At 52.6% G+C, this 230,686-nt stretch carries 224 protein-coding genes, 1 pseudogene, 2 riboswitches and 1 other annotated feature (2 of these 228 only partly in view); of the genes and pseudogenes, 51 read left to right on the top strand and 174 right to left on the bottom strand.

Features of this window, described 5'->3' with window-relative positions; translation table 11 throughout:
- Nucleotides 1-546 carry the 5' portion of a phage antirepressor KilAC domain-containing protein gene (locus HP435_RS08840; protein WP_173600123.1) on the bottom strand. It extends 240 nt beyond the left edge of the window, so the window shows 546 of its 786 coding nt (coding positions 1-546); its start codon is at nt 544-546; the stop codon falls past the left edge of the window.
- 183 nt (nt 547-729) lie between these two features.
- Nucleotides 730-963, bottom strand: coding sequence for a helix-turn-helix transcriptional regulator (locus HP435_RS08835; protein ID WP_229049873.1), 234 nt, complete (start codon nt 961-963; stop codon nt 730-732).
- Nucleotides 964-1,076: 113 nt separating this feature from the next.
- On the opposite strand from HP435_RS08835, the gene HP435_RS08830 reads away from it, so the two are divergent.
- Nucleotides 1,077-1,535 carry a helix-turn-helix domain-containing protein gene (locus HP435_RS08830; protein WP_173600125.1) on the top strand — a complete coding sequence of 153 codons (459 nt, stop codon included), beginning with the start codon at nt 1,077-1,079 and terminating at the stop codon, nt 1,533-1,535.
- Nucleotides 1,536-1,771: 236 nt separating this feature from the next.
- Nucleotides 1,772-1,975, top strand: coding sequence for a helix-turn-helix domain-containing protein (locus HP435_RS08825; RefSeq protein ID WP_173600126.1), 204 nt, complete (start codon nt 1,772-1,774; stop codon nt 1,973-1,975).
- A 228-nt stretch (nt 1,976-2,203) separates the two neighbouring features.
- Here HP435_RS08825 and HP435_RS08820 read toward each other — a convergent pair whose 3' ends face one another.
- The 6 genes from HP435_RS08820 to HP435_RS08800 form a co-directional block, all read right to left on the bottom strand.
- Complete coding sequence (locus HP435_RS08820) at nt 2,204-3,022, bottom strand: LytR/AlgR family response regulator transcription factor (protein WP_173600127.1); 819 nt, start codon at nt 3,020-3,022, stop codon at nt 2,204-2,206.
- 144 nt (nt 3,023-3,166) lie between these two features.
- Nucleotides 3,167-3,478 (bottom strand): hypothetical protein, encoded by a 312-nt coding sequence (locus HP435_RS08815; protein WP_173600128.1) that lies wholly within the window; start codon nt 3,476-3,478, stop codon nt 3,167-3,169.
- Nucleotides 3,479-3,546: 68 nt separating this feature from the next.
- On the bottom strand, nt 3,547-3,672 hold the full coding sequence (locus HP435_RS29055; protein ID WP_255679214.1) for a hypothetical protein: 126 nt from the start codon (nt 3,670-3,672) through the stop codon (nt 3,547-3,549).
- On the bottom strand, nt 3,669-4,202 hold the full coding sequence (locus HP435_RS08810; RefSeq protein ID WP_173600129.1) for an accessory gene regulator B family protein: 534 nt from the start codon (nt 4,200-4,202) through the stop codon (nt 3,669-3,671). The genes HP435_RS29055 and HP435_RS08810 overlap by 4 nt, the downstream gene beginning before the upstream one ends.
- Nucleotides 4,199-4,870 (bottom strand): hypothetical protein, encoded by a 672-nt coding sequence (locus tag HP435_RS08805; protein ID WP_173600130.1) that lies wholly within the window; start codon nt 4,868-4,870, stop codon nt 4,199-4,201. Before HP435_RS08805 ends, HP435_RS08810 begins: the two co-directional genes overlap by 4 nt.
- A 106-nt stretch (nt 4,871-4,976) precedes the next feature.
- Complete coding sequence (locus HP435_RS08800) at nt 4,977-5,204, bottom strand: transcriptional regulator (protein ID WP_217365859.1); 228 nt, start codon at nt 5,202-5,204, stop codon at nt 4,977-4,979.
- Nucleotides 5,205-5,487: 283 nt separating this feature from the next.
- On the opposite strand from HP435_RS08800, the gene HP435_RS08795 reads away from it, so the two are divergent.
- From HP435_RS08795 to HP435_RS08785, 3 genes are read left to right on the top strand one after another with little or no spacing between them, the layout of a single operon-like run.
- The gene (locus HP435_RS08795; protein WP_173600132.1) at nt 5,488-6,822 is read left to right on the top strand and encodes an FtsK/SpoIIIE domain-containing protein; all 1,335 of its coding nucleotides are present in this window, start codon (nt 5,488-5,490) and stop codon (nt 6,820-6,822) included.
- Nucleotides 6,746-7,351: a replication-relaxation family protein gene (locus HP435_RS08790; protein WP_173600133.1), complete on the top strand. Its 606-nt coding sequence runs from the start codon at nt 6,746-6,748 to the stop codon at nt 7,349-7,351. Before HP435_RS08795 ends, HP435_RS08790 begins: the two co-directional genes overlap by 77 nt.
- A 12-nt stretch (nt 7,352-7,363) precedes the next feature.
- Nucleotides 7,364-7,792 carry a hypothetical protein gene (locus HP435_RS08785; RefSeq protein WP_173600134.1) on the top strand — a complete coding sequence of 143 codons (429 nt, stop codon included), beginning with the start codon at nt 7,364-7,366 and terminating at the stop codon, nt 7,790-7,792.
- A 900-nt stretch (nt 7,793-8,692) separates the two neighbouring features.
- On the opposite strand, the gene HP435_RS08780 is transcribed toward HP435_RS08785, so the two are convergent.
- Nucleotides 8,693-9,085: a ParB N-terminal domain-containing protein gene (locus HP435_RS08780; protein WP_173600135.1), complete on the bottom strand. Its 393-nt coding sequence runs from the start codon at nt 9,083-9,085 to the stop codon at nt 8,693-8,695.
- A gap of 89 nt (nt 9,086-9,174) precedes the next feature.
- The gene (locus tag HP435_RS08775; RefSeq protein WP_173600136.1) at nt 9,175-9,324 is read right to left on the bottom strand and encodes a YolD-like family protein; all 150 of its coding nucleotides are present in this window, start codon (nt 9,322-9,324) and stop codon (nt 9,175-9,177) included.
- 105 nt (nt 9,325-9,429) lie between these two features.
- Here HP435_RS08775 and HP435_RS08770 point away from each other — a divergent pair, with 105 nt between their 5' ends.
- The 3 genes from HP435_RS08770 to HP435_RS08760 all read left to right on the top strand — a co-directional run bounded on the left by HP435_RS08770 (nt 9,430) and on the right by HP435_RS08760 (nt 10,877).
- Nucleotides 9,430-9,984 carry a hypothetical protein gene (locus HP435_RS08770; protein ID WP_173600137.1) on the top strand — a complete coding sequence of 185 codons (555 nt, stop codon included), beginning with the start codon at nt 9,430-9,432 and terminating at the stop codon, nt 9,982-9,984.
- Between the two features lie 265 nt (nt 9,985-10,249).
- Complete coding sequence (locus HP435_RS08765; protein ID WP_173600138.1) at nt 10,250-10,576, top strand: hypothetical protein; 327 nt, start codon at nt 10,250-10,252, stop codon at nt 10,574-10,576.
- A gap of 4 nt (nt 10,577-10,580) precedes the next feature.
- Complete coding sequence (locus tag HP435_RS08760; protein WP_173600139.1) at nt 10,581-10,877, top strand: hypothetical protein; 297 nt, start codon at nt 10,581-10,583, stop codon at nt 10,875-10,877.
- Nucleotides 10,878-10,890: 13 nt separating this feature from the next.
- Here HP435_RS08760 and HP435_RS08755 read toward each other — a convergent pair whose 3' ends face one another.
- Nucleotides 10,891-11,265 (bottom strand): YhjD family protein, encoded by a 375-nt coding sequence (locus HP435_RS08755; protein ID WP_173600140.1) that lies wholly within the window; start codon nt 11,263-11,265, stop codon nt 10,891-10,893.
- Nucleotides 11,266-11,518: 253 nt separating this feature from the next.
- On the opposite strand from HP435_RS08755, the gene HP435_RS08750 reads away from it, so the two are divergent.
- Nucleotides 11,519-12,490 (top strand): DUF6414 family protein, encoded by a 972-nt coding sequence (locus HP435_RS08750; protein ID WP_173595717.1) that lies wholly within the window; start codon nt 11,519-11,521, stop codon nt 12,488-12,490.
- 343 nt (nt 12,491-12,833) lie between these two features.
- Here HP435_RS08750 and HP435_RS08745 read toward each other — a convergent pair whose 3' ends face one another.
- The 41 genes from HP435_RS08745 to HP435_RS08550 all read right to left on the bottom strand — a co-directional run bounded on the left by HP435_RS08745 (nt 12,834) and on the right by HP435_RS08550 (nt 51,229).
- A complete protein-coding gene (locus HP435_RS08745) occupies nt 12,834-13,685 on the bottom strand; it encodes an N-acetylmuramoyl-L-alanine amidase (RefSeq protein ID WP_229049872.1) in 852 nt (283 codons plus the stop codon).
- Nucleotide 13,686: 1 nt separating this feature from the next.
- Complete coding sequence (locus HP435_RS08740; protein ID WP_173600029.1) at nt 13,687-14,082, bottom strand: phage holin family protein; 396 nt, start codon at nt 14,080-14,082, stop codon at nt 13,687-13,689.
- An 89-nt stretch (nt 14,083-14,171) separates the two neighbouring features.
- Nucleotides 14,172-14,303 (bottom strand): CD1375 family protein, encoded by a 132-nt coding sequence (locus HP435_RS29050; RefSeq protein ID WP_255679213.1) that lies wholly within the window; start codon nt 14,301-14,303, stop codon nt 14,172-14,174.
- Nucleotides 14,304-14,364: 61 nt separating this feature from the next.
- The gene (locus HP435_RS08735; protein WP_217365846.1) at nt 14,365-14,487 is read right to left on the bottom strand and encodes a CD1375 family protein; all 123 of its coding nucleotides are present in this window, start codon (nt 14,485-14,487) and stop codon (nt 14,365-14,367) included.
- Complete coding sequence (locus HP435_RS08730) at nt 14,487-14,759, bottom strand: hypothetical protein (protein ID WP_173600028.1); 273 nt, start codon at nt 14,757-14,759, stop codon at nt 14,487-14,489. The genes HP435_RS08735 and HP435_RS08730 overlap by 1 nt, the downstream gene beginning before the upstream one ends.
- Nucleotides 14,756-18,319 carry a DNRLRE domain-containing protein gene (locus tag HP435_RS08725; RefSeq protein ID WP_229049871.1) on the bottom strand — a complete coding sequence of 1,188 codons (3,564 nt, stop codon included), beginning with the start codon at nt 18,317-18,319 and terminating at the stop codon, nt 14,756-14,758. The genes HP435_RS08730 and HP435_RS08725 overlap by 4 nt, the downstream gene beginning before the upstream one ends.
- Before the next feature lie 60 nt (nt 18,320-18,379).
- On the bottom strand, nt 18,380-18,736 hold the full coding sequence (locus HP435_RS08720; protein WP_229049870.1) for a hypothetical protein: 357 nt from the start codon (nt 18,734-18,736) through the stop codon (nt 18,380-18,382).
- Entirely contained in the window at nt 18,733-19,044 is a 312-nt protein-coding gene (locus HP435_RS08715) for a hypothetical protein (RefSeq protein ID WP_173600236.1), read from the bottom strand. Before HP435_RS08715 ends, HP435_RS08720 begins: the two co-directional genes overlap by 4 nt.
- Entirely contained in the window at nt 19,041-19,613 is a 573-nt protein-coding gene (locus tag HP435_RS08710; protein WP_229049869.1) for a putative phage tail protein, read from the bottom strand. Before HP435_RS08710 ends, HP435_RS08715 begins: the two co-directional genes overlap by 4 nt.
- Before the next feature lie 14 nt (nt 19,614-19,627).
- Entirely contained in the window at nt 19,628-20,749 is a 1,122-nt protein-coding gene (locus tag HP435_RS08705) for a baseplate J/gp47 family protein (RefSeq protein ID WP_229049868.1), read from the bottom strand.
- Nucleotide 20,750: 1 nt separating this feature from the next.
- A complete protein-coding gene (locus tag HP435_RS08700; protein WP_229049867.1) occupies nt 20,751-21,155 on the bottom strand; it encodes a GPW/gp25 family protein in 405 nt (134 codons plus the stop codon).
- Nucleotides 21,152-21,472, bottom strand: a complete 321-nt coding sequence (locus HP435_RS08695; protein WP_173600246.1) for a hypothetical protein — start codon at nt 21,470-21,472, stop codon at nt 21,152-21,154. The genes HP435_RS08700 and HP435_RS08695 overlap by 4 nt, the downstream gene beginning before the upstream one ends.
- The gene (locus tag HP435_RS08690; protein ID WP_229049866.1) at nt 21,469-22,608 is read right to left on the bottom strand and encodes a hypothetical protein; all 1,140 of its coding nucleotides are present in this window, start codon (nt 22,606-22,608) and stop codon (nt 21,469-21,471) included. Before HP435_RS08690 ends, HP435_RS08695 begins: the two co-directional genes overlap by 4 nt.
- A complete protein-coding gene (locus HP435_RS08685; RefSeq protein ID WP_229049865.1) occupies nt 22,601-23,200 on the bottom strand; it encodes a LysM peptidoglycan-binding domain-containing protein in 600 nt (199 codons plus the stop codon). Before HP435_RS08685 ends, HP435_RS08690 begins: the two co-directional genes overlap by 8 nt.
- Nucleotides 23,201-23,202: 2 nt before the next feature.
- Nucleotides 23,203-26,064, bottom strand: a complete 2,862-nt coding sequence (locus HP435_RS08680) for a phage tail tape measure protein (protein WP_229049864.1) — start codon at nt 26,062-26,064, stop codon at nt 23,203-23,205.
- Nucleotides 26,065-26,135: 71 nt separating this feature from the next.
- Nucleotides 26,136-26,564, bottom strand: coding sequence for a hypothetical protein (locus HP435_RS08675; RefSeq protein ID WP_173600221.1), 429 nt, complete (start codon nt 26,562-26,564; stop codon nt 26,136-26,138).
- 219 nt (nt 26,565-26,783) lie between these two features.
- A complete protein-coding gene (locus tag HP435_RS08670) occupies nt 26,784-27,131 on the bottom strand; it encodes a hypothetical protein (RefSeq protein ID WP_173600222.1) in 348 nt (115 codons plus the stop codon).
- 13 nt (nt 27,132-27,144) lie between these two features.
- Entirely contained in the window at nt 27,145-27,579 is a 435-nt protein-coding gene (locus HP435_RS08665) for a hypothetical protein (protein WP_229049863.1), read from the bottom strand.
- Nucleotides 27,579-29,108: a phage tail protein gene (locus HP435_RS08660; protein ID WP_229049862.1), complete on the bottom strand. Its 1,530-nt coding sequence runs from the start codon at nt 29,106-29,108 to the stop codon at nt 27,579-27,581. The genes HP435_RS08665 and HP435_RS08660 overlap by 1 nt, the downstream gene beginning before the upstream one ends.
- Before the next feature lie 4 nt (nt 29,109-29,112).
- A complete protein-coding gene (locus HP435_RS08655) occupies nt 29,113-29,643 on the bottom strand; it encodes a hypothetical protein (protein ID WP_229049861.1) in 531 nt (176 codons plus the stop codon).
- Nucleotides 29,640-30,200, bottom strand: a complete 561-nt coding sequence (locus HP435_RS08650; protein WP_173600251.1) for an HK97 gp10 family phage protein — start codon at nt 30,198-30,200, stop codon at nt 29,640-29,642. The genes HP435_RS08655 and HP435_RS08650 overlap by 4 nt, the downstream gene beginning before the upstream one ends.
- On the bottom strand, nt 30,201-30,614 hold the full coding sequence (locus tag HP435_RS08645) for a hypothetical protein (protein WP_173600252.1): 414 nt from the start codon (nt 30,612-30,614) through the stop codon (nt 30,201-30,203).
- Entirely contained in the window at nt 30,614-31,153 is a 540-nt protein-coding gene (locus HP435_RS08640) for a hypothetical protein (RefSeq protein ID WP_229049860.1), read from the bottom strand. Before HP435_RS08640 ends, HP435_RS08645 begins: the two co-directional genes overlap by 1 nt.
- Nucleotides 31,110-31,319: a hypothetical protein gene (locus HP435_RS08635; protein ID WP_173600291.1), complete on the bottom strand. Its 210-nt coding sequence runs from the start codon at nt 31,317-31,319 to the stop codon at nt 31,110-31,112. Before HP435_RS08635 ends, HP435_RS08640 begins: the two co-directional genes overlap by 44 nt.
- A 15-nt stretch (nt 31,320-31,334) precedes the next feature.
- Nucleotides 31,335-34,292, bottom strand: a complete 2,958-nt coding sequence (locus tag HP435_RS08630; protein WP_229049859.1) for a hypothetical protein — start codon at nt 34,290-34,292, stop codon at nt 31,335-31,337.
- A gap of 118 nt (nt 34,293-34,410) precedes the next feature.
- Nucleotides 34,411-36,582 (bottom strand): portal protein, encoded by a 2,172-nt coding sequence (locus HP435_RS08625; protein ID WP_229049858.1) that lies wholly within the window; start codon nt 36,580-36,582, stop codon nt 34,411-34,413.
- A 15-nt stretch (nt 36,583-36,597) separates the two neighbouring features.
- Nucleotides 36,598-38,283, bottom strand: a complete 1,686-nt coding sequence (locus tag HP435_RS08620) for a terminase large subunit (RefSeq protein ID WP_173598324.1) — start codon at nt 38,281-38,283, stop codon at nt 36,598-36,600.
- The gene (locus HP435_RS08615; protein ID WP_173598325.1) at nt 38,280-38,840 is read right to left on the bottom strand and encodes a P27 family phage terminase small subunit; all 561 of its coding nucleotides are present in this window, start codon (nt 38,838-38,840) and stop codon (nt 38,280-38,282) included. The genes HP435_RS08620 and HP435_RS08615 overlap by 4 nt, the downstream gene beginning before the upstream one ends.
- A 136-nt stretch (nt 38,841-38,976) precedes the next feature.
- Nucleotides 38,977-39,543 (bottom strand): dUTP diphosphatase, encoded by a 567-nt coding sequence (locus HP435_RS08610; RefSeq protein WP_173598326.1) that lies wholly within the window; start codon nt 39,541-39,543, stop codon nt 38,977-38,979.
- A 91-nt stretch (nt 39,544-39,634) separates the two neighbouring features.
- Entirely contained in the window at nt 39,635-39,985 is a 351-nt protein-coding gene (locus HP435_RS08605) for a hypothetical protein (protein WP_173598327.1), read from the bottom strand.
- Nucleotides 39,985-40,575, bottom strand: a complete 591-nt coding sequence (locus HP435_RS08600; RefSeq protein ID WP_173598328.1) for a recombinase family protein — start codon at nt 40,573-40,575, stop codon at nt 39,985-39,987. Before HP435_RS08600 ends, HP435_RS08605 begins: the two co-directional genes overlap by 1 nt.
- A 409-nt stretch (nt 40,576-40,984) precedes the next feature.
- Nucleotides 40,985-41,275 (bottom strand): hypothetical protein, encoded by a 291-nt coding sequence (locus HP435_RS08595; protein ID WP_173598329.1) that lies wholly within the window; start codon nt 41,273-41,275, stop codon nt 40,985-40,987.
- 489 nt (nt 41,276-41,764) lie between these two features.
- On the bottom strand, nt 41,765-42,253 hold the full coding sequence (locus tag HP435_RS08590) for a hypothetical protein (protein ID WP_173598330.1): 489 nt from the start codon (nt 42,251-42,253) through the stop codon (nt 41,765-41,767).
- A gap of 66 nt (nt 42,254-42,319) precedes the next feature.
- Nucleotides 42,320-42,460 (bottom strand): hypothetical protein, encoded by a 141-nt coding sequence (locus HP435_RS08585; protein ID WP_173598331.1) that lies wholly within the window; start codon nt 42,458-42,460, stop codon nt 42,320-42,322.
- 92 nt (nt 42,461-42,552) lie between these two features.
- A complete protein-coding gene (locus HP435_RS08580) occupies nt 42,553-43,695 on the bottom strand; it encodes a site-specific integrase (protein ID WP_173598332.1) in 1,143 nt (380 codons plus the stop codon).
- Nucleotides 43,682-43,924 (bottom strand): hypothetical protein, encoded by a 243-nt coding sequence (locus tag HP435_RS08575; protein ID WP_173598333.1) that lies wholly within the window; start codon nt 43,922-43,924, stop codon nt 43,682-43,684. Before HP435_RS08575 ends, HP435_RS08580 begins: the two co-directional genes overlap by 14 nt.
- Before the next feature lie 574 nt (nt 43,925-44,498).
- A complete protein-coding gene (locus HP435_RS08570) occupies nt 44,499-45,422 on the bottom strand; it encodes an ABC transporter permease (RefSeq protein WP_063227185.1) in 924 nt (307 codons plus the stop codon).
- A gap of 34 nt (nt 45,423-45,456) precedes the next feature.
- Nucleotides 45,457-46,320 (bottom strand): ABC transporter permease subunit, encoded by an 864-nt coding sequence (locus HP435_RS08565; protein WP_229049857.1) that lies wholly within the window; start codon nt 46,318-46,320, stop codon nt 45,457-45,459.
- 145 nt (nt 46,321-46,465) lie between these two features.
- Entirely contained in the window at nt 46,466-46,924 is a 459-nt protein-coding gene (locus HP435_RS08560; protein WP_122963188.1) for a chemotaxis protein CheX, read from the bottom strand.
- A 79-nt stretch (nt 46,925-47,003) separates the two neighbouring features.
- Entirely contained in the window at nt 47,004-47,399 is a 396-nt protein-coding gene (locus tag HP435_RS08555; protein ID WP_063227188.1) for a hypothetical protein, read from the bottom strand.
- Nucleotides 47,400-47,464: 65 nt separating this feature from the next.
- Nucleotides 47,465-51,229 carry a S8 family serine peptidase gene (locus HP435_RS08550; protein WP_173598334.1) on the bottom strand — a complete coding sequence of 1,255 codons (3,765 nt, stop codon included), beginning with the start codon at nt 51,227-51,229 and terminating at the stop codon, nt 47,465-47,467.
- Nucleotides 51,230-51,421: 192 nt separating this feature from the next.
- On the opposite strand from HP435_RS08550, the gene HP435_RS08545 reads away from it, so the two are divergent.
- Complete coding sequence (locus HP435_RS08545) at nt 51,422-51,883, top strand: MarR family winged helix-turn-helix transcriptional regulator (RefSeq protein ID WP_063227190.1); 462 nt, start codon at nt 51,422-51,424, stop codon at nt 51,881-51,883.
- A gap of 30 nt (nt 51,884-51,913) precedes the next feature.
- Here the strand turns inward: HP435_RS08545 and sdhB are convergent, their stop codons facing one another.
- The 3 genes from sdhB to HP435_RS08530 are packed head-to-tail and all read right to left on the bottom strand — an operon-like array spanning nt 51,914 to nt 55,069.
- The gene (sdhB, locus tag HP435_RS08540) at nt 51,914-52,663 is read right to left on the bottom strand and encodes a succinate dehydrogenase iron-sulfur subunit (RefSeq protein WP_063227191.1); all 750 of its coding nucleotides are present in this window, start codon (nt 52,661-52,663) and stop codon (nt 51,914-51,916) included.
- Nucleotides 52,664-52,681: 18 nt separating this feature from the next.
- Nucleotides 52,682-54,439 carry a succinate dehydrogenase flavoprotein subunit gene (gene sdhA, locus HP435_RS08535; protein WP_122963186.1) on the bottom strand — a complete coding sequence of 586 codons (1,758 nt, stop codon included), beginning with the start codon at nt 54,437-54,439 and terminating at the stop codon, nt 52,682-52,684.
- Nucleotides 54,440-54,457: 18 nt separating this feature from the next.
- A complete protein-coding gene (locus HP435_RS08530) occupies nt 54,458-55,069 on the bottom strand; it encodes a succinate dehydrogenase cytochrome b558 subunit (protein WP_063227193.1) in 612 nt (203 codons plus the stop codon).
- A 325-nt stretch (nt 55,070-55,394) separates the two neighbouring features.
- Here HP435_RS08530 and HP435_RS08525 point away from each other — a divergent pair, with 325 nt between their 5' ends.
- Entirely contained in the window at nt 55,395-55,847 is a 453-nt protein-coding gene (locus HP435_RS08525) for a DUF2507 domain-containing protein (protein ID WP_173598335.1), read from the top strand.
- Nucleotides 55,848-55,951: 104 nt separating this feature from the next.
- Here the strand turns inward: HP435_RS08525 and HP435_RS08520 are convergent, their stop codons facing one another.
- The 13 genes from HP435_RS08520 to HP435_RS08460 all read right to left on the bottom strand — a co-directional run bounded on the left by HP435_RS08520 (nt 55,952) and on the right by HP435_RS08460 (nt 69,593).
- The gene (locus HP435_RS08520; RefSeq protein WP_173598336.1) at nt 55,952-57,193 is read right to left on the bottom strand and encodes an aspartate kinase; all 1,242 of its coding nucleotides are present in this window, start codon (nt 57,191-57,193) and stop codon (nt 55,952-55,954) included.
- A gap of 231 nt (nt 57,194-57,424) precedes the next feature.
- Nucleotides 57,425-57,611: riboswitch (Lysine riboswitch) on the bottom strand.
- Between the two features lie 86 nt (nt 57,612-57,697).
- Complete coding sequence (gene uvrC, locus HP435_RS08515) at nt 57,698-59,479, bottom strand: excinuclease ABC subunit UvrC (RefSeq protein ID WP_122963183.1); 1,782 nt, start codon at nt 59,477-59,479, stop codon at nt 57,698-57,700.
- 29 nt (nt 59,480-59,508) lie between these two features.
- Nucleotides 59,509-59,760 (bottom strand): DUF2164 domain-containing protein, encoded by a 252-nt coding sequence (locus tag HP435_RS08510; protein ID WP_122963182.1) that lies wholly within the window; start codon nt 59,758-59,760, stop codon nt 59,509-59,511.
- Between the two features lie 260 nt (nt 59,761-60,020).
- Complete coding sequence (gene trxA / locus HP435_RS08505) at nt 60,021-60,338, bottom strand: thioredoxin (RefSeq protein ID WP_063227198.1); 318 nt, start codon at nt 60,336-60,338, stop codon at nt 60,021-60,023.
- A 161-nt stretch (nt 60,339-60,499) separates the two neighbouring features.
- The gene (locus HP435_RS08500) at nt 60,500-60,787 is read right to left on the bottom strand and encodes a hypothetical protein (RefSeq protein WP_122963181.1); all 288 of its coding nucleotides are present in this window, start codon (nt 60,785-60,787) and stop codon (nt 60,500-60,502) included.
- A gap of 121 nt (nt 60,788-60,908) precedes the next feature.
- Nucleotides 60,909-61,868, bottom strand: a complete 960-nt coding sequence (locus tag HP435_RS08495) for an electron transfer flavoprotein subunit alpha/FixB family protein (protein WP_063227200.1) — start codon at nt 61,866-61,868, stop codon at nt 60,909-60,911.
- Between the two features lie 20 nt (nt 61,869-61,888).
- Nucleotides 61,889-62,656 carry an electron transfer flavoprotein subunit beta/FixA family protein gene (locus HP435_RS08490; RefSeq protein ID WP_173598337.1) on the bottom strand — a complete coding sequence of 256 codons (768 nt, stop codon included), beginning with the start codon at nt 62,654-62,656 and terminating at the stop codon, nt 61,889-61,891.
- A 56-nt stretch (nt 62,657-62,712) separates the two neighbouring features.
- On the bottom strand, nt 62,713-63,486 hold the full coding sequence (locus tag HP435_RS08485) for an enoyl-CoA hydratase (RefSeq protein ID WP_173598338.1): 774 nt from the start codon (nt 63,484-63,486) through the stop codon (nt 62,713-62,715).
- A gap of 119 nt (nt 63,487-63,605) precedes the next feature.
- Nucleotides 63,606-64,196 (bottom strand): fatty acid metabolism transcriptional regulator FadR, encoded by a 591-nt coding sequence (locus tag HP435_RS08480; protein ID WP_122963179.1) that lies wholly within the window; start codon nt 64,194-64,196, stop codon nt 63,606-63,608.
- A 204-nt stretch (nt 64,197-64,400) separates the two neighbouring features.
- Complete coding sequence (locus HP435_RS08475; protein ID WP_173598339.1) at nt 64,401-66,101, bottom strand: AMP-binding protein; 1,701 nt, start codon at nt 66,099-66,101, stop codon at nt 64,401-64,403.
- 191 nt (nt 66,102-66,292) lie between these two features.
- On the bottom strand, nt 66,293-67,288 hold the full coding sequence (locus HP435_RS08470; RefSeq protein ID WP_122963177.1) for an LCP family protein: 996 nt from the start codon (nt 67,286-67,288) through the stop codon (nt 66,293-66,295).
- 141 nt (nt 67,289-67,429) lie between these two features.
- Nucleotides 67,430-68,605: a thiolase family protein gene (locus HP435_RS08465; RefSeq protein ID WP_173598340.1), complete on the bottom strand. Its 1,176-nt coding sequence runs from the start codon at nt 68,603-68,605 to the stop codon at nt 67,430-67,432.
- Nucleotides 68,606-68,645: 40 nt separating this feature from the next.
- Complete coding sequence (locus HP435_RS08460; protein WP_173596231.1) at nt 68,646-69,593, bottom strand: 50S ribosomal protein L11 methyltransferase; 948 nt, start codon at nt 69,591-69,593, stop codon at nt 68,646-68,648.
- A 461-nt stretch (nt 69,594-70,054) separates the two neighbouring features.
- Between HP435_RS08460 and csaB the strand changes: the two genes are divergently transcribed.
- Nucleotides 70,055-71,152, top strand: a complete 1,098-nt coding sequence (csaB, locus tag HP435_RS08455; protein ID WP_122963175.1) for a polysaccharide pyruvyl transferase CsaB — start codon at nt 70,055-70,057, stop codon at nt 71,150-71,152.
- Nucleotides 71,153-71,178: 26 nt separating this feature from the next.
- Nucleotides 71,179-72,036, top strand: coding sequence for a class I SAM-dependent methyltransferase (locus tag HP435_RS08450; protein ID WP_122963174.1), 858 nt, complete (start codon nt 71,179-71,181; stop codon nt 72,034-72,036).
- Between the two features lie 33 nt (nt 72,037-72,069).
- Here HP435_RS08450 and HP435_RS08445 read toward each other — a convergent pair whose 3' ends face one another.
- Nucleotides 72,070-73,707 carry a polysaccharide biosynthesis protein gene (locus HP435_RS08445; RefSeq protein ID WP_122963173.1) on the bottom strand — a complete coding sequence of 546 codons (1,638 nt, stop codon included), beginning with the start codon at nt 73,705-73,707 and terminating at the stop codon, nt 72,070-72,072.
- 188 nt (nt 73,708-73,895) lie between these two features.
- Here HP435_RS08445 and HP435_RS08440 point away from each other — a divergent pair, with 188 nt between their 5' ends.
- Nucleotides 73,896-75,272, top strand: coding sequence for a phenylacetate--CoA ligase family protein (locus tag HP435_RS08440; RefSeq protein WP_173598341.1), 1,377 nt, complete (start codon nt 73,896-73,898; stop codon nt 75,270-75,272).
- On the opposite strand, the gene murJ is transcribed toward HP435_RS08440, so the two are convergent.
- Nucleotides 75,247-76,773, bottom strand: a complete 1,527-nt coding sequence (gene murJ / locus HP435_RS08435; protein WP_122963171.1) for a murein biosynthesis integral membrane protein MurJ — start codon at nt 76,771-76,773, stop codon at nt 75,247-75,249. The genes HP435_RS08440 and murJ overlap by 26 nt on opposite strands.
- Before the next feature lie 248 nt (nt 76,774-77,021).
- Here murJ and HP435_RS08430 point away from each other — a divergent pair, with 248 nt between their 5' ends.
- The 3 genes from HP435_RS08430 to HP435_RS08420 are packed head-to-tail and all read left to right on the top strand — an operon-like array spanning nt 77,022 to nt 80,728.
- Nucleotides 77,022-78,284, top strand: coding sequence for an O-antigen ligase family protein (locus tag HP435_RS08430; RefSeq protein WP_122963170.1), 1,263 nt, complete (start codon nt 77,022-77,024; stop codon nt 78,282-78,284).
- Nucleotides 78,285-78,288: 4 nt separating this feature from the next.
- Nucleotides 78,289-79,917, top strand: a complete 1,629-nt coding sequence (locus HP435_RS08425) for a hypothetical protein (protein ID WP_173598342.1) — start codon at nt 78,289-78,291, stop codon at nt 79,915-79,917.
- Nucleotides 79,910-80,728: a hypothetical protein gene (locus HP435_RS08420; RefSeq protein ID WP_122963168.1), complete on the top strand. Its 819-nt coding sequence runs from the start codon at nt 79,910-79,912 to the stop codon at nt 80,726-80,728. Before HP435_RS08425 ends, HP435_RS08420 begins: the two co-directional genes overlap by 8 nt.
- Nucleotides 80,729-80,861: 133 nt before the next feature.
- On the opposite strand, the gene HP435_RS08415 is transcribed toward HP435_RS08420, so the two are convergent.
- Nucleotides 80,862-82,019 (bottom strand): MFS transporter, encoded by a 1,158-nt coding sequence (locus HP435_RS08415; protein ID WP_122963167.1) that lies wholly within the window; start codon nt 82,017-82,019, stop codon nt 80,862-80,864.
- Between the two features lie 76 nt (nt 82,020-82,095).
- Nucleotides 82,096-83,460: a glycosyltransferase family 4 protein gene (locus HP435_RS08410; protein WP_173598343.1), complete on the bottom strand. Its 1,365-nt coding sequence runs from the start codon at nt 83,458-83,460 to the stop codon at nt 82,096-82,098.
- A gap of 154 nt (nt 83,461-83,614) precedes the next feature.
- Between HP435_RS08410 and HP435_RS08405 the strand changes: the two genes are divergently transcribed.
- Nucleotides 83,615-84,751: a glycosyltransferase gene (locus HP435_RS08405; RefSeq protein WP_173598344.1), complete on the top strand. Its 1,137-nt coding sequence runs from the start codon at nt 83,615-83,617 to the stop codon at nt 84,749-84,751.
- A gap of 162 nt (nt 84,752-84,913) precedes the next feature.
- Nucleotides 84,914-85,741: a M55 family metallopeptidase gene (locus HP435_RS08400; protein ID WP_122963164.1), complete on the top strand. Its 828-nt coding sequence runs from the start codon at nt 84,914-84,916 to the stop codon at nt 85,739-85,741.
- Between the two features lie 283 nt (nt 85,742-86,024).
- Here HP435_RS08400 and HP435_RS08395 read toward each other — a convergent pair whose 3' ends face one another.
- The 5 genes from HP435_RS08395 to HP435_RS08375 form a co-directional block, all read right to left on the bottom strand.
- Complete coding sequence (locus HP435_RS08395; RefSeq protein ID WP_063227221.1) at nt 86,025-86,225, bottom strand: cold-shock protein; 201 nt, start codon at nt 86,223-86,225, stop codon at nt 86,025-86,027.
- A gap of 224 nt (nt 86,226-86,449) precedes the next feature.
- Nucleotides 86,450-87,748, bottom strand: coding sequence for a nucleotide sugar dehydrogenase (locus tag HP435_RS08390; protein WP_122963163.1), 1,299 nt, complete (start codon nt 87,746-87,748; stop codon nt 86,450-86,452).
- A 298-nt stretch (nt 87,749-88,046) separates the two neighbouring features.
- On the bottom strand, nt 88,047-88,364 hold the full coding sequence (locus HP435_RS08385; RefSeq protein ID WP_173598345.1) for a 2Fe-2S iron-sulfur cluster-binding protein: 318 nt from the start codon (nt 88,362-88,364) through the stop codon (nt 88,047-88,049).
- Between the two features lie 41 nt (nt 88,365-88,405).
- The gene (locus tag HP435_RS08380; RefSeq protein ID WP_122963161.1) at nt 88,406-88,816 is read right to left on the bottom strand and encodes a DUF350 domain-containing protein; all 411 of its coding nucleotides are present in this window, start codon (nt 88,814-88,816) and stop codon (nt 88,406-88,408) included.
- 20 nt (nt 88,817-88,836) lie between these two features.
- Nucleotides 88,837-91,194 carry an endonuclease MutS2 gene (locus HP435_RS08375; protein WP_173598346.1) on the bottom strand — a complete coding sequence of 786 codons (2,358 nt, stop codon included), beginning with the start codon at nt 91,192-91,194 and terminating at the stop codon, nt 88,837-88,839.
- 197 nt (nt 91,195-91,391) lie between these two features.
- Between HP435_RS08375 and HP435_RS08370 the strand changes: the two genes are divergently transcribed.
- Nucleotides 91,392-91,766: a phage holin family protein gene (locus HP435_RS08370; RefSeq protein ID WP_063227226.1), complete on the top strand. Its 375-nt coding sequence runs from the start codon at nt 91,392-91,394 to the stop codon at nt 91,764-91,766.
- A gap of 51 nt (nt 91,767-91,817) precedes the next feature.
- Here the strand turns inward: HP435_RS08370 and larB are convergent, their stop codons facing one another.
- From larB to pheS, 5 genes are all read right to left on the bottom strand, one after another.
- Nucleotides 91,818-92,588, bottom strand: coding sequence for a nickel pincer cofactor biosynthesis protein LarB (gene larB, locus HP435_RS08365; protein WP_173598347.1), 771 nt, complete (start codon nt 92,586-92,588; stop codon nt 91,818-91,820).
- Complete coding sequence (gene larE, locus HP435_RS08360) at nt 92,581-93,441, bottom strand: ATP-dependent sacrificial sulfur transferase LarE (protein WP_173598490.1); 861 nt, start codon at nt 93,439-93,441, stop codon at nt 92,581-92,583. The genes larB and larE overlap by 8 nt, the downstream gene beginning before the upstream one ends.
- 77 nt (nt 93,442-93,518) lie before the next feature.
- Nucleotides 93,519-93,794 carry a cell division protein ZapA gene (gene zapA, locus HP435_RS08355; RefSeq protein ID WP_063227229.1) on the bottom strand — a complete coding sequence of 92 codons (276 nt, stop codon included), beginning with the start codon at nt 93,792-93,794 and terminating at the stop codon, nt 93,519-93,521.
- Nucleotides 93,795-93,875: 81 nt separating this feature from the next.
- The gene (gene pheT / locus HP435_RS08350) at nt 93,876-96,299 is read right to left on the bottom strand and encodes a phenylalanine--tRNA ligase subunit beta (RefSeq protein WP_122963157.1); all 2,424 of its coding nucleotides are present in this window, start codon (nt 96,297-96,299) and stop codon (nt 93,876-93,878) included.
- 15 nt (nt 96,300-96,314) lie between these two features.
- Entirely contained in the window at nt 96,315-97,349 is a 1,035-nt protein-coding gene (gene pheS, locus HP435_RS08345) for a phenylalanine--tRNA ligase subunit alpha (RefSeq protein WP_122963156.1), read from the bottom strand.
- 454 nt (nt 97,350-97,803) lie between these two features.
- Between pheS and HP435_RS08340 the strand changes: the two genes are divergently transcribed.
- Complete coding sequence (locus HP435_RS08340) at nt 97,804-98,523, top strand: DUF2225 domain-containing protein (protein ID WP_122963155.1); 720 nt, start codon at nt 97,804-97,806, stop codon at nt 98,521-98,523.
- A 108-nt stretch (nt 98,524-98,631) separates the two neighbouring features.
- On the opposite strand, the gene HP435_RS08335 is transcribed toward HP435_RS08340, so the two are convergent.
- Complete coding sequence (locus tag HP435_RS08335) at nt 98,632-98,745, bottom strand: zinc-binding dehydrogenase (RefSeq protein WP_242772119.1); 114 nt, start codon at nt 98,743-98,745, stop codon at nt 98,632-98,634.
- On the opposite strand from HP435_RS08335, the pseudogene HP435_RS08330 reads away from it, so the two are divergent.
- Nucleotides 98,717-98,956 (top strand): annotated as a pseudogene (locus HP435_RS08330) (LysR substrate-binding domain-containing protein); the annotation flags it as partial. The gene HP435_RS08335 and the pseudogene HP435_RS08330 sit on opposite strands and share 29 nt — an antisense overlap.
- Nucleotides 98,957-99,019: 63 nt before the next feature.
- On the opposite strand, the gene rlmB reads toward HP435_RS08330, so the two are convergent.
- Together rlmB and HP435_RS08320 are read right to left on the bottom strand one after the other, a co-directional pair.
- Complete coding sequence (gene rlmB / locus HP435_RS08325) at nt 99,020-99,835, bottom strand: 23S rRNA (guanosine(2251)-2'-O)-methyltransferase RlmB (RefSeq protein WP_122963154.1); 816 nt, start codon at nt 99,833-99,835, stop codon at nt 99,020-99,022.
- A gap of 2 nt (nt 99,836-99,837) precedes the next feature.
- On the bottom strand, nt 99,838-100,491 hold the full coding sequence (locus tag HP435_RS08320) for a potassium channel family protein (protein WP_005829288.1): 654 nt from the start codon (nt 100,489-100,491) through the stop codon (nt 99,838-99,840).
- Between the two features lie 227 nt (nt 100,492-100,718).
- On the opposite strand from HP435_RS08320, the gene sspI reads away from it, so the two are divergent.
- The gene (gene sspI, locus HP435_RS08315; RefSeq protein WP_063227234.1) at nt 100,719-100,955 is read left to right on the top strand and encodes a small acid-soluble spore protein SspI; all 237 of its coding nucleotides are present in this window, start codon (nt 100,719-100,721) and stop codon (nt 100,953-100,955) included.
- A gap of 34 nt (nt 100,956-100,989) precedes the next feature.
- On the opposite strand, the gene HP435_RS08310 is transcribed toward sspI, so the two are convergent.
- The 22 genes from HP435_RS08310 to HP435_RS08205 all read right to left on the bottom strand — a co-directional run bounded on the left by HP435_RS08310 (nt 100,990) and on the right by HP435_RS08205 (nt 123,176).
- Nucleotides 100,990-102,141: a GerAB/ArcD/ProY family transporter gene (locus HP435_RS08310; RefSeq protein WP_173598348.1), complete on the bottom strand. Its 1,152-nt coding sequence runs from the start codon at nt 102,139-102,141 to the stop codon at nt 100,990-100,992.
- Nucleotides 102,142-102,153: 12 nt separating this feature from the next.
- Nucleotides 102,154-103,314 carry a Ger(x)C family spore germination protein gene (locus HP435_RS08305; protein WP_122963152.1) on the bottom strand — a complete coding sequence of 387 codons (1,161 nt, stop codon included), beginning with the start codon at nt 103,312-103,314 and terminating at the stop codon, nt 102,154-102,156.
- Nucleotides 103,307-104,467 carry a GerAB/ArcD/ProY family transporter gene (locus HP435_RS08300; protein ID WP_122963151.1) on the bottom strand — a complete coding sequence of 387 codons (1,161 nt, stop codon included), beginning with the start codon at nt 104,465-104,467 and terminating at the stop codon, nt 103,307-103,309. The genes HP435_RS08305 and HP435_RS08300 overlap by 8 nt, the downstream gene beginning before the upstream one ends.
- Nucleotides 104,464-105,999 (bottom strand): spore germination protein, encoded by a 1,536-nt coding sequence (locus HP435_RS08295; RefSeq protein WP_122963150.1) that lies wholly within the window; start codon nt 105,997-105,999, stop codon nt 104,464-104,466. The genes HP435_RS08300 and HP435_RS08295 overlap by 4 nt, the downstream gene beginning before the upstream one ends.
- Before the next feature lie 208 nt (nt 106,000-106,207).
- On the bottom strand, nt 106,208-107,956 hold the full coding sequence (locus HP435_RS08290) for an LVIVD repeat-containing protein (RefSeq protein WP_173598349.1): 1,749 nt from the start codon (nt 107,954-107,956) through the stop codon (nt 106,208-106,210).
- Between the two features lie 49 nt (nt 107,957-108,005).
- Nucleotides 108,006-109,421 carry an amino acid permease gene (locus HP435_RS08285; RefSeq protein ID WP_122963265.1) on the bottom strand — a complete coding sequence of 472 codons (1,416 nt, stop codon included), beginning with the start codon at nt 109,419-109,421 and terminating at the stop codon, nt 108,006-108,008.
- 56 nt (nt 109,422-109,477) lie between these two features.
- Nucleotides 109,478-110,761 (bottom strand): kynureninase, encoded by a 1,284-nt coding sequence (gene kynU / locus HP435_RS08280; RefSeq protein ID WP_173598350.1) that lies wholly within the window; start codon nt 110,759-110,761, stop codon nt 109,478-109,480.
- Between the two features lie 22 nt (nt 110,762-110,783).
- Complete coding sequence (locus HP435_RS08275) at nt 110,784-110,978, bottom strand: 4-oxalocrotonate tautomerase (RefSeq protein ID WP_122963147.1); 195 nt, start codon at nt 110,976-110,978, stop codon at nt 110,784-110,786.
- A gap of 64 nt (nt 110,979-111,042) precedes the next feature.
- Complete coding sequence (locus tag HP435_RS08270; RefSeq protein WP_122963146.1) at nt 111,043-111,834, bottom strand: 2-keto-4-pentenoate hydratase; 792 nt, start codon at nt 111,832-111,834, stop codon at nt 111,043-111,045.
- Nucleotides 111,835-111,837: 3 nt separating this feature from the next.
- A complete protein-coding gene (dmpG, locus tag HP435_RS08265) occupies nt 111,838-112,866 on the bottom strand; it encodes a 4-hydroxy-2-oxovalerate aldolase (protein ID WP_122963145.1) in 1,029 nt (342 codons plus the stop codon).
- Entirely contained in the window at nt 112,853-113,752 is a 900-nt protein-coding gene (locus HP435_RS08260; protein WP_122963144.1) for an acetaldehyde dehydrogenase (acetylating), read from the bottom strand. The genes dmpG and HP435_RS08260 overlap by 14 nt, the downstream gene beginning before the upstream one ends.
- A 14-nt stretch (nt 113,753-113,766) precedes the next feature.
- Nucleotides 113,767-114,546: a 2-keto-4-pentenoate hydratase gene (locus tag HP435_RS08255; protein ID WP_173598351.1), complete on the bottom strand. Its 780-nt coding sequence runs from the start codon at nt 114,544-114,546 to the stop codon at nt 113,767-113,769.
- Nucleotides 114,547-114,577: 31 nt separating this feature from the next.
- Nucleotides 114,578-116,029, bottom strand: a complete 1,452-nt coding sequence (locus HP435_RS08250) for an aldehyde dehydrogenase (RefSeq protein WP_173596219.1) — start codon at nt 116,027-116,029, stop codon at nt 114,578-114,580.
- A 13-nt stretch (nt 116,030-116,042) separates the two neighbouring features.
- Nucleotides 116,043-116,504, bottom strand: a complete 462-nt coding sequence (locus tag HP435_RS08245) for a RidA family protein (protein WP_122963141.1) — start codon at nt 116,502-116,504, stop codon at nt 116,043-116,045.
- Nucleotides 116,505-116,518: 14 nt separating this feature from the next.
- A complete protein-coding gene (locus HP435_RS08240; RefSeq protein ID WP_173598352.1) occupies nt 116,519-117,511 on the bottom strand; it encodes an amidohydrolase family protein in 993 nt (330 codons plus the stop codon).
- Nucleotides 117,496-118,035 carry a 3-hydroxyanthranilate 3,4-dioxygenase gene (locus tag HP435_RS08235; protein WP_122963139.1) on the bottom strand — a complete coding sequence of 180 codons (540 nt, stop codon included), beginning with the start codon at nt 118,033-118,035 and terminating at the stop codon, nt 117,496-117,498. The genes HP435_RS08240 and HP435_RS08235 overlap by 16 nt, the downstream gene beginning before the upstream one ends.
- A 164-nt stretch (nt 118,036-118,199) precedes the next feature.
- A complete protein-coding gene (locus HP435_RS08230; RefSeq protein WP_122963138.1) occupies nt 118,200-118,964 on the bottom strand; it encodes an IclR family transcriptional regulator in 765 nt (254 codons plus the stop codon).
- A gap of 183 nt (nt 118,965-119,147) precedes the next feature.
- Nucleotides 119,148-119,507 carry a DUF1294 domain-containing protein gene (locus HP435_RS08225; RefSeq protein WP_122963137.1) on the bottom strand — a complete coding sequence of 120 codons (360 nt, stop codon included), beginning with the start codon at nt 119,505-119,507 and terminating at the stop codon, nt 119,148-119,150.
- Nucleotides 119,508-119,510: 3 nt separating this feature from the next.
- Nucleotides 119,511-120,128 carry a DedA family protein gene (locus HP435_RS08220; RefSeq protein WP_063228714.1) on the bottom strand — a complete coding sequence of 206 codons (618 nt, stop codon included), beginning with the start codon at nt 120,126-120,128 and terminating at the stop codon, nt 119,511-119,513.
- Between the two features lie 178 nt (nt 120,129-120,306).
- Nucleotides 120,307-120,795 carry a DNA alkylation repair protein gene (locus tag HP435_RS08215; RefSeq protein ID WP_229049854.1) on the bottom strand — a complete coding sequence of 163 codons (489 nt, stop codon included), beginning with the start codon at nt 120,793-120,795 and terminating at the stop codon, nt 120,307-120,309.
- Nucleotides 120,758-122,536, bottom strand: coding sequence for a B12-binding domain-containing radical SAM protein (locus HP435_RS08210; RefSeq protein ID WP_173596217.1), 1,779 nt, complete (start codon nt 122,534-122,536; stop codon nt 120,758-120,760). Before HP435_RS08210 ends, HP435_RS08215 begins: the two co-directional genes overlap by 38 nt.
- 133 nt (nt 122,537-122,669) lie before the next feature.
- Entirely contained in the window at nt 122,670-123,176 is a 507-nt protein-coding gene (locus HP435_RS08205) for a MogA/MoaB family molybdenum cofactor biosynthesis protein (RefSeq protein ID WP_173596216.1), read from the bottom strand.
- Between the two features lie 192 nt (nt 123,177-123,368).
- Between HP435_RS08205 and HP435_RS08200 the strand changes: the two genes are divergently transcribed.
- Entirely contained in the window at nt 123,369-124,811 is a 1,443-nt protein-coding gene (locus HP435_RS08200) for an aminotransferase-like domain-containing protein (protein WP_173596215.1), read from the top strand.
- A gap of 93 nt (nt 124,812-124,904) precedes the next feature.
- On the top strand, nt 124,905-126,251 hold the full coding sequence (locus tag HP435_RS08195) for a TrkH family potassium uptake protein (protein WP_173596214.1): 1,347 nt from the start codon (nt 124,905-124,907) through the stop codon (nt 126,249-126,251).
- Nucleotides 126,252-126,326: 75 nt separating this feature from the next.
- Here the strand turns inward: HP435_RS08195 and leuB are convergent, their stop codons facing one another.
- The 12 genes from leuB to moaA all read right to left on the bottom strand — a co-directional run bounded on the left by leuB (nt 126,327) and on the right by moaA (nt 138,027).
- Nucleotides 126,327-127,421 carry a 3-isopropylmalate dehydrogenase gene (leuB, locus tag HP435_RS08190; protein WP_173596213.1) on the bottom strand — a complete coding sequence of 365 codons (1,095 nt, stop codon included), beginning with the start codon at nt 127,419-127,421 and terminating at the stop codon, nt 126,327-126,329.
- Between the two features lie 77 nt (nt 127,422-127,498).
- Complete coding sequence (locus HP435_RS08185; protein WP_122963132.1) at nt 127,499-129,034, bottom strand: 2-isopropylmalate synthase; 1,536 nt, start codon at nt 129,032-129,034, stop codon at nt 127,499-127,501.
- 56 nt (nt 129,035-129,090) lie between these two features.
- A complete protein-coding gene (gene ilvC, locus HP435_RS08180; protein WP_122963131.1) occupies nt 129,091-130,113 on the bottom strand; it encodes a ketol-acid reductoisomerase in 1,023 nt (340 codons plus the stop codon).
- A 57-nt stretch (nt 130,114-130,170) separates the two neighbouring features.
- Nucleotides 130,171-130,677, bottom strand: a complete 507-nt coding sequence (ilvN, locus tag HP435_RS08175) for an acetolactate synthase small subunit (protein WP_063228706.1) — start codon at nt 130,675-130,677, stop codon at nt 130,171-130,173.
- A 1-nt stretch (nt 130,678) separates the two neighbouring features.
- Nucleotides 130,679-132,415, bottom strand: coding sequence for a biosynthetic-type acetolactate synthase large subunit (gene ilvB, locus HP435_RS08170; protein ID WP_173596212.1), 1,737 nt, complete (start codon nt 132,413-132,415; stop codon nt 130,679-130,681).
- A gap of 607 nt (nt 132,416-133,022) precedes the next feature.
- Nucleotides 133,023-134,174 (bottom strand): sulfate adenylyltransferase, encoded by a 1,152-nt coding sequence (sat, locus tag HP435_RS08165; protein WP_122963129.1) that lies wholly within the window; start codon nt 134,172-134,174, stop codon nt 133,023-133,025.
- A gap of 22 nt (nt 134,175-134,196) precedes the next feature.
- Nucleotides 134,197-134,898, bottom strand: coding sequence for a phosphoadenylyl-sulfate reductase (locus HP435_RS08160; protein WP_173596210.1), 702 nt, complete (start codon nt 134,896-134,898; stop codon nt 134,197-134,199).
- A gap of 154 nt (nt 134,899-135,052) precedes the next feature.
- Nucleotides 135,053-135,286, bottom strand: coding sequence for a hypothetical protein (locus HP435_RS08155; protein ID WP_173596209.1), 234 nt, complete (start codon nt 135,284-135,286; stop codon nt 135,053-135,055).
- Between the two features lie 270 nt (nt 135,287-135,556).
- A complete protein-coding gene (gene rplT / locus HP435_RS08150) occupies nt 135,557-135,916 on the bottom strand; it encodes a 50S ribosomal protein L20 (RefSeq protein ID WP_063228701.1) in 360 nt (119 codons plus the stop codon).
- Nucleotides 135,917-136,007: 91 nt separating this feature from the next.
- Complete coding sequence (gene rpmI / locus HP435_RS08145; RefSeq protein ID WP_012685334.1) at nt 136,008-136,205, bottom strand: 50S ribosomal protein L35; 198 nt, start codon at nt 136,203-136,205, stop codon at nt 136,008-136,010.
- Between the two features lie 30 nt (nt 136,206-136,235).
- Nucleotides 136,236-136,739 (bottom strand): translation initiation factor IF-3, encoded by a 504-nt coding sequence (gene infC, locus HP435_RS08140; protein WP_005829338.1) that lies wholly within the window; start codon nt 136,737-136,739, stop codon nt 136,236-136,238.
- A gap of 262 nt (nt 136,740-137,001) precedes the next feature.
- Nucleotides 137,002-138,027, bottom strand: coding sequence for a GTP 3',8-cyclase MoaA (moaA, locus tag HP435_RS08135; RefSeq protein WP_173598353.1), 1,026 nt, complete (start codon nt 138,025-138,027; stop codon nt 137,002-137,004).
- Nucleotides 138,028-138,215: 188 nt separating this feature from the next.
- A riboswitch (cyclic di-GMP riboswitch) is annotated at nt 138,216-138,298 on the top strand.
- A 148-nt stretch (nt 138,299-138,446) separates the two neighbouring features.
- Between moaA and HP435_RS08130 the strand changes: the two genes are divergently transcribed.
- Nucleotides 138,447-140,177, top strand: coding sequence for a methyl-accepting chemotaxis protein (locus HP435_RS08130; protein ID WP_122963127.1), 1,731 nt, complete (start codon nt 138,447-138,449; stop codon nt 140,175-140,177).
- A gap of 89 nt (nt 140,178-140,266) precedes the next feature.
- On the opposite strand, the gene thrS is transcribed toward HP435_RS08130, so the two are convergent.
- From thrS to HP435_RS08110, 4 genes are all read right to left on the bottom strand, one after another.
- On the bottom strand, nt 140,267-142,180 hold the full coding sequence (gene thrS / locus HP435_RS08125; protein ID WP_122963126.1) for a threonine--tRNA ligase: 1,914 nt from the start codon (nt 142,178-142,180) through the stop codon (nt 140,267-140,269).
- Nucleotides 142,181-142,512: 332 nt separating this feature from the next.
- Nucleotides 142,513-143,433, bottom strand: a complete 921-nt coding sequence (gene ytxC, locus HP435_RS08120) for a putative sporulation protein YtxC (RefSeq protein WP_122963125.1) — start codon at nt 143,431-143,433, stop codon at nt 142,513-142,515.
- Nucleotides 143,434-143,618: 185 nt separating this feature from the next.
- On the bottom strand, nt 143,619-144,725 hold the full coding sequence (mqnC, locus tag HP435_RS08115) for a cyclic dehypoxanthinyl futalosine synthase (RefSeq protein WP_122963124.1): 1,107 nt from the start codon (nt 144,723-144,725) through the stop codon (nt 143,619-143,621).
- Between the two features lie 153 nt (nt 144,726-144,878).
- The gene (locus HP435_RS08110; RefSeq protein WP_063228695.1) at nt 144,879-145,097 is read right to left on the bottom strand and encodes a hypothetical protein; all 219 of its coding nucleotides are present in this window, start codon (nt 145,095-145,097) and stop codon (nt 144,879-144,881) included.
- Between the two features lie 316 nt (nt 145,098-145,413).
- Between HP435_RS08110 and HP435_RS08105 the strand changes: the two genes are divergently transcribed.
- The gene (locus HP435_RS08105; protein WP_063228694.1) at nt 145,414-145,980 is read left to right on the top strand and encodes a YqaA family protein; all 567 of its coding nucleotides are present in this window, start codon (nt 145,414-145,416) and stop codon (nt 145,978-145,980) included.
- 65 nt (nt 145,981-146,045) lie between these two features.
- On the opposite strand, the gene HP435_RS08100 is transcribed toward HP435_RS08105, so the two are convergent.
- The 3 genes from HP435_RS08100 to HP435_RS08090 are packed head-to-tail and all read right to left on the bottom strand — an operon-like array spanning nt 146,046 to nt 149,838.
- The gene (locus HP435_RS08100) at nt 146,046-147,857 is read right to left on the bottom strand and encodes an acyl-CoA dehydrogenase family protein (protein WP_173598354.1); all 1,812 of its coding nucleotides are present in this window, start codon (nt 147,855-147,857) and stop codon (nt 146,046-146,048) included.
- The gene (locus HP435_RS08095) at nt 147,854-149,425 is read right to left on the bottom strand and encodes a class I adenylate-forming enzyme family protein (protein ID WP_173598355.1); all 1,572 of its coding nucleotides are present in this window, start codon (nt 149,423-149,425) and stop codon (nt 147,854-147,856) included. Before HP435_RS08095 ends, HP435_RS08100 begins: the two co-directional genes overlap by 4 nt.
- Nucleotides 149,422-149,838, bottom strand: a complete 417-nt coding sequence (locus tag HP435_RS08090) for a MerR family transcriptional regulator (RefSeq protein ID WP_122963121.1) — start codon at nt 149,836-149,838, stop codon at nt 149,422-149,424. The genes HP435_RS08095 and HP435_RS08090 overlap by 4 nt, the downstream gene beginning before the upstream one ends.
- Nucleotides 149,839-150,020: 182 nt before the next feature.
- Between HP435_RS08090 and HP435_RS08085 the strand changes: the two genes are divergently transcribed.
- The 3 genes from HP435_RS08085 (at nt 150,021) to HP435_RS08075 (ending at nt 151,323) form a co-directional block, all read left to right on the top strand.
- Nucleotides 150,021-150,443 carry a cell wall hydrolase gene (locus HP435_RS08085; RefSeq protein WP_122963120.1) on the top strand — a complete coding sequence of 141 codons (423 nt, stop codon included), beginning with the start codon at nt 150,021-150,023 and terminating at the stop codon, nt 150,441-150,443.
- A 27-nt stretch (nt 150,444-150,470) separates the two neighbouring features.
- The gene (gene gerQ / locus HP435_RS08080) at nt 150,471-150,893 is read left to right on the top strand and encodes a spore coat protein GerQ (protein ID WP_122963119.1); all 423 of its coding nucleotides are present in this window, start codon (nt 150,471-150,473) and stop codon (nt 150,891-150,893) included.
- Between the two features lie 124 nt (nt 150,894-151,017).
- Nucleotides 151,018-151,323, top strand: a complete 306-nt coding sequence (locus HP435_RS08075; protein ID WP_122963118.1) for a hypothetical protein — start codon at nt 151,018-151,020, stop codon at nt 151,321-151,323.
- A 42-nt stretch (nt 151,324-151,365) separates the two neighbouring features.
- Here HP435_RS08075 and HP435_RS08070 read toward each other — a convergent pair whose 3' ends face one another.
- From HP435_RS08070 to HP435_RS08020, 11 genes are all read right to left on the bottom strand, one after another.
- Nucleotides 151,366-152,517: a DUF2087 domain-containing protein gene (locus HP435_RS08070; RefSeq protein WP_173598356.1), complete on the bottom strand. Its 1,152-nt coding sequence runs from the start codon at nt 152,515-152,517 to the stop codon at nt 151,366-151,368.
- Between the two features lie 136 nt (nt 152,518-152,653).
- A complete protein-coding gene (locus tag HP435_RS08065) occupies nt 152,654-153,130 on the bottom strand; it encodes a PilZ domain-containing protein (RefSeq protein ID WP_122963116.1) in 477 nt (158 codons plus the stop codon).
- A gap of 155 nt (nt 153,131-153,285) precedes the next feature.
- The gene (locus HP435_RS08060; protein WP_167470237.1) at nt 153,286-153,462 is read right to left on the bottom strand and encodes a hypothetical protein; all 177 of its coding nucleotides are present in this window, start codon (nt 153,460-153,462) and stop codon (nt 153,286-153,288) included.
- Between the two features lie 90 nt (nt 153,463-153,552).
- Complete coding sequence (gene eis / locus HP435_RS08055) at nt 153,553-154,803, bottom strand: GNAT family N-acetyltransferase (RefSeq protein ID WP_173598357.1); 1,251 nt, start codon at nt 154,801-154,803, stop codon at nt 153,553-153,555.
- Between the two features lie 178 nt (nt 154,804-154,981).
- Nucleotides 154,982-156,421: an MDR family MFS transporter gene (locus HP435_RS08050; RefSeq protein WP_173598358.1), complete on the bottom strand. Its 1,440-nt coding sequence runs from the start codon at nt 156,419-156,421 to the stop codon at nt 154,982-154,984.
- A 185-nt stretch (nt 156,422-156,606) separates the two neighbouring features.
- Nucleotides 156,607-157,227, bottom strand: a complete 621-nt coding sequence (locus HP435_RS08045; RefSeq protein ID WP_122963113.1) for an NUDIX hydrolase — start codon at nt 157,225-157,227, stop codon at nt 156,607-156,609.
- Nucleotides 157,228-157,501: 274 nt separating this feature from the next.
- The gene (locus HP435_RS08040) at nt 157,502-159,073 is read right to left on the bottom strand and encodes a glutathione ABC transporter substrate-binding protein (RefSeq protein ID WP_173598359.1); all 1,572 of its coding nucleotides are present in this window, start codon (nt 159,071-159,073) and stop codon (nt 157,502-157,504) included.
- A 223-nt stretch (nt 159,074-159,296) separates the two neighbouring features.
- The gene (locus tag HP435_RS08035) at nt 159,297-160,526 is read right to left on the bottom strand and encodes an amidohydrolase (protein ID WP_173598360.1); all 1,230 of its coding nucleotides are present in this window, start codon (nt 160,524-160,526) and stop codon (nt 159,297-159,299) included.
- 15 nt (nt 160,527-160,541) lie between these two features.
- On the bottom strand, nt 160,542-162,113 hold the full coding sequence (locus tag HP435_RS08030) for a glutathione ABC transporter substrate-binding protein (protein WP_173598361.1): 1,572 nt from the start codon (nt 162,111-162,113) through the stop codon (nt 160,542-160,544).
- Nucleotides 162,114-162,226: 113 nt separating this feature from the next.
- Nucleotides 162,227-163,816, bottom strand: a complete 1,590-nt coding sequence (locus HP435_RS08025) for a glutathione ABC transporter substrate-binding protein (protein WP_122963110.1) — start codon at nt 163,814-163,816, stop codon at nt 162,227-162,229.
- 223 nt (nt 163,817-164,039) lie between these two features.
- Complete coding sequence (locus HP435_RS08020; RefSeq protein ID WP_122963109.1) at nt 164,040-165,644, bottom strand: glutathione ABC transporter substrate-binding protein; 1,605 nt, start codon at nt 165,642-165,644, stop codon at nt 164,040-164,042.
- Between the two features lie 266 nt (nt 165,645-165,910).
- Between HP435_RS08020 and HP435_RS08015 the strand changes: the two genes are divergently transcribed.
- On the top strand, nt 165,911-166,429 hold the full coding sequence (locus HP435_RS08015; protein ID WP_173598362.1) for a DUF3231 family protein: 519 nt from the start codon (nt 165,911-165,913) through the stop codon (nt 166,427-166,429).
- A gap of 185 nt (nt 166,430-166,614) precedes the next feature.
- Here the strand turns inward: HP435_RS08015 and HP435_RS08010 are convergent, their stop codons facing one another.
- Nucleotides 166,615-167,688 (bottom strand): branched-chain amino acid aminotransferase, encoded by a 1,074-nt coding sequence (locus HP435_RS08010; RefSeq protein ID WP_122963107.1) that lies wholly within the window; start codon nt 167,686-167,688, stop codon nt 166,615-166,617.
- Between the two features lie 127 nt (nt 167,689-167,815).
- Nucleotides 167,816-168,259, bottom strand: coding sequence for an aminotransferase class I/II-fold pyridoxal phosphate-dependent enzyme (locus tag HP435_RS08005; protein WP_173598363.1), 444 nt, complete (start codon nt 168,257-168,259; stop codon nt 167,816-167,818).
- Nucleotides 168,260-168,772: 513 nt separating this feature from the next.
- Here HP435_RS08005 and HP435_RS08000 point away from each other — a divergent pair.
- Nucleotides 168,773-168,979, top strand: a complete 207-nt coding sequence (locus HP435_RS08000; RefSeq protein WP_122963105.1) for a hypothetical protein — start codon at nt 168,773-168,775, stop codon at nt 168,977-168,979.
- A gap of 54 nt (nt 168,980-169,033) precedes the next feature.
- Complete coding sequence (locus HP435_RS07995) at nt 169,034-169,798, top strand: SDR family oxidoreductase (RefSeq protein WP_122963104.1); 765 nt, start codon at nt 169,034-169,036, stop codon at nt 169,796-169,798.
- Nucleotides 169,799-169,893: 95 nt separating this feature from the next.
- Here the strand turns inward: HP435_RS07995 and HP435_RS07990 are convergent, their stop codons facing one another.
- On the bottom strand, nt 169,894-171,363 hold the full coding sequence (locus tag HP435_RS07990) for an amidohydrolase family protein (protein ID WP_173598364.1): 1,470 nt from the start codon (nt 171,361-171,363) through the stop codon (nt 169,894-169,896).
- Nucleotides 171,364-171,671: 308 nt separating this feature from the next.
- On the opposite strand from HP435_RS07990, the gene HP435_RS07985 reads away from it, so the two are divergent.
- Nucleotides 171,672-172,916, top strand: a complete 1,245-nt coding sequence (locus tag HP435_RS07985) for an amidohydrolase family protein (RefSeq protein ID WP_173598365.1) — start codon at nt 171,672-171,674, stop codon at nt 172,914-172,916.
- Between the two features lie 197 nt (nt 172,917-173,113).
- On the opposite strand, the gene HP435_RS07980 is transcribed toward HP435_RS07985, so the two are convergent.
- A complete protein-coding gene (locus HP435_RS07980; protein WP_173598366.1) occupies nt 173,114-173,803 on the bottom strand; it encodes a hypothetical protein in 690 nt (229 codons plus the stop codon).
- A gap of 301 nt (nt 173,804-174,104) precedes the next feature.
- Here HP435_RS07980 and HP435_RS07975 point away from each other — a divergent pair, with 301 nt between their 5' ends.
- The gene (locus HP435_RS07975) at nt 174,105-174,779 is read left to right on the top strand and encodes an MBL fold metallo-hydrolase (protein WP_229049853.1); all 675 of its coding nucleotides are present in this window, start codon (nt 174,105-174,107) and stop codon (nt 174,777-174,779) included.
- Nucleotides 174,780-175,025: 246 nt separating this feature from the next.
- Here the strand turns inward: HP435_RS07975 and HP435_RS07970 are convergent, their stop codons facing one another.
- From HP435_RS07970 to HP435_RS07960, 3 genes are all read right to left on the bottom strand, one after another.
- Nucleotides 175,026-176,246 (bottom strand): amidohydrolase family protein, encoded by a 1,221-nt coding sequence (locus HP435_RS07970; protein ID WP_173598367.1) that lies wholly within the window; start codon nt 176,244-176,246, stop codon nt 175,026-175,028.
- A 110-nt stretch (nt 176,247-176,356) separates the two neighbouring features.
- The gene (locus tag HP435_RS07965) at nt 176,357-177,580 is read right to left on the bottom strand and encodes an amidohydrolase (protein ID WP_173598368.1); all 1,224 of its coding nucleotides are present in this window, start codon (nt 177,578-177,580) and stop codon (nt 176,357-176,359) included.
- Between the two features lie 6 nt (nt 177,581-177,586).
- Complete coding sequence (locus HP435_RS07960) at nt 177,587-178,831, bottom strand: amidohydrolase (RefSeq protein WP_173596192.1); 1,245 nt, start codon at nt 178,829-178,831, stop codon at nt 177,587-177,589.
- 184 nt (nt 178,832-179,015) lie between these two features.
- Between HP435_RS07960 and HP435_RS07955 the strand changes: the two genes are divergently transcribed.
- The 10 genes from HP435_RS07955 (at nt 179,016) to HP435_RS07910 (ending at nt 188,249) form a co-directional block, all read left to right on the top strand.
- Entirely contained in the window at nt 179,016-179,915 is a 900-nt protein-coding gene (locus tag HP435_RS07955) for an ABC transporter permease (protein WP_122963097.1), read from the top strand.
- Between the two features lie 13 nt (nt 179,916-179,928).
- Nucleotides 179,929-180,849, top strand: a complete 921-nt coding sequence (gene nikB, locus HP435_RS07950) for a nickel ABC transporter permease (RefSeq protein WP_122963096.1) — start codon at nt 179,929-179,931, stop codon at nt 180,847-180,849.
- Nucleotides 180,850-180,861: 12 nt separating this feature from the next.
- A complete protein-coding gene (locus HP435_RS07945) occupies nt 180,862-181,884 on the top strand; it encodes an ABC transporter ATP-binding protein (RefSeq protein WP_122963095.1) in 1,023 nt (340 codons plus the stop codon).
- Nucleotides 181,885-181,888: 4 nt separating this feature from the next.
- The gene (locus HP435_RS07940; RefSeq protein ID WP_122963094.1) at nt 181,889-182,878 is read left to right on the top strand and encodes an ABC transporter ATP-binding protein; all 990 of its coding nucleotides are present in this window, start codon (nt 181,889-181,891) and stop codon (nt 182,876-182,878) included.
- Nucleotides 182,879-183,048: 170 nt separating this feature from the next.
- Nucleotides 183,049-183,768, top strand: coding sequence for a sensor histidine kinase (locus HP435_RS07935; protein WP_229049852.1), 720 nt, complete (start codon nt 183,049-183,051; stop codon nt 183,766-183,768).
- A 5-nt stretch (nt 183,769-183,773) separates the two neighbouring features.
- On the top strand, nt 183,774-184,478 hold the full coding sequence (locus tag HP435_RS07930) for a response regulator transcription factor (RefSeq protein ID WP_122963092.1): 705 nt from the start codon (nt 183,774-183,776) through the stop codon (nt 184,476-184,478).
- On the top strand, nt 184,475-185,791 hold the full coding sequence (locus tag HP435_RS07925; RefSeq protein ID WP_122963091.1) for a sodium:solute symporter family transporter: 1,317 nt from the start codon (nt 184,475-184,477) through the stop codon (nt 185,789-185,791). The genes HP435_RS07930 and HP435_RS07925 overlap by 4 nt, the downstream gene beginning before the upstream one ends.
- A 64-nt stretch (nt 185,792-185,855) precedes the next feature.
- On the top strand, nt 185,856-186,749 hold the full coding sequence (locus tag HP435_RS07920; protein WP_122963090.1) for a DMT family transporter: 894 nt from the start codon (nt 185,856-185,858) through the stop codon (nt 186,747-186,749).
- 99 nt (nt 186,750-186,848) lie between these two features.
- Nucleotides 186,849-187,295: a hypothetical protein gene (locus HP435_RS07915; RefSeq protein WP_122963089.1), complete on the top strand. Its 447-nt coding sequence runs from the start codon at nt 186,849-186,851 to the stop codon at nt 187,293-187,295.
- 75 nt (nt 187,296-187,370) lie between these two features.
- A complete protein-coding gene (locus HP435_RS07910) occupies nt 187,371-188,249 on the top strand; it encodes a phosphotransferase family protein (protein ID WP_173598369.1) in 879 nt (292 codons plus the stop codon).
- Between the two features lie 5 nt (nt 188,250-188,254).
- Here the strand turns inward: HP435_RS07910 and HP435_RS07905 are convergent, their stop codons facing one another.
- The 6 genes from HP435_RS07905 to HP435_RS07880 form a co-directional block, all read right to left on the bottom strand.
- Nucleotides 188,255-189,088: a carbohydrate ABC transporter permease gene (locus HP435_RS07905; protein ID WP_122963087.1), complete on the bottom strand. Its 834-nt coding sequence runs from the start codon at nt 189,086-189,088 to the stop codon at nt 188,255-188,257.
- Nucleotides 189,089-190,039, bottom strand: coding sequence for a carbohydrate ABC transporter permease (locus tag HP435_RS07900; protein WP_173596188.1), 951 nt, complete (start codon nt 190,037-190,039; stop codon nt 189,089-189,091).
- A gap of 17 nt (nt 190,040-190,056) precedes the next feature.
- Nucleotides 190,057-191,205, bottom strand: coding sequence for an ABC transporter substrate-binding protein (locus HP435_RS07895; protein ID WP_370641104.1), 1,149 nt, complete (start codon nt 191,203-191,205; stop codon nt 190,057-190,059).
- 368 nt (nt 191,206-191,573) lie between these two features.
- Nucleotides 191,574-192,890 (bottom strand): serine hydrolase domain-containing protein, encoded by a 1,317-nt coding sequence (locus HP435_RS07890; RefSeq protein ID WP_173598371.1) that lies wholly within the window; start codon nt 192,888-192,890, stop codon nt 191,574-191,576.
- Between the two features lie 56 nt (nt 192,891-192,946).
- Nucleotides 192,947-194,038: a DmpA family aminopeptidase gene (locus tag HP435_RS07885; RefSeq protein ID WP_173598372.1), complete on the bottom strand. Its 1,092-nt coding sequence runs from the start codon at nt 194,036-194,038 to the stop codon at nt 192,947-192,949.
- Between the two features lie 26 nt (nt 194,039-194,064).
- Complete coding sequence (locus tag HP435_RS07880) at nt 194,065-195,000, bottom strand: dipeptidase (RefSeq protein ID WP_173598492.1); 936 nt, start codon at nt 194,998-195,000, stop codon at nt 194,065-194,067.
- Nucleotides 195,001-195,148: 148 nt separating this feature from the next.
- Here HP435_RS07880 and HP435_RS07875 point away from each other — a divergent pair, with 148 nt between their 5' ends.
- Nucleotides 195,149-196,039, top strand: a complete 891-nt coding sequence (locus tag HP435_RS07875; protein WP_173596184.1) for a LysR family transcriptional regulator — start codon at nt 195,149-195,151, stop codon at nt 196,037-196,039.
- Nucleotides 196,040-196,749: 710 nt separating this feature from the next.
- On the opposite strand, the gene HP435_RS07870 is transcribed toward HP435_RS07875, so the two are convergent.
- Nucleotides 196,750-197,910, bottom strand: coding sequence for an MFS transporter (locus HP435_RS07870; protein WP_173598373.1), 1,161 nt, complete (start codon nt 197,908-197,910; stop codon nt 196,750-196,752).
- 116 nt (nt 197,911-198,026) lie between these two features.
- Between HP435_RS07870 and HP435_RS07865 the strand changes: the two genes are divergently transcribed.
- Both HP435_RS07865 and HP435_RS07860 read left to right on the top strand, forming a co-directional pair.
- On the top strand, nt 198,027-198,917 hold the full coding sequence (locus HP435_RS07865; protein ID WP_173598374.1) for a LysR family transcriptional regulator: 891 nt from the start codon (nt 198,027-198,029) through the stop codon (nt 198,915-198,917).
- Nucleotides 198,918-199,080: 163 nt separating this feature from the next.
- Nucleotides 199,081-200,046 (top strand): DHH family phosphoesterase, encoded by a 966-nt coding sequence (locus HP435_RS07860; RefSeq protein ID WP_173598375.1) that lies wholly within the window; start codon nt 199,081-199,083, stop codon nt 200,044-200,046.
- A gap of 94 nt (nt 200,047-200,140) precedes the next feature.
- On the opposite strand, the gene HP435_RS07855 is transcribed toward HP435_RS07860, so the two are convergent.
- The 4 genes from HP435_RS07855 to HP435_RS07840 all read right to left on the bottom strand — a co-directional run bounded on the left by HP435_RS07855 (nt 200,141) and on the right by HP435_RS07840 (nt 206,231).
- Nucleotides 200,141-201,097 (bottom strand): Gfo/Idh/MocA family protein, encoded by a 957-nt coding sequence (locus HP435_RS07855; protein WP_122963078.1) that lies wholly within the window; start codon nt 201,095-201,097, stop codon nt 200,141-200,143.
- A gap of 117 nt (nt 201,098-201,214) precedes the next feature.
- Nucleotides 201,215-204,319 (bottom strand): efflux RND transporter permease subunit, encoded by a 3,105-nt coding sequence (locus tag HP435_RS07850; RefSeq protein ID WP_173598376.1) that lies wholly within the window; start codon nt 204,317-204,319, stop codon nt 201,215-201,217.
- The gene (locus HP435_RS07845; protein ID WP_173598377.1) at nt 204,312-205,565 is read right to left on the bottom strand and encodes an efflux RND transporter periplasmic adaptor subunit; all 1,254 of its coding nucleotides are present in this window, start codon (nt 205,563-205,565) and stop codon (nt 204,312-204,314) included. The genes HP435_RS07850 and HP435_RS07845 overlap by 8 nt, the downstream gene beginning before the upstream one ends.
- Before the next feature lie 96 nt (nt 205,566-205,661).
- Nucleotides 205,662-206,231 carry a TetR/AcrR family transcriptional regulator gene (locus tag HP435_RS07840; protein WP_173598378.1) on the bottom strand — a complete coding sequence of 190 codons (570 nt, stop codon included), beginning with the start codon at nt 206,229-206,231 and terminating at the stop codon, nt 205,662-205,664.
- A 198-nt stretch (nt 206,232-206,429) separates the two neighbouring features.
- Between HP435_RS07840 and HP435_RS07835 the strand changes: the two genes are divergently transcribed.
- Nucleotides 206,430-206,843, top strand: coding sequence for an SRPBCC family protein (locus tag HP435_RS07835; protein ID WP_173596178.1), 414 nt, complete (start codon nt 206,430-206,432; stop codon nt 206,841-206,843).
- Entirely contained in the window at nt 206,844-207,224 is a 381-nt protein-coding gene (locus HP435_RS07830; protein ID WP_122963073.1) for an ArsR/SmtB family transcription factor, read from the top strand. It abuts the gene before it with no gap.
- 54 nt (nt 207,225-207,278) lie between these two features.
- Here HP435_RS07830 and ileS read toward each other — a convergent pair whose 3' ends face one another.
- From ileS to HP435_RS07765, 13 genes are all read right to left on the bottom strand, one after another.
- The gene (ileS, locus tag HP435_RS07825; RefSeq protein WP_173598379.1) at nt 207,279-210,359 is read right to left on the bottom strand and encodes an isoleucine--tRNA ligase; all 3,081 of its coding nucleotides are present in this window, start codon (nt 210,357-210,359) and stop codon (nt 207,279-207,281) included.
- A gap of 52 nt (nt 210,360-210,411) precedes the next feature.
- Nucleotides 210,412-210,670, bottom strand: a binding site (T-box leader).
- 70 nt (nt 210,671-210,740) lie between these two features.
- Nucleotides 210,741-211,946 (bottom strand): MFS transporter, encoded by a 1,206-nt coding sequence (locus tag HP435_RS07820; protein ID WP_122963071.1) that lies wholly within the window; start codon nt 211,944-211,946, stop codon nt 210,741-210,743.
- Between the two features lie 32 nt (nt 211,947-211,978).
- Nucleotides 211,979-212,542 carry a thioredoxin family protein gene (locus HP435_RS07815; protein ID WP_173596176.1) on the bottom strand — a complete coding sequence of 188 codons (564 nt, stop codon included), beginning with the start codon at nt 212,540-212,542 and terminating at the stop codon, nt 211,979-211,981.
- Nucleotides 212,543-212,578: 36 nt separating this feature from the next.
- A complete protein-coding gene (locus tag HP435_RS07810; RefSeq protein WP_173598380.1) occupies nt 212,579-212,971 on the bottom strand; it encodes a hypothetical protein in 393 nt (130 codons plus the stop codon).
- A gap of 74 nt (nt 212,972-213,045) precedes the next feature.
- Entirely contained in the window at nt 213,046-213,486 is a 441-nt protein-coding gene (locus HP435_RS07805) for an Rrf2 family transcriptional regulator (RefSeq protein ID WP_122963068.1), read from the bottom strand.
- Between the two features lie 231 nt (nt 213,487-213,717).
- On the bottom strand, nt 213,718-214,194 hold the full coding sequence (locus HP435_RS07800) for a GNAT family N-acetyltransferase (RefSeq protein WP_173598381.1): 477 nt from the start codon (nt 214,192-214,194) through the stop codon (nt 213,718-213,720).
- Nucleotides 214,195-214,232: 38 nt separating this feature from the next.
- Nucleotides 214,233-215,213: a quinone oxidoreductase family protein gene (locus tag HP435_RS07795; RefSeq protein WP_173598382.1), complete on the bottom strand. Its 981-nt coding sequence runs from the start codon at nt 215,211-215,213 to the stop codon at nt 214,233-214,235.
- 128 nt (nt 215,214-215,341) lie between these two features.
- The gene (locus tag HP435_RS07790; RefSeq protein ID WP_122963065.1) at nt 215,342-215,929 is read right to left on the bottom strand and encodes a DUF1802 family protein; all 588 of its coding nucleotides are present in this window, start codon (nt 215,927-215,929) and stop codon (nt 215,342-215,344) included.
- 78 nt (nt 215,930-216,007) lie between these two features.
- Entirely contained in the window at nt 216,008-217,030 is a 1,023-nt protein-coding gene (nadR, locus tag HP435_RS07785; RefSeq protein ID WP_173598383.1) for a multifunctional transcriptional regulator/nicotinamide-nucleotide adenylyltransferase/ribosylnicotinamide kinase NadR, read from the bottom strand.
- Nucleotides 217,018-217,731, bottom strand: coding sequence for a nicotinamide riboside transporter PnuC (pnuC, locus tag HP435_RS07780; protein ID WP_173596172.1), 714 nt, complete (start codon nt 217,729-217,731; stop codon nt 217,018-217,020). Before pnuC ends, nadR begins: the two co-directional genes overlap by 13 nt.
- Nucleotides 217,728-218,573, bottom strand: a complete 846-nt coding sequence (locus HP435_RS07775) for a TIGR02452 family protein (protein ID WP_173598384.1) — start codon at nt 218,571-218,573, stop codon at nt 217,728-217,730. The genes pnuC and HP435_RS07775 overlap by 4 nt, the downstream gene beginning before the upstream one ends.
- 24 nt (nt 218,574-218,597) lie before the next feature.
- Nucleotides 218,598-219,506, bottom strand: coding sequence for an NUDIX hydrolase (locus HP435_RS07770; RefSeq protein ID WP_122963061.1), 909 nt, complete (start codon nt 219,504-219,506; stop codon nt 218,598-218,600).
- A gap of 170 nt (nt 219,507-219,676) precedes the next feature.
- Nucleotides 219,677-220,951 (bottom strand): cation:dicarboxylate symporter family transporter, encoded by a 1,275-nt coding sequence (locus tag HP435_RS07765; protein WP_122963060.1) that lies wholly within the window; start codon nt 220,949-220,951, stop codon nt 219,677-219,679.
- Nucleotides 220,952-221,215: 264 nt separating this feature from the next.
- Here HP435_RS07765 and ytvI point away from each other — a divergent pair, with 264 nt between their 5' ends.
- Entirely contained in the window at nt 221,216-222,247 is a 1,032-nt protein-coding gene (gene ytvI, locus HP435_RS07760; protein WP_122963059.1) for a sporulation integral membrane protein YtvI, read from the top strand.
- Between the two features lie 84 nt (nt 222,248-222,331).
- On the opposite strand, the gene HP435_RS07755 is transcribed toward ytvI, so the two are convergent.
- From HP435_RS07755 to HP435_RS07730, 6 genes are all read right to left on the bottom strand, one after another.
- A complete protein-coding gene (locus tag HP435_RS07755; RefSeq protein WP_173598385.1) occupies nt 222,332-223,630 on the bottom strand; it encodes a (Fe-S)-binding protein in 1,299 nt (432 codons plus the stop codon).
- Nucleotides 223,623-225,038 (bottom strand): FAD-binding oxidoreductase, encoded by a 1,416-nt coding sequence (locus tag HP435_RS07750; protein ID WP_173596169.1) that lies wholly within the window; start codon nt 225,036-225,038, stop codon nt 223,623-223,625. Before HP435_RS07750 ends, HP435_RS07755 begins: the two co-directional genes overlap by 8 nt.
- A 210-nt stretch (nt 225,039-225,248) precedes the next feature.
- Nucleotides 225,249-226,568: an MFS transporter gene (locus HP435_RS07745; RefSeq protein WP_173596168.1), complete on the bottom strand. Its 1,320-nt coding sequence runs from the start codon at nt 226,566-226,568 to the stop codon at nt 225,249-225,251.
- A 283-nt stretch (nt 226,569-226,851) separates the two neighbouring features.
- Complete coding sequence (locus HP435_RS07740) at nt 226,852-227,862, bottom strand: TAXI family TRAP transporter solute-binding subunit (RefSeq protein WP_173598386.1); 1,011 nt, start codon at nt 227,860-227,862, stop codon at nt 226,852-226,854.
- On the bottom strand, nt 227,859-229,226 hold the full coding sequence (locus HP435_RS07735) for a sigma-54-dependent transcriptional regulator (protein ID WP_173596166.1): 1,368 nt from the start codon (nt 229,224-229,226) through the stop codon (nt 227,859-227,861). Before HP435_RS07735 ends, HP435_RS07740 begins: the two co-directional genes overlap by 4 nt.
- Nucleotides 229,207-230,686, bottom strand: partial view of a transporter substrate-binding domain-containing protein gene (locus tag HP435_RS07730; RefSeq protein WP_173596165.1) — the 3' portion only. 467 nt of this gene lie beyond the right edge of the window; only the last 1,480 of its 1,947 coding nucleotides appear in the window; its start codon lies beyond the right edge, outside the window — the gene reads right to left on this strand; its stop codon occupies nt 229,207-229,209. Before HP435_RS07730 ends, HP435_RS07735 begins: the two co-directional genes overlap by 20 nt.

Genomic DNA, 230,686 nt, shown 5'->3' with positions numbered 1-230,686 from the left:
CGAGTGAGCGAGGTCCCTGATCTTGATCGATTTGTCCGATTGAATGCAAATTTCTGCAAAGGTAACGAGTGGCTTCTGTTGTTCGATTTTGGTTTCTGCTGCGATCCTCAACGACTGTTCCTCTTTCAGCTTCGTTGCCAAACCGATGATGAAATCAGGATCAGTGAGTGCTTTCTCAATGGTATCCGGCGTCATGTATGCACCATGTTTGCGGATGGTCGGCAAGACTTCGCTTGTTACCCAGCGCTTGAATGCCTTTGCTTTGGCTTGTATCTCTGGATTGTTTCCCTGCTTGGCAGCTCCGAAGATCAGACTGTAAAGACCGGATTCATTTATAAATTTCTTCTGTTGGGTTCTCCCCAACTTGTCGATGACTCCGTGGACGGCGGAGTCATCCTCGTCAACATGATTGGTAACAGCGTCATGCGGTTTATTAAATGTAAGTGCCTTTGCGGCTTCGGTAGCTCCAAACCATTCAATTCCTTCAACTACGATTACCGGAAGCTCACCAAACATTTGGTGGCTAAAAATTTGCGGTTTGCTCATTGGTCACCATCCCTTTGTTTTAATCATGCAATCGATGCCTTTACTCATCAGCCTCAAGACTCCTTTGAAAAACGAGTAGCTATCAAGAAAAAAATTCCATAACAACTTTTGCAAGCTATTGCGTTATTTAAAATAACGCCTTATAATGTGCTTATGTGCATTAAATGCACATGATAAATACAGCTAATCAGCTAAATCCCTAAACAAATCGTCAACAGTTGTTTCGAAGTATCTGGCAAGCCTAAAGGCAAACTTCATTTCTGGGTTACAGCGGCCATTCTCGATATTGCGGATGAAACTCTCGCTTACATCAAAGTCCAAAGATACGCCGCGCTGAGACTTGCCTTTCTTTAAGCGAAGCTCTTTAAAACGATGGCGTTTTTGAATGATGCGTGCATCGGCCTTTCTTCTTGACAAAGCAGCTCCTCCTTCATCAGTTTCTATTTTTGTAACGTGCATATTCTGCACATGCAAATAATAACATGTGTATTTTGTGCACGTCAACCCAAATTTTATAAAGGTGGATATCCATGAATCAGGAACAAAAAAAGCTGATCGGACAACGAATCAAAAGTATGCGTACAGCATTAGGATTGTATCAATCGCATCTTGCAGAAAAAGTAGGGGTGGATCGTGCGAGTATTTCAAACTATGAAATCGGACGAGCTGTACCGCCATGGGATGTTGCAGTTAAGATGGCAGAAGTTTTTAATTGCACTACGGACTACCTACTTGGGAACACCAACATCAATTTGTACGACTGGGTGCCATCACCTCAAGAAGCATCAGAACAAGAGCAAAATAAAGTACACATAACAAAAGAAACCCCTGCCTCATATGCGCATGAGAAGGAGTTTCTTTCGAAGATCGAGTTGTCAGATGAAGAACTGGTCAAGCAGTTTAAGCTGAGTGTTGATGGTCGCGAGTTGTCTGAGAAAGAGCTGAGGAAACTTGTAGCGTTTCTTCGTATGGAGCGCAGCTTGGACTAATTCCCAGGGCTTCGCGCAGATCAAATCCAGTTAATGCACTCAGCTTATCCAAGTCAATATGTTTGTATTCGATAGCAAACACCACCTGTTGAGTATGCTTTTCTTGTATCAATGTCGCTACATGTACAAGAACATAATACCACAAAACCAGAACGTTCGTTTGTATTTTTTATGATTTTCACCTCAATTAACTGAAAAGGACTGAACATATGGCTCTCCGTAAAGGGAGATGCCGCTTGCCTAAACTCTTGAAAGATGCGAATATGACCCAGGCTGAATTCGCTCGAAAGATGAAGGTATTCGAATCCACCGTGACCCGCTGGAAAAACAACGAGCGCGAGATGACCTATGAGAATGCTGTATTAGGTGCTCGAATGCTCGGCTGCCATGCAGAAGACTTTTACGAGTGGATAGAAGTAGAGAAAGGCAAACGGCAGTGAGCTTTATTAGCTCCTCCCTGAAGGAAAACTTGCCATATAGACAAGTTTCGAGTTACAACGATACGCAGATACGGGCGCCCTGTCTGTATGTACCGTTTCTGTCTCATGTCGAATTGCTCTTGGTGTAGCTATATCGTACCACGAATTTTGTCAAAAAGAATCAGCGATTCATACCCCTACGAACCCTCACTCAGGGGGGGTTGAACAACACTTCATACCCCCTTGAAGTCACTTAGCCATCGATTTCCAACTCATTGACCTCTGTTTTCGCATCCCCCATAACATCATCCTTGCCAATCCTGAGCCTGGCTTTTCTCTTTCTGCGAGCAGTTTACTTATATATTTCCGGTTGCTGTTGCTCACAGGAAGTTTCATCTCGTTTGTCAACGTGATCATGCCGTCTTTTTCGTCGAATGATGCAATGTGGTCAACATTCACGAAAACAAATCTACTGAGCTTCTCGAAGCTCGTATCCGCCAGGTACTCTTCGTAGCTCGCCAGCGTGAGGTCCGAGTAAAATGGTTCTGGTCTTGTTGCCGAGTATATAAGTGTCTTTGCAGAGCTCGCCTCAATGAAAAGTATATCGGCCGATCGGAACTGTCTTATCTTTCCGTCGTATGCAGGTACCAACATAATGTCGCACTGATCCTGTAAAAGAAAGTAGTTGTTTAACTTATGAATGGCTTGATTGAGCCGCTTGAAGTCGTAGAAGAACTTTTTAGCGACGACATCCACTATGCCAATTCGGTAGGATTCGAAGGCGTCCACATCATTTCCGGTGACCAGGATGGCCGGAATATCATAGCCTGCTTCTTGCAACAGCGTGTACGCCTGTAGACCGTTCAGGCTGTTCTCGCCGAGATCATAGTCAATGATGAGTGCGTTGATCTCAGGGTCGCTCATAACCGCATCAATCATTTCTGCCGAGTCTTTGGCTGTTTGTATACTATTCACAAACGGCAGACGTTCAAGAAATTTCTTTGTTGTAATTAAGTGTCCGCTGAAGTCGTCCACAATCAAAACGTTGAACTGTCTTGCTAGTTCCATACCCATACGATCCCCTTCCACGCTAATTACCCTGTATATGGAAAATGATACCATCGATACAGCATTAGCAAACTTGCATTAGAAGGGGGTTTCAATTTTTCTTGACAATTCATTGATTGTGTGCACAAAAAAAAGACAGCCCCTTTAGCGGACTGTCTTTTTTGGCAGGTGATCGACTAACTCCATTCGACCACGCGACACTGTAGTTGATGAGCCATCCTCGAAATATACCTTGTACATTACAGGATCAACAAAACAGACTTTTCTCAGATTGACGACATTTACGCTGTCAAGTGCCTCAAAACCGTAGTCTTTCCAAAGCCTACGCACACCTTCAAGCGTATTTACCCAGTGATACATTCCGTGCTTAGTGTGTAGAACAAAAATGCCGTCACCCGTTCCTTTTGGGCGAAAAATTGATACATAGAAAACGTCCTCGATCAAATCAAACTCCATGTAGTCATACTCATCAAACTGTTTGTCCACTTTTACGCAGAAGACTCGTGCTGCTGTCATCCTATCACTTATTTCTTCTTGAGTTCTTGAGGAGTTGGCATACTACCGATCGTTAATTTGAGGAGTGAGACCGCAAAAAACACTGAGGCTCCAGTAATAACTTTGGACAAGGTTTTAGCTGTACTGGGTTTCATCTTAAAATCACCTCCTTTGCCCGCTTTATGTCAATTAATAGTAACGACTGAGAGAATACAGCCAAAGTAACGACTGAAGACTCAATGAATAAGTGCCCTATCACGATCACGACAGACAGCATCTTAAACGCCGACGTGAGTCTTTCTGGAATATCATTGCCTTGACAATTTGCCGGAGCTAACCACGTGACCAAGAGTATGCTGGTTACTTTCATGACGATCAGTGCTTGCCCACTGATTGGAATCAGTGGTATCACAGCGAACAAGATAACCGAAATAACAACACACAGTCCCAGAGATTTTGCATGATGACCTCCAGAGAACCTGCGGAGAACGGCGAATGCTGCGAATGCTGTCATTGTGCCGATGATTTTACCCGTAATAGCTCCTGCTATGACACATCCTATGATTACCCCTAGCAAATTCATAGTCATTGCTATGCCATATACCAGGACATCCAAATCGCTCGTCTCCTCTGGATTGGCATTCTTTATTCTATTCGCAAGATGTGTTGCCATCCGCTCAATCATATATCCTCCAGCTCTTTTTTGTGGCAGGTAAGCAGCAAAATGACAAGCGCTGTGATTCCCACTGCGATCACGTATTTAAACTCATTGTAATAGTTCAACAATATGTACAAAACGGCGAGTATTGCAGTTGAAGCGGCAATAACACCAACCAAAGCAACCAGATTTGATCCTGTATATTTTGTTTTCCAGCTTATCTCGTGTGGAGGCTGCATGATAAACGAGAACCCAAGATTGAGTTTGTACAGCAGCCAGCTGACAAGAATCATAATCGCATCGTTAACAGCTTGTATTAAAAAAGTACCCATTCCGGCTGATTGAAAAACATCGCCAAGCGTTGCAACTTCAAGTGAAATCAGTGCGGGCGCAACGATCAGTTGTGAAAGATCGAAGCCGAGTATGCCGATAGCGATGAGTAAAGATGCTTCAAAAACTCGAAACTTTATAAGATATCGGAAAAATAATATCAGCAAAATGTACTGCAGCGGCATATCAACCTCAGGAAGATCGAAAACCATCCGGAATACATATGACGTCACTGCCAAGGTACTAGCGATAATCGCAAGTTCCTTTTTGTAGTCCCAAAAGGGGAACCGGAATAACTTGAAAATAAAGGCCAGAACTACCATGATATCTGCGAACCCGAGTAAGAAGTAAAGAATAGTGTTCACTCGCATGTCTCCTTTGCATGTCTCCTCACCTTACAATATCCGTACTTTTCTGCTTTATCAAGTTATTGTAATTTCAAAAAGCCCCGCTCAGCAGAGTAGGGCTTTTTCACATTGGCCAAAGGTCATGTGCCTTGGCTTGTTTCCATCCTTTTTTTCGAACGAAATCCAAAAATTTTTTTTGAATGGATGGAGACGGTATGTAGTTGGGATCATTGCATGCTTTGGTGACAATCGGATTACTTATTTTTGTTTCCTGCTCAACTTCTTTCTGCATGATCCTATTCTGATCCAGGAACTTACCCAATGGTGTTCTGCTCTTTCCAAGTCCAAACATGTTCATCACCTCTATCCAACATTCTTTCCAAGTTGTACATGTTTCAAACTGATTTTTGACTCGTACTTAAAAAATCTTTGAATATTGGACAACTGGTAGCGCATCACATAGTAACATCAAAAGAGTTCGCAACCTAGTTCGCTACCTCTTTCGCATCCCTGGCGTAGCCAACGAACAACAAAGCGAACGAAAAACCTCTTACGCACCAAGGCTCAGCCGCTCATTTTATGGTTCGTTTTTACTGCAACTGTTTCTTGCAGAAACAACAGTGAGGTGGTGTGATGTGCTGCTGGAAATACTTTCGTCGGCAGTATTTGGCGGAGTGGCGTTGTATGCTCATCTACAAAAGTCTGGTGCGACAAATGACAGCGAGAAGCTGAACAAGATTTTTTCGCTGACTGGCCTGAACGTTCGCGATAAAGACAAAACCTACACTGCGCAGCTCGTGAAAAAAGTGAACCATGGCTGGGGTACCGAGTACCGCTATCGCATACCGCTTGGCCGGAGCTTTGAGGACTACCACGCGAAGCTGCCTCACATTCAAGACGGCTTGAACAACCGCAGTACAACGCTGCAGATATCGCTCGCCGACCTAAAGACGTTGAATCGCATGCAGCCCCTTTTTCCACAGATCAAAGATTTGCTCACGAAGAAAAAAGCTGCAAAGAAAGAGGTCGAGATGTCCTTTGACGGCCTGCTCAAATTAAAGGTCTACAACACTCCGATGCCTACTCTGGTCAGCTATGAAGCTACTCCTCTTTCTGATGGATGGAGCGTCCCGGTCGGCCAGATCAGAGAAGGGAATGCCATCATCCAGCACGACTTTGAACAGATACCGCATATGGTTGTCGGCGGCGCTACCCGGTACGGCAAGTCGAATTACCTCAACATGCTGATTGCCACTCTTTTGTCACAGCAGCCGGAACACGTGCGCTTTACCCTGATCGATCTGAAAGGCGGCGTGGAGTTTGCGGGCTATCGGCATATTAAACAGGTCGCCCACTATGCAGAGGAACCGGAAGAGGCAGAGGAGGCGCTACTGAATGTTGTCGAGGAAATGCGGGCAAAGCAGCAGGCTTTTAAACAGCGCGGAGTCAAGAACGTCCAGGAGGCAAAAGACCCGATCCGGCACTTTGTTATTGTTGACGAGGTCGGAGAGCTGAACCCAGACGAGGCAGTAACGAAGGAAGAACGCCAGCTTAAAGAACGCTGCCAAACCTATATGAGCCAGATTGCGCGGCTTGGTGCCGGGCTTGGTTACCGACAGATACTCGCCACACAGTACCCGACGGGTGACGTCATTCCGCGTCAGTGTAAACAAAACAGCGACGCCAAGCTGTGCTTTCGGGTGCAGACGGCCACCGCTTCCAGAGTCGTGCTCGATGAAACTGGAGCTGAAACGCTGCCGGAGATACGCGGTCGCGCCATATACCAGACGGCCGACAAACGGCAGATCGTGCAGACACCGTTGATTGACACGCAGACCATCCGACATGTCGTGCAGCCGCACATCGTTATCAAACCGAGAAAGGAGCAGAACGATGCAGGCAACAATCAGCAGAGTGGAACGACAGGAGCAAATCCTCCAGAGTCTGGACAGATTCGGTTTTTTGAGTAGGGTCCATATTCAACGGCTCCACCGCCTGGGTGGGGATCGTAACGCGCAGAAGGTTCTCAAACAGATGGAAGAGTACCTGTGCAGCTTTCGTGAAGAAGGCTACGGGGCCGTTTACTACCTCAGCAAGGTCGGTCGGCAGATGATCGGCTCGCAGAAAGTCGTCAAGCGAACGTTGCAGGTCAGGCACGCGCTTATGAGAAACGATTTCTTCTTTTACATGCGTTGCCCCATCAACTGGAAGCACGAGGTCAAAGTGACAGATGGTATGACTACTCTCGTCACAGACGTCCACTTTATCAAAAACAGAGCCCATCAGTTCCTTGAGGTGGATAACACGCAATCCATGGCTGAGAACTGCGCAAAAATCAAGCGATATCGGGAAATGTTCGATAGAGGGGTTTTTCAAAGGGAGTTTGGTTACTTTCCGACTCTACATGTCGTTACAGTCAGCAAAAGCCGAGTAAGGCGTTTCGAGGAGATGTGCACGGGAATGCCTGCGAGGATTTACTGCATCCAAGACATCAAGTAAGGAGTGATCAACATGGCGAAGACAGAAGTGATAAAGTTTCGAGACTTCATGGACGGGACGTGGAAACAGCCGAAAAGCAAGCAGGCAGACGTCAAAAAGGTAAGAGACACGCTTGTAAAGTCAGGCGTACTCATCCCACTGGCCTTCTCCACTGCGGCTCAGGCGCACGCCGCGGAAAGTATTAAAACCGTCGCATCCACCGCTATCGCCGGAACGACACTACAACTACTCGCTCATGCTCTTGATCCAGTAACACAGATATTCGTAGCTCTATCACTTCCGATTGCATCGATCGTGCTGATCGGTGGTTGCTACTTCTTCATGTTTGGTCAGTCGGAACGAGCTTGGACCACCTTGCAAAACGCCGGGCTTGGGTATATCCTCATCCAGTTATCTCCTCTGTTTCTCAAGGTGCTGGAGCAAGTTGGCAAGAGCATATGACGAGCTGCGTAAAGGGCGGTAAACCTCAGTCACGCCCGCAGATATGCTCTGATTGCCTACGAAGAGGCGCCAGGTAAGTGTCACATTAAACAGCCCGCCTCTCTTTTGCGGAGGCGGGTCAGTTACTTCCAGTATGCAGTATGTCTCAGTCTAATCCTGCGGACTGTGCCAACCTACGAGCGTCCAGCCTTTCCAACTGTTTACTGACCGTTTTGTTTTGCCTTGTTGAGATCGTTTTATCTGCATCAGACCTGCCCGTGCCTGTTCGACCGTGCCAGGTAACATTTCAGAGTGTTCACGTAACCACAGGTTAAGATTGCGGAACGTATATGTTTCACCTTCTGGCGACCGGATCACCCATACCAAGGCATTTTGGTTTGTTTCAAAAGGACCAGAAAGCGGACTCATCTTTGCGGCAACAGTACCTTTTTTCAGATTAGCGCTTTGGCCGCGAGAGGCAAGCTTGGCTTTTTTCTCGGCGCTCCACCTTCGTGCGCGTCCGGTGTTAACTCTCCGCGCTCTCTCGCTGCGGCATCGCGGTGAGCAGGTAACCTTTTTGTCGCTAGGAGATGCAACAAATGCGGCATCACAAATCACGCAATGCCTGATCATGGCTTCACTGTAAGCAAGTGGCGGATAGTATCGTAGTGCCAGTAGCCGCGCCCGTTGTCATCGTGACCGTCATAAGCTGGTAATGTACCGCGATCAATCCGACCTTTTATAGCTGCGCGCGAGACCCCCAGAGCACGCGCAAGATCGGCTGAAGCGAAGTTTCCAGATATATCACCAGGACCGAACGTTCTGCCGTCTGGTGCAATGAGCACAGGTTGACCATAGGAGCTGCCAACGTGATCTGTCGTAAGTCGCCATCCAGCCCAGATCCCTGTTCCTATCCAGATATCACCATTCTGCGAGTTCTGCTGCATACTGTTCAACCTCCGTTCCTTCGAAGATCGAGCGGAGCGAAGAAAAGTCAATTTCGTCGTAAGAGCATGCGTTTTCTTCACAAAAGGAGTTAATGATTTCGGTCACGTCCAACGCGATCTGTGCGCTGAGAATCTCATCGATGCGAGATTGAGTTTCCTCATCCGCGTTGTCGTACATTTTTTCCAGACGTTTCAGGGCTTCCAAACGATGGCTGCCGGTTACAAGCCCTGTGTCCTCAACATAGAGGATCGGTGCGCCTTGCCAACCATTTTCGAGCATCGAAGCAACAAGTTCTTGCACTTTCGTTTCTTCAACCGGGTTAATCCCTGCATAGTTTTTAATATCGAAATATGTTGTCATCGTCATCGCTCCCCTCTTGTTATGACTTAATAATACTAGAACATTAACATTTTGTTAATGGGAACAAATAAGAACGCACTGTGAATTATTTCTTTTTAACAGGATCGTACAGCCGTAATGCTGTCCATCGGTATCCACTGCCAGTCCTCCTCGTTTGCCAGCTTGATCAGGCGCGCGTTCTGATCGATGAATTTGACCACACCCCACATGTTACGCATTGTGCCAGCCAGTGTCTGAAAAGACATCACATTTTTTCATCAAAGAAAGTCAGGAAAAGTAAAAATAATTGTTTTACTTTGTAATACTATATGGTATAATATATAAAGAAACCAAGGAAAGGGGAAAGCAAAATGCTGGTAGCACGATGGAATATCCAAAAAGATATCACGTTGGAAGAAATGCAAAACTTCAACTCTTCAGATCGTCAGTCTGGAATGGTTTTCCGCATATTTGATGGTGTATGTGCATCAGACTGTGCTACTTATCTGATCTATCTGATTGCCCGGACAATCTTTAACGATAACGGAAAGTTATGCAGTTGCTTCCGAACAAAAAAGAGCCTTGGCGAAATCGTTTTGATGGAAGCAGAAGATACTGGAAACCGATGCATGGATAGACGCCCAATCGTAAAGCCAACCACTGTGATAAAAAGGATACCGGTTGCAGCATTCATCGATTGGAGACGCCTGCGAGATGAACTGAACGTTGTACCAGGTGAAGCGTTCTCTGAGATTCGTGACCTCCTTGACGCAGAACATCAGCAGGAGATCCCATATTCTGCGGAACTCAAGTTTCACGGATATATCGAACTTGACAAGGATGAGCAAGAAGTTCGCATGTCCGTTTCAAGAGATAAGTTCAAAGCTTACCTACAAGGAAAATATAACGCAGTTATTAAGGGTTGATGAGATGAAAATTGATTTGGACGACATCATGGGTCTTTCAGAAGTCAGTGATATGATTGGTAAGTCTAAGCAATATGTGAAGACTTACATTGATCGGGGACAGTTCCCGGAGCCAGTAAAAGTGCTTGCTTGTGGTTCGATTTGGCTCCGAGGCCAGATACAAGCGTGGATGGATACACCACGACGTCCAAGAGGTAGGCGAAGAAAAGAAAACTGATTGTGTATTGTGTAGGCACTATAAGAGTGAAATGGTAGGGTGGTAACGATGTCGAAAAGATCATCAATCATGCTAGAGAGGGAAATGTTGGAGACAATGGCCGTTTATACTTATGAACGGTATGAAAGTGGATGTGAGATTGTTGATTTTGCGGCCTATCAGCTGCTGGAGATCATAGATGATTACGAAAGGCTGCGTATGTTGTATAAACCTAGTGTGGCGTCACTAACTTTTACTGAAACACATAAGGAAGACTTAAAAAGCTTATGTCCTTCTGATAGTCCACGTTCTCTTTTTGTTAAGGCGCCGATTTTAGAAGTGATGCGGCTTTTGGACTCATATATAAGTCTTCGTGATCAGGAAGACATGGAGTAAAAGTATGAAACAAGAAACAAGCCCGTTTTGGGAGGAGTACAAAAAAACAGCCAAACTGGTGTCCTGGGAAAATGAAAAGGCCATGCAGGTAAGCGGTGGAAAAGTAACTGTCAGGAGTGTGTTTGCGAGGCTTGTAAACCTTGAAAAAGAAATCTCTTGGCTCCAGAAAGTCATAGAGTCAGATAGGGATATACCAAGCTCAATTGCTGATATGTTACAAAACTCACTGGAAGAACGTTTACAACTGAAAGCTCGTTTAGAGAAAGTTCTTGATGAAACCACCGTTGAACTTCCGGATTAAAACGAGAAACCCGCTAACCACTTGGCGGGTTCTTTGTTGTAATTGACTGTAGAAATCTTTCCAGACGAACTTGGCACTCTGCTTTCAAAATTTCAATGTTGTAATAGTCTTTGTATTGATAGCCGCGATGAGTCACTAGAACATCGTATCTAAATCCGTCGACTAATTTTTGCGAGTGAAGCTTTCCTCCCGATCTGGTGAACTGTCGGCGGTATTCGTGGTGTTTCCGCTCTGCCCATTGTGACACAGCATCAAGAATTGGACGGTATGATAACTTGAGTTCGATCAGATCAAGACTGTCTGCATCCCGGGCTACCGCCTTGAACAACATGCCATACAAAATCATTTCATGCAGCGCGTTCCGCCAATCGCCAGAATGGTTCATCATTTCTAACACACCACCATAATACAAACAAACGTTTGTTTGTATTATATGCGAACAACTAGCGAACATGCAAATAATAAGCTCCACTTTTAGCGGAGCAATACCTTGCCTATTTTAGGTATCCACCAGGGAAACAATCTCATATTTTCTTTATAGCGAAATCGTGTAATATAAATTGGTGAAGAGGAGGAAAAAGAGGGAATTAATAGCGAATGATTTAAGGGGTCCTAAATAAACGCGATTAGGAGTGAAATCGATGAAAGATGTAATATATTTGGATACTTCGTTTCTCCATTCCTTTATGGCACAAATAAACAGTGGATTGCCAGCACTTACCAACACCGAATTTCAAGAATCTCAAACCAGTACTTCAGCTCAAACCGTTACCGCTGATTCAACAAATGAGATGTTAGGAGAAGTGTCACTTGGTGAAATCGACATTGTAGTATTTAAAAGTCCTTCAGCAAAAGGACAATACAAGTACATAAATAAAAAAGGGAACTCTTCTAGTATTTCTCTTGCTCAGCTGGAAGCAGGGAAAGAAATAATTTCTAAGCAGTTGCATGATAATGCTTTAACGGAATTCGAAAAATATCTTCTTGAAAAAGAAGCCCTAGTTCAAATAACCATTGACAACAATGCCGAAATTGGCGAATACATAAAACTAACTGGATCATTTAGCGTTGTTGATTTAGGCTATTTTAAAAGCGTACTAAATAAAAGCACCTTTGAAAAGTTTATGCGGAACACTGTGGAACAAGAGATGGCTGCAGCCCTTCATGAGCTTGAAAGAGAAAACTTGAATAATGCACAAAAAAATTCGAAAAGGAAGCAAATAAAGGATCTTTATGAAAGTCAAAAAAAGGCCAGCAGTCATTTCCATGAGCTTTTTGAGACACTCTTTGAGTTTATGGAATCGGTTCTCCCCACTAATTCTTATATTAAGATAGGGAAGTACGTTGCACCTCTCAAGTCCGAATTTTTGCGAGAGTCTGCCAAAGAAATGAGTTTTAAATATGGGGTCAACAGTCACCTACAAGTTACATTGATCGGGAAAATAACAAGAGAATATGATAGTCTGTTAGCTCAAAATTCACCTAGCAATGATTCGTCACTAATTTCCGCTTTGCAAGGGTTGTCTTCAAGTGTCGAAACTATGTTGTCTTCTATGGATTTGTTAAATGAAGGAGACTATATTGTTTCTCCTATTGCTATTTTTTTCGAATAAGTCTAGTTGATTCCGACCACTTTTTCATATCTCGATTAAAGGATTCGATTTCCGCTTGCATTTTCTTGTGTTGCTGCTCAAACTCTTTAGATTCACGAGATGCATGATCAATTCCCTTCGAAATGAATTCCCGAATTTTTTTCGAGAACATTTTTTCACCACCTCTTGGCTTATTATATGCACGAATTTGGTTCTTTCACAAGAAAGAGTGCTCACTTCAACGTGTTTTTTAAAAGATCAATTTTAATATTTTTTCTATATCTTGCCACGCTTCAGTACCGTTGCGCATTTTATATGCTATTACTAAAGCCAGAGGTTATAACCCCTGGCTTTAGTAATTTGACTACTGCTCTCGTTTCATTCCCACAGTTCGTGTAGTTCCATCCCACTCAACCTGCAAGTTGAGAGCCACAGCCAATTCACGAGCCGGAGCAAAGGACACTCCGTTTTCAAATGTCTCGGTCATATCATGGCCGTTGACCGTCACTTGCTTTGTCGCGGCGCACCACTCGACCTTGCCGCTAACTGCTTCGGCTACAGCTCTGATCGGCAGCATGGATACGCCGTCTTTGAGGTAGCCAGCTGCCGCCAGGCGCTTGCCGTTGATCTCCACGGTCACCTTGTCCACAGTTTTTTGCGCGGGCTGTGGATTAGGCTTCGAAGCTTGTGCCACATCATCCTTGAACTTGTCCCATGCCTTTGCCGCTGTCAGTCCAGTAAAGCGGCGGGCAAAATTGTCTTCCACGAAGTAAGCCGGGCAGTTCTTGCCTGTTATATCGTAGTGCCGCCACAGCTTGTCTACGCCCCAGCCGTACCGTCGGAGGATGTCCGCGGCCAGCTCCACCGTTCGCTTATACATGGTCCAGAAATCACCGTCCTGGTTCACGCACATCTCGATGCCGATCGTGCAATCGTTCGGGTACGAACTGAGTTGCTTCAAGGCTTCCGGCTTGTACGATTTCGCGCCGACGTGATAGCCCATCTCGTTTTCCGGCAAGCAGCGGACGATCTGCCTGTCGTCCACGATGTAGTGCGCGCTGGCTTCTGTCGTCGGCTTATTGAAGTAGTTCCGGTTCGCCACCGCATCGGCTCCCTTGCCCTCGTTGGCTGTCCAGTGGATGACCAGTCCTTTCGGGACAATCTTTGTGCCTGGTCTGGCCGTTTGGTTCGTGAGCAGCATTTCCGTGATTTGCATGTTATTTCCCTTCCCCTCTCCCTTTTAGTACCTCTACTGCTCGCTTAATCAATTCCGGAACGGGCAGGCCAATGCGTCCCGCGTTCTCGATAATGCTTAGCAGCTCGTTTGCCAGGTAAAAAAAGATCGTCGCGTCGCGGATGAAATTTTGGTCACCAAGCGACATGTCGATCAGATGGGCAATCGCGACCATGCAAAAGATGAACACCTTCCGCGCAATGCCGATCATGCCGACCTTGCTTTTTAACTTTCCTTCCATTCCGGCTGCAATCATGCCCGTGACAAAATCAAAAATGACGAACGCGAGTAGCACACTGAGCAATGCTGACCAGCCGCCAAAAAGAAAAGAGGCTGCTGCGCCTCCGATAGCAATTCCTGCTTTGATAAAGTTGTCCATTCGCTCTTTTCCTCTCTGCCTCGGTGGGCAATAAAAATAGCCCCGGTCGGATCGGGGCTGGCTCATGGTCTTGTTGGTGATAAAAAAACTTACTGGGCCAGTTCGGGCAAGCCCAAAACTTCCAGTTGGCTCTTTACTTCTGGTTTGATCCTTGCTGGCACCTGGGCATAGGTCTTATTGCCTTCGATGATGAGAGTCACGTAGATCACCGCGATAGCCATGTTCTGTTCACCTCCTCCCATCCACAGCAGCAGCCATAATAAAAACGCCTCAGCAGCCCGTTTAAGCTTCTGCATTGGCGTTCACAAGCGCCTCGACTTCCGCGCGGTTTTTTTCTGGTACTTGCTCGATGGTTTTCAGACCTTCGCGGATCAGGTCCGCGTAAATCGGTGACATAGGGTGCATCAGGATGCTCCTCCTTCTTCTTGTTCGGTTTCTTCTGGCAGCAATGGCAGCAGCAACTCGTAGACCTCCGTCATCGCCAGCATGACGTTTTTGTTCTTTTCTTCAAGAGCCAGGTTCTGCTCGTACATGTCAGTGATCGCAAGCATAAGCGTCGTTTTGTCCTCCGTGAGCTGCGAGACTTTCTGCTGGAGTGCTGCTTTTTCTTGCTCCAGCTCTTGGCGTTCGCCTTGAATCTGGCTGACTGGTCGGACATTCGATGTCTGGATGTTCAATCAAAAGCACCTCCTACGCCTTTCACGTATATTGGCCCGATGGCCGTCCCCTTCTCGATCTTGATCCGGAAATTAATGCCCCACTGTTCGGCTGTTTTTGATTCGTTTGCGAACAGATGCGCGCGGTTGAGTTTGACTACGATGGTTGCGTCTTCCCAACTTGGTTCCTCGTCATATGCGTTGTTGCAGACCTCGACTTGCAGGATCGCGCCCGGGGGCAGGTCCCAACTCGGCGTGAGCAACAGGCGTTTGGCCGCTACATCCGTCGTAAAAAAGTCCTTGGTCTCCTGCTGCATGGTGGCAAAGTCCATAGAAACGACGATCTTGTCCACGAAACGCGTAAGCGTGTAAGTGCGCGTCGAGGTCATGCCTTGGTTGTCCGTTGCTTCGATGGTCAGGCTATGCGGCACGCTAGGTTCCAGCCTGATCCACAACTCATGCGGTATGGTGATCGTCTCTTGCTGTCCGGCCACGCCAGAAAACGTACGGATCACCTGGCCGTTGATCTTCTCGGTTACGGTAAATGGATTGGTTTCCGGCTCTGTGATGCTGTACTCGACGGACGGCGGCGCTTCCATGATGCCAAGATCGCGGTTACTGTCGCTGATCGTCGGCGGACGGTTCCAGACCATTCGGAACTTGCGCGTGACTCCCGCGCTTTTGCCGCCTTTGTCGTCTTCGGCCCATACTTCTAGCGTGTGATCGGTGTTCTCCGCCAGATCGACGCCAGCGACATCGACCGCGCCGTCCCACATCCTTTTGCCGCTGTACCTCAGATCGCGAGCAAAAGAAAGAGGCGTGCTGCCGTCAGAGATACCGGATTGCAACGCCCGTGCTGGCCCGCTATTGATTTTGTACCACGTTGTTACCACGTTGCCTGGATCGCCGTCCAGTGTACTTCCCGCGACTGAGAGAGTCGCGTTTTCCGTCAATGTCTGGTTGTCAGGCGTAGTCAGCGTAACGACTGGCTTCTTGTTCAGGTTCAGGACGCCATAGTATTTGACCGCGCCGCTCGCTTGGAAGAATGTCGGCGGCACCGAGAAATCAGTCTGGAACGACTGGTCGTAGAACGTCGCTGGCTTGGTGCCTGCGCCGACTGTGAACGGGCCAGAATATGAGACAAATTCGTTTGTCGACTCGATGCGCTTGATGTAGCCGCCGTCTTCGTAGGTGATGATCAGCTTGCCGTTTTTGTCCGATGTGATGCTGGCGTTCTGGCCTTTTACCAGCTTTCTCGGCGTGGCGAGCCATGTTGTGCCGTCTGCTGAGCTGCTATACCGGATGTACGGGTTAACCGTGTCGCTCGCATCGGTTCCATGCCATGCAACGTGCAGTTTTCCGTTTGGTGTGGTAATCCCATAAGGACTAGATTGTGGATATCCATGTTGATAATGAACATAAGCAAACGTACTCCAAGCAGTACCGTTGTAGATAAATTGAGCGATTCCATTTGAACTTGTTCCGCTATTATAATCGCAAAGTATGATCGGCTTGCCGTCTGATTTAATGATTATAGTCGGATTTTGATTGTTTGTACCTGATGTATTAGACATCGAAGCCTGAGCTACAGCATTTGGTGTACCAAGCGATCCATCCGCCAAAATAGGTATGCTGCCAGCACGAATGTTGAACGAGTTTGGATAGGCGTTGTTTTTCGTGCTGGCTGCCCACCAGATGCGCGAGCCGTCTGGGGCACTGCCGAGGGTGACGCTATTGACCGCTGTCTGCGCAGCATCCAAAATACCGTTGTTGTAAACGAGCGTTCCGTCTGACTTATATCTCCGCATAGCAATCGTTACGCTTGCAGTAGCATAAATGACTGTGAAGTAATCACCATCACCACATGTCGCGACAGAAGTCATGTTGCCCCCGAAGTTCGTCACAAAAACAGTCCATGTCTTACCGTTATCAGTGGACTTGTACGTCCTTATCGTTCCTGTGCTCTGGTCAATAATAGCCCCAACCAACCACCCATTACTCAACCGAACAGGAGGAGCCATCTGCGATACGAGATAAGCCTGGCTGACCACATTGACCGGAACATACAGCTTGCCGTCCTCTTGCTGGATCGTAAAGTTCCGCGTCACCTTCGTGGAGTCGTCGCTGCCATCGTTGGCCCATATCTGGATTGAGGATGACTCGGCGGGCAGTAGGCCAGAAACGTCCGTGGAACCGTCCCAGAAACGCCCCGCACTGTACGTCAAAACCTTGGAAAATGCCGCTGGGTTTGTGCCGTCCGAAACACCTAGCGATAACGTTTGTGTATCCCCGCTCGCTATGGAGTATTTGAGGTATAACGCGTTTCCTGCATCTACATCAGAAATGGTGCCTTCGATTTTGTATGTGTCGCCTTCCGTCAATGAAAGATTATCGGCAGGGTTCGTAAGCGTGAGAGTTGGCGGGTTGTTGGCGATCGGTTCGAGTGCAATTGCTGTGGCCATACCTGCTGATGTCCCGTTAACCTGACTTGACATTTCAGACGTAGGCAGAGAACGGGATTTGTATAGATACCTATAAGATGATTCGATCGCTCCTGCCCCAAGAGCAGCGACATCTAATGCCTCCGTTGTACTCAGCGGGTTTGTGAAATTCACTGTTCCTGATGGTGATTGATTTATTAGAACCATCATTACATTATCTGTCTGTGCCGCGAATCCGCTTGGTGCGAACGACGAGACAGGAGAAGTGTAAGTAGAACCAACATAGGTTTGCACTTGTTTCACGTTTCTATATAAGTGAAACGCCACGCTCCACGCTGTTGGGCCCGAGGTGTTGGAAAATACTTGCCCGCCGTCACCAGATTGAACAAACTTATAAGCCACTGCATACCTAGTGGTTCCAGAAGTGCCGGTTGTCAGCATAGTCCAGCCTGACGGTAGATTAATTGTGCCCGTTGATGATGAATTGATCTCAGCTATTAATAAATCCCCTACCGTTGTACCAGTAGGCAGAGGAACCGTAATGGACGCGACACTCGAACCAGCGCCTGCTGTAGAATTCCCCACATACTCCACCTGTTTTTTGCCTGTTGTCGGGATGGTGTAGTCGATGGTGAGTGTTGGTCTTTGTCCTGCTGCACCACCTTCGTGAGAGTAGAAACTAAATGCTGTAGATGCTCCCGTTTCGGTACTGTCTTTTATCAAAAATCCATTATTAGCTACACCATTCACCCATTCTTGAACAAGAGTTTTAACGTCGATTGGGTATGATGTGCTGGAATTGTTGATGAGTTTTGAAGCGACAACAGCAGGATCAAAAGTAATGTTGCTATTCCATACAACTGTGGTTGGGTCCCAATTGTTAGTTACTTTATGAACATTAACTGTCCTGCCTGCGTTATTAGACGATGTTAATGTTAGAGTTGCACTGTTAATAATGGCGTCATTCGGTATCAAACCTAAATCAAATTTAAGTAAAGCTCTGTTCGCTGTTGTACCAGAAGCGCCGCTATTACCAACGGATAACCCGGTGTTACTCCCGTAATTGGTGCCGGGATTACCCTGACTTATATACGTGTCGCCTAGCTTTACGTTATTACCATCCAATGTTACTGTCGGCATGTCCCTCCCCCTTCCTTCCGCAAATGGCCGTTATCGGCCGGTTTCCAGATCATAGCTGTGCTACTTAATCACCAACTGCGCGTTGGCCTGGTCTACCCAGCCAGCTTCGATGTTCAGCCCCGTTGTTGACGCAAAATCAAACGAAAACAGGTTGTCGCGTAGGTCGTTGGCTAGTGAGCTTTCGAGGGCCTTTACCCGGGATTCAATTGCTGTGATCTCAGTGCGCGGGACGTGCAGGTTCTGGTCGTTCACATGGTCAACCATCGGGTTCAGTGCCGCCGCGTTGATGCGGCTGCCTGGCTCTACGATGCCTACCTTTTCCAGCTCCACGACCTCTACACTTCCATCCTGCCGCCTCATCTGGTACTTCTTCTCGTCACCCAAGTTGTACCGCCTATCAACAAATGGCTGCATCATGTGGCAGCTCCCTCCTTCCATACCGCTTCGATTGGTATTTCGAAACGTAAATCCGTGTCCGGCTTGTCGATGTTGAGCTTGCCTGGCGGGTCTGACCAGCAAATCTGACCTGCTGCATTCTTGATGATGCGCTTGGTGATCCGGCCGACCACATTCGCTGGCACGTCAATAAAAAACCTCACCTTGGCGCCTTCTCGGGCACTGGTGAGGCTGACAGGTATGATAGTGCCGTTTATCTCGATCTCGGCGTTATTACACATCTCCTGCAACCGCTTTGCCTGTTCTTCAAGCGCAAACGGAGTCATCATAGTTCGTACTCACCTCCGGCGGAAAACGTGTCACATGCTTGGTATGTGCTGATGTGCGCGATTGGTTTCACAGGTGTTACATATTCAACCAGTCGATCTTGCCCCGATAGAGAATAAGCGTGAGCCAGATGTGCCAATTTGTTGTCTTTTACATACTCCTCGACTACAGGTAGGCTGTATGATTCAAATGGTGAATCCAGTTTGTACAGAACAAAGTAGTTGCTGTGATCTGGTATGATCTTGGCTTTACCGTTTACAAACATGGCCAGAGCTGACTCGAAATCCTTGGTATTGACGGGGCCGCCTTGTTCTCGCTTCTTGGCCAATATTCGCTTGCGTCTCGTCTCGATGTCTAAAGTAGCATCAACAGGCAAACCGTGTTCAATCTCGCGCTCACTCAACGAGTTTATGGCTGTTTTTACGCGTGTTTCAGCTTTGACCATATCAACCATCCCCATGACATAGTCAAGTGCCTTACCAAGCCCCTCAAACAGCCTGCGCGTGCCTTCTTTTTTCAAGTCAAGCCAACGATGGGGTATGAAGTTAAAAAGAAAGTCCTTGAAACCCACTTTCCTCCCCCCTCCTACATAATCATGATCTGACCAACAACAGCCATATCCGTATTGCCCAGATGACGGTTCGCTGTTGGTGTTGACATCTCAAAGTCGATGAGGACAGGAAGTTTTGACGGATCACTTGGACTCGTGGCTTGCTTGGCAGTCGTTATCAGATCAATAACCCGGACTACACGATCTGCGTTTGCCTTCTTCTCGATGTAGGCTGCTATCGCGCTTTGTACAAGTGGCTTACCCGTTTCCAGAGTGTACCCCGGGGCCCACTGAGCGTTTTGAAGCGTCACGTCAATGAGAATTGGCGTTGGAGCCAGAACCTTTACTCCGCCATCTGCCAGTCCAGCAGGTGTCTTCGTGTCGATGTAAGTTTGGCAGTCATCAACGACAGTCTGGTCAGGTACTCCATTGACTCCGGTGATAACGATGTCAATTGTTCCATTACCTCGACTCAGTGGGATCACCAGCGCTGATACTACTCCAGAAACCGACTCTGCCCATGTTTTGTAGTCGAGTGCTGTACCGCCCTTGCCAGGGTTCTTCTTGCGATCCAGGATGCGTTTGCGGTATGTCTCATCATCTTCTGTGTCTGTACCTGACTTGTAGACAGTTGCGTCAGTTACGAAGTCAAATCCAGCCTGAGCAACCAAGTTGATTGCACCATTTGGCACATTCCCATGCTCGCCTACTTCTGTACACTCAACCAAAACGTCATTGACCGATGTTGCCCCGTATGGAATTTTCTTTGCTTGACCAGGTATGACACGATATTGTTTCGGAGGATCACTTCCGACAGGCGTCGTTGTCACCAGAAAGTTGTCTGGCACAGGCGTATCCGTGGAAACAGGCGAGCTTTTATTAAGTGTCACAGCGTATATAGCCTTGGTGGGCTGTTTACGCGGCATATCGTATTCATCGCCCAACTCATCAAGTTTTTCGTCAGTGGCGGTTACCGCTGTGAGATTGTCATACACGAATCTGAGTATGACCACTATCATGTACGCCGCCTCTCTCAGGCCCAGGATGATGTGTTTGACAACCCACTGATTTGACAGATCGTCGATCGTTTTGTTCTGGCCGACTATCTCTTCAACAAACTTCTGGGTCAACTCATCTTTCGTTGGCCAGGTTACCACTTCATCCACCTCCCAATGAGAATGCAGCTTCTGCTATGTCAGCCACATCCCGTACCCTATACTTTGCGTACAGGACCTTCACTTGTTGACCATCGAACGTTTCCAGCTTCAGGTGGCAGTCTATGACCTCTTCAATCCATCCAGGTCCGTTCTCAGTTCCGACCTGTAGCAACGTATCCCGTGCAATAGATTCGGCAGTCTTTTTGTTTTCCGGAGTAAACGGCTTGGCCAGAATCTCGCTGAGAGTGCAGCCATACTCCGGGTAAAACTCGCTTTCTCCGAGCGATGTGAGCAAACGGAGGTAAGCCTGCTGCTTGACGTTTTCCAGCCCGCTCACCGTTGCCAACGTATCGCCTGACCACATGATTTCACCGTTTATCACGAGTAAATCGGTTCCGTAGTTCATTGTTCTGCCACCTCGCCCTGATCGAGTAGACCAAGCACAACATATGTACCTGATCCGTTTGTGCCCTGAACGTTTGCCATTAAGACCTCCTGTTCGAGCTTGTATGGAAACTCCGGTTCATAGACTCCTGACCCTGTCTCGATTGGATAAAACGTGTCTTTCAAGCATCGACACCATCCCGACTCCACGCCCCATGGTTCAAGTTCAACCTTCACCATCCGGTTATCTTTATCTACCGAGACGACCTTGCCAAATACAAAAGGAGATGCCGGCAGCATCACCTCAATGTCTCTTTTATTCTGCCAGTTGAGACTCAACCGAATCGGCCTCCTTCCTCCAACTCCAAGTTTGTGAATGTGACTTCGGCTTTCAACCCATCATCTCGTGATCCAGATATGACAACCTTCGGTGTGAAGTACACTTGTGATAGACCTTTGCCAACACCATACAACACGATACGACGATCATTGGACAGTTCAGGAAAGAAGTCTGTGGTGAAAGAGCCGTGAACCTGCTGCCGAGAAAGGTCTTTCAGGATGCTCCGCGCGCGCCGCTGTGCTTCGTCTCGTGTGATGCCAGGGTAGTAATAGCGTTGCGTGTACTTGTTTCCAGAAGAGGACCCAGTAAAGGAAGCCTTCTCAACGATGCGTTGACCTTTCATTCTTCCCACCCCGCGCTTCTTCACCGCCCCAGGAACAAATGAGATTACCTCTACAATGAGATTGCGAGACGCATTGGGTGCCCGCTCGATCTGTAACCCGCTGTCGATGTTGTGACCCCAAGTGAATACGAGAGGGTCTTTTTTGTAGTTTGGCAGCATTTCTCGTGGCCCGTAGTACCAGTCGGTTCCTTGCACATGAGTTGTGAAACCATCGTTTTGCGCCAGATAGAGCACCAAGTCCCAGTGTGATACCTCACGATTTACGTTGGCGTGGTCATCTTTCACATACTCGCCAACTGGTGCCTCGCTTTCCTGTGGAACAACCGGGTTCAGTCCATGCTTGCGTGCGATCTGCTTAAACGCCGCTGTACTGGTTAGGTTCTGCATCTTCACCGTTTCTTTGAAGTCGAAAGCTCTGGCTGCATATGAGCGCCCATAGATCGATACGACTTCGCCATCTGTGGTGTCAAAACTCCATACCGGGTAGTCCATGTCACCCTCGATCAACAATGCTGGTTTACCCTCTCCCTCAAAACCAGCTTCGATTCTCACATTGGCAGAACCAAAAACCAGATCAGCTGCTTGCGTGCTCCCACTGTACAACAACGGATCGGTTGGTTTGTCTGTCACTTCCCAGGGCAACTTTACTTCGAATGAGTCCACAGCTCCAAGCCCACTCTTTTCTACGGTAAACGAAATCCAATTCTTAACCATTTTTCCGTTAATCGTGATGTTTACTACAGGTCTGCCATATCCGCGAAAAGGGCCTTCCTGACTGACTCTATCAAACATACAACGTCACTCCGACTCTTAGATTGTGCGGTCCGTTCTTCAGCGCCTGTTGATTTTTCGGGTTGCTTGCGATTTCAGGCCATTTGTTCGGGTCTTTCTTTAGTCGAGCTGCAATCTTCGATAAGGTGTCTCCTGGCTGCACGACATACGTCGTTGTGGTCGATGCTGCTGGTGTAGATGGTGATTTTTTCGCAATGGCCAGAGCCGCTTTGTCTATCGAATCTTTCGGAGCAGCGCCCCCGCCTTTCTCATCGAATACTCGTTCAAGTGTGATAGAGAACCCGATGCGATGTTCGGTCTTCACATCTGGATAGAAAGACGTAATAACGACAGGAAAGCTAAAGATGTCCGTCGCAAATGTTACAGGCTTACCCGCCGTTCGCATGTTACCGATCTTTAGCATGCGTTGGTAAGCATCTTGGCCAATAAAAAAACCGTTCCAGGTGATCGGACGGTAATCGGCTCCCATGAATTGGATTGACCTGGTGCCACCCGGAAACTTCCGGATAGCAACGAACGTTTCGCCGCCCAGATTGGCCTCGTCAGGCTTCTCAAAGTTGCGCAGCTCCACTCCGCCCAGTGATACTCGCATGATCAGATGCCTCCTCCGATGGTGCCGATGGTGAGTCGACCTTGTTTTAAGTTCCTGCTCAATTCTCTCATGGCCTTTTTAATCACTTTATCAGCGAGGTCATCAGGAGTTTCACCCGGCTGCTGATAGATATTGATTTCGCCAATCAGAGGAGCCGTTCTATATGCGCGGTCTTCGATATCTCCGTTCTCAAAAAAAGATTTCGTTGGACGAATTTTTCTGCCAGCCTGATAATCCTGTTCAAATGAGTCAATTGAGGTTGGCTTCATGTTCAGAGCTTCAGCAGTTTCAGCAGCCATGTTTCTGACCAGATGTAGATTATTCCGCATTCCTTCGGCTAATGACCGCATCAAGTTTCCGCCCCACAAGTGATTGGTTCTCAATGGCCCTTCTTTTGTTGGAGAAGCAATACCAAGCCAATCTTTGATTGTTTGTGCTGCCTTTCTCATCGACTCTGGTATCGTGCTTAACTTGCTATTAATACCACTAACGAATGAGTCGATAAGATTCGCTCCCCAGGTCAAGGCATCTGCAGTAATTCCACCAATTATCCTTTCAACCATACCTAGCGCGTTTTTTATGATCTCAATTATGTTACCCCAAAGTTTTTCACCAGTTTCTCCAAGTGATGTCCACGCTCCAGACCAGTCACCCTGCAAGATTTTTAAACCGACTTTTATCATGCCGGAAATAAAGTTCCAAGCAAATGCGATCGTCTCTTTAATTACAGGCCATACAGTAATGGTGACGTTTTTAATTATTGACCATGCAGTTGCAATGACTGCTCCTAGTACAACTGCGCCTGTAGTGACGAAGTGTTTGATGAAAGCCCAGTTAATCCTAATGACGTTTTTTAAATCAGGCCAGATATCCTTAGTGTATGAAGTAATGGCGCCCCATGCTTGCTTTATTGAACTCCAAAGCTCTTTTACCGCAGCAGAAACTGGCGGCACCACTTCTTGGATGGCTGCAACTACGTATACAGAGATGCCATCCCACAATACTGTTACAAAATCAAGCACCGATGACCATGCTGGCTTGACCTCGTCCCAAACCGACTTGATAGCTGGAGGAAGTGACCAGGATAGTTGTTCTTTAGCTTCAGGATCGTTTTCAACCTTAATATCGCTTCTTGAAAAACCAAGGAACTTCTCAATTTTGTCCTTATTGGTACTTATCCAATTTCCGATTCGTTCAAACTGAGAAATCGACTCTGTTGCTGCTACTGAAAACGCTGATCCAACATTATTTTTTACCCAATCTACTACAGGAGAAATTGCATCTAGGACACCTGACCAAACGGCTTCTGCATATGGTTTCAACGTGTCCCAGTGTTTATAAAGCAAAATTACTGCGCCTACTATTGACCCGATTGCTAATGCGATTCCACCGCTAATTGCAATGACGGTTCCCATACCAATTCCTACGGCTCCTAATGCTAAAGACAGCGCCCCGAATGCTGCAATAACAACCATTACAACACCAGAAATTGCAGCCAGTGCGCTAAGTCCCCCAGCTATTGCAAAAATGTACCTACTGACATCAGGATGCTTCTGAAAGAAAATCGCAGCTTTGGCTAACTGATCATTAATAAAGGCAAAAAATGAAGTTGCCCCATCAAGTAACGGTGAACCAAGTGCAGTCAAGAAGGTATTCCACGCCTCTCTTGCTGTATCGAGCACTTGATTGTAGTTTTGCATTTGAATCCTCACCCGATCAGTAAGCGTAAGCTGCTTTTCCAGACCATTGTTTATTTCTTCAAGAGAACCCTCACCTGTTCGAAGTAGTGTGTATGCAGTTCTCCCACCTTGCTCACCAAAGACCTTGTGAAACAGCTTGATGACTTTGTCGGTTCCCATTCCCTGATTGGCCATTTCAAATTGCCGTTCAATGGATTTTTCGTCGACAAGCAAATTTCCGCCACCAACAGTTTCTCTAAGAATTTTAGCGATTTCCAGTGCGGATTTCAGTTGTCCGCGCGGGTCTTTCTTATAATCAAGGAAGACGGACCTGCCTTGCGAATCTAACCAGCCAGCCTCTGCCATCATTTCCGTTTGTCGTTTGGTCTGAGGAACAAGTCGCTCCAGGAAGTTCCGCACAAATGTACCCGCGCTTGCGCCTTCTGGTGTCTGTGTTCGTGTGAGTGCTACAAGCATCGATGAATCCAGCACCTGCTCATATTTGCTGCGAGTTCCCCACATTTGTGAAGCAACCCCAGCCATGTTACCTAATCCACGGTTAATGTCCTCGGCTTTTGCACTTGAAGAAGCAGCCACTTTAGTTACGATATCAGCAGCTTCAAGCATTTGCTCTCCAATCAGTTGAAAACCAGCTCGTGTCTGAACCATTAGCTCGGCTGCCGCTTCCGGAGCCATTTTGTTAAGTTGAGCAAATTTTATAGTTGCTTCCGCAGCCCCGTTCATCACGTTTTGATAATCGATGCCGCCCTTTTGCAAATCAAGAATTACCCTTCCAGCATCCAAGTTGGAAAACGAAGTTTCAAGACCTAGTCGCGTGGACAAGTCCTGAACCTCTTTCATCTTGGCAGTGATTTCGTCTGCTTTGGTAGGATCATAGAGGTCTTTTCCAAATGTCTGTGCTCGAATCTCTGTCATGATTTCCTGTAAGTCTCCAGCACGATTGACTGCTGCCCCAGCTGCGTCCGCAACTGCCTTAAAAGCTAACACTCCTCCTGCGCCCAACGCACCACCAGCAAAAGCCGTGTTTCGAAATCCATCCATTCGTCTCTGTACGTCCTCGGTAGCACCTTCCAAAAGACGAAACTGGCGAATGATGCTTGTCACACCCGATGAAACCATATCTGATAAGGAAAGGGCGATGGCTAAATCAAGGACAGTGCTCACCTTATTGCTCACCTCCCAAAATCAAGCCCAATAAAAAAGACCGCATATCTGCGATCTTTTGGATGATTCTGCTATTTAATATTGTTCAATGCCGCCTCATAAAGCTTTGCTTTGTCTTCAGGCAAGTCACCATTGATTTGTACCAAGACATTATCTTTGACGAAGACCCAAGAGAAGAACATTGCGCTTTGTTTGCCTGCCTCTACATAAAATTGTTTCATCTTCTCTAAATCATCTTGTGATTCAAATGTTAACACACGGCCGCCTGCGTTTTCACCAAGCGATGGAATGTAGAATCGTTTGCCAGACTTAGCTGTCATTGGAGCCATGCCATAGTCGGACTTCTCCATGTCCTTTACATTTTCTGCTTCCAAACTTGACGTTTTAAAACTGTTAATAACCTGATCTGGAGTCCATTTTTCATAGGTTGAGCATCCAAAAACAAGTGACAAAATGAGAACAAAAGTAAAGAATAACAAAATTTTAGTAGTTTTTCTCACAACATTCGCCCCTCTTCAAATACTCCTTTCACTCTAGCATTGATGATCTGTAAAATTCAACCAACTTTCTACATTAATCAGAAAATCCCCCGAATCAGAAGATCGGGGGATTATTCTTTCGCCACTCATTCACTTTAATGACGGTCGCCATTAGTGTGATTTCGTCCATTTCCATCGCTTCTGTGTACGAAATACCTGCCCCCGAAGCCAAAGCGACTTCTACACGGTTACTGAACCAGGGGGCTTCTGCGAGTTTTTTGCCGCTTCCTCCAGCTTCTCTCGAACTGCTTTAGGAGCAGTTTTTCCCTCCAACTCATTCCACTCATCGTATGTGAAGTTATCCATCAGTTCGAATACTTCAGCTTCGTTTTTAGGGATGTCTACTGCCTGTCCGTTAACTGTTTCAATTGCTACGATTGTCGAAATGGTCACTGTCGCCAGGACACTACCAAGATTTGCACCACTATCACCAAAAGTCAGTGCTTGCAGTTTACGCTCGATGAAGTTGTGCTGACCCTTTTTCTCGCGCAAAGTAACTTTTTTCCCAGTAGAGAGTGTGATTTCCATGTATAGTTCCTCCTTAAATCAGCACGCGTTTTGTAGCATGCCAGTTGATCGAATTATTTACCGGCTTGTTATTGCCATCGACATCAGCTTTGTAGCCATCGAAGGTCACATCAACGAATTTGTACTTTTTCACGGTTCCATCTTTGTATGTTCTTGTTGTGAAAATGACGAACTTTAGTGTGTCACCTGTTTCCTCTTGATACTTGATCATGGCGTCGACAATATCATCATAAGCCCCATTGGTGTCTTGTCCGCTGATGGCTCCCTTCCACCCTTGCTCGATTGTGACAGTATGCTCTGTTTCTTCTCCAATCGGCGCTTTCTTTTCTTGAGTAGAAATTTGTTCTTCAGACCATTTCAGGATTTCAGGCGCCTTTTGCAAAACATTACCATCGCTGTCCGTGATGGCAATAACCAGCTTTTTACCAAGCAGACCAGCTTGTGCCATTATTGACTCACCTCCACGTTAGTCCCGCCCTGGTAGTTGAGCAGAATCCATTCTGCGGTGTTGTAATGCTTCACTTTGATGTCTTGAATAAACTGATCGATGTTCTTCGCAGCGAGATTGAAGACGATGGAATAGTCCTCGATCTTGCTTGTTTCCGTCTCGGGGTTGCCAGGAGTTTTCAGTTTATCGAAGAAGGTTCGAATGCGGCGTTCTGCATCGTCTCTCATCTTCTTCGTCATGGCGCGTCCTTGCCACGGTGCAGCAACAGCAGCCAACTGCCTTTCGATCCAACTGTTCAGCCGACGGCGGTTTGTTTTGCGATTTTCGTTGTCTGAAATCACATCTCCGGCCTCGTCTGTTTTTGCGAGCAAATAGTCGCTCGACATTCGCCATGCAAGTGAGCCATCGCCCGCAGCAGATGGCTTCAGCTGAAAAGTCGCAATTTGGTGCTCGTACAGCCTCTGGTAATCATCGAAAGACAACTCCATGTCAGCACCCACGATCCACGGGCATTCGACAGCCAGACTGGAGTCTTCAACGTTACCCTTCACATGAACGATAGCAGAGAGGCACGCAGCCGAGAGACGCTGTCCCGTTACAGATCGGTAGTAGTTCATTGCCATTTGACCAAACCCAGAGTCGTAGGTATCGCGGTATGTGATAGCCCCGTCAATGCCTGGAGCCGATCCAGTTCCGATGTAAGTAGTGCAGTTGTTCTTCTCTCCAAATGTAAGGAGTGCATCGTCTACTGTTGGACTGGAGTAGTTGATGTGTGCAACATCTGTCACGATATTTCCGATTACCTCCAGCAGCTTCAGCCCAGACCGCTTGCCTGTCCCAGGGTCATACGAACCTAACCGATCGTTATCTGTGATTGCAGCTCCATTGCTGCCACCGACAAGCTGTGTCTTGGCTTTGACAGCCGGACGAGCTTCTGGATTGGATGGGTCTGTCGAGTGCAGGTTTTCCAACACAAAATGCTCGCTGCTGGTGTTCACTACATTCACCGCGTAACGAGCATTCTCTGGTTTCATACTAAGGTTGTCGTATGTTTCTGTCGTTATGTCAGAGGTAAGGATAAGCTTGAATGTGTCGGGAGCTGTTGCCTCTGCTACTTCTACAGTGAAAATATTTGCGTAAGCACCAGGATACTTTGCAGCTACCTTCAGTGTTGGCGCTGGAGTTCCTTGTCGATCGCTCAGAGTCAGGCTTGCAGTCACATGTCCAGAACCAAGCACGCGTACAAAGGCAGCCTTTTTGACTTTGGCATGTTTCAAGTGATCCAGCAGAGCGTTGCCTGCGGTGGGCTTGTCTACTGACCCAAGCACCGGTAGTGCAATCTCATGCAGTTTTTTTGTTGGCGTTTCCGAGATCAACACAAACTCGTTTACTGGTCCGCGGTCAAATTCACCAACAAACGCCGGAATAAAGTCGCTGGTCTTCACTTCATCACTTTGCGGAACTGCTTGTTCATTGATGTACAAGCCCGGCGGATATCCAGCCAGTGATGTTACTCCTCGCAAGATCATGTTCTCAACCCACTTTCGGTTTGAATTTCGATATATCAACGGCGCTGACCACTTGTTCCGTGATCAGCTTGCCTGTGCATTGATAGGTGGCATCCACCTGATACAAGTCCGGAGCTCCCCGTGGTGGGGGCGGAGGTGCTGATGAGAATATCTGCACGATCTCGCCCCACTTGTCGCCGGGTATCGGGATCTCGTTTTCTACCTCGATGGCTGCCATGAACGCGGTGGATAATTGCTGTGCCTTACCTGGCTTGTCAGCAAAAAAGGATACTTGAATGAGATATTCAAACCGCACAGACTCAGTCCCGACAGTGTAGGTCCCGTCTGTATTCCTGATGATGCCGTGCGGTTCGTACTCTCTCATGAGCCCTTTTTCGGCAGTACCGCCCACAAAGGAAATGTTGGCTGCGGGTATCACTTTTTTAAACTGAATGGGATTTGGCATATCATACCTGACAGCAAAATCACTACCGTGGACATTGCGTATCGCTGCTTGTATTGCTTTGTAGGCACACTCCAATGGGTCGCGGATCACAGACGTCTCATCTCCCGTTGCAGCTCCCTTTTAATCTGCTCCCGTATTTCATCCTTGGACTCATGCAATGCAGGCCGCAAGAACGGTCGTGGCGGAATGTTTTTTTGGGCGTATCCGAATTCTTGGGCAGCCGCATAATCGCCGGGGTTTCCTTTTCCCTGGTCTTTGTTCCCTGCTGCAACACCAACATAGACTACGCCGGAACTTCTTAGGCTATGGTCATCAATAGTGATAGCTTGCCGCAGGTGTCCGGTGTCGACCAGCGGAGCATCAGCATCACCGCCAGCTCCCCATGATCCATGTTGCCGCAGATACTTCTTACCGGCTTGGGTCAACTTTCCTGCTTGGGTCTTAGAAAGATGCTTTTTCCGGACTGTCTCCGGCTTCAGCTTTACCCATGCTGCATATGAACCAGACCCAGCTTGATAGCTACCGAGTTTTTTCTTCGCTTTCCCCATTACGATAGCAGCTCCCCGTTTAAGCCCACGTTTGCAGGCGTCATCAGCGTGCTGTGGAATACTCCCCAAAGCTTTGAACAGGTCATTGAAGCTACCCACTCAGATCACCGCCTTGGCCTTGCATTCTTTGATGATCAGTTGTCCGGCAAGTGTCGCGGGTGCAACAAGAAGGATGTTGTATCGCTTGTTGTTGTACTGAAGAATACGACCTTCCTTGATCTGCCGCTCGTCAGGTTCAGTACCGGTTTCGATGGAAATGAAATTCAAGACCTCGTCGGGATTGTCACCAATCGGAGTAGAATTTTCCTCAAGGTCATGTCCTGTCACTACAATTTTCACGGTTTCTTTATGCGGTTCGCCGCCTTCAGTCCCATCATCCCAAATAGTTAACGGATTCCTCGTGAAGTTGTTAGGATTAACTGTTTCGAGTTCGACTTCAATCTCGTACCCCTTCTGGCGAATATGACGATCGATGATACGGCGGACCTTGTTCGATAGCTTCAGTGCATCCATTAGGTCCACACTCCAATTGGCTTGGAAATGCTGTCTGTATAACGCTTCAGGCGTCGCTCTGCTTCTTTGCTGATCTGATCGAAGTTATCGAACTTGATTTCCAGCCCCTTGCCAAGTTTCAGGCCGCTGATTTCTGCTCCCTCCCGGACAATATTGTCCAGCAGCTTCCACATGGAGTAATCAAACAAAAGAGAAACATCTCGATCAGTAATACTCTCCAATGTGTGATCCGCCAGATAGGTGAATGTCAGGTCGAAGTTCCCGACTGGCGGGACGGAAAGGAAAAGGGTACGATCAAAAATCTCGTACCCCGTGAGTCCGCTTATCCACGTTTGGTAATCATCAGGAAGTTGATACTCGGTGATGTCAGGCAGAAGAGTAATCTTGCCGCGCTGTACTCGTGGACGATGTCGGGAGTAGTCACCGATCGCCTCGTTAAGCAAGTCAAGAAGGTCATCATCAAGGAACCGATAAGGCAAATCTTTATCTCCAACCTCATTCCGCAGGCGTGCTATCAGCTTTTGTTCCTTTTCCGTCATCGGCAGCTGCCCCCGTTTTCTCCTTTGCAGAAGATGCAGCCTTTTTGGTGGCTGCCTCCTTTTTATCGTCTGCTTTTTGAATTTCAGGTTCTTCGTATGTCTGACCGGGATGAACCATCTGGCCAGTAACCGGATGGATAAACGAGCAACCAGTGTTTACCTTCATGTCACCTACTCCTCCTTACACAAATTTGATCGTGCGGTATGGCGGGTTGTAAACGATGCCGTTCTTATCCGTCACCAATGGCGTTGCGATGCTGATTTGCTCGGTTGCGTAGTATTGCTTGGCCGAGGTCAGTTTGCCATTGGCATCGTAGTACGGTTCTGGACCTTCAATCTGCATTGGAGAACCTACACCAAAGCGCGTAGCGTTGATCTTACCGAGCAGGATTCGGCTGTCGCCGGCAGCCCACGGCGCATTGATTTCGCCCAGGTTCAGACCGTTGCGCTCTGCAAACCACATACGGCCTTGCAGCAGTCGGGTTCCTTCTGGCGATGCCCACTTGTAGAACAGCTCGGAGATTTTCAGGTTGACCATTGCGTTCAGGCTACCGATCGCAAAGTCCGGTGTGACATAGCGCGGAGCAGAACCCATGTAGGCTTTCTCGTAGTCGAAACGCTCCAGCAGACGATTGAAGTATTTGGACGGCTCAACACCATTCGGTACCGCCAGATCAAAGAACGAGATGTTCGTTGCGTAACTGTAAGAAATGGTTGGACGATTGGTGCCATCCACTCCGGATGCAGCTGTGAAGTAGACTTTGCCCTTTTCAAAGTCAACGGCGTAGTCACCGTTCTTGATTTGTCCAGTTACAGGGTCCCACGTACCGCGTGTGAGGGTTGTCGCTCCTTTCTTCGCCACGATGTTGTTGGCGATCGTATATTGGCGTTGCCCAGCAGCATCGATAGATTGGCGAATACGCGGAAGGACGATTGTTGGCACCAGTTTTTGATTGTAGGCGCCCGCTGTTTGTCCGCAGAGCAGTTTGACGACAAATGCGGCATTGGAACCGGCAGGTACATTAGAGCCATTGGCTGCTTCGATTTCGGTAGCAGCTACGGCCTCATTGGTAACCACTTTGGCTTGGTACTCATCTGCTACATGCAACATTTCCAGGCTGAAACGTTGATCCAAGTAGCGCTGGAAACGCATCGGCAGATTTGCAAGGTTGCGTGCCAGGACATCGTAACGGAATGGGCCTGATTGCATCTCGACCATAGCCTCTTTTGTCACTACAGTACCGCGTTTGATCCACTCAGCACCAAATTCCAACAGTGATGTGGTCGCGCCTTCAGTCGGAATACCGTCCAGTTCGCCCACGATGAGGTCATCCTGCGAATACAAGTCTGTGGAAAGAATCTCGACCGGAATTTTGTAAGTCGTACCAGCGAAACCTTCCGCCATGACCAGCTGCAAGAAGTTCAGGTCTTGCCAAGATTGCATCATCAAGGCATTGCTGATGATTGCTGCTTGCGCAAAATCACCAGTTGTAGAGACTGCCGAGTCCATGATCGCCCCATTGTTAATGGCTTCTGCTGAGTCAGTAAGGCTCTGCATATACTTCTTGAACTCCTGATTGTTTTCACGTTCCATTTGCTTCAAAGCGCGATCCATAATTGCACGATTCGCCTTGCGCAGCTCGGGGTCAGGAATTGCCCCGGTTTTGGAACGAATCACATCGTCCATAGCCGCCTGAAGGTTGTCCACGATCGGCTTCCACGGCTGCCCTTCGGCACCAACTTGTACCTCTGGATCGATTACGGTTGCGCGGCCAGCCTGCGGTACACCGAGAGCGCTCAAACGTTTTCCGATAACGAGTGAGTCAACAAAAGCCCGCTCTCGTTGGACGAAACTATCAACTTCAGCAGCGTCTGTGATGACAGCACCTTTTTGAATCAGACCATCTTTTACTTTCTGATCGTATGGCAATGCTGAGACAGCGTCGGCTAGCGCTTGTTGAGCTGCTTGTTTTTTACGTTCTGCCTCTTCGCGCTGTTCACGCTCTGCTTTTTCGCGGCGCAATTTTTCCAATTCATCTGTCATGGCGGTTGCATTTTCGGCCTTTTCCTTCAGCTCAATCGCTTGGTCGCACAGCGCCATGTCCGCGTGACCAGGATTTGCAGCTTTCCATGCTTTCAGTTGAGACAAGCTCATAGTCAAAAAGTTCACGTTTGGTTCCTCCTTGGAAATCGAATCAAGAATGACAGATACAGCCGCATCCGTTAAGGATTCCGGCGCGGTGAATGCTTCTGGCTCGGCTGGATTGAGCACCACGTCCCAGGTGTACAGGTTGAGTCGTTTTGCGACTCCTACGTTCTTACCTTGGACTTTGGCAGTCACGATGTCGCCGCTCATGCGATTTGAGAAGCCTATTGGCAGCCCAGCATCGAGCATGGCCTGGACTTGTTTCCCCATATCGGTTGTCAGTGGCTTATATTCGGCCCACACCACACCGTTTTCATCGATGCTGGCATCACGGAAGACGACGGCTTGATTTGGAACACTCGAATCAAAAAGCACCCGGCCATCAGCGCCTTTGTAACTGCGCGGGTGCGGGTGCTCTCCTGCGTATGGGAAGCCAGTAGCTTTTAATTGATCAAGTGCTGGCTGATAGACATTTCTTGGGTACAGGCGATTGTTACCGTTGATGGAATCAACCCGGGACACAGGCTGCCGATACCAACCGGACGGTTTTTGTGTGGAGTCCAAGATTGGAACCGCTCGGGACAGGCAAACATCCTTCGTTTCGCCTGCGCTGTCAGTCACTACAGCGAGTTTTACTGAGTCAGTGGCGACGGTCACTGTAGCATTCTGAACCGTGAACCCAAGATTGGGCTTGGCGGCTTCCTGTTCCTTTCTCGCTGCGTTCTCGACATCGTAGTAACCAAAATCAGCTCTGCACTTCGCTTCAATTGCATCATAATAGATTCTGCGGTCTACCTCCGTCAGAGGTGTATTGGCCAGGCTTTTTTTGATAGCAAGCAATGCGATCGCACTTCCTGCTTCGAGAATCTGTTTCATCAACGGATCGTCGGATAATGCGTCTTTGACTGGCTGTTCTTGGCCTGCTGTAAATCCGATGTTGTTGAAATACTGCAGGTCAATCGGTAAGTTAAAAATCGACTTTCTTCTATTCACAATGGCCCTCCTTTCATTTCGCTGTGGAATGTAATGTTTCGCTGCGTCTACAATGTGCATCACCGCCTTTCTCCAAAGCTAACGTTGCCAATTTTCTTTTCCCATGCCCTATCTCCTTTTAGTCTGCTGGTAGCCAAGTACATTTACATCTTGGATGCGCAGGCATGTCAGGGTGTTCATCGATGGGGTATACCTTGCCGTGCCTTTCCCGGCATACTGGACATGTACGAGCGTCGATGACTGCGGACCACTCCACTTTTGTAAAGCCCGCATCTGCGTATATCCGCTTGGCGCTGCGATTGTATGCCCACGACAACTCCGTCCTTGCAATGAGTTCCGCGCGGATCGGGTTCTCAATGATCGGCTGCACCTGCTTCATGATCTCTTTCCAGCCAGCATTGGCTGTGAACCCATCCGCCAGTGTACTTTGAATCTGCTTGCGTGTCGTTTCCTCGATTCCTTTGATACGAGAAGCCGACTCGTTCATCAGATCATCGCGGATATCCGTTCGAACGATGCGAGGTCTGATGGATTGGCTGCGGCCTTCTACCATTTGTGCCGCTTTTTCTGCTCCGAGCAGACCAGCCGCTAACATGTACTTAACGATCGCACGCTGATACTTACCTTGCTCGGCTTCAAAGGCATCCGTGAAGGCAGAAAGAATCTCATCCTCCGAATAGTCCATGATTGCCGAGTCGGTCACGGCGTCACTCTCGTAAGAGGACATGCGCTGTGTAACGGCATGAAAAAAACGAAGGACTTCTGCCTTCGCTCCAGCCTCAAACTTATCAAATTCGGGTCGATCCTCCAAAACCACATCCGTCACTGGCTCGTCGTCAGGTTTATCACCCTCAGTTGCTTGTTTCGCATTTTGAGCAGCCACAGCAAGAGCAAGTTTGACCTCTTTTTCCTTCTCTTCTTCAATTTGTGCCGCCAACTCCACGGGGTCTTCGATGTCGAAGTCGTCAGCAATCTCTTGTATGGCCTTTTGTGTGGTGATCAGCTTGCTTCCACCGCCTTTGCCCAGCGCGTTTTGAACTCGTTCCAGGCGCTCGGAGGCTGTCTCTGTGGACTTTTCTGTCCAGACCACATCATAAGCGATTGACTCCGGATTAATTCCGGCGAGCAGTAGTTGAAGATCGATCAACGCCCGATAACCGGAGAACGGGCCGACGTCTCCATATTCCAGAGTGTCTGTCATATCATCCAACGATTGGAGATACTGCGGATACTGGACTTTAAGGATATCGCGATTGATATTCTGGCCAGATGTCAGTACCGCTTTGGGAACGCCAAGATTCAACCAGAGTAGGTCGTCGAAGTATTCAATATCAGCCATTTCGGAGAGGTTGGCATCGCCTTGAATCGCTTTGACCTCTGCTGTTCCAACAAAATCACTCAGAAGATGTGCATTTTTCGTCGGGTTGCCGTTTTCATCGATGATCCGATTGTCCCGCGCATATTCTTGCGCATCTTTCTGTTGTGTTCCCTCAGGCAGCCTGTGACTCAACTTTTGCACAGACCTGAACTCCCGCCTGATTGCAGCAGCCATCTCCATCTTTTCGAGGATTTTAAAGGTCTTTCTGGCCGACGCGTAGTGTGATGTGCCGTAATGTTCCGTCTCCTCTGACAACCACCTGATATGGTTCATCTGAAACAGTGCGAAGTCCGTTCGTGAAGTACCAGGTGGCCCAATATCCATTAGTGCATTGATCTGTGTTAAAGGATCGATCTGGCTGAATGCACGCTCTGGGTCTGGAAACTCACCGTATGCATCACTATTTCGTTTCATGGTCAGTGCAGGCGCACGTCGCACATCCAAAACCAAGCCAGCAGCCATATCGACGATCGGGTTGAGGAATAGGTCGCCGTCACGCAACAGAGATCGCAGATGCTCCTCAGATTTGACTGACAGCTTTGTCCGTCGCATGAAGTCGTCGATCACTTGCTGCGCGATGTTGGCACCGGGAACCAATCGTTTTGGCAACTGCTTGCCCTGGCGCTTTAGGTGTGATCGATGCGCCTCGCTTCCTTGGACAATGACCCGGCAGCCTCCACGCGTGGCGTCCGCAGCAAGCCTCAGATTTGTCACTTTGAAGCGCAAGTCCCGTTTGATCAGCTCGCGCACCTCTCGAATGGTTGAAATCCGGTCAGTCGCTACTTTGAACTGGTCAAACACGTACATCTGAGGTGATTCGGCGTAAGAAGACCGCTGTTTCTCGATCTCTTCCGGGGACGACTGCTTGGTTTTCAGACCGAAAAAGTCCAGTATTTTCGTTTTAATGCTCAACTTAGTCTCACCCCCTTATCCGAAAATTGATGCGAAGTCAGGCATGATGGCGAATCCGACTGGTTTGATACTTCTGCGATGATTATGCTTGCGCATTTCCCAGCAAATAAAGTCACTCATCAGAATGTCATCGTGACAGCCGGTTTGGTGCTGATGTTTACCGTTCTTCTTCACAAAAGTCCTCATCTCTTCCAATTGACGTTTGGACGGGACGGGAATCTCTTTGTTTCGATAATCCTGCCTGTAATTTTCAATCAGAATCGGACGCGTCTTCGCTGTTGTTGGCCAGCCAGGGCGCTTTTGCTTCTCCTTTTTCTTGGCGTCGTAGTCCTCGTGATAGTATAGATTCGGGTAATCATGATCGTGGATGAGCGCAGCCAGTACAGCATGGCCATGGTTATTGCGCTCAACCCCGAGCAAAGCCGTGTTGTAGTAGTGGCCCCATTCGTTCAGGATATTGGCAAAAGCGTATGGCTCTTCCCAACATTGGCACTCAGCAACCTTTTCACCGGTGCTGCGCTTACGAATAGAGAATGTCGAAGCATCGTTCTCGTCTTCGTCCAGACCTTCCGCCACGTCCGCGCCCATGTCGTACTGCTCATCTGGATGTGGTTCTTCCCAAACCCATACGGCGCCGTCGCAATCTGTCCGGATTGGCTGCTGTGCATTGAGCATGTCTTCCTTCAGCTGCTCTTGATCAAAGCTCGAACGCCCAGACACGAGGAAGGCTTCTTCCGGGAAAGACGGATACTCCTGTTGGAACTGTTGAACATCGCCGTCACACTTGTTTTTGATCGTCGATCTGCGCCATTTCATCTGTTCAAGAGAAAGCTTGAAACGTTCTTGCAGTTTGCTTTCTTCTTCTGTGAGCGTAGCAGCAAATGCATCTCGCGCTGCGTCTGTTTCAAACTGTTCCTGGTAAGAAGGGAACTCATGCCATGCCACAAAGAGAGGTATGTAGTCATTCTCTCCCTTTACCGCCTTATCCCACATCTGTTGGTAATATTCACCGATGCCATTTGCGGTCGACTCAATAATACATACAGTGCCTGCTGCATCGGACAGCGACTGAAGTAGAGCCAGCATGTGTTTGCTCTTTCGGTTGTCAGGCCAGAATGCCAGCTCTGAGATATGCAGGTAGTGAATGGTGCCTGAACGCGCGAGAGTCTTTTGCTCTGCGGAGGCAACCGTAATCTTGGATTTCAGGCCCGGATTCTTGCGTTTGATCGATTCCAATGGGCTTGGATTCTCAAACGTGTATTTCTTTCCGTTGTCGTACTTCTTCATGGGCTTGTACAACTCAGGAACGTTCTCGTAGTATGTCTTGAACATTTCAAACAGGTTGTCGCTGGCTGTGCCTTCGTGCGCTACGATGAATGCATTCTTGGCTTCCTGCAAAGAGGACAAATAGTAAATGATCGCCTCTGTTGTTGTAGAGAAGCCGAGCTGACGAGCTTTTAGGATAATGATTCTAACCGGCTTGCCTTCTGCGATCCTATCGAATACGATATTGGCCAGCTTCTTTTGGGCGTCGTTTAGGATAAAGGGAAGGATAGCCCCTTCTTTAGTCTTGATCTTCAAACACTTAGCGCAAAACTTTTCAAAGTCATTGAGAATTTCGAATGCGATTTTAGCGTCCTTCTGATTCTTTTTGGCGAGTTTCTCGATTTTTTGTTTGATCTCTTTGGCGAAACGGATCATTGTTCATCATCCCGTAAGAAGCTCAAGTCGCCATCGTTATCTTTGCCATCATCCAGACCAAGCTCGCTGATCTGCTTCACGACGTTGACCTGTTCCATCTTAAGTTTCGCTCTGGCCGCCGGGCCGATACCCAGCGCTTGCATGCTTTGTCGTACTTGCCGTTTCAGCTCGTTGTACGTGCTGACCAATGGTTGCGCCGATAGCTGCTTTTTGCGTCGGTCGTGGATGACCAATCCCTCAACGGAGAAGTACATTTCGCACAACGCGATGGCTGCCATGTCCTTGGCCAACACCTGGACGAGCATGCGGTCTTGTTCTTCTACATAGTCCAGATCCATGACCTGATTTTCGATGTCCTCTTGGTACTTGGCCAAGTAAATGCAATCGGCGCCCTTCTTGAATCCCTTGCACTTGGTTCGCTTGACGCATTTGTCGCATGGATGCAGACCGGACTGGAGGAATCCCGGCACGCCGTGTTTGAGGTTAGGGGCATCCACTCGGTGATCCATTAGCGCAGCTTTCTGTCTCGCCTTGCCTTCTTCTGTTTTGGCTGACATGCTTGTTCACTCCTTTCATCAGCTCCACACATGTGCATTTGAGTGATTTAAGCAATGAAATTAGCTTGTTTAGGTCTTGGGTGGTGTATTTATACCAAAAACCACCGAAATAAGCTAAAATCATGGCTATATTTTGTCAATTGATGCCAGACGATCCGAAGCCGCCAGTTCCTCGTTCTGTTTCGTCCAGTTCGTCAACTGTCTCGAAGTCCGCCTGCAACACGCTAGCAAGTACCCCTTGCGCAATGCGGTCGCCCTTACGTATGACGTAGGTAAGCTTATAGAAAGTTTCGTCTTCATAGCCTACTGGTCTGTAATCAGTAGGCTTGCCATCAATTCCAAGTAGTGGTCCTGTTTCGAACTCAACCATGCCGTCAATGACTCTGCCTGGTATCAGCTGCGCGATGTTGTCGATGAGGATGCAGATCTCACCGCGAAAGCCTGCGTCTACAGTGCCTGGTGCATTCGACACTCGTAACTTGGTGTTGGCGCTGACTCCTGAACGCGGACGCACTTGAAGCTCGCGGCCGGGTGGCAGAGCTACAGCGATACCAGTGCGAATCTTGTCCGATTCACCCGGGACGATGACAGTGTCCTCAAGCGCATACAGGTCGAAGCCTGAGTCCTGCACCCTTGCGTATTTCGGCACGACCGCGTCCGGGTGTAGGAGTTTCAATTTGACGTTAACCTTTTGCTGATCCATGCGAATCGCTCCTTCCGCAATAAAAAAAGACCCGACTGGAGTCTTAATTTCCGTGCAGTTCATTTTCCTTTGCGGCCATGAACGCTAGCAATTAAAGGAACTGATCTCCTATGTACTTGCCTGCGTCGCCCATTTCTTTGAACTTCCTGGTATCAACCATTTCCTCGTATCCAAATAGAACGATTTCTGTTTGCAGGTTGTTTGTGATGTATTTCCACTCTGCTATGATTTCTTCATATTCGTCACCAAGGCTCCCTAGCGAGTCGATATGCAGCACGTCTCCCTCGCGGATTCCTCCCTTGTCACGCCACATAAGGTATCGCTCTCTGTCACCAGTATCTACAAACACTCGACGCTGGTCGATGCCAGACTCAATCATCATGGTGGCGATTTTCGTCTTCCGGGAATCATTATTGGGGTTTCGGATGTACCCGATATTCATTAAACCTCAACCCCATTCTCTTTCAACTTGGTGTACAGCGTTTTGCGTGACATCCCGCACGCTTTAGCGATCATGTCCATGCTCATACCAGTGTCGTTCCGCTTCTTAACTAGCTCGATTGCTTGCTGAAGTTCTTTACTGTCTGGAGTGTACTTTGGAGCCCGGCCTCGGAATGCTCCCCGTTCTTTTGCCGCTTGTATCCCTTCCATTTGCCGCTCGCGGATCATGTCCGCTTCAAATTCGGCGACAGCAGCTAGCATGGTAATCATCATTTTTCCCACGGGAGTGGAGGTGTCAACTACTTGCCCGCCCATGTTCAAGATCACTAGGGCAACTCCCTTTTCCCTCAACGACTCGATGATGTCCAATGCGTCCCGTGTGTTCCTTGCCATCCGGTCCAGTTTGGTTACGACGATCGTGTCACCCTCTTTCGTCGTTTCCATCAGCAAGTTGAACTGCTCCCGGTTGTCCTTCTTACGTCCGCTGATCTTTTCGGTAAAGAGTTTGTCGCACCCGTATGTATTCAGCGACTCGATCTGAATTTCCGTACTCTGCCCAGTAGAGCTCACCCTCGCATATCCGTAGATCATTGCGCAATCCCCCATGTATTTATTACACAAAGTTATTTACACAAAGATCATACCAATATTTATTACACAAGTCAATTACACAAATCATTCAACGTAGGAATGCGGGTTCGAGTCATCCGTTCAGATGTGTAATTAGATCAAACCCTATTACACAATCGGTATCATTCGAAATTGCACCGACGCTGCTATTATTTTGCTGCGATTTTTCCTTAACTTTTCGAAGCGCACTTAATAGTAACGATCTACCTGCTCAGAACCTAAACACGCCTATGCTTACAAAACGTCCTCTCCAAAGGGAGTAAACGCAGGATTTTTCTTCCCGGCTTCCAGAAGGACCCGTAAAATATTTGCATCAGGTCTACAGAGCTTCACAGCCTGCTCACGACGTTTTCACTATCAACCAAAGTAGTTACCCATCTTTGATTCCCAACCTCTCCAGAGCGGCTTGTACATCGCCAGTTACTTCAATCACATCAACATTGCCACTGACCTGTATGAATAGCTGCTGTCCATCTTGCATCATGAAGAAAGAGACTCCATCCTCATCCTTTGTCGGCTGAAATCTTTTTACATGGTAGCTCGTGATTACCTGGCCTTGGTCGTTATACTTCACTACCAGAAACTCTCTGCTTGTACCGCATCCATAGATTAGTAAAACGATGCAGCATATCATCAGCAAGTGCTTCATCTTCGATACCATTTTGCCTTCATTCCTTTCTCGTATCCTAGAGAACAATCATCTTGCTAATCGTTCCTTAGAAAATGCTTCAGCCATCTGCTCAGTTGGGTACACCATCATAGTTGGAGGTTCATCTACCCATTCGGATGCAATTAGCTTTGGATGATCGTTTATGCTCATGCTAACCCTCACCTTTCTTTCAAATAAAAAATGCCACTCTAAATACGAGTGACATGTCGCGAGTATATTTCTTTAATATTTTCTTTAAAGATTTTCTTTAGGCTTCGCGCTCTAATGAAGGAAAAAGTTTGACTGTCCTCGGATTAGAGGACAGTACCGTCCTCTACGTAGAGTACAGAACTGTCAGCGGATTAGAGGACAGTCACGGGTGTCAGCTAATTAGAGGATAGTGGGCTGTGAAGCCTTGATACATATGGGTTTGTGGCTACGACTGTACTCTAATTAGAGGACGGTCGTTTTGAGCAAAAGAAAAAGCACCGCGTGGGTGCCTTAATCTCTCTTACCATATTCGCCAATTAATCTGAGACAAGTAGACGGAAGATAAGGCCAAACTTCGTTGGAGCCATCGAAAAATCCGTCTTCTTCAGCTTGTGCCCAGTATTGTCTAGCCTCTTCATAGTATGGGACGTGAAGTCGTCGAATCATTTCAATCAATTCACTTTTGTCTTTGAGATTATCTAGCTCAAGCATCCTTGTCAAATAAACTAATCCGTCTGGACCTACAAAGTCATCCAAGTGGCCATCACTTACCGATTTACCTTGATGGAAAAGTGAGTGTTCATTGTACATGCATCTTTGATCGTGATGTACAATTCTATATCCACTTGCTATAAATTCATCTCCTTCCGTATACCATTCAAACCATCCATCCTCTGGTTTTTCAATTACACCACCACAAGAATCACAAATCCATTGCTGCAAAGACTTTAACTTGATTTTACTGCCAAGAATCTTAGCCTGCATTTCCAATTTTTCCATTTTTCATCCTCCTCTCGATACCATTTTGCGGTAATCTGAAGAGGTTGTCTATATCGTTGGCCCCACTTACTCCGGCGTGAGGTAGCCGCCACGATCCATTCCTTTGGCCGCTGTGGTCGCGGTTGCCCGGGAGAGGGTATGAGCTGCTGCAAGCGTGAACAAACCGGCAGGAACCAGGAACGGAGTGTTTGGAGCGCTAAAAAACACAAAAGCCACCCGAAGGCAGCTTTTGAATAACTTTCTATGCTATAACTATACACCGGAAAAAGCGTCTTGTTCTGTGTAGTGCCTTTGAAATTTCAGTAATTTTTCGTTGCTGCTTTTTCTGTTTTTATCAAGGCGTCAAGCCCAGCAGCAGCTTCTTGTTGCATGTTTGGCATCAGGTGCCCGTACGTGTCCATGGTGATCGACACGGAGGAATGGCCCAGGCGTTCAGAGATCACCTTGATGTGAACGCCTTGCTTTATCAGCAGGCTTGCGTGCGTGTGCCGCAGATCGTGGAATGTAATCTTCGGAGCTCCAGTCTTTTTTAAGAAACTGGACCACATCTTTTGAATGCCCCTCTGTGTAACCGGTCCGCCAAAGTGAGTGCAGACAACGAGGTCGTTATCTTGATAGTTCTGTTTATGTTTCCAGCGGTCTTGGATAATTAATTTTCGATGCTCCCTCAGCGCTTCCACCGTTTCCGGTGATATGGCAATATTCCTTACGCTGCTTTTGTTCTTTGCCCCAGGCTTTATTTTCCTTTTCCGTGTAACGGTTTGCTGTATGGTGATATTCCGATTCTCAAAATCAATGTCCGACCAACGTAACCCCAGTATTTCTCCTTGCCGCATGCCCGTCATGATCGCCAGATAAGCAGCAATCCAGTGCCGGCTTGCCTGCTTGGTTTTGACCAAGAAATCACTGGCGAATTCCGGATCCCAAACGACCAACTCACGTCTCCTTGAAGCCTGCGGCTTTTCCACCTTGTTAGCTACGTTCTTCGGAATGATATCCTTCATTGCCGCAGCATTTAGTGCCGCATTGACGACGGAAAAGATGCGCTTGATCGTGGCTGCTGCTAACCCCTTTTCGTGTAACGAATCCAAAAACAGCTCTATGTCGTGGGCAGAGATCTTAAAAAGAGGAATTTTTCCAAGCGCAGGAATGATGTGAGTGCGCAGATATGAGTCGTAAAGCTCAAGGGTCTGCTCTCCCAAGTTTCGCTTAGTCTTAATCCACTCTTGTAAATAGTCCTGGAACAACTTTTTGGTAGGCTCGATGTACTCGCCCTTTTGTAAAGCCGCCTGGGCTTCAATCATCGCTCTTTCAGCATCTTTTTTTGTACGAAACCCGCGCTTGGTGATCCGCTCACGAACGCCGTTCTTAATCTCTCCAGTGTAAAACTGGAACCACCATTTTTTGTCGCCCTTTGCCTTTTCGTTTTTATAGACTGGCATATTTACCCTCCGATCTTGCCGCCAACTCTGCGAATAGGTTATTAAACACCCCAACCGTCTCCCAATCATCGGTAGCTAGCAAAGCCAGCTTTCTTTTTTCAAGTTCGGTCAGCGCTCTACCAGTAGCCTTTTCCAGGTTTGCGAAAAACAACTCAGCCTGTCTTGATGCTCTTTCAATAACAAGTGGCGTATGACCACGATCTTTGAGATAGCTCTTAGCATCAAACATTGCCGAAAACCCCCTTAGCATCAAATTAGCATCAAATTAACTTTTTAGAACAAAAAAGCGGCACAATCCCTTATTTAATAAGGATTGTACCACTATATACGCTACCCTTCAATCGTGCCACCCCTCCTTGTGGGCTCTACAGGAACAAGGTTGAGGGATTACAGAGTCACCTTATCCTATGATGGGGGGTGGGTGATGGTGCCGGAATTTCAAGGATTTTAGGCTTTTGCCTTACATCCTATTCACAAAATGGGCAATGGGTTCCGAACACCACACAAGAAACATCTCCAGCCATCCCCGCCACTTCCGAAAAAATCATGTTGGTCGGCAGTCTGCCGGTTGTCTCTTTGACCAAACAGGCTTGCGTACTTACCCGCTTGGGGAGGCTGGCGCCGGAACCCAAAGGCCAACACCGCCCCCGACACTTCAGTCTATTCACATAGCATGTGTGCTGCTCCCTTCTTTCCCCCTCCTTTTTCCGCGTTCTTCGCAAACCTGTCCCAGCAGGGCGCACAGCCACACCAAAAACCCCGATCCATCACGACCGGGGCCATCAACTCCATCATCTTTACGGTTAAATAAACGGCGTGCGATGATACGTCTGTTCGAACTTCTCGCGCAATCCCTTCGCCAACAGCGTGAACGAACCGATTGCGATCACGAAAGCAACCAGCGGCGTCAGGAATATCCAGGTGTAATTGCTGTAAACAAACCCCCGGTACGCTCCGAGCAGCCCAGCCCACTCATGCGTGATCGAGTGGAAAAGGACGGGGTCCATCGTCATTTTCGTCCCGCCGACAAACAGGTCAAACATCCCCAAAAGTCCCATCAAGGTCATGATGGCGACCATTTCTGTCACCAAAATAATAATGATCTGCTCTTTCAAGTGCGGGAGAATATGCCGGAAAATGATTTGCTCGCGTCCCGCTCCCAACGAGGTAGCCGCCAGGACGTATTGCGATTCCTTGATCTGTTCTGTCTTTTGACGAATGGAAGAAGCCACAGAAGGCGCTCCCAGCACTCCGACAAGCACGATGAAAAACAGGACAAGCGTCGATGTCGGCGTCAATGGATTGATATTGATGCCTTTGAGCAAAAAGTAGACGGGGATGAAGATCGGCATGTAGCTCCAGGCGTTTTCGATGGCGAGCCACCAGCGCTGCGGCTTGTCCTGAATGCCGATATACAGTCCGAGAAACGTCCCGATCAACAGGCGCACAGCAGCCACCGCCAGCGTGACAAAAACAGTATAAGGAGCGCCGTGCAACAACAGTGTGAGCAGATCGTATCCCCATTTGTCCGTTCCCAGCCAGTGAGCCTCAGACGGCGGCAATGGCGGTGCGATGATGATGGTTTTGCCGTTTACGACCTCGTTGCGCAGCTTTTCCTGATAGTCCAGCTCATAAGGAGCGATATACGGCCCGAGCACACCGAGGATCAGGAGCAGCACCACGAGGATGCTCCCCGTCCACAAAGACCAGTTGAATCCTTTTTGCATAGAAAAACCTCACTCGTTACGACGAAACATCGCGTTATTTGTACACGGCTACCCGTTCGAACAGGTACAGCACCGCGCGGATGAGCACATAGACCAGAATCGAGAGCAAAATGATGCCCAGCAGCCCCATGACCGCGGCATTGAACTGATAGCCCCCGTCCTTGCTGAAAATAAAGCGGGTAAGACCGACGACGTTGAGCAAATATTCCACGATGAACAAGTTTGCGACAGTAATCGCAATCGTCTTTTTCAAATCGGCCACGAGAAACGGCTTGATGTTTTTGTATACGTGGTGGGTCAGTACATGCCAAATGCCCATCCCTTTTGCAAGCGCTGTCTTAATGTAATCTTCGCCGCCGATTTGCACGTATTTCAGACTGACTACTTTCATCAGGAAAATCGTTGGCCCGATCGCGAGCAGCGTCATCGGGAACCAGTCATTGGCGGAGTCGCTGGTAGGCGACAAGGTGATGATGCGAATATTCGTCAGCTTGTAAAATCCGACTGCTGCCAAAATCGACATAAAAATCAGAATAAAATCGGGAATCGTGGCAACAAGATTCAGAACCTTTTGCAACTGGCGGACCATGCGAAAGCGTTGCAAAAACAAGCCGAATACCAGACTGGCCACCACAGCAATGCTGACGCTGGAAAACAAGAGCTTAAACGTATTCATGGCAAACGGGACGATATCCTCCGCGATGCTTCTCTCATTTTCCCCCAAGTAGTAGGTGCCGAGAGAACCACTCGCGATCTGCTGGATCAAAAAGACAGAGTGGACAACGATTTCTTCCGGTGCGAATACGATCTCTTCCTTGACCGTATATAGCATAAATGGCCCGCCACAGACGACGATGACCAGGAAGAACATCCCAAGCAGTTGTTTTACATATGACAAACACTCCTACCCCCTTACTAATTCCAACAATACACCATCTAAAAAAAATCATCTATACAATCAAAAAATATTTTATGTTTTTTTATATTTCAGACAATAGATTCGTTTCTCCTTCTAAAACAAAAAAGACGGCCGCTGCCGCCTTTTACCGGATCACGATAATTTGAATTTCCAATCGGCCCATGTCATGCAGATCGAGAGGGGCCGTAAGCGCTGTTCCCGTCACGTCTTTCAAATCTTGATGATGCACGAACAACGGAGGCGTAATGTCGACAATCACACCGTTATTGGATAGCAAGGTGCTGGCGTTGCCTGAGATCATGTTCCCCAGCTCGGATATGGCGCTCTTCCCCAGCTCGTCCATCTCCTGCACCGGAAAACCACCCATCATGGCAGAGACAATGCGCAAAGCCAAATCCTCTTGCAGACCAAAAAACACGTCTCCTTGCAATTGCCCTGTCATCCCGATCCGAATCCAGGTGTGACCCTCCGCATTGCTCCACTCCTTCTCAGCCAATTCCCCACGCGAAATGCCTACGTTACATACCTGTTGAATCACAGAGGAGGCTGATTCAAGAAATGGATCTAGGTATTTGACTATCATTTGCGATCTCTTCCTTTCCCGGGCAATTATCTCTGCTATAGGACTATCATAATGTCGATATTTGGCAGATGCAAGACTATCACAAAAACTTCATAGGCAAAAGGTCACTTATCCGCCGAACTCCCGGAAATAATTCCCATACTTTTGCATCATGCCTTTTGGTATAGATAGCCGAGCACGTACGCAGATCCAACACTTCTACGCCTACCTCATGCCGGCTTAGCTGCCACATCGGCAAACTGAGCCGCTCAAATGCAAAAACAGTATCGCCAAATGCGAGACACTCTGCTATACAGCGCTCATCCGGATAGCTATCGTCTGCTTCGAGCAAATGGACAGGCTCCAGTCCGAACTGCTGAAGCAGGTGCAGCCGATCCATGCATTGCGCCTTGCCGTTTTTCCCGGCAATTCGTCTGGGCGAGAGCAGTGGATACTCTTTTCTAACATATTCCCACTTGATTCCGTGATAAAACATCGAATTTGTTTCCCCCTAAAGCAGCAAGCCCGGCTGCAGCGATAATTCGCTACGCCGGGCCATCCTTACTGCTTCCTTTTGCCGATCACGTTCATTTCGGCGCGCACTTCACGTCCCAGCGAGTCGGTTGCGATCACAGTCAGCTTTTGCTTCCCTTCCTCCACCCGATTCAGCACCAGGCGGAACCCTCCACGGTCATTCACATCCGCAGCAATCGGCTGCTCTTTGTACATGACTTGCACATGGACGGGGCCTGCCCCTGTCACCTTGCCTTCGATCGGCAGCGTCTCGCCTTCCTGGCTCTCCACTTGTTGTTTCATCAATTGAATCGTAGGCGCGGCTACCGTTCTCGCCCGATAGTTCAGCCGTTGCTCTCCCAAGGTGAGCACGACCGTTCCAGCGCTTGCATCCACGTACGCGTATAGCAGCAGCGAGCTTTGATTGCCTGCCCCGTCTTTTCCTTCGATCAGGACGCGGTTCTCTCCTTGCTTCATCGGCAAAACGTGCGTCAAATTTTTGTGCACAGGTATTTCCAGCTGGTCTTCCTCGAAGTTGGAAACGATCTGTCCGTTGACGCTCGCCTGCCCCTTGTACGTTTGATCGCGGTACATGAAGCGAATCGGCACGAGCATCGTTTTCGTTGCCGGGTCAAACTGAATGTCCTCGGAGCCGTCGTTTTGCAGCTGCAGCATCGGCGGGCTTGTATCGACGATGACGCGCTGCGTGAACTGCCTTGTATTGCCGTACATGTCAGCAGCGCTGTAGACGACGTAGTTCAATCCTTCTTGCAGTCTCAGGATCGTTTCGAACGAACCGTCTGCCTCCAGCTTCACAGGTGTTTTGTTGATGGATAAACGAACTCGGTCGAGCAGCTCCTCGCCTGCTACCTTCCCGCGCAAGGCGACATCCGGCTGCTTCGATATTTTCAAATAGCTGAACAGGTCATCCGGAAATTCTACGAACGGCGGCACCGTATCGCTCTTGCCGTTTACATTCGCCACACCGATGTTTCCGGCGTAGTCAAAGGCCACTACGCTGATTTTTTTCTCCGGCTGGTTGACCAGCGTACTCGTAATTTTCGGGGAGTACGGCCCTCCTACTTTCTTGCCGTTCACGTACAGTAAATAGCCTTGCACATCTTTGTCCCGGCTGCTCCACTGCACTTTGTTGCCGGAGACAGACGCGGTTACGACAGGCGGTTTCGTGTCTACGCGAATCGGCAGTGTCATCGTCTGCCAATTCGTTTGCCGGCCGTCGATCTTTGCCTTGATCAAAAACTGGTACGCGCCGTCTGGTGCTTGCACATAGCTGCCTTTTTGCGGGGAAAAGATTTTGCCATCCCAGCTCCACGCTTCCCGTTCCGTGTAGTAATAAGGCGTTCCCAGCTTGGACTGGTCGTACTTGCTGATTTTTTCATCGCGCACAAGTGTCCGTACCGGCTTGCCTGACTGGTCGATGACCTCCACGATCACTTGACGGGCGTTGCGCAAAAACGTAATCGAAGGAGCGGCGATATCGTAGTGTCCATCTCCGTTTGGCGAAAACGCAATCTGGTTCGGATCAATCTGTGCCGTGCCGTCATCTTTGGCACCCGTCACGCCCAAATAATCGCGGTAACGCCATTTGTCATTGCGTTTATCGTGGAACCAGGTTGTTTTGACGCCCGTGCGCTTTTCCTGGCTGCCAGCCTCCCACACGGGCTGATCCATGATCCGCGGTTCATCCCAGTCCCCGAAAAAGCCGAAATACGGCACGCGCAAGACAGGCAACGCTTTCTCCTCCGGCAAAAAGGCGATGAACCCTTCCGCAAACTGGTTGCGCGATGCTGTCTGAGGAATCGCCAGCGTCACTTTGACCTCTGCTCGCTTCCCTGGCTCCACGGTTACCTTTTGTGCGGAAAAACGCAGCTGTGCCCCTTCCAGAGCGGTTTCCGTAAGCATATTCAGGCCATCCTTGCGCAAATCGGTCATGACGCCGTACTCATCTTGAATCTGATACGTCAGCGGCTTTTTCCCAAACTTGTTATCGACAAACAGCGAAAATGTCGTCGTCTGACCGATCTCTCCGAGCGAGACGCCTGCTTTTCCTTTCGCGTCTACGACTACCGCCGGGGTCTGGATCGCCTTGGCGATTTGCATCAAGCCCGCTCCTTGCACGCGCGGGCTGTACGGAACCTTTTTCACCTTGGCCTTGTCAGATGCAGCCACGCTCCCTCGCGGATCGAGCACCGGCTCGGCCGTGTTCATCGCCGCTGCTTTCAACGTTTCCACCAAAGCTCGTCCTTGCAGGTTGCGCCCTTGCTTTTGATACGCTTGCTTGAGCAGCGCCATCCCGCCCGCCACGTGCGGCGTCGCCATCGAGGTTCCGCTTTTCACGGCGTACTCCGAATCGCGCACAAGCGACAAAATGCCTCCGCCCGGTGCCGCAATCTCCGGCTTGAATTGCAGATCGGGAGTCGGTCCCCAGGAGGAGAAGCCGGAAATCGTTCCGCCATCCGGGTACGGCATCGGATTTTGCGCGTATTCGCCATTGAAGGTGACCGTTACTTTTTTGCCTTTTTTCACTGCCTGCGCCAGCTGCTCCCCCATCTGCTTGAGCACAGCGACGGCAGGAATTTGCTTCAAATGCTCCGCGCTTATAATCAGCGGCCCTGATTCATTGTTGTAAATGATCGCGCCGACAGCACCCGCCGCTTTCGCCAGGCGCAGCTTTTCGTCAAAAGAAATGTCGCCGCGCTCCAGCAGCACGATTTTTTCCTTGACCGAGACGTTGTAGTCTTCTTTTTTGCCTTTGCCCATGTAGACGAGCGGATACGGCTTCAGGAGAGACACGACCGGATTGAGCGCGGCCCCGCTCTCCACGTGCCCCGGCAAGTATACGACTCGTTCCAGCCCTGATACACCCTGGACGGAAAAGCTGTTGCCCGCAAGTGTCGTCGCGTTGACAGAAGCAACGGAAAACGCGTCCGGACTGAGCCCGGGAGAACCGATCATCGCCACGTCCGGGTTTTGCGCCCGAACTTTGTCACTGCCAAAATAAGAGTCATTCCCCGCAGCAGCCACGACGATCACGCCATTGTCGACGGCTTTTTTCACGGCCATCTGCTCGACGTTTGACTCATCCACGTATCCGGCAGAGGAGCCGAGACTGAGGTTGATGACGTCCGCTTTTTTCGTGATCGAGTCGTTGATCGCAAACAGGATGGACTCACTGAGGCCGGGCACTTCCCCCTGATAGTTGGAAAAGACTTTCTGGCTCATGATTTGCGCTTCCGGTGCAACTCCTTTGATTTTCCCGTTGGCGGCGATGATCCCGGCCACGTGGATGCCGTGTTGGGATTCGGCGACATCTTCCGTCGTCTGGTTGCGGTCCGCCCAGTTGAAGCCTGGAATCACCTTTTGGGCCGAACCGGACTTTTGCACCGCCAACCGCTTGTCGTGCGGCGCTGGCAAGTCAGGATGGCGCGGGTTCACTCCTGTATCGATGACGGAGACGAGCATCCCTTCCCCTTTGACGCCTGCTTCCTGCCAGGCACGGCCAGCCTCGATCATCTCCAGGGTGGACACTTGCGCTTGCACAGCTTGTTCGCCCAGTGGAACCGACTCCGAGCGCTGCCACTCATTGGCGCTGCTTGCCCGCTGTCCGCTCCCTGCCGTCTCTGCTGAATGACTTGTATGTAATGGCTGCTTCATTTCCGCCAAATCCTGCATGACCACACGCGGCAGAACAGCGGAGTCGCCAGAAGCGAACACGTCTGCCTGCGTCTGATTCACGGTTGTTACGGGAAGCAAAACCAACGCTAACCCTAAGCTGATCACCTGTTTTTTCATCGTTTGCCCCCTTGTTGGAAGTACACCCATTATGTATCAGTTTTCACTGGGAACCGCTCGGGTATTCTCGTCTTTTGCCGTAAGGTTGACAAATCAGGTGATTCGGCCTATATTTAATTACGTTAAATATTTCCTGTACGAAACTTCCTCGTTACTATATTGCTACTATGCTGTAAGGAGCTGAAATTCAGCATGTCTTCCCCCTCCCCTGAGTCAATAGATCGCCTGCAAGAGGCATTCCGCACGATTATGCGCACACTTGGGTCACAGTTGGCCGAGCCTGTGGCAGGTTTGACCGGACCGCAGTTTTATATTCTCCATCAATTGGAGCAACGCCAAAGATGCACCGTCGGAGAATTGGCCGATTCCATGAATGTCAAACCAAGCGCAATCACTGCCATGATTGATCGCCTGGACAAGCACGGGTACGTAAGCCGCGACCGCGATGAGGAAGATCGGCGCGTCGTGTACATCAGTCTTTTGGATCACGGAAAAAGCATTTTGACCAAAGCCAAGCAAAATCGGCTGGAGGCGTTGAAGCAACTGTTTGCTCATTTCACGGATGAGGAATGGGAGCAGTTCGTGTACATGTTTGAAAAACTGGCAGTTGCGGCTGTCCAGGAAGCAAGACAAAAAGGCGTGCATTCCGGGTAACCGGCGCACGCCTTTTCTTTTGACAACAGCTTAGGAGAAGAAGAACTTCTTCACAGCATGTTTGACTGTTTCTTTGTTCATGTGAGCGATCGAAGTGGTGAGCGGGATGCCTTTTGGACAAGCTTGCACGCAGTTTTGCGAGTTACCGCAATCGCCGATACCGCCATCCTCCATCAGTGCTTCCAGACGCTCATGCTTGTTCATCATACCAGTTGGATGCTGGTTGAACAGACGAACTTGCGAGATTGCGAACGGTCCAATGAACTCGGCTTTCGAGTTCACGTTCGGGCAAGCCTCCAGGCAAACACCGCACGTCATGCATTTGGACAGCTCGTACGCCCATTGGCGCTCAACTTCCGGCATGCGTGGACCTGGTCCCAGATCGTGCGTACCATCGATTGGAACCCACGCTTTTACGCGTTTCAGCGCATCGAACATGCGGCTGCGGTCAATCGACAAGTCACGTTGTACAGGGAATGTGCTCATTGGTTCCAGACGAATCGGCTGCTCCAATTTGTCTACCAGCGCCGAGCAAGCTTGGCGTGGTCTACCGTTGATCACCATCGAGCACGCACCACATACTTCTTCCAAGCAGTTCGATTCCCAGTTTACCGGAGCGGTTTTCTGGCCTTGTGCATTGACCGGATTGCGTTGAATCTCCATCAGTGCACTAATGACGTTCATACCAGGGCGGTACGGGATTCTGAACTCTTCCTTGTATGGAGTGCTGTCAGGGCTATCTTGGCGGGTAATAATCAGGTGAATCAATTTTTCTGCCATGATCAGTTTCCTCCTCTTTTAGTGCTTCTTGTCAGACGTATAGTCACGTTTCCGTGGTGCAATCAACGAAACATCGATGTCTTCATAGTAAATCTCTGGCGCAGTTGTTTCCGGGTTGTACTTCGCCATGGTTGTCTTCATGAAGTTCTCGTCATCACGCTCTGGGAAGTCTGGTTTGTAGTGAGCACCGCGGCTTTCGTTACGCATGAGCGCACCGATTGTGATCGCGCGGGAGAGAACCAGCATGTTCCACAGGTGACGGGTAAAGGAAGCACCGGAGTTGCTCCATTTGTTTGTATCGTTGATGTTGATTTTTTTGTAACGCTCCATCAACTCTTGAATCTTGGCATCTGTTTTTTCCAGACGGTCGTTGTAGCGAACTACCGTTACGTTGTCTGTCATCCACTCGCCAAGCTCTTTGTGGATCAGGTAAGCATTTTCTGTTCCGTCCATTTTCAAGATGCCGTCGTATTTCGCCTGCTCTTTGCTTGTGTAGCTGTCAAAGAGAGTAGAAGACAGGTCGTCCGAAGATTGGTTCAAGCCTTTGATGTACTCGATAGCTTTCGGACCGGCAACCATACCGCCGTAGATCGCGGACAACAGGGAGTTTGCACCCAAACGGTTTGCGCCGTGCTGGGAGTAATCGCACTCACCCGCTGCAAACAGACCAGGAATGTTGGTCATCTGGTTGTAATCTACCCACATACCGCCCATGGAGTAGTGAACCGCAGGGAAAATCTTCATTGGTACTTTGCGTGGGTCATCCCCAACGAATTTTTCGTAAATCTCGATAATACCGCCCAGTTTTACATCCAGCTCTTTTGGATCTTTGTGGGACAGGTCGAGGTATACCATGTTCTCGCCGTTGACACCCAGTTTCATGTCTACGCAGACAGAGAAGATTTCGCGAGTCGCGATATCGCGCGGCACCAGGTTTCCGTATGCAGGATATTTATCCTCCAGGAAGTACCAAGGTTTACCGTCTCTGTATGTCCATACACGTCCGCCTTCACCGCGCGCAGATTCAGACATCAGACGCAGTTTGTCGTCGCCAGGAATCGCTGTCGGGTGAATCTGGATCATCTCACCATTGGAGTAGATAACGCCTTGCTGGTAAGCCGCAGACGCTGCTGTACCCGTGTTGATGATCGAGTTGGTCGATTTACCAAAGATGATACCAGGTCCGCCTGTTGCCAGAATGACAGCATCTGCACGGAAGGATTGAATTTCACCGGAACGCATATTTTGCGCGGTAATCCCGCGACAGGTTCCTGTATCGTCCAAAACGGCTCCGAGGAAATCCCAATATTCGTACTTGGTTACAAGACCTTCTGCTTCATAACGGCGTACTTGCTCGTCCAAAGCGTACAGCAATTGTTGACCGGTAGTCGCGCCTGCAAACGCAGTACGGTGGTGCTTGGTTCCTCCAAAACGACGGAAGTCCAGAAGACCTTCTGCTGTACGGTTGAACATAACGCCCATACGGTCAAGCATGTAAATAATTCCAGGTGCTGCATCACACATTGCTTTTACAGGCGGTTGGTTTGCCAAGAAGTCTCCGCCGTATACTGTATCGTCAAAGTGCTCCCAAGTGGAGTCGCCTTCCCCTTTGGTATTTACCGCGCCGTTGATACCGCCCTGTGCACATACAGAGTGGGAACGTTTTACCGGAACCAGGGAGAACAGCTGGACGGGAACGCCTTTTTCTGCTGCTTTGATGGTAGCCATCAAGCCGGCCAAACCACCACCGACAATGATCAGTTTACCTTTTGCCATGATTGAGTCCCCCTATCCCTACAGAATGAAAGCCGACATCGCACGCAATCCGATGAAGGTTACAACTACGAATACGACCATAGTGAAGTATGTTGCAATTCGTTGGGAACGTGGTCCAACTGTAATTCCCCAGTGAACCAGGAACGACCAGATTCCGTTGGAGAAGTGGAAAACCGTACTGATAATCCCAATTGTGTAGAATACGATCATTGCTGGGCTGCTAAGAATGTCAGCCATCATGTCAAAATTTACGGTTACACCCATCGCTTTCGGGATACGTGTCGACCACACATGCCAAACAATGAAAATGAGGGTAATGACTCCTGTCAGGCGTTGCCACAGAAACATTTGGTTTCTGAAGTAACTGAAGTTCCCCACGTTTTGTTTTGCCTGGAATGCGATGTAGAGACCGTAAATAGCGTGGAACAGGATCGGGATGTAGATGAAAACGAATTCAACGATCAAGAGAAGTGGAACTTTTTCAATCAGACCAACAGTCTGGTTGAACGCTTCTGCTCCGTGGGTCGCTTGATAGTTGGCTGTCAAGTGAAACAGCAGGAAGAGCCCGATCGGAAACAAACCAAGAAGTGAGTGCAGCTTGTGACTGAGAAAGCTATGGCCTTTCGCCATACAATGGTCCCCCTTTCAGTGTATGTAGCGCTCTTTTATGGACCTTTCTCCCATATCCTAACCCATTGCCTACCCTATTAGACATGCCAAAAAGCCGTTAGAACCTCTCACGCCTAACTTTGTCGGAATGTGTCAAAATACGAAAAAAAGTTGGGCAAAACTTTGACCAAATCCAATTGTACTCTTGTCGACAGAGAGCGTCAAGACAATCAATAGACTAAATACATTGATAGAATAACTTTGTTCAATTTCACTATTTTTTCTATGAATCGGTCATAGAGTCCGGGCTTCTCTCATACTCTCTTACAAACAGGAGGGAAGCGCCATGAACCAAACCGATCAGCTGGCAGCACTGTTGCCGCCGCAAACGATTCCCGTAGCGGAAAGAATGAACATGCCCTACCTCGGCTACCATCTGCTACGCGAGACATTGACGAACAGCCTGCTCGGAGACAGCGAGAGTCCAATTTTGTACTGGCTGGGAAAAGACCTCGGGCGAAAAATCCCCATCCAGTCTTCCACAGGTCCGATTATGCCTTTTATTCGCCTCGGATTGGGACAGCTTGATCTTTTGGAAGAGTCTGCCGAAACCATCGTCTACAAACTCACCCATACGATCCACAACTACCAAACACCGGAACGCCTCAGCCGCTCCCTGTCGCTCGAAGCAGGCATCATTGCTGGCAGCATTGAGCAATGGAAAGGAAAAGACACCTTTGCCCGGCTGGAGGTCGAGAGCCGTTCTACGATCATGATACGCGCCCATACTCCAAAGTGATCCTTCATGCCAACCATTCGCAGCGCAATAATTGTCAGGACTGGCGTGTCTTGTCAGGTCAAAAAGATGCCCCCTCTGCCTACAGGCGAGGGAGCATTCGCTGCCTAGATTCCGTGCACCACTGCTGTCTCTTCCACATCGAGTCCGTATGCCGAGTGCAGGCTGCGGACAGCAAGCTCAGTCTGCCCGGCAGGAATGACGCAAGAAACTTTGATGTCTGAAGTTGAAACCATTTTAATAGAAATTTCTTTTTCTGCCAAAACGCGGAACATCTCGGCAGCCACTCCCGGATTGTTGACCATGCCGGAGCCTACGATGGACACTTTGGTCAGGTTTTGCTCGTAATCGACTTTTTCGAAGCCAAGCTCTGCTTTGTGGTTTTCCAACGTGTCCAATGCCTTTTTCAAGTCATCCGCAGCAACCGTGAAGGAAATATTCGTCACTGCTGCGTCATAGGAGCTTTGAATAATGATGTCGACGTTCACCTGATTGTCCGCCAGCGTATTGAACAGGCGGGAAAGAGTCCCAACCTTCGCAGGCATACCGACAACCGTGACTTTTGCTACATCCTCGTCATGCGCGACTCCACTTACTACTCTTCCTGTTTCCATGTTGGCAACCTCCTCAACGTACGTACCTTCTTCGGCAGTAAAGCTGGAGCGGACGACCAGCCGTACTTTGTATTTCTTCGCTGCCTCCACCGAGCGCGGGTGAAGAACTCCCGCTCCGAGATTCGCGAGTTCAAGCATCTCGTCGTACGAGATCGTGTCCAGCTTGCTTGCCGCTGGCACCATCCGCGGATCGGCTGTGTACACACCGGACACATCCGTGAAAATCTCGCATTTGTCTGCATTCAAGCTGGCGGCCAGCGTAACTGCCGATGTATCCGAACCACCCCGGCCGAGCGTCGTAATTTCTCCTTCGTCGCTGAGACCTTGAAAACCTGCTACGATCACAACACGTCCGCGGCTTATTTCTGCCTGGATGCGCTCAGAATCAATTTGTTTGATTCGCGCCCGGCCATGAATCGCTTCCGTCGTGATTCCAGCCTGCCAGCCTGTCAAAGAAATCGCATCGTAGCCTTTCGTGTGCAAGGCCATTGCAAGCAAGGCGATAGATACTTGCTCCCCCGTGGTCAGCAACATATCCAGCTCTCGCTCGGACGGGTAGGCGCTGATCTGTTTGGCCATATCTACCAATACGTCTGTAGATTTGCCCATCGCAGATACGACGACCACCACATCGTGCCCTTCTTCTTTGTAACTGGCAATTCGATCTGCAACTCGTAAAATTCGCTCAATGGTCCCTACAGAGGTGCCTCCGTATTTCTGCACGATCAACCCCATGCGGCTTCGCTCCCTTTTCTCATATCCAATGATTGTAGAATGTATCTTTTGCTGCCGTTTTATGAATCTCTCTATTTTTACTGGAAAAAGTCTGTATAAAAAAGGCACCGACAAGGAATAAGTACCTGCCGCTGCCTACTGTTTCGACATACCGGTTCCTCCCTCCCAATTACACGCGGTCCATGGCAGCACATGACAAGGCAAATCCCTGTCACCGCTCACATCGACACACCGTGAGATAGCTCTCCATCTGGCGCCGGTCAAGAGCCAGATGACAGTCCTGCACTTGTTCAATGCAGACCCAGCATGGAGACAAACGGGTTTTTCTCCACACTTCGGCGAATCCCCCTTTCCCGTTCCCTTCACAGATACCCGATCTCAGGGTGGTACTCATGGTTTTCGCGCCTCTACCTCACTCCATAAATGGAAGTGAGGCTAACTATTCTGTTTGAAACGCATTATATCATGGGAATCCGAGCGGTTCAATCGCTTTTTGCAAAACCGTTACGATTCCAGCTTGCGCAAATGAGTGATGATCTCTCGGGCCAGCTTGTCGCCGATCCCAAGCTGCCGGAAATCCTCCACAGTCGCTTCGCGCATTTTTTTCAGCGAGCCAAAATGGGTAAACAACAGCTTGCGCCGCTTCTCGCCGATGCCCGGAATTTCATCCAGTTGGGAGGAGAGCATCGTTTTCGTCCGTGACTGTCTGTGGAACGTGATCGCAAAACGGTGAACCTCGTCCTGAATGCGCTGTAGCAAATAAAACTCATAGCTGTCCCGCTTCAGATTCACGGGTTCTGGCGGATCGCCGTACATCAGCTGCGCCGTTTTGTGCTTTTCATCCTTCGCCAAGCCGCAGACCGGAATGTACAGCCCCAATTCGTTCTCCAGGACGTCCATGGCAGCGCTGATTTGGCCTTTGCCTCCGTCGATGACGATCAAGTCCGGCAATGGCTGGTTTTCCTTCAGCAACCGCGAATAGCGTCTGCGGACAACTTCGCGCATGGACCCGTAATCGTCGGGGCCTTCGACCGTCTTGATCTTGAACTTGCGGTACTCCTTTTTGTCCGGACGACCGTCTGTAAACACGATCATCGCAGACACCGGCTCTGTTCCCTGAATGTTGGAGTTGTCGAACGCCTCGATCCGGTGGGGAACGCCAATCCCCAGCACGTGCCCCAAATTGTGCACAGCCTGAATCGTCCTCGCATCATCTTTGGACATCAGCGCGAACTTCTCCTGGAGGGCAATGCGCGCGTTTTCACAGGCCATCTCGACCAGCTCGCGCTTTTTGCTCCGCTTCGGTGTCAATACTTTGACCCCGAGCCATTCGCTAAGCAGCTCCGGCTCGCTTTCCTCCGGCAGCAAAATTTCTTTTGGCAGCGCGTTTTGCTTGTCGTAGTAAAACTGGGTGACGTACGACATGAAGTCTTCGCTTTCGCCGCCATAGTATGGAAAAGAGGTCGTCTGCCGCTCGATCATTTTGCCCTGGCGCATGTAAAAAATTTGAATGCACATCCAGCCCTTTTCTACCGCAAAGCCGATAATGTCGCGGTCTACCGTGTCGGTAAACGTGATCTTCTGCTTTTCCATCACCGCTTCAATGCTCTTGATCTGATCCCGCAGTTCCTTGGCCCGCTCGAACTCCATCGCTTCTGCCGCCTGTAGCATTTTCTCGGTCAGGCTCTGCTTCATCTGATCATGACCGCCGTCGAGGAATCGGCTAATCTCGTCAACCAGTCGCTGGTTTTCCTCTGCCGAAACCTCGTACACACAGGGAGCAAGACATTGGCCCAAATGGTAGTACAAGCAAACCTGTTTGGGCATGTTGCGGCATTTGCGCAAAGGATAGAGCCGGTCCAGCAGCTTCTTCACCTCGGAAGCATCACCAGCGTTTGGATACGGGCCAAAATATTTGGCTTTGTCCTTCAGCACCTTGCGAGTAATCTCCAGACGAGGCTGTTCTTCATTCGTGATTTTGATGTACGGATACGTCTTGTCATCGCGCAGCATGACGTTGTAGCGGGGGTCATGCTTTTTGATCAGGTTGCACTCCAACAGCAGCGCCTCAATCGCCGAGGCTACCACAATGTACTCAAAATCGACGATCTCGCTGACCAAAAGCTGCGTCTTCCCGTTATGGCTACCCGTAAAGTAGGAGCGTACGCGGTTTTTCAGCACTTTAGCCTTTCCGACGTAAATAATTTCCCCGCTTGCATTTTTCATCAGGTAGCAGCCGGGTTTTTCTGGCAGCACAGCCAGCTTATCTTTCAACGAACGGTTCATGGCTGCTCCCTCCCTCGTTCTTTCATCTGCTATCGCTTTTTCATGACGGGCTGCTCCAGGACGTACAGCTCGTCTTCCAGTGCGCTCATCCGTTCCAGCAAAAGCTTGCGGCTATCCTGTACTCCCTGATTGTAAAAAAACGGCCCCAGTTCTTTGGAAAAGAACTCGATCATCTCTTCCGTTTCCAGATTGCCCAGGTTTTCCGAGCGTTGTTCAGCGAAAAACCGCTGTATTTTCGACACGAGATAGTCGCTTTGCTCTTTCGTCAATTTGCTTGGCATCAAATGACTTCCTTCCCTTATCATTCCTGCAATAAGAATGTACGTTCTATGCTCATAGTATCATGATTCGGCGGATTAGAAAACGTAGCTCCGGCATAATCGCAGCCCAAGCAAAAAAACTGCCGCTTCTCATTGCCAGCGACAGTTTGATCGTTCGTGAAAACGCTTTCTATTATAAGGAAGCAAAAAGACAGCATCCCTGCAGACATGAGAAAAGCGGCATTGGAGCGCCGCTTCTCATGCTGTCTGGTCGTTTATGCTTACAGGTGTTTGCCTACGGTTGCCATGAGGGCTTCTTTTGGTTGGAAGCCGATCACTTTGTCTACAGGCTGACCATCTTTGAAGACGATCAAGGTCGGGATGGACATAACGCCAAAACGGCCTGCGGAATCCGGGTTGTCGTCAACGTTTACTTTGACGATTTTGAGCTTGGAGCCCACTTCTCCGTCGATTTGCTCCAGGACAGGAGCGATCATTTTGCAAGGGCCGCACCAAGGAGCCCAGAAGTCAACCAGGACAGTACCGCCTTGCTCTACTTCCTGGGAAAAGTTTTGGTCAGTTGCATTTACGATTGCCATGGAAAGTTACCTCCTCGAAAAGTCAATTACTAAAACAAGGGTTCAGACGCTCCTACAGTATATCATCCAAAAACAAAAATGACTACGGCGCCCCGCACTTTGTGCGCACTTCACGCTATAGTCTATCCAGAGTGCCGCTCCCTTATTGTTGACCATTCGATTTATTGACCGACTTGCTTGATGCGGTTGATCTCCCGTTCATGGTCGCTCACCTTTTTGTGCATCAAACCGATGTCAGCTTCGATCAGCTTGTCTTGCCGCTCCAAACGCTCCAGGCGCTGGGTAGCATCATCGCGGAACTCGTACATTTCGTCGCGAAATGCGTACATCTCCGTTTTGAACTCATACATCTCAGCCTTGAACTCCCGCAGCTCCTGCTGCACGTCTTTGATGAGCCGATTGTTCTCCGCCACCATGTGAACCAGTTGTTGCAACAGCTCTTCACTCATGACGCTCACCTCTCCTATTCATTTATTATAACAACCGAGAACAGAATAAGGTAAGGGTTTGGAACAAAAAAAGCGCCCCGGGAGTGGGACGCTTCCATGTGTGACAATTGTTTCTTTCGCCTTACACCAACACTTTTTTGAACTCGGCAGTCAGCAGCGGGAGCACTTCGAACAGGTCGCCCACGATGCCGTAATCGGCCACCTGGAAAATAGGTGCTTCCGGGTCTTTGTTGATCGCAACGATCACTTTGGAGCTGGACATCCCGGCCAAGTGCTGGATCGCCCCGGAAATTCCGCACGCGATATACAGGTCAGGTGTGACGACTTTTCCGGTTTGCCCGATCTGCATGGAGTAGTCGCAGTAGTCGGCGTCGCAAGCGCCGCGGGATGCCCCTACAGCCGCTCCCAGCACCTCAGCCAAATCGTACAGCGGCTGGAAGCCTTCCGCGCTCTTCACGCCGCGCCCGCCGGAGATGACGACTTTCGCTTCGGACAAGTCCACTTTTCCGCTCGTTTTTCGTACGACTTCTTTCACGATCGTGCGCAAGTCTTTGATTTCCAGATCAACCGGAACGACAACAGCCGTTTTGGACGCGTCCGGCGTACCGATTGCGATATTGTTTGGACGGATCGTGATGAAAATTTTGCCGTCCACAAATTTGCGTTGTTGGAACGCTTTTCCGGCGTAAATCGGACGAACGAACACAGGTCCTGCTTCCAGGCTCGTTACGTCGGATACGAGGCCGTAGCCGAGCTTCGCCGCTACGCGAGGAGCAACATCGCGGCCGATTGCCGTGTGGCCCAGCACGATCGCATCAGGAGAGGCAAGCTCGATCAGCTGGACAAGTGCCTGCGCATAAGCGTCAGGTGTGTACTGAACCAGTGCCTGGTGATCCGCTGTATAAACTGTGCTCGCTCCATGCTGCGCCAATACTTGCGCATGGGAAGCAGCATCTGCCCCGAATACGCCTGCAACGATTTCGCCACCTTCGGCCAATACTTGCGCTGCGGCCAATGCTTCCAGCGACACATTGCGAAGTTGTCCGTCACGTACTTCTGTAAGTACAAGAACTTTTTTCATGGATATCCTCTCCCTCTCGCTTAGATCACTTTCGCTTCATTGCGCAACAGTTGCACCAATTCCGACGTTTGGGCCGCCAAATCGCCAGAGAGAATACGGCCAGCCTGCTTTTTCGGAGGCAGCGTCTGGTCGACAATTTGCGTCTTGGCCTGCACCGCTTCGGCTGTCAGTCCCAAATCGTCTGCACCGAGTCGATCCAACGGCTTTTTCTTCGCTTTCATGATCCCCGGGAGAGAAGGATAGCGCGGCTCGTTCAGCCCTTGCTGAGCAGTAATCAACACAGGCACGCTGGTTTCCACCACTTCGAGATCGCCTTCCACATCGCGCTCAACACGAACGGTGGTGCCGTCCACTTCCAGCTTCACAGCAGTGGAGACGTGGTTGATTCCCAGCTCTTCCGCGAGGCGAGGTCCGCCTTGGCCTGCGCCGGAGTCAACCGCCATTTGCCCGCCGATGATGATGTCATAGCCGATTTTGTTCGCAACCGCAGCAAGCACCTTGGCGGTTGTATATTCGTCGCCAAACAAAGACTCGTCATCCACCAGGACAGCTTTGTCCGCGCCCATCGCCAAAGCGGTGCGCAGAGAGCTTTCCACACGGTCAGGACCTACGCTGATCACCGTTACTTCGCCGCCATGTTCCTCTTTGAGCTTGATTGCTTCCTCTACCGCATACTCGTCGTAAGGATTGATGATGACTTCCACGCCATCCTCGGAAATTTGCCCGTTTTGGATCACGATTTTTTCTTCTGTGTCAAACGTCTGCTTCAACACAACCACGATTTTCATCAGGATGCCTCCTCCTTAATCGTTCCTCGTACTGGTGATGCCGCTGCTGCATGTGATTACTTGTCTGCAAACTGCGGTTTGCGCTTTTCCAAAAAGGCTGCAACGCCTTCTTTCATATCTTCTGAAGCAAAAGCTTCCCCGAATTTTTTCGCTTCCTGTTCCAAACCTTCCGCCAAACCTGTTTGCACCGTGTTGTGAACCGATTGCAGGGCGAGCTTGAGCGTAACAGCGCTTTTTTGCACGATCGCCTGAGTCAGCTTTTTCACTTCATCCAGCAAAATCTCGGCCGGATAAACCGCTTCCACAAGCCCGATGCGCAAAGCTTCCTCGCCGCCAATCATCTCGGAGGTGAGAATCAGCTGGGTCGCTTTTCCTCTGCCGACCAGTCGCGGCAAACGCTGCGTTCCTCCGTAGCCGGGGATCAGCCCCAGGTTCAGCTCCGGCAGACCGAGCTTTGCTTCCACGGCGGCAAAGCGTATATGGCAAGCCATCGCAAGTTCCAGTCCGCCACCCAGGCAAGCGCCGTTGATGGCGGCGATAATGGGCTTAGGGAATGTCTCCAGTCGATCGAACAACGCTTGACCACTTCTGGCCATCGCTTCCGCCTCGGCAGGGGCCAATTGGGTAAACTCTTTGATATCCGCTCCCGCAATGAAAAAGCGTCCTTCGCCAGTCAAAACAATCGCTTTGACGTCTGCGTTGTTTTCCAACTGGTCCAAAAGTTCACTCAATTCATCGAGCACCGCTTTGCCCAATGCGTTAGCTGGCGGGTTGCTGATCGTGACGGTAGCGACCCGATCAGCGATTTCCACATTCCAATGCGAATCCATTCCTCTCCCCCCAAACATCTATCCATATGAACAAACAGGCTATTTATGTTTTCTGAACGAACGCTCAGTCTTGCTGTTTCCATTGTAACAAACGTTCTCACACAAAAAAAGCTTTTCTTTCATTCTTTTCCCTTCATACCAAACAGGAAGAGGTTATGAATGGAATCAACATGAGAGACAAGGTCGTACTTGCACTGCTTCATGACCCAGGAAGTCGTCACTTCATCCAGCGTGCCGAAAATCATTTTGCGTGTCATTCTGACCTCCAGATCGGGGCGGAATACTCCTTGCTCCATCCCTTCCTGGATGACTTCCTCAATCAGATTGAAATATTGCTTCATCACTTTGCCGATGCCTTCGTTGATGAACGGATTGGCTTGGCGCAGTTCAATTTGCGTCACCTTTGCCAGCTCCTGGTCTTTCGCCAGTTGGCTCAGATGCGCATGCACGAGGACGTACAATTTTTGTTCAATCGTCGTCGCTTCCGAGATTCGCTTGCGGTTTTCGTCCACAAACTGTCCCATTTTTTCGTTGAACAAGGAAATCAGGATATCATCCTTGTTTTCAAAATAGAGGTATATGGTGCCGTCTGCTACCTTCGCCTCTTTTGCAATCTTCGATACCTGGGCGCTGTAATAGCCTTGTTTGGCGATTACCCGTACAGCAGCATCAATAATGGCTTGATACTTTTCCCCCGTTTTCTTTGCCATAATAACCTCCATCTTTACTCGCAGTGATGATAAAAAAATCCTGAAATGAATGATTATTCATTCATAAAAATAGTTTAATACACGAACCTGACGGTGTCAATCGCAAGTGCCGCGCGTCGACGAACAACGAATGCTTGTCCCTTTTCGCCCCACAAAAACGGCCGCTTCCCTCTCAGGATGCGCACCGCTTGACCCTGTCTTTCGTCAGCTTGTTTTGATCTCTTCTTGTGTTTCCCGACGCGCTTTGTCTTCTTCTTGCAGCTGCCTGCGCAACACTTTTCCGACCATCGTTTTCGGCAGCTCTGTGCGAACTTCGTACTTGCGCGGAATTTTGTAGGCGGCAAGCTTCTGGCGGCAATGCGCTTCCAATTCTTCCTCGCTCGCCTGCTTTCCGTCCTTGAAGACGATAAACGCTTTGACTGTCTCGCCGCGATACGGGTCGGGCACGCCGATCACCGCCGCTTCCTGAATCGCCGGATGCTCGAACAGCACTTCTTCCACTTCACGCGGATAAATGTTGAAGCCGCCCGCGATGATCATGTCTTTTTTGCGGTCGACGATGTAAAAATAGCCGTTCTCGTCCATGTACCCGACGTCGCCTGTCAAGAGCCAGCCATCTTTCAGGACGGCGGCAGTATCTTCCGGCCGGTTCCAGTAGCCGAGCATGACCTGCGGCCCTTTTACCGCCAGCTCCCCGATCTCGCCCTGTGGCAGCTCTTCTCCCGTAGCCGTGTCGATGATGCGGCAGTCGGTATCCGGCCAAGGCATGCCGATGCTGCCTGTGATGCTCTTTTCCCAGATCGGATTGGAATGCGTCACCGGCGAAGCTTCGGTCAGGCCGTAGCCTTCCACCAGCTTGCCTCCTGTCAGCTCCTCAAACTTGAGTTTGACCTCGATCGGCAACGGCGCCGAGCCGCTGACGCACGCGTCGATCGAAGACAGGTCGTGGTTTTTCAAGTCAGGGTGATTGATCAGCGCAATGTACATCGTCGGTGCCCCGGGGAACAAAGTCGGCTTGCGCTTGTCGATCATCTCGAAAATTTGTTTGACCTCGAATTTGGGCACGAGAATGATTTCGGCGGCAATACAGATTCCTTTGTTCATCACGGTCGTCATGCCGTAGACGTGAAACAGCGGGAGCACGCCCAAAATTCGCTCGCCGCCTTTTTTCAGCTTGTAAAGGACAGCCTGGCACTGGATCGCGTTGGCGATGAGGTTGGCATGAGTCAGCATCACGCCTTTTGCCACTCCGGTAGTGCCTCCCGTGTACTGGAGCAAGGCAATGTCCTTGTCCGGATCGACGGGCACCTGGACAGGTTTGACAGCGCTTTCTTTTATGACGGAAAGAAACGGTTCCACATCGGCACCGTATGTAACCTGCGGATTGTGCCCTTGTTTCTTTTGAACCAGTGGATACAGCCATTTTTTCAGCAAGGGAAGGAAATCGCCAATACTTGTAACGAAAATGCACTTGAGTGGAGTCGATGAGCGAACCTGCGCGACGCGTTTGTACAGCAAATCCAACGTGATGATGGTCTGTGCGCCGGAATCTTCCAGTTGATGAATCAGCTCCCGCTCGGTGTAGAGCGGATTCGTCATCACCACGGTTGCTCCTGCGAACAGCACGCCATAGTAACTGATTACAGCCTGGGGGGTGTTGGGCAGCATGATCGCCACGCGTTCGCCTTTTTGCACGCCGCGCTCTACCAACGCGTTGGCGAAACGGTAGGACAGCTCCAAAAGCTCCCGGTACGATATGGTTTTTCCCATGAAGTAGATCGCATTGTTGTCTGGGTACGACGCAGCCGACTGCACGAGAAATTGCGTCAACGGAATACGGGGGTAGTCCAGTGACGGTGCAGTTTCGGACGGGTAATTGGCAATCCAAGGCTTGGCATTTGACATGGTCATTCCCTCCATCCCTTAAATGGCCTTGCCCCTCCCCTATGATCGACATTCATAATCTCTTCCTTATCGCTATTGTATTCGAAAAATAATCAATTTTCCAATTAAAAACGTCTCCTCGCAAAAAAGACGCGCCCCTGCTCATGCGGAGTGCGTCTTCCTGCGTTTGTTTTCGCTGCGTATGTCACGGGTCATGGCTGCAAGGCGGCCTGCATTTGCTTGCGGACGCGCTCCCGCTCCGCAGTCGGAACGAGATGGTACCAGCCGACGATTCCGTTGTGCCAGATTCGTTCGTCCTGCCCGACCAGCGTATCTGTCTTGATTTTGTTCGGGGTCCCATCGCTGTAGCTAAGCAACAGGGAAGCGATCTCCTGGTCAGTAAAATCGGTTTTCACGTGCTGTCCCAAAATTTCCATCAAAGTAAACGCCTTGGAGTACATCTGTGCCGATGCTCCCTTTTGCGCCAGAGCAGCCAAAATCTCCTGCTGGCGGTTAATCCTCTGGTAGTCGCTGTCCTCTTTTCCCAGGTCGCTCTTGCGATAGCGGGCGTAGTCCAGCGCCTGTTCGCCGGAAAGCACCTGCAAGCCCGGCATCAGGTCGATGTAAGTGTCGTCCGTAGGGTCGCTGTATTTCATCCGCTTTTGGACTTGAACGGAGACGCCGCCAAGCTCGTCGACAATTTTGCGGAAGCCTTCAAAGTCTACGGATACATAGCGATCGATCTTGATGTCCAAAAAGTTTTCCAGCGACTCCTTGACCAGCTTGGGGCCGCCGAAAGCCATGGCGTGATTGACTTTGTCATGGCCTTTTCCCGGCAGTTCCATGTAGCTGTCCCTCGGGATGGAAATGAGGTAGACGGATTGCTTCGCCGGATGGACAGCAGCGAGCATCATCGTGTCAGAACGGGCGCTCTCGCCGTCGCGACTGTCCACGCCGAGCAGCATGACCACGAACGGCTTCAACGGCTCGGTTCCGGTCAGCAGATCGCGGGGCGGAGGCAGCGAGGCAGTTGCTTGCTTCGCACCGCCCGTCGTCTGTCCGCCGAGTGGCGCGTACCATTTTTCGGTCATCTGTTTGTATTGATAGGCGCTGTAACCGATGGCGAACAATGCCCCGGCCAACAGAAAGGAAAAGAAATGCAAAGCGATCTGTTTTTTGTATTGCTTCAAAAATGAAAAAAATGCCATGAAAAAGCCTCCCCCTTTGCAAGCACAGCCGCCACCTTCTTGCGTGCAGACACAAGTGGGGCTTGCTTTCCATTTTTAACCGGGGAGGCTTGATTTAAACATGCTCACAGTTTGCTGCGCGCGAAAAGCAGTTTGCCAGTTCTACACTCTTTCGAGGATCATCGCCATGCCCATGCCGCCACCGACGCACAGTGTAGCGAGTCCGCGCTTGAGCTGGCGGCGCTTCATTTCGTGCAGCAAAGTCACAACAATCCGACAACCGGTTGAACCGACCGGATGACCGAGCGAAATTCCGCTGCCGTTTACATTCGTGATCTCGCGCGGCAGCTCCAGAAGCTTTTCGACAGCGAGGTATTGAGCCGCGAATGCTTCGTTCACCTCGATCAGCTCCATATCGGCCATGGTCAGATTGGCTTTTGCCAAAGCCTTTTTCACAGCGGGAACAGGGCCGTACCCCATCAGATCAGGCTCCACGCCCGCTGTCGCCCACGAGACGATTCTGCCCAGCGGTTCGATTCCCAACTGCTTCGCCTTCGTTTCGCTCATGAGCACGACGGCAGAAGCTCCGTCGTTCAGCCCGGAAGCGTTGCCCGCGGTCACCGTGCCAGCTTCGCGGAAGCCCGGCTTCAGTTTGCCCAGGCTTTCCATCGTGACGCCTCTTCTCGGAAATTCGTCTTCGGTGACGATGATCTCGCCCGTGCGCTTGGCAATCGGCACACCGATGATCTCCTCGGCAAACAGCCCGTTGTCGATCGCGTGAATCGCATTGTGCTGGCTGCGCATGGCGATTTCGTCCTGCTCCTCGCGACTGATCTTGTACAGGTCAGCCAGACGTTCGGCCGTCTCTCCCATCAAAATCTGGTGGTGCGGGTCTGTCAACAGCTCCCACATGGCATCCGTCATCTCGCCGTGCATAAGTCTGCGGCCCCATCTCGCATTTTTCAGGACATATGGAGCGTTGCTCATGCTCTCGGTACCGCCTGCAATCACCACTTCATTTTCGCCCAGCAAAATTTGCGAGGCGCCGCAGGCGATCGCCTGCATGCCTGACGCGCATTGCCGCTGTACGGTAAAGCCTGTCACTTCCTTGCCCAGTCCGGCGTCAATCGCCGCCACTCTGGCGATGTTCGGTTCATCTGTGCGCTGAATGCAATTGCCCAAAATGACTTCGTCGATCTGCGATGCTTCGAGTCCTGCTCTGGCCATAACGGCACGGATCGACAGTTCAGCCAGCTTGCGAGCGCTTACATCTTTCAGTACACCCCCAAACGTGCCAATTGGCGTACGTCCGGCGGCAGCAATCACGACATGCTCCATTTTGTTTTCCCCTCCACTGATCGGTATTGTTTGTATGTTCTCACACAGTAGTTACAGAATGGTTCACAGCCGTATTTTTCAACAAAATCGTCACCCACTCCTCCGAATGCCGTTCTGCTTCGGCTTGAAAACCGGCCGCTTCAAAAGCGGACAGGACGGCTTCGCGATTCCAGTCAACGATTCCGGAGAGAATGACTTGACCATCCGCAGCGATCCGTTCGCGAATCAGCGGGAGGATCGAGACATTTTCATCTCCACCGATATTGACGAGAATCAGATCGGCTTGCGCGGGGAGCCTGGCTGCGACTTCTTGTTCGCTTGCGTCTCCGATGACCACCTGAACGGCTTCTTCCGGCAGATGATTGTTCGCTGTATTGACTTTTACCTGATACTCGCTTTGCGGGTTGATATCAATCGCCCAGACCGGATACTTCGCTCCGTTCAAGGCACTGAACAGCGACAAAATGCCCGAGCCTGCTCCGATATCAAAAACGGTTTTGCCCGTCACATCCATCTCTTGCAAAAGCAAAAGAATATCTTGCGTCGTTCCGTGGTAGCCTGTGCCAAACGCCGCACCCGGATCGATCCAGAGGACATGCTTGGCGTCCTCCAGCAATTGCGGGTCTGTCCACGTAGGAGCCACCCACCATTCACCGATTTGTACCTCGCGAAACTCCTCTTTCCACGATTCGTTTTCTTCCGCGACCTGCTCGATTTCCTTGAGGCTCACCTGACCGTCCCAGCGCGAGATGTACGCTCTGAGCCGGGAAACATGTTCTTCTTCGGAATCTTGCATGGGCTCAAACAAATAGGCAACGACAGGACCTTCGGTATTTTCCGCGTAATCATAACCGTTTTCTGTCGTCAAAATCTCGATTTGCGGCTCGACCCAGCCGAGCGTGTACGGGCTGCCCAACACTTCCGCCACAAACAAATCCTCTGTCGCTTGCTCTACCAACAAGGTGTATTTTAACCACATGCTCTCCATGATGAATCTTTCTCCTTCCAGGTTGTTGCGCTGCATGGCCATTTGGCTTGTTCGTTCCCGGGTTTGCCGTCAGCCTTTTCATCTGCTGTTGGCAAGTTAGCCAGGGAACATGGTATGATAATAGAATGGACTATTTTGCTTCAGGGAGGCTTGCCATGTTTGACGAATTTTTTTACCGACGTCGAAAAAACAAAGGAATGCTCGGCGTGATGATTGCCTTGATCGTACTCGGAATCGGCATGTTCGCCATGGGTTTCCTCTACATGTTCTCATAGGGCGAGCGTTCCTGATTCGTGAAGTGTTTTCATTATACCCTATGAAAACCTGCTAGCCCAAGGTCTATCGCGAAAAGCTTTGGCACCAAGTTTTGTTCCGGGGTCGCTTTACTTCCCCTTGTTTACTCGATTATACTTGAGGATGTATTTTTCCTGTACGTTTGATATAGAAAGAAGGTTCACTCCATGTCGCGAATTCTCATCTCCGGGTACTACGGCTTCAACAATGCCGGAGACGATGTGGTCCTCTACGGCATCATCAGCTCTCTTAAGCGGGAACAACCAAATATCTCTCTCGCCGTTCTGTCGAACCAGCCTGATCGGACTGCGGAACTGTTCGGGATTGAAGCTTATGACCGCTGGAGCTTTGGAACCATCGTCCGTGAGCTTTCGCGAAGCGACATGCTAGTGATGGGCGGAGGGACGCTGATGCAGGACGTTACCAGTCCGCGCAGTGTTCTCTACTATTTGGGCATCGTCACCATCGCCAAGCTACTCCGCAAGCCCGTGGTCTTTTACGCTCAAGGGTTCGGACCCATTCTCAAACCGCTCAGTCGCCAGGTTATCAAGCGCGTAGTGAATCATGTCGATGTCATTACCGTGCGAGATTACGAATCGGGAGAAGACTTCAAAGCTTGCGGCGTCAAAAAAGCGCCGATTCACGTCACAGCTGATCCCGCCCTGACGATATCTCCCGAAGATATTTCGGATGCACGTGGAAAAGAACTGCTCCACGGTTTGTTCGCTGATCCGGACAAGCCTTTGGTGGCGATCTCTGTGCGCGACTGGAAGCAGGAGCAAGCGTTCAAGCAAACCATCGCCAAAGCGGCGGACTGGTTTGTCTTGCGCGGCTGGAATGTCCTGTTTCTGCCGATGCACGTTCCCAGCGACTTGGCTCCGTCCAAGGAGATCATGGAACAGATGACCCAGCCAGGAGCACGTCTTCTCGATGCGCCCGTTACTTTTCACGATATCATGTCTGTTTTAAAACAGTGCGACTACGTCGTCGGCATGCGGCTCCACTCGCTCATTCTCGCTTGCATGCTGCGCATTCCTTTTATCGGCATTTCGTACGATCCGAAAATCGACCGCTTTGTCGAGCGCGCCGGGATGCCGAACGCCGGACACATTACCGAGCTCGACGAAGCACAGCTGCTTGCGCTGCTCGCGGAAAAAATCGACGGACTTGCTGCCGAGATTGATCTGGTAACGGAGCATTCCCGCGTGCTGGCAATTGAAGCGGCCAAAAGCAGCGAGCTGGTGCTCCAGGCGCTGCGCACATAAGGCTGACAGGAAAGGAGGACGAAGCCATGTCCTTTTCTTCACAAGTATTGCTTGGATTAAACCGACTATTCCCGCTCCCCGTCCATCCCTTCAATTTGGCGAATGACGGGGAAATGAGCTATACCGAGTGGCAATTTCAAAAAGGGGATCAAACGATTCAGTTTTTCCTCCCCTTCCACTCCCAGGAGCAAATGTTCACAGGCAAGACCGTGCTGGATATCGGCTGTGGCGGCGGGGGCAAGACCTGTTACTACGCCACTTTTGGCCCGAAAAAGATGATCGGCATCGACATCGTCCCGCACTATGCAGAGGAAGGCAATGCCTTTGCCAAAGAAAAAGGGCTGGCGGACGTCGTATCTTTCATGACAGGCGACGCCGCGCGAATGGACTTTGCGGACAACACCTTTGACACGATCATTATGAACGATGCGATGGAGCACGTTGGCGAGCCGGAAAAGACGCTGGAAGAATGCTTCCGCGTGCTCAAGCCGGGCGGCCATCTGTACATCAACTTTCCGCCTTACTACCATCCGTACGGCGCTCATTTGTCAGACGCCATCGGGATTCCTTGGGTGCACGCCCTCTTCTCCGAGCAAGCGCTGATCGACGCGTACAAAAAGCTGGTGCGTGACTTGCCAGACGGTTCTGACCGCATCTCGTTCCGCTTCGACAAGCGCCCGGACGGAAGCGATACGATTTCCTACATCAACCGGATGACGATCAAGCGTTTTCGCAACATCCAAAAAGGCGTGACACAGCCCGCTGTCTACGAACGCGAGATTCCGTTGCGCAACCAGCTCAAAGGCTTGGCGAACGTGCCCGGTTTCCGCGAGTTTTTCGTAAAAATGGTCGTCTGTGTGTATCAAAAAACCCCTTCCTCCTGAGTGGAGAAAGGGGTTTTTTCGTGTCAGCCTGTCCTATTGCGCTTTGGAGGACGGCTGCTTTTTGCGTATGAGATTGATAAAAGCGCGCAGCTTGCCACCACCCGGCAGCCAGTCCAGCTCCTTGTCCTCGATGAGCGGGATGAGCAGCAGCAGTCCCAGATAGACGACCAGCCCAACGCCAACTCCCCCTACCGTTTCGATTGCCCCGAGCAGGCGCACTTTTTCCTTGCCGGCGAGCAGCAGCCCGACAGCTTCGGTCGTACCCCAGGCAAGCAGCAGCATCAGGTTGGCGACCAGAAGCGGATAGATCGTATCGAAGCGCCAATGGATCGGAACCTGTACAAGCTTCGCGATGACGCGCATGTTGAGAATGCAGACGAAGGCGGTCGCGCACAGCCAGGACAAAGACAGTCCATCCATGCCGAACAAGGACGTGAAGACGAGCGTAGCCGCGACTTTGACGATCACGCCGTACAGCAGGTGGCGAGCCGGAATTTTCTCCTTGCCGATCCCTTGCAAGATGCCGTTTGTCGCCAGGAGCAGCGAGAGCGGGATCGCGCTGATGCCGAGAATCGCCATCGCCCGCGTCCCTTCCATATCCCCGTACAAGGCCAGGTTGGCCCCTTCCGCCACAGCAGTAAGCCCCAGACCTGCCGGCAAGCCGATCAGCCAGGCAAAGCGCAGCGACAGCTTGGTCAAGGTCGTAACCCGCTCCGTGTCTTTTTGCCGCTTCGCTTCCGCAATCGCCGGAACGATGGACAGCGCGATCGATGAGCCGAACAGGCTGGCCATTTGCAAAAGCGGGCCGCCACGGCTGTAAATGCCAAACCACGTATCTGCCGTCAATCCGTCGACATTCCAGATGTAGCGAAAAATATTGATCGCCAAAAACGAATCCGTCAGGCTGAAAATCGGAATGACGAGGGCGCTCACGCAAATCGGCCAGGCAATGCGCCACATCGAGCCGAAAAACGCGCGGTCGTACCACCAGTCCAGACGCCCCCACTCCGCGTTCGTGAACACGGAGTTTTTCCGGTTATGCAGCCACATGAGCAGCGCCAGAAAACCGAGGCTGAGGAACGTGCTGATCATCGTCCCGAAATTGACTCCGGTGATCACCGTATCCGTGTCCTCGCCCAAGCGGACAAGGTACAGGGACGCTACGAGAATGAAGATCACCCGGAGCGTCTGCTCCACAATCTGCGACAGACCGACGTACAGCATCTTTTGATGTCCGTAAAAGAAGCCGCGAATCACGGCAATCAGCGGTACGAACAGCAGAGATAGCGAGATGGCGCGAATCGGCTCGATCAGATGCGGATTTCCCATCAGCTTCGCGATCAGCGGCGAGCTGGCATACAGCAGCGCGAACAAGACGATCCCGATTCCGCCCATCATCACCATGCTGCGGGCCAAAATTTGCCCGACAGAGCCTTGCTTGCCCTCCGCAAGCGCTTCGGCAATGACTCGCGACAACGCGACGGGCACGCCCGCCGTCGCCAGGATCAGAAAGGTCAGGTAGAGCGGATATACTTCCTGGTAAAGCCCAAGACCGTTATCCCCCACAATTTCCTGGAGAGGAATCCGGTAAAACATCCCGATTACTTTTGACAAAATTCCCGCGATGGCCAAGATCAGCGCCCCTGCGAGAAAATGACTTTTTTTCAACATTGGGTAACTCCTTTTTTGCGTCACTTTGACTTGGAAACTTGCAATCGCCATAAACCCACTCTCTATCCTACTATCAATTCCTCCATCCAGCAAACAGGTATATGGATGGAATTTGGCTGGAATACTGGTGAAAAACAGATTCCATTGACTTCTTCGAATCGTCTGATGGGAAGAGCAGGAGGAAAAGGATGGCTGTAACAGGATTTTGGATTCGCCAAGTACAGTGGCCTTTGATGGAGGTAGTAAAAGAAAACCGCACGCGTCCATACATGCAAGAGCTAAAGCTCGCCCAGCACCTGTCCAAGGACATGCTGGAATGGCGGCAGCGCGAGAAGCTTGTCAAGCTGCTGGACCACGCTGTCCACAACGTCGCGGCTTACGAGCCATACCGCAGCACGTGGCGCGAGTACCGGGAAGCGCCTGAACGGTTTGTGCAAAAGCTGCCGATCCTCGACAAGACGCATTTTCGCCGCAATGCCGAGCAATATTTGAGCAAAAACATTCGCCCTGACAAGCTGATCGCCAATCGCACAGGCGGCTCCACGGGAGAACCGACCCGCTTCTACCTCGATCGCCCCACGGTCGAGCGCTACGAAGCGGCCCGTTGGCTCGGCCTGTCCTGGCACGGCATCCGTATCGGCGATCCGTGTGTCATGCTCTGGGGATCTCCGCTGGAGCTGACTCAACAGCAGGCGCGGACGCATCGCTTCAAGGAGCGCTGGCTGAAAAATCGGCTGCTGCTCTCCGCTTACGAACTGGATGAACGCAGACTCGATACCCAGCTCAAGCTGATCCGCCGCTTTCGTCCCGCTTATTTGTACGGTTACGCTTCCGCCTTGTACACACTCTCGCAAATGATGCTGGCCAGAGGTGTGACGTTAGGGATTCCGCTGAAAGCTGTCGTGTCTACCGCAGAAAGTCTGCACGAGCACCAGCGCCGCGCGATGGAGGCTGCCTTTGCCGCTCCTGTCATCAACGAATACGGCGCACGGGATGGCGGCATTATCGCGTACCAATGCCAGGCTGGCAACATGCACGCTTTTTCTGAAAACAGCTATTTGGAAGTCGTCGACCCGCTCACACGGATTCCTGTGTTCCCCGGAGTTCCCGGCGCCTTGCTCGTCACAGACCTGCACAACACGTCCATGCCGCGATTGCGCTACCAGTTGGGCGATGTCGTCGCGCTCTCCGGAAAATCATGCCCGTGCCCTGTGTCGTTTCCGCTGTTGGAAACAATCGACGGCCGGGAAGACGACATGTTTATTTCGCAAAACGGCCAGTACGTTCACGGCCACTACTTCAACCATATCGTCCGCAATCTGGACAGCTTCCGCACGTTTCAAATCGTGCAGCACGAGCCGCAGCGGCTAAGCCTCCGACTCGTGAAAGAGCCGGAGCGCTTCCTGCCAGCCGACGAAGCAAGACTGCTCGCAGGGATTCGCTCGGCGCTCGGCGAGGTGAGCGTACAAGTCTCGTACGTGGAACACATCCCGCCGAGCAGCTCAGGCAAAGTTCGCTACGCCATCCGGGAATGCCCGCTTACGAGCGCCCTGCCGCCGGAGTAGAACGCTTCCGCACTTTTTGCAGCAGCTCCGATACGAGCGGTTCGCGCAGGACAGCCATCACGAGCACATAAATCAAAGCTCCGCCGCCAATTCCGATCGGCAAATACAGCCAGACGGACAAAAGCGACAGCCACGGATCGACGAGCACAATCGCGGCACCCATGATCGCGCAGGCCAAAAGTGTCTTCCCTGCGGTGGCAAGGAAGCTCGCCCGCACCGGACTGCCCACGGCTCGCCAAAGCAACAGAAACAGAAGCAGCGCCTGGCAGATGGCCGACACGGCATTTGCCAGCGCAATCCCGCCGTGTCCGAGCAACGGAATCAACAGCCAGTTGGCCAGCACGTATACGCCGATTCCGATAGCCCCGATGATGACGGGTGTCTTCGTGTTTTCCAGCGCGTAAAAGGCGCGAGTCAGCAAATCGCGGGCTGCCAGGAAATACAGCCCCAGCCCGTAAAACGGCAAGGCCCAGGCAGTCAGTGCGACAGAATGCTCGTCAAAAGCTCCCCGCTCAAAAGCGAGGCGGACGACCGGCTCTGCGTACAAGGCAAGACCAACCGTGACGGGCACGAGCAATATGAACAGATAGGCAAGTCCTTTTTGCAAGATTTGCTTCATCTCGGCCATCTCGCCGCGTTTGACGTGACTCGCCAACAGCGGGAACAGCGGCAAAGTAAACGCGCCTACAAAAATCGCCATCGGCATCTGCACGATCTGATTCGCATTGGCAAGCGCGGAGACTACGCCTGTCCCTACCCCTTCCGCAAAGCCTCTTTCCATAAATGTCGTCGCCTGTGCCACTACGGCGCCAATCAAAATCGGAATGACGCGCTCGCCCATCCCTTTTAACGAGGCATCCTCTCTCCAGGCAAGCGACACCCGATGCGTGTAGCCAAAGCTGCGCAAGGTAGGCAGCATCGTCAGCATCGCCGCCAAATAACCGATGCTTGTCGCAATCGCCAGGCCAACTGACCCGTAGATCGGAACGAGAATGTACATCCCGATGATGACCAAGGCTCCGTTCGCTACCGTGCCCAAAGTCGGCGTGAAAAAATGCTGGTGCGCATTGCACAAGCTCGACCACAATCCAGTCAAGCCGATAAAAATGGCGGAAGGCCACATCCACTGAAGCATCTCGGCTGTCAGTTCCAGCTTTTCCCCTGACAGGCCGAACATCGCTGCCAACTGATGGGAGAAAGCGACACCCAACAGCGCCAGCAGTGTGAATATTCCCAGAATGATCGCGAGCATTTTGTGGTACAGCTCGCTGGTCGGCTCTTTCTTTTCAAGCAAACCGCGCATCGTCGGAATCAGCACGGCATTGACTGCGCCGGGTACAACCAGAAACAGCGTCAAAGGGATCGTCGCTGCGATGTTAAACGCATCTGCCTCCATCCCTGTGCCGTACAGGTTGGAGACGTATACGCTGCGAAAAAATCCCAGCAGCCTTCCCACGAGCGTCAGCACGACGATCATGGAGGCAATTCTCAACAAACTCATGACCCAATTCTCCTATCCCTCGTTCAAAACAATGGTGTCCGTCGCATAGACAGCAATCGGGCACAGCCTGTTTTTCGTTCGTGAAAATTTCATAGAGCTTTTGCGAATCGCTCCAGCTCAAACACACCTGTTATCATATCTTATTTCTAGCTTTCCTACCAACCTCTTTCCCGCCAGCTTGCTTGCAGGTTGCCAGATTCATTATAATGGGTAGGTTAATCCCTGCCTGTAGGAGGACTACAAACAAAATGAGAGAAACCGTTGTGAAGTGGGGAAGCCAATCAACCACGTGGTTGTATCTGCTGTTGGCCTATCCGGTAATCGACTATGTCTTGCGAAAGATTCTACCGATTCCAGTCGTTTCGTCTTTTTGGGATGAAGCGTTGCTCATCATCTTGATGGTGTTTACGTTCGGCGCTTTTTTGCAAACGAACCGGACGATGCCTGGAATCAAACATTTGCTCAGCGCCTTCTTCGTCCTCGGCCTTGCCTTGATGGTAACGGACATGGCGAACTGGGAAGCCAGCGTGGAAGGATTCCGCTCTGTCTACCAGTACATCATCGCCTTTTTGATGGGCTTTTATTTGTTGAAGTCCGTTGAAGACCTGGACAAATTTATGAAGGTTCTCGCCCTGATCGGCTTTTTGGCCGCGCTCGTCGGCGTCATGCAGGTCGCCCTCGGCGTCAAAACGCCCGAATCATGGGTACAGGAAGGCGAAGCCATTACGACTCGCGCCTTTTCGTTCGTAACCAGTCCAAACGTGTTGGGCAGCTACATGGCTTTGATCGTACCAGTAGCGGCCGGACTGTTCGTCCAGTCGAAGGGGCTGTGGAAAAAAGGGCTGTGGGCCGTCGTCACTCTGGCGACACTTGCCGCGCTGCTTTTGACCGGATCGCGTGGAGCCTGGTTTGCGCTTGCGTTTGCGATGTTCATCTGCTTCTACATATGGAACAAACGAATTGCAGGCTATCTGGTGCTTGCAGGTGTCATCGGGCTTGTCGCTCTGTTTTTCGTGCCGGAGTCCGTTCCGATGGTTGGAACGATCAAAAACCGGATTTTCACGCTGTTCACACCTGAATACTTCGAGTCGAGCAGTCAGGGAGGCCGTGTAGGCCGCTGGGGCGAAGCGTATGATAAAATGCGCATCGAGCCGCTGTTCGGGGTCGGTCTCGGCCATCACGGCGGGGCAGTAGCCTCCCGACATTTTGGCACGATTTACTCCGACAGCTATTTCTTCAAAAGCTTGGCTGAGTACGGTCTGATCGGCATCATCCTCTGGATCGGTCTGGTCGTCTCCATGCTGAAGTACGGAGCGGGACTGATTCGCAAGCTGATCGGATCGCCGCACTTTTTCACAGTGCTTGGCCTGTTTGGCGGGTTGATTGCGGTCGCGACGCACAACCTCGTGGAAAACATTTTCGAGGTGCCGTTCATGGCCCTCTATTTCTGGCTGTTTGGCGGCTTCCTCTGCGCTTTGTACGTCGACCAAACACAAAACAAAAGGTGGTGAACCCATGCGCCGCAATCCTATTCTCTCTACAATAAGCTGGGCGCTGTACGCCATTGCCCTGTTTTTGATTTACCATCTGCTCGTCAAGCCTGCGTTCCTTGACCTGAGCTGGATCGCTTTGCTGATTTTCTTGCCGCTGCTCGCGTTTTGCTACTACGTGATTCACCCATCGGAGCGGCGACAGGTGCTTGTGTTCACCGTCGGCTTTTTGCTGCTGGACCGCGCCTTGACCCGCGTCGACGTGAAAACGACGGCTGCTCTGCTCATTGGCGGCGCTGTCGCCATCATCGTGATTGCCCTGCTCGTCAAATGGTACGGCCGTTTGAGCTGGCGCGCTGTCGCTCCGCTCGTCCTGATCGCGGTGCTGGCCAATGTCACGTTCAACCGCTACACGTTGCCGGCACTCAGCCACTTTACCGTTCAGTACGAATCAAGCCGGATGTACAACGGCGACTGGGTAGACTACTTCCCGATGACCTTGTACGACGTCGATGGCGACGGAAAAATGGAGATTGTCACCTACGGCAATGCCGAAGAACTGCCGCTGCCGGAAAAGGCAGAGAAGCCGGAAACAGAAGAAGAGAAAAAAGCAATGGCGGAAAAGCTGCGCCATTTGCAGGCAGAACCTGTGTCGCTCTATGTGATGTCCTGGAAAGACGGCCAAATAGTCCGGATGAAAAACGACCAGATTCCAGCCGAAACGATGGAGCGGATCAAGGAAAACTTGCCAACAGACTACCCTGGCTTCCCGTATTACACGATGAAAGACGACAAGCTCGTTCCAAACGTGCAGAGACAGCCATACTCGGAAGCCATGATGCAAGCCGGTACGACGGCACACCGCGCTTTTGTGCTCGATCTGAACAACATCGCCAACATGCTTGAGACAAACAAAGGCAGCATGGACGTGCGCCATGAGCTGGGAAGCAAATTCAAAGACTTGCATATTACAAACGGCATGCTGACAGGCACATACGAAGGCAAGCCATTTGGCGGCTCTACCAAAGCAACCAAGCTGCTGACCACCATGAACTTGCCGGATGGCCGTGAAGGGCTGATCGTCATTGGCGAGCATTTGAGCGTGCTGGCTGTTGAGCCGGACGGCACACTCACCGAAGCTTATCAATTGACCCGCAAGCAGGCCGAGCTTGCCACCGGAGAGTTCATTCCGGCTGACATCGACCACGACAAGGTGGACGAGCTGCTCGTAGCTGGCAGACCTTCGTACATTTTGAAACCGAAAGCGGATGGCACCTGGGACATTCTCTGGGCCAGCGACGAAAAGGACAAGAGCTTCCGCTTCTCCAACTTCGCTGCGGTCGGCACCGACCAGACGCCCGAGATCGTCGCCAAAGCGCGCAGCTGGATCAGCACGACCGATGCACGCTATCTCTCCGGCTACGACTATACGCCAGAGGGCTTGAAGGAAAACTGGCGCATTTACTTGCCGCTGATCAACGTCCAGATCGGAGATATCGACGGCGACAAGCAAAACGAGATCGTCGCTTCGCTGGAAAATTCGCATCGCATTCTCGTGTTCAAGCAGCACAACATTCCGGTATTCGCGTTGACCATCGCCCTGTTTGCCGGTCTGCTCGTATACGGGGTTGTAAGGAGGGGTCGCCATGCGTAAACGCACAAAAGCATGGGCATTGCTCGCTGCCATCTGCACGGCTTCCATGCTCGGCGGTTGCACGTACGAGTCGGGAACGAAAGCTTTTACCACTACCAACTTCGATACGAAGCCTGAGCAGACGACGACCGCGCAGACCGAATCGGCCGCAGAATGGCTGAAAACCGCTTTGGAAAAAGGAAAAACGGAAAAAGACGCGCAAGCTTTCTGGTACAAAGGATACGTAATCAACCGGATTCTCTCCCGCTCCACGACAAGCATGTTCGACGGAGCCGTCCTCACCGACAAAGGCTACAATGTCGGCACGCGCATCGCGGCACAGCCGTACACGTACTACCGGATCGGCGACAAACGCTACATCCGTTCCAACGACTACTGGGTGACTGCTCCGGACGAGCCGCTGGAATTTGACGTACTGAAAGGCTTCGAGGACTGGCTGCCTTTCATGGATCGGGCTGTGCAGCTTCCGGATGAAAAAGCGATTGGCGTCGTCTCCGTGCCGTTCCAAGTCAAAATGACTGGTGCCGAGTGGCTGGCGAAAAGTCAAAGCCCGCTGTTTGAGCCGCTGAAAAAGCTGGTCGGCGATCGCCCTGACCTCGAATACATTTTGAAAGAATCGACCATCAAAGCGACATTCTGGTTCGGCAAGGAAGACCGGCTGATTCATCAGTACGAGACGTGGATCATCCTGCCGTTGCCGGAAGCCGGGACGATGGACCAGCAAGTGAAGTTCAACCTGTACAAGTACGGCGATACAGGCGGCATCAACATCAAGGAACCGGAAGAAGTGGAGAAATACTTGCTCTACTAGAAAGCCCGGCTCCCGTCAAACTGCTAAAGGCCCATGACCACTTGCGGCCACGTCCGCTTTTAGCCAAAACAACGAAGCGTTTGGCACAGAAAAAGAGCCTGCTGCGAAGAAATTTCGCGGCAGGCTCTTTCGTTTACATTCCCGCACCACCCACTGAGCTTTTCGAGCTTGCCAGCATCAGGCTGTAGACGAAGGCAACTGCCGAGCATATGCCCATCGCCCAATAAAGCGCAGCGCCCCCGCTTTGCTGAAACAGCCAGCCGCCCAGCAGCGAACCGATGATGCCCGATATGCCGAAAAACAAAACGGCCAATACGGTTTGTCCGGTCGCTCTCCATTCTTCCGGGATGATTTTGTACAAGTATTGAATCGTCGCGGTGTAAAAAATGACGAACGTGACGCCTTGCGTCAGTTGCAAGTAGACCACCCATTCCGGTGAAGGAGCCAGCGCACACAGCACGTAGCGAATGGCGTACAGCGCCGATGCGAGCATAATCAGCCTGATTTCGCTCCAGCGGGCCAAAATCCGCGCACTGATCGCGAAAAACGCCACTTCGCTCACCGCTGCCAAAAACCACGCCTGCCCGACATCTCCGGTCGTGCCTCCCAAGCTTTGCACGTACACGCCGAGAAAGCTGTCATTCGTCCGGTGCGGAGTCGCTGCGATCAGCACAAGGAGAAAGAACCGCTGCGTTTTCGGATAGAGGAAAAATCGCTTTAGCTCCGGCCAGGACAACGGCTTGCTGCTCGCCGGAGCATCCTTCATCGCCAACGCGCACAAATAGGCAAGCACGCCGTAGCCGACAAACAGCCAGACAAGCTGTTCCATCCCCAATCGGTCGAGCGTCCAGCCGATGAACAAAGACGCTGTAGCGTAGCCGACTGCGCCAAATGTGCGAATGGAGCCAAAGCTTGTGCGATGCTGCTCAGCCATCCGATAGTTGAGACTCTCTGTCAAAGGATCGGTCGGCAACAGGAAAAAATACATGGCGCCTACGAGCAAAAACAACGCGAAAAACGGAGTCGTCGTAAACAACGCAATTCCTGAAACGATGGATAAGCCCAGCGTGACGAGAATGACCCGCTTGATCGTTTTCGTCCGGTCGCTGACCATCCCCCAAAACGGCTGCGACAAAATGCCGATAAAGGAGCCTGCTCCAATCAACACGCCGATTTGTGCCGGCGTAACACCGCGAAAGCTCAAATAAACTGGTAAAAAGGAAATAAAAATCGACAGCAAGGAAAAGTAAAAGAAATTGTACGCCCGCAAACTAAGCAAAGATGTATTCACGTTCCACCTCGTTTTTGTCCCAAAATGAAAAATAGCCCCGCAGCCTGTTCCTGGCTCCCGGGGCATGGGGTCAACGTTATCTGGTCAGCAGCTCATTCATCAGGTCGGCCAACTGTCTTGCCTGCTCGCGGCGCTCGTACGGCTTGACTCGCTCGGCAAAGTCCGCTCCGCGCTCTGCCTCGCCTTTTGCCTGACTGCTGTTTTCCTTCCATTCCCGATACAGCTTCCAATAAGCTTCTTTGATCGCATCCTTCTGTTCCGGATCGGCTACTTGGCCGAGACGGAAATTCTCGATAATCTCCGTCGCCTCTCCCGCCTTGTTCAAGGCGAGTATCGGATTGCCGATGCCCATGTACTCGTAGAGCTTGCCCGGGATGTACGCCCCGGCATCACTCGACACGTCCCCGATCAGCAAAAGGGCGTCGGCGCTTTTCATCAATCCGAGCGCTTCCTTGTGCGGCAAATTTCCCAAGACGCGCACGATGTCGCCCAGTTCGAGCGCCTCCACGCAGTCTCGGTTCTCCGAGTAGCCGGGATAGTCAAACACGCCTGCAAAGCTGAGCATCAGCTCTTGCCTGTCCACCTTGCCTTCGTCGATCAGCTCGCGGATTGCCTGCAAGAGCAGCCGCGGATTGCGCTTTTGATACAAAATGCCCGCATAGACAGCGTGGAATTTGCCGGGAGCCGCGTGACTTGGAGCAAGCCCTTGGAAATCGCCCTGATCGAAGCCGTTGTAGATCAGCTCCATCCGCTTGATTCGCTCCTGGTGCTTCTTGCGGAAGTTTTCGGCAAAAGTCGCCGTTACCGTCGTAATCGCATCCGCTTTTGCCATTACTCGCGCTTCCATCCGCTCTTCCAGACGTTCGCGCCACGGAATACCCGAAGTGTGCATGTTTTGCGTCCACGGATCGCGGAAGTCTGCCACCCATTTGCAGCCAAATTCGTCGGCAAGCTTTTCGGCAATCAGATGGTTGGTAACAGGCCCGGAGGTGGAGAAAATCATGTCGATTTTTTCCTGACGCATGATTTCCCGCCCGAGCTTGAGCGCATTGGGCAGCCAAAGAATTTGATCGTCCGGGATCAACAAGTACGGCTTGACCTTTTTCAGGACGTTCACGATCTGCTTTTTGACCTGCGCTTTCAACGATGGACGCGCGCCGGTGTTTGCCACGGCAGTCGAGCCGCTCCCGCTTGCCGCAGCAGCTTGTCCTCTGCCCGGCAACAGCTTCCACTCTTTCGCCCGATGAATGCTGACGTCAGCCGGAAGCTGGGTCAAAAGCGTTGGATCAAGCGTTGCATGGTAAGTCGGATCGACGGTAAGCACGTGCACGTTCCAGCCGAACTCCCCCAAATATTTGGCCATTTTCAGCGGCCGCGGCACCCCTCCGCCCCCGATGGGAGGAAAAATGTAGCCTATGATCAAAACGTTATGCGCCTTCATGTATGTAACCGTCCTTCTCGTTTTTACGTTTTCCATCCTAAACGATACCACAAGTGCTGTCTTATTGCGAATCTATCAGCCATCTGCTATAGTGAGAATGGCTTTGGTTAAACCTTCGACAGAGGTTTTCTTACTAAGATTCGGGTGAAATTACATGAGCAAACTACGAGTCCTCCACGTGATTGGCGGGGGGGAATTTGGCGGTGCGGAACAACATATTCTCAATCTGGTCTCCACGTTTCCTGCGGAAGAAGTCGACGTTGCTGTCGTCTGCTTCTACGATTCGCTCTTTGCCAAAAAGCTGAGGGAAGCTGGCATCAACGTGATTGCGTTAAACCAGTTCGGGCGATTTGACATTCGTCTGCTACAAGCTTTGCGGCAGACTTTTCTTTCGTTTGGTCCAGCGATCATCCATACGCACGGAGTGAAGGCCAACTTTTTTTCCCGGCTTGCCGCGCTTGGCATGAATGTACCGCTATTGACTACGGTGCACAGTGCGCTGCGCTTCGACTATGCGGGCACGCTGGCGTACGCGATTGTCAGCCTGATGGAACGGAGCACGCGCCACTGGAATCGGCATTACATCGCTGTCAGCGGCGCCATTGCCGACGATTTGCGCGCGCAGGGCGTGAAAAATTCCCAGCTCAGCGTCATCTACAACGGCATGGACTTGTCTCCTTATCAGCAAGATATGCTGCGTGAAGCGGACCGCAAACGTTTTCGCGCGGAATGGAACGTGCCTGAGGACGCCTTTTTGTTCGGAACCGTAGCGCGATTTGTTCCGGTCAAAGGACTGCCGATCCTGCTCGACGCCTTCCATACTTTTGCACAGAACAACGGCAATGACGCTTATTTGGTCATGATCGGCGATGGCCCGGAACGTCCACTGCTGGAAGCAAAGGCGCAAGAGTTGGGCCTCGTGGATCGCGTCCGGTTCGCCGGGTTTCGTCAGGACATCCCTTCCTGCTTGCATGCGATTGATGGTTTTGTTCATTCTTCCTTGTATGAAGGGCTGGGCTACACGCTCATCGAAGCGATGGCATCCAAGGTGCCTGTCGTCGCCAGCAATGTCGGCGGCGTGAAAGAGTTCGTCTTCCAGGAGCGCACAGGCTTGCTCGTCGAGCCAAACGATCCTGACGCTCTGTCCAAAGCGATGGAGCGAATCTGGACCGAGCCTGCACTGCGGGAGACATTGGTGCAAAACGCCCTGGAAAAAGTCGAGGCAACCTTCACCATCCAGCAGATGACCGCTGACATTTTGACGCTTTATCGCAAGCTGTTGAACAACTGAGAGCACGGATGCCCTGCACAGGCGCTTCCCGTGCTTTTTTGGCTGCAACCTGAAAGTAAAAACTGTTTGAAGAATCTGTATTCATGGTTGCCTCCAGAGGGACAATCTGGTTACATAGAACTGGGACGATTTTGAATCGCACGCGAAAGGATGAAACCAAACATGAAACTTTTTCTCTCCGTAGATATGGAAGGCATTTCCGGCATCGTAGACACCAGCTACATCAATCCTGATTCGGGTGTGAACTACCAGCGCGGCCGTCAGTTCATGACAGACGATGCGAATGCCGTCATCGAAGCGGCCCTCGCCAGCGGCGTGACGGAAATCGTCGTCGCGGACAGCCACAACACGATGAACAACATTTTGTGGGAAAAGCTGCACCCGAAAGCTCGTCTGCTCGCTGGCTCCCCTCGCGACTGCTCCATGATGCAAGGTTTGGACGCAAGCTTTGATGCCGCCATGTTCATCGGCTATCACACCCGTCAAGGGGTTCCTGGCGTGCTCAGCCACACCATGTCTGGTGTCGTCCGCAATTTGTACATCAACGGACGAGTCGTAGGCGAATTTGGCTTTAACGCTGCTGTAGCAGGCTTGTACAACGTTCCGGTCGTCATGGTGTCCGGCGACAATCTCATTGCCAAAGAAGCGGCTGAGCTGATTCCTGGCATTCATACCGCCATCGTCAAGGAAGCGGTATCGCGCACAGCTGCTATCTGTCTGTCGCGTGAAGAAGCGTCTGCTGCCTTGCAGGAACAAACGAAGCTCGCTTTGGGCAACATCTCCTCGATTGCTCCGTTCATCAACACCACCCCGCTGGAGATGGCGATGGAATTTTCCCATGCCGGCCAAGCGGAAATGGCAGCGATTGTTCCTGGCACCCGCTACGAGACGGCGACAAATACCGTCTATTACAGCACGGAAGACCCGCAAGATTTGTACAAAACGATGCGAGCCATGCTGAACCTCGCTTCCGAAGCAGAATTTTTCTAGGAAGCGGCACTCGTCCATCAGACGCACAAAAAGGCAGGGCAATCACGCCGTGCCTTTTTTGCCTGAGCGCTGTGCTCATTTTGCGCTTAAACTTCGGCTGCGCTTTCGCTTTTGTCCTCTGGCTGTTTCGCATCCCGCTGTTGGACGCCTTGGAGCCGGGGCCAGTGGACAAAGCGTGTGGGACAGATGACACTGCCTCGCGAAAAAAGGCGAATGCCAGCACAAACGTTACGCGCACAAAAAAACAGACTCAGCAACTGAGTCTGTTTGTCGTTTTTGGCTTTTACAGCTTCCGAACGTTTGTCGCTTGAGGGCCGCGTTGACCGTTTTCCACGTCAAACTCTACTTCCTGTCCCTCATCCAAGGATTTGTACCCGTCTCCTTGAATCGCGGAGAAGTGAACGAATACGTCATCTGCCCCATCTCTCTCGATAAAACCGAAACCTTTTTCGCTGTTGAACCATTTTACTCTACCACGTTCCATTTTTGCCTCCTAGCATGTATCACTTACATGACATTGAAATATGATCTTACCTGGTTACTATTGCCATAAAAACGGGGAGTTATACGTGAAAACAGCGAAACGCAAAATCGGTTTCTCCTGTACGTGCTGACAGGCGCGATTCTCGCGTAAAAAACCTCCGCAAACGCTGCATGTGACGCTTTGCGGAGGCTTCCCTTGTGGAATGCTGTTCGCGTATTTATTTGTTAAATGCGGACAACCGTCGCTTTGCTGACCGAATCGAGCGGAATGCGGTTTTTCGTGTCAAACAGGATCGGCGAGTCAGCCATTTTTTCTGCTACCTCATCCCAGTTCACTTCGGCAAATTCTTTTTGCACCGCCGTCAAATACAGGGCATCAGCGCCGCGCACGGCTGCTTCCAGAGAGTCTGCCTTGTGCTCGTACGCAGTCGGAACAGCCGGGTCATACGAGCGAACTTCGACGCCTTTGGCGAGCAACAGCTTGATCAGGTCATGCACCGGGCTGACGCGGTCGTCGTTGGAGAAATCTTTCATCGCCAAGCCCAAGACAGCTACACGGCTTCCTGCGAGCGACTTGCCTTTTTGCTTCAACGCTTTTTCCAGCATGCCGATCAGCACTTCCGGCACAGCGTCGTTCGTGAGGCGCGCCTGCTGCAAAATCGGCAGGGACACTTCCAGCTCGCGCGCTTTCGGTTGCAGGTAGTACAAGGCGTTTGGCAGGCAGAAGCCGCCTACACCCGGTCCTGGGGTCAACAGGTTCACACGCGTGTGCGTATTGGCGACCTTGATCAGTTCAAACGTATCGATCCCGAACGCCTCGGCAAAACGGGCAAACTCCTGCACCATGGCGATATTCACGTCACGCTGGATGTTTTCGATCACTTTGGCTGTTTCCACGACGCGGATATCCGAGATAGTAATGTCCGTTTCGCTGATGACGGACAGCAGCTCTTTGCCTTTTTCGGCACTGATCTCGTTGATCCCGCCGAGCACGAGCGGCATGTGGATGAACTCTTCAAAAGCTCGTCCCTCCGCAATTCGCTCGGAGCAATACGTGAGGTAGAAATCGACGCCTGCGACCAGACCGCTCGCCTCTTCGAGAATCGGCAAAATCACTTCTTCTGTCGTTCCCGGGACGACCGTGCTTCTGATCATGATCGTATCGCCTTTTTTCAGCACGCCCCCAAGCGTTTGGGCACAGTTTTTCAACGGGCCGAGGTCCGGGTCGCCGTTATGCACTGGCAAACCGGCTGTCACGATATAATGATCGACTTCCGCAGCCGCTTCCTCGTAGGAGGTCGTAGCGCGGAACCGCTTCGCTTCTATTTGTTCTTTCAAAATTTCCGGCAAAGTCTTCCCTTGATAGGACTCCAGGTGGTGGGAGTGACCCGCATTAATTTCATCGACGACGTGAGGCAGGACGTCAATGCCGACAACGTTTGCTCCTTTCATGGCATAAGTAAGAGCAAGCGGCAAGCCGACAAACCCTAATCCCACTACAGCTACGCGTACAGGCTGAGTCATTGCGTATCTCCTCTTTCACGTTCTCTAAGGTAAGGTCCGGGTGACCAAACAGTCACGCGGCCAACTTGCAAAACTGCTTACGACAGATAGTAAATGCCCGCAGCGATAAAAAGCACGCACAATCCTATGAGGACCTTGTACAACGTCTCCAAGGCTGCTCCTCCCCATGTTTCAAATTGTAGGCTCGGCCCTGTCCAAGAGGGCATGGGACCGCACCCGATTGGGAAAAAAGTGCGGAACTCTCTGCCAAATCCTAATTATACTCTCGATTGAAATATCGTTCAACCAGGGTTTCTTTTCAAGCAGAGCCGGAACTGTCCAAAAAAACGGTCAACGGCCCGCTCACGTAAACCTGACAAGCAAGCCGATACCCTTTTTGCGCTGCGTCCCCCAGACGGTATTGCTCTGTCGCAGAAGGAGCGGGAGCAGAATCTGCGGGAATATTTGCTCTGACCATACAAGTCCGGCACTTTCCGGTGGTACAGAAAAAATCGATCGGCATCTGCGCGCGCACCAGCGCCATGAGCAAATTTTCCCCATCTGCCATGGCAATGCTGTGCTGCCTGCCATTTTCCCAGACGATCCCTGCAAACTGCTGTGGCCGTTTGTCTTCCACACCGCTTCCCTCCTTCGCTGCGTCGAAAGCACGACTGCGCTCTACCTGGACAGGCTGACTCCGATAATATAAGAAAAGCCGATGGACAGGACCATCGCAATAAAGCCGATCGCCCTGTTGTCATTGGCTATTTCCTGATCCACCTTGAACGAAGGGGTCATAAATTCAAAAATGAAGTACGCGACCAATAGCAGGCAAAATCCGAATGTGCCCCAGATCAGCGCTTGCCCCAAAGAAAGATTCGCCTGAATCGAATAGCGGAAAATGTTGGCGATCCCGAAAATTTTTCCGCCTGTTGCCATCGCGACGGCCATGTTTCCACGTTTCAGCTCTGCCCATACGTGATAACGCGTCACGAGTTCGAAGACGACCAAAAACAAAATCATCGCGAGTCCCGTAACGGTAAAGTAAGCGGCAGTTGCAAAATATGGATTGTGCATAAGGCCTGCCATGGAATCTCCTCCCGACATCTCTATTTCAGTTCGGCTATCGTAGCGCCAACGCCGCCCTCACCTTGACCGCCGAGGCGGAAGGACTTGACGTTGCGGTGGCTGCGCAAGTATTCGTGCACTCCTTTGCGCAAGACGCCTGTGCCATGCCCGTGAATGATCGATACGGAGTGCAGCCCGCCCAAAAGCGCATCGTCCAGGAATTGATCCATCTCCCGAATGGCATCCTCGACGTTATATCCGCGCAAGTCGAGGTCCATTTTGATGCTGGCTGTCCGGCGATTGACCGATGTGTACGGAGCAGCCTGCGGCTTTTGCGTGATCGAGTTTTGCACATTCATGTCATCTCGTCTGACTTTCATCTTCATGATGCCGATCTGCACGAGAAACTCGTCGTTATTCACTTTTTCCAGCACAGTTCCTTTTTGTCCGAAACTGGTGACCATGACTTCGTCGCCCACCTTGATCTGGGTGGCGCGAACGGCTCTGGCCGGCTTCTTCACTTTTTCCTTTTCCAGCTCAAGCACTGCGTTGCCGAGCCGCTTTTTCGCCTCGATCAGGCGGTGTTCCTTGATCTCGACGCCATCGTCGCGCATCTCGCGCAGTTCGCGAATGATCGTCTCCGCCTCTTCTTTGGCCAGTTGGACAGCGATCCGCGCTTCTTCTTCGGCGCGTTCCATCAGCTTGTTTTTCTCTTCGGCAAAACGGGCGCGCTCTTCATCGAGCTGGCGACGCAGTTCTTCCGCTTCGCGGCGCAAGGAGGCGGCTGCAGTTCTGTCCGCTTCTGCCGATTTGCGGTTGCGTTCAAGGGAAGCAATCATGCTTTCCACCTGGTTGTCTTCCTCGCTAATCGAGCCGCGAGCGACTTCGATGATCGCTTCCGGCAGCCCCAATCGTCTGGCAATGGCAAAAGCGTTGGACCGCCCTGGCACGCCGACGAGCAAACGGTAAGTCGGGCGCAAAGTTTGCACATCGAACTCCACGCTGGCGTTGATCACTTCCGGTCTGTCGTACGCATACGCCTTCAGCTCGCTGTAGTGGGTCGTTGCCACCATCCGCGCGCCGGAGTCAATCACATGGTCGATAATCGACATGGCGAGCGCAGCCCCTTCTGTCGGGTCTGTACCCGCTCCCAGCTCATCGAACAGCACCAGACTTTTCTCATCCATTTTTTCCAGAATGGAGATGATATTGGTCATATGGCTGGAAAAGGTGGAAAGGCTCTGCTCGATGGACTGCTCATCCCCGATATCGGCAAAGACGGAGGAGAACACCGTCATTTCGCTCTCTTCCTCTGCCGGGATATGCAGCCCCGACATCGCCATCAGCGACAACAGCCCGATCGTTTTCAACGAAACGGTTTTACCGCCCGTGTTCGGACCAGTCACGACAATCGCCTGATACTCTCCACCCAGCTCGACGTCGACAGGAACGACGACTTCTCGCGGGATCAGCGGATGCCGCGCTTTTCTCATCTGCAAATAACCGCGGTCGTTCAGTTTGGGACAGACTGCCTTCATGCTCCAGGCGAGCTGTGCCTTGGCAAACAGGAAGTCAAGCTCAGTCAGCGCATCGACATTTTCGCTCAGAGCTTCCACCGCAAAGGAAACTTGCTCGGTCAAAATGTACAAAATGCGCTCAACCTCGCGCTCTTCACGCAAGCGCAGTTCGCGCAGCTTGTTGTTCATCGACACGATTACTTCCGGCTCGATGAACAAAGTGGCACCAGACGCGGACTGGTCGTGGACAATCCCGCCAAAGACGTGGCGGTATTCCTGCTTCACCGGAATGACGAAGCGATCGCCGCGGATGGTTACGATGTTTTCCATCAACATTTTTTGATACGAGGAGGAGCGCGTCATCTGATCCAGCTTCTCACGGATGCGCGATTCCACCTGCCTGATTTCTTGGCGAACCTGACGCAGCTCGACGCTGGCACTGTCCAGCACATCGCCGTTTTCATCGATGCAGCGGCGAATTTCCATTTCCAGCTCGCGCAAGCCCTCGATGCGCTCTGCCTGTAGCTGAAGCAGCGGCAAGTCATGGTCCTGGCACATATCCAGCAAGAAATTTTTCAAGCGACGGCCAGCCATGATCGTGCTGGCAATGTCCAAAAGCTCCAGCGGGGCCAGCATCGCATTCAGCCTGGCTCGTTGGACGGAGCTTCTGATGTCGCGAATGCCTCCCAATGGGGCGCTGCCTTTCAAGCGGAGTACCGTAGCAGCTTCCTGCGTTCCTTGCTGGGCGATTTTGACCTCGTCCAGTTGAACGAACGGCGTCAGCTCTGCTGCTTTTTCTTTTCCATATGTGCAAGATGCCTTGTCAACTAACAGGGCGATAATTTTATCGTATTCCAAAGTTTTTAAGACCCGTTGTTCCACTGTATCCTCCTTATTTCATCAGCGGCGACCGTCGGACTGCGCGGATGAGTACCACGGTCTGAACCTTCAATCACTACGATTTCCTCATTATATCACGCCAGCGGTTTGAAGGATAATTTTACACGCCTCCTGCTTGGCATAGTTCCGCCTGGAAAGAGCCAGAATGAAAAAGAACCAATCCAAAAGGAGGAGTATCCATGACGATCATGCGCCATCTCGTCCGCTTTGTCGTCGCTGCCGTCGTCCTGATGTTCGTCGGATTTCTGGTTCCCGGATTTTCCGTTAGCAGCTTCTGGACAGCATTTCTTGCCGCTGTTGTAATTGCCCTGTTGGGCTGGGTTGTGGAAGCCATGTTCGGAGACCGCATTTCCCCGTACAACCGCGGAATCATCGGCTTTCTAGTCAGTGCAGTCGTGATCTATCTGACTCAGTTCATCGTTTCCGGTTTCCATGTCACGGTCATCGGAGCGCTTTTGGCTTCTCTTGTGATCGGGATCATCGACCTGTTCATTCCGATCAAGACTCACATGGACATGCGCAATGGCGATGCCGGAAACCGCCAGGAAACGTAAGAGAGCTTTTCGTGAAAAGAGCCAACCCGTTATACGCGGGCTGGCTCTTTTTCAGCTTGTTCCGTCATCTATGGCACTTGCGGCAGACTGGCGATGAATCATACCAGCCAGGTAGCCCGCGCCGAAACCGTTGTCGATATTGACGACCGCTACGCCGTTGGCACAGGAGTTGAGCATGGTCAAAAGCGCCGAGACACCGCCAAAGCTGGCCCCGTATCCGACGCTGGTGGGCACGGCGATGACCGGCTTGTCGACGAGTCCAGCCACTACGCTGGCGAGCGCTCCCTCCATCCCTGCGACACAGACGATGACGCTTGCCGACCTGATTTCCTCCAGACGCTGGAACAAGCGATGGATGCCCGCGACGCCGACATCGACGATAACCCGGGCTTCGCTGCCAAAGCAGCGCGCGGTCCAGGCCGCTTCCTGCGCCACCTGCCAGTCCGACGTTCCGGCTGCCACGACGGCAACGTAGCCGTCCCGTTGCGGCACCAGCGGCTCGTGTGTGGACAACAGCAAGCGCGCTTCTGCGATGTACTGGACATCCGGCCAACTCTCCCGAACTGCGCGTGCCTGCTGCTCACTCACCCGGGTAACCAAAACAAGCTTTTGATGCTCGCGCAGCTTTTCCATGATTCCGAGCAGCTGGCTTGCGCTTTTCCCCTCCCCGTAGACGACTTCCGGGAAGCCTGTTCGCTCCGAGCGAGCCAGATCGAGCGTCGCATAGTCCAGGCGGCTGATGCCGCGAAGCTGCTCTTCGCCTTGCTCCACGCTGAACTTTCCAGCGGCTACCTTTTGCAAAATGTTTTTGAGATCATCCATGCTTGGCCTTCACTTCCGTTTCCAGTACAGCGTTCATGCTCCCGGTCTGATATCCGAACAAATCGAGGGTGACGTACGAAAAGCCGATTTCCTGCAACGCTTTGTGGATGTCGGCATGGTGGGCAAGCAGCCGCTCAAACTCTTGCGGACTGACTTCGATTCGCGCAATCGTGTCGTGGTGCCGGACTCTGACCTGGTGAAAGCCGAGGCTGAGCAAAAACCCTTCCGCCCGATCCACCTGGTCGATTTTTTCCAGCGTAATCGAGGAGCCGTAGGGAATCCTGGAAGAGAGACAGGCAAAAGACGGCTTGTTCCACGTAGACAGTCCCATTTCTTTGGAGAGCGCGCGGATGTCTTCCTTATAAAATCCGGCTTCCTGAAGCGGGCTGCGCACCCCTCGCTGGGCTGCGGCTATACGGCCCGGGCGGTAATCGCCGCGATCGTCCATGTTCGCTCCGTCGCAAATGACGGCTTTCCACTCGTTTGCCTCCGCCAGCTTGCCGAGGTGCTCGTACAGGCCGTCTTTGCAATAAAAACAACGATTGGGCGGATTGGACACAAAATTCGGATTTTCCATTTCGCGAATTTCCGTCGTGACAAACCGTGCGCCAAGCTTGGCGGCCAGAAACTTCGCCGCTTCAAACTCGCGCGTGGGAAACGTCTCCGAAGCCGCCGTCACGGCAATCGCCTGCTCGCCTAGCTCCTCAATCGCTCTCGCCAACAGAAAAGTGCTGTCCACTCCCCCGGAAAACGCCACCAGAACCGTTCCCATCTCGCGCAGGACAGCTCCCAGCCTGTCGTTCTTTTCCGCCAGCGTCCACCCTTCGCTGCCTGTTGCCATACGTTTATCCATCTCCACAAGCTGCCCCTCCTTTGTGTCCAAGCTTTTGCCGCACAATGCGAAAAGAGAGGCCGCAGCCCCTCTTTCCCTTAATCTATCGGCTTTTCATTTGCATCTTCCTGAAGGATCTTCAGCAGTTCTTCGTACTCTTGACGCAAGCGGAAGTATTCATCCGCGATGTTCACCGCAGAGAGTACGGCAATTTTAGCCGTGTCCAATCGATGGTTGCCGTTCGCGATTTCGTTCATCTTGTCATCAACGAAACCGGCCACCATGCGTATGTGATTGACACTTGCCTTGCCACTGAGCCGGTATTGTTGGCCGAAGATATCCACCGTCAAACGATTTTTCCCATCACCTTGCACGAGGGGTTCCTCCCTACTGCGACCTTTGCTCTACTGTATCCTTTTTAGGTTACTGAAAATGTCAGAGTTCGTCAAGCCATGTTACATGCGCAGTTCGGCACCCGTCTTGTTTTTCAGCGCTTCGACAACAGCCGTTGTCACTTGCTGAATCTCTTCATCTTGCAGCGTGCGTTCCGCGTTACGGAACACGAGGGCAAACGCCATGCTCTTCTTGTCCTGCGCAATCCGCTCGCCAGTGTACACGTCAAACAGTGTCAATGATTCCAGCAGATCGCCCGCCGCTTCGCGAATCGTCGCTTCCAGCGCTCCTGCTGGCACACTGCGATCGACAACCAGCGCCAGATCGCGCGTCACAGCCGGGAACTTCGGCAGTTGGCTGTAGTGGCCCGCATCTGCTGCTGCCTCAATCAGCTCGGCTACATCGAACTGGAACACGTATGTCTCAGACAAGTCGTACGCTTTTTCCGTACCTGGATGCACTTGCCCCAGATAGCCGAGGCGCTTGTCATTGACCCATACTTCCGCTGTGCGGCCCGGGTGCATGCCAGCAATGTCCGCCGCTGCCTTGTACTCGGCTGTGCGGATTCCCAGACGAGCCAGGAGCGAATCGACGATCCCTTTGACCTGATAAAAGTCTACAGGCTGTTTCGCGCCCATCCAGTTTTGCGACAGCAACTGCCCTGTCAGCGCACCTGCCACATACAGGCGCTCCTCTGGAAGCTGCGTCAGCTCTTCTTCCGCAGACAAGAACACGCGGCCAAGTTCAAAGATGGCGACGTCGTGATTTTGGCGATTTTTATTGTACGCCACTGTCTCCAAAAGGCTTGGAACGAGGCTTGTGCGTAGCGTGCTGTGCTCCTCGCTCATCGGCATCAGCAAGGATACCGGATTGACTTTATGCTGGTGGAGTCCTGCTACTGCCTCTACGCGATCCGGGTGCACGAGCGCATAAGAGATCGCTTCGTTCAATCCGGTTCCGATCAGGTGGTGGCGGATCGTCCGGCGCAGTTTTTGCTCATTGGTCAGCTGGCCTTGCGTAGTCGTGCCAGTCGGCAAGCTGGTCGGGATGTTGTCGTAGCCGTACAGGCGAGCCACTTCTTCCACCAAATCCTCAGGTAGCGTAATGTCGCCACGGCGGGTTGGGACTGTTACCGTCCAGTTGTCTTCTGCCACGGCAAACGGGAATTGCAGACGCTCGAAAATCGGGGAGACGTCTGCGGCCGACAAGCTCGTTCCGAGATGCTGGTTGATTTTGGCGAGAGTCACCGAAACAACCGCTGGTTTCGCTTCGCTCACGACAGCGGAACGGATGCCTTTGGATACGGTTGCGCCAGACAGTTGCTGGATCAGGGCAGCAGCTCGCTCCCCGGCTTCCTGCACGCGCGCCTGGTCGACTCCTTTTTCCCAACGGACGCAGCCTTCTGTGCGCATGCCCAGCGTACGAGCGGTGCGGCGTACAGTCTGCGGCGTGAACCAAGCGGCTTCGAGGATGATTTCACTCGTTTCATTCGTGATCTCGGAGTTGGCTCCGCCCATCACCCCTGCGATCGCCAAGCCTTTTGCCGGGTCGGTGATCAGCAAAGTTTGCGCATCCAGCTCGCGCTCTTGATCATCGAGCGTAACCAGCTTCTCCCCTTCTTCCGCCAGGCGAACGACAATCGTACGATCCTGGACTTGTGTCGCATCAAACGCATGCAGCGGCTGTCCGTATTCGAGCAAAACGTAGTTGGTTACGTCCACGACGTTGTTGATCGGACGAACGCCCGCTGCCATCAGGCGGTTTTTCATCCATTGCGGAGAAGTGGCGATCTTCGCGTTGGTGAAGTGGCGGCCATGGTACTGATAGCATTCGTTTTCGGCTGCGATCGACACTTGCAGCGGGTTGTCTCCGCCATTTTCCGTCAGCTCGATCTGCGGCAGTACCACTTCTTTGCCCAAAATAGCGGCTACTTCGTAAGCAACACCGAGCATGCTCAGGCAGTCGGAGCGGTTTGGCGTCAAGCCAAGCTCCAGCACGTAGTCGTCCAGACCGAGGTAAGAGATCGCATCCATGCCGATTTCCGCATCCTCAGGCAGCACCATGATGCCTTCTTGCTGATCTTTTGCCAGCAGCTTGTCGTTTAGGCCCAGCTCTTTTGCCGAGCAGATCATGCCTTGCGATTCCACGCCGCGCAGCTTGGAGCGCTTGATGTTCAGACCGCCAGGCAATTTCGCGCCAATCAGGGCCACGAGCACCTTTTGTCCTTTGTCTACGTTTGGAGCGCCGCAGACGATTTGCAAATCTTCTCCTTGCCCTGCATCGACGACGCATACGTTCAGGCGGTCAGCGTCAGGGTGCTTGCTGCGTTCTTTTACATAGCCGATGACGACACCAGAAACACCCGCGTTGCGGGATTCTACCGCATCTACTTCAATCCCGCTGCGAGTCAGCTTTTCAGCCAGCTCGTGGGGCGTCATTCCACTCAGATCGACGTACTCGGATAACCATTGGTATGATACCTTCATCTTTGCCTCTCCTCTCTAGCCTCGGTTGAACTGACGCAAGAAACGCACGTCGTTGGTATAGAAATGGCGGATGTCCTCCACCCCGTATTTGAGCATAGCGATTCGCTCTACACCCATTCCAAACGCAAATCCGCTGACTTCCTCCGGATTGTACCCTGCCATTTCCAGCACGCGCGGATGCACCATGCCAGAACCCAAAATCTCGATCCAGCCTGTCTGTTTGCACACCCGGCAACCGTGGCCGCCGCAGTTGAAGCATTGCAAGTCTACCTCTGCGCTCGGCTCCGTGAACGGGAAGAAGCTTGGGCGCAGACGAATTTGCTGATCGGCGCCGAACATTTGGCGGGCAAAGGTCAAAAGGATTCCTTTCAGGTCGCTCATTCCGATGCCTTTGTCGACAACCAGTCCCTCGATTTGCGTGAATTGGTGGGAATGGGTCGCGTCGTCGTCATCGCGGCGATACACTTTTCCGGGACAGATGATTTTTACCGGAGTCTTGCCTTCTTTTTTCAGCATCGTGCGCGCCTGCACCGGAGAAGTATGGGTGCGCATCAAAATCTCGTCGGTCACGTAAAACGTATCCTGCATGTCGCGGGCCGGATGACCTTTCGGCAGGTTGAGCATCTCGAAGTTGAAATGATCCAGCTCGACCTCAGGACCCTCAGCTACTTCAAAGCCCAGTCCGACGAAAATGTCTTCGATCTCCTCGATGATGCGGGAGAGCGGGTGCATCGTTCCGGCAGGCACCGGACGTCCTGGCAAAGTCACGTCGACCGTCTGCGAGGACAGCTTCGCATTCAGTGCCGCCTCTTCAATCGCTTGCTGCTTGCCGGAAAAAGCAGCCTCCAGCGCTTCTCTCACTTCATTCACGAGTTGCCCTACTACCGGACGCTCTTCAGGAGACAGGCTGCCCATGCCGCGCAGAAGCTCTGTCAGCTCGCCCTTTTTCCCCAGGTATTTGACGCGCAAATCCTGAAGTTGTGCAGCTTCCGTCACCTGGCTGATTTGCCCCAGTGCGGACTCCTTCATTTCTTGCAACCGAGTTTGCACTTCGAATCGCTCCTTTTTTCTGTTGATAAAAAAAGAAAAACCCGCCCCAAAAAGGGACGAGTTACTTTTTTCTCGCGGTACCACCCTTGTTAGACAGATTGCTCGCTTGTGACAAAACCGTGACATTATCACTAACTGCGAGCAAGACTTCTGCCTCACTTCAGTTCATTGCTAACGGGAATGACCCGGCTGCTCCTACTGCGCCAATGCGGTTCAGAGTGCGGCTACGGAGTGAATTCGGCAGCTATCGTGCTAAAGATGCTCGCAGTCTGTGGCATCTTCTCCCTGAAAAACAGATAGGACCTGCGTACTAGTCTCCGTCATCGCTTTGCGTTATAATCAAGATGTAGGAAAATTATAGCGCAACAAGAGCGAACTTTCAATTCTACAAATGTTACATACTCACTTGCTTGCCCTAGATCGATTTTCGCGAATCTGAAAGGGGACTTTTGACATGATCGATAAGGTTTCGGCCCTCTATGATAAAACCAATGTCTGTCGGCACTGCGAAGCAGCCTTCTCCACCAAGCGAGTCAGAAGCGGAACTCTTACCATGATTCACCGAGACAGCGACTTCTATACCACTTTCAAGGAGCAGTCCTTGAATCCGATATTGTACACCGTAAATGTATGCCCGACATGCGGCTTTGCTTTTACCGACCAGTTCACAACCAAGCTTGCTCCATGGCAAAAGCAGGCGGTCGCTGAGCATATCTCTTCGAAGTGGCAAACAAAAGACTTCGGCTCGATTCGCAAGGTGCCGGAAGCGATTGTCAGCTACAAGCTGGCGATTTACGCCGCTGAGTTGACAGACCAGCCGCACTCGGTGAAAGCCGGCCTGTACTTGCGGCTTGCCTGGCTGTACCGTTACCAGAACAACCTCCCGGAAGAACTGCGCTTCATCGCGATGGCAGTAGACGAGTACGAAGAGTCGTACATTCACTCCGACTATACGCGCGGCGACAAGGACATGTCTGAAGTGCGCCTTCTGTACCTCATCGGCGAGCTGTACCGCCGCCTGGAAAAATTCGATCTCGCCATCAAGTATTTCGGCAAGGCACTCGCTTTCCGCAATCACACGATCGAAAGCGGCATCATTCGCATGGCGCAAGATCAATGGCAGCTGGCGCGCGAGGAATTTAAAGAGAAAAAAAGCGAGCAAAAAATCGGCTGACATGCAGCATGCAGGTATTTCAACTTTGTTGGAATGCCTTTTTTATTGGCTACGTGAGTGAAAAAGGGCAAAAGGGCGCGGCACCCCCTGGTTCTCTCCCGCCCTTGCTTAGTCGATGGTGAGGACGATCTTCCCGCGTCCGCGTCTCGTTTCGATGGCCCGATGCGCATCGCCGGCCTGCTCCAGCGGGAAAGTGTGCCGGGTCGACGAGCCTGCCGCCATTGCAAGCCTTGTCCGGGCCGGACTTGGCGTCGCGTTGGTAGGCAACTGCGGAGGCCCGAACTCCCCGCTGAACTTGCTGCGCATTGAGTTCCCCGTTTGCCAGCGCAATTTCCAGATTGTTGGGCACGAAAAGCGCTACCTCTCCCTCGCTGCCCGCAAATTTCGCGACTTTCTCATCAGGTACTTTGCCGAATCGGCTGAAGCTGGTTGAACTCACGGTCAAAAACAACAGGGACACTGGAGCAATGCCCAGTATCCCTGTTTTGGTTACGTGTCACCGTCTTCTGTTGCGCTGTGCCTCATACACAAAAATTCCCGCCGCAACCGCGGCATTCAGCGACTCTGCTTTGCCGTACAGCGGAATGTGCACGAATTGGTCTGCGCACGCCAGCATTTCTTTGGAAACGCCTCTGCCCTCGTTGCCGATGACGAGCGCGATTTTGCCGGAATACTCCGCCTGATCGTACGCTACGCTGTCCTGTGCCAAAGAAGAGACGAGGACACGGCCGCCCTGGCGCTTCCACTCTTCTGCCGCTTGGCCCAGTTCCCGCATGAACAGCGGGAGGCGGAACATCGCTCCCATCGTGGCGCGCACGACTTTGCCGTTGTAGATGTCGACGCTGCCTTTGCCGAGCACGACCCCGTCGACTCCAGCCGCTTCTGCCGTCCGCAAAATCGTGCCCAGATTGCCCGGGTCCTGGATTTCGTCGAGGAACAACAGCAGCGTGTCGTCCTGGTCGGACAGCTTGTTCACCCATTCGTCCCATTCGTTCGCCGTCTTGTTTACTTCAGCCACAATTCCTTGCGGCGACTTCGTTTCCGACAGCTTGGCCAAAACAGCAGCAGAAGCTGCGATCACCTGCGTATCCTGGGGATGATTCGCGAGTGCCCGCTGGCAGGCCGGATCGAGATTCCGCTCCTGATCGTACAGGACTGTCACGACGTGCGCTCCGCTTTTCAGCGCCTCTTCTACCAGATGGGCGCCTTCGACGAGAAAACGCCCCTGCTCCTCCCGGCCTTTTTTATCGAGCAACTGGTGAAGTCTTTTCACCAGCGGGTTTTGAACAGAAGTGATGATTTCATATGCCATGGTTACGCCCGCTCCTCAAATGCTTTCAAATCTTTGTTGTTTCCGATCACGACAAGCACGTCTCCGTACTGAATGACTTCATCCGGGCTTGGTGCGATATTGAATTTGTCTCCGCTCTTGATCGCGATGACGTTGACCTCGTATTTTCGGCGGATATCGAGCTGTCTCAAGTTCTGGCCTACCAGTTTGGACGATACCACGACCTCTGCCACGCTGTAGTCTTCTGCCAGTTCGATAAAATCGAGGACGTTGGCGGAGATGAGGTTATGCGCTACCCGCACGCCCATGTCCCGCTCGGGGAATACGACCCGGTCGGCTCCCACCTTGTACAACACTTGTCCGTGTCGCTCATTTTGCGCCTTGGCGACGATCTTTTTCACGCCCAGTTCCTTGAGTGTCAGGACTGTCAAAATGCTCGCCTGAATATCCACCCCGATCGCCACGACAACCACGTCGAAGTTGCGAATGCCGATTTCTTTCAAAGCCCGTTCATCTGTCGAGTCAGCCGCAACCGCGTGGGTGACGTACTGAATATTTTCATTGATGCGTTCTTCGTTTTCGTCGATTCCCATCACTTCGTAATCCATTTCGTACAACGTTCTGGCCACGCTGGAACCAAACCGTCCCATCCCGATAATGGCAAATTGTTTTGACATGCTGATCTTCTCCTTCGATCCATATCCAATATGAAGCATTATAGCATTAGCAAACCGTGCTTTGCACAAGAGAGCGCCAAAGTTGCATTACTTTTTCCAGCCTTATGATTCGGCACTTTCTGATAGTACAATGAAATCCCTCGCCACAAAAGGGGGTATGGGCAATCCCGCGAAGACAAATACTAACCCATGTATTCATTTACACAAGAGAGGTGCTAGATAAGGTTATGAACATTGCCTCGCTCAATTTGCGTCAAGCGATCATGTACAAAATGCAAGGCTCCGATTCAGGAGCGGTACAAGAAACGATCACCGATGCGATCACAAGCGGCCAGGAAAAAACATTGCCTGGTCTCGGCGTCCTGTTTGAAGTGCTGTGGCAAAACAGCGACTCCTCCGCCCGCCAGGAGATGGTGGAGACGATCGCATCCCACTTGCCCGCTCAGGCAGAAAAGCCGATTTAATCCAAAAGACATCAGGCAAAAGGGAGAGACGACTTTACGTCCCTCCCTTTTTGTCGTCTGCCACAGCATGAGCACCTCTCGCCCGAAACAACTGGATGACCGCCAACAGAGTCGGAAAGAGCACGGTTGGCAAATAGCTGAAATACGTCAACTTCTGGGCATAGGCGAAAAACTCGACGATGTTTTGTGGTCCCAGCGAGACATAAAAAAGCGGGATGATGAAAACAGGGGCAGCGATGCGCTGGAATCGGATTCCCTTCTTCAGCCACAAGCGCGTCGCGTAAATCATCGTATAGTACATGTTGCCAAACGTCGTGAAGACAGAAGCCATCCAGATCGTGAGAAAAGCGGACTCCATCCGCTCCAGAAACCAGCCTGTCCGCTGCGCTGTCTTGACCATCTCCAATGTCGGCCAGATGAGGTGTTGCAGTTCTTCGTAGCCAAACACGACAATGCCCGCTGCCACTGTCAGCACGTACGACACGACTGTGAAGCTCAACCCGCCCCATGTAGCAAGCGCAATTCTCGCCCCCGGCATAGCCAATCCGAAGTAGATCATCATCAGCTCAAATCCCGTGTACATCGTAAACGTCCCGATGGCGGTTTCGGCAGTCCCTTTCCACGAGTCGATGTGCAACGGAAGCAGGTTGTACCAGCTCGCGCTATTGATCGTCACATACGGAATGATCAGGATCGGAACAAACATGATCGGAAACAACAGCTCGTTCACACGGACCAGCACCTCGAACTCGTGCATGCACAAATAGAGAACAATCATGAACAAGGTCAGCACGATTACTTCCAGCGGTGTATCCAAAAGCACGGTCGTCACGATCACTTCGCCAAACCCGCGCGCCACCATGCCCGTATTCAAAAACTGAAACAGGAGGTAGGCGAGAATCCAGGGGAAATGGAGAATTTTCCCCCATGTCTGGTGACGTTTGCCGCCAAATATAAGTGGAGCGTATTCGACAAAAGTCAAACCCGGGTACTGTTTGCTCAAGTAAATGATGGACATGAGCGGAATGACCGCAATCAATCCGCCGATCAGCGGCCCCAGCCACCCCATCTCCTGCATCTGGGTCGTTGCTGTCCGCGGCAAGGTAAGGATGCCTACTCCGATCATCGAGCTGATCAGGATTGCGATTAGTTGCCATGTACTGATGCTGCCCCGTTGATTTTCCATCTTCATCGGCTCCTATTGCATTTCCATCCCTAAGCGGCGAACTTTGATCGTATAATCTACGCCAATTGGAAAATTTTTAAAATCCTTATGCCAATCGTGCTTCTCCCAGTAATCGCGGTAATGGTGTGCCCGAAGAGCAAGGCCGAGCTTCAAAATGTCACTGTTGTCTTCTTTTTGCAACTGATAGAACAGCTTTTTCGCCCGCTCCTCCATTTCTTTTTTGATCAGCCGCTGCATGTCCTGGATAAACTTTTCCGGCGACACTTTCGTATTCGCGGTCACTTCCACGATATCGCCCTGCAGCTCACAGTAAAACATCGCCGCAAACGCTTCGTTGTTTTTGTTTCCTCCCTTGCTTTTCTCCGTAAGCTCCAGCCTGGTTTTGACAAAATGGGGGCGAAAGGTGACATAGCCGTTGTCTGTATTGGGCAACGGGATGACGACATCGCCTCCCCGGTCTTCGTTGCGCAGTTGCAAAAGCGACCACGATTGAACATCGTTCAGCGTGCCTACCATCTTGTGCTCGCGAAAGACGGCCACACCTCGCCAGCGCACTTCGGTTGCGCTTGCCTGCACGTAGTTTAGGAACGGCTGCATCGATTTGTTGGACGTTTGGTTGAAATAGTCTCCCAAAGTCTGATCCGGGATCGCGCCCATCTTCACTCCGTTCTCAATCAGATCCATGAGAAACACGACAGGGATTTGCGCCAGTTGCGGCTTGATTTTGAGCAAGGTGGCGGCTTCTCCTTTGACGACGATGGGCCACATCAGGCGGCGGATTTGCGGTTCGCGGCGGAAGCTGTCCATGATGTCGCTGATTCCTTTTTTCGCCACTTCTTCACTGACAGCGAGCACGCGGGTATGGCCCAAAAACAGCTTTTGGTTCAGCCGCAATTGCAGGTTGTTGTTGGCATCGAGAATCGTCCGCCCGGTCACGCTCATGATTTTTACCGCATCGGCATTCCCGCCGCCTCCCTGTCCGCTGCTTCCCGCGATTTTGATCGGAATCGGAATTTGCACAGTCAATCTGTACAAATCTTTTTGTCCTTCTGCCATATCGATCGCGATCGCGAGGACGGAGGTTCGCTCCTCCAGCTCTCTTCTGTCCCAGCATCCTGTCAAAAGAGAGGCGCACAAACAAACAATTGCCATTCGGAGCCACCCTTTAGCCATCTGCATTCCTCTCCTTTTGTTTTCGTCCCACACCTCGGAAGAAAAGCATAGTCAAGTAGAGGGCCGGTATTCCCAGATTGAGGATGAGGCTGTATATGCCCAAGTAGGAGCTGGCCCGAAACATTTCGACGATGTTTTGCGGCCACAGCGCGATATAGTAGAGCGGAATGAACATGATAGCCGAGATCAATCGCTGAAAGCCCAACCCTCTGTTGAACAGCTGCCGCAATCCGTATACGACGGCGTAGTAAGCGTTCGCCACTGTCGTAAACACAGCGGTAACCCACACAGCGAGAAAAGCCGATTCCAGACGTTCCAGGATCAATCCGGGCACTTGCGTCGTTTTCACCAGCTCCAGAGTCGGCCAGGCCACGCGCTGCAGCTCCTCGTAGCCGAATACGACAATGCCAGCCACGACAATCAAGGTGTAGACGAACATGCCCATCGCGATCCCGTAAAAGCCTGCCCTTACCTTGCTTTGATTTTCATGCGCGTAAGCAAAAAAGATGAGCATGATCTCATAGCCGGAAAAAGAATAAATCGCCTCGTAAGCCCCCTTGATCAAGGAGGAGCCACTGGCTCGAAAAAGCGGCAGCAGATTGTTCCACTCCGCTTTTTGAAAGGAAGCAAACGCGATGAACAAAAGCGGAAACAAAATCATCGGCAGCAACAGCTCGTTGATGCGCGCGACAACCTCCAGATCGTGCAAGGAAAGAATGAATGCCAGCAAAAACATGGTAATGATAATCACTTCGAGCGGCGTATCCAGCAAAACCGATGTCACTACCACCTCGCCAAAAATTCGCGAGACGATTGCCGTCGACAAGTACATGAACCCGAGATAAAGGATGATCCAGGGGAGACTGAGCCATTTTCCCATGCGCGAGTTTTTTTTCGCTCCCCAGACAATCGTGCTGTATTCGATGAAGGTCATCCCCGGAAAATGCTGGCTGAGCTTGGCGATCATCCAGACGGAGACAAAAGCGACGATCGAACCGAACAGGGGTGACATCCATCCCGCCTCATACAAGATGGCCGAGGTGGTGCGCGGCAAGGTCAAAACCCCTACCCCAATCAGCGTGCTGGTAATCAAGGACGTCTGCTGCCACAAGGAAAACGTTTGTTGTTGGCTGCTCACGTCCTGCCTGCTCACGGTTTTTCATCCTCTCTCATTCGGATTTCATCGTGTACATGAAACATGGTGGGGCGGGTTCGCAGCAAATGGTGCGGCGCCCGGATGAACAAATCTTTCATCCCCCTCAAATTCAGCGGACTGAGCGGCGACATGTACGGCACGCCGAACGATTTGAGCGAGGACAAATGAATCAAAATGACGATCAAAAACAGCATGATCCCGTACAAGCCGAACATTCCCGCGAGAAGCATGACCGGAAAGCGCAGCATCCGGATGGCAATCGCCGCGCTGTAGCTGGGAGACGCAAATGATCCGATCGTCGTCACCGCGACAATGATGACCATGACCGGACTGACCAGCCCGGCAGACACCGCCGCCTCCCCTACTACCAGCGCTCCGACGATCCCGATTGTCGGTCCGATCGGCCCCGGCAGCCGGACGCTCGCCTCCCGCAAAATCTCGATGGCCAGCTCCATAAACAACGCCTCTACCAGCGAAGGAAACGGAACCGTCGACCTGCCCGCTGCCATCGCAATCACGAGCCGGGACGGGATCATTTCCGGATGAAAGGCGCTGAAGGCAATGTACAGGGACGGCAGGAGCAAGGCGATCGAAATACTGATGATGCGAATAAACCGCAGCAGTGTCGCAATGTAAAATCGTTCATAGTAATCCTCCGGGCTTTGATAAAACTGGGAGAACACAGCCGGAGCAATCAAGGCAAAAGGCGTCCCGTCGACCAGGATGCCTACTTTTCCTTCCAGCAGGTTAGCCACGACCTTGTCCGGCCTCTCGGTATTTTGAATCTGGGGAAAAGGCGACCACCTGCGATCCTGGATCAACTGCTCGATGTAGCCGCTCTCCAGGATGGAATCGACATTGATTTTTTCCATGCGCGCCAGCACTTCTTGCACCATCGGCGGATGGGCGATCCCCTCGATGTACATCACATAAATATCGGTCTGCGTCCGTTGCCCGATGACCATGTGGCGCACCCGCAGGTTCGGGTCCTTCAGGCGAAACCGGATCAGCGCGGAGTTGACACAGAGCGTCTCGCAAAAGCCATCCCGCGGCCCGCGCACGACAGACTCTGTCTGCGGCTCGTCCACGCTTCGTCTGTCCCAGCCGCGCGTGTTGTTCAAGTACGCTTTGCTTTCGCCATTTCGCATGAGCACGGCTGTTCCCGACAAAACATTGCGGATGACCTGTCTCAGCCCGTCGGTGGACTCCAGCTCGTTTGACGCGGGCAGATCGACGGGAATTTGCGGGTTGGTCATATACGTGATGATAAATTCGCTAATAATGTTGCGATCGACCATCCCGTCCAGAAACACGATCGCGCAATCGGTATCCCGCTTGTCCCGGAAACGCCGGATGACCAGATCATCGCAATCGCCCAAGCCTTTCTCGATCATCATGATATTTTCATCAATCACCAATGAAAGCTCTATATCCGAAATATTTTCCATACTTCTGTCCGTATGATGATGTAGCGCCTTCTCCTGAAGGGTGTCCTTCCGCTTTTGCCACGCTTTCCAAAACTGGCTCAACGCCTTCCCCTCCTAGATTGTGGGCATGCGATATCGAGTACGGATAGTGTGCCCAAGAAAGGAAATGAAAACCCATTTTTTAAGGAAACAAGAAAAAAGGTACAGCGCCCTCGGTTTTGTGAGTGGCTGTACCTGTTCTGTATCAACGGGGCTTTTTCAGTAGTCTCCTAAAGTCAAAACCCTCTCTTTTTTGAGCCATCCGTTGCGGCTACTTTTTCGGCAATCCGTTGACCGGGTTGCCCAGAAGCGGGGTGGACAGCACGTAGATGCCGTGGTTGGAGAAAGCCCACACGAGGTTGCGATCCCACTCGACGAAAATGCTGTGCACCGGATTGGAGTGCTCGCTCTGCTCGAAGCCGCTGCCGTCGTTGCTCAAGTATTCGCCGGACATTTTTGGCACAAAGTAAGCGCCAATCGTCGGTTTGTTCGGGTCTTTCAGGTCAAAGACTTGCACGCCTGCGTTGTAAAAGGCGTACGGCATGACCGTTTGGCTAGGCGTGCCCGGCTGAATCGCCGCGTAGCCGCTGCGCTTCGGTCCGAAGCTGCCGCGACGCTGGCAGTAGTCTGTGAACGGAGCGTCGCTTGGCGGCGTAGGCCGTGGCAAAGTCATGGCGATTTTCGGTTTCAGCGGGTCGCGAACGTCGATCGCATAAATTTCCTTGTACGGCTCGTGGCAGTCTTCGCCAAGCGGGTAGCCGCTGTAATAGACCATTCCGGTCGTCTCTACTTTGGTCACATCGATATTGTCGCCTTCCGTACCGCTCACACTCATCGGCATGTCGATATGGGATACGGCTTTCATGTTGTTCGGATCGCTGATGTCCACTACCCAGAAGCCGTAGCCGCCCATCGCTGCATAGCCGTACTTGCCGCCCTGTTCAACCGGCTTCGGAATGAACAGCGGCATTCTCGCGCCCATCCAGGTCGTCTTGTTGCCTGCACGCGGGTTTTTGTTGTACTCGGCTTCTTCCCCTTTGCGCTGTCCAGGCACCCACCATGTATCCAGACGTTTTGGCTTGGTCGGATCGGAGACGTCAAAGGCCAATTGTCCTGCGGAGTACAGATAGCTTTTGTACTCGGTATTGGAGAAGCTGTCGTCCGGCGCTCCGGCGATAAACAAATATTTGTCGCCGTTATACACAGGCACATCCAGACCGCCCGAGCCTTGCTGTACGGCATCGCCAGGCTTCGCCTTCGGGTCAAGCGCCGTTTCGGAGAGTAGCTTCCAATCGGTAAACAGCGGGCTGGTTACTTCATAAATCCGGAAGCCGCGCAGCATTTCGCGTTTTTTGATCGCTTCCACTTCTTCGGGATTGGTGTATTTGTTGGACAGTACACCGTAGCGCGGCACTTCGTAAACTTGCACAGCGATCAGCTTGCCGAGTTGTTTGTTGTACTTGATCGTCATCGGTCCAAACTGGTGTTCTACTTTGGTGTCAAAGTTTTTGTACGCGATGCGCTTGGCATTGCGCGGATCAGTAATATCGTACACGTTGTACATCGTCGTTTCGTAGTCGTACAAATAGCGGCGGCCATTCAAGTCAAAAGTGGCTTGCCAGCTGTGGCCCCACCCTGCCACGTACGGGTAAAATCCTTCGACTTTCATGTTTTTGATGTACTGGTTTTGATCCAAATAAGGCAAGCTTCCGTTGAACGGCTGCGGCCCTTCGTTGTCCGGCGAAGCAGCCGGATGCTTGAACTTGCCTGTTTTGACATCGTATCCCCACGTACCAGCCGCAGGCTCCGCCGGTTCGCCAGGGAGCAGCTTGTGCTCTGCTTTTGGATACGGCGGCGGCGCATCAGGCGCATTCACATTCAGCCCGGTACGCGGAGCGGTAAAGCTGTTTGACTGAGCCTCTCCCGCAGCATTTACGGCTGTCAACGGGATGAGCGAGCCTACCGCGAGCGCAGTGGCAAGCCATGCACTGACGACTCGCTTTGTCTGCTTGTTCTTCATCGAATTTCCCCCCTACCTTTTCTCTCAACGTTTTATGAAAGTCTGGATGTTACGATGGGATGTCTTTCTTGTCGCTTGCGCCTTGCTTGCCCATGTTGACGGACGCTTCATAGGCAGCCGGGTTTGCCTTTTTCCAGATGAAGTAGGCGATCGTGATGAGCAGCAAAAGCGGGAAGCCCATAGTCAAGGTGTCCTTAAATTCCGGCTGGAACCAGGTCGAGAGTACGACGCAAGCCAGTAAAACAGCTCCGATAATCGTCAAGTACGGGAAGCCGATCATTCTCACTGGCAGTTTGCGACCGCCCATTTCCTCCCATTTGCGGCGGAAAAACAAGTGGGTGACAAAGACCATGAACCAGGCGAACATGGCACCGAAGCTGGAAAGGGAGATCATCACGACGAACGACTGGTCAGGTGCGACGATGTTGATAATCGAGGCGATGGCAATTCCGATGGTGGACAGCGCCAGCGCTTTGACCGGAACGCCTTTTTTGCTCAGCTCTCCGAGTTTGGCAGGAGCGAAGCCTGCGCGGGACAAGGAAAATACCATGCGGGTAGAAATGTACAGCTGGCTGTTCATCGCAGACAGGGCAGCCGTGAGCACGACGAAGTTCATGATGCCAGCCGCGCCGGGAATATTGATAATTTGAAATACTTTGACAAATGGACTCGCATCACTTCCGGCATTTTGCCAAGGAACGATCATCAGCATCAAAGCGAGCGTCATGATGTAGAACAGGACGAGACGAACGACTGCCGACTTCAACGCCATCGGAACCGCTTTTTCCGGTTCTTTCGCTTCTCCAGCACTGACCGCGATCATTTCAATGCTGAGATAGCTGAACAAGGAGATGAAAATGGCGATCCACATGCCCCACATGCCATTCGGGAAAAAGCCTCCGTTGTTCGTGAAGTTTTGCGGGCCGATCTCCGGGTTCGCGCTACCGCCGAATACGACATAAGCTCCGAATACGATAAACAAAATAATGGCAGCGACTTTAATCATAGAGAACCAGTATTCGACGGTACCGAACAAATTGACACTGGTAGCGTTTACATAAAGCAGAACGGCTGAGAAGATGAGAATCCAGATGATGCCTGGAACGTCAGGGAACCAGTATTTCATGTAGACAGACATCGCAGATACTTCGGTTCCTATCGCGCAGACCAGACTGAACCAGTACGCGTAGCGGACGGAAAAGCCTGCCCACGGACTCACGTAACGCTCCGCATGGGCGCCAAACGAGCCTGTCGTCGGATGAGCTACCGTCATTTCCGCGAGGCAGCCCATCAGCAGCAGTGCGATCACGGCCCCGATCAAATAGCTGACAATTACGCTCGGTCCGGCAAAGCCAATCGCCATCCCGCTTCCCAAAAACAACCCCGTACCGATTGCGCCGCCGATGGCAATCATGGCGAGCTGGCGGGTGGTTAACCCGCGCTGCAGCCCCTTTTCACGTTCCATGATGTCTTGAAATTGATTTTGATTTGCCAAGTGCACTCACTCCTTTAACCAAGCGCTTAGGCGACAACCCCGCGCTTGTTTTCGAATTTTTCGTAGCGCTTTTCTTGCATGATCGCTTTTAACACTTGCACGCTTTCCCAGACTTCGCTGTACGTCGTGTAGAAGGCAACCGGAGCCAAGCGAATGATGTTCGGCGCGCGGAAGTCCGGAATGATCCCGCCCTCTTTCAACGCCTTGCAAATTCGCACCGCTTCTTCGTGTTCCAGGCTGACGTGACCGCCGCGGCGTTCGTCCTCTGTCGGATTCGCTACGGTAAAGCCCATGCCAGCCAGCTCCACTTCCATCAAATCCATCATGTATCTCGTAAGTTTGAGCGACTTTTCGCGGAGCTTCTCGATCGGCACTTCTTGGAACATTTCCAGCGAACCGAGCAGCGGTGCGACGCTTAGCATGTTCGGCGTTCCCAATTGATAGGCGCCCGCCGTCTCGCAGACGTCCAGCGTATGTTCCATATCGAACTGTTTGTCTTTTTTCGAGCTGTACCAGCCTGTCAATCCCGGTACTCTGCCAAAATGCTTGCGGTTGACATACAGGCTTCCTACGCAGCCAGGGCCGCCGTTCAGGTACTTGTAGTTGCACCAGTAAGCGAAATCCACTTCCCACTTGCTGAAGTAGTGCGGGATGGCTCCTACCGAGTGGCAGCCGTCAAAGCCGATCAGGATGCCCCTCTCGTGAGCTGCTTTGGTCAGACGTTCGATATCGAGCAGTTGTCCGCTGCGGTAGAGCACAGTCGGCAAAATGACGAGTGCGACTTCCTCTGTCATCGCGCTGATAATGTCGTCTTCTTCAATGAGACGGCCGTCACGGGAAGCGATGCGAACCAGCTGTTCATCCGGATTCAAGCCGTGCAGTTTGATTTGGCTTTGCAGGGCGTAAATGTCGGTCGGGAAGTCAAGCTCTGTCGCAATGATTTTCGTTCTTTTCCCTTGCGGCTGATAAAAAGTCGCTGCCAACTGATGCAAGTTGACGGTGGTAGAACCAGTCACAATGACTTCATCCGGTTCAGCCCCGACGAGCGACGCACTCATTTCCCCCAATTTTTCTGGCAGGAAAAACCACGGATGCTGTCCTGTCGTCCAACCGTCAATGCCAAGCTCTTTCCAAGAAAGCATGATGTCCTGCAAGCTTTTCTCTGCTCGTTTTGACATAAGTCCCAGCGAATTGCCATCCAGGTACATGGCAGGCAGCAAGTAAAACTCTTCGCGGTATTTTGTCAACTCGTCCTGGGCATCCAGCTGTTGGGCGTAGCTTTGTGTTAGTGGGATAGATGATTGAGACATGAGTGACCTCCTTGATTTTCCGTTACAGGGAACGGGATTGTTCTTTTGTGACTCCCCCCGCGCCCCAGTGGGAAGGGGGAACCTCTGTTACCAGTACACGGACTTGCTCCGGCTTCACCTGCAAGCTATCTGTGATGGCTTGAGTAACGCCCTCAATCATTTGTCTGATCTGTTCTTTGTCTCGGCCTTCCAGGATGGACACCTGTACGATTGGCATGAACATCACCTCTGTCTTTTCAACAAGCTGTAAAGCCGCTGCCTCGGTTGACTATGTTGCCGGTCTACGCCTGGCAGCCGAAGGAGACACTGCCCAAACCGTCGACCGTCACGGTAATGACGTCACCCGGTTCAAAGGCAATCGCTTCTGTGATCGCACCGGACAACACAATCTGGCCTTTTTTCAAACCAAGTCCGCGCTCGCCCAGCTTGTTGACTGCCCAGGCCATTGCCGCTGCCGGCGATCCCAGCACGGCCGCTCCGGAGCCTGTCGTCTGAGTCACGCCATTTTTGCTCATGACCACACCTGTTAACGCGAGATCAAATTCGTGGGGCGATACCCATTTGCTGCCTACCAGAAAAGCGGAAGAAGAGCAATTGTCCGCCACGACATCCGGGAGGGTGAAACGGAAATTTTCATAGCGGCTGTCGATGATTTCGATGGCTGGCGCGACATAGCGCGTGGCGCGCAGCACATCTTCGGCCGTCACGGCTGTTCCCGCCAAATCTTCGCCCATGAGAAACGCGATTTCCGGCTCTGCCTTGGGATGGATGAAGCGTTGGCAGGAAAGCGGCTCCCACTCCAGCGCGAGCATCCCGTCTGTCAGGTAGCCGTAAATAGCTTCGTGCACCCCCATCATTTGCTGCTTGGCCCTGCTGGTCAATCCCAGCTTCAAGCCGATGCAGCGCTCACCATCAGCTTCCATTCGCGCAATCAGCTGCGCTTGAATCTCATAGGCAGTCTCGATGGGCAAGTCAGGGTACTTCGCCGTCAGCTTTTCCACCTCACGCCGTTCCCGTTGTGCCCTAAGTAAATATTCGACCAGCTCGCTTTGCACTTCCTGCGTCACTGTCATCTGTCATCCCCCTGCCTTTTGCAACTTCGCCAGTTCAGCCGCGACATCGATGATCATGTCTTCCTGTCCGCCGACGGCTTTGCGCCTGCCTACTTCCAGCAAAATGTCGCGCGGATCGACGCCAAACCGTTTTCCCGCCCGCTCTGCGTGCAAAAGGAAGCTGGAGTAAACTCCGGCATAGCCCATCACGAGGCTGCCCTTGCGGATTTCCTGGGAGTGCGGCATGATCGGGCCAACGATCTCTTCGGCGACGTCCATCAGTTTGTACAAATCAATCCCGATGTCCATTCCCATGCGATCCAGCACCGCAATCAACACTTCCGTCTGTGCGTTGCCCGCTCCGGCTCCCAGACAGCGGAGACTGCCGTCAATCCGGGTCGCCCCTTCCTCCAGCGCAACCAAAGTGTTGGCGATCGCCACCGACAAGTTGTTATGCGCGTGAAAGCCGATTTCGATGTCCAGCGATTGGCGCAGCGCGCGAATGCGTTCCCGTACCTGATCAGGCAAAAGCGCTCCCGCCGAATCGGTCACGTATACCGCCTCGGCACCGTAGCTCTGCATCAGCTTCGCTTGCTCGACCAGCTTTTCGACCGGGGCAGAGTGGGCCATCATCAAGAAGCCGCACACTTCCATTCCCAGCTCGCGCGCAATGTGAATGTGCTGCGCAGATACATCGGCTTCCGTCACATGGGTCGCTACCCGAACCAGTCCCGCCCCGCGGTTTTGCGCTTCCTTCAGTTCATGTACCGTACCGATGCCCGGTATGAGCAACACCGCGACTTTCGCTTGTTTGCACGAAGCAACTGCCGCTTCAATCAGTTCCATCTCACCGACGAGAGAGCGTCCGTACTGGATCGTCGAACCGCCCAGACCGTCTCCGTGGCTGACTTCGATGTAAGGGACGCCTGCATCGTCCAGCCCTTTGGCGACAGCCTGCACCTGCTCGCGCGTGAACTGATGGGCAACGACGTGGCTGCCGTCGCGCAAGCAAACCTCTGTTATTTTGATTGGTTTATCGCTATTCCGTTCCAAGGCTAACCCCTCTCCCATCCAAAAGATGACGGGCGACCTCTTCTCCCACCCGCACGGCCGCGGCCGTCATGATGTCCAAATTGCCTGCGTAAGGCGGGAAATAATCTCCCGCACCCTCGACCTCCAGGAACACGGTTACGCGATTTTCTTCAAACAGCGGCTCCTGCTTCAATCGGTAGCCAGGAACGTACTGTCTCACTTGCTCGACCATTTCCGCAATCGACTGGCGGATCGCCGCCTGATCCATCTGCTTGACTTCGCAATACACCGTGTCGCGCATCAAAATGGGCGGTTCCGCAGGATTGAGGATGATGAGCGCCTTGCCTTGATCCGCTCCCCCGACTTGCTCCAGTCCTTGGCGAGTCGTCACGGTAAACTCGTCGATATTGGCACGCGTTCCCGGGCCTGCGCTTTTGCTGGCAATCGTCGCCACGATTTCCGCATAGCTGACATCGGCTACCCGGTTGATCGCATAGACGATCGGGATCGTCGCCTGACCGCCACAAGTGATCATGTTGACGTTGGCTGTTTCTTTTTCCAGCTGCTCCTGCAGATTTACCACCGGACAGACGAAGGGGCCGCGAGCTGCCGGAGTCAGGTCAATCGCTACCTTGCCCAGCTCCTTCAGCGCTTTTGCGTGACGCACGTGCGCTTTTGCCGAGGTGGCATCAAACACGATCTCCGCCATGTCAGGCTGATCTACAATCGCCTGTATCCCGTTGGCAAATACCGCATATCCCCGCTCTTTTGCCCGCTGTAAACCATCCGAGTCGGGATCAATCCCGATGACGGCTGCGATCTCGATTTCCCTGCTTCTCTCCAACTTGTACATCAGGTCGGTCCCGATGTTTCCTGAACCCAAGATGGCCGCCTTGATTTTTCTCACAGTATGTCTCCTCTCTAACGAAACGTCACGGTTACGGCACCCAATGCGCCAAAGCTGGCCGTGACGACATCTCCCTCTTGAACAGCGACAGCAGCAGACAGCGCTCCCGGCAAAATCAGTTCGCCCGCCTTCAGGCTGATGCCAAATTCATGCAGCTTGTTTGCCAGCCAGGCCACTGCGGGCGCCGGATGACCGAGCGCCGCTGCTCCTGCTCCATTTCCCACTTCAAGCTCATTTTTGTACATCGCCATTCCCACGCTGCGCAAATCCAGACCCGCCAGGCGCGTGCGCTGATCGCCGACCACGACAAGCGCCGAGGAACCGTTGTCCGCTACCGTATCGACGAGCTTGATCTTCCAGTCGGCAATCCGGCTGTCGATGATCTCCAGCGTCGGCACCACATATTCGGTCGCCATCAGCACGTCGAGATAGTTGACGTTTGGCCCCTGCAAATCCGCTCCGAGCACGAAGCCGATCTCCGCCTCCACTTTCGGAAGCAAAAGCCTGTTCACCTCGACAGTCCCGTTGTTTGACACCAGCATGTTGTCGAGCAAATGACCGTAATCCGGCTCATTCACACCGAGCATCCGCTGCATCGCCAGGCTGGTCAGCCCGACTTTTTTGCCGATGACTGCCCGACCGCTGTCGAGCTTTTTCTCCAACACCTTGAGCTGGATGCGATACGCATCGCTTGCCTCCAAGCCTGCAAAGCGTTCCGTTATCGGCGCCACTGGCTGGCAGCTTTGCTCGGCCGCCAGCAGTTCTTGCGCGATTGTCTCCACTAAGCTCCCCATCTTCTGACCACCTTTCGACTCTCCCCGCTGCCTACAGCTTCATCGTCACGGTTTTGGCTTCGGTATAAAATTCAAAGCTGTGGCGTCCGCCTTCCCGGCCGATTCCGCTCGCTTTCGATCCGCCAAAAGGCGTGCGCAGGTCGCGGACGTACCAGCAATTGATCCACAACAAGCCCGAGTTGATGCCTGCCGCGACGCGGTGCGCCCGGCGCAAGTCGTTCGTCCAGACCACCCCTGCCAGTCCGTAGATGGAATCGTTGGCGATCCGAATCGCGTCTTCTTCTGTTTTGAACGGGATGACGACCAGTACCGGGCCGAAAATCTCTTCCTGGGCCACCCGCATTTTGTTATCGACATCGTACAGGACGGTCGGCTCGTAAAAATTGCCTTTGTCCAGGCCCGCTACGCGCTTGCCGCCATGTGCCAGCTTCGCCCCTTCGGCCAAGCCAATCTGCACGTACTCATCGACGGTTTCCAGATGGCTTTTGGAGACGAGCGCGCCCATGTCTGTGTCTGGAGCCAGCGGATCGCCGACTTTGATCTTCTGCACGGCGGCCACGAACTTTTCCAAAAATGGCTCGTACACCGTCTCTTGCACCAAAAGTCTGGAGCCAGCCAGGCAAATCTCGCCCTGATTGCGGAAAATCGCCTCTACGGAGCCTTTTACCGCTTCGTCCAAGTCCGCGTCCGCAAACACGATGTTCGCCGATTTTCCGCCCAGCTCCAAAGAGACGGGAATCAGCTCGGCGGCTGCGTTTTTCATGATCGTTTTGCCTGTCGTCGTCTCGCCGACAAACGAGATGCGGCGCACATGCGGGTTGGTGGTCATGGCCGTCCCGACCGTTCCGCCTGGTCCCGTCAAAATATTCAGAACGCCAGCAGGAAGGCCAGCTTCGTTGGCGATCTCACCGAGCATGAGTGCCGACAAGGGCGTATACGACGCCGGTTTGACCACGACGGTATTGCCTGCCGCCAGCGCCGCAGAAGCTTTCCACGTCATCTGCATGAACGGCAAATTCCACGGGATGATCAGGCTGGTCACGCCTGCCGGAGCGTATTTGGCGTACGACATGAAGTTGCCTTTGTCGTAGTGCTCATGGTGGACATACTTCGCCATTTCCGCAAAGAACCGCAGGTTTTGCGCCGCTCGCGGGATATCGAAGCCAAGGCTTTCCTTGATCGGTTTGCCGACGTCGAGCGTTTCGACTGTCGCCAGCTCTTCCACGCGTTCCATCACCAGATCAGACATCCGGCACAAAATTTCCGCGCGTTCCTCGGCCGATTTTTTGCTCCACACGCCGCTCTCAAAAGCAGCCTGTGCTACTTCAATCGTCCTGTTTGTATCGTGTACGTCTGCGCAAGCCACTTCCGCCAGCTTCTCGCCCGTGGCCGGATTGATCGTGTCAAACGTTTCGCCGGACTGCGCATCGACGTACTCGCCGTTGATAAACAGCTTGGCATTTTTCACGTGAATGCTGTTCATAGTTCCCTCCTGCCTAGTCCTCGATCTCCAGTACCATCTCGATTTCGACTGCCGTATTGTTCGGAAGCTGGGCCATGCCTACCGCAGAGCGACCGTGCTTGCCCGCCTCGCCAAAGACGGCAACCAACAGATCGGAAGCACCGTTCATCACTTTCGGCTGGTCGGTAAACTCTTCCGTCGAATTGACAAATCCCAATATTTTGACGACTCTTTTCACTTTTCCCAGATCGCCAAGCTCCGCCTTGACCGCTGCAAGCACGTTCAGCATGGACTGACGGGCTGCCAGGTAGCCTTCCTCGACGGTCAAGTCTCTTCCCAGCTTGCCTTTGTACTGATCCACTCCCTGTCCTGCCGTAAACAACAGATTGCCTGTGCGGACGCAAGCTACGTAGTTGCCCACTGGCGTACGGAGCTGCGGAAGCGAAAGCTGCAAGGCAGCAAGATTTTCCTCCGGTGTCTTTGTCTGTTCTCCCACTCCTACCTCTCCTCTCACACTTTCAAAAATCTCAATGCATTGCCGCCGAGCATGGCGACTTTTTGTTCTTCTGTCAGCCCTGGCGTCTCGTCGATGACTTTGCCCGGCGGAAGCTCGCGCAGCAAGAACGGATAGTCGGTGCCCATGACGATTTTTTCGTGGCCGAACCTTTCGATCAAAAGCCGGATATTCAACGGCTCGTAGTTCAGCGAGTCGAAGTAAAAGTTTTGTGTGTAATGACTCGGCGGACGCTCCGTCACGCGCAGGTGCGGCCACACGTTCCAGCCTTGGTCGAGACGCGGCAGGATGTACGGAAAAGAACCGCCGCCGTGCGCAAAGCAGACGCGCAAATTCGGGAATTTCTCGATGACTCCGCCGCCGACCAGACTCGCTGCGGCAAGCGCGGTTTCGCTCGGCATTCCGACGGTGTACATGAAGTTGTGGCGCGGCATCCGCTCCCGGCCCAACGTCTCCCACGGGTGGACAAACAGCGGCACGTCCCACTTCTCGCACATCTCAAAAAACGGCAGGAAGGCTGGATCGTCGAGGTTTTGCCCGTTGATGTTCGCACCGATCTCGATCCCTTTCAGCCCTAGTTGATGAATGCAGCGATCCATCTCGCGAATCGAGCTTTCCACATCTTGCAAAGGAACGGTTCCGAGTCCGATGAACCTGTCGGGATATTGACGCACTGTATCGGCGATAAAGTCGTTTTGCAGGCGGGCCATCGCTTCTGCCGCCTCGCTCGGCGCCCAATAGGAAAAGGTGACGGGAATCGGCGAGAGCACTTGCATGTCCACGCCTTCCGCGATCATGTCCGCGATCCGCTTTTGCGGGTCCCAGCACTGATCGGTAATCTCCCGAAACAGCTTTCCGCCGACCATGATGTTCGCTCCGCACGAGCATGTCGGCTGCAGGGTCGGCCAACGCTCTCCGCCGTATTTTTGCGAAAAGTCAGGTAAATCTGCCGGGATGATGTGCGTGTGAAAATCTATTCTGGCTGCCATTCCTTCACTTCCTCCGACGCTACATGACCGCAGTTTTTGCATGTGCGCAAATCTTCGCTACCGTTGAAAGTGTGGATCGCTTCTTTCACCTGTTTTTCGATATCTGTCAGCTGCACGCGGGTGCGGTGCATCTCCTGGTCGCACTTCTCGCAAAACCAGACGAAATCTTCCAGCTCGCCTTCATCCCGGTTGCGCTCGATGACCAACCCGATCGTATCTGCTACACGGTGCGGGGAATGCGGAACATTCGCTGGCAACAGGAACATTTCTCCCTCGCGTACCGTGATGACCTCGCGCTTGCCTTCGGCGTTGATGATTTCCACGTAGCAGTCGCCCTTCAGCTGATAAAAAATTTCCTCGGACGGATCGACGTGGAAGTCGCGGCGTTTGTTTGGCCCGCCCAGCACCATCATCATCAGTTCGGCGTCCTTCCAGACGACTTTGTTGTTGACAGGCGGTTTCAGGCTGTCTTTATTCTCATCGATGAACTTCCAAATATTTATTGGTTTTGTGATAGTGCTCATATCGGACACGCTCCTTTTCGTATTTGAAAAATGATTCTCTCACCAATTGCAGGAGGTTTGAGTATGGTTGGCGAATGGTTCTCAGATAGACTTCTCTTTGTGGTGTTTTCGGCTGGCCGCTTGAAAACTGCTCCAACAAGGGGGAAGTCTCTTTTTGTTGCCCATCAGCCTCGATACCCAAACCGTCTGGAAACCGCCAGCGCAGCTTGCTTGACCTCGTGAATAAACGTCGCCATTTTGTCGTCGGAGAAGCGATGTTTGGGACCGGCGCAGCTTATGGAGGCGATCACTTTCCCTTCATGGTTGAAAATCGGCGCTGCCACGCATTTCAGGCCGATCTCGATCTCTTCGTCGTCGATGGCGTACCCTTGCTCGCGAATCTTGCCCAGCTCTTGCTTGATCGCGTCCGGATCAGTCAGCGTAAACGGCGTGAATGCCGTCATCTCCGCTTCTTGCAAAATGCGATCCACGGTCGCCTCATCCAAGTAAGCGAACAGCGCTTTCCCTACCCCTGTGCAATACATGGGAGCGCGCTTCCCCAGCATGGAGTACATCCGCAGGGCAGCAGGCCCTTCCACTTTTTCCACGTACACCACTTCGTCCTTGTCGAGCACGACCAGGTGAACCGTCTCTTGCAATTTCGCGACCAACTCTTGAATGATCGGGTAGGCGAGATTGCGCAGCTCCATGCCGCTGCCCACCAGGTTCCCCAGCTCGAACAGACGCAGTCCGAGCTTGTACTTTTGATCGGTCGGCTTTTGCTCCAGGTATCCTCTGTGCTCCAAGGTTTTGATCAAGCCGTGAACCGTGCTCTTCGAGAGTTGCAGCCGATCACTGATCTCCTTGACGCTCAGCTCCTGCTGCGCGAGGGAAAACAGCTCCAAAATATCGATGGCTCGATCCACAGATTGGATAAACTTTTCGCTCATGATCCCTCCTGTTCGTTCGATATTATCGAACGCCATTCGATAATGTTGATTACATTTCTTATTATAGGCTCGATTTCCCAAATGCGCAATATACAATTTAGAGTTTTCTGTCATTTATGCGTTTTCATTATGGGAAAACAAAAAAAGAACCTCGCGTCATTCGTTGCACACGAGGTTCTTGCCTTATTGTCTGCCGATCCAGACGACCAGCGCGATTTGCAATAGACAAAACAGTGGGACAAAAAACAGGAAGGAGGCATGCCGGGTTTTGTGGCGGTGCAACAGCATCCCCGCCAGTGCCCCCGGTCCTCCTCCGAGAAAAGCGACGAGCAGAAGGCTGGCCTCGGGAATCCGCCAGCTTTTCCTTTTTGCCAGACGCTTGTCCGTGTACATCAGAAACCAGGCGTAGCCGTTCACAATCAGAGCGCCCGCTGCCGTGACAAACGGCTCGAAGCTGAAATACCCTCCGAGCACCAGCAGCCAGGCGAGCGCAAGCACCAGATTGCGATTGCGCCTGTGCGTTGCCACTTGTTCCAGTCTCATCGCTTATTCTCCTTTGGCCCGATACGCGCGATTGCTGATGATGAGCTTGCGCACGATCAACCAGGCGGCCAGTCCCACCACGACGACCAGCAACGCGTAAAACCCGTACTGGCGAATCATCCCGATAATCGCCTCTACGTTGTTTCCGAATACATAGCCGAGAAAGTAAAAAGCAATCGTCCAGACAAGCCCGATCGGATACGACAGCAAGGCATAGCGGCGGTACGTCATGCCTCCCAGCGCCACCAAATAAGGCACGACGTGGCGGACAACCGGAAAGAGATAGCTGATGCACAAGGCTGTCGTGCCGTATTTCTCCAGCAAGCCTGTCGATCGCTCTACAGCATGTCTCATCTTTTCGCTTTTGGACAGCCATTGCAAGATCGGCTTCCCAAAGTATTTTCCTAATAAAAAACCTATGGTCAATCCGGAAGCAACTCCCATGTACCCGGCCAAAAACGAGTAGAACGGGTCCAATAGGCCAATCGAGGCGAGAAAACCTCCCGTGGCGACGACCAGCTCATCCGGGATGGGCAAGCCGACAATCCCCAGCCAGAGCAGGAAAAAAATCGCAACGTAGCCGTATTGTTCGATGATTGACATCAGCAGGTTGATTTCCATGAGGCAAAATCCCCTATCTTTGCCACTGGCGGCAAAATTTCAGTCGACGGGCAGTGGCTGCGCGCAGTATGTGACTCTTAGTTATTACGTGTGAACATGCAAAAAGGTACTTGTCTATTTTGCAATAGATGAACCATTTTTATCAAGCGAAGAAATCATGGACAACACGACGCGCCGATCAACCAAGGTGTTTGAGCGCCTCTCGCTTGCTCAGGTTCGACAGCACAGTCCTTTCTGCAAAGCCACGCACTGCTTCGGGTTCTGTTTTAGCGTATTCCCTCAGGGACCAGCCTATCGCTTTTTGAATGAAAAATTGGTTGGACGCTGCACCCGACTCGATCAGGGAAAACAGCAGCTTTTGATCGGTCTTGGCCTTATAAGACAGCTGGAACAGGATCGCTGTTCGCGCAAGCCAGATGTCGTCTCCTTGCACCCACGCTGTCACATTCGGCCGGATCAGCCCGGGATGCAGGGAAAACAGCTTGCCTGTGGTATGAGCCGCCAAATAGTCGACCGTGTCCCACCACGACTTTGTAGTAATCCAGTGGACGATCCACGGCAGATGCTCAGGTGTCAGCTGCTTTTTTCGCTTCTCCAGCAAGTCCATCGCCACGTATTGATACTCGCGCTCAGCCAGCAGCGTGAACGGCAGAAGTGACGACAGCAAAATCGTTCGTTTCTTCTTTTTTATACGGATAGTACACGACAAGGGTAAAATCGCCTTCGATAATCTCTCCGGTTCTCATCCACTTCTCCACATCGAAGGTCACTTTCGCCGTTACGGTGTGCTTGAAGTAGTCTTTTTCCAGCGCAGCATGCGCGGCAAAGTCTTCGCGCAAACGGTCGCGCTGCTCGTAAACGGCAGCATACGTCAGCTGCATCGCTTCCTTGTCCATGATATCCTCCCACCACAGCTTGCGCGGGCGATGCTTCTGGTTGCGCAGGTAGTCGAATTTCATCAGGCTGAGCACGTGTTCCAGCCCTTCGACCTTTTGCTGCTCCAAAAAGGACTGCAAGCGAGTGAACAAATCTTCCAGCTGATGCCCGATGCGGCTCCAGCCTTGCTTTTCCCAATAGTCGCCAAACGTCTGGAAGAAGTCAAACGCCGTCTCGAACTGATTGGCCAAAAGCCATTCCAAGGTCAGATCCATCCGGTGCGCGTTCCAGTATTTCTCCAGCACGTCCTCCACCCGCTTGATCTTCTGCATATCCGCAAAAGACAGCACGTTGTTGCCCAAAATCTCGTAAGGCGCTTCATCCATAAACACATAGCCGTGTTGGGCAGCGCGCGCCCGCACTCCGGTTCCGCGCAGCATTTTCAAAAAGCCGAGCTGAAGCTCCTCCGGACGCAGGGCAAACACATCGTTGAACGTCTTGCGGAAGGAGTGATAGTCTTCCTCCGGCAAGCCCGCGATCAAATCGAGATGCTGGTCGATCTTCTTCGATTCCTTGATTTGCGTAACCGTTCTGGACAGACGGTCGAAGCGCTGGATGCGCTGCACCAGGCGGTTTGTTTCGTCATTGGTAGACTGGACGCCGATCTCGAAGCGGAAAATCCCCGGAGGCGCATTTTCCGTCAAAAAGTCCAGGACGTCCGCACGCAAAATGTCTGCCGTAATCTCGAACTGAAAAACGGTGCCGTTGTGATTGTCGATAAGGAACTGGAAAATCTCCAACGCATACTTTTTATTGATATTAAACGTACGGTCAACGAACTTAATCGTTTTGATGCCATGCTGAATCAATCGCAGCAAGTCTTCCTTCACCCGCTCCAGGCTGAAGTAGCGCACGCCATCTTCAATAGAAGAAAGACAGTACTGACACTTGAACGGACACCCCCGGGATGCCTCGAAATAGACGACGCGATTGTTCAGTTCGTCGAGATGATCCACAAATGGCGACGGAATCGCATCCATCTCTTCAATCTGTGCTCTCGGCATGGAAAAGCGAACGTACTCGTCGTCGCGATAGGCGATTCCCGCTACATCCCGCAGGCGAGGAGGCTGACCGCTGTTTTTCGCCTCCTGATAGGTTTGCAGCAGCGCAAGAAAAGTCTGCTCCCCTTCTCCGATGGCGATGACATCAATCTCCGGATGCTTTTTCATCCATTCGTCCGCATCGTAAGTCACTTCCGGCCCTCCGAGAATCACTGGAACATCGGGACATATTTTTTTCAATGTGCGGATCACGTCCAACGTCTCGCGGATGTTCCAGATATAACAGGAAAAGGCGACGAGATCGGGCTGTCGCTTGTAGATGTCCGCCACGATGTTGAGCGTCACGTCGTTGATCGTATACTCCACCAGCTCGATGCCCGGAAAAGCTTCCTGGGCGTAGCTGCGCAAATAGCGCAAAGCCAGTGAGGAGTGAATGAACTTGGCATTTAAGGTCGATAATACAATCTTCATGAATGAGTCTACTCTCCTTGCACAATCCGGCCATGCCACCAACCATCTGTGCTGCGACAGTCGGTGGAAAACCGAGCGATTTCCTTTCGTAACAGTACCACACGAGACAAGAACACGGCAAATCCTGTTCTGATCAGCGATTCAACTCTCGCACGACATGCCCCAGTTCCGGCACGATCAGGCGATTCATCGCCAGCTTGACCGCACCTGTCGATCCAGGCGTGGAGAAGATCATTTTTCCTCCCCGGGTGCCCGCGACTGCGCGACTGAGCATGGCCGCCGATCCGATATCTTCCGTAAAGCTCAGCATCCGAAACAGCTCGCCAAAGCCGGGCATTTCTTTTTCCAGCAAGCCGCGCACCGCTTCGAACGTGTTGTCGCGCGGCGATATGCCTGTCCCGCCGTTGAGCAAAATGACCTGCACGTCTGGATGCGCCACTCCTGCTTCGATAGCTGCGATCACCTCGGCAGGCTCGTCCTTCACGATCTGGTACAGGGCAACGTGATGACCTGCTTCGCCCACCAGTTGCTTCATTAATTGTCCGCTCTTGTCTGTCTCTTCGGTCCGCGTATCTGACACGGTGATGACCATGCACGTTACGTGTTTGGGCGACAATGCCTTGTGCTCCTGTGTGCTCATTTTGCGTCCTCCCCTTTTCCTGCTGGCGCATTTTCTCTCATTCTACCATTTTCCCTCAATCCGGTACGGCTCAACCGCGCGATTTCCGTGAAAACCTCTCGACGTTTTTCACACTTCTGCTACCCGAGATGGCGCGGTTTTCGATATAATGCTGATGACAGCTATTTTCGACAGACAAGGAGGCGTCCCCGGATGGCAGAACGCCCATTTTTTTCGTTCCATTTTCACAAGCAATCCCACACGCCCATTTATGTGCAACTAGCCGAGCAACTGAAAACAGCTATTCTGCGCGGAGCCTTTCTTGTAGACGGTCAGCAGTTGATTTCCCTTCGCGATATGAAAACCGTCAGCGGCTGCTCGCTGGAAACCGTCAAAAAAGCATACGATCACCTCGCATTGGAAGGCTGGCTGGAGGCGGTGCACGGCAAAGGCTACTACTTGACGCAACTGGCAAAAGAAGCGCGTCTGGAAAGCCGCCTGCCGCTCACCGACATTCCGATCGCTTCGCTCGCCGACTCTTCTCCCCGCCCTGGCGAAGAGCTGGTCAAGCGACTGCGCGGCGCCTTTTACGAGAGCCTGGCCGTACTGGACGAACCTTCGGCGCAAAAGAAACTCCGCCGCGCCCAAGCCGCCAAAGTATTTGCCGATCACCTGAGCAGAAGAGGCTTGCCGCACTCCCCTGAACGCGTGCTGCTGTTCAACCGGAGTACGAGCGGGTTCGCCTTTCTCGCCCAGCGCATCATGAATCCGCGCGATGTCGTCTACGTGGAGGAATACAGCTACCCCGTCTTTTTGCGCTTGCTCAGTCAGTGCGGCATCACGGTGCGTCCGATTCGGCTCGACGACGAAGGAGTCAGCATAGAAGCACTCGATCAGGAACAGGAGCACTACCCGGCCAACTGGCTCTTGATCAATCCGCACTATCATTTTCCTACCGGGATCAGCTACTCGCTGAAACGCAAGGAAGAACTGCTTGCCTGGGCCGAACGCCACAGCGTGCGCATCGTGGAAAACGACCACTACGGCGACTTGTGGTTCGAGGAGCCGAGCAAGCCGATTTACGAGATGGCTTTTCAGCAAAAAAGCCCTGTCGACGTGTACTACCTGCACTCTCTGTCCAAGACGCTGGCGCGCGATCTGCAACTCGGCGTCCTGATGCTGCCTTCTGATTTTGCCGAAGAGGAGCTGGAGCGCTACAGACAGATTGTCTCGATGACAGGCGCGGAGCCATCGCTCTTGGTCGTAGAGGCAGCCGTTACACTCCTCGGCGATCCCTGGTTTTACGAAAAGTATTTGCCGGATCACCGCGCTTTGTTCCAATCCCGCTTCCTTAGGCTTTGGAAGGAAAAACAGCAGGCTTTGCCGTCCCACGCCCGGATGTATCCGATTTCCGGCGGGCTGAATACGTGGATCGAATGGGGAAATCCGACTACGAACGCCACCGAGCTGGAAGAGCGGGTCGTAACCATCCTGCGGGAAGAAGGGCTTGAGCTTACGTGCGGCCATGCTTTTCGGGTAGCTGACGAGCCTGACGACACCAAGCGCCGCCCTGCTGTCCGGTTTCCGCTCGCCCCGCTGGAGGAGCGCGAACTGAAGCACTGGCTGCATCGTCTGGGGGCCGCCCTTTTGCGGTAATTTTTTCAGGGGAAACGCCATACTAAGGAAATACCGAGTTTTTCTCGCATCAAACCATTCACAATCGTATAAAGAAGTCGAGGTATGACCTACATGATCAGAAAATGGACTGACAAGCTACAGCTTGATCCCCCGAAAACACTCGTCCTTGGGTTCGCCCTGATTATCCTTCTCGGCACATTCCTGTTGACCCTGCCGAGCGCTACCGTCAACGGACAAGGACTGCCGTGGCTTGATTCTCTGTTCACCGCCACTTCGGCCACCTGCGTGACAGGTCTGGTCGTCGTGGACACCGGAACGACCTTTACGACTTTCGGTCAGATGGTCATCCTCTCGCTTATCCAAATTGGCGGTCTTGGCTTCATGACCGTCGCCACTTTCTTTTCCTTGATCATGCGCAAAAAAATCTCGTTGCGCGAGCGACTTATCTTGCAAGAGTCGCTGAACCAGATGACGATGGAAGGCGTCGTCCGTCTGGCCAAAATGATCCTGATTTTCACCGCGCTGGCAGAGCTGATCGGCGGGGTTTTGCTTTCGATCCGGTTCGCCTTCGACTTTCCTTTGCCAAAAGCGATCTACTTTGGCTTTTTTCACGCCATCTCCAATTTCAACAACGCCGGCTTTGACTTGATGGGCGACTTCGCCAGCCTGACGGGCTATGTAGACGATCCGCTCGTCACGCTCGTCGTATGCTTATTGATTATTCTCGGCGGGATTGGCTTTATCGTCGTCAGCGATCTGTACGAATATCGCCATACGCGCCGCCTGTCGCTGCATACCAAAGTCGTCTTGTCCACGACTGCCCTCTTGGTACTGGGCGGTACGGTGCTGATCTTCATTTTGGAGTATACGAACCCGAAAACGTTGCAGCCGCTCTCCATGCTCGGAAAAGTGCTCGGCTCGCTCTATCAGTCTGTGACGGCGCGAACGGCCGGGTCGAACACGCTGAGCATCGGCGACATGCGCCAGTCTTCGCTGTTCCTGATCATTTTGCTGATGTTCATCGGGGCTTCTCCCGGTTCCACCGGGGGCGGGATCAAGACGACGACGTTTGCCACGCTCATCGGTGCGGTCATCGCCCAGATCAAAGGGAAGGAAGACGTCATCTTTTTCCGGCAACGCATTTTGCCGCACATGATTTACAAGTCGCTGACCGTGACCATGACCGGGTTGTTCATCGTCATGGCCGTCACGATGGCTCTGTCCATTACCGAAGAAGGCGCACGTTTTGAAATGATTTTGTTCGAAGTCACGTCCGCTTTCGCCACGACCGGGCTATCGATGGGGCTGACCCCCAGTCTCTCCCCGATCGGCAAAACGCTGATCATTTTGACAATGTTTGCAGGACGGGTCGGGCCGCTGACGATCGCATTCGCGCTGGCCCAACGCAGGCAGAAAGAATACTTCCGCTATCCAAAAGGCAAAATCACGATCGGTTGAATGAACGAACGAAAACCCTGCCAGTTGTCCATTGGGACGCTGCGGCAGGGTTTTTCATCTTTTTCGTGCTTTTGCTTACTTATGCTGCAACTGTTTGGACAGCTCGTCGCGAACCAGTTGGCCCATTGCCACGGTGCCAATCGCTTTGCTCGGATCTGCTGCGATATCGCCTGTGCGGTGTCCGGCCTCAAGAACGGCCCACACGGCATTCTCGACCGCTGCCGCAGCCTCATCCATGCCGAGCGAGAGGCGAAGCATCATCGCTACGGAAAGAATCGTCGCCAGCGGATTGGCAATGCCTTTTCCGGCAATATCAGGCGCGGAGCCGTGCACAGGTTCGTACAGACCGAAGCTTCCCGCTGCCAGACTGGCAGAAGCGAGCATTCCGATCGATCCGGTCAGCATAGCCGCCTGATCGCTCAAAATGTCTCCAAACATGTTTTCCGTCACGATGACGTCGAACTGCTTCGGTGCGCGAACAAGCTGCATCGCGCACGAATCGACCAGCTGATGCGACAGCTCCACGTCAGGATAGTCGGCTGCAACGCGTTCGGCTACTTTGCGCCAGAGGCGGGAGCTTTCCAAGACGTTCGCTTTGTCGACGGAGACGAGACGTTTTTGACGCTTGCGGGCGATATCGAAGCCCACGCGGATGATTCGCTCCACTTCGGCTTCGTTGTAGATGCACTGATCTTCCGCTACTTCTCCGTTCGGGCCGTCGTAGCGCTTTTTCTCCCCGAAGTAAATGCCGCCAGTCAGCTCGCGCACGACAATCAGGTCTACGCCGGAAACCACTTCAGGCTTGAGCGAAGAGGCGTCGACGAGCGAGCTGTGCATGGTCGCCGGGCGAATGTTGGCAAACAATCCAAGCGCTTTGCGAATGCCCAAAAGGCCAGTTTCCGGGCGCAGATGTCCCGGGTTTTGATCCCACTTCGGTCCGCCTACTGCGCCAAGCAGCACAGCGTCAGCTTGCTTCGTCAATGTGATGGTTGCTTCCGGCAAAGGAGTTCCGTCCGTGTCGATGGCAATTCCACCGATTCGGCCTTCCTCGCACGTAAATGTAACGCCTTCGCGCTCTCCTACAAGCTGAAGGACTTTGACTGCTTCCTGCATGATCTCCGGTCCGATACCGTCACCAGGAAGAACGGCGATGCGATAGTTTTTCTTCATCGTTTATCCCGCATTTCTTTTCTGTAATGGTTTTTCGTTCCTTGCTGGTTCCTGTTCCTATCCAATACGCTTTCTTTCTAGTTCACAGCCACTGGTACCGATTCCCCGCGACGCTCCAAAATTTTGTTGATGGCGCGTATATAGGCAATCGCGCTCGCTTCCAGCACGTCCGTACTGACTCCACGGCCCGTAACCGTCAGCTCGCCCTGTTGCAGACGGACATACACTTCGCCGAGCGCATCCTGGCCATGCGTAACCGAAAGAATTTTGTAGTCAATCAAAGTGACTTCTTCTCCAGTCGCACGGTCGATCGCTTTGTAGATCGCATCGACGGAACCATTGCCAATCGCTGCTTCTTCTACGACCGAATCGTCAGCCCGCTTGAGACGAACGCTGGCGGTCGGCACGGAAATGTTGCCGTAGGCGAGTTGAACCGATTCCAGCTGGAACGCTTCCTGGCCGCGAACGATTTTGGTATCGATCAAGGCAAGAATGTCGTCGTCCGTAATTTCCTTTTTCTTGTCGCACAATGCTTTGAATGCGGCAAAAGCGGCGTTTACTTCCTCTTGGTCGAGGTGGTAGCCCAGTTCCACCAGCTTTTCCTTGAAAGCGTGACGGCCCGAGTGCTTGCCGAGAACCAGTTTGTTTGACTTGAAGCCGACCGACTCTGGACGAATAATCTCGTAGGTGGTAACTTCCTTCAAAACGCCATCCTGATGGATACCGGATTCGTGCGCAAAAGCGTTCGCTCCTACGACGGCCTTGTTGCCCGGCACGATCATTCCCGTCAAACGGCTCACCAACTGGCTGGTCCGCGCGATTTCCTTCAAGTGCAGCTTGGTTGTCGCCTGGTAGTAATCTTTGCGAGTCTCAAGAGCGAGCGCGACTTCTTCCAAGGCAGCGTTGCCGGCGCGTTCACCGATCCCGTTGATCGTGCCTTCCACTTGGGTCGCCCCGCCTTCTACCGCTGCCAAACTGTTCGCGACAGCCATTCCCAGGTCATCGTGGCAATGACAGCTCAGGCGGATTCCGTCTGTAGCCGGCACGCGCTTTTTCAACTCGCGGAAAATGTTTCCGTACTGATAAGGCGTCATGTAGCCAACCGTGTCCGGAATATTGACAGTCGTAGCCCCAGCCTTGATGACTGCCTCCACTACCTCGGCCAAAAAGTCGATCTCTGTACGCGCTGCATCCTCAGCAGAAAATTGTACTTCCGTGAAATACTTTTTCGCATACGTGACTGCCTCCACCGCACGAGCAAGGACTTGCTCCTTGCTCATGTTCAGTTTGTACTGGCGGTGGATCGGAGAGGTTGCAAGAAAGACGTGGAGGGATGCGTTTTGCGCGTTGCGCAGCGCTTCGTACGCCTTATCCATGTCGTCTTTGACGGCACGTGCGAGACTTACGATGGTGGAGTTTTTCACCCGCTTCGCCACTTCGGCCACAGACTTTTGGTCGCCCGGGGAAGCAGCCGCGAAGCCGGCCTCAATTCTGTTTACGCCCAGCTTTTCCAGTTGGAGGGCGATCTCCACCTTTTCGTTCGTGCTAATGTTGACGCCCGGAGACTGCTCCCCATCACGTAATGTCGTATCAAAAATCTCAATGGTCCGCATGAACTTTTCACCTCCACATTTTTTCCTACATTATATATGTCTCTTTGTAACGATCCTTATTGACCGATTTTCGCTTCTTCTTTTTTCGTGTCTTTGTTCAGCCAAGACATCATGCCGCGCAGTTGTTGACCTACTACTTCGATGCCGTGTTCTGCTTCCAGACGGCGGCGGGAAGTGAAGCCAGGGCGGTTCGCTTGGTTTTCCAAGATCCAGTTGCGAGCGAAAGTACCGTCTTGGATTTCAGCCAGCACTTTTTTCATTTCTTTGCGAGTCTCGTCTGTGATGATGCGGCGGCCTGTGCTGTAGTCACCGTATTCCGCTGTGTCACTGATCGAGTAGCGCATGCGAGCCAGACCGCCCTCGTACATCAGGTCGACGATCAGCTTCAGCTCATGCAAGCACTCGAAGTAGGCGATCTCAGGGGCGTACCCTGCTTCTACCAGCGTATCGAATCCTGCTTTTACCAGCTCGCTTGCTCCGCCACACAATACCGCTTGCTCACCGAACAGGTCTGTTTCTGTCTCTTCACGGAAGGTTGTTTCGATTACGCCTGCTTTGGTGCAACCGATTCCGCTGGAGTAGGCCAGAGCGAGGTCTTTCGCATTGCCAGTCGCATCCTGATAGATCGCGATCAGACCAGGTACGCCGAAGCCTTCTTGGTATACGCGGCGAACGAGGTGACCAGGGCTTTTCGGAGCGGACATGATGACGTCAACGTCTGCTGGCGGCACGATTTGCGCATAGTGGATGTTGAAGCCGTGGGAGAAGCACAGTGCTGCGCCGGATTTCAGGTTTGGCGCGATCTCGTCGCGGTACACTTGCGCCTGGCGCTCGTCTGGCATCAAGATTTGCACAACATCAGCGCGCTTGGTTGCTTCTGCTACCGTCAAAACTTCAAAGCCGTCTTTAGCCGCTACATCCCAGGATTTCCCGGGGCGCAGACCTACTACTACTTTATAACCGCTGTCGCGTAGGTTTTGTGCTTGCGCATGGCCTTGGCTGCCGTAGCCGATGATCGCAATTGTTTTGCCACGCAGTACCTCTTTGTTTACGTCCGCTTCATAATACATTTTTACCATTTGTGTAGCCTCCCTGAAATATCGTTTAGTTTGAATTTCTATTCTGAATTTTGCAATTTAAACCGTTGCTGCGGCTGTTGCTGGAACAATACTGCGCGCCATCGCTACTGATCCGGTGCGGGTCAGTTCGAGTACCCCATAGCTTTGCAAAAGGACAAGCAGCGCGTCGATTTTTTCGGTGTCACCCGTCACTTGCACGATCAGCGAAGTCGGCCCGACATCGACGATCGCGGCGCGGAACGGCTCGACGATCCCGTTCAGCTCTGCCAGCTGGCTTGGCGAAGCACTTACCTTGATCAGCGCCAGCTCTCTGGAAACATAAGGATTTTCGCTGAGGTTCGTCACCGAGATGACATCGATCAGTTTTTGCAGTTGCTTCATCAGTTGTTGGATCTGACGGTCATCTGCGCCTGTGGTAATAATCATCCGGGACAGACCTTGTTCTTCTGTTCCGCCCACCGTGATGCTGTCGATGTTATAGCCGCGCTGCCCGAACAAGGTAGCGACTCGGGTCAAAACGCCGGGGTGATCGTTGACGAGTACGGCGATGGTATGTTGTTGCATCCTAATCGTCCCCCAATTCCATCTGATCTAATGTGTCGCCTGACGCTACCATCGGATATACGTTTTCTTCCTGCGCGACGCGGAAGTCCACTACGACTGGCCCATCATGCTTGAGCGCCTCTGCCCAAACCGCTTCCGCTTCCTCTGGTGTGGTTGCACGCAATCCTTTGACTCCGTACGCTTCCGCCAGTTTGACGAAATCCGGGCTGCACGTCAGATCGATTTGGCTGTAACGATTGTCGTAGAACAATTCCTGCCATTGGCGAACCATCCCCAAGCACTGGTTGTTCACAATCGCGACTTTCACCGGAATGTTGTACTGGGAGACAATCGCCAGCTCCTGGTTTGTCATCTGGAAGCCGCCATCGCCAACCACTGAAATTACTGTGCGATCAGGATGCGCGATCTGTGCGCCGATCGCTGCCGGGAAGCCGAAGCCCATCGTGCCGAGGCCACCGGAAGAGATAAACGAGCGCGGATGCTTGAACTTGTAGTATTGTGCTGTCCACATCTGGTGTTGTCCAACGTCTGTTGTGACGATCGCTTCCCCATCTGTGGAGCTGTACAGAAGCTCGATGACTGCTTGCGGCTTCAGCACGTCGCCGTCTTTTTTGTACTTGTACGGATACTGGGCTTGCCATTCTTTCAACTGGCTGATCCACGCTTCGGAATCGCAAGTGCGGGCAACCGGAATCGCTTTGGCCAGGGTGCTTTTGACATCTCCAGCCACCGTTACGGCTGTTTCCACGTTTTTGCCCAGCTCTGCCGGATCGATGTCGACGTGAACGATGCGAGCTTTCGGCGCAAATTCTTTTGTGCGGCCCATCGTGATCCGGTCATCGAAACGCGCGCCCAGCCCGATGACACAGTCTGCGTTCAGCAGCGCCTGGTTGGCGGTGTAGTTTCCGTGCATGCCCGGCATGGCGAGCGCCAATTCGTGCGTTCCAGGGAAACCGCCAAGACCCATGAAAGTGTTGATGACAGGGATGCGAGCCTTTTCGGCAAAAGCGAGCAGCTCTGCTTCGGCTTTCGAGGCGATGATGCCGCCGCCTGCCAAAATGACCGGGCGCTTCGCTTCGCCAATCGCGGTAACAAATGTTTGCACTTCTTCGTCTGTCGGCACGAGCGTGTCGCGGTAGCCGCGAATCTCGACTTTGTCCGGGTAGGTGAACGGCGCTGTCGCATTCGCCACATCTTTTGGAATATCGATGAGCACCGGACCCGGACGTCCTGTCGTTGCGATGTGGAACGCTTCCTTCACGATGCGCGGCAGATCGCGGATATCGCGGACGAAGTAGCTGTGCTTTGTAATCGGGATCGTGATCCCTGTAATGTTCGCTTCCTGGAACGCGTCTGTTCCGATCAACGACTGGGCTACGTTTCCGGTGATGCACACCAGCGGAACCGAGTCCATCTGGGCTGTCGCAATTCCCGTTACGAGGTTGGTCGCCCCCGGCCCGGAAGTGGCGATACATACGCCCGGTTTGCCAGTGGCGCGGGCATATCCGTCAGCAGCGTGGATAGCGCCTTGCTCATGGCGGGTCAAAATGTGCTTGAAGTAGCTCCCGTACAAGGAATCGTAGATCGGGAGAACCGCTCCGCCTGGATAGCCGAAAATGTACTCGACCTGCTCCAGGATCAAACAGCGCAGAAGCGTTTCTGCTCCTGTCACTTCCTCACCGAACTGGATCGGTGGCATGCCGTTCTTTTTCTGCAATTCGGCCATTTCAACACTCATTTCCTCTCCTCCTCCCACTTCTCAACAGGTACCTATAAACAATACCTATAGACACATAGAAAAACCCTTTCGCCCCGACACGGTTCGATTTCCATGTCTTTTGGGGCGAAAGGGTTCGCGGTACCACCCAACTTTATCGGCGCCTCACGGTCAGCCGATCTCAGCCAGTCACAATAAATGCGGACTGTAACACGCTAACGGGTGTTAATCGGTTTTGCCTACTATGTGATTTTACGCACATTTCAGCAAAACAGCTCGGAGGTGAGCAATGCAACGTACCCGATACCCGTTTCTCAGCAATCAGGGCTCTCTGTAAAAGGGGAGACGTGCACCATCCTCGTCATAGCCTGCTATTATAACAATATTTCTAATATTGTTGTTGTCAGAAAATAAAGTGTTACGTCTGATTATAGCTAGGCACTTTTGGGGTGTCAACGAAAACAAAAAGATTTTACTAGACTTTCGTCCGAACGAGTGCTCAATAGAAAATGGCGGAACGGCGCGGTTTTTGCGTGAAAGCGGATACATTTTTGTTCCGGCTTGTCCCCGTTTTGGACAAGGAAACGGAACGGCACTGCCGTCCCTTCCCCCTGTTTTGGGAACACGTTTATCTCTGTTCGCGCAGACCCTCGATCAAAATGCTGGCGATTTCCGGGCGGGTAAATTCCGGGGGCGGAGTCTTGCCGCTGCGCAGCAATTCGCGCACTTTTGTCCCGGAAAGCGTCAGGTGCAAGCTCGCGTCATGCGGGCAAGTCTTCGCGGTCGCCATCCCCTGGCAAGCCGTGCAGTAAAAGCTGTGTTCGAAAAACAAAAGCTGGATACCCAGCTCGCCTGGCTCAAACGCAGAAAAGATGTGCTGCGCGTCATACGTCCCGTAGTAATCGCCGACTCCTGCATGATCGCGGCCTACGATGAAGTGCGTGCAGCCGTAGTTTTTGCGGACGAGCGCGTGAAAAACCGCCTCTCTCGGCCCCGCATAACGCATGGCTGCCGGAAAGGCGGCGAGCAGCACGCGCTGTTTCGGATAGTAATTTTCCAGCAGGGCGAGATAGCTTTTCATTCTCACTTGCGAATCGATATCGTCCGACTTCGTCTCCCCCATCAACGGGTTGAGAAACAGCCCGTCAACGATCTCCATCGCCGCTTTCTGGATGTACTCGTGCGCCCGGTGGACCGGATTTCTCGTCTGAAAGCCGACCACTGTTTTCCAGCCTTGTCTGGCAAAGCTTTCTCGCGTTTCCTCCGGCGTCAAATAATACTCGGCAAAGCGCTTTGGCCTCGGTCTTTTCAGCACTTGCACAGGACCGCCCACATACAGGCCCGGCTTCTGGGCAAGCTTCTTCACGCCCGGATGCGCCTGATCGGCCGTGCGAAATACTTGTCTCGCTTCCCGTTCCTTGTCCGGCTCATAGCAGCTTTGCACGTGAAGAACCGCATAATCCTCCCCATCCTCCCCGCGCAACAGCACCCTGTCTCCCGGCTGAATGTCCGCATACACGAGCGGATCGACAGCAAGCGTTACCGGCAAAGGCCACACTGTCCCGTCTGCGAGCCGCATCGTCTCGACGACAGAGCGGTAGTCTGCCTCGTTCATAAAGCCTGTCAGCGGCGAAAAGGCGCCAATCGCCAAACAATCGAGATCGGACAAGGTCCATTCGTCTATCGTGATCACTTTTTTGACACTTGCGTTGTCTGCCGCTTCCGCCTGGTTCACCAGCCGATTGATGAGCGTTCCGCCGTGCGGCAAGATCGTTTGCATGCCAACTCCCCCTCTTCCTCTCCTACTTGTGCAGACCGCACTCGGTCTTGTCAAAGCCGGCCCAGCGCCCTGCACGCGGATCTTGCCCCGGGAGGACAGGCCGGGTGCACACACTGCAGCCAATGCTCGGATAGTGGCGATCATGCAGCGGATTGTAAGGGACCTGATTTGCATGTATATATTCCCACACCTGATCCATCGTCCAGTCCGCAAGCGGATTAAACTTCACCAGATTGAATTTGTCATCCCACTCCACTTTTTTCGCATGGGCGCGTGTCGGCGCCTGATCGCGGCGTATTCCTGTAATCCACGCGTCGTAGCCGGACAAAACCCGCTGCAATGGCTCTACCTTGCGAATTTGGCAGCAAAGATTCGGGTCCGTTTCCCATAATTTCTCTCCATGCTTCTCTTCCTGCTCAGCCAGCGTCATCTGTGGCAACACCTGGATAAACTTGGTCTGGTAACGCTCTTGCAGTTTGTCCCGCGTCTCGTAGGTTTCGGCAAAATGTTTGTTCGTATCGAGATAAAAGACAGGTATGGTCGGCGCCAGTTTATGCAGCATGTCGATCAGCACTACATCTTCGGCACCAAAGCTTGAGGCGAGGACGAGATTGCCTGCAAAGTTTTCTACCGCCAGAACCAGCACGTCCTGTGGCAATTTGGCTTCCATCCGGTATGCCCATACCTGCAATTCCTCATCCGCCATCCTCTGGCGATTGCTCATCAGCGAAACTCCCTTCCTGCTAGGATTCACCCACCATCATATGTTGGAAATCCGGAAGTGGAGATTCGTCCTGCCGACAAAACTGCATCGGCCACGCCAAAATGAACGAAGCGACCAGACATTATGCCTGATCGCTTCTCGCGGTATTTCGCTGTTATTTCTTTTCTACTTTCACGTCTTCTTTGGCAGGCGGGATAATAAATGTGCTGCTGGTAGGAATCGTATTTTTGACCTGATCCACGTTTTGCACAAGAGGTGCGCCTTTCGTGAAAACGACCGGTGCTACATAGACATCGTCTTTTTCTTTGGCAAATGCTCCCGGAACGAACAACGCCGAACAAACAACCGCCGTAGCACCCATCATCATCATCCATTTTTGTTTTTTCATATATGATCTCTCCCTATCCAATGTTTTCCTTTGACACTTTTTATTGTATGGCAGGAGGCAGTCCCTCCGACACGGACGGAAGATTGTTTTTCTCTCCAACCTGAGACGGAAGTTCTTCTACGTCCCACGCCCATTTTTTGGCGGCAAAAGCCGTTTGGCTGCTTTTTGCCGATACTTGCTGTCTTGCGGATGGAAAAAGGGAAAGACCTTTATACGCAAAAAAACCGACCATCTCCCCACGGGGAAAAGGTCGGCTCGTGATGCAGCCGATTAAGCGTTCAGCTTGCCTTTTGCAACTGTTGCCAGTTCGTTGAAAGCAGCTTTGTCGTTAACAGCCAGATCAGCCAGCATTTTGCGGTTCACTTCGATGCCAGCCACTTTCAGGCCATGCATCAGACGGCTGTAGGACAGACCGTTCAAGCGAGCTTGCGCGTTGATACGAGTGATCCACAGTTTGCGGAAGTCGCGTTTCTTTTGACGACGATCACGGTATGCATAAAGCAGGGATTTCATTACCTGCGCATTAGCGGATTTAAACAGGCGATGTTTGGAACCGAAGTATCCTTTCGCCAGCTTCAAAATTTTCTTATGACGACGGCGTGTAACAATGCCACCTTTTACTCTTGGCATACTAAACTCCTCCTGGTCTTTCCAGCATGGCGGCCTACTGCTAGGCGCTTAGGGAGCTCATGCTGCGTAATGTGTGTAGTGATACAAAAACTTACAGGTAAGTGAGCATTTGCTCAATACGTTTTTGATCGCCTTTGGAAACGAGTGCAGCTTTGCGCAGGTGGCGCTTCGCTTTCGTCGATTTGTTAGCGAACAAGTGGCTACCAAATGCGCGGTCGCGCTTCAATTGGCCGCTTCCAGTCTTTTTGAAACGTTTCGCAGCAGCCTTGTTGGTTTTCATTTTAGGCATCTGAAAAATCCTCCTGTCTAAACTACTATCTTACTTTTCCGCTTTCGGAGCCAGAATCATGATCATGCTGCGGCCCTCGATCTTCGGTTTACGCTCAGGCGTAGCGAGATCTTCACACTGGGCAGCCACACGTTCCATAACGCCAAGGCCGATTTCGGAGTGGGTGATTTCACGTCCACGGAAACGGATCGTACACTTCACCTTGTGATGATCCTCCAAGAACTTGCGGACGTTGCGAAGCTTGGTTTGAAAATCGTGTTCCTCGATGTTAGACGAAAAACGCACTTCTTTCAGCTCGATGATCTTCTGGTTTTTCCGCGCTTCTTTCTCCTTTTTCGCCTGCTCGTACTTGAACTTTCCATAGTCCATGATACGGCAAACAGGCGGTTTGGCTGTAGGAGCAACGTTTACCAGATCCAGTTCGGCTTCCTGGGCAATGCGCAACGCTTCCCTAAAAGGTACGACTCCCAATTGGCTCCCGTCAGCACCGATCAAACGGACTTCACGGGCACGGATCGCTTCGTTGATTAACATTTGATCCTTGCTAATACTTGCCACCTCCGTCAATTTCGAGAAGGAACAAAAATGTGCGAACGCATCTGCGCCCGCACATATCTCACCTAAGCAATTTCATCAGATCCAAGGATCTTTGCATAAGAGTTACCTGTCAACAGTCGTGGAAGACGTCGACGCAGGTGAGAAGCTGGGCGCCTCTGCTTGTTCTCGAAGTATGAAGTGTTTATACACTCAATTCATGATACAGGTTAGAGTTGTCTTTGTCAAGGCTTATCACACACTATCCTCCAATGTGCGACATTTCCACCTTGGGACGTTTTACGAGGCCAGGCGTCTCATCCAGCCGCTCTTCTGAATATCGTTCATCGCGCTTGGTCCAGATCGTCTGAATCTGCGCTCTGATCTCATCGTCGCTCGCTCCGTTTCGCAGCGGCTCGCGCAAGTCTTCTCCCGCAGAAGCGAACAAGCAGTTGTACATTTTGCCCTCTGCGGACAGCCTGGCGCGGGTACAGGTGGAGCAAAAAGCTTGCGTCACAGAAGAAATCAGCCCGATCTCCTGATCCCCGTCCTCGTAGCGATAGCGCGAAGCGACCTCCCCGAAGTAATTTGCCTCGATCGGAACAAGCGGCATCTCCTGGTGAATCATGCGGACGATTTCGCTGGACGGCACGACCTGATCCAGCTTCCAGCCATTGGAGTTTCCGACATCCATAAATTCAATGAAGCGCAAAGTATGCCCCTGCTCGCGGAAGTATTTGGCCATCGGCAAAATATCTTGGTCATTCACTCCCCGCTGCACGACCATGTTGATTTTCACGCCAAGACCTGCTTCAGCCGCCGCCCGTATGCCGTCCAGCACAGCTTCTACCGGATAGCCCCTGCCGTTCAATGTGCCGAACCGCTCGTTGTCCAGACTGTCGAGACTGACTGTCACGCGGTCAAGTCCTGCTTCCTTCAGAGCCTGCGCGTGGCGGACGAGCAACGAACCGTTGGTGGTCATAGCGATGTCGTGAATACCTGCTACTTTTTTTATCATTTCAATTAACACAGGCAAGCCTCTGCGCATGAGCGGCTCTCCGCCTGTAATTCTGATTTTCTGGACGCCAAGCGAGGCGAAAATGTCGGTCAGTCGAACAATCTCTTCAAATGAAAGCAGCTTGTGCTGCGGCAAAAACTCAAAGTCCGGTCCAAAAATTTCCGCAGGCATGCAGTATCTGCAACGAAAATTGCATTTGTCTGTCACGGAAATACGCAAATCGCGGAGAGGGCGATTTCGTGTATCAACGAGTGGCGACTGCTCTGGCATTGGCTGTCACTCTCCTTTTTCCTAGCGTATCATATCCACGATCGGGCGTAATAGCTTTCCTGCACTTTCGCCTGGTTGTTCCTATGCAAAACCATAATATTTTGCTTGAAAGTGTAAATAGCTCATTTTTGCTATTCCCTTTTTGAATTAATATAAGCTAATATGACTATATATTGTGAAATTGTATAACTGAAAGTGGAAGCGATGATCAGCGATTTGTATGTGGGCACTTGAATGGCTGGGAGTGAGTAGTGCAACCGACCCTATTATTGCTGTAGGGTCGGTTTATTTTATCCCAGAACATTTGTCGTGTCCACTATCGCCAATTCACTCACCAAAGCACCATTGACGTATGCTCTCTTCCCCCGTTTTGAAGCGAACGACTAAAAAAGAGAAAAGCAAAGAATCCGGAGGTCTGCATGCAATTTTTTACGAAGAAAACAAAGCCATGGACAGAGTACGTAAAATCCTCTCACACGACTGACATCGATCAAGTAGGAGAACGAGTAAAGGAGCGCTTGTCCTTTTTAGGGGTGGATCAAGACACGCTCGCCCATGTCAAAAATGCTGCCGAAACGCTTTCGCCCTTTAAAGCGAAGATTGTCGACCAATTTTACGGCGCAATCACGGCTGTTGATCAATTGCAAAAACTGATTCTCGACCACTCAACACTAGGAAAATTGAAACACACATTGGAGTTGTATCTTGAACAGTTTCTGCAGGCGAATGTGGATTACGAATACGTGAAGACGAGAATTGTGATTGGACAAGTTCACAGCCGCATTCATCTGACAGCCGATCATTTTATCTCCGCTCATCATATGTTGATTCAGATCATGACATCGATCTTGATGGAAAAATGGAGCCATCAGCCGCATCAAATGATGCAAATGGTCACATCCGTCCAAAAACTGGCAGCGTTCGATCAGCAACTGATCGTGGAAGTATATATGGAAGAGACGTTCAAATCATTTTTGTTCGGCATCTCCGACATGTTGAATCATATGACACAGCTCGATACGACCAAACAGCTCATCTCGGGCATGGACGAACAAATTGAGGAAAGCCACAGCGTGACAGCAGCTACGGAAGAAATGAGCGCTTCCATTCAGGAAGTGGCCAACCACGCTATCAAGGTGGCGGAAGGAACGGACGATGCCGTCCACTCCGCAGAACAGAGCAGGCAGATCATCAATGCCGCGCTGGGAGACATCCGGCAAGTCGGGCGCGTCTTCGAAGAGGTCATGGGCCGCGTCAACAAGCTCGATCAGGAGATTCACCAGACCCAGGATGTCGTGCATATTATTCGGGAAATCGCCGAGCAAACGAATCTGCTCGCCCTCAACGCCAGTATCGAGGCTGCGCGGGCAGGCGACCAGGGGCGCGGCTTCGCCGTTGTCGCCTCAGAAGTTCGCAAATTGGCCGAGCATACAAAAGAACAAATCAGCCAAATTACAACCAATATGGCATCGTTGCAGCATGTCTCCAATCAGGTGACCCAGCAAATGGACGATACAGGCAAACTGGTTGAGCGCTGTGTGAGTGAGGCCCAATACGCTGACGTCGCCTTGAACAAAATTGTGACCGCGATGCAGGAAATCAGCCAATCGACCTCGCAAATTGCCGCCATGACCGAGGAGCAGGCTTCTTCCGTAACGGACATTGCCCGCCGCAACTCCACGATTTTTGACTTGAGCGCGCATTCGCAGGAAATCGCCAAGGATACGGCCCAGCTGATTTTGGAATTGAGCCGAAAAATGGACGATTACCGCAAAACGTTCTTTACGATCAACGTCAAGCTCAGCTCGAAAGACATCGTCCGCGTGGCAAAAACCGACCATCTTCTGTGGAAATGGAAAATTTACAACATGTTTTTGGGCTTGGAGCACTTGAACGCAAGCGAAATGGGCTCCCACCACACATGCCGTCTCGGGAACTGGTACTATGGCGAGTTGTCTGCCCAAGTGCGAAACAATCCGATCTTCAAAAAGCTTGAGGAGCCGCACCGGATGGTTCATGCTTACGCCAAGCAAGCCGTCGAGCAGTACCAGGCTCAAGATCTGGCGGGAGCGCAGCAAACGTATCTCTTGCTCCAGGAGGCATCGAGCGAGGTCGTCTCCCTGTTGTCCCGCCTGGAGTCCGCTCTGTAATTTCCTTTCACGAATCACGAAAAAAGCAAAAAGGGCAGTTCTCTTCATCGCGGAAGAGACTGCCCTTTTTCATGACCGTTTTGTTGTTTTTACTTCATTTCGTTGATTTCAGCGCGGATTTTTTCCACGAAGGCATCCACAGTCATGGCACCTTCGTCGCCTACGCCGCGTCTGCGAACAGACAGTGTGCCGTCAGCCATCTCTTTTTCACCGATGACCAGCATGTACGGGATTTTTTGCACTTGCGCTTCGCGGATTTTGTAGCCGATTTTTTCGTTGCGCGCATCCAGCTCCACGCGGATTCCTGCTTGTTGCAGTTTTTCTTTGACTTGCTCTGCATAAGGAATGTGTACCTCGCTGATGTTCATCAGGCGAGCCTGAACCGGAGTCAGCCATACTGGGAACGCCCCGGCATAGTGCTCGATCAGGATGCCGATGAAGCGCTCCATCGAGCCGTACATCGCACGGTGCAAGACAACCGGACGGTGCTTCTCGTTGTCCTGGCCAATATAAGTCAGGTCAAACTTCTCTGGCATCTGGAAGTCGAGCTGGATCGTTCCGCATTGGTGGCGGCGTTTCAACGCGTCAGTAATTTGGAAGTCGATCTTCGGACCGTAGAAAGCGCCGTCGCCTTCTTTGATCTCGTAAGGCATTTCCAAGTCTTCCAGCACCTTTTTCAAGGAGCTTTCCGCAGTTTCCCACAGTTCGTCGGAGCCCATGGAATCCTCTGGACGAGTCGAGAGCGCTACGCTGTATTCGAAGCCGAAGACGTTGTAAATTTTATCGATCAGTTGAATCATGCTCTTGATTTCGTTCTGGATCTGGTCAGGACGAACGAAAGCGTGCGCGTCATCCTGGCAGAAAGTCCGAACGCGAAGCATGCCGTTCAGCGCGCCGGAATACTCGTGGCGGTGCACCTGACCAAATTCGGAGTAGCGGATTGGCAGGTCGCGATAGGAGTGCATCGCATTTTTGTAAATCAGCATGTGTCCAGGGCAGTTCATCGGCTTCAGCGCATAAGTCGCGTGCTCGACCTCGGAGAAGTACATGTTTTCCTTGTAGTGATCCCAGTGGCCGGACTCTTTCCAGAGACGCTCGTTCATGAGGAACGGAGAGCGCACCTCTGTGTACTGCGCCAACTGCTGCAGGCGGCGGGAGAATTGCTCCAGCTCGTTGCGGACAGTGAAGCCGTATGGCAGGTAGAACGGCATGCCTGGAGCTTCTTCGGAGAACATGAACAATCCTAGCTCTTTGCCCAGTTTGCGGTGATCGCGTTTTCTCGCCTCTTCGATGAAGTGCAGATATTCATCCATGTCGGCTTTTTTCGGCCAAGCTGTACCGTATACGCGTTGCAGCACCTGGTTTTCCGCTTTTCCGCGCCAGTATGCGCCTGCTACACTCATCAGCTTGAACGCCTTGATGAAGCCAGTCGATGGCAAGTGCGGGCCGCGACAGAGGTCGAAAAACTCGCCCTGCTCGTACAAAGTAATGGTAGCCTCGTCTGGCAGATCGCGAATCAGTTCCAGCTTGAGGTGATCGTTCAGATCGGAGAAGATTCGAATCGCCTCATCGCGGCTCACCACTCTGCGGCGAATCGGCAAATCTTCTTTCACGATTTTTTCCATTTCGGCTTCGATCTTGCCCAAATCCTCGGGCGAGAGTGCTACCGGAATATCCATATCGTAGTAGAAGCCATCCTCAATCACGGGACCGATACCGAATTTCACTTCGCTGCCGTAGATGCGGCGTACAGCCTGGGCGAGCAAGTGAGCGGTACTGTGGCGATATACTTCCAATCCGTCCGGTGTATCGAGAGTGACGATTTCAATCGCTGCATCATCCTCAAGTGGCGTGTACAAATCCACCACTTTGCCGTCTTTTTTACCGGCTACTGCTTTTTTCTTCAGGCTTGCGCTAATCGAGCCTGCGATCTCTTCGATGGTGATCCCAGCATCATACTGACGAACTGCGCCATCTGGGAATGTTACGTTAATTTGTGCCACCTTGGATTCTTCCTTCCTGTTTGTTTTTGAGAAAATAAAAAACACCCATCCCAAAAAGGGACGAGTGCATTCTCGCGGTACCACCCTAGTTCAAGTCTGTTTGCATAAAAAGGAACACCGAAACAGACTCCTCATGACATGATAACGGTATGGGAACCGGCAAACCGATAGTGGAAGCAAACGCGCTTCGTTCCCGGCTGCTACTCGAAGGGGGTAGATCCATATGATCTCGCAGCAAGCTCCCAGCCTAGGCCCGCCTCTCTAGAGCGATCTTCATATCGTCCATGTCCTTCTCATCGTATTTGTAAGCCATATACGTTTGTTGTTGCTTATTATAGTGGACTCGGATTGTTCCCGTCAAGTACACGTCTTTGCCCAATGCATAATGAACAGGAATGGCACGTAATCAGCCGGCTGTCGAAAATGCTGCGTATCGTTTGCGCAAGCCCCGGTCTGTCGCCAGCCATGTGCAGCACGATACTCTCAGGAGCCAGTGTAACCAAGGCGCTGACCAAATAATCCTCGTCCCGGCACTTTTGTTCGTCCATGCTGAGCACGGAATCCAGCTGCTCCAGCCAGAGACGGTCTCCCTGTTTGTCATAAAGATGGAAAGGTTTGTCCACACTAGGAACAACATGGACCACTTCCTGTTTCACTTCCTGCACGGCGATGAAGTAGCGCAACAGCTCGACAAATTCCTGGTATTGCTTGTCTTCCAGATATTCGTCAATCCCGGACTCCACCAGTTCAAACAGCTCGTTCCAATGCTCTTGCAGCCGGAACCGGATGAAACCCAGGACGTTGATCGTCCGCTCCTGCTCCAGATACAAAAACGCCTTGCGGTAAACATTGGCCTTGCGGGTCGTGGCAGCCAAAAGCTCGCGGCCATCCTGCTCGATTTCCTGGCACATGCGCTCGATGTAAGGCAAAATTTCTCCCCATTCTTCTTCCAGCTGTTCTGCCGCCAACAGATCGGCAGCCATTTCCTGCATGATGTCCGCTTCCTTGACCTGTGTCACCCACTCTGCCAACGTCAATGCCACAAAAGCTCTCGCCCACTCTATCGTCTGCGCATCATATTCTTCTTCGCACCAGCTTTGAAAAAGGAACGTGCAGTAGTCCTCCTGCTCTTGCTCCTTGTATGTAATGCGCACCGGGGCCGTATTGACTCGCTCCAGCATTTCGTTTACGATCACGCGATACGTGCCACTATGCTCAGGGACATTCTCCAGCAATACGCGATACGTTTGCATTTTCATCCCCCCAACCGCAATTGTAGTTACAGTATATGTCCCTTGATTGGCGATATACTTTTAAACGATTGGAAACCGGGGATTGGAAAATAGGGTCGTTCCATATAAAAAACGCGCTCCCTCATCACTTCCCCTTTGACAAAGGCTGGTGATCAAGCAGCGCGTGGAAACAGCTGGTATATCAATTAGTTTTGCATCACAAAATCTTTCTCTGCCATCTCGCCGTCCTGGAACACGCGCAGGATGTCGTACTGGGTATTGCGCTGCGCAGGGATTTTGCCTGCTCCGCGAATCAGTTCGAGAATCTGGTTGGTGTTCACTTTGTACGTACATGCGGCGGCTGAAACGACGTTTTCTTCCATCATCGTCTGACCGAAGTCGTTTGCTCCGTAAGAGAGCGACAATTGGCCGTAGTGCGGGCCCATGGTAACCCAGGAAGATTGGAAGTTTTCGATATTGTCCAGCATGAGTCGGCTGATCGCCAAAGACTTGAGGTATTCTTCCGGCGTGTTGTTGACGGCCTTCATGTTGGTGTTGTCCGGCTGGAACGTCCAGACGATGAACGCTTTGAAGCCGTGCGTCTCGTCCTGTGCTTCACGGATGCGCAGCAAAGACAGCACGCGCTCCTCCATCTCCTCGCCAAAGCCGATTACCATCGTCGCCGTACCTGGCAACCCGATGCGGTGAGCAGCTTTTTGCGTATCGATCCACTCTTTCCAAGAGCCTTTCAAACGGGAAATTTTGCGGCGCGTACGGTCGTCGAGAATTTCTCCGCCCGCTCCCGGCAAGGAATCCAGCCCCGCTGCCTTCAGCTCTTTGAGCACATCCTCGACTGACATGTTGGAGACTTCCGCGATTTTGATGACTTCCGCTACCGACAGCGAGTGCATGGTGATTTTCGGAAAACGTTCCTTGATCGCCCGCAGCAGGTCGGTAAAGTAATCAATTTTCAAATCCGGGTTCGTTCCGCCCTGCATCAAGATTTCCGTACCGCCTACGTCTACGGTCTCCTGAATCTTTTGGAAAATGGTTTCTCTTGGCAGTACATAGCCTTCGCTTGAGCCTGGACGACGGTAAAAGGCGCAAAAGCGGCAATACGTATCGCAAATGTTCGTGTAGTTCACATTTCGGCTGATAACAAACGTGGCAATTGGTTCCGGATGATGCTTTTGCATCACCAGATTGGCGTAGTGTCCGATCTTTTCAATTTCGTTGCTGGCAAACAAGGCCAGGCCGTCTTCCAGGCCCAGTCGTTCCCCTGCAAGGGCACGCTCCAATATAGCATCGATCATCAGGATCACTCCTTGTACCATACGTAAATTCCATCCCACATGATATCACACTCGGGACATAACGGCTATAGCCCGAGGTGCTGCCACAAACAGGAGCTTTATGCAAAACAGCCCCGCAAAAAGCAGGGCTGCCCGATATTTCTTGTTCTTTTATCATTCAAATCCGATCTGCTCATACACTTCCGGTTCCCAGTAGATGACCGTTTGCGAAAGTGGCAGATTGGTTTCACGCGCACCATTAGGCTGACCGTTAAAGTAAATGATTTCAGTCACGGCTACCCGGTCTCCGCGCACGTCAATTTCTCCTGTCAGTTGCACGCTGGTTCCATCCGGCGCATAAAAAACGACTTTCCCCGATCCCAATGTCTTCATGGGCTCCTCCCAACGCTGTATGTCCTTCTTCTCTATACTAATGGATATTCTTTCCTATCGTCAATGGAAAAGCTAGGGACTTCCCGACCACGACTCACGCATACACAGGGCCGTTTCGCTCAGGACGAATCTCCTTAAAAGCCGGAAAATACCAGGAAAATGTAACCCCCCGGTGTAATCAATCGTATTTCTATCTGTTTGGATCAGCCCGCTTTTTCGGTCTTTGTCCGCACGACCAAGCATATCCTAACTACTGAAAACCGCTTTTTTCCTGTATAATTGATTCCCGAGAGGAAATGTGCTTAAGGAGATGCTCATGCTCGATCAAATCACAGAACTTTTCATGCAATATGGAATATGGGGCCTCTTTGGCATGGCATTTTTGGATTCGTTCATCAGTCCGATTCCTCCTTTTTTTATGCAAATTGCGATGAGTCTGCTTGACCCCGGATCGGCCCTCCGCTTTGCAACGGTGGCTTTTACCGCCTCGATTCTTGGGGCGCCAATCGGATTTTTGCTCGGCAAGTGGCTGGGGAAACCGCTTTTGCACAAGCTGCTCCCGGAAAAATGGGTCGTGGTCGCCACCGAGAAATTCGCCAAAAACGGAGACGCTGCGGTGTTGATCGGCGCATTTACGCCCATCCCGTTCAAAGTATTTACCGTATTGAGCGGCGTTTTCAACTATTCGCTGACAAAGCTGATGCTCTTTGCCATCGTCGGTCGCGGCCTGAAATTTTTCCTGATCGGTACGTTGTTTTACTTGTACGGCAAACATGCCAAAGTGTTGCTGGACGAATACTTGGAAGTCTCATTGCTCGCAGCCGCTGCACTTGTAGCCGTTGGCTGGTTCATCTGGAACAAACGCAGAAAACGCTATGCCTGAGATGAAAAACGCCCAAGCAACCTCGAATTGGCTGCATGGGCGTTTTTTCCTTTTGATGCGATTGGTTACGTGGCGAACACAAAGGCAGACTGCTGCTGTAGCGCCTCCAGCGGGATCGGCTCATAGTCCAGAAGCTCGCGGAAAAACTGCACATCCAGCAGCTCGTCACCCTGGATGCCCCGCTTTGTCTTCGGCAGCAAATGCTTGTTTGCGTACAGCTTTGCCAGCACGTATTTGCGGGCATTGTTGTCTCGCAGCAGCTGATCCTCTGCTTCGCTGACGATGCAGGAAAGCGTGTACAAGTCAATCATGTGGTCGGCGAGCGCCTTCAATTTATAGCTGAGATAATCAGGCGACTGCTGGAGCAAATAAGCAATATTCTCCTCCAGTACAGCCAGCTCGGATTGCAAAAGCTGGGCGAACGGCCGGGAAAAGGCATGGTGCCAGCCTGCCGCACGCGAACGCAACAGCCGGATCAAGACCGCATGGCTGTTTTCTTTTTGCATGACGCGCAAAATGTCCAGCGCAAGAATGTTCGAAGTGCCCTCCCACACCGTCAGCACCTGCGCATCCCTCAGCAAGCGCGGTGTGACATACTCTTCGATAAAACCGTTGCCGCCGTGAATCTCGATAGCTGTGTGGGCGGCTTCCACCGCTTCCTCTCCCGTCCGGTATTTCAACAGGGGAATCAACAGCCGGCAAAGCGCCAAATCGTCCCTGCCCCCCGAACCATCCTGTACGCGGTCGTAGACAGCAATCATGTCGAACACGGCGCCTGTGCTTACTTCCGTATCCAAGAGCAGGTTGACCAGCATTTCTCTGACCATCGGGTACTGGTCGATCGGCTTTTGAAAAGCACGCCGCTCGCTCGCGTAGTATTTGGCTTCATACAAGGCTCGGCGCATGATTCCGACCGATGCGATCGCATTGCAAATTCGCGACAAATTCAGCGCTTCCGCCATGTATTTGAAGCCATTTTCCGGCTGTCCGATCAAATAGCCTTCCGCGCCGTGAAGCAGCACCTCCGCAGACGGCACTGCGTTCACTCCGAGCTTATCTTTCAAACGCCGAACCTCAATCTGGTTGCGCGTGCCATCCGGCCGAACCCACGGGACGAGAAACAGCCCCAAGCCTTTTGTGCCCGGCTTGCTGTCGTCGATTCTCGCAAGCACCGTGGCGACCATCGCGCCCGCATTGCTGGCAAAAAATTTCTCGCCCGTCAACTGATAGACGCCCGGCTTCCCGGCTGTCGGCTTGGCAACCGTGAGATTCGCCCCGACATCCGAGCCGCCCTGACGCTCCGTCAGCCAAGTGGCTCCCTCGTACAGCGAACGGCGATCCCGCGAGGTCAGCCCGCTGAGGTACTGCTCTTTTTGCTGCTCATCCCCGTATTTATCGATCAAATACGCCGCCGACATCGTCAAGGTCACCGGGCAATAAAAGCCTGGCTCGGTCTGGCTGACGAGGTAGCCCAGCAAAAAGGAGTAGCTGTACGGTGCCTTGAACCCAAGCTCGGGAATGTCGTGGTACAAATAATGGACGATCCCCGCCCCGTACACGTCAGCCACCGTCTGCTTGTAGCCTTCGTTGGTGATGATCTCGGAAACGTCTTCGCCAAGGCGATTGTACTTGCGCAAGTGCGGTTTGCCGTCCCGATCGGTATAGGCTGCCCGCTCATCCAGCGGCCCCGCCGCATGTGCCCCCAGCCAACCGAGCTGCTGCTTCGCCCAATCGTGCATCGGCGCCGGCAAATACCGCTCCAGCAAGAAAGCAAGGTTGGGGTCTGCCGCAAAAAAGTTTTGCTGGCTGCCTGCGCGCGGGTGAGGGATGTTGTCGCTGTAGCGGCGCTGGTCGATTTTCGCTTGCAGGTCGCTCATGTCAGCTCCACTTCCTTTTGCGCAGCCGAATCGCGCAAAGCATGCTTGAGCACTTTTCCGCTCGTATTGCGCGGCAGCTGGGCGAGGACTTTCACCTGTCGCGGCAGCTTGTAATCGGCAAGGTGTCCGCTCAAAAAGCCGCGCACTTCTGTCAGCCAATCGTGCGCCGGATCAGCCCCTGCAACAAGCACTACATAGGCGGTAACCGTCTCGCCCCACTCGGGATGGGGCAGCCCCACGACAGCCACTTCGGCAATCGCCGGGTGACGCTCCAGCAGCTGTTCAAGTTCCTTCGGGTAGACATTGACTCCGCCCGTAATCATGACATCCTTTTTCCTGTCGACGATCCACAGGAAGCCGTCCTCGTCGAATTTTCCGATATCTCCCGTGTAAAGCCAGCCGTCGCGCAGCGCCTCGCTCGTCGCTTCCGGGTTGTTGTAATAGGCTTTCATCGAGCCTGCTCCGCGAACTCGCACCTCGCCAGGCGTACCTGCCGGGACAGGTCTGCCCGCTTCGTCGACAACCTCGACTTCGGCGAACAGGACGCCGCGGTTTCCGACGCTGCCCACCTTGTCCGGGTGCTCGCGGTGCAGCAGGCGAGTGCCCGTCGGCCCTGCTTCCGTCAGCCCGTAGACGCAAGCCAGTTTGTCCCTGCCGTACGCTTGCTCCATCTGCGCAGCCATTTCCTTGGACAAAGGAGCGCCTCCGTACATCCAAAACTCCACGGATGACAAATCGTACCGGGCGAACTCGGGATGCTTCATCGTCAGCAAGTAAGCAACGGGCGCCCCGAAAAAGTGGGTAATCCGGTGCTTTTGCACGAGCGACAAGAGCAGCTCCGGCGAAAACGTGAGCGCCATCACTTGCGTCGCTCCGACCATCAAGCCTGAGATAAAAAACAAGTGCAGCGGCGCTGAATGGCTGAGCGGCATGAGCTGGAGGATGCGAGAGCGATGCTGGATCGACAGTTCGATGGCCATCATGGTCGCGACGGTCAGCAAGCTTCTGTGCGTGTACAAAACACCTTTTGGCCGGCCCGTTGTACCTGACGTGTACAAAATGCTGACTTCGCTTTCTTCTGTCAAGTTCGGAGCATCCGGGTCGATCGCAAATTCATCCAGCTTGCCGAGAACATCTTCGCCTATCTCCCAAGCTGCTGTTCCCAGCCAAACGCCCTGACTGCCGCCCGTCTTGATGGCAAGCAGATTCGTTCCTTGTTCGATCCATTCGTTGACCGCGTGCACGAGAGCTTCGTGAACGATCAGTGCTTTCGCCCCTGCATGCTCGCATATGTAGCGCACTTCCTCCTGGGTCGACCGCGCATTGATCGGTACGACAAGCGCCTGGCAGCGAATAACGGCTATGTAAAAAACCGCAAACTCCGGACAATTCGGCAGCATCAAAACCACGCGATCTCCTGACTCGACGCCATACTCTCTCAAACGATAGGCCCACCTGCTCGCCTGATCATTCCACTCGGCAAAGGTAAGTTCTGCATCACCTGCAACAAGTGCAGGCTTGTCGGGATATTTGCGTCCGTTTGCAGCAAGCAAAGCTGATACGTTCATCGGTTCCCCTCCCCATGTTCTTCCAGCAATTTTTGTTCAAACCCCAGCTTGTAAGCGAGAATATCTTCCCGCAGCAGCGACAGCTCCCTGATCTTGTCGTCAATCTCCGCCAGCTTCTGGTTGCCGTAATCAATGGCACGCAGCAACTGGGCGCGACCGCTGCGATCCTCGCCAAACAACTCGATCATTTCCCGGATTTGCTCCAGCGAGAAGCCGAAGCGCTTTCCCCGCATAATCAATCGCAGCCTGGCCCGATCCTGGCGGCTGTAATACCTGATCCCCCGCTCAGTTCGAGCCGGAAAAATCAGGCCGACTTCCTCGTAGTAACGAATCGTTCTCGTGCTGACATCCAGTTCGTGAGCAAGATCAGAGATGGACCATGGTGCTTGCTTTTCGTCGCCTTCTCTGTTCATCGTCTCCTGCTCCTTTACCTTTCTTTTCTAATATTCAGAAATAACTGATTAACCATATTTTACCTTCCGTTTACGTTAACGTCAACTGCCGCCCCGATCTACCGAAAAATTTCGCTGGTGCAATCACCGATCTGGCATACGCCCATATATTGTCATTGTGAGTTTTATGAGGAGGTGAAGCAATGGCCGTTATCAAAGCGAACAGCAATGACGTCGATATGTTGGCTCGTTTAATGCGCGCGGAAGCGGAAGGCGAAGGCGAGCTGGGGATGCTGATGGTGGGGAATGTGGGCGTCAACCGGATTCTCGCCAACTGCCTTGACTTCAAGAACATACGGACGATGCGAGATATGGTCTATCAATCTCCGGGCGGATATGAGTCTGTGCAAAAGCCGTACTTCTACCAGCGGGCACGTGAGCGCGAAAGACGTTTGGCCCAGCGAACGATCAATGGCGAGCGGACACGTCCAGCCACCAATGCGCTTTGGTTTTACCGTCCTGTCGGCAATTGCCCTGCCACCTGGTGGGATCAGGCAAACTCCGGGCGTTACAAGGCGCACTGCTTCTTCATTCCAACCAGAGCCGATTGTCCGCGCGTTTTTTAACAGATAGATAAAAGGAGCGAGTTCATCATGAGTCAGCAAATCCCATACCAACCGTATCCTTACGGGTATGAAATGTATCCTTCCGCACAGTTTCCTTTTGGCATGCAGCAACAACAGCAGCCGCAATTGGTTCCTATGCAGCCAAGCGGCGCGCTGATCCCTGGCACGCCTTATACGCCGGGGCAAGTCATGGAAGAATCGTACATCGAAAACATTTTGCGCATGAATCGCGGCAAGGTCATTACCGTTTACCAGACGTTCGAGAACAACAGCCAGTGGAACGCGAAAATTTTCCGCGGCGTGCTGGAGACAGCCGGGCGCGACCACATCATTCTCAGCGACCCGCAAACGGGCAAACGCTACTTGCTGCTCATGGTCAATACCGACTACATCACAGCCGACGAAGAGCTGAACTACATTCCTCCGACACTTCCTCAGGGGGTACGTTAAGCTTTACCAAAAAGACAGTGTCCATCTCTCGTTCAGATGGGCGCTGTCTTTTTGCTATAATGGGGCGATAGGCAAAGCATGCGCTTGTGCCACACATCTTTTCAACAGAAAGAGGAGAGCATTCGTGGCATTCGGCATTTCACGAGCAGAGTTAAACGAGTGGAAACAGGCGGTCCGGCGCGGAGAGATTGCTTTTCTGACGCATTACTGGCTGGACCCGCGTTTTCCTGAGATGAAAACCGTGACAAAAGTAGGCTGCGCCGATCCAAACAAGCTGGTGGAATGGTGCCGCCAGCACGGCTTGAATCCCGCCTATATTCACAACCGCGCCGCTTTTCCCCACTTTGACCTGATTGGCCCGAGGCAAATCGAGATTTTGCAGCAGATCGGATTGCACGACCACCTGGAGCGCTTTCGCCTGCTCGACTAAAAAACAGGCTACCCTCCAGTTCAAGGTAGCCTGTTGCTTTTTCTACTCTGCCTGTTTTCGGGTATGGTATCCGCGGTCGCCGTATGGAGCCAGCTTCTCTACCCACTTTGCTTCCAATTTCTCCAAAGCAGCCTTCGCATCAAACGCAGGCTCGTCTTTGTTTTCCAGCACTTCCAGCACCTCGAACTCGAATGCATCAGCGCCCAGCTCGTTCCAATCGTTTTGCAGTTCCCGGTTGGGATGGGAGCCGTGCTGCAACATGAACTTTTTGCCGTTCATCGTTTTGATGTTCATGGTGCTCGTCACGAGTACCTTGCCGTTCTCTTTGTTGCGGATCTGGTAGACGCCAGCCTCGCTCTTCACTTCTTTGTACAGCTGTTTCAGCTCTTGCTTGCGATCCGTCGTCGCCTCTTGCTCCGCTCCGTCGCCGCCCGCCCGGCTCGTGCGCCAATACGCGCTGCCGTCGGCTTCCCGACTCAACAAAGCGAAGTCGATCAAGTAACGGCGCAAGGTGACGTGGTCCTCATAAATCGCTTCCAGCAGCTCATTGACTTCCCGCTCCGTGTACACCTTGTCCGGCGCAAAGCGATTGGCAATCTCCTGAAAAACAATCTGCCTGTGGCTATGCTTGCGTGGTATCCGCGCCAGCGAATGGCCTGGCCCGTTCGGAAAATACTTTTGCACAACCGCGGCATATTCAGACGGCCCGGCCTCTCTCTGCTTTTCAGCCTGCTTGTTTGGCTTTCCCTTGCCCGTTGAAGAGCATGTGCTTGCTTTGTCCGTTTCCCGCAGCAGCTCCATCATTGCCAAAAATACTTTTGCTTGCCGCTCTTTCTCTTTGAGGGCAAAACGGTGATTGCGGATCGTCGAAGCGCTGCCGATGCCCATCTCGGCTTGCACCTCGGCATCGCTTTTGCCCGCATAAAACAACCGCATCAAGCTGGCCTGATGATCGGACAGTCCGGTCAACCGCTTGTCCAACCCGCTCAGATGAGCAAAAACCGATTCATGCTCCTGCTCGATATGATGACGCATGTAACGGGACGCCTCGAACAGGGTGCCGTCTACCGGATAGATGATTCCTTTTTCCACTTCTGCGCCACATAGCAAGCACAAATAATCGTGCTCCCGCTCTACATATCCTTGCTTGGCTTCCTCCAATGAAGCAGTCCAAAACGATTCATTGATGCCCATTGACAAGCACATCCTCAAAATGTTTAGTTTATTGCAGACAATATAACACTTCGTTTGTGCATTGTCAAAAAAAGCCCCTTGTTGGTCACCCCACCAACAAGAAGCCTGCTCGTCTTGATTCGTTTGCTGTTTTGCCCTATGCTCTCGTCGTCTCCAAAGTTTGCGACGCCTGGGCCAATTCTTGCAGAAAGGCTTGCCGATCGCCCTTCCAAAAGCTCCCTTCCGTCCCTACCCGGTTTTGCCGATAGCGAATGGCCAGACGGTTCACCAACTGGTTGATCTCCAAATGCTGCGCTTCTTCCATCGTGAACCGTACCGCGTATTCATAAAAATCTTGCTCCCACGGGCTTGTACGCACGACATGTCCGTACATTTTCAATGTCGAACCGCACAACTCCGTCTCAAACTGCAAGACGAGCTGGTCGCTGGCCGGCATTTTCAAGTGCGAGAGAAATCGCAGTCCGCCTGCGCCGATATCCTCAATCAGCACCTTCGCGCTGCCGATCTCCATCGTCTTTCCTTTGACAAGAACAATGGTCATGAATGCACAGAGGGGATGCTCCAGCTTCAACCGGAAATATTCACGTTTGTGACCCTCTGATCCACTCGCCATTGCTCTCACCTTCCTTTCCCTTGCCCGATTTATTCCCAAACGCGGCGAAGCCCTCGTCCCTGTCGGCACAAGGTTTTCGCTGCCCGCATTCATTTCTTAGGTAATGACTTCCCACCGCATGTCACAAAAGAAAACAGCGCCGTGTGACTGGCGCTCTATTTATTTTTCTCTTTCTTGTACCGAATGTCCTGCAACTTTGTGTCAAATGATTCCCAAAGCTCCCTTTGGTCGTACTTGATGGAATCGCGCTTCTCCAGACGGAACAGGAGCTTCACCACAAACCAGACAACCAGCAAAAACGCAAAAAAGATGACGACGGTAAAAAAAATCATAAGACCTGCCCCCTCCCCGTTTGTTAACAACATATGGGGAGAGGCAAAATAAGATGACCAATTATGGCAAAATCATGACAATTTTAAAAATCAGAACGGCGTCATGCTCTGCGGTTTTTTCGTCGTGTAAAAAAGCCGATCCAACTGCGGCAACGCGCGCAGGTCATCCAGCTCTGCCAGACCGTACTCGTGCAGCTTGCTGAAACGAACCGCCCCCATGACGAGCGAGGAAAAATCGGATATATCCAGTTGAACAGCAGCGTCTGCCTGTCCTTCCTCTACCACGCGAGCATGCCCGTCTGTGAACTGGACAAGCCATGTCCCGCTGTTTTCCGGCAGGAAGGAGTCGCGCACCGTCAACTGCAAGCGAACCGTTTCTGCGCCAAAGCGATGAGCGGACATTTGCCGGAAAAAGCCCGGTACATCAATCACCCGATACATCAGCCCAACCCCTGAAACATGACTCTCGTGGTAGACGCTAGGCAAAAGTCGGTTCGTTCCATTTCCTGGATCAGACAAAAGCAAATGGAAGTCTTCGTCCGCAGTATTGAGGACAACCCGCTGTATTTGATCCGCCTGGCTGTGCAGGAAGGAGAGCAGCTGCGCCAACGCCTCGCGCGATTCATAGACCAGCTCTTTCACGACGATATTGTTGAAAATTTTATTTTCCTCGTGAGCGCTTTCAAATTGGAAGGCAAGATATCCCGTCAGTTTGTCCTCCTGTCGGACACCGACGACGATTTTTTCCGGCACATTCAGCAGGCTGTCCACATCCCGCTCCGTCCGTTTGATCATCCCGTGCGTCTGCCGGGCGACCCGCTGGTAACACGCCAGCACTTGCTCCTTGTCCTCTTTTGTCACGTACACGATTTGATCCTTGCCCGTATAGGGAAGGCTTGCAGGCTTGAATTTGTACTGATGAATTTTGCTTCCTGTCCCAAAGCCCATCTGCTTGTAAAAATCAACGCGAAACGGATAGAGCGACACAAGTGGAATCCCTCTCTCCCGGTAAGCCGCGAGAAACCCGTGCAGCATCGTTTTCGCTACCTTTTCTTTTTTATGCAACAGATCGACAGCGACCGTGCCGATTCCTCCTGTCAGTACAGATTGACCGTATACATACATGGAAAAATCGTACCACTTCATGATTCCTACGAGCTGTCCGTCCCGATAGCATCCGTGATAGCTTACGTTCGGGTCATTTTCCAGCGTGCTTTTGACCCGTTCAGCGAACTGCTGTCTGCCCTCCGTCCCGAGAAGATTGCTTCCCGGATAAGCCATGGCGGCAATTCTCGCTACCTCGTCGATATCGTTCAAAGAAACAGGGCGAATCTCGTCCATCGTCACAATCACTCCTGTCTGTACGCATTTGGGACAAACCATTTCGTCTAAAAAAATTTTATAGAATCTATGCGGTAAATAGCAACAAGTTTTTGTATATTTTGGAAAAGTTTCATTTTCAGCCATATTTAGCTTGGCCATCCAAAAAGCGCCGACCGACTGGCCGACGCTTGATAAATTACTGGCTGTTCGCCTGTTGCCGCTGATTTTTGGCAATCACAAGCGACAAGAGGAAGCAGCCAATCGCGATAACGAGTGTTCCGGTAAAGACGACGTGGACCCCGGAAGAAAGCAAATCGCGGATCGACGCCAGCTGTTCCGCAGGGATGGAGCCTGTCTCGAAGGATGCGCCGAGATTCGCGTGGCCTCCCGCTACCGTGACCATGTTGAATAGCATCCCGAAGACTGCCGCCCCGAAGGTTTGGCTGAAGGTTCCTGTGAACGTGTTCAATGCGACAGCCGTTCCCCGTTTGTCGACAGCGACCGACGCCTGAATTTTGACCATGACGATCGGGCTGATCAGCCCCATGCCAAGCCCCACCAAGCCTACGGCGACATAAATCAAGTAACTTGCCGAATGGGAAGACAGAATCGTTAAAAGCGTCGTGGCAACGGTCAATATGGCCGTCCCTCCGATAATCAACTGCTCTGCCCGCAGCTTGCCCAAGAGATTGCCGGACAAAATCGAGCCGATCGTCCAACAGACGGGCATCGGAGTCAGGACAAAGCCTGCCATCGTCGCGCTTTCCCCCAGTACGCCCTGGCTCCAGATCGGCAAGTACACGACCATGCTGATCACAATTCCGTTGGTCAAAAACGTCAGCATGTTGATCAGCGTCACGTTGCGATTCGTCAAAAGGGTGAGCGGAATCAGCGGCTCAGGCGAGCGCTTTTCTACCGTAACGAAAACCAGGTAGGTCACGAGTGCAAACACAATCAAAGAAATCGTCACCGGATTGGTCCAGGACTGATCCTGGCTGCCCGTCAACAGCGCGTACAACAAGGCAATCGTGCCCACGGTGAAGATCAGCGCTCCCGGGTAATCGATATGACGCTTCGCTTTTGCCAGCAGCTTTTCGCGGTAAAACCAGACCAGCATGAAAAAGGACAAAAGCCCGAACGGCAAATTGAGAAAAAAGATATAACGCCAGGAAAGCGTGTCGACCAAAAACCCGCCAACGAGCGGCCCTGCCACACCCGACAGGCCCCATACAGCGCTGATCCAGCCCTGGGCTTTCGCTCTCGCCGTCTGCTCGGTATACAAGTCGCCGATAATCGTCATCGTAATCGGCATGACCGCACCCGCGCCCAAGCCTTGAATCGCCCGGAACACGATAAGCTGGCCCATCGTCATGGCCACACCGCAAAGCGTGGAACCAAGCAAGAAAATACCGATCCCGATCAGCAACACATTTTTGCGTCCAAACAAGTCAGCGAGTTTGCCATAAATCGGGGCAGACACGGCAGTCGCCAGCATGTAGATGGCGTAAACCCAGCTGACCAGCTCAAATCCCGATAAATCACTTGTAATCCGCGGCACCGCTGTACTGACAATCGTCCCTTCCATGGCGGCCAGGAAGGTGGAAAGCATCAGTGCCACCATAATTTTTACTCTCATCTCGATCTCCTCTCTCTATCTACGCACGATCGCGATTCGCCAAAAAGCGTTGTCATAGTATATCACAAAACTTTGCTTACCTATGAAACAAAAACGCGTCTGCCACCTGTCCGCGCCGTTGTTGCAACGCGCGAAAGGATTGACAAGACTGGGGACTCGGGGAGCCGCCTTCGCTCCTGATCTTGTTACAGCCAGCTTTTGATCGCCTGAAACACTTCCTGGTAATAATGCACTTCATGGGGAACAAAATCACTCTGCTTGACCATCAGACTAGCGTCGTAGCGCTCCCCTGCCGCATCGGTCAAAAACCCTTTCGCTGCCACTTGCGAAAGCTGGTCTGCAAACAACGCCTCCAACTCCTGCACATTCACCCAGAGAAGTCCTGTCACTTCTTCCTTTTGCAAGCGATATTCGTGCAGCGGCTGATCGCACTCCATTGCAAATACGTGGCACAGCTCCTTGTCGATGATGCCTGGCGCCGTAATCACATCGCGAATGACGCCAATCTGGCGGAGCTTTTCATACGGCACGACAAGTCCAAGCTCTTCCTCCAATTCCCGCACTCCGTCACAGGGCCGCTCCCCTGCGAGCAAATGGCCTGCCGATGTTATATCAAGCAAATTCGGGCCCGTATCTTTTTCCGGATGCCTTTTCTGGAACAAAAGCTCCAGTTGTCCATTGTGCACCCGGTAAAGCCAGCAATGGAAAGTTTGGTGCCAATCCCCTTTTCGGTGCACCTCGCTGCGCGCTTCCACACCGATCTGCTGTCCTGATTCGTCAAAAATGTCAAAGCGTTCTTCCGTCATCCAACTCCACCTCATCTGCGTATCGGTTTCTCATTCTTTTCCACCTTACCAGTTAGGCGAAGTGTTGGCTACTCTGTTCGCCCGAAATATGCACTACCGCCACTCCGCCCCGTTTCGGCTTTGCTTTTGCGCTGTCCATGCTCGATCCAAAGCCTTGCCAGGCCGCTGGCGAGCAGCACTCCCGGTCATGTTGACAGCCTCGCTCCCTTCCTATAGACAAAGGGACAGCGCCTGGCGCCATCCCTTTGTCTCATCGTGTTGTCCTGGTGAAAGCTTATTGAATTGTGACTTCGTCCAGCATCAGGTAGCCTACCGGACTTAACCAGAAGCCTTTTACATCTTTGGCTGTTACCGATACGTGGTCGATGGTGCGGATCGGAATGACCGGAACTTCTTTCAGCTCGATCTCTTGCAGCTTGGCATAGATCGCGTTCCGCTTCGCTTCATCCTTTTCGCGGCGGCCTTCTTCAATCAGCTTGTCGACTTCCGGGTTGTTGTAAAAGGCAATGTTTCCGGCGCTGCCTTTGGAGGAGCTGTGGAAGACGTTGTACTGGTTGTAGTCGCCGTCGCCTGTGGCATTGCCCCAGCCGCCGATAAACATCGCATGCTCGCCTTTGTCTGTGTACTCCAGATATGCCCCGTACTCCATTACTTTGATTTCCACGTCGATGCCAATGCCCTTCAACTGGGACTGGATTACTTCCGCTACGTTCATGCGCTCTTTGCGGTCATCGGTCACAATCGATGTTTTGAAGCCGTTCGCGTACCCTGCCGCAGCAAGCAGCGACTTCGCTTCGTTCACATCGTACTTGTAGTCCTCAAGGTTCGGGTTGTAGCCGATCACTTTAGGAGACATCGAAGAGACTGCTTCTGTCCCTACGTTGTTGTACACGCCTTTGACAATCGCTTCTTTTTCAATCGCATGCGCGACAGCCTGGCGCACACGTACGTCGTCAAACGGTTTTTTCGTCACGTTGAAGCCGATGTATTCCACACCGAGACCTTCTGCGCGAACCATGTTCATGCTTGGCGTTGCTTGTGCGCGCTCCACCTCTGTTACAGGAAGCTGGTCGCCGATATGCGCTTCGCCTGCCTCGACCATCGCGATGCGGGTCGTGTCTTCCGGTACGACTTTATATTGGACTTTGTCCACTTTCGGCTTCTCGCCCCAGTAGTTTTCGTTTTTCGCCAGGGTCATTTCCTGACCTGGAATCCAGTCTTCAAATTTGAAAGGCCCGGTTCCTACCGGCTTTCTCGCCAATGTGTCAGCGCCTTCGGCAATCGCTTTTGCGCTGATAATGCTGCCTTCCGTGCTTGCGAGAATCGACAGCAGCGGCGCAAACGGGTAGTCCAAAATAAACTGAACCGTTTTGTCGTCGACTGCCTTGATTTCCTTGATCATCGCGAAGTTGGAAGCGCGCGGGGAACCTACTTTCGGATCGAGGGCACGTTCGAACGTCTTTTTCACGGCCTCGGCATTGAACGGTGTGCCGTCGTGGAAAGTAACGCCTTCGCGCAGCTTAAATTCCCAAGTCAGATCGTCAACCTGTCTCCACTCGGTAGCCAGCGCTGGCTTGTAGCCTGCGTTTTTGTCCCGTGCCACCAGACTCTCATATACTTTGCCGTAAATATAGTTGGCGGATGGAATGTTGGAAATGAAATGCGGATCGAGATTGTTTGCGTCTGCCTTGCGCGCCACGATCAAGGTTCCGCCTTCTTTTGCCGCCTCGGAAGCCGGTGCTCCATTTGCGTTTTGCTGCTCTGTACCTGCGCCACATCCCGTCAGTGCTACACCGACGGTCAGCGACAGCGCGAGCAGCGATCCAAACAAGCGTGTTTTCTTCATCTGCGTGTCCCCCTGTACAATGCTGTCGAAAATTCTGAATCTATTTCTTATTTGCATTATACGGTAGACTTTCTGCGCAGCCTTTCAGCATCTTTACTTCTATTTATAATATTTTTACTTTTATTTAATTTTATCTGATTCAGCTTCCGGAAAGGGACTGCGTGAAAAAACCGCTCATCCCCTGTGAACGGATAAGCGGTTTTCTCCAATAAAAAGCAGATGGCTACTGCTTTTGCCAGACGATTTTTCCCGCGTACACGACCGCTTCCTTCGCAGCTTGACGTGCGACAGCTTCAGCCGAGCAACTGGCCCGGACAAACACAGCATCGGCAGCGTCACCGGGCTTTGGCCAGGCGCGATTCCCTGCCTCGTCAAGCGGGGTGATGCCGCCAGTGACCAAGCCGAGCGTGCGGGCAAGCGATTTCTCGTCAATGAGCCGGAAGCGCTCCGCTACGCGATTCGCTTTTTGCAGCATATCTCCTGTGCCGAACGGGTCCCAATGATCGGTAATGTTATCGTTGCCAAGTCCGATCTGCACCCCTTTTGCCCGGAGCAGCGGAATCGGGATCGTCGGCATGTCGATCGGCACCGCGGACATGATCGCGATGTTCAGTTCCGTGCACAATTCCGCGATCTCTTCTGCCAAAGCCGTCGGCACCTCTCCCAGCGCATAGGCGTGGCTGACGGTCGTCCGGCCTTGCCAGCCAGCATCGCGCACCATCGCAGCGAGTCGCTTCATGATGAAAATGCCCAAATGCCCCGGCTCGTGCAAATGCAGGTCGATGTCCGCATTGGCTTCTACCGCAATATCCATCATTGTGTGCAGCGATTTTTCGATATCTTCATCAAAAGAAGCTGGATCGACACCCCCGACGAGTCCCGCCCCATGCTTCATCGCCTCGCGGACGAGCGCTACGGAATCACTGCGCAGCAATCCATGCTGAGGGAAAGCGACAATTTCCCAGGAAAGTTTTTCCCGGTAAGTTTCCAGAGCAGCGAGTGTGGCCTCCAAGTTTTGCAAACCGATGACCGGATCGATATTGCAATGCGTTCGGACGTGTGTCGCACCGTGCGATTGCAGCAGGTGCAGCAAGCCTTCTGCACGCTGTTTGGCTACCGGAAGCTGGCGCGGCAGCAGTTCCTGCTCTTGTTGAATCCGGAAAAAGCGGTTGGGAGCAGGAATGACTGCCTGCCAGGGACCTCCGTAAAACGTTTTATCCAGATGGATATGCATCTCCCGAAAAGACGGCAGCATGAGCAGCCCGTCTGCGTCCCAGTAAGAGGCAGCTTGTGGGAGCGGAGTGCTGGCAGGGACGATTTTTTCCACGCGACCGTCCGCCAAAAGCAGATGGACACGCTCTGTCGCCGTCCCTGTTATCCTCCCGTTCTCCTCTTGAAACCCGCTTTCCAGACGTGCGTTTTTGATCCAGAGGCTGTCTTTCCCGCTCTCCATGTTCGCTCCCCCTTCTTACTCCATCGTAATATCGTTAATCATCATGTAACCGGATGGGCTGATCCAGAAGCCCTTGATTTTTTTGCTGACTGCTGCAACGTGTTCCAGATTGCGGATCGGAACCATCGGCGCTTCCTTGGACTCGATTTCCAGCGCCTGGGCGTAAAGTTGCTTGCGCTTGGCGCTGTCCGGCTCGCGGCGCGCTTCTTCGATCAGCTTGTCCACTTCCTTGTTCACGTAAAAAGTCGTGTTGCCGCCCTTGCCGAGCGAGCTGGAATGGAACAGGTTGTACTGGTTGTAGTCGCCGTCGCCTGTCGCGTTGCCCCAACCGCTGATAAACATGTCTGTCTCGCCATTGTCTTCGGCATCGAGATACGCTCCGTACTCCAGCACTTTGACCTCTACTTCCACGCCGATGCCTTTCAACTGCGACTGAATGACTTCTGCGGCATTGATCCGCTCTTTGCGATCCCCGGTCCACAGCGTTGTCTTGAAGCCGTTGGCATAGCCCGCTTCCTTGAGCAGTGCCTTGGCCTTGTTCGGGTCGAACTCGTAGCCTTTCAGCGCCTCGCTATAGCCGAGAACTTTCGGGCTCATCGCAGAATTGGCTTTTGTTCCCACATTGTTAAAAACGCCTTGGATGATGGCATCTGTCTCGATCGCATAGTTGATCGCCTGGCGAACCCGGACATCGTCAAAAGGCTTTTTCTTCGTATTGAAGCCGATAAAATCGGTGCCCAGTCCTTCTGTGCGATACAGAGCCATTTGCGGCGACTGGCTGACGCGTTCGATCTCGGTTACAGGCAGCGGCTCCGCAATATGGGCTTCGCCTGTCTCAACCATGGCAATTCGCGTCGTATCTTCCGGAACGACCTTGAAGACGGCCTTTGCGTATTTTACCTTTTCACCCCAGTAGTTGTCATTGCGTGCGAGCACAATTTCCTGTCCCGGCGTCCACGCCTCGAACACGAACGGCCCTGTGCCTACCGGATGCTTGCTCAAATCTTTTCCGTATTGCTCGATCGCTTTCGGGCTGATAATGCTCCCTTCATGGTTGGCCAAAATGGACAACAGCGGCGAGTACGGGTAAGTCAGCTTGATTTGCACAGTGTAGTCGTCTACGGCTTTCACTTCCTGGATCATTTGGAACTGGGTGGCGCGCGGAGAGCCGACTTTCGGGTCGAGGACGCGAGCAAACGTCGCTTTGACCGCTTCTGCGTTAAACGGTGTTCCGTCGTGGAAAACAACGCCCTGGCGCAGCTTGAACTCCCACGTCACTTCGTCCAGCTGCTTCCACTCGGTTGCGAGCATCGGCTTGAACTCCATATTTTCGTCACGGCGAATCAATCCTTCGTACACTTTGTGCTGGACGACGCTCGCCGCGTTGATCGCGGAAATAAAGTGCGGGTCCAAGTTGTTGGCATCCGATTGTCTGGCAATAATCAGCGTCTGTGTTCCATCAGCCGCTTCGCTTTTGGCTGGATTGTCCGCAGCCCCCTGCTCCGGTTGTGCCGAACACCCTGCAAGCACCAGTCCAACGCCGAGCACGCCCGACATCAGAATGCTCCATCCTTTGCGTCTTTTCATAAAATCGCCCCCGTTTTTTCTTTTCTGTCTCTTGTTTTGAAAGTAGAGCAGCATAGCTGATCCCTTCAAGGAACTCGGCTATGCTGCGATTCATTGCTCTTGGAAGCTTGCGGTTACGGCAAGGTGATTTCGTCGATTTCGATGTGACCAGCCGGGCTGATCCAGACGCCCTCTACCCCTTTTTCAATCGCTGCCAAGTTTTCTGCGAAGCGGTAAGGCACGACTGCTACTTCATCCATTTCGAGCTGTTGCGCTTTTTCGTAAATTTGTTTGCGTTTTTCTTCGTCTTTCTCTTTGCGTCCTTCTTCGATCAGCTTGTCTACTTCCGGATTGCTGTAGAAGGAGTGGTTGCCTGGCGCGCCGTGAGACTTCGTGTGGAACAAGTTGTACTGATTGTAGTCAGCATCGCCTGTCGCGTTGCCCCAGCCGCTGATGAACAAGTCTGTTTCGCCTTTGCTCGCTGCGTCGATATAGGCGCCAAACTCCAGCACTTTGACTTCCAGATCGACATTGATTTGTTTCAGTTGTTGTTGCAATACTTCCGCTACGTTGACCCGCGCCTTGTTGTCATTGAGGTAGACGGTTGCCTTGAAGCCGTTGGCATAGCCTGCGTCCGCCAGCAATTTTTTCGCTTTCTCGATGTCGTAGCCAAGGTCTTTTACGTTCGCGCTGTAGCCGACCATCGTAGGAGAGATCGAGGAATGAGCGACCGTTCCCACATCGTTGTACACCCCTTGAATGATCGTCGGCTTGTCGATCGCAAGCGCAATCGCTTGACGGACGCGCACATCGTCAAACGGCTTTTTCTTGTTGTTGATGCCGATATGCTCGCTGGAGAAGGACGCATAGCGGCCGAGTGTCATGTTTGCCGAGTTTTTCACGCGGTCTACTTCTGTTACAGGAAGTTGTTCAGCCACTTGTGCTTCGCCTGTCTCGACCATAGCCAGTCGGGTTGTGTCCTCAGGTACTGTTTTGAAGACAACCTTGTCCAGCTTCGGCTTGTCTCCCCAGTAGTTGTCGTTTTTCACCAGCACAACTTCTTGTCCTGGCGTCCACGATTCAAACTTGTACGGCCCTGTTCCGGTTGGATGCTTGGTCAAGTCTTTGCCGTACTGCTCGATCGCTTTTGGCGACAGGATGCCGCCTTCTGCGCTGGCGAGAACGGACAACAGCGGAGCGTACGGGTAGTTGAGGATAAATTGCACCGTGTTGTCATCCACGACTTTTACTTCCTTGATCGCTTCGAACAGGTTGGCGCGGTTCGAGCCGACTGCCGGGTCCTGGACGCGGGCGATCGTCTTTTGCACCGCTTCTGCATTGAATGGGGTGCCGTCGTGGAAAGTTATGCCTGTGCGCAGTTTAAACTCCCACGTCACATCGTCCACTTGCTTCCATTCGCTTGCCAGCGAACCGACGTATTTGCTTTCTTTGTCCATGCGGACCAGACCCTCGTATACTTTGTGATGAATGATAGCTGCCGAATTAATTTGCGTAAGAAAGTGCGGGTCCAGATTGTTTGCGTCCGACAACCGGGCGATGACCAGTGTGCCACCTGCTTTGCCCGTGCCAGGCGCTGCTGTTTGCCCGGACGTATTGGCGTTCGTCCCCGCTTCTGGCGCTGGCGCCTGCGAGCAGCCGGCCAGCGCTGCCGATACGGCAACAGTCATGGCGATCAGCGTCTGGAAAAAGCGCGTCTTTTTCATGTAGTGTTTCCCCCTCTTTTGTTTGCGCCGGATGTGCTATAATTTTTTGACCATTCGCGCATGTCTCATTTTACCTACTATTCAGGCATTATTTTTTCACTCTCTTTACTACGATTTTCACTTTCTTTACTCTTTTTTTGCCTTTTCCACATATTAGGATAGCAAAAGAAAAAGCCCCTCCCAGCAATTGGGAGAGACTTTTGGGAGAGACTTTTGGCACAGCCTATTGAATCGTCACATCGCTGACCTCGATGTAGCCGGAAGGGCTGATGTAGACGCCCTGCACATTTTTCGCGATAGCTGCCAGGTTTTCAGAGCTGCGATACGGGAGCAGCGGCACTTCGTCCATCTCGATCTGTTGCGCCTCTGCGTAGATTTGCTTGCGTTTCTCCGGGTCTTTTTCCTTGCGTGCTGCTTCGATCAACGCGTCGACTTTTGGATTGCTGTAGAAGGAATGGTTGCCTGGCACTCCCGCAGACGTGCTGTGGAACAAGTTGTACTGGTTGTAGTCGCCGTCGCCTGTGGCATTGCCCCAGCCGCTGATGAACATCTGGGCTTCGCCTTTTGCCGCCAGCTCCAAATACGCCCCGAACTCCATCACCTGGATTTGCAGGTCAATGCCGATTCCTTTCAGCTGCGATTGCAACACCTCTGCCACGTTGATGCGCGCTTTGTTGTCATTCAAGTACACGGTCGCCTTGAGTCCGTTGCCGTATCCAGCTTCTGTGAGCAATTGCTTGGCTTTGTTCAAATCGTACTCAGGCGTCTTGATGTTCGGACTATAGCCGATTACTTTTGGACCGAGCGAAGAGATCGCGACTTTGCCGACGTTATTGTAGACGCCTTGAATAATCGCTTCCTTGTCAATCGCATGCGCAATCGCCTGGCGGACGCGGACATCGTCAAACGGCTTCATTTTGACATTCATCCCGATATGATCCACGGCAAAAGACTCGAAGCGCCCCAGCGACATATTCGCGGAGTTTTGCACCCGCTCCAGCTCCGTGACGGGCAACTGCTCGGCAACGTGCGCTTCGCCTGTCTCCACCATCGCGACACGCGTCGTGTCCTCCGGAACCGTCTTGAACACGACTTTGTCCACTTTTGGCTTCGTGCCCCAGTAGTTTTCATTTTTGACGATGACGATTTCCTGACCGGGCGTCCACGACTCAAAGACGAACGGGCCTGTCCCTACCGGGTGCTTGGCCAGGTCTTTGCCGTACTGCTCAATCGCCTTCGGGCTGATGATGCCGCCCTCGGCGCTGGCGAGGACAGAAAGCAATCCCGCGAATGGATAATGCAAAATGATCTCCACTTTTTTCGGATCAATCACTTTGACTTCCTTGATCATCCCGAACATGTTTGCCTTGGGAGTCGGCTGGTTTTTGTCCAAAATGCGATTGATCGTCTTCTTCACAGCTTCCGCATCAAACGCGGTTCCGTCGTGGAACGTCACGCCGTCCCGCAAAGTAAATTCCCATGTCACATCGTCTTTCTGCTTCCATTCTGTCGCCAGAAGCGGCTTGTACTCGCTGTTGCGGTCCATCATCACCAGACCTTCGTACATTTTGTGCTGCACGACTGCCATGGAGTTGATTTGCGTACTGAAATGCGGGTCGAGGTTGTTCGCGTCAGACAGCCGGGCGATAATCAACGTACCGCCGCCAGACGCAGCAGGGGTGGATGGCGCAGGACTGCCGGTTGCTTGTCCGGAGTTGGAGCCGGTCGAAGCCGGTTGCGATTGCGAGGTGCCGGAACAGCCTGTCAAAACGGTCGCAAACGCGACAGACAAAGCAAGAATGGAACGTACGATGCGCGTTTTCTTCAATGAAAATGCCCCCTTTGTCTCGTTGGTAAAAAGAAAAATAATGACATAACAAAATATTACTAATTTTCTTACTATTAATCTTTGCACGATCTTTACTTTCTTTTTCACTATCTTTACCTTGTTGTTTTTGAATGTTAAAAAAATCTCTACAAGGCGAGTGCCTACATTTTCCACGGTGAATTTGCCGTGCATGGCGAATCTTATCAATGGGCGGAAGATCATTCGAGTGCCGCCGTCAGATGAACGGCATCAGAAGGAGGACAGGCATGGGGATTTTTGGTGACAATTCCAAACAAGAGCCGCTGCATTATGGCGAAGTGTTTGGCGTCTGGGTTTATTTGGCGACGACAAAAGCTCTGCTCGCTGGTTATCAGACAGCGATGAATCATGCTGGCGATACGGATTTGAAGGACTTTCTCGAAGATATCATGCAAACGATGAAAAAGGAAATTGACCAGTTGGAGGATGTACTTAAAATAAACGGCGTCGCCTTGCCGCCTTCCCCTCCCGATCGGCCACTGGCTGATCGGAGCAGCATTCCGGTCGGAGCCAGGCTCAACGACTCCGAGATTGCCCTGGGAATTGCCCGGGATATTGACGGAGGCTTGCTGACATGCAGCCAGGTCATGAGCCAGTCGCTGCGCGAGGATATCGGCTTGATGTTTGCCGAGTTCCACTTTGCGAAAGCGCACTCCGGTTTTCGTCTGCAACGCATCCTCAAGGAAAAGGGCTGGCTGATTTCCCCACCCCTGCACATGCACGCGCCAGAGCTTGCGCACGTCTAGCCTGTTGTTGTGAATAAGCACTGTCACTGGGTGGGCAGTGCTTATTTGCACGTTCGGTCATTTTTGATTACATTGAGGGAAGCAACTTGGCAAATCTCGCTGGCGTAGCGCCATAAAAAAGCATGCCCCCGCTCGTCGAGACGAGGAAGGCATGCTTTGCAGCTTGTCGCATTGTCGTTATGAAATTACTCGCTGACTTCTACAGACCAGCCGAACTTGTCTTCTTTTTCGCCATACTGGATTCCGGTCATTGTTTCGTACAGTTTGGTGGTCAACGGGCCTGTTTTTTCGCCGTTGAGAATCATTTGGTGGCCGTTCCAGTTCAGGTCGCCGACTGGCGAGATGACCGCTGCCGTGCCTGTTCCAAACGCTTCTTCCAGTTGCCCTTTTGTGTACGCCTCGTACAATTCTTCGACGGAAATCCGCTTTTCTACTACCGGGATGCCCCAGTCTTTCAGCAGGTGGATCGTCGAATCACGGGTGATTCCCTCCAAAATGCTGCCGTTCAAAGCAGGGGTCCACACTTCTTCGCCCACTTTGAAAAATACGTTCATGCTGCCGACTTCTTCAATGTATTTATTTTCTACGCCATCCAGCCAAAGCACTTGCTCGTAGCCTTTTTCCTTGGCTTCCGCCTGTGCTTTCAGAGCGCCTGCGTAGTTCCCCGCTACTTTGGCATTGCCTGTACCGCCGCGGACAGCGCGAACGTATTTGTTTTCTACGTAAATTTTCACTGGCTCCATACCATTTGCATAGTAAGCGCCAACCGGAGACAGAACGATGATCAGCTTGTACGTGTGCGATGGACGCACGCCGAAACATGGCTCCGTAGCGATCACAAATGGACGGATGTACAGCGACATGCCGCTCTCTGCCGGAATCCATTCTTTTTCAAGCGCTACCAGCTGTTTCAGCGCATCGACCATAAATTCCCCGTCCACTTGCGGCATGCTCATCCGCTCCAGGGACCGATTCATCCGCTTGAAGTTTTGCTCCGGACGGAACAGAAGCACCTTGCCTGCTTTGTTGCGGTATGCTTTCATTCCTTCAAAAATCGCTTGTCCGTAGTGGAGTACCATCGCAGCCGGATCGAGCGTCAGCGGAGCGTGCGGAACGATTTGCGGATCGTGCCAGCCTTTTCCTTCCGTGTAATCCATCGTGAACATATGGTCGGTAAAATGCACGCCGAACCCCAGCTTGTCGAGTGCTGGCTTCTCTTTTTTCTGCTCTGTTCGGACAATCGTTAGCTGACACTCCATCTTCTACATCTCCCTTGATTATTAAAATCCTGCATTTCTGAAATAAGCTTTATATATTTAAAATATCAACTATTTCGAATGATTGCCAGCTTAACTTTCCTTTTGCCAGAAACGGCTAACAGGAAAGTTACTCTATCATCGGGGAAAGTGCAGCATAAACCTCTTCCATCTCCGCTTCCGTTCCGACTGTGATGCGCAGCATGTCCGCAAGGCGCGGCAGTTGATCATAGCGCACGTAAATTCCTTGCTCCATCAGCTTTTCATACAGCTCGCGCGCAGACTGTCCTTCTGCCTTCGCTGGCGGCTGGCACAAAATGAAATTCGTCTGCGCTGGGACGACGCTGAAACCGAGCGATTCAAGCTGCTTGGAAAAAACCGCCCGCGTCCGCTTGATCCTGCCTGTCGTCTCTTGCATATAGCTTTGATCGCGCAACGCCGCAAGCGCGAGATGGCGTGCGATCGCAGATTCAGGCGGAACGCTTTTGTTCCCGCCGAGGGCATCGCGCCTTCCACATAGCCGGGCATCTTTTCGATATGAGGCAAAATCATCGTCATTGCTTCTCTCCTCCATGTCGCGTGCGACTTTCTCATCCCTGCTTCCGATTCGCTTTGCAAAGATGTTATGATGTAGAATATCCTTAATTTTACAAAGAAGAAATATCCAGTTTTCTGCTTTTTCCAGTGCCAGGAACGAAAGGAATGGAAGTCGACATGCTCCACCGGACGCGTCGTGTACGTCGGAACGTTTTCCAGAGTGTTGTGCCCCTCTATTCGGCTCAGCTATCTCGTTCTGCCTCCCGCACTGCTCGACCGCTTCCTGACGAAAAGCAACAGCTACGATCAGTACGCTTCGCCCATTTTCCAGAAAACGTTGTACCTGTTCATGGAGTCGGGTGATTTTCATCGGCATGTGCGAGCGAACAGCGAAGTGATTGACTATTCCCAAAAAAGGCAGTATTCATCGGCGCAAGAAAAATGGACTGCATTTTGCAAAACAGCGCTCTGGTTGTGCTCACGCATCCCATCAAAGATTGGACTTTTACATGGAACGAAAAGAAGGTAGTAAAGTGGGGTGATTTTTATCATGAATGAATATATTATCATCGCGATCCCGCTTTTGCTGGGAATCGTCGGCTTCGTTTGCCTGCTCCTCGGTTTGTTTGGTTACCATCCGAAAAAAATTCGCATACACCTCACCATTTCCGGGATTTGCTTTTTCTTGCTGTTCGCCTATCTCATCATCGGGTATATTTACTTGGCTCCGCCATCGTTGTTGCTGAACTTGTTTTGATTACCCGTGGGCAAAACGCAAATGATCCATTATCGCTGAGGAGGTTTCGTGCCTATGAGTAGAAAAGTCGCCATCGTCACAGGAGCAAGTCGGCTGAACGGTATTGGTGCTGCCATATGCAGAGCGTTGGCTGCACAAGGGATTGATCTGTTTTTCACGTATTGGACAGCGTACGACAAGACAATGGACTGGGGGATACAAGACGATGAGCCAGCGCAACTGCGCGAACAGTTGACCCGCTATGGAGTACAGTGCGCGTGCAGCGAAATCGATTTGTCCAAGCCTGACTCGTGGTCGCATGTCCTCGATGAAGCCAGCTCGCAGGTTGGCGCTCCCTGTATTCTCGTCAACAACGCTTGCCATTCCACTTCCGACAATTATCAGTCGCTTTCGGCTGCCAGTCTGGACGCTCATTATGCGCTCAACGTTCGCGCGCCGATCATGCTCAGCGCCGAATTTGCCCGTCGATTCTCCCAGCCTGGCAACGGCCGGATTATTCACCTGACTTCCGGGCAATCGAAAGGTCCCATGCCTGGCGAAATCGCCTATGCCGCGACAAAAGGGGCGCTGGATGCGTTCACGATTACTTTTGCCGCAGAAGTCGCTCCGCTCGGAATTACCGTCAACGCAGTCAATCCCGGCCCTACAGATACCGGATGGATGTCAAAAGAGCTGGTGCCGTTCCTCTTGGAGCGCAGCCCCATGGGCAGGATCGGCCAACCGGAAGATGCGGCACGTCTGGTCGCTTTTTTGGCAAGCGAGGAAGCGGGATGGATTACCGGACAAATCATTCATTCGGAAGGAGGATTTTTGCGTTGAGCTGCCACTGTTGCGTGTGTTGCGCGCAAAATAAAAGCACAATCCGCTATACAACAGCAGATTGTGCTTTTTGGATTGGCTTTTAGTGCAGAGCGTTACGGTTTGTTGACGATGCGAAACGACGGCGTGAACAGTTCCTTTTCGCCAAGCTGTTGATAGTCTCTCTCCACATAGCCGAGGCGCATTTTGTCAAAATAGCGTTGGCCGCGCTCCTTGATTTCCGCAAGATCAACGCCTGGCAGCACGCGGTCTTTCATTACGGTGCGTCCTGCGATGATCGACAGCTTCACATCGCGCCCGGAGCCGCACATGATCAGGGTGCGAATCGGATCGTCAACGGTTCCCATGTGGAATCCGTCCAGGTCGATCGCGATGATGTCGGCTTGCGCTCCCGGAGCGAGTCTGCCGAGATCGTCCCTTCCGAGGAAGCGGGCGCCGCCCAGTGTTGCCGCGCGGAAAATATCCGCGTAGCTGGAGTCTGCCACATCGCGCTCCTGCAAGCGGGAAAGCATGCTGGCCGTGCGAATGTTTTGGATGAAGTCTGGCGGGAACGTGTCCGTCCCGATCGCGATATTAATGCCGCGACGCTTGTAGCGGGCAAAAGATTCCAGCGCGGAGCCGTGGCGTCCGATGACGAGCGGGCAATGAATGACCGTTGTTCCCGTTTCTTGCAGGATAGCCAGATCGTCGCCTTCCCCGATCGTCGCTTCGCTGTAGCCAGGGATGAAATGCGCGTGTGGAATCGCCGTCCTTTTGCCCAGGAACCCGATTTCGTTGAGGTACTGGATGGGCGACATGCCATGGCGACGATGAATTTCCGTGTACTCGTAGCTTCCTTGCGCCGCATGCAGGCGGATCGGGCAACCCAGCTCATCGCTGTAGCGTTTCGTCAGAACCAGATTTTCCGGCGTTTGCGTCTCGATCCGCTCCGGCGCGAGCATGCCGCGGATCAGGCCGTTGTGGGCGCCGTCAAAGTCTTTGACGAACTGGACAGCCCGCTCAAGCCCTGCCCGTCCTTCCGCTTCGTTCCACAGCACCTCAATCTCGCCATTTGCCTTGACGACGCGCATTCCCGACTGGTAGCTCGGTCCCATGTACATGCGCAGTCCCAGACGTCCTGCATGCTCCGCTGCCGCTGCCAGTTCCTCGTACGTCTCTGCCCAGCGCTTGTAAAAGACAGAGGTGATCGGCATCGCCGTCGTCACGCCGTTCAAGATCAGTTGGCTGTAGGCGTACAGCGATTTGAACGCCTCTTCCTCCGGCGTCATGACCTCGTGGTAGCCTTTGTTGTAGTACGCTTCCGACCAGAGCAAATTTTTGTTTCGCTGCGCCGACACTTCCAGATGCACGATGTCGTGGTCAATATCGCCAAGCGCGTTCAGATCGATGAACCCCGGGCTGATCACGGCATTGCCCAAGTCGGTCACTTCGTCCACTTCTCCGTCATACGCATGTCCTACATACAAAATCGTCTCACCTTCGTAGACGACTTCCCCGTCTTTGATGATGATGTGGTCTTCTCCGTCGTACCCGATGACATATTTGGCTGTCAGTTTCTTTTTCATGCTGTTCCTCCCCCTTGCTTCCGTATTCGTGCTCACACTCTCCACTATCTATCTTTGTATCCTTTGCCAGTATAAGAAATATTCTGTCAAGTTTGTTTCAATTGCTTTACATGTATTTGCACAATCTTTACTACTTTTCAAAAAACGGCAAGAATTTCGCCAATAAGTAAAAATCATGCAAAAACTCGTAAAGAAGCTGCAAATCTTTATTCAAAATATTCCTTACAATTAATAGAGAGCAATGAAGCTAGGCTGGGCTTTTTTCAACGATCCTCTTACTATTTTTCATGCGAAAGGGCTGATTTTTTGTGAGTCAAGCATACTCATACTGGCTAACCAACGTTCGTCTCGATAGCGGATTTGAAACCGGAGAGGATGGGGTAGTCCACACACGCTCGGAGATTTGCCACCTGAAAATTCAGGACGGGGTGATTAACGAGATCATTTCCGCGACCAAGCCACTCGACACAACGCTTCCGCAGCAGGACGCCAACGGACTGCTTGCGCTCCCGTCGTTCGTGGAAAAGCACAACCATCTGGACAAAACGTATGCAGGCGCTACATGGAAGTCGTGTCTCCCTCCGAAAAAGCTGATTGATCGCCTAGAGTTCGAAGCGACAGAAATGCCGCTGATGACCGGAACCACGCAAAAGCGGGCCGAAGCGATGTTGCAGCTTTTGCTGAACGGCGGCGCCACACATGTACGGACGCACGTCAATATTGACCCGTACATCGGCCTGAAAAACTTGGAGGGCGTACGGGCCGCACTGGAAGCGTACAGCGACCGGATGACCTACGAGATTGTCGCTTTTCCGCAGCAAGGGCTGTTGCGCACACAAGCAAGCTCCTTGATGAGACAGGCGATGAAAGAAGGCGCTACGCTCGTCGGCGGATTGGACCCTGCCGGAATCGATAACGAGCTGGAAGGTTCGCTGCGGGAGATGATGGACATTGCCGTGGAAGCTGACGCCGATGTCGATATCCACCTGCACGATCCGGGCACGCTCGGCTTTTATACGATCAAGCGCATTCTCGACCTGACAGAAGAAGCAGGCTGGCAAAACCGGATGGCGATCAGCCACGCCTTTGCTCTCGGTGATGTATCTGTCGAGGAAAGTACAGAAATGGCGGAGCGTTTGTCCCGATTGGGCACGATGATCATGACGACCGTGCCGATCAACCGGGCGATGCCTCCCGTACCGATCCTGCACGAAAAAGGCGTGCGCGTAGCTCTTGGCTATGACGGTTTCTACGATTCGTGGTCGCCGTACGGAACGGGCGACATGCTGGAGAAGCTGAATCGCCTCGTGGAGCGCTATCGCTGGGTGGACGAGCGCTCGCTGGTGCAATCGCTCTTTTTCATCACAGGCGGCAAAACGACGCTCGACCGCGCTGGCAACCGCGCATGGCCCAAAGCTGGTGACGAAGCGAGCATCGTTTTTGCCGAAGCTTCCTGCTCCGCCGAAGCCATCGCCAGAAGATCGCGCCGGGCTGCTGTCATGTTCAAAGGGAAAGTCGTGCATGGGGCGTTGGAGAGACGAGGGGAAAACTAGTGCCAGACGCCATGTCTGGAAGGAGAACGCGGCCAAGGTGGGAGCTGGCAAGCATCCGTCTCCCCTGATTTCGTATCTGTTTTTCATTTGGCATGCCGCCCCTTTTCGTAGTGTATGTGGATACATCCGTAATCGGATGGCAGTTGTGACATTAAAGAAAGAAAAAAGAGGCAGCTTTCGCTACCTCCCCCCTTACACTATTGCTTTTCCCACTTATCGTTTTCCAGTACAAATTCCGTAACCGTGCTTTCCCCGTCTGCTGATTGCTTCAGTACATACAAACTTTCACGGGATTCATGGAGGTAGATTTGTGGGCGTATATCACCAATCGAAATCTTAGTCACGGCGTTGACCTCTTTAAAGAGGTCTTTGTCCAAATTGAAAACTACCTCTTTGTCGACTACAGTGTATTCTGACAAGTCTATTCCAGTATCGTCAGCAATTTCATTGGCGCTTTGTACGAGTAGATTCTCGTATTCTTTGGCTTCATGTGGATCTTCCTTAACGAGTGTCCAATCAATCGGATTATACACGACCGTATCCGAGGACATTTTGAAGTCACTTATTGGTCCAGCGCCTAAACTTTCAGTATGCTCGCTCTCAACCTTGTATCTAATTTTCGGCTCATGACTGGAAGTATAAGCACCTGACGTCCGAACTCTATCCTCTACTTCGTCTACGAGCACGACTCCTTTATACAAAGTATACACTTTAGCGTTCGCATTATTATTAAGCGTCTTAGCGGAAAACTTTACTTTGTAGCTACTTGTGGTTGAGCTACTGATGTCGACAGATGAAGTCGCAGACGTGATGTCGGCTGAAGCGCTATTCGCAAACAATAACAATGAGCCAAGACCAGCAATAGCGAATACAGATCTCTTTATCATTCTTATGCACCGCTTCCTATTTTTGGTAGATTCGGGCACTATCTTATATTACTTTTATTTATTTTTCAATATTTTTATATGTGAAATAAATAAAAAACAAGGAAATTTTCCCTATCCGACGAAGAGGCAAGCCACCTCCCGACTGTTGAGTGTGTACAGTCGGGAGCTTTTTTCTTGTGCCACACGATACAACCAGGTCAAGGGCAGCAAGCCAAATCATCCGGTAAAGATTGACAACGGCAAAACCAACGTAATATTATATATTTACGTAAAAATGTAATTTTACGAAAGGTTGATGACGATGACAATGGCGGCGGAAATTTCACCGGGGGTTTACATGCTTTCGCTCGATTTTCACGGGAATATCGTTCACCCCATGCTTCTGCGCGAGGGAGAAATGAGCGTTTTGATAGACACAGGCTTTCCCGGGCAAATAGAAGATTTGCGCGCAGCCATGGACGCGGCAGGAGTGCCGATCGCCCAGCTGCAAGCCGTGATTTTGACGCATCAGGACATGGACCATATCGGCTGTCTGCCTGAGATTTTGCAGGAATGCGGTCCACATGTGAAAATTTACGCGCACGAGCTGGATCAGCCGTACATTCAAGGGGAGTTGCCGCTGTTAAAAGACAGCCACCTGGAACATCCCCCTAAAGGCAGAGTAGATCATACGGTAAGTGACGGTCAGGAGCTGCCTTTTTGCGGCGGGATTCGCGTCATTCATACGCCCGGACATACTCCCGGCCATATCAGCCTGTATGTAAAAAAGAGCAAGACGCTCATTGCCGGAGATTCGCTGTACAGTGTAGACGGGATGATCGGTGGCATTCATGCCCCGACGACACCAGATATGGACGCAGCCCGGCGCTCGCTGAAAAAGTATGCAGACCTCGACCTGGAAGCCGTCGTCTGCTATCACGGGGGAATGTGCAGGGAAAATGTCCGCGAGCAAATCGTGAAGCTTGGCCAGGCATGATCGCGCGCTGTCTGTCGTCTCAGGCGTTGATTTCATAGGAAGAACGGGCTGTTTCACGAACGCATTAGCAAACAAGCATGGCTCCATACGCCAAAAAAGAGGCAAAACCGCAAGCGGTCTGCCTCTTTTTTTCTGTGAAAACATCTCGACGTTTTTCGTGAAATGGGATGTGACCGCTTGCAGTCAACAAAACGGCCATGAATGTTTTGCTGCAAATGGTACGTAACGTTTCAAGTACCTGTCAGCTTACAGCGCCCCGGACACCACATTGCCACGGAACACGACAGCCTGGCGCTTCGCTCGGCGCGCCACCGCTTCTGCCGCAGAGGAAGCGTGCAACAACACCATGTCTGCTTCGTCTCCTACATTCGGCCATTGGCGGTTGCCCTCTTTGTCGAGCGGCGTTTTGCCGCCTGTGATAAAGCCCAGCGCCTGAGACAAGGAACGCTCATCCTGCATGCGGAAGCGCTCCGCCAATCGTCCTGCCTTTTCCAGACTGTCTCCCTGGCCGAACGGCGACCAGTGATCGGTAATGCTGTCGTCGCCGAGCATGACTTTGACGCCTTTGTCGCGCAGAAGCGGAATCGGAATAGTCGCCTTGTTGACAGGAACCGTAGAAGTGATCGAGATGCCGAGTGCGGCGAGCATCTCGGCTACGTCTCCCGCTTCCTCCAGGCTGACGTCAGCCAAAGCGATGGCGTGGCTGATCGTGACGCGGCCTTGCCAGCCTGCCTCTTCGGTCATTTTCGCCAGACGCTTGAACGTGAAAATGCCGAGATGGTCAGGATCGTGCAAGTGAACGTCGATCGGAGCATCCGCTTCTACCGCCAGTTCAAAAATCGTCGCCAGCGATTTCTCGATGTTTTGATCGACAGTCGCCGGATCGACGCCGCCGACGTAGGTCGCGCCCATTTTCAGCGCCTGGCGAATGTTCTCCACCTGATTGCTGCGCAAAAGCCCTTGTTGCGGGAAAGCAACGACCTCGCATTCCAACTTGCCGCTGAACGTTTCCATGGCAGCAAGTGTCGCCTCCAAGTTTTTCAGGCCGATATACGGATCGATGTTGCAATGGCTGCGAATTTTCGTCGAACCGGCGGACAAAAGCAGTTCCAGCATCTTTTCCGCGCGCTCCTGCGCCGTCGGCAACAGCTTGGGCATCAGTCGGCTCTCTTCTTCCAGACGTTCCAAAATGCTTTTGACCGGAGTGACCGCTTTCCACGGGCCGCCGTAGTACGTCTTGTCGATATGGATGTGCATGTCCTGAAACGACGGTACAGCCAACAAGCCGTTCGCATCTTTGACAGGCAGTCCGCTCGCCCCTGCCTCGTCGCCATAGGCGATTTGGGCAATCCGGCCGTCCTCGATCAAAAGGTGCGCCAGCTCTGTGTCAGTTGCGACAATTTTGCCATTTTCTGTCCGGTATCCACGCTCCAGGCGAACGTTCGTAATCCAATAGGCTGTAGACATGTATTCATAACATCCTTTCCAGATGGAATTTGTAAAAAACCGCTGTCACCGCGCAAGGCTTGCCGCCGACCGTTGGCTTCTTCGCCACATGTCGCGCCGCCTGTTGCCTGTTACCATTCGCCCGCTACCCTGTTGCCCTGAAACAGCACCACTCTGCGCTTCGCCCGCCTTGCCACCGCTTCTGCCGAAGAAGCGGCTTCCACTGCCATCAGGCTTGCCTCATCCCCTACCAGCGGCCACAGACGATTGCCCGCATCGTCCAGCGGAATGCGCCCCTCTGTCACGAAGCCGAGGGCCACTCCCAGCGACCGCTCATCCGTCAGGCGAAAACGTTCCGCGAGTCGGCCTGCTTTTTCCAGCAAATCTCCGCTTCCGAACGGCGTCCAGTTGTCTGTCAGGCTGTCGTTGCCGAGCATGACGGCGACGCCTGCTTTGTGCAACAGCGGAATCGGAATCGTCGGGCGGTTGATCGGAACCGTCGATGCGATCGAGATGCCGAGCGTTGCCAGCTGCTGCGCCACCTCTCTCGCCTCCTCCAGCGACACATCTCCCAGCCCGAGCGCGTGACTGATCGTGACACGCCCTTGCCACCCTGCCTCTTCCGTCATCGCTGCGATCCGCTTGATCGTGAAAAGTCCGAGGTGCCCAGGGTCGTGCAGATGCAAGTCGATGTCGGCATCCGCTTCCACAGCCAGCTCCATGATCGTTTGCAGCGAGCGTTCGATATCCTGGTCGACGCCGCCGGGATCGACGCCGCCCACATGCGTCGCTCCTTGGCGCAGCGCCTCTCGCACCGTCTCGCGTGCTTGCGTGCGCAGCATGCCGTAGTGCGGGAAGGCGACAATCTCATGCGACACTTTGTCTGTAAAAGTTTCGAAAGCCCGCAGCATGCCCTCCAAAAAGCCGAGGCCGACAGTCGGGTCGACGTGGCAATGCGTGCGCACGTGCGTAACGCCCGTTTCCACCAAAAGCGACAAAATGCTCTCCGCTCCCGCCTGTGCCTGCTGCAAGTACATCGGCAGCAACGTGCGATCCTCCGCGTGCCGTTCAAACAAGTTTTTCACCGGAGTCGTCGCTTTCCACGGCCCGCCGTAATACGTTTTTTCCAAGTGGATGTGCTTTTCCGCCATCGCAGGCAAAATCAGCAGACCCTTCGCATCCTTTTTTGGCACTCCGTCCTCCAAAATTTCGCTGGACGGAACGATTCGGGTGATTTTCCCGTTCTCGATAAGCAAATCGCACAGCTCGGTACGCGTTCCTGTGACAACTCCCTGATCCCACTCATACCCGCACTCCAGGCGAGCGTTAATTATCCAGTACGGAGATGCCTTCATCTGCGATCATCCCTTCGTTGTGGTCGCTTCTTCCACTTGTCCGGCGACCTGGCTTCCTTTGAAAAAGACCGCCTGGCGATCTGCCCGCCGCGCGATTGCTTCAGCCGAGCACGACGCTTCCACCAGAACGAGGCTCGCTTCTTCTCCGACAGCAGGCCACAGCTGCGTGCCATTCGCATCCAAAGTCGTTTTCCCGCCCGTAATGAAGCGAAGCGACTGGGACAAGGCCAGCTCGTCCAGCCAACGGTTGCGCTCCGCCAAGCGCCACAAGCGCTCCAGCACGTCGCCGTTGCCGTACGGCTGCCACGTATCAAAAATGTTGTCGCAGCCAAGCGCCACGTCCACTCCGTTTTGATGCAGCAATGACACAGGCGGGATCGCCCGGCTGAACGGAACGCTGGAAATAATCGTAATGCCCGCTTCCCGCAAGATCGTCGCCATCTCTTCTGCTTCCGGCACGGGAATGTCCCCGAGCGCAAAAGCGTGGCTGATCGCTACGCGGCCTTGCCATCCGGCATCTACCGTCATGGCTGCAAGCCTTTTCATCGTAAACGTTCCCAAATGTCCCGGGTCGTGCAAATGCAAATCAACCCCGGCGTTCGCCTCGACCGCCAGCTCCATCATCTGGTGCAGCGACTGTTCGAGATCGCCGTCTACCGTTGCTGGATCTACTCCGCCGACATGTGTCGCGCCCTGGCGCAGCGCCTCACGCAACAGCGGCTGCGCATCCGTCCGCAAAAGTCCGTGCTGCGGGAATGCCACGATCTCATGAGTTACCCGATTCGCATAAGTAGCCAGCGCTGCCTGCACCGATTCCAGATTGGAGATGCCCGCTTCCGGATAAATGTCGACGTGTGTGCGCACGTGTGTGGAACCGTAAGACAGCAGCACGGACAGCAGGTTTTCCGCCCGCTCCTGCGTAGTCGTCGGCAAGGCTGGCAATGCCCGCTTTTCAATCTCGCAGCGCTCGATAATGTTCGCTACCGGAATGACAGCCCGCCACGGCTCGCCCAAGAGTGTCTTGTCCAGATGCACATGTTTTTCAATGAAGGACGGCAACGCCAAAAGCCCTTTGGCGTCTTTTTGCGGCAAATCGTCCGCAAGCGTCTCCGTCGCCTGTGCAATACGTGCAAATTTTCCGTCTTTTATCAAGATGTGAAACAAGGATGCATCCGTTCCAGCGACGACTCCGTTTTCCCTGCGATAGCCCGTCTCCAAACGAACATTGGTCAGCCAATAGGCAGTGCCCATCCATCATCCATCCTCTCTGGGAAATGTGTATCTATGCCTTCCCTACCCATTATCTAGGAAGGGACGAGCGTTGATTTGCACAATCTTTACGTCTATTTTCACTATTTTTACGACTTGTTCAAATTGCCTTTACTTCATACATTTTTCTGATAACTTTGACGTAAGCAAAGGAGGGGGTCACATCATGAAGGTTGAGTTCGCACCAACCAATCAAGCTCTTCCGTCAAAAGCTGCGGCAGCACGCCCAGGCAGATGGCGGACTTTTTACCGGAAATTGCGCAAAAACAAATTGGCGATGGTAGGCGGGTTTATCGTCTTGTTCTACATCGCAATCGCCCTGTTGGCACCAGTTATCGCTCCGCATGATCCTTACGCGATTGATCTGGTGAACAAGCTCAAGCCGCCATCCGCTGATCACTGGATGGGTACGGACGACAAAGGTCGGGATGTGCTCAGTCGTCTCCTCTACGGAACACGTCTTTCCATGTCTGTCGGATTCGTCGCTGTCTTTATCGGCGCTTTCTTCGGAATTATTCTCGGTCTGTTGTCCGGCTACTACGGCAAATGGGTCGACACGGTCATCTCCCGTGTCATTGATGTTCTGCTTGCGTTCCCGGGCATCCTGCTCTCCCTGGCTATCGTCAGCGCCCTGGGTCCCAACTTGTTCAACGTCATGGTCGCTGTCGGGGTCTTCTCGATTCCGGTGTTTGCCCGGATCGTCCGCGGTTCTACCTTGACGGTGAAAAAGCTGGAATACATCGACGCGATTCGCTCGCTCGGCGCCAACGACTTCACGATCATTTTCAAGCACATTTTCCCAAATATTTTGTCTCCTATTATCGTGCAAGCAACAATGCGTCTCGCGACAGCGATTTTGTCCGCTGCCGGTCTGTCGTTCCTTGGGCTCGGCGCACAGCCTCCCCTGCCGGAATGGGGCGCCATGCTGAGCAACGGACGCGACTTTTTGTTCACCGCTCCTTATTTGGCCATGTTCCCTGGCCTGGCGATTTCTACGCTCGTACTCGGCTTCAACATTTTCGGAGACGGCCTGCGGGACGCTCTGGACCCAAGAATGAAACAATAGGAGGGAAGGCTTCATGTTTGTCTACATTGTTCGTCGCCTGTTACAGATGATTCCCGTCCTGCTCGGTGTCATTCTGGTTGTGTTCTTGATCATGCAAATGGTTCCCGGCGATCCGGCTGTCCTGCTCGCTGGTGAAGGTGCTTCTGCAGAAACGATTGCCAAAATTCGCACACAGCTCGGGCTCGACCAGCCTGTCATGGTGCAATACTTCCATTATGTAACGGACGTCATGACCGGAGATTTGGGTACGTCCCTGCGCTCCAACCTGCCTGTCTTCGACGAAATCATGGCTCGCCTGCCAGCAACGATCGAGCTTGCCATTGCCAGTATTTTTGTCACCGTCGTACTCGGAATGGTCGCGGGGATCATCTCGGCTACCAAGCAGTATTCCGCGGCTGACATCACAATCATGATCGTCGCCCTGCTCGGCGTCTCGCTGCCAAGCTTCTGGCTCGGTTTGAGCCTGATCTACTACTTCTCGGTCAAACTGCAATGGTTCCCGGTCGCTGGCTGGGGCACGTGGAAACACATGGTTTTGCCCGCGATCACGCTCGGAACGGCCGGAGCTGCCATCGTAGCACGGATGACCCGCTCCAGCATGCTCGACGTCGTACGCCAGGACTACATCCGCACAGCGCGGGCAAAAGGCTTGCGTGAACAAGTGATCGTTTACAAGCACGCGTTGAAAAACGCCCTGATTCCGATTATCACCGTTGTCGGCTTGCAGTTCGGGTTCCTGTTGGGCGGTACGGTTCTCGTCGAATCCGTCTTTGCCATCAACGGCTTGGGCCGTCTGATCGTCGACGCGATCCGCATGCGCGATTTGCCTGTCGTCCAGGGCGGCGTACTGATCGCTTCCGTCATCTTCGTGTTCGTCAACCTGCTCGTCGACGTACTGTATCGCTACTTCAATAAACGAATCGATCTGAACTAAGGAGGGAGCACCATGCCAGGACAACAAGAAAAAATACTGGACGTTCGCAACCTGCAAACGCACTTTTTCACAGATGATGGCGTCAGTAAAGCCGTGGATGGCGTTGATTTCTCCCTGAACAAAGGAGAAACGCTCGGTCTGGTAGGCGAATCCGGCTGTGGAAAAAGTATCACCTCGCTTTCGATCTTGCGTTTGATTGCCAGCCCTCCGGGAAAAATTGTAGGAGGAGAAATTTTGTTCAAAGGGCAAGACCTGATTGCCAAATCAGAAGCCGAGATGCGCAAAATTCGCGGCAACGAAATCTCGATGATTTTTCAGGAGCCGATGACATCGCTCAACCCTGTGTACACGGTCGGCGAGCAAATCGCCGAGGTGCTGCGTCTGCACCAGAACATGGGCCGCAAAGAAGCGTGGGAAAAAGCGGTCGACATGCTGCGCCTCGTCGGTATCCCTTCCCCGGAAAAACGCGCGACCCAGGAGCCGCATGAGTTGTCCGGCGGGATGCGCCAGCGCGTCATGATCGCGATGGCACTCGCTTGCCGCCCGGAAATTCTCATCGCGGATGAGCCGACGACCGCGCTCGACGTGACGATCCAGGCGCAAATTTTGGAGCTGATGAAAAAGCTGCAGGCCGAAATGGGCATGAGCATTATCATGATTACCCACGATCTCGGCGTCGTCGCAGAGACGTGCGACCGCGTCGCTGTCATGTACGCCGGAAAAGTCGTCGAGTACACGACCGCCAAAAACTTGTTCGAAAATCCGAAGCACCCGTATACGATCGGTCTGATGAACTCCCTCCCCCGTCTGGACGAGGATGTGGAAGAGTTGGTGGCGATCAAGGGCAACGTTCCAAGCCCCTTCAACATGCCAACTGGCTGCCGCTTCGCCCCGCGCTGCCCGCATGCCACTGAACTGTGCCACTCCAAGCTGCCCGAGCTTTTGACAAGCGACGACGGAAGCAAGGTACGCTGCTGGATGTACACGCCTGAATGGGATGGCGCCAGCAAGACTGCTACAGAAATGGGGGTATGACGTCATGATGATGACAGCCGATCAAACGAAAAAACCACTGCTCGAAGTCCAAAACCTCAAGCAGCACTTCCCGATCAAAGGCGGCATCTTGGGCCGCACCGTCAATCACGTCAAAGCGGTTGACGATGTCAGCTTCACGATTTTTGAAGGCGAAACGCTCAGCATCGTAGGCGAATCCGGCTGCGGAAAATCGACTACCGGACGCGCCATCCTTCGCCTCGATGAACCGACAAGCGGCTCGGTATTTTTCGAAGGAAAAGACTTGCTCGCCATGTCCAAATCGCAAATGCGCAGCATGCGCAAAGACTTGCAGGTCATCTTCCAGGACCCGTTCGCATCGCTGAATCCGCGTCAGTCCGTGGCGCAAATTCTCGGCGAAGCACTGGCGATCCAAAACATCGTCCCTGCCAACCAGCGCCGGGAGCGCATCATTGAACTGCTCAGCCACGTCGGTCTGCGCCCGGATCAAATCGATCGTTTTCCGCACGAATTTAGCGGCGGGCAGCGGCAGCGGATCGGGATTGCCCGCGCCCTGGCGATGCAGCCCAAGCTGATCATTTGCGACGAAGCGGTGTCTGCTCTCGACGTTTCGATTCAGGCACAAGTGCTGAATCTGTTGAAATCCCTGCAAAAAGAGTTCAAGCTGACCTACTTGTTCATCTCGCATGACCTTGGCGTCGTTCGCCACATTTCTGATCGCGTGATGGTGATGTATCTCGGCAAAGTCGTGGAAATCGCCGACAAGAAGTCGCTGTTCGACAGTCCGCAGCATCCGTATACACAGGCGCTTTTGTCCGCGATTCCGGTCCCGGACGTCAGCAAAAAGCAAGAACGGATCATCCTGCGCGGAGACGTGCCTTCGCCGATCAATCCACCGCAAGGCTGCCGCTTCCATACGCGCTGCCCGCTCGCGGTCGAGCGCTGCAAGACAGAAGTTCCGGCTCTGACCAACGTACACAGCACGCATCAGGTTGCCTGCCACCTCGTGCCGTAAGAGACATTAAAATTTTCTAAAAAAGCAAGCGAGCCTCAAGCGGCATGATATGATGGTAACTGCAAAATCAAAGACGACCATACAGAAGGGATCTCATGATAAGCTTCGAAGGTTTCACTCTGCTCATTCTGTTGTTCATTTTGGCTCCTATTATAGGAGCTATTGCTTTATTGTTTTTGTTCATTTTTGAAAAGCGCATCGACCTGCTGGAAAACAAAAATGTGAAGATCGAGCTGGAAAAGGAGCTTCAGCAAGCGCTCTACAATCAGCTGAACCAGCAAATCCAGCCGCACTTCCTGTTTAATACATTGAATGTCATCCTCAGCCTGGCACGGCTCAACCGGACAAAAGAGCTGGTGAGGGCTCTCGAAGTCCTCTCCCAGTTTCTCAAATTCAAGTACAAATCGACGGAGCCGTTGATTTCACTCGCCCGGGAGATTCAATACACCGAGCAGTACCTGGAGATTCAAAAGCTCCGCTTCGGCCACCGACTGCACATTACTCTCGAATGCGCGGACGATTTGCTCACCGCCTCGATCCCTCCGTTCGTGCTGCAAACGCTCGTGGAAAATGCGTTCAAACACGGGCTGGAGCGCAAGATGGGCGACGCTGTTTTGCAAATCCACATCAGCCGCCAAGCAGACGATGTCTTGCTCGTCGTCGCAGACAACGGCTCTGTTGACCTCGCCGCCTTCGAGCATGAGAATGGAACAGACAGCGAAGCCGAACAGCCGCATGAGAAGAGCGGCCACGGCTTGGACAACATCCGGCGCCGCCTTCACCTTTGCTTTGGTGATCACGCACAATTACAGCTAGAAAGCTCATCTGAGGGAGGAACGCGTGTGATTGTTCAATGGCCGTGTATTTTTGAACATGTTGATGTGAGGTGAACAAGATGAACGTACTACTCGTGGATGACGAACCGTTGGAGCTGGACCAGCTGGAATACTTGATCCAGCCCATGTTCCCCTTGTGGAATTTGTACAAGGCCGCTGACGGCAGCCAAGCCATGGCGATCAGCCAGAAGGTGCCTCTTCATCTCGCCTTTCTGGACATCAATTTGCCGGGGAAATCCGGGCTGGCGCTCGGCGAGGAGCTGCGTGCCCAGCATAAAGAGATCGAACTGATCATCGTGACCGCTTACCAAGATTTTCATTACGCCAAACAATCCATCCGCCTCGGTGTCGTCGATTACATCACGAAGCCTGTCATCGAGAGCGAGCTGGTCGAGATTTTGAACAAATACCAGAAAAGTCCTGCCTTGTCCGCCTACACCCGGATTATTTCCGATGCGATGAACATCATCCACCAGAAATTTGCCGAAAAGCTCAACCTGGCTGACCTCGCGGCAGAGGTGCACATCAATCCGACTTATCTCAGTCGACGGTTTCATGAGGAAGTCGGCGTTTCGTTTTCCGAGTACCTGATGCAATACCGGATTCAGATGTCCAAAAAATTTCTGATCGGCCATCCGGAATGGAGCATCTCGACCGTAGCGGAGCGCACAGGCTTCAACAGCCAGCACTATTTCAGCACCATCTTCCGCAAGGTGGTCGGGAAAACTCCCAAAGAATATCGGGACAAGGGGAATGTATTTTGACGTATTTATCCTTTCGCGAGTACGTGCTGGGCGCAGCCAAAATCGGGATCGGACTCGGAGCCGTCTCCATTCTTGCCCGCTGGGTGACTGGCAACACCATTTTTGGCTCACCAGAGGCGCTCGTCAAATACGGCATCTTCGGCGGGATCGGCTTCGCCTTGATGGGGGCAGTCGCCCTCTGCTTCTTCGGTTTGCTCGGCCGCCGGGTGCGCCGGGAATTTTCCGAAGGCATGACCATCGGCGATTACTTGCAGGGCAAGCTGCACCCTTTTGGCTACTGGCTGATGATTATTTTGTTGCTGCTGACGACGATCGAAGCGATGTTTGTCCAAGGGATGGCTGGCGGCGTTTTGCTGAACATTTTGTTCGGCTTGCCTATCCCGCTCGGTCTGCTCTGTTTTTTTGTGTTCTCCGTCCTGTTTGCCGGCATCGGTGGAATCCGCTCGATCCACCGCTTTGCCATCGTGCAGATTGTGATTACATTTGCTGCGGCGATTCTCATTCCGGTTTACTTTTTCATCGGAAAAGGCGTCGAGCACGTCTACAACGGCTTGCGGCTGTACCATCCGTATTTGCTCGTGGCAAGCAACAAGGAAGGGCTGTTGTTTATCGTCACGGGGCTGTTGATCGGCTTCGGACAAGTTTTTTCCGACCAGGCTTCCTGGCAGCGGCTGTATATGATGGAAGAGAAAAAAATCGTCCCGACCTTTTTGCTGTCCGGACTGATTTTCGCCACGGTGCCGCTGGCCTTTTCGTCGCTAATCATCATCGTCATTTTCACGGGCGGCTTTGACGACATCTACTCGCTCATGTTCGACCTCGTTCGCAAAATCGATTCGATGTTTTTGCTTGTCCTGTTCGTCCTGTGCTCCTTCGGTGCGATCATGTCCGCATTCGGAGCCGGGCTGCATTCCATGATCAGCCTGATGGTCAACAACGTCTATCAGCTGTTCCGCCCTCGTGCAACCGAACGGCAAAAAATTCGCACGGGCTACATGCTCGCCATCATGATTGGCGCGGTGTCTTTTGGTCTGACGAGCTATTTCAAGCCGACCTTGCTCGACTTGCTGTTTTTCTTCGGCATCATCTATGCCTCCCTGATTTTGCCCTTGATCGTCATCGTCTGGTCGCGGGGGAAGGCATCCAATTTCATTTTGATCAGCGCTGTGGTAGGACAGGCAGCAGGGTACGTCAGCAGAGCGTTTGTCGATCCGATGAAAGCGATCTGGATCGCTTCTTTTGCTACGGCCTTCTTCCTGGTAGGCTACCTGAGCATCACCTGGCTGTGGAGGCGCTACTTCCGCACGGCGTAACGCCTGCAAGCCCTTACGCTGCTGGTGCTGGCTGGCGCTGATCGCACAGGAAGGAACGAATGTCATGCTGCGATCTTACTTGCTGCTCATTTTTTGCGTCACCGCCTGGGGCAGCAATTTTGTCTTTGGCAAAATGCTGGTGGCGGAATTTTCGCCGCTGTTTTTGTCTGTCATGCGTCTGCTGTTCATCGCGCTGTTTTTGTTGATCTGGGCAAAAGGACGACTGACGATTCCGAAGCTGTCACGGCGTGACTGGCTTTTGGTTGCGACTCTCGGCATTGTCGGCGTCGGGATTAACCAGTGGTCGTTTTACAAAGGGCTGGTGACGGCTGATCCCACTACTTCGTCGCTGATTTTGGCTTTGACTCCGGTAACGACTGCGCTGCTCGCCGCCCTGTTTTTAAAAGAAGCCCTGACATGGCGGATGGGGCTTGGCGCTGTCATCGGTACGGCTGGTGTTCTGTTCGTCATTTACACAGGGGCGGAGCTGCACTTTGACGTCGGCATTCTCTGGATCGTGCTGACGATGCTGACATTTGCCGTCTCGATCATTCTCGTCCGCATGCTCGGCCACCGACTGCCTCCGCTCGTGACCACGCTTTTTTCCAACCTGATCGGATTCGGCGCGCTGCTGCCGTTCGTCTTCGCCAGCTTGCCGCAAGTTGCCTACAGCACGCAGTTGTCTTCGTGGATTTTGTTGTTTGTGACCGCTGTCATCATGCACGGCATCGTCACCTTGATCTGGAACAGCCAGCTGCAAAAAGTCGGAGCGGCCAAAGCCGCGATGTTTTCCAATCTGGAGCCGTTTATCGCCATGCTGTTCGGCTTTTTCCTGTTGGCGAAGCCCGTCACGCTCATTCAACTGTTTGGAGCGCTCCTGATCATCGCAGGTGTTACGCTAACCACCACTTCCAAAGAGCCGCGCGATCATAAGTCCGCTTCGCCTGTTTCTTCGTGACATTTTTATTTCATACAAAAACAGTCGGAATTATGGTTGAGTTTTACAAAAGCAGAGATTATACTAGACAGTACATGCAAAGATCGAGGAGGGCTGTTCATGTCTACGGTTAAGCTGTCCCAATGGGAGACGATGCTTCTGGAAGCCGCTCGTGCCCATGGATTTGTCGATGAAGAAATCATTCACAGGCTGAGAACGGGCGATTCGGAGCCTTTCGCTGATGTGGAAGGCGGCAAGTACGATTTCTCTCCCCTCTTTGAACTGTACCAAAACGATTCTGCTGCGCTGGAGCAAGCCATTCGCGACGGCTATCAAATCAAGTTCACGACGATAAACGGGATCAAGTTCCTGTTGAATAAGCGCTATCAGCTGCTGGCCGAGCAAGATTATGAGGTAGAGGAAACGGCACTGAGCCAGGTTCGCTTGTCAGTTGAAGCGCTCGACTGGATGCGCAAGACGATCTCCAGAAACTGGCGAGTCGTCGAGCAGGAAAAGCTCGCGGGCGGCAAGGAAACGGTGGTCCGATTCGAGCTGGCTGCTTCCTGAATGCGAAAAGAGCACTTTCCACGCGGGAGAGTGCTCTTTCTTTTTCACATTTTACACGCTAAAAGGAGAACGGCTATGAATGAACAAAGCTGCATACGCGCCATCCAGGATGTCTATCCTGATTTCATTGTCCACTCTCTCGTTCGCAATGAGATCGGACAAAACAACGATGTGTGGATCGTCAACGGCGCGTACGTGTTTCGCTTTCCCAAGTACGCGCTGGGCATTCGCCAGTTGAAAAAAGAAACAGCCGTGTTGCAAGCGGTCCAGGATAGCGTTTCCCTGCCGATCCCCGCTCCGGTCTATCGTTCCTTCGTGCCGGAGGAGCCTGGTAAAGTCTTCACTGGCTACCCGCTGCTACGCGGAGAGCCGTTTACGCGTGAAGCGTTTGCGCAAGCAGCCCGTCACAATCAGCTCCCTGCCATCGCCGCCCAGCTCGGGCGATTTTTGCATGAGCTGCACTCTTTTCCGTATGAACAGCGGCTCCCTGAGCTTGTTTCCGACTCGGTTGGCATGGCAGACGAGCTGACGGAGCTTTACGACCGAATCGTCTCCCGGCTGTTCCCGGCCATGCGCGAGTCGGCCAAACAGGAGATTGCTGAACGATTTGAGACGTATCTGGCTGATCCTGCCCACTTTGCGTTTGCGCCGCGGCTCATTCATGGCGACTTCGGCACGACCAACATTTTGTACGACGCGCAAAAACAGCGGATCACAGGCATCATTGACTTCGGCGGAGCAGGCATCGGCGACGCGGCTTACGATTTCGCCGGACTCGCCGCGAGCTATGGCGAGAACTTTTTGTCCTGCCTGTCACCGTGGTACCCCGATCTGGATTCTGTCCTCGTCCGCATGCGCTTTTATCGCAGCACGTTTGCCTTGCAGGAAGCATTGTTCGGCATCGAGCAAGGGGATGAACAGGCGTATCGGGCGGGGATGCGGGACTATGTGTAGCGTCTTCATCCTTTCACGGCTCCTTGCGTCAGCCCCTCCACTAGGTACTTTTGGCAAAAGGCAAACAACAGCATCGTCGGGATGACAGACAGAACAGTAGCTGCCGACATCGCTCCCCACTCGATGTCGTACTTTTTGATGAAAGCGTTCATGGCGACCGGGATCGTCTTGACTGACTCTTCATCGATGAACAAAACGGCCATGATCAGCTCGTTCCAGCATTGCACGAAGGCAAAAATGAACGTGGCTGCGATACCGGGGAGCATGATCGGCACGATTACGCGAAACAACGCGCTGATCCGGGAACAGCCATCCATCATGGCCGCCTCTTCCAACGCGTTCGGGATGCGTTGAAAAAAGCCGGACATGATGATCGTGCAAAACGGAATCAGCATGACGGTGTAAATCAGGATTAAAGAAAACAGACTGTTCAAAATATGCATTTTCGACATCATGACATAGAGCGGCGCCATCCCGATGAAGATCGGAATCATCTGTGTGACGAGAAAGCCGAACATGACCTCTCTTTTGCCCCGAAACGAAAAGCGGGCCAGAACGTACCCGCCAAGCATGGCGATCACGACGACAAGCGCCGAAGCGAACAGCGATACGAGAAAGCTGTTCCAGATATAGACCTGAAAATGCGAGATGCGAAAAATCTCCACATAATTGAGCAACGTCACCTCATCGGGCCAGTAGCGGATCGGCAACGAGAAAATTTCTTTTTGCCCTTTGAGCGACGTGATGACAATCCAGTACAACGGAAAAATCGCAAAGGCCAAAAATCCGCCCAAGACAACTACCCGCGCTGTTTGCCACCATATGTGATCGCGCTGCATCTAGAAATCCCCTCCCTTCTCCATGCGGGTCGCCTTGACGTAAAACACGGTGAACACCAGAAGGAGCAAGACAATGATGACCCCTACAGCCGAGGCTTGCCCGTAATCCTGTCCGAAAATGACTTTATCGATCATATACGTGGCGAAGATGTGAGTCGAGCCTGCCGGACCGCCATTGGTCATCGCGTAAATGATGTCGGGAAAATTCAAGATCCAAATGACCCGAAGAAGAATCGTCACCAGCATCGTCGGCAAAATGTAGGGCAAGGTCACGCTCCAAAACTGCTGGATGCGCCCCGCGCCGTCCATCGCTGCCGCCTCGTACAGCTCCTCCGGGATCGATTGCAGGGCAGCCAAAATCATGATGGCAAAAAAAGCGACACCGTACCAAATGTTTGCGATGATCACGGCCGCAAGCGCCCATTTTCCATCGGCCAAAAACGGGATCGGGGCAGCGATCAACCCGCTTTTCACCAGCAAGTCATTAATGACGCCAAATTGCGCATTGAACATCCACCGCCAGATCAATCCGATCAAAAACCCGGACATCGCCCACGGAAAAAACACAAACGCCTGATAGATGCCTCTCCCCCGGAAACGGCGGCGCATGAACAACGCCAAGGCAAAGCCGAACAGCAACTGGAAGAACAGCGAGACAGCCACCCAGTAAAAGCTGTTCAACGCCACACGGGGAAACTCCGGGCTGGTCAGGACAGCGAAGAAGTTGTCCAAGCCGATGAAGCGCACATCCAGCAAATTAAACAACGTGTAGTTTTGGAAGGACATGATGATGCCGCGCAGCAGCGGATAGTAAGTAAAAATGCCGACAAACAATACCGCTGGCAGCAAGCAAAGGCAGATGAAAGCTCCTTCCTTGGACAGCCGAAACGGCTTTTTCGGTGGCGAAACGAATGGTTCTTTCGCTACGACGATGGGCTTCTCTGTTTGCAAGACCGTTCCCCCCTCGTCTATTTGCGCTCAGCCCGCTCTTTTGTCCAATACTCGTCCCACTTTTTCAGCAAGTCTTCCGCAGAGAGCTGATCGAGCAAATAGCTCTGGATTTCCTTGTCTGCCGCGCTTTGCCACGCTCCCCAGCCTTTGTAGTCGACAGGTCTGGATACATCGATGAATGTTTGCGGCTGCTGGTTCATCTCAATGAACGGCTGGAAGTATCCGGTTTTGTAAAACTCGTCTTCCGCTGCGCTTTTTACCACAGGAATGACAGACGTTTTCTTGGCGAAGTGGGTGCTTTGCTCGGGGTCAGAAAGAAATTCGATCAGCTTCCATGCTTCCGCTTTATGCTTGGAGTATGCTGTCATGCCCCAGCCTGGTCCGCCTACCACTTGCTGGGCTACACCTGATGGCCCAATCGGCAAAGGGGCGGTTGCCCATGTTCCTTCCTGCATTTTTTCCTTGGCTCCATCGATGACATCGGGGTCTTGGATCAGCATGGCCGTCGAACCTGCCACGAAGCCTTGCACCATCTCCTGGAAGCCCCAGCTTACCGAATCGGGCGGCGATATTTCTTTGTACAGCTGCTTGTAGTAGCGCATTGCCTCCAATGACTCCGGGGTAGAAAAAAGCGTCCGGCCGTCTTTCAGGAAAAAAGCAGAGGACGGATCGACCTCGGTGCCGTTGTAGGCCCACATCGCAATCAAGGCGTAGTCCCACCCGGTAGGGCCTCCCCGGAAGCTGTACCCGTAACGGTTTTTGGCCGGGTCCGTCATTTTTTTGCCCGCGGCCAACAGCTCAGCCCACGTCTTGGGCGCTTCGATGCCCGCTTCCTTGAACCAGTCCGCCCGATAGTACAGGACGCGCTGATACAAGCCGTTCGGAATATAGTAAGGGGTGTTGTCGACCCAAGTGGCGCGGCGTTTCGCCACATCGGTCAGCTGGTCGTAATTGCTCCATTTTTCCGTGTAGGGCTTCAGATTTTCAATGAAGCCGTTCATCGAGAACTGCTTCGCATTGAACTCACGGACCTCCAGCACATCAAGCTCTTCTTTTGCCATCAGCATTTGCGTAATTTTTTGATCGGCCCCCTCGAAAGGCGGGGAGATCAGGTCTACCTTGATGCCCGGGTTTTTCGTTTCAAACTGGGTCAGCATTTCCTTCAGAAGCGCTGTGCGCTGCGGACTGGTAATGCTCTCGACCATCTTCAGCCTGACTTCTTGTCCAGCTTGCTCTTTCGCGCCATCTGGCTGCGCTTGGCCGGAATTGGCGGCGGGCTGACTACACCCAACCAGCAATGCCGTGGCGATACTCACTTGAAGTGCCGCAAATATCCAGGATCGAACTCCCATACACGAACCCCCTCTACTTTTGGAAGACAGTTCGTATTATAGTAAATATTCAGAATTATTAGTTTTAAAATTTTTACCAATATTTTCACTTTCTTTACTCTTTTTCGCTGCAAAGCAAACAGCCCGTTCCACGACTTACTTCTCCCGTGAAACAGGCTTGCGAATGCAGCTTTTGCAAAAGACTATTCGACGCGTTGCAGCATCCTCATCCCGAGCAGCACAGCCCAGGCTCGGCGATCCGCCTTGAAGAAAAAGCGCAGCGGCAGCTCGCTGTCTGTAAAGATCAATGTATCGCTTGCGGCAGCGCGCAGGGCAAACTCGGTGCCTGCCACATCGGCGACGGGCACGCCCTCCCTGACGAAGAGCCGCAGGTGCCCGCCTTCTGCGCAAGCGTACGTCCCGACAAGCTTGTCCAGCTCCTCGCCGTCGATCTGATACAGCGGCGCGTCTGGTTCCTTGTGGGCAAGCGGCAAGCCCAGCGCCGCGTTTACCGCTGCCAGCCATACTTTGCGGATTGGCACGTTTTCCATGTTGGACAGCACGACACAAACCACCCCTTTTTCCGGTACAAAGCCGAAATTGGACGACACGCCTGGCTGCCCTCCCCCGTGCTCGACCAGCGTGACCCCCGCGTAGTCCGTTGTCGTCTTGAGCGCATATCCGTACCAGGCGTCTTTCGTCAGCCGATGGACGGGCTGCCACATCGGCGCAAGTCCTGTGGCGGGCACGATTTCCTGCTGTTGATCGCGTCCTCCGCCTACGTACAGGCTTCCATACGCAAGCAAATCCTCCACGCTGGAACGAATGCCGCCGCCAACCTCGTAGTTGCCGAGCGTCGGCCAGGCAACCTTTGTCATCTGCTGGTTTGCCCCTCGCCGCGCATACGGGGTAGAGACATTGGACAGACGCGCGACTTCCTCCAGGCTGAACGTAGAGCGGTGCATGCCAAGCGGCTCCAGCAGCCGTTCCGTCATATAACGGCGGTACAGACGGCCCGTCACTCGCTCGATGATCGCCCCAAGCAGCAGGAACATGTCATTGGCGTAGCTGAAATACTGTCCCGGCTCGCCCAGCGCGGCAAATTCCACGTGAGCCAAATAATCGAGATGCTCGTGAAACTGGATCAGCTCTTCTTTGCGCAGCAGCGGCGGAACGCCGGAGGTATGGGACAGGAGATGGCGAATCTGGATTTTGCCCGCATCGCAGCCTGTCAGTCGGAACGACGGCAAGTATTTGTTGACCGGATCATCCAGCGACAGCTTTCCTTCGTGAACAAGCTGCATGATCGCCGCCGCCGTAAACGACTTGGTGACGGAAGCGATGCCAAAAACCGTTTCGGGCGTAACAGGCTCTTTTGTATCCAGATCGCGCACGCCAAACCCTTTGGCATAGATCGTTTGTCCGTGAAGAGACAGCGCCACGGCAAGGCCAGGGACGCTGTGCTCTTCCATGAAAGTTTCTATGTAATGCGCAAGCTCTGTCATTTGCAGTCGCTCCATAGCCGTCCTCCATATTGTTGGGATAAATGAGATCGTTCTTGCTGAAGCCGACCTTTTTACAAAAGCGGGGTCGGTAGCGCGTGCACCGTGCGCCCTTTTCTGCCATTCGTCGTGACTGCCTGGGACAGCGAGTTGTAGATCGCTTCCTCCGTCGCCTCTGCCGCCGCCGCAAACAGCTCGTTCATGATCGGGTGATCCTCGCGAAGCTGTACGCGCGTCTCGGTATGCGCGTCTGTGTTGTGCGGAATTTTCTGTGCGGTGGAAAAGGCAATGACGATGTCGCCGCTCCCGTGCCCGAAGTGACTTCCCGTACGCCCCAGCCCGATTCCTGCCCGCTTGGCGACGCGCAGCAACTGCCGATCGCTCAGCGGCGCGTCCGTAGCCAGTACCATGATGATCGAACCGTCCTCTTTGCGCTCGGTTGCCTGTTTGGCCGTTTCTGTTTCGTCGGCGTTGGTATTGCTGTTGGCAAACAGCCGGTGGCCCAAAAAGTCGTCCTTGCTGCCAAAATTGGACAGCACCAGCGAACCGAGCGTGTACTTCTGCCCATCCGCCGCCACGACCCGTGAAGACGAACCGATTCCGCCTTTGTAGCCAAAAGCGATCATGCCCGTTCCTGCTCCGACCGCTCCTTCCTCTACCGCTTGCTCCGAAGCGTTTTCAATCGCCGCCACTGCGTCTTCCGGCCGTACCACACAGCGGCGGATGGAGTTGAGATGCCCGTCGTTGCACTCGCCGACCACGATGTTGACCGTTCCTGTCGTATCCCCGATCTCTTCGTTGGTAGCCAGCATGTATTGCAATGTGCCCTGCGTGACGGCTGGCACCGAAAACGTGTTGGTCAGCATGATCGGCGATTCCAGCACCCCCAGCTCGTTTACTTGCACAAGCCCGGTCGTCTTGCCGAAGCCGTTGATGACGTAGCTTGCAGCGGTCACCTTTTCGCGGAACAGACTCCCTCCGTGCGGCAAAATCGCCGTCACTCCTGTACATGCGCACTCCCCGTCTGCCAACTCGTGCTGAATCGTCACATGCCCCACGCGGACACCTGCCACGTCTGTCAGATCGTTTTTTTCGCCTGTAGGTAGCTTGCCGACGGCAGCTCCCCATTCGCGAATTTTTCCTCTGTTCTTTTCAGTGCGGTCCATGGTTACTCCTCCTTGCGCTTTTTTGCTTACACTGGACGGTTGCGCAAAAAGTTTTCGTAGGCGAACCCGCGCACTTCATCCTCTGTGTATCGTTTGAGCAGTTCATTGATCAAATTTTGGCTCATGCCCGCATGCTCCAGTCCGACGACTTTGGCAGAAATCCCGTCGAAATCGGAGCCTAGCCCGATGTGGCGTACTCCGCCGAGCGAGCAAAAATGGTCGATATGCCGGATCAGATCGTCGATTGTCGGCGGTGTCGACTCGTTAATGAACATCGTGCAGTAGACGACGTGGACGTTGGCTCCTTTGGCAAACATCGCCTTGGCCTGCTCATCGGACAGGTTGCGGGGATGGCCGCAAATCGCCTGCGCATTGGAATGGCTCGCGATCGGGTACTTTGCCAGCTCCAGCGTCTCCCAGAAGCTGCGCTCACACAAATGCGAAACATCTGTCAAAATTTTTCGTTCATTGTGAAACTGGATCAGCTCTTTGCCAAACGCGGTCAGCCCGCCCTTCCGTTCTTCCAGCACTCCATCAGCCGCCAAGTTCGCCAAGTTCCAGGTAAGCCCAACAGAACGCACGCCCAGCTGGTACAAAATGTGCAGCTTTTTCAAGTCGTTGCCGATCGGCTCGACCCCTTCGAGTGTCAGCAAGGCTCCGATCTCGCCGTCGCCGAGCTTGTCCAGATCGCTCCAGTCGCGAATCTGTTTCATTTCCGGGTGTTTGCCGAGCACTTCGGCGTAAAAGTAATGAATCTGATCCAGCGCGCACTGGAACCGGCTTTCCGACGGCAGATCGGGTGGCGTGAAAATCGCGTAGCTTTGCACCTTTACTCCGCCTTCGTGCAGTCTGTTTCTGTTCACATCGAGCTTGTCGGAATCGGTGAAGGAGATGCTGCCCTTTTCCTCCCACAGCTTCAACAGCGCATCGCAATGCAAATCGATAATCGGCATTCCCATCATTCCCTGCATTCCCATCATTCCTCGCTCTATTTTCTCTGGTCGAACTCTACCTAATTCTCTCATTTTACGGTAATGTATTTTTAAGTGCGATTCCAATGAATTTTTGCTATAGGCATCTTCAAAATTTTGCATAATGGAGCCTACCCCTATGAATATGGAACAACTGGAAGCGTTTATCTTTGTTGCCTTGACCGGGAGTTTCAGCAAAACAGCAGACCTGTTGTACCTTTCCCAGCCGACCGTCAGCATGCGGATCAAAGCGCTGGAAACCTCGATGGGCTGCAAGCTGTTTCAACGCACCGGACATACGATCTCGCTGACCAAAGAAGGCGACTTGTTTTTGCCCTACGCGAAAAATATCATGAACACACTGCAAGAAGGCCAACAGGCGATTCAGCGGTCGCAAGGCGACGTGGAAGGCGAGCTGACCATTTCGACCGTATTCGTTTCGGCCTTCTACATCTTGCCGGATCTCGTGGAACAGTTTCAGCAGCTGTACCCGAAAATCAAGCTGACGATCCTCACGGGACATTCTCATCAGGTGCTCGATATGGTGCTCAACCACGAGGTTTCGTTCGGCATCGCCAGGGCGGTCAACCACCCGCAGATCAACCGGATTCAGCTCATGTCCGACGACATGGTGCTGGCGATTTACCCTGAGCATTCGTTTGCCTATCGCCATCAGGTGTCGATCGAAGAGGTGGCGCGCGAACGGCTGATTTTGTTCAACCGCGGCTCTTTGGACTGGAAGCTGATCAACAACGCGTTCAGCCATTTTCAACTGCAAAACAATGTCGTCATGGAAGCGGACAACATCGAGGTCGTCAAGCGGATGGTGAAGCAGCGGCTTGGCATCGCCTTTTTGCCGCGCTTTGCGATCAGCAAGGATTTGAGCGACGGGGAGTTGAAGGAAGTAGATGTCCTCAACCTGCCGCAAATCAACCGCAATTTTGAGCTGATTTACTTGAAAGACACGCCTGTGAACGGAATCATGCGGACGTTTATCGATTTTTTGATGCAAAACAAGGCGTTGCAGTGAGGGATATACCGTTGGCAAAAGGCTTCGGCACGTTTTTTGTGCGCGAGGCTTTTTCTTTTTGGGTGGCTTCGGTTGAATGGGGAGCGCTTGGGAGGATGCTTTGTGGATTGCGTCATCGGTGCTTTAGGCGTGGCGATCGGGGGTTTCAAGGAAAAGGCTGAATGCATAAAAGCTTGCTTGGGCTGAATCTTTGTAGTTTGCGTCATCGGTACTTTAGGCGCGGCGATCGGGGGTTTCAAGGAAAAGGCTGAATGCATAAAAGCTTGCTTGGGCTGACTCTCTGTAGTTTGCGTCATCGGCACTTCCGCCGTGACAAGGTAAAATCGAAACCATGATTAAGGTTTTTCTTGAAGTCGGTTGCGTCATACAACGCATCTATGAAAAAGGATTGTCTACTTCCCGCACTGAATTTCCCCCTGATCAACCATCACGAAGCTCATCCAGAAATTTCCTCCTCCGCTTAACTTTCAACAAACAAACTCCGCCCAAAGCTAAACGTTGGCCGAGGAAACAGGAGAAACAAGCGGCAGGGCTTTCGGACTCCCCCCAGCCGGAGGCGAAAAAGGAAAACGGCTTTTAAGCGGCAACGTGAGCACACTTCTTCGAACACACTGCTTTTGCCGCGGTTTTCCTTTTTCACCGCAGGCGGCCAGTCTAGGCTTCTCCGCAAGAGGCCAGGTGCCCTGCGGCGGTTTCTCCTGTTTCCTCCCCTATGTCGCCACCGTCCTTTTAACCACCTGCTTCCGCCCGCCGAGCCTGCTGATCGACCAGAGCAGACAACCGATGATGAACAGCATCACGATCAACCCAACCGTAAAATTGCCAAAAACATCCACAGTCAACCCAATCAGCATCGGCCCAAGACAGCCGAGCATGTAGCCGCCGCATTGCATTGCCGCTGACCAGGAAGTCGCTTCCGCAGCGCTCTCCGCTTCCTGAATCGGGATCAAAAGCGCCAGCGGGAACAGACCGCCTGCCCCGATTCCGAGAAACACGGTCGCCAACCACGGCGACAGGTGAGCGAGCAGCAAAGCGACGCCGATCAGCTCGGACAGGGCACAGATGACGAGCCACAGATTGCGTTTGCCCGTGCGGCTGACGATGACCGGGACGAAAAAGCTGACGGGAATCTGGATGATCGTAAACAACGTCAGAACGAGTCCCGACTGCTCGTGGCTGATTCCTGCCGATTGCACGAGCGGCGCCAGCCAGGCGGTAATCATGTAAAACATCGATGACATGCAACCGAAAAACACCATGCTGCTGCCCATTCGCCCATTTTTCACCCGCAAGGAAGGCCGTGTCAGCTCCGATTTCGCCGCTTTTTCTTTCGTCAGCGGAAGCAGCAGCCCCGCCGCACTCACCGCCAAGCCTGCCCAGACGCACAGCGCATATTGCCACGACTGGTGCAGCCCTTCAAAAATCGGAATCGACAAGCTCGAAGCGACCGCCGCCCCGATGACCAGCGATACGGAGTAGATGCTCGTAGCACCCGGCCTGCCAGGAAAATGCTTTTTGATAAAGCCTGACAAAAGCGGGCCCGCGATGCCGATGCCAATTCCGGAAATCAGGGCAGTCGCCAGCAGGCTGACACTGTCGTTGACCGCCGCCCGAAACGCCGTAGCCGCAAAAATCATCACCATAGAGACAAACAACGCTCGCTCCAGCCCAAAACGCTGGCTAAGCGTGATCGACAAAAGCGCAAACAGCCCCATGCACAAGACCGGAAGCGTCGTAATCAGGCTGGCGGTCACGCCGCTCATGCCCAAATCCTTTTGAATGATGTCAAGCAACGGTCCTACAGACGTAATGGACGGCCGCAAGTTCAGCGACAGAAAAAACACGACGAAACCCAAATAAAAAAACTTCACGCAAGCACTTCCTTCCTCAGTCCTTGAATGAAGTGTAAATGCCGGATTATAATAGATCAATTCTATTTTTTCTATACAAACAATAGTTACAGACTATGTATAAAGGAGCGGAAGCGATGGAATTTCGCCAGCTGCAATACTTTCTCATGCTGTGCAACGAACTGCATTTTTCCGAAGCCGCCTACAAGCTCGGCATCACCCAGCCGACATTGAGCCAGCAAATCCGCGTTCTGGAAGACGAAGTCGGCGTCCCCCTGTTCGACCGCATCGGGAAAAAAACGGTAAAGACAGAAGCCGGAGAAATTTTGGAGTATCACGCCAGACAAATCGCGCAGCAGCTTGAAAATGCGAAAACAGCCATCGCAGACTTGACCCGCCTGCATGCCAGCCACTTGCGCATTGCCGTACTGCCCTCCGACCTGGACTATCGGCTCACCTCTTTGCTCATCGACTTTCATAAGCAATTCCCGCAAACCAAAGTGCAAGTGTTTCCTTCCATCGACATCGTCAACCAGGTATTAAACATTGAAGTCGACCTGGGTGTCGGTCTGTCCATGCCCGCCGTGCCTGCCGACCAGCGCTTGACCCGCATCCCGTTTTACACGGAAACGTACAGTCTCTACGTCCATGCCGACCACCCGCTTGCCGAGAACGAATTTGTGTCTGCCGACGATTTGCGCACCATCCCGTTTGTCATGTATCCGAAAGGCTTTTACGGCAGAGATTTGATCGACAGATGGGGGCTGGAATACGGGCTGACCGTTGAGACGATCATGGAAACAGGCTCTGCCACCTCTCTGCTCCAACTCGTTCACGCCGGAATCGGAGCCACGATCCAGCCCAGCCGCCTGATCGAAAGCTTCCCCTCGCTCAACATTCGCGCGATCGAGATCAAAGATTCGCCGATCCGGGAAATGGTGATCATGTATCGCAACGACAAGTACATGAGTGTGGCTGCCAAAGCGTTTATCCATAAGCTGGAGACGTCTTTTCGCACCTTTCGTTAACAAACGCAGGCGGACTGCTTGTTCATCAACGAACTTCAGACGACACACACTTTTGAAAAATGGCTCGGCTCGCCCTCCCGCTGGTTCGAACACCAGCCGAAAAGGACATCCTAAGTGGTAGCTTCGCTATCCCACAAAAAGCCAAACACAAGGAGAGCCTTCAATGCATCAGCCAGCCATCATCCATTTCACCGACAAGGACCTCGACGGAGAATCGTGCGCCATCCTGAGCCAAATCGCCTATGCCGACCAGGAAGTCCTCGTCCGCGGCGTATCTCCGTATACCGTCAGCCAGGAGATCGAGACGTTTATCGAGCAGGAGCTTGCCCCCGGAATGTCCGTTGTCATTACCGATGTCAGCGTCAACGAAAAAGCCGCCGCCCTGATTCAAAAACAGGTCGCGCGCGGGCATTCGTTCGTCCTGATCGACCACCACCCGACAGCGCTGCCGCTGTCAGCCAAGTACGACTGGGCGAATGTCGTGGTAGAGGAGGCGGGGAAAAAGCCCTCGGCCACAAGCCTTTACTACGACTACTTGATCCAAAAGGGCGCGCTTGCGCCTACCGACGTGCTCTCCCACTACGTAGAGCTGGTTCGCGCTTTTGACACGTGGGACTGGGAGGCGAGCGGCAACGACCAGGCGCATCAGTTGAACCTGTTGTTTTACTTGGCAGAACGGGAGACTTTTGCCGATCAAGTAATCGGACGATTGCGCGGGGAAGGCGACGACACGGATCAGTTTGTGTTCACGGAATGGGAGTCGATCCTGATCTATGCGGAGGAACGCAAAATCGCTGCCTACGAGCAAAAAAAGCTGCGGCAAATGAAGCGGCTTCCGGTCGACATCGACCTGGACAAGCCGAAGCAGTACACAGTCGGGGTCGTCTTTTTGGAGCAATACCACTCTACGACGGGAAGCTTTTTGTGCAAAAGCGACGAGACAATCGACTTTGTCGCCATGCTCGATCCGGGAAAAGGCCGGATCAGCCTGCGCACGACCCGCGATGACGTCGATCTCTCTGTGATCGCCGCCCATTACGGCGGTGGCGGACATCCAAAAGCGGCGGGCTGTTCGTTTACCGGAGTGACGTTGAAAACGTTCGTGTACCCCGCCCTGCGCGTCCATTAAACGCCAAAAATCCCCTCCGGTCATCCACGTCCGTCCCAAGCTGTTACGAGACGAACGCGGACGCTTCCGCGAGGGGATTTTTCCTGCCTTTCGCTTATGCGTGACCCAGCAACGCTTCCAATACTTTCTGCACTTTTACACCTGTCTCAAACGTAACCAGCCTGGCTTCCTTGCCTTCCAGAGCCAGCGCCAGCTCATCGAGCAACAGCGACAGACGGTCCTGCTCGGGCACGCCCGCTGCCTGAGGAGCTTCATTGTCTCTTCCGACAGACAGCTTGCTCCAGTTGACCACACTGAGCGTGCCTTTTGTACCGTAAATGCGGTAGTCCAAATGCTCCTGATGCGCGATACCCGCCAGCCCGTTGATCGTCACAGGCGTGCCGTCTGCCAGGCGCAAGAAGGCAGATACGCCTGTTTCACACGCTTGCGGATCTTCCGGATAGTCTACCTCCGAGCGGATCACCTGCAAGTCGCCAAACAAAGCGTACGTCAAATGGGTAAAATGCGGCAAAACCTCGCGGATGAAGCCGCCCTGCTCCCGACCGGACAGCCACGGCGTCTGCTGCCACGGGCGCGGCCATGTATGGAAATGAGTCAAAATGTCGATTCTGCGCACATCGCCGATCTCCTCCAGCCTGCGGCGCAGCTCCGGGAAAATGCCCTGATAGTAGAGCGGGAAATTCATCGCGTGTACGACACCTGCGTCTTTCGCTGCGGCCAGCATTTCCTCCGCTTCCCCAAGCGAGTTGGCGAGCGGCTTCTCGCACAGCAAATGCTTTTTGTGAGCCAGCACGTCCAAGGCAATCGCGTGGTGGAATTTTGGCGGAACAGCCAGATAGATGCAATCCAGCTCTTCTTTTGCGAGCAATTCCTTGTAATCGGTGTACCACGGCACGTCTCCGGATTTTTGCGCAGCCTCCTGCGCTCTTTCCGCCGAAACGTCACTGACTGCCGCTACACAAAATGTTTCGTGCGTGCGAATGGCGTTCATCATTCGTTCGCCCATGACTCCTGCGCCGATGACGCCCACTTTCCACTTGCTCTGGTTCATCTGTCTTTCCTCGCTTCCTGATGAAGTACGTCTTTTTTGCACCTCCCCCATTTCTCCATTTGTCTGAAAATTCCTTGTAAAAAAACGAGATCGCGCAAAAAAGCTTTGCCAAAACCGCTACACGCAAGCCGGAGCCTCTTGCTGCTTCTCCACCCGCTCACGCTTCTTTTCCTTTTGCAGCGCCACGACGGTATAAAGCGACGGCACGACAATCAAAGTTAAAAGCATCGAGAACAGCAGCCCGGAAATAATCGTGATGGCCAGCGGTTTGAACAGCACGCTCCCGGAAATCGCCATCGGGGCAAGGCCAGCCACGGCTGCAAAAGTCGTCAGCAAAATCGGGCGCAACCGCGCTTTTCCAGCGCCGATCACCGCGTCTCGCAACCCCATGCCAGCGTGCCGTGCTTCTTCGATGAACTCGATCAGGACAATTCCGTTTCGCACGACAATTCCGGCCAAGGAGATAAACCCGGCTACTGTCATGAAGCCGATCGGCGTGTCGGTAATGAACAACCCGATCATGCTTCCGGCGATCGCCAGGTAGACTGTGCTCATCACCAAAGTCGGTATCGACAAGGAATTGAACTGCAACACAATCAACAGGAAGATGAGCAGCACAGCCACCACCGCGAGCAGCCCCAAATCGGCCAGCACGTCGCCTTCCTCCTCCGATTCACCCGTCACCTTCCAGGCGTAACCATCCGGCATTTCGACGTGTTCCAGCTTTTGCACCAGCTCGCTCATCACGTCATCCGCCGTGCGCCCCCGCACATCGCTCGTAATCGTGACACTGCGGGACATATTGTAGCGGGGAATGCTCTGGATGGACAAGCTCGGTTTCATTTCCGCTATTTGCGCCACCGGAATGAGCTGCCCTTGGCTATTCGGAACCGTAAGCTGGCTAAAAAGCTGCTGCGGAGTCATGTTCGCCTGATCAGCCAGCAAAGTCATGTCGATCAGCTTTTTCCCGTTGTCAAACTGTCCAACCGGGATGCCTTGACTGATCAGACGCAACGTTCTCGTCAAATCCGCTTCATGGACCAGCGCCTTGTCCATTTTCCCCTGCTCCACCTGGAATTGGAGGGAATATTGCGCATTCCCGAGCGTGTCATTGATATTGTAAGTTCCTTTCGTCTCTTTAATCATCGCTTTGACTTCCTCGGAAATCGCATACAGCTCGGACAAGTCATTTCCATACACGCGAATGGCGACCGGGCTGCCCGAATACATGCCCGCCTTCACGCTGTACGGAATGATATTCGCCTCCGGGTACAGTTCTTTCAGCTGCACAGTCCACGGCTCGACGACTTTGCGCGCATCCATCTGCGTATGGTCAAAGACGACGACGAGCTGCGCCATGTTTTCGCCTGTTCCGATCGACGGGGCACTCGTGATCATCTGCGGGGCAGCTCCCCCGACGAAGGCAGCCACCTTTTGAATGTGCGGCTGTTTGACAATCCAGTCGCTGGTGCCTTGGACGATCCGGTCGGTTTCCTGCAAATTGCTGCCGATCGGCATGTTTATGTTGACAATCATCTGCGGTCTGTCGTCATCCGGGAACAGCTGGATCGGAATAAACGCAGCCAGTCCGTAAAAGGCTGTAGCGACCAGCACCCCGATCACTCCCGTTTTCAACGGGTTTTTCAGCATCGCCGGCATGACTCGATCTCCGTACCAGCGGGTCAGCGCATCGATCTGCTTGCCCAAAAGTCCGGCTGGCTTGCGGTCTGCTGCCGTTTTTTTCGCGCGCTTGTTTTTTCGTCTCTCGTTCCACTCCCGGTAAATCGGGATGAGCGAGAGCGACATGATCATGGAGGCGGTCATCGTGAAAATGATGACGACTGGCACCGGAAAAATGAACTGCCCGGCATCGCCTGTCAAAAAAATGATCGGGCCAAATGCGCTGATCGTGGCAAATGTCGCCGTGACAATCGAAACGGCAACCTCTTTCGTGCCAAGCACGGCTGCCGTATACGGTTCTTCTCCAAGCACGGACAGCCTGCGCTCAATGTTGTCATTGACCACAACGGCGTCATCCACCAAAATCCCGAGAACGATGATCATGCCAAAGACACTCATCTGATTCAGCGTGATCCCGAGCAAAGGGAGAACAGCCATCCCTGACGCAAGCGAGATCGGGATCGCGAGGGCGACCATCATCGAAGTCGTCAAGTTCAAGCCGAGCATGCAAACGAACAGGACGGCCACAATCGCGATCAGCATTTCATGCAACAGCTCGGAAAACAAACTGTCGATCCGATCCATCTGGGCGTAAACCGTTTCCTTTTTCGCCCACGAAGGCAGCTGCTCTTCTAAAGAATGCAGCTTCTCGTCGACCGCGCGCTGGACGCTCGGGACGTTGCTGCCCAGCTCGGCGTTGATGCTGACCGTGACGGCGGGCTTTCCGTTGTAGTACGTCTTGTATTCCACCCGTTTCGTACTGTCCAAAATCGTGGCGACATCTTGCAAATAGACGGGTACCCCCTGAGCAGTACGGGTCACGACCACTTTTCCGAGCGAAGTCGGATCGTAGCTGACAGGCATGGTCAGTTGGTATTGGCGTTTGTCGACATGTATGTCTCCGAGTGGAACCGTCTCGTTTTTCGTTTGAATCGCGTCCATGACTTGCGCCCAAGAAATGCCGTAATGCTGGAGCTTTTGCGCCTGTACGTTGACTTTCACTTCCTGCTCGGGCAATCCGAGGATCGAGACATCGGACACGCCCGGAACGGTGCGCAGCTGATCCTTCCACAGGTCGAGCGTATCGCGCAATTGCAGGATTTGTTCAAAAGAATCGGCGGTAATTTGGAACGACTGGATGAAAGTGCGGCTCATGTCATCATTGATGATCGGCTGCTCCGCCTCTTCCGGCAGGTCGGCTTCGGCGTCCTTCACTTTTTTCCGCATGTCTTCAAACACGGCTTTCGGTTTGGCATCATTTTCCGTCTGTACGGTAATGATCGACACCCCTGAACGCGACTCGGAGTTGATCGACTTGATCCCTTGCACTTCATTGATCTTCTCTTCCAGCTTTTTTGTGACGGTCTGCTCGATTTTTTGCGGAGTCGCTCCCGGATAGACCGTAGTCACTGTCGCGGTGCCGACGATGATGTCAGGCTGCTCCTGTCTCGGGAGCGAGAACAAGACGTAAACCCCCATCAAGATCAGCATCGCAAAAAAGACGAGCGTGATTTTTCGCTTCTTGATCAAAAATTCAATCATGCTTCACGCCTCCTTTGACAGTGACCTGATCCCCGTCGAGCAAGCGGTCTGCCCCGTCAGTGATCAAGACATCGCCCGCCGCTATCCCTGCTGTAATTTCCAGCTCGTTGTCGACATACTCCCCCAGCGTTACCGTCGTCTTGCGGGCTTTTCCTTCTGTCAAAAGGAAGACATAAGGTTCAGACCCGCGGCTGAAAACAGCTTGGGTCGGAATAAAAATCGCTTCTTTTTGCTCCAAGGTTCGTTTCGCACTGACCACTTGCCCGGCAAACCAGTCTTTGGCGGCATTGTCGACCACCACTTCCACGCCGATCGTGCCCGTCTGTTCATTCGTAGCCGGATAGATGTTCGTCACTTTGCCTTTGCGCTTGTTCCCGTACAGCGCAAGCTCGACCTCGTCGCCTGCCCGCCAGGATGAGATGTCTTTATCCGGCACAGGCAAAACCGTTTTCAGCTGCTGGATGTTGCCGATGCGATACACGGGAGCACCCGGGCCTGCAAGCTGACCGACATCCGCCATTTTTGCCAGTACGGTTCCGGCAAAAGGCGCTTTCGCCTCGGTTTTCGCCAGTGTCGCCGCCGCCTGATTGCGTGCTGCCATCGCTCCTTGATAGCTCGCCTGCGTCGCGTTCACATCTTCCGCGCGCGCCCCTTCGACGACCAGAGAGTAGGTCGCTTTTGCCTGGAAAAGGTCTTTTTCCGCCAGCTCCCGCGCATTTTTCGCCCGTTCAAACTCACTTTGCGAGATCGCCCCATTTTTATGTAGCTGCTCCATGCGGCGGTAATCGCTCTCGGCCTGCTGCAAAGAGATTTGCTTCGCTTCAACCGCTGCCTGCGCTTGCTGGACTTCTTCCTTGCGGGAGCCGTTTTTCACTTTGGCCAATTGGGCGTTCGCGCCGTTTGCTTCTGCGTTTGCCATTGCGAGCTGGAGCGAGTAGTCCGTGGTGCCAAGCACCGCCAGGACGTCTCCCTTTTTAACCGAATCCCCCTCCTTGAACGGCATCCGTTTGATTTCCCCGGCAATTTCAAAAGCAACCGTCACCTCTTCTACAGGAACAAGCGTTCCCGACAGCTCGCTCTCGGTACGGACAGTCTTCGTTTGAACGCGTTTCGTTTCCACCACTTTTGCATCCAGCCGGGTTTCCACGCTGCTTGCAGGCTGCTCCCCTGTTGTGCAAGCCGTTCCCACCAGCACAAGCGAGAGGAGCGCTACACTTCCCGCCGCTTTCCTGATCCATGCATTCATGTTCTCTTCACTCCTGCTTAATTAGGTACATGTCCAAGCGATGTCGGTTTTACGGAATGAATATTCATTCCGTTTTGTTCAAAAGAAAGATCAGAATCAATGAATTCTGATCGCATCCCAGCAAGCCTCTTCCACGCCTGCCAGCAATTCCGGTGTTTCCTCGATCTCGCCCGCCCGGCAAGACTTGTACAGCGATATAAACGCACCGTCAATAATCGCGATCAATGCGTCGGCAGGCAACGGACGAATGATTCCGTTTTTCTTCCCCTGGTCAATGAACTCATAAAAAAACGTGCGCAGGCGCATGTAAGCTGCCTGGCTTGCTTCGTCCAAATAGTAGCCATTGACATGGGAATCGACAAACAGCAAGGCCGTGAGATTTTTATTCGCATAGCTGACCAACTGCTTGGCAATATGAGCGAATTGCTTGCGCGAATCATGCGAGTCGTGCGGATAGCCCTGGTTCAGCGTCTCCAGCACATCGTTGACGCACTCTTGAAACAACGTGTTGACCAGCGCTTCCTTGTTTTCAAAATAGCGATACAGCGTCCCGGCGCCCACGCCTGCTTTGTCGACGATCATCGGAACAGTCGTGCCGTCGAAGCCTCGCTGTTCAAACAGAACCATCGCCGCTTCCAATATTAACTCCCGCTTTGTCTCAGACATGCCAGACCTCCTCACTTCGGAATGAATGTTCATTCCGTTTTGATTGTAATCAATTTCTCCTGAACCTGTCAAATCTTTCTTTCCTATCATCCGTTGACATGCAACCTTTTGGTTTCGTATACTGCAAAAAGCGAAACGTTTTGGTTTCGTTTCCATGTGCAAACTAGGAAACTACTTTCTTTTTACGGAGGCGTATTCATGTCCAACACCATTCCTGATATCGTTCAGACACAAGTATTTCAAGCTCCACTGCAAAAAGTTTGGGATGCCGTCGCTACAGCAGACGGGATTGCCGCCTGGTTCATGCCAAACGATTTTCAGCCAGTAGCTGGACATGCCTTTACCATCCATTCCCCATACGGCGATTCTCCTTGCGTCGTGCAAGAAATCGACCCGCCGAACCGTCTCGTGTTCAAATGGGGCAAAGACTGGGTGATCACGTTCGCGTTAAAAGATTTGGGAGAAACAACAGAGTTCACGCTGATTCATTCCGGTTGGTCTGCCGATACAGTAACGGAGTTTGGGGAAAGCCATGCCGTCGTCCGCGACAGGATGAACCAGGGCTGGGATTCTTCTGTGCTGCCTAAGCTGAAAGCGTATGTGGAAGCGTAAATGAGCAGCTCTGCCGCCAAGCATGACGTATTTCAAGCCATCGCCGATCCGACGCGCCGCAAGCTTTTGCAATTGCTGACCGATCAGGAAATGCCTGTGACCGCGATCAGCAGGCACTTTCCGATAAGCCGCACTGCCGTTTCCAAGCATTTGCGCATTTTGTCCGAAGCAGGGCTGGTCAAGGAGCAGCGTGTAGGTCGCGAGACGAGGTATCGGATGCAACCGGAGCCGCTTGCCGAGCTGAAAAGCTGGCTGTCCTACTATGACCGTTTCTGGGACAACAAGCTGACCGCACTGAAACGGCTGGTGGAAGCCGAGCAGCCTGAGGATCATTCGCTGACAGGGCCGCGTCTTGTGGAAACCAAGCGGGATGAGTTGTAATGAAAAAAGGATAGGGAAAGCAGCATTCGTGCCGCTTCTCCCTATCCTTTTTGCTTATTCGATGTGCAAGCCGAACGATTTTTCGCCAAAAGACACCGTCGCAAGCTCTTGCCCGGACGTGTACACCACATCGGACAGCAGCACGCTCTCCCGCAGCAAATGCTCAAAACGGTTCAGCGCTGTCCGCAGCTCCTCGTCGACCGCGAGCGTGACAACTACCCGTTTGTCGATCGGCAGCTCCATGCGCTTGCGGTAGTCCTGAATGACGCGGATCACTTCCCGCACCAGCCCTTCCTGGACAAGCTCCTCTGTCAGCTCCGTCGTCAGCGCCACGTGGATTTGATAGCCGGATGCGGAGGCAAAGCCTTGTTTTCCTTGCTTTTCGACGAGCAAGTCTTCGAGCGGAACGCGGATCGACTCATCGTCCAGCACCACGTCCAGATGCCCCGACTCCATCACTTGCTTGGCTGCGGCTGGTGACAGTTCTTTCAAATGCGCTTGCAGCCCGCTTACGAGCTTGCCGTATTTTTTGCCAGCCACTTTCAGATTCAGCTTGAAATGATAGGTGACAAAACCGTCGTCGCTCCGTTCCAGACGAATGCTTTTCACATTGATTTCGTCCCGGATGATGCCGGCAAACTGGTCGAGGCGAAACGGTCGATCGAGCGAGACGATCAGCTCGGATAGCGGCTGACGCGTCTTGATTCCGGTTTCGTTGCGGATATTGCGGGCCAGCTCGACGATTTGTCTCGCCGTCTCCATGTCGCGCTCAAGCGCTTCGTCGCGTACGTCCTCGTTTACTTGCGGATAGTCTGCCAGATGAACGCTGCCCGCTTCGCCGAGATTGCCGTACATATCATCCGCGATCAGTGGAGCGTATGGCGCAATCATCCGCGCAAGTGTCAAAAGCACCTCGCGCAGCGTGTGGTAAGCGGCGATTTTGTCGGCAGACAGGCCGCTTTCCCAGAAGCGGTCGCGCGAACGGCGGATGTACCAGTTGCTCAGCTCGTCGACGAATGCTTCAATCTGCTTCGCCGGATTCATGAAGTCGTACGTGTCCAGCCCTTTGCGCACATTTTTCAACGTCGTATGCAGGCGGGACAGTACCCAGCGATCCAGCTCGTTTTCAGACACGACCGCTGGATGCTGCTGCGGATCGAACTGGTCGATACCCGCGTACAGCGAGTAAAAGGCGTGCGTGTTGTGGATCGTATCGATCACCTTGAACTTCGCCTCGGCGACGATCCGCTTGGAAAAGCGCTTGCTGCTCCACGGCGCACTGTCCGACAAAAGCGCCCAGCGGAATGCATCTGCCCCGAACTCCTCGATCACTTCCCACGGGTCGATTCCGTTGCCTTTGCTCTTCGACATTTTTTGGCCGTGCTCATCCAGTACGTGCCCGGTCGAGATGACCGCTTTGTACGGCGCTTGCCCGTTGTAAAGCGTGGAGACAGCCAACAGGCTGAAAAACCAGCCCCGCGTCTGATCGATCCCCTCCGAGATCATGTCGGCAGGGTATTGCTCCTGGAATTGCTTGTCGTCGCCAAACGGATGATGGTACTGGGCAAAAGGCATCGAACCGCTGTCAAACCAGACGTCAATGACCTCCGGCGTGCGCTCCATCACAGAGCCGCATGTGCAGCGCAGCTTGACTTCATCCACATACGGCTTGTGCAGCTCCAGCGACTCGTCGATTGGCACGGCTGCCTTTGCGCGCAGCTCTGCGATGCTTCCAGGCGCGTACTCGCTGCCGCAATCGTGACAAAGCCAGATGTTGAGCGGCGTTCCCCAATAGCGGTTGCGGCTGATGTTCCAGTCCACCAGCTCTTCGAGAAAATTGCCGAACCGTCCTTCGCGCAAATGGCCCGGATACCATTCGACTTTGCTGTTGTTGGCGATCAGCTGATCCTTGATCGCCGTCGTCTGGATGAACCAGCTTTCCATCGCGTAGTAGAGCAAGGGCGACTTGCAGCGCCAGCAAAACGGATAGCTGTGCTCGTACCGTTCCTTGGAGAACAACAGTCCGCGATGGGCCAAGTCTTTGACGATGTCGACGTCGCACTCCTTGACGAAGCGCCCGGCAAAATCGGTAATTTGCTCCGTGTAACGCCCAGCCAGATTGACTACGTTCACGAAGTCCAGTCCGTGCTGACGGGTCGTGCGATAGTCGTCCTCTCCGTGGGCGGGAGCCGTATGGACGATCCCCGTCCCGCTCGTATCGCTGACATACTCGGCGTCGACGATGACATGCCCTTTTTCCACGCGGACGTAGCTGTACGGCGGCTCGTATTCCGTCCCGACAAATTCCGCCCCTTTGTGCGTAGACAACACTTCATATGCATCGGTGAACACTTTGTCTGCGAGATTTTTCGCGACGACGTACACTTCGCCGTTTTGCTTCACGCGCACGTAGTCCAGCTCTTTGTTGACCGCGAGAGCCACGTTTGCCGGAAGCGTCCACGGCGTAGTCGTCCAGGCGAGAAACACTTCCTCCCCCTGCTTGCTGCGGAACTTGACCGTCGCGCTCAAATCTTTCACATCTTCGTAGCCTTGCGCTACTTCGTGAGAGCTGAGCGTCGTCTGGCAATCCGGGCAGTACGGACTGACGCGATGCCCTTTGTACAACAGCCCCTTTTTGTGGATCGTAGCCAAAATGTGCCAGACACTTTCGATGTAGTCGTTAGTGAGCGTCACGTACGGATGATTCATATCCGTCCAGTAGCCGATTGCCTCCGTCAGCTCCCGCCATTGCTTCTCGTATTCAAACACGCTCGCCTTGCAGCGCTCGACGAACTTCGCCACTCCGTAGTTCTCGATCTCATGCTTCCCGGAGATGCCAAGCTGCTTTTCCACCCCCAGCTCGACAGGCAAGCCATGCGTATCCCAGCCTGCTTTGCGCACGACGCGGTATCCGGACATCGTTTTGTAGCGCCCGATGAAGTCTTTGATCACTCGTCCGAGCACGTGGCCGATATGCGGCTGACCATTGGCCGTGGGCGGCCCTTCGTAAAACACGTAGTTCGGTTTGCCAAGCCGATTGTCCATCGATTTTTGAAAGGTGCCATCCTCTTTCCATTGCGCCAGCACACGCAGCTCGCGTGCCCTCGCCTTTTCTTTGACGTCGACTTTTCTCATCTCACTCATCCCTCCTATGATTGATGTCCGAAAACGCAAAAAATCCCGCCCCCGAAGGGACGAGATTTCATCTCGCGTTACCACCCTTGTTCCGAAACGATCACGAAAACGTGACGCTTCGACACCTCTGCTACGTACCATCATACGCGCCCCTTGTAACGGCGGGGTCCCGGGTCAGCTTACTTTGTTGCGCTTCAGCTTTCCTTCTCGGAGAGGATTTTCGGCTAAGTCTTGAACGTTGGCTTTCAGCACTAGGCCAACTCTCTGGGGAACAAGGGGTTTAGCGTACTCTTTCTCGTCAATGAATTTGATCGGTTCAATTCGTACCTTCTTTTTACATCAGTTTTCCAGCTTTGTCAAGAAACGAAAGCAAGCGGTCTGTTACGCCGCGACCCGCTTCAAGCTTCTGCGGCTTTCCACGCGCGACAGGAACAAGCTTAGGACAAGGACGATCGCTCCGAACAAGTACGGTGCGTTCACATGCATTCCGTACAAAGTCCCCGCCACAGCCGGGCCAAAAATGTTGCCCAGACTCATGTAGGCGTTGTTCATCCCGGCGACAAAGCCTTGTTCATCCCCGGCCCGCTTGGAGATGAGCGTATTGATCGCCGGACGCATGATCGAGGTCAAGGTGAAGAACAGCACAGTCAGGACGAGCATATACCAGAAGTTCCCTGACAAAAGCATCAGCACCATCGTGACCGCCGAGCTGAAAAACGTCCAGTTGATCAGCTTCTTTTCTCCAAAACGGGAGATCAGCTTCCCGATCAGCATAGCCTGCACAATCGTTCCAGCCAACGCTCCGACCGTGATGATGATCGAGATGTCACGCGGCGTATAGCCGAACTTCGCATCTACGAAGAGCGGAAAAATTACTTCAAAGTTCGCCAGCCCGAAAGTCATCGTAAAAATCAGCACGAGCATGATGAAATACGACGACTGGAAAGACTTGCCGAGTTGCAGGAAAATATTTTCTTTCTTCTGCTCCGAACGGCGGGCTGCCAGCTGTTTGTCTTTTGGCAATGACTCAGACAAAAAGAGCACGGAGCCGATCGTCGCCACGGCCCCTACCGCCGCGGAAATGTAAAACGGCATCCGCAGCCCAAGCTCGGCGAGAAAACCGCCGATCCCCGGCCCGATCACGAACCCGAGAGACATCGCCGCGCCGAGCAGTCCCAAGCCTTTTCCGCGCTTGTCCTCGGTCGTAATATCGGCGACGTACGCGAGCATGGAAGGAATCATCGAAGCGGCGCCGATTCCCCCGATCAAACGGGAGAGGTAGAGCACCCATGTCTGTTCGGCCAGGGCAAACACCAGATTCGAAATCGTAAACAACACCAGGCCGGAGACGATCATGATTTTCCGACCGTATTTGTCCGACCACTCTCCCGCGATCGGAGAGAACAGAAACTGCGTCAAACCAAACGCTGCCACCAGGTAGCCAGCCGTCTTCCCGCCTGCTCCAAATTCTTTCAAAAACTCGGGCAAAATCGGGATAATCAAGCCGATTCCGAGCATGGCAATAAACATGTTCATCATCAAAAAGAGAATCGGTCGCCCGCTATTCTCTGCATTTTCACTTTTCATTGATCCAATCCTATCCTGTTTATTTTTTCTCTTTACGCTTTGAGCCTCGCCTTCACGCTTTCGATCACGGTGCGCCACACCGCAGGATCAGTCGTGATCGTTTCCTTGAACGTCCGATACAGCTGCTTTTGCTTCTCCTCAAAATCCGGCGCATCGGTCGCAGGGAGTGTCGCCCGCGCAGTTGTGATCATTTCCTGCACCTCTGGCGAGCGCGGCCCCCAGACACAAGCTTCGTAACCATCCTGGTCGAGGAAAACGAAAATCGGGATCGCCCGCGCTGTACCGTTCGTCAAGTATTGGTCCATCAGCTCCAGATTCTCGTCGCGAATGAGGAAGCGCAGCTCGATATTGCTTTCTTCCGCGATGCGTTGAATGACCGGAACGCACAGCGCCGCATCTCCACACCAGTCGGCTGTCAGCACGATGCCTTTCCAGTTGCGCGCGGACAGCTCCTTCCAAAACGCGAGGTCTTCCTCGCTGAACGTCAGCTGCTCGTAGACGCGGCTCAACTCTTGCTTGTTCACATTCATGCTGTCGCGATACTGCTCAAACGTCATTCCTTTTTCAAACCAACTGCTCTGATTCACGTTAGACATAATGGGTACTCCTCCTCTATATGCAAAAATGATAAATTATTGCTCCCAAATCGCTGACGTGCCCAGGCGATTTCGCACAGAAAAATGTCTGGCCTTGCCCGTTTGCACCTCAGTTGCCGAGTCCCGCACCGCTTCTGCTTTTGCCGCAAGCTCCAGGAACCACGCTTTGTCGCGAATGAGCAGCGACAGGTCGATCAAATCATGCAAAGATTCCAGATCGTCAAAAGTGCCTGTCGACATGCGCTCCAGCCATTGCAACGGGATGGCCACGATCTTGCCCACCGTGTTTTCGTTGTCGCATTTGACGACGTAGACTTTCGCAATGCCCCGCAATGAATCGACGGTTTCCACGAAGCCTTGAACCAACTCGCCATGCTTGGTCTTGCCCAATACCCAATCACTGATTTCCAGCAACTGTTCCCGATTCATACGAACGCACCACCTTAAAATGTAGTAAAAATAGTTACAGTTTCCAGTCAAACAAGTCGCTTCGTCTGCTTTGCTTATTCGCTGACCTGATCCTGACACGTGCTTTGACGAATTTTATCCAGAACGCTCTGAATGGTAAGCTGCTCCAAATACTTCGTGTAGTACAGCTCTGCTTCCGTAAAAATTTGATCCATCACGTTGTGGATATTCGCAGACACCAGGCAGGCTTCTTTCGGGTCACCCGAACACCAATGCGGCTTCAAGGTTCCTTTTGACATGGAATGGTAAATCTCGGCCAGTGTCACTGCATGCGGATCGCAAGCCAAAATGTATCCGCCGCCTACGCCTTCTTTTGTCTTCACAAATCCGTTTTTTCGCAGGATACCCATAATTTTGCGTATTCTGGCAGGATTGGTGCACACGTTTTGCGCGATGAGCTCACTGCTTGCCATATGTCCCGGTATATGAGCCAACAAGGCCAAGCTGTGAACAGCTATCGTAAACTCACTATTCACGTCTGAGACGGCCCCCTCCGAAAGTGTACTGTAATCATAATTCTTACAGTTAAGAATGTCAACAATTGCGGGAGGCGTAACTGTATTCCATATATGCTGGTTTTTCTTTTGCCGTGGTTGTGGTGGCGGTGGCGGGCTTGAGCGGGAGGAAGCCTTGGTCTGGTGCTCTGGCTCTAGCTGATGCTCTGGCTTCCGTTCTGGTTTCCTCTTCCCCTCTCATGCTCATACTGTTTAAATCAGCTTGACCAACACGATTTCGTCGCGAATCGGAATCCCGTTGTCCGCGATCAGCGGAATCTCCGGCTTGATCGCCCGCGCTTTTTCCACAGCGTTGACATGCAGCTCGTGAAACTGATAGCCGCGCCGCTGATAAAAGCCGAGCGCATGCAAGTTGTCATTGGTCGTCACCAGCTTCATCCGCTCGCAGCCCGCTTCCTTCGCCGCCTGCTCCGCTCTCGCCAAAAGGGCAGAGCCGATCCCCCTGTTTTCCGCCAGGCTGTCCAGCGAAATGATTTCGCACTCGGTCTGCTCCAGCACATAACTGACATACCCCTGGATCGCGCCATCCGCGCCGATGTGCGCATAGCCGTCCAGCTCGTCACATGTAAAAATGCCGCTTCCGATCACCATTTGCGGACTTCCCCAGTTGGTGATGAAAAAGTCCGTAATGACGCTTTTCGAAAGTTCGCTTGCCGCTATGATGTTCATGCTCTGCACCTCTTTAGCCGTTTCGATTCTCCCGTATGCTAGGGCCGCACTTGCAGCAGTACCTTTCCTGTGCTCTGTCTGCTTTCTACCCATGCGTGGGCGTTTGCCGCCTCTTCCAGCGAAAACACTTTGCCGATCTTGACGTCGAGCTGTCCTTTTGCCAAAAAGTCGATCACTTGCCGGGCTGTATCCTGCAAAAGATGCGGACGCAGCTTCCGCGTCGTACCGAAGCTGAAACCGAGCACCGAGCGGCAGCTTGCATGCAGATCAAGCGTGCGAATTTGCCCGATTTCTCCGCTCGCATTGCCAAAATGCACGAGTCGGCCGTACCAGGCGAGACATTCGATGCTTCGCTCGCTCACCCGGCCGGAGATCGAGTCCAAAATGACGTCAGCGCCAGCCCCGTCCGTCAGCTCGCGTACTTTTTCCACAAAGTCTTCCGTGTCGTGGCAAATGACATGATCCGCTCCGGCAGCCAAAGCGACTGCGGCTTTTGCCGCGCTGCCCACGCTCCCGATGACGCGCCCCGCTCCGAGAAGCTTGGCCAACTGAATCGCCGTCGTGCCGATCCCGCCCGCCGCCGCGTGGATCAGCACCGTTTCTCCTTCGGCCAAACGGGCGACTTTTGCCAGCAACTGATAGGAAGTAAACGACACCACAGGGCAAGCTGCGGCTGTTTCCGTGCTGATCGAGTCGGGAATCGCGAAGGTGAGCGCCTCATCGGCAACGACGTATTCCGCATACGAGCCGTTCGCCGGAAACGCGATCACGCGCTGCCCGACGCGCAAATTTTTCACTTCTGACCCGACTTCTTCAATTACTCCTGTCGCATCCAGTCCGGGAATAAACGGCAGCTTGGCTGCTCCCTTTTTGCCGTAGCGCGACTTGATATCGGCAAAATTGACACTCGCCATCTCCACGCGAATGAGCACTTGCGCAGCTGAAATCTTCGGTATATCCACGTCCGTGTACTGCATCGTCTCCGGGCCGCCCAGTTGTGTTACCAAGATCGCCTTCATGAACATGCCTCCCATGCTGATTGGTCGCTCTTTTACTTCCGCATGAGCTTCCGATTCCCTGCCAGTTCCTGCCGATCAGACGCAAAAAACCGCTCAAGGCGTGAACGGTTTCTCGCTTTTTTATGCTTTTATGCTTGCAAAATGCCCAAGATTTCCGCCTTTTTCCGCGCAAACTCTTCGTCGGCAAGCACGGGCGCAAACTCGCTGCGCGGCAAGTCTGCGAGCAAATCGTGCCACGATTTGCACCCCTGGTAAGCGGCCTCAATCGGAATCACGACCGGCTGCGCCAGACGGTACATGCGGACGAACAAAATATGCAGCGGCTGCTTCTTTTTCCAGTGCAGACGCACATCCGCAAAGTTGTCTGTCCAGATGTGGTAAGGCGAGAGCGCGCGCAGCTTGGCTTCGTCCATCAGCTCCACATCGTCGGTCACTTCGGCAAAATATTCGATGGAGACGGTCGTCTGATCACTCGACCAGCCTGCAAGCGTCGCATCCAGCAGATGGTGGTAAGCTGGCTTCACCATGTCGCGCTTCTGATGCTCGTAAGTAGGGTACAAGTAAAACAGATTGTTTTCCAATCGAAATTCTCGTGTTTCTTCGTATAACCCGCCCTTGCGGATCGTAATAATCTGCTCGCCTTCCCCGAGCGCTTTGACAGCGACCGCCCATTCCTTCAGGCTCAAGGGGGATTGCGGCTGTACGATCGTCTGCATGCAGTACGTCTCCCTTCTCTCTGTCAGAATCGTTTGATGACCATAGTCTAGCTTAATTCCGACTAAAAGGGAAGACATTTACAGCAATTGATTGACTTGCTGCACAGCGCGATGCAGACGCTCTTCATAGTCACCTGTAATCGTCACATAAGTGATGCCCCGCTCATCCAGCATCCGGCACAGCTTTTGGTGATTGTCCAGACGGATTTGCTCAGCGCCGTGGACGCGCAGGCCGTCATCAATCCAGGCGACATCCGGCGCGAGGAGCAGCCACAAATCGTAATGCTGTTCGCGCGCGATTTCGTCCAGCACCGGAAAGGAAGTCCCTGTGTAAAGCTCTGAATAAAACTGCGTGACGATCGCTTCCGTATCGATGAACAACAGCTTGTTGGCCCGCTGGAGCGCTTCGTATTCCTTCATTTTGTGCCCGTAGGCGATGTGCGGGAAATACTCTTTCGTCAAAATCGTGTCGCAGCCGCCCACCTCTTCGCAAATCGTGCGGCCGTACTCCTCGACAAACACGGTGTTGTAGATTTTGGCGAGATAGCGGGTCAGCGTCGACTTGCCGCAGCTTTCCGTCCCGACGACGACCACCTTTTTCACAAAGAAAGGCTGAGCCACGGCCGGAATGTGCTGCCAATGGGCGAAGACGCCCTCGTTTCTGATCCGGGTAGCCGAGATCGGCACCTGACTGCGCGCACCATCGAGCACGACGTGTTTGGCGTCCGGGTACAAGCGGCGAAAAATCGGATCATACGACTGCTCCGAGCTGAAGACGAAATCGATCGGCTTGCCGATTTTGCGCTTGATGTCGGCAGCGCCCGCCTGCCAATCGTACGTCTCGTCGCTCTCCGCGCCATCCTCCACCGCAATTACCCGCACATTTTCCATATCCTTGACCAGTGTCGACAGCCAGCGCAGCCTGACCTCGTACGGTATCGGCTTCATCCCCGCCGCTTCGCACAGCTTTTGATCGCGAACGGGGCTGTGCGAGAGCACCACGTACAGCTCGTCGCAGCGGCACGCCGCCTGGGTAATGGCGTAGACGTGCCCTTGGTGCAACGGCAAAAACTTGCCGCCGATAAAGCCTACGGTACCCATAGCTGCCCCTCCTTTTGCGCGCGATATTGGCGAATCCAGTTCAGCAGGCCGTAAAGCGCATTGACCAGGTAAGCCGACCACATGACGAGAATCGAGATGTCATTGCCGTCCGCGAGAAAAGCGACTACCCACATGTAAATCGTGAACAAGTCGATGATGACCCAGACAACCCACTGCTCTACCAGCCGTTTCACCATGAAAATCATCGCCACAATCGAGAGAACGGCTGTCAGCGAATCGATGAAGGGCAAGGCTCCGCCCAGCTGTTTCAGCACAAATCCGTAGGCGACCGTAGCGACTACGCACAGCACGCTCCACCAAATGCGTTCAGACGAGCGCAATACGGCTATTTTGACGTCGTTTTGCTTTTGCTCCGACACTTTGTTTTTGCGCCACATGATCAGTCCGATAAACTGCATCGGCAAAAAATAGAGCAGATTCAGCATCACTTCGCCGTAATACTTTTGCCCATACGCGACGAAGGCGTACAAAATCACATTGACGATGCCCGGATAGTAGTTGAACGTCTTGCCTTTGGCGACCAGCACGACACTCAGCATCCCGGTCAATGACGCGCACAAGCCGATCCACGTATCATCGAGCACTACGTACAAATAGACGGTGACAAGCGTAAACGAAGCCAGCCAAATCCGCTCGAACCAATTCCAGTCTGCCAAAAACCGGCGACTCATTGCGATCATGCGAATCTCTCCTTGAACGCCCGCAGGTTTTCCTGCCGCGCCGAATGGTCATAGATGGCGAAGACGATCTGGTCAAACAGCGGCGCGTACTCTTCTTGCAGCAGCACCTGGGCAAAGTAGTCCGCCACATCCCGGGCGTGATTGCGAAAGACGCCGCAGCCGTAAGCGCCCAAAATGATTGTGCGTTTCTCGTGCATCGCAGCCAGGCGCAGCACTTTTCGGATGCGCTCTTTCATTACAGTTGCGATTAGGCTGACATTTTCCGGTTCGCGCTCGCGGACAACTCCCGCGTTCACAGCCGGAGCGGTGACAAACGACAGCAGGTACGGCTCATCCAGCAGTTCGTCTGCCGCGTTGCGGATCACGGGCACGTCGGGCGAGTAAATCATGTAGTCGGAATAAAAGCATGTTTTCAATTGGCGATTGTACTGGTACATTTCCTCCATTTGCACCAGGCACGGATACAGTCCGGACGCCCGGGCCAAGCTTTCCTCCTGCGCCTGGCTCCCGCCGAGAAAGCCGCCGCCCGGATTTTTCGCCGAAGCGAAGTTCAGGCAGAGCGTATCGCTGCGCTTTTCCCGCACAATGAGCCTTTCCGCTGCCCCCAAGCTCGACTCGGAGGTCACCTGGATCGAGCCTCGGCCCGTTCTCGCTACCCCTGCCGCCGAGTTCTCGGTCAAATCAGCTGGACGATACAACAGAGTGCCGCTGACTGCTGTCGCAAGCTCGGCTGCGATCTGCACTTTTTGCCCGCGGCGATTCACGTACTCGCCTTGCTCCAATATGTGCAACGTTTCGTGGGCCGTTTTTGCGCGGCCGCCACGGTTGTTTCCCTGGCTCATCGTTTCTTCTCTCCCTGCTTGCGCCTATGACTGTTCCATCCACTCCGGGTTGAAGCGATAGTATTTGGATGGACGGTGTCCGGCATGTTTTCTGTATTGGTTCGTTTCCAGCACTTTGTCTGCCACCTTCCGGCGAAATGCCGCTGCGAGCAGCTCCTTGCCCAAAATGACTTCATACACCTGTTGCAGCTCGCTCAACGTAAACAGCTCCGGCATCAAGGCAAACGCGATATCGGTGTATTCAATCTTGCCGCGCAGCCGCTCCAGCGCGTACTGGATCAGCTTGGCGTGATCGAACGCGATATTGCCAGCGTCCACAATCTCGCGCTTCTCCTGCACGATCCGGTTGGCGATCGTCTTCGTAATCTTAATCGTGGCAGACAGCTCTTCCTTGGCATTGACCAGCCGCAGCTCCAGCCATTTTTCTGTCACCGTGCCGTTCTCTGTCGCCGTTTTCGTTTCCTTCAGCCACTTGTCCTCGATGCGAAACCACTCTGCCTCGTCCGCGTCATCCCCTGCCTGCAAACTGAGAGTCGAGCTATCGACCAAAGCCATGTAGGAAGTGCTGATGACTCGCATGCGCGGATCACGCCCGACGTCTCCCCACGTGTACAGCTGTTCCAGGTAAATGTTCTGGATGTTCGTTTCCGTAAACAACTCGCGCTTGGCCGCATCCTCCAAACTTTCGCGCGGCGAGACAAACCCGCCCGGCAGCGCCCATTGGCCCAAAAACGGATGTTCTCCGCGCTTCACGAGCAAGATTTGCAACGATTTGGGCGAGAGCTTGCGGTAGTTTTCTTCCTGTTCGTCCACTACGGTGAAAATAAGCATATCGACTGTCACGGACGGCCGCTCGAACTGGCTGGCATCGTACGTGCGCAAATACTCCTGCTCGGTCTGGCCTCTTTTATTGACAAGCGGTTTATCGGTCATGGAAATAAAATCACCTCTGTAAAAAATCGCTTATTGTTACGCATGTTTTGTTATTAACAAAATGTTATTATCAATTTGTTTTCATCATATTACTGCTTCCTGTTTTTGGTGTCAAGCAAAAAGCCCCCTGTCAGGACATCCTAACAGGAGGCTTTCGTATGTTTCGATGGTTAAGCCGCTCTTGCTTCGGCTTTCACTTCTTGAATGTACTGCTCTGCTTTTTGTTGGTCAAACTGGCCTTCCCAACGGGAGATGACGACAGCAGCCAACGCGTTTCCTACCACGTTGACGACGGTGCGAGCCATGTCCAGCAGTCGGTCGACACCAGCGATAAAGGCGAGTCCTTCCAGCGGAATCCCTACGGAACCGAGAGTCGCAAGCAATACGACAAACGATACGCCTGGAACACCGGCAATCCCTTTGGAAGTTACCATGAGCACAAGCATCAGCGTAATTTGAGCGCTGATCGGCATATCAATGCCGTACATTTGGGCAATGAACAAAGCAGCCAGTGCCTGGTACAAGGTCGAGCCATCCAAGTTGAAGGAGTAGCCCGTCGGAACGACAAAGGAAGTAATCGCCTTTGGACAGCCCATTTTCTCCATCTTTTCCATGATCTTCGGCAGTACCGTCTCCGAACTGGACGTGGAGTAGGCCAGCAACAGCTCGTCCTTCAAAATGCGAAGAATCGACGTGATCTTGACTCCGCTGATGCGGGCGATCGTTCCCAATACGACGAGGATGAAGAACAGCATCGCCAGGTGAACGAGGATGACCAGTTTTCCCAATGGAACAAGGGACGACAAGCCAAACTTGGATACCGTCACCCCGATCAGGGCGAATACACCGAATGGGGCAAAGCGCATGATCGCGTTTACAACCCAGAACATCGCATCGGCAACTCCCTGGAAGAAGGCGAGCACGGGCTTTCCTTTATCCCCGGCAGCGGCAACACCAAGTCCAAACAAGACAGAGAAGAAAATAATGGCCAACATGTCTCCGCGGACAATGGCATCGAATATGTTTTTCGGAACGATATTTACGAATGTGTCAATCATGCTGTGACTTTGCGTCGTTTCCGCTGTCTCAACATACGTATGAATGTCTGTTTTCGTCAGATGGGACATGTCGACGCCCACACCCGGCTGGAACAGGTTGGCGGCCAAAAGACCGACCACAATGGCAATCGTGGTAACGATTTCAAAATAGAGGATGGTTTTTCCGCCGATTTTACCGAGCTTCTTGATGTCTCCGACTCCCGCTACCCCAACGATCAGAGTGGCAATGACAATCGGAACGACAATCATTTTGATCAGCCGCAAAAATACATCGCCAATAGGCTGCAAATAGGTCGCCACTGCCGGGTTGCCATAGAAGATGGCACCCACCAGGATACCCAGAATGAGTCCGAGGACAATTTGAATCGCTAACCCAAACCGCTTCATTCTGACACCTCGCTAGTATAGTTTGAAAAGAATGGTTTGTCACACTATATACACATCCGCCTGAAACGAAGTGTTATATAGATGAGAATCATATCATGTTTTTTTGGCTACCCTGTTTTTTTCTATTCTTTTTATTTCTCTTTATTTTTTGACAACCAACTCTTTTTCCGCAATTAGCGGGCAGATTGTGCTCGGTTCGGCAAAAATGCTAAAATAAGCCTACCGTAATACGCTGGACTCATTAAACATGAATGGAGCACTTTCATGACAATTCGGAAAATGTTGCTTCTGGGCTTGCTGTTGGCCGTTGCACTATTTCTATTGCCATACTCTGTCCCGTTTCTGCTCGCGCTTTTGACCGCGATTTTGCTTGAGCCGCTTGTTTTGTTCCTCATCCGTCGGGTCAAAATGAACCGGATGGGCGCCGTCAGCGTCTCCTTTTTGCTTTTTCTCGTCTCCTTTGGCATCATTTTGTACTGGATCGCCACGCAGATCGTCATTCAAGGGATTGATTTGGCCCAGCGGTTGCCGGGCTTTTCCCAGCACTTGTTCGAGCTGGTGGAATCGTACCTGTTGAGCTGGGAAAGCTACTACGCTACTTTGCCGGCAGACACGGTCGTGCAAATCCAGAGCGTCTTTGCCGGATTGAAAAACTGGGCGATCACGAGCGCGTCAGGCGTCGCCAGAGCGATTCTCGGAGCCGTTGCGATCATCCCCGGCTTTTTGATCAGCACGATCATTTACCTGGTCGCGCTGTTCCTGATCAGTCTGGATCTGCCAAGGCTGCGGGCTGGCTTTCTGCGGATGTTCACCGTGTCGGCCAGAGAGAAGGTCAATGTTGTCTTTTCCCAGTTGAACCGCGCCACCGTCGGATTTTTGCGCGCACAAATCATCCTCAGTCTCCTGACGTTTTTGCTTTCGTTTTTGGGGCTGCTCATCTTGCACGTAAAATACGCGGCTGTCGTCGCTTTGCTGATCGTACTCGTCGATATTTTGCCCATTCTCGGAACAGGTTCTTTTCTCGTTCCGTGGGCGGTCTACAACTTTTTGACCGGAAATGCCCGCCTGGGGATCGGGCTGATTATCCTGTTCCTCGTCATTACCGTTGTCCGGCGCATTATCGAGCCGAAAGTTCTCGCTTCCAACCTCGGGATCAGCGCCCTGGCGGCTCTCGTCAGCCTCTTCCTCGGTTTTCAGGTCATGGGATTTTTCGGGCTGATTATCGGCCCTGCGCTGGTGATCATTTACGAAGCCTTGCGCAAGGCGGGCTTTTTGAACTTCAAAATTGATTTTTAAAACGCAGGCCGCGCCGTTCATGCAGCGTTGGACGTCTATATGAAGCAACAGCAAAAAACCGCCTGGACAATCCAGACGGTTTTCTTATTCCTTGGGGGAGACGCGGGCCAACAGATCGACGAGATGTACAGCTTCCATGCGCCCGTCCAATCCGGCGCGGTGAATCCCGGCCTTCATCTGAAGCAGGCAGCCCGGATTCGAGGTGACGAGAATGTCCGCTTGCGTCTTTGCGACGTGCCCCATTTTTTCATCCAGCAAACCGGAAGCCATCTCGGGCTGGAGCAAGTTGTAGATGCCTGCCGAGCCGCAGCAGCGCTCCCCTTCAAACAGTGGGACATACGTTGCACCGGGAATCGCTTTCAGCAGTTGGACAGGTTCGTTGCTCACCTTCATCCCGTTGCGCAGGTGACAGGAAGACTGATAGGTGATTCGCTGCGGCAAGGACTGCCATGTTTGCGCATCCATTTGCTCGCCCAACACCTCGCTGATGTCTTTGACTCGCGCCGCAAACCAGTCAGCCTGCTCGCGCACCTCCGCGTCGTCCGTGAGCAAATGGTCGTACTCTTTCAGCATGGCGCCGCACCCGCCCGCATTGGAAATGATCATGTCCACATTCGCTGCGTGAAAGACCGCTACATTGGTCCGCGCCAGCTTGCGGGCGATGCCGCGCTCTCCGCTATGGGCATGGAGCGCGCCACAGCAAACCTGACCGGGCACGATGACAACCTCGCAGCCCGCTTCGGCGAGCAAGCGCACCGTATTTTTGTTCGTCTCCTGAAACAACACATCCATAATACAGCCGGAAAACATCCCGACCCGATACTTGCGTTCCCCAACGGCCGGGATGACCGCAGCTTGCCATTCGTCCGCGAGACTGCGCGCGGCTGCTTCCGGCACGATCGCTTCCATCTCCCGCAAGTGCCGGGGCAGCCAGAACAGCAAGCCCAGCTTGCGCACTGCCTGTTGCAGCCCGGAGCGTTGGTAAAAGCGCAGCAGTCGGCCGAGCTGTTGCAGCCGCTTTTGCTCGGGAAACAGATGCACAAAAGCGAGCTTGCGCACGGCTTTGATCCACCACGGGTGCTGCTGTACGTCCTCGATCGCCTCCCGCGTCTGCTCGATCAGCTGTCCATAAGACACGCCAGCCGGACAAACTGGCTCGCACGCCCGGCAGCCCAGACACAAATTCATCTGGTCGACAAAGTCTTTGTCCGGTTCCATGACGCCGTCTGCCACCGCTTTCATCAGGGCAATCCGGCCGCGCGGAGAGGCCGCTTCATAGCCTGTCTCGCGAAACGTCGGACAGGCTGGCTGACAAAAGCCGCAGCGCATGCAATTGGACAATTCCTCGTAATCCAGCTTTTTGACGAGCGCTTCTTTAAGCACGCTGCACCACCACTCTCTGGCGCGACTCTTTGGCGAACATTTTTCCCGGATTCAGCAAATGATTTGGGTCAAAAGCTTGCTTGATTCCCTTCATCACTTCCATTCCGGCAGCCCCTGCTTTCCATTCCAAATAGGGCGCTTTGACGATTCCGACGCCGTGCTCTCCGGTAATCGTCCCGCCCAGCTCGATCGCTGCGGCGAATATTTCTTCAAAAGCGTGCTCCACGCGCTCGATTTCCTCCGTATTCCGGGCATCGGTCATACAGGTCGGGTGCAAATTGCCGTCTCCCGCGTGGCCAAAGGTGCAGATTTGCAGCCCGTAGCGGTTGGCGATTTCCTGAATGGCGGCGACCATCGGAGCGATGGCTGCGCGCGGCACAGTCGCATCCTCCAAAATCGTCGTCGGCCGCATTCTGGACAGGGCGGCAAGCGCACTCCGTCTCGCCGTCATGACTTCGTCCGCTTCTTCCGCTGTCGTCGCCACTTTGATTTGTACCGCAGCGTTTTTTTGGCAGATCGCAGCAATTTTGTCCATATCCTGATCGACCGTCAGCGGGTCGCCATCTTGTCCGATCAGCAAAATGGCCGCCACGTCTGTAGGAAGCCCGATCTTTTTGAACTCCTCGACGACGCGAATCGTGCCCTGATCGAGAAACTCCAGCGTGCCGGGAATGATCCGGTTGGCGATAATGTCCGACACCGACTTCGCCGCCTGCGCCATATCCGCGTACATCGCCAGCATGACCCGCTGCGTCTGCGGCTTGGGAATCAGCTTCAAAATCGCCTCCGTGATGATCGCCAGCGTCCCTTCGCTGCCTACCAGAAGCTTCGTCAGATCGTAGCCCGCTACGTCCTTCATCAGCTTTCCTCCGGTGCGAATCATCTCTCCGCTCGGCAGCACCGCTTCCAGTCCCAATACGTAATCTTTGGTCGTGCCGTACTTCAAACCGCGCAGTCCGCCCGAATTGAGCGCAATATTCCCGCCAATGGTCGAAATGACCATGCTCCCCGGATCGGGCGGATAAAACAGTCCGCGCGCTTCCACCGCCTGATGAATGTCGACTGTCCGTACTCCCGGCTGAACCGTAATCGTCAAGTTTTGCTCGTCGATCTCCACGATTTGATTCATGCGGTTGAGCACCAGCACAATGCCGCCTCCCAGCGGAATCGTCCCGCCGCACAAGTTGGAGCCAGCGCCGCGTGTCACGACGGGAATCCGTGCCGAGGCGCATAGCCGCATCACCTCCTGAACTTCTGCGGTGCTCCCCGGCATGACTACGGCATCGGGCAAAGCTTGTTGCATAGGAGTCGCGTCATACGAATAGGCTACAAGCGCTTCCTGGCTGTCCAGGCAATGTTTCTCGCCGACAGTGGCCCGAAGCTGTGCGCGAATCGGTGCAGGCAACATCCAAAATCTCTCCCTTCCGGCAATCCCTTTCTGCATCCATCCATCCATCCATCCATCAATCGTTCAAATATTCGCTCTTTATCATTCGTTTTCATTTTATGTAATGAAATTACGTTAGTCAAATCGTTTTAAGTAAATTTTGTTTCAAAGTATTTTTTCACCCCAAACAAAAAAAGACGCAATACGCGCCTTTTTTCTGTGTACACCTCGTTAGCTTGCGTTCTTCTGGTCATCCAGCTCAGCCTCGATCCGGGAAGCGCTGGATGTTTCGCCCATGCGCCAGTACGTAATCAGGCTGATCGCAATACAGCCGGCGACATAGTAGTAGAAGAGCGATTCAGAGCCGATGTTTTTCAAGCCGAGGGCGATAAATTCAGCCGTTCCCCCGAAGACGGCAACCGTGATCGCATACGGGAAGCCTACGCCCAATGCGCGAATTTCCGTCGGGAACAGCTCGGCTTTCACAATCGCGTTGATCGAAGTGTAGCCAGTGACGATGATCAGCCCTGTCAGCATCAAGACGAAGGCAACCATCGGACTTTTTGTTTGCTCCATCAACAGGAACATCGGCACCGTAAACAGCGTTCCCAAAATACCGAATCCCATCAGGAGCGGACGACGGCCGATCCGGTCAGACAGCATTCCGGCAATCGGTTGCAGCACGACGAAGACGAGCAACGCCGTGAAGTTGATCCAGCTTACCGTTTCTTTCGGAAGCCCCACGGTATTGACCATGAACTTTTGCAAATACGTCGTGTACGTGTTGAAAGCAATCGTTCCGCCGAGCGTCAGTCCGACGACGGTCAGCACAGCCTTCGGATGCTTCATCAGCGCGCGAAGGGTACCCGCGCTTTCCTTGCTCTTCTTCTCCATTTTCGAAAATTGCTCCGACTCATCCATCGAGCGGCGCAGCCAGAGGACAGCCAAAGCTCCAAGCGCCCCGATCACGAACGGAATGCGCCAGCCCCATGCATGCATGTCCGCTTCGCTGAGAACTTGCTGAAGGACGATTTGCACCCCGAGGGCAAGCAACTGTCCGGCGATTAACGTAACGTACTGGAAGCTGGAGTAGAAGCCGCGGCGTCCGCTGCTCGCCATCTCTGACAAATAAGTAGCGGAAGTTCCGTATTCTCCACCCAGTGACAAACCTTGCAGCAGGCGCGCGAGAACGAGAATAATAGGCGCATAAATGCCAATCGTGCTATAGCCTGGCGTCAAGGCGATAATCAGGGAACCGCTGGCCATCACCGTAATCGACAGCGTCAATGCTGCGCGTCTGCCGTGACGGTCGGCGTAACGCCCCATCAGCAAGCTTCCGATTGGACGCATTAAAAAGCCGATGGCAAAAATCGCTGCGGTGTTGAGCAGTTGGCTGGTCGGATCACCTTTCGGGAAAAACTCGGACGAGAAGTACACTGCGAATGCGGAATACACATACCAGTCGTACCATTCAATCAGGTTTCCGATCGAACCTTTGAAAATGTTGCCCGTGATGCGTCGCGAATTGGCGCGATCGTTTGCTTGACTCACTTTTTTTCCTCCTCCAAATGTAATCGGTTTCAAAAATCATTCGCGAATATACAAAAGCAAGTTGCATGCCAAACCAGTCGCAAACTGCTGGCAGGTCACAGGCAAACGATTCTGAGCGCGCGCTATCCATGGAATTTTCCGATCTGCCAAAATGTTTCGTCTAGCAAATCAGCCGCCTGCGTCCATCAGCATTTTTCTTGGCCCACACAAAAACCCGGCAAAAAACTCCGGTTGAGGCGGAATTTTTTGCCGGGTCGGTAACATGACGCGTACTTTTTTTCCTTTACGGCTGTGGCTCCTTCGCTCGGGCCAGCTCCGCGTAGTACAAGGCTGCTCCCGGATGAAGCGGAACGACCAGGTTTTCGCCCGCTTTTTGCCTGTCGATTTGCTTCGCGGCTTCATGGGCATGTTGCAAGGCGCCCAGATTTTCGAAAAAGGCTTTCGTCAGCCGATACACTTGTTCGTTGGGCAAATCGGAGCGAACCAAAAGAATATTGCGGATCGCAACCGTCGGGATCGCTTTTTCGTTTTGGTAGACGCCAGGCGGAAGCTGGGCTTTTTCGAAAAAGGCAAACCGTTTGGTCAGCTTTTCGATATGCTCGGGAAAGATCGGGACGATTTGCACCTCATCGGTGGATTGCAGCGCGAGCACAGCCGTGTTGGGCAAGCCGGACGTGACGAAGGCTGCGTCAATCGCGTTGGTTTTCAACTGCTCGATCGCCTCCGAGTAAGACAAATACTCCGGCCGCAGATCGTTGTACGTAATGCCGTGCTCGTTTAAAATCATCCGCGCGTTGACCTCGACGCCGCTGTTCGGCGCACCTACGCCCACTCGCTTGCCTTTCAGATCGTACACGGAATGAATGTCCCGGTCTTTTTTCGTCACGATTTGCACGTAGTTCAAATACAGCCCGGCCACCGACTTCATGCGCGCAACCGGCCCGCTTGACTGGAAGCTCTCCAGCCCGCCGAGCGCGAACGAAGCGACATCCGACATCGCAAAGGCCAAATCGGCTTTTCCGCTCTCCAGCAGGCGCACGTTTTCCACAGAGCCGTCAGAGGAGCGCACCGCCGTATGATAGCCGAGCTTCGTTTGATACACTTTAGCCAACGCTCCCCCGATGACGTCGTACGGACCTGACGCGCCGCCCGTTGCGATCGTCAGCAGCGCTTGTTCTTCACCGGGAACAGGCTGGGTCGACTCCGGCTTCGGAGCGCACCCGCCAGCGCTTGCCAAAAGCGCCAATCCAACAACGACAGCCGTCACGGCAATCCATGCGCGAGCCTGCCTCATTGCGCGCCTCTCCCGTATTGCTTCAGCTTCTCGCGCAAGCCCCGTTCGCTGATCGCAAGCTGCTTGGCCGTGTTCAACCGATGCCCGTTGTTATTGTCCAGCGTATACAAAATGTACATCCGCTCTGCTTCTGCCAAAGTCAATCCTGGCGGTATCAACAGCGCTTGTTCTTCTGCTGCTTGCGCCTGGCTGCTGCTCCGCTTTTCGCGCACTGCTTCCGGCAAGTCATGCGGCCCGATCACTTCCTTTTCCGATAGGGCAACCGCATATTCGAGGATGTTGGACAGCTCCCGCACGTTGCCAGGGTATGCATAGTCATACAGCTTTCGCTTGGCCTCCGGACTGAGCGTTTTCGTCCTGACCCCCATATTCGCCGAATACAAGGCCAAAAAGTGCTCCACGAGCAGCGGCACGTCTTCCTTGCGCTCTCGCAATGGCGGCAGATGAATCGGAATCACGTTCAGCCGGTAGTACAAATCTTCGCGAAACGTTCCTTTTGCCACTTCGTCCTGCAACTGACGGTTCGTTGCGGAGATGATTCGCACGTCGACTTCCTTGGACTGCTGCGAGCCGATCGGCGTGACCACCTTTTCCTGAATGACGCGCAAAATTTTGGCTTGCAGGGCGAGCGGCATCTCGCCGATTTCATCGAGAAAAATCGTGCCGCCATCCGAGCGCTCAAACAGACCTTGCTGCCGCGCGTACGCTCCGGTAAACGCCCCTTTTTCATGCCCGAACAGTTCGCTTTCCAACAGCAACTCAGGGATAGCCGCGCAGTTGATGACGGAAAAGGCGCGCTTTTGCCTGTCGCCTTGATAATGGATCGCCCGGGCGACCAGCTCTTTTCCCGTCCCGCTTTCTCCGCTAATCAGCACATGCGAATTGATGTCCTTGACCTTTTCCACCAGTTGAAACACTTTCTGCATGGCATGGCTCTTGCCGATGATCCCCGCGTACGTTTCCTGCTGGCGGACAGCCTGACTCAGCACCTGAACCTGGCGATGCAGCTGCTGAAAAGCGAGCGCTTTGCCGAGCAGCAGCCTGACCTCCTCCAAATTGAGCGGCTTGGTCAAGTAATGGTAGGCACCTGCTTTCATCGCCTCGACGGACGACTCGATGGAGCCGTAGGCAGTCATCATGATGACGACTGCGTCCGGCTGCTTTTCCTTGATCTGGCGCAAAAGCTCGATCCCGCTCGTCCCGCGCAAGTTCAAATCGAGCAGAATGCCGTCGATCGGCTCCTGTTCCAACAACTGCAAGCTTTCCTCTGGCCCGGAGGCAGTGAACACCCGATACTCGTCATCCAGGGCAAAGGAAAGCGACGAACAGATCGCCCGTTCATCATCAATGATCAAGATGTTCATCGCCAGTCTCTCCTTTCGCAAAATGCAGGTAGAACGTCGTTCCCGCTCCTTCTGTGCTCTGCACGGTAATTTCTCCCCCGTGGTCGTGCATGATTTTTTGACTGAGGTACAAGCCTAGTCCGATTCCTTGGCTTTTCGTCGTGAAAAAAGGCTGGAACAAATGCAGCCTGTCCTGTTCGCTCATGCCCGGCCCGGTATCGGAAATCGCCAGGCACACCGCCCGAGCTTCTCCGGGCAGTACGCGAAACGTCAATTGCTTGTCAGCAGATTGTTGCGCCATCGCTTCGCTGGCATTCAGCAACAGATTGATCAGCACTTGCTTGATCCGGTCCCGATCGACAAGCACGTCCACATCGAGCGTAGGGTCAAGCTTTGGCTCGATCCGCTCGCTCTCCAGCCGCTTGGCAAAAAGTCCCTGCACGGATTGCACAATCTCCAGCAGATTTTCCCACTTGCGCTGCAACGGCTTTTCCCGGGAGTAATCGAGCAAGTCTTCGATGATGCGGTTCATGCGCGCCACTTCTTCGGGAACGTGCTCCACAAGCTGTGCGCGGAAGCGTTCGTCATTCAGCTTCTTCGGCAAAAGCTCGGCAAACGTTTTGATCGCGGTGAGCGGATTGCGGATTTCGTGAGCAATGCCCGCGACCAGTTCGCCCAGCGCGCGCATTTTTTCCTGGGCAATCAAGCGGGCCTGCAAATGCTTCTGCTCCGTCCGATCCTGCAAGCAGAGTATCCCGCCCGTTCTCTGTCCAGCCCCGTTCGTCAAAGTAGCGAGGTAGTATTGCACAATCCGACCCGTGCCATCCCCCAAGTGCAGCTCGCCTTCCAGCACGCGGGCATCCTGTATCTGCAAAAGCTCCCGGACGGGCAGCTCCGGCAGGCAATCCATCACAGACGCGGCTTCCGGCTTGTCCATGTTCCCCAACCATTTTTGTGCCGCATGGTTGATCAGTGTAATTTTGCCTTCCTGGTCGAACGACAAGATGCCGTTGTCTACGCTGTTGAGAACCGTCGTCTGAAAAGCGAAGCTGTCCGCCAAAGCTGCCGTTTGCCTCCGAACTGCTTTTTGCAGCCTTTTGTTCCACAAAAAACTGCCCGTCAACACGACGATGACGATGCCCATCACGATGAGCAGCCCGTAGACCAGCTTTCGCCACCAGTCGATCGCCAGTGCGCTGTACGGCTCCAAATACCGCGAATACAACTGTTCATACACGCCGTTGCGGTGCAGTTGCGCCAGTCCGGCATTGAGCTTGTTCACCAGCTCGTAGTTTCCTTCCCGGACGGCAAACGCATAGTCGGACGGCGGAATCAGTCCCGTGCGAATCCGGTAGTCGCTCCCCTTGCCCGTTCTCTCCAGCATATACTCGGCTGTCCAGCGGTTGCCCAAAAACACATCGGCCCGATCGAGAAAAAGCATCTCCAGCGCATCCGTCTGACTGAACGCAGCCAGCCTTTTG

It is taken from the genome of Brevibacillus sp. HD3.3A, from assembly GCF_013284375.2.
Lineage (GTDB): Bacteria > Bacillota > Bacilli > Brevibacillales > Brevibacillaceae > Brevibacillus > Brevibacillus parabrevis.
Note: the sequence above shows the minus strand (reverse complement) of the source record. Positions and strands in the feature narration are given on the sequence as shown.

What these genes read in the sequence shown, in the direction of transcription:
- HP435_RS08830 (WP_173600125.1), top strand. Translation starts at nt 1,077, where the DNA reads ATGAATCAGGAACAAAAAAAGCTGATCGGACAACGAATCAAAAGTATG.
- HP435_RS08820 (WP_173600127.1), bottom strand. Translation starts at nt 3,022, where the DNA reads ATGGAACTAGCAAGACAGTTCAACGTTTTGATTGTGGACGACTTCAGC.
- HP435_RS08815 (WP_173600128.1), bottom strand. Translation starts at nt 3,478, where the DNA reads ATGGAGTTTGATTTGATCGAGGACGTTTTCTATGTATCAATTTTTCGC.
- HP435_RS29055 (WP_255679214.1), bottom strand. Translation starts at nt 3,672, where the DNA reads ATGAAACCCAGTACAGCTAAAACCTTGTCCAAAGTTATTACTGGAGCC.
- HP435_RS08810 (WP_173600129.1), bottom strand. Translation starts at nt 4,202, where the DNA reads ATGATTGAGCGGATGGCAACACATCTTGCGAATAGAATAAAGAATGCC.
- HP435_RS08800 (WP_217365859.1), bottom strand. Translation starts at nt 5,204, where the DNA reads ATGTTTGGACTTGGAAAGAGCAGAACACCATTGGGTAAGTTCCTGGAT.
- HP435_RS08790 (WP_173600133.1), top strand. Translation starts at nt 6,746, where the DNA reads ATGCAGGCAACAATCAGCAGAGTGGAACGACAGGAGCAAATCCTCCAG.
- HP435_RS08785 (WP_173600134.1), top strand. Translation starts at nt 7,364, where the DNA reads ATGGCGAAGACAGAAGTGATAAAGTTTCGAGACTTCATGGACGGGACG.
- HP435_RS08780 (WP_173600135.1), bottom strand. Translation starts at nt 9,085, where the DNA reads ATGACGATGACAACATATTTCGATATTAAAAACTATGCAGGGATTAAC.
- HP435_RS08775 (WP_173600136.1), bottom strand. Translation starts at nt 9,324, where the DNA reads ATGTCTTTTCAGACACTGGCTGGCACAATGCGTAACATGTGGGGTGTG.
- HP435_RS08770 (WP_173600137.1), top strand. Translation starts at nt 9,430, where the DNA reads ATGCTGGTAGCACGATGGAATATCCAAAAAGATATCACGTTGGAAGAA.
- HP435_RS08765 (WP_173600138.1), top strand. Translation starts at nt 10,250, where the DNA reads ATGTCGAAAAGATCATCAATCATGCTAGAGAGGGAAATGTTGGAGACA.
- HP435_RS08760 (WP_173600139.1), top strand. Translation starts at nt 10,581, where the DNA reads ATGAAACAAGAAACAAGCCCGTTTTGGGAGGAGTACAAAAAAACAGCC.
- HP435_RS08755 (WP_173600140.1), bottom strand. Translation starts at nt 11,265, where the DNA reads ATGATGAACCATTCTGGCGATTGGCGGAACGCGCTGCATGAAATGATT.
- HP435_RS08750 (WP_173595717.1), top strand. Translation starts at nt 11,519, where the DNA reads ATGAAAGATGTAATATATTTGGATACTTCGTTTCTCCATTCCTTTATG.
- HP435_RS08745 (WP_229049872.1), bottom strand. Translation starts at nt 13,685, where the DNA reads ATGCAAATCACGGAAATGCTGCTCACGAACCAAACGGCCAGACCAGGC.
- HP435_RS08740 (WP_173600029.1), bottom strand. Translation starts at nt 14,082, where the DNA reads ATGGACAACTTTATCAAAGCAGGAATTGCTATCGGAGGCGCAGCAGCC.
- HP435_RS29050 (WP_255679213.1), bottom strand. Translation starts at nt 14,303, where the DNA reads ATGGCTATCGCGGTGATCTACGTGACTCTCATCATCGAAGGCAATAAG.
- HP435_RS08735 (WP_217365846.1), bottom strand. Translation starts at nt 14,487, where the DNA reads ATGCACCCTATGTCACCGATTTACGCGGACCTGATCCGCGAAGGTCTG.
- HP435_RS08725 (WP_229049871.1), bottom strand. Translation starts at nt 18,319, where the DNA reads ATGCCGACAGTAACATTGGATGGTAATAACGTAAAGCTAGGCGACACG.
- HP435_RS08720 (WP_229049870.1), bottom strand. Translation starts at nt 18,736, where the DNA reads ATGATGCAGCCATTTGTTGATAGGCGGTACAACTTGGGTGACGAGAAG.
- HP435_RS08715 (WP_173600236.1), bottom strand. Translation starts at nt 19,044, where the DNA reads ATGATGACTCCGTTTGCGCTTGAAGAACAGGCAAAGCGGTTGCAGGAG.
- HP435_RS08700 (WP_229049867.1), bottom strand. Translation starts at nt 21,155, where the DNA reads ATGAACTACGGAACCGATTTACTCGTGATAAACGGTGAAATCATGTGG.
- HP435_RS08690 (WP_229049866.1), bottom strand. Translation starts at nt 22,608, where the DNA reads ATGTTTGATAGAGTCAGTCAGGAAGGCCCTTTTCGCGGATATGGCAGA.
- HP435_RS08685 (WP_229049865.1), bottom strand. Translation starts at nt 23,200, where the DNA reads ATGCGAGTATCACTGGGCGGAGTGGAGCTGCGCAACTTTGAGAAGCCT.
- HP435_RS08670 (WP_173600222.1), bottom strand. Translation starts at nt 27,131, where the DNA reads ATGGAAATCACACTCTCTACTGGGAAAAAAGTTACTTTGCGCGAGAAA.
- HP435_RS08665 (WP_229049863.1), bottom strand. Translation starts at nt 27,579, where the DNA reads ATGGCACAAGCTGGTCTGCTTGGTAAAAAGCTGGTTATTGCCATCACG.
- HP435_RS08660 (WP_229049862.1), bottom strand. Translation starts at nt 29,108, where the DNA reads ATGATCTTGCGAGGAGTAACATCACTGGCTGGATATCCGCCGGGCTTG.
- HP435_RS08645 (WP_173600252.1), bottom strand. Translation starts at nt 30,614, where the DNA reads ATGGATGCACTGAAGCTATCGAACAAGGTCCGCCGTATCATCGATCGT.
- HP435_RS08640 (WP_229049860.1), bottom strand. Translation starts at nt 31,153, where the DNA reads ATGACGGAAAAGGAACAAAAGCTGATAGCACGCCTGCGGAATGAGGTT.
- HP435_RS08635 (WP_173600291.1), bottom strand. Translation starts at nt 31,319, where the DNA reads ATGAAGGTAAACACTGGTTGCTCGTTTATCCATCCGGTTACTGGCCAG.
- HP435_RS08620 (WP_173598324.1), bottom strand. Translation starts at nt 38,283, where the DNA reads ATGATCCGTTTCGCCAAAGAGATCAAACAAAAAATCGAGAAACTCGCC.
- HP435_RS08615 (WP_173598325.1), bottom strand. Translation starts at nt 38,840, where the DNA reads ATGTCAGCCAAAACAGAAGAAGGCAAGGCGAGACAGAAAGCTGCGCTA.
- HP435_RS08610 (WP_173598326.1), bottom strand. Translation starts at nt 39,543, where the DNA reads ATGGATCAGCAAAAGGTTAACGTCAAATTGAAACTCCTACACCCGGAC.
- HP435_RS08605 (WP_173598327.1), bottom strand. Translation starts at nt 39,985, where the DNA reads ATGAATATCGGGTACATCCGAAACCCCAATAATGATTCCCGGAAGACG.
- HP435_RS08600 (WP_173598328.1), bottom strand. Translation starts at nt 40,575, where the DNA reads ATGATCTACGGATATGCGAGGGTGAGCTCTACTGGGCAGAGTACGGAA.
- HP435_RS08595 (WP_173598329.1), bottom strand. Translation starts at nt 41,275, where the DNA reads ATGGTATCGAAGATGAAGCACTTGCTGATGATATGCTGCATCGTTTTA.
- HP435_RS08590 (WP_173598330.1), bottom strand. Translation starts at nt 42,253, where the DNA reads ATGGAAAAATTGGAAATGCAGGCTAAGATTCTTGGCAGTAAAATCAAG.
- HP435_RS08580 (WP_173598332.1), bottom strand. Translation starts at nt 43,695, where the DNA reads ATGCCAGTCTATAAAAACGAAAAGGCAAAGGGCGACAAAAAATGGTGG.
- HP435_RS08575 (WP_173598333.1), bottom strand. Translation starts at nt 43,924, where the DNA reads ATGTTTGATGCTAAGAGCTATCTCAAAGATCGTGGTCATACGCCACTT.
- HP435_RS08570 (WP_063227185.1), bottom strand. Translation starts at nt 45,422, where the DNA reads ATGCAAAAAGGATTCAACTGGTCTTTGTGGACGGGGAGCATCCTCGTG.
- HP435_RS08560 (WP_122963188.1), bottom strand. Translation starts at nt 46,924, where the DNA reads ATGATAGTCAAATACCTAGATCCATTTCTTGAATCAGCCTCCTCTGTG.
- HP435_RS08555 (WP_063227188.1), bottom strand. Translation starts at nt 47,399, where the DNA reads ATGTTTTATCACGGAATCAAGTGGGAATATGTTAGAAAAGAGTATCCA.
- HP435_RS08550 (WP_173598334.1), bottom strand. Translation starts at nt 51,229, where the DNA reads ATGAAAAAACAGGTGATCAGCTTAGGGTTAGCGTTGGTTTTGCTTCCC.
- HP435_RS08545 (WP_063227190.1), top strand. Translation starts at nt 51,422, where the DNA reads ATGTCTTCCCCCTCCCCTGAGTCAATAGATCGCCTGCAAGAGGCATTC.
- sdhB (WP_063227191.1), bottom strand. Translation starts at nt 52,663, where the DNA reads ATGGCAGAAAAATTGATTCACCTGATTATTACCCGCCAAGATAGCCCT.
- sdhA (WP_122963186.1), bottom strand. Translation starts at nt 54,439, where the DNA reads ATGGCAAAAGGTAAACTGATCATTGTCGGTGGTGGTTTGGCCGGCTTG.
- HP435_RS08530 (WP_063227193.1), bottom strand. Translation starts at nt 55,069, where the DNA reads ATGGCGAAAGGCCATAGCTTTCTCAGTCACAAGCTGCACTCACTTCTT.
- HP435_RS08525 (WP_173598335.1), top strand. Translation starts at nt 55,395, where the DNA reads ATGAACCAAACCGATCAGCTGGCAGCACTGTTGCCGCCGCAAACGATT.
- HP435_RS08520 (WP_173598336.1), bottom strand. Translation starts at nt 57,193, where the DNA reads ATGGGGTTGATCGTGCAGAAATACGGAGGCACCTCTGTAGGGACCATT.
- uvrC (WP_122963183.1), bottom strand. Translation starts at nt 59,479, where the DNA reads ATGAACCGTTCGTTGAAAGATAAGCTGGCTGTGCTGCCAGAAAAACCC.
- HP435_RS08510 (WP_122963182.1), bottom strand. Translation starts at nt 59,760, where the DNA reads ATGCCAAGCAAATTGACGAAAGAGCAAAGCGACTATCTCGTGTCGAAA.
- trxA (WP_063227198.1), bottom strand. Translation starts at nt 60,338, where the DNA reads ATGGCAATCGTAAATGCAACTGACCAAAACTTTTCCCAGGAAGTAGAG.
- HP435_RS08500 (WP_122963181.1), bottom strand. Translation starts at nt 60,787, where the DNA reads ATGAGTGAAGAGCTGTTGCAACAACTGGTTCACATGGTGGCGGAGAAC.
- HP435_RS08495 (WP_063227200.1), bottom strand. Translation starts at nt 61,868, where the DNA reads ATGAAAAAAGTTCTTGTACTTACAGAAGTACGTGACGGACAACTTCGC.
- HP435_RS08490 (WP_173598337.1), bottom strand. Translation starts at nt 62,656, where the DNA reads ATGAAAATCGTGGTTGTGTTGAAGCAGACGTTTGACACAGAAGAAAAA.
- HP435_RS08485 (WP_173598338.1), bottom strand. Translation starts at nt 63,486, where the DNA reads ATGGATTCGCATTGGAATGTGGAAATCGCTGATCGGGTCGCTACCGTC.
- HP435_RS08480 (WP_122963179.1), bottom strand. Translation starts at nt 64,196, where the DNA reads ATGGCAAAGAAAACGGGGGAAAAGTATCAAGCCATTATTGATGCTGCT.
- HP435_RS08475 (WP_173598339.1), bottom strand. Translation starts at nt 66,101, where the DNA reads ATGTCAAATGCCAAGCCTTGGATTGCCAATTACCCGTCCGAAACTGCA.
- HP435_RS08470 (WP_122963177.1), bottom strand. Translation starts at nt 67,288, where the DNA reads ATGGCATTTTTTTCATTTTTGAAGCAATACAAAAAACAGATCGCTTTG.
- HP435_RS08465 (WP_173598340.1), bottom strand. Translation starts at nt 68,605, where the DNA reads ATGGAGCATGTCGTGATTGCTGCCGCCGGACGTACGCCAATTGGCACG.
- HP435_RS08460 (WP_173596231.1), bottom strand. Translation starts at nt 69,593, where the DNA reads ATGGAGAGCATGTGGTTAAAATACACCTTGTTGGTAGAGCAAGCGACA.
- csaB (WP_122963175.1), top strand. Translation starts at nt 70,055, where the DNA reads ATGTCGCGAATTCTCATCTCCGGGTACTACGGCTTCAACAATGCCGGA.
- HP435_RS08450 (WP_122963174.1), top strand. Translation starts at nt 71,179, where the DNA reads ATGTCCTTTTCTTCACAAGTATTGCTTGGATTAAACCGACTATTCCCG.
- HP435_RS08445 (WP_122963173.1), bottom strand. Translation starts at nt 73,707, where the DNA reads ATGTTGAAAAAAAGTCATTTTCTCGCAGGGGCGCTGATCTTGGCCATC.
- HP435_RS08440 (WP_173598341.1), top strand. Translation starts at nt 73,896, where the DNA reads ATGGCTGTAACAGGATTTTGGATTCGCCAAGTACAGTGGCCTTTGATG.
- murJ (WP_122963171.1), bottom strand. Translation starts at nt 76,773, where the DNA reads ATGAGTTTGTTGAGAATTGCCTCCATGATCGTCGTGCTGACGCTCGTG.
- HP435_RS08430 (WP_122963170.1), top strand. Translation starts at nt 77,022, where the DNA reads ATGAGAGAAACCGTTGTGAAGTGGGGAAGCCAATCAACCACGTGGTTG.
- HP435_RS08425 (WP_173598342.1), top strand. Translation starts at nt 78,289, where the DNA reads ATGCGCCGCAATCCTATTCTCTCTACAATAAGCTGGGCGCTGTACGCC.
- HP435_RS08420 (WP_122963168.1), top strand. Translation starts at nt 79,910, where the DNA reads ATGCGTAAACGCACAAAAGCATGGGCATTGCTCGCTGCCATCTGCACG.
- HP435_RS08410 (WP_173598343.1), bottom strand. Translation starts at nt 83,460, where the DNA reads ATGAAGGCGCATAACGTTTTGATCATAGGCTACATTTTTCCTCCCATC.
- HP435_RS08405 (WP_173598344.1), top strand. Translation starts at nt 83,615, where the DNA reads ATGAGCAAACTACGAGTCCTCCACGTGATTGGCGGGGGGGAATTTGGC.
- HP435_RS08400 (WP_122963164.1), top strand. Translation starts at nt 84,914, where the DNA reads ATGAAACTTTTTCTCTCCGTAGATATGGAAGGCATTTCCGGCATCGTA.
- HP435_RS08395 (WP_063227221.1), bottom strand. Translation starts at nt 86,225, where the DNA reads ATGGAACGTGGTAGAGTAAAATGGTTCAACAGCGAAAAAGGTTTCGGT.
- HP435_RS08390 (WP_122963163.1), bottom strand. Translation starts at nt 87,748, where the DNA reads ATGACTCAGCCTGTACGCGTAGCTGTAGTGGGATTAGGGTTTGTCGGC.
- HP435_RS08380 (WP_122963161.1), bottom strand. Translation starts at nt 88,816, where the DNA reads ATGGCAGGCCTTATGCACAATCCATATTTTGCAACTGCCGCTTACTTT.
- HP435_RS08370 (WP_063227226.1), top strand. Translation starts at nt 91,392, where the DNA reads ATGACGATCATGCGCCATCTCGTCCGCTTTGTCGTCGCTGCCGTCGTC.
- larB (WP_173598347.1), bottom strand. Translation starts at nt 92,588, where the DNA reads ATGGATGATCTCAAAAACATTTTGCAAAAGGTAGCCGCTGGAAAGTTC.
- larE (WP_173598490.1), bottom strand. Translation starts at nt 93,441, where the DNA reads ATGGATAAACGTATGGCAACAGGCAGCGAAGGGTGGACGCTGGCGGAA.
- pheT (WP_122963157.1), bottom strand. Translation starts at nt 96,299, where the DNA reads ATGAAGGTATCATACCAATGGTTATCCGAGTACGTCGATCTGAGTGGA.
- HP435_RS08340 (WP_122963155.1), top strand. Translation starts at nt 97,804, where the DNA reads ATGATCGATAAGGTTTCGGCCCTCTATGATAAAACCAATGTCTGTCGG.
- HP435_RS08335 (WP_242772119.1), bottom strand. Translation starts at nt 98,745, where the DNA reads ATGGCGGCAGGCTCGTCGACCCGGCACACTTTCCCGCTGGAGCAGGCC.
- rlmB (WP_122963154.1), bottom strand. Translation starts at nt 99,835, where the DNA reads ATGGCATATGAAATCATCACTTCTGTTCAAAACCCGCTGGTGAAAAGA.
- HP435_RS08320 (WP_005829288.1), bottom strand. Translation starts at nt 100,491, where the DNA reads ATGTCAAAACAATTTGCCATTATCGGGATGGGACGGTTTGGTTCCAGC.
- sspI (WP_063227234.1), top strand. Translation starts at nt 100,719, where the DNA reads ATGAACATTGCCTCGCTCAATTTGCGTCAAGCGATCATGTACAAAATG.
- HP435_RS08310 (WP_173598348.1), bottom strand. Translation starts at nt 102,141, where the DNA reads ATGGAAAATCAACGGGGCAGCATCAGTACATGGCAACTAATCGCAATC.
- HP435_RS08305 (WP_122963152.1), bottom strand. Translation starts at nt 103,314, where the DNA reads ATGGCTAAAGGGTGGCTCCGAATGGCAATTGTTTGTTTGTGCGCCTCT.
- HP435_RS08290 (WP_173598349.1), bottom strand. Translation starts at nt 107,956, where the DNA reads ATGAAGAACAAGCAGACAAAGCGAGTCGTCAGTGCATGGCTTGCCACT.
- HP435_RS08285 (WP_122963265.1), bottom strand. Translation starts at nt 109,421, where the DNA reads ATGGAACGTGAAAAGGGGCTGCAGCGCGGGTTAACCACCCGCCAGCTC.
- kynU (WP_173598350.1), bottom strand. Translation starts at nt 110,761, where the DNA reads ATGTCTCAATCATCTATCCCACTAACACAAAGCTACGCCCAACAGCTG.
- HP435_RS08275 (WP_122963147.1), bottom strand. Translation starts at nt 110,978, where the DNA reads ATGCCAATCGTACAGGTGTCCATCCTGGAAGGCCGAGACAAAGAACAG.
- HP435_RS08270 (WP_122963146.1), bottom strand. Translation starts at nt 111,834, where the DNA reads ATGACAGTGACGCAGGAAGTGCAAAGCGAGCTGGTCGAATATTTACTT.
- HP435_RS08255 (WP_173598351.1), bottom strand. Translation starts at nt 114,546, where the DNA reads ATGGGGAGCTTAGTGGAGACAATCGCGCAAGAACTGCTGGCGGCCGAG.
- HP435_RS08250 (WP_173596219.1), bottom strand. Translation starts at nt 116,029, where the DNA reads ATGAACAGCATTCACGTGAAAAATGCCAAGCTGTTTATCAACGGCGAG.
- HP435_RS08240 (WP_173598352.1), bottom strand. Translation starts at nt 117,511, where the DNA reads ATGGCAGCCAGAATAGATTTTCACACGCACATCATCCCGGCAGATTTA.
- HP435_RS08235 (WP_122963139.1), bottom strand. Translation starts at nt 118,035, where the DNA reads ATGAGCACTATCACAAAACCAATAAATATTTGGAAGTTCATCGATGAG.
- HP435_RS08230 (WP_122963138.1), bottom strand. Translation starts at nt 118,964, where the DNA reads ATGAGCGAAAAGTTTATCCAATCTGTGGATCGAGCCATCGATATTTTG.
- HP435_RS08225 (WP_122963137.1), bottom strand. Translation starts at nt 119,507, where the DNA reads ATGAGACTGGAACAAGTGGCAACGCACAGGCGCAATCGCAATCTGGTG.
- HP435_RS08220 (WP_063228714.1), bottom strand. Translation starts at nt 120,128, where the DNA reads ATGGAAATCAACCTGCTGATGTCAATCATCGAACAATACGGCTACGTT.
- HP435_RS08210 (WP_173596217.1), bottom strand. Translation starts at nt 122,536, where the DNA reads ATGAAGATTGTATTATCGACCTTAAATGCCAAGTTCATTCACTCCTCA.
- HP435_RS08205 (WP_173596216.1), bottom strand. Translation starts at nt 123,176, where the DNA reads ATGAGCACACAGGAGCACAAGGCATTGTCGCCCAAACACGTAACGTGC.
- HP435_RS08200 (WP_173596215.1), top strand. Translation starts at nt 123,369, where the DNA reads ATGGCAGAACGCCCATTTTTTTCGTTCCATTTTCACAAGCAATCCCAC.
- HP435_RS08195 (WP_173596214.1), top strand. Translation starts at nt 124,905, where the DNA reads ATGATCAGAAAATGGACTGACAAGCTACAGCTTGATCCCCCGAAAACA.
- leuB (WP_173596213.1), bottom strand. Translation starts at nt 127,421, where the DNA reads ATGAAGAAAAACTATCGCATCGCCGTTCTTCCTGGTGACGGTATCGGA.
- HP435_RS08185 (WP_122963132.1), bottom strand. Translation starts at nt 129,034, where the DNA reads ATGCGGACCATTGAGATTTTTGATACGACATTACGTGATGGGGAGCAG.
- ilvC (WP_122963131.1), bottom strand. Translation starts at nt 130,113, where the DNA reads ATGGTAAAAATGTATTATGAAGCGGACGTAAACAAAGAGGTACTGCGT.
- ilvN (WP_063228706.1), bottom strand. Translation starts at nt 130,677, where the DNA reads ATGCAACAACATACCATCGCCGTACTCGTCAACGATCACCCCGGCGTT.
- ilvB (WP_173596212.1), bottom strand. Translation starts at nt 132,415, where the DNA reads ATGAGTGTTGAAATGGCCGAATTGCAGAAAAAGAACGGCATGCCACCG.
- sat (WP_122963129.1), bottom strand. Translation starts at nt 134,174, where the DNA reads ATGCAAACGATCTTGCCGCACGGCGGAACGCTCATCAATCGGCTGGTG.
- HP435_RS08160 (WP_173596210.1), bottom strand. Translation starts at nt 134,898, where the DNA reads ATGAGCAATCGCCAGAGGATGGCGGATGAGGAATTGCAGGTATGGGCA.
- HP435_RS08155 (WP_173596209.1), bottom strand. Translation starts at nt 135,286, where the DNA reads ATGAAAAAACAAAAATGGATGATGATGATGGGTGCTACGGCGGTTGTT.
- rplT (WP_063228701.1), bottom strand. Translation starts at nt 135,916, where the DNA reads ATGCCAAGAGTAAAAGGTGGCATTGTTACACGCCGTCGTCATAAGAAA.
- rpmI (WP_012685334.1), bottom strand. Translation starts at nt 136,205, where the DNA reads ATGCCTAAAATGAAAACCAACAAGGCTGCTGCGAAACGTTTCAAAAAG.
- infC (WP_005829338.1), bottom strand. Translation starts at nt 136,739, where the DNA reads ATGTTAATCAACGAAGCGATCCGTGCCCGTGAAGTCCGTTTGATCGGT.
- moaA (WP_173598353.1), bottom strand. Translation starts at nt 138,027, where the DNA reads ATGCCAGAGCAGTCGCCACTCGTTGATACACGAAATCGCCCTCTCCGC.
- HP435_RS08130 (WP_122963127.1), top strand. Translation starts at nt 138,447, where the DNA reads ATGCAATTTTTTACGAAGAAAACAAAGCCATGGACAGAGTACGTAAAA.
- ytxC (WP_122963125.1), bottom strand. Translation starts at nt 143,433, where the DNA reads ATGCAAACGTATCGCGTATTGCTGGAGAATGTCCCTGAGCATAGTGGC.
- mqnC (WP_122963124.1), bottom strand. Translation starts at nt 144,725, where the DNA reads ATGATCGATGCTATATTGGAGCGTGCCCTTGCAGGGGAACGACTGGGC.
- HP435_RS08110 (WP_063228695.1), bottom strand. Translation starts at nt 145,097, where the DNA reads ATGAAGACATTGGGATCGGGGAAAGTCGTTTTTTATGCGCCGGATGGA.
- HP435_RS08105 (WP_063228694.1), top strand. Translation starts at nt 145,414, where the DNA reads ATGCTCGATCAAATCACAGAACTTTTCATGCAATATGGAATATGGGGC.
- HP435_RS08100 (WP_173598354.1), bottom strand. Translation starts at nt 147,857, where the DNA reads ATGAGCGACCTGCAAGCGAAAATCGACCAGCGCCGCTACAGCGACAAC.
- HP435_RS08095 (WP_173598355.1), bottom strand. Translation starts at nt 149,425, where the DNA reads ATGAACGTATCAGCTTTGCTTGCTGCAAACGGACGCAAATATCCCGAC.
- HP435_RS08090 (WP_122963121.1), bottom strand. Translation starts at nt 149,838, where the DNA reads ATGAACAGAGAAGGCGACGAAAAGCAAGCACCATGGTCCATCTCTGAT.
- HP435_RS08085 (WP_122963120.1), top strand. Translation starts at nt 150,021, where the DNA reads ATGGCCGTTATCAAAGCGAACAGCAATGACGTCGATATGTTGGCTCGT.
- gerQ (WP_122963119.1), top strand. Translation starts at nt 150,471, where the DNA reads ATGAGTCAGCAAATCCCATACCAACCGTATCCTTACGGGTATGAAATG.
- HP435_RS08070 (WP_173598356.1), bottom strand. Translation starts at nt 152,517, where the DNA reads ATGGGCATCAATGAATCGTTTTGGACTGCTTCATTGGAGGAAGCCAAG.
- HP435_RS08065 (WP_122963116.1), bottom strand. Translation starts at nt 153,130, where the DNA reads ATGGCGAGTGGATCAGAGGGTCACAAACGTGAATATTTCCGGTTGAAG.
- HP435_RS08060 (WP_167470237.1), bottom strand. Translation starts at nt 153,462, where the DNA reads ATGATTTTTTTTACCGTCGTCATCTTTTTTGCGTTTTTGCTGGTTGTC.
- eis (WP_173598357.1), bottom strand. Translation starts at nt 154,803, where the DNA reads ATGGACGAGATTCGCCCTGTTTCTTTGAACGATATCGACGAGGTAGCG.
- HP435_RS08050 (WP_173598358.1), bottom strand. Translation starts at nt 156,421, where the DNA reads ATGAGAGTAAAAATTATGGTGGCACTGATGCTTTCCACCTTCCTGGCC.
- HP435_RS08045 (WP_122963113.1), bottom strand. Translation starts at nt 157,227, where the DNA reads ATGACGGAAGAACGCTTTGACATTTTTGACGAATCAGGACAGCAGATC.
- HP435_RS08040 (WP_173598359.1), bottom strand. Translation starts at nt 159,073, where the DNA reads ATGAAGAAAACACGCTTGTTTGGATCGCTGCTCGCGCTGTCGCTGACC.
- HP435_RS08035 (WP_173598360.1), bottom strand. Translation starts at nt 160,526, where the DNA reads ATGGAGAGCGGGAAAGACAGCCTCTGGATCAAAAACGCACGTCTGGAA.
- HP435_RS08030 (WP_173598361.1), bottom strand. Translation starts at nt 162,113, where the DNA reads ATGAAAAGACGCAAAGGATGGAGCATTCTGATGTCGGGCGTGCTCGGC.
- HP435_RS08025 (WP_122963110.1), bottom strand. Translation starts at nt 163,816, where the DNA reads ATGAAAAAGACGCGCTTTTTCCAGACGCTGATCGCCATGACTGTTGCC.
- HP435_RS08015 (WP_173598362.1), top strand. Translation starts at nt 165,911, where the DNA reads ATGGGGATTTTTGGTGACAATTCCAAACAAGAGCCGCTGCATTATGGC.
- HP435_RS08010 (WP_122963107.1), bottom strand. Translation starts at nt 167,688, where the DNA reads ATGGAGTGTCAGCTAACGATTGTCCGAACAGAGCAGAAAAAAGAGAAG.
- HP435_RS08005 (WP_173598363.1), bottom strand. Translation starts at nt 168,259, where the DNA reads ATGGAGGAGAGAAGCAATGACGATGATTTTGCCTCATATCGAAAAGAT.
- HP435_RS08000 (WP_122963105.1), top strand. Translation starts at nt 168,773, where the DNA reads ATGAATGAATATATTATCATCGCGATCCCGCTTTTGCTGGGAATCGTC.
- HP435_RS07995 (WP_122963104.1), top strand. Translation starts at nt 169,034, where the DNA reads ATGAGTAGAAAAGTCGCCATCGTCACAGGAGCAAGTCGGCTGAACGGT.
- HP435_RS07990 (WP_173598364.1), bottom strand. Translation starts at nt 171,363, where the DNA reads ATGAAAAAGAAACTGACAGCCAAATATGTCATCGGGTACGACGGAGAA.
- HP435_RS07980 (WP_173598366.1), bottom strand. Translation starts at nt 173,803, where the DNA reads ATGATAAAGAGATCTGTATTCGCTATTGCTGGTCTTGGCTCATTGTTA.
- HP435_RS07975 (WP_229049853.1), top strand. Translation starts at nt 174,105, where the DNA reads ATGACAATGGCGGCGGAAATTTCACCGGGGGTTTACATGCTTTCGCTC.
- HP435_RS07970 (WP_173598367.1), bottom strand. Translation starts at nt 176,246, where the DNA reads ATGTCTACAGCCTATTGGATTACGAACGTTCGCCTGGAGCGTGGATAC.
- HP435_RS07965 (WP_173598368.1), bottom strand. Translation starts at nt 177,580, where the DNA reads ATGAAGGCATCTCCGTACTGGATAATTAACGCTCGCCTGGAGTGCGGG.
- HP435_RS07960 (WP_173596192.1), bottom strand. Translation starts at nt 178,831, where the DNA reads ATGGGCACTGCCTATTGGCTGACCAATGTTCGTTTGGAGACGGGCTAT.
- HP435_RS07955 (WP_122963097.1), top strand. Translation starts at nt 179,016, where the DNA reads ATGAAGGTTGAGTTCGCACCAACCAATCAAGCTCTTCCGTCAAAAGCT.
- nikB (WP_122963096.1), top strand. Translation starts at nt 179,929, where the DNA reads ATGTTTGTCTACATTGTTCGTCGCCTGTTACAGATGATTCCCGTCCTG.
- HP435_RS07945 (WP_122963095.1), top strand. Translation starts at nt 180,862, where the DNA reads ATGCCAGGACAACAAGAAAAAATACTGGACGTTCGCAACCTGCAAACG.
- HP435_RS07940 (WP_122963094.1), top strand. Translation starts at nt 181,889, where the DNA reads ATGATGATGACAGCCGATCAAACGAAAAAACCACTGCTCGAAGTCCAA.
- HP435_RS07930 (WP_122963092.1), top strand. Translation starts at nt 183,774, where the DNA reads ATGAACGTACTACTCGTGGATGACGAACCGTTGGAGCTGGACCAGCTG.
- HP435_RS07920 (WP_122963090.1), top strand. Translation starts at nt 185,856, where the DNA reads ATGCTGCGATCTTACTTGCTGCTCATTTTTTGCGTCACCGCCTGGGGC.
- HP435_RS07915 (WP_122963089.1), top strand. Translation starts at nt 186,849, where the DNA reads ATGTCTACGGTTAAGCTGTCCCAATGGGAGACGATGCTTCTGGAAGCC.
- HP435_RS07910 (WP_173598369.1), top strand. Translation starts at nt 187,371, where the DNA reads ATGAATGAACAAAGCTGCATACGCGCCATCCAGGATGTCTATCCTGAT.
- HP435_RS07905 (WP_122963087.1), bottom strand. Translation starts at nt 189,088, where the DNA reads ATGCAGCGCGATCACATATGGTGGCAAACAGCGCGGGTAGTTGTCTTG.
- HP435_RS07890 (WP_173598371.1), bottom strand. Translation starts at nt 192,890, where the DNA reads ATGGAGCGACTGCAAATGACAGAGCTTGCGCATTACATAGAAACTTTC.
- HP435_RS07885 (WP_173598372.1), bottom strand. Translation starts at nt 194,038, where the DNA reads ATGGACCGCACTGAAAAGAACAGAGGAAAAATTCGCGAATGGGGAGCT.
- HP435_RS07880 (WP_173598492.1), bottom strand. Translation starts at nt 195,000, where the DNA reads ATGATGGGAATGCCGATTATCGATTTGCATTGCGATGCGCTGTTGAAG.
- HP435_RS07875 (WP_173596184.1), top strand. Translation starts at nt 195,149, where the DNA reads ATGAATATGGAACAACTGGAAGCGTTTATCTTTGTTGCCTTGACCGGG.
- HP435_RS07865 (WP_173598374.1), top strand. Translation starts at nt 198,027, where the DNA reads ATGGAATTTCGCCAGCTGCAATACTTTCTCATGCTGTGCAACGAACTG.
- HP435_RS07860 (WP_173598375.1), top strand. Translation starts at nt 199,081, where the DNA reads ATGCATCAGCCAGCCATCATCCATTTCACCGACAAGGACCTCGACGGA.
- HP435_RS07855 (WP_122963078.1), bottom strand. Translation starts at nt 201,097, where the DNA reads ATGAACCAGAGCAAGTGGAAAGTGGGCGTCATCGGCGCAGGAGTCATG.
- HP435_RS07850 (WP_173598376.1), bottom strand. Translation starts at nt 204,319, where the DNA reads ATGATTGAATTTTTGATCAAGAAGCGAAAAATCACGCTCGTCTTTTTT.
- HP435_RS07845 (WP_173598377.1), bottom strand. Translation starts at nt 205,565, where the DNA reads ATGAATGCATGGATCAGGAAAGCGGCGGGAAGTGTAGCGCTCCTCTCG.
- HP435_RS07840 (WP_173598378.1), bottom strand. Translation starts at nt 206,231, where the DNA reads ATGTCTGAGACAAAGCGGGAGTTAATATTGGAAGCGGCGATGGTTCTG.
- HP435_RS07835 (WP_173596178.1), top strand. Translation starts at nt 206,430, where the DNA reads ATGTCCAACACCATTCCTGATATCGTTCAGACACAAGTATTTCAAGCT.
- HP435_RS07830 (WP_122963073.1), top strand. Translation starts at nt 206,844, where the DNA reads ATGAGCAGCTCTGCCGCCAAGCATGACGTATTTCAAGCCATCGCCGAT.
- ileS (WP_173598379.1), bottom strand. Translation starts at nt 210,359, where the DNA reads ATGAGAAAAGTCGACGTCAAAGAAAAGGCGAGGGCACGCGAGCTGCGT.
- HP435_RS07820 (WP_122963071.1), bottom strand. Translation starts at nt 211,946, where the DNA reads ATGAAAAGTGAAAATGCAGAGAATAGCGGGCGACCGATTCTCTTTTTG.
- HP435_RS07815 (WP_173596176.1), bottom strand. Translation starts at nt 212,542, where the DNA reads ATGTCTAACGTGAATCAGAGCAGTTGGTTTGAAAAAGGAATGACGTTT.
- HP435_RS07810 (WP_173598380.1), bottom strand. Translation starts at nt 212,971, where the DNA reads ATGAATCGGGAACAGTTGCTGGAAATCAGTGATTGGGTATTGGGCAAG.
- HP435_RS07800 (WP_173598381.1), bottom strand. Translation starts at nt 214,194, where the DNA reads ATGAACATCATAGCGGCAAGCGAACTTTCGAAAAGCGTCATTACGGAC.
- HP435_RS07795 (WP_173598382.1), bottom strand. Translation starts at nt 215,213, where the DNA reads ATGAAGGCGATCTTGGTAACACAACTGGGCGGCCCGGAGACGATGCAG.
- HP435_RS07790 (WP_122963065.1), bottom strand. Translation starts at nt 215,929, where the DNA reads ATGCAGACGATCGTACAGCCGCAATCCCCCTTGAGCCTGAAGGAATGG.
- nadR (WP_173598383.1), bottom strand. Translation starts at nt 217,030, where the DNA reads ATGGGTACCGTAGGCTTTATCGGCGGCAAGTTTTTGCCGTTGCACCAA.
- pnuC (WP_173596172.1), bottom strand. Translation starts at nt 217,731, where the DNA reads ATGATCGCAATGAGTCGCCGGTTTTTGGCAGACTGGAATTGGTTCGAG.
- HP435_RS07775 (WP_173598384.1), bottom strand. Translation starts at nt 218,573, where the DNA reads ATGAGCCAGGGAAACAACCGTGGCGGCCGCGCAAAAACGGCCCACGAA.
- HP435_RS07770 (WP_122963061.1), bottom strand. Translation starts at nt 219,506, where the DNA reads ATGACCGATAAACCGCTTGTCAATAAAAGAGGCCAGACCGAGCAGGAG.
- HP435_RS07765 (WP_122963060.1), bottom strand. Translation starts at nt 220,951, where the DNA reads ATGAAGCGGTTTGGGTTAGCGATTCAAATTGTCCTCGGACTCATTCTG.
- ytvI (WP_122963059.1), top strand. Translation starts at nt 221,216, where the DNA reads ATGACAATTCGGAAAATGTTGCTTCTGGGCTTGCTGTTGGCCGTTGCA.
- HP435_RS07750 (WP_173596169.1), bottom strand. Translation starts at nt 225,038, where the DNA reads ATGTTGCCTGCACCGATTCGCGCACAGCTTCGGGCCACTGTCGGCGAG.
- HP435_RS07740 (WP_173598386.1), bottom strand. Translation starts at nt 227,862, where the DNA reads ATGAGGCAGGCTCGCGCATGGATTGCCGTGACGGCTGTCGTTGTTGGA.
- HP435_RS07735 (WP_173596166.1), bottom strand. Translation starts at nt 229,226, where the DNA reads ATGAACATCTTGATCATTGATGATGAACGGGCGATCTGTTCGTCGCTT.